This is a genomic window from Paenibacillus sp. JCM 10914, from assembly GCF_001315105.1.
In the GTDB taxonomy this organism is placed as follows: domain Bacteria; phylum Bacillota; class Bacilli; order Paenibacillales; family Paenibacillaceae; genus Paenibacillus_AQ.
The window spans coordinates 1-230686 of record NZ_BAZR01000002.1; the positions used below are offsets into that span (position 1 = coordinate 1).

Annotated in this window: 200 protein-coding genes and 29 pseudogenes (1 of these 229 cut by a window edge); 195 read left to right on the plus strand and 34 right to left on the minus strand. The window is 48.4% G+C overall.

Features of this window, described 5'->3' with window-relative positions; genetic code table 11:
• From JCM10914_RS29170 to JCM10914_RS03370, 3 genes and pseudogenes are all read left to right on the plus strand, one after another.
• Positions 1-749, plus strand: a pseudogene (locus tag JCM10914_RS29170) (hypothetical protein); the annotation flags it as partial.
• A complete protein-coding gene (locus tag JCM10914_RS03365; RefSeq protein ID WP_023957433.1) occupies positions 746-1039 on the plus strand; it encodes an EscU/YscU/HrcU family type III secretion system export apparatus switch protein in 294 nt (97 codons plus the stop codon). The pseudogene JCM10914_RS29170 and the gene JCM10914_RS03365, both read left to right, overlap by 4 nt.
• 7 nt (positions 1040-1046) lie before the next feature.
• Complete coding sequence (locus tag JCM10914_RS03370) at positions 1047-1430, plus strand: YraN family protein (protein ID WP_023957435.1); 384 nt, start codon at positions 1047-1049, stop codon at positions 1428-1430.
• Between the two features lie 93 nt (positions 1431-1523).
• Here the strand turns inward: JCM10914_RS03370 and JCM10914_RS03375 are convergent, their stop codons facing one another.
• Positions 1524-3128, minus strand: a complete 1605-nt coding sequence (locus JCM10914_RS03375) for a YifB family Mg chelatase-like AAA ATPase (protein ID WP_023957436.1) — start codon at positions 3126-3128, stop codon at positions 1524-1526.
• A 387-nt stretch (positions 3129-3515) separates the two neighbouring features.
• On the opposite strand from JCM10914_RS03375, the gene JCM10914_RS03380 reads away from it, so the two are divergent.
• The 3 genes and pseudogenes from JCM10914_RS03380 to JCM10914_RS03390 all read left to right on the plus strand — a co-directional run bounded on the left by JCM10914_RS03380 (position 3516) and on the right by JCM10914_RS03390 (position 6871).
• Positions 3516-5051, plus strand: coding sequence for an extracellular solute-binding protein (locus JCM10914_RS03380; RefSeq protein WP_023957438.1), 1536 nt, complete (start codon positions 3516-3518; stop codon positions 5049-5051).
• Positions 5052-5074: 23 nt separating this feature from the next.
• Positions 5075-5994, plus strand: a pseudogene (locus JCM10914_RS03385) (ABC transporter permease).
• Positions 5995-6007: 13 nt separating this feature from the next.
• The gene (locus JCM10914_RS03390; RefSeq protein ID WP_023957442.1) at positions 6008-6871 is read left to right on the plus strand and encodes a carbohydrate ABC transporter permease; all 864 of its coding nucleotides are present in this window, start codon (positions 6008-6010) and stop codon (positions 6869-6871) included.
• 19 nt (positions 6872-6890) lie between these two features.
• Here JCM10914_RS03390 and JCM10914_RS03395 read toward each other — a convergent pair whose 3' ends face one another.
• Positions 6891-9134: an AraC family transcriptional regulator gene (locus JCM10914_RS03395; protein ID WP_023957444.1), complete on the minus strand. Its 2244-nt coding sequence runs from the start codon at positions 9132-9134 to the stop codon at positions 6891-6893.
• 148 nt (positions 9135-9282) lie between these two features.
• Between JCM10914_RS03395 and JCM10914_RS31230 the strand changes: the two genes are divergently transcribed.
• From JCM10914_RS31230 to JCM10914_RS03780, 78 genes and pseudogenes are all read left to right on the plus strand, one after another.
• Positions 9283-9411: a hypothetical protein gene (locus JCM10914_RS31230; RefSeq protein ID WP_269433829.1), complete on the plus strand. Its 129-nt coding sequence runs from the start codon at positions 9283-9285 to the stop codon at positions 9409-9411.
• Between the two features lie 207 nt (positions 9412-9618).
• Positions 9619-10779, plus strand: coding sequence for an ADP-forming succinate--CoA ligase subunit beta (gene sucC, locus JCM10914_RS03400; protein WP_023957446.1), 1161 nt, complete (start codon positions 9619-9621; stop codon positions 10777-10779).
• 96 nt (positions 10780-10875) lie between these two features.
• Entirely contained in the window at positions 10876-11805 is a 930-nt protein-coding gene (gene sucD, locus JCM10914_RS03405) for a succinate--CoA ligase subunit alpha (RefSeq protein WP_023957448.1), read from the plus strand.
• 365 nt (positions 11806-12170) lie between these two features.
• Positions 12171-12742: pseudogene (gene dprA, locus JCM10914_RS31635) on the plus strand (DNA-processing protein DprA); the annotation flags it as partial.
• A 201-nt stretch (positions 12743-12943) separates the two neighbouring features.
• Positions 12944-13087, plus strand: coding sequence for a hypothetical protein (locus JCM10914_RS31640; RefSeq protein WP_370570218.1), 144 nt, complete (start codon positions 12944-12946; stop codon positions 13085-13087).
• A gap of 37 nt (positions 13088-13124) precedes the next feature.
• Positions 13125-15224 carry a type I DNA topoisomerase gene (topA, locus tag JCM10914_RS03415; RefSeq protein ID WP_023957456.1) on the plus strand — a complete coding sequence of 700 codons (2100 nt, stop codon included), beginning with the start codon at positions 13125-13127 and terminating at the stop codon, positions 15222-15224.
• 21 nt (positions 15225-15245) lie between these two features.
• Positions 15246-16573: pseudogene (trmFO, locus tag JCM10914_RS03420) on the plus strand (FADH(2)-oxidizing methylenetetrahydrofolate--tRNA-(uracil(54)-C(5))-methyltransferase TrmFO).
• A 20-nt stretch (positions 16574-16593) separates the two neighbouring features.
• Positions 16594-17136, plus strand: a complete 543-nt coding sequence (gene hslV / locus JCM10914_RS03425; RefSeq protein ID WP_023957462.1) for an ATP-dependent protease subunit HslV — start codon at positions 16594-16596, stop codon at positions 17134-17136.
• A gap of 46 nt (positions 17137-17182) precedes the next feature.
• A complete protein-coding gene (gene hslU, locus JCM10914_RS03430; RefSeq protein ID WP_023957464.1) occupies positions 17183-18592 on the plus strand; it encodes an ATP-dependent protease ATPase subunit HslU in 1410 nt (469 codons plus the stop codon).
• A 439-nt stretch (positions 18593-19031) separates the two neighbouring features.
• The gene (gene flgB, locus JCM10914_RS03440; protein WP_023957466.1) at positions 19032-19439 is read left to right on the plus strand and encodes a flagellar basal body rod protein FlgB; all 408 of its coding nucleotides are present in this window, start codon (positions 19032-19034) and stop codon (positions 19437-19439) included.
• Between the two features lie 5 nt (positions 19440-19444).
• A complete protein-coding gene (gene flgC, locus JCM10914_RS03445) occupies positions 19445-19897 on the plus strand; it encodes a flagellar basal body rod protein FlgC (RefSeq protein ID WP_023957468.1) in 453 nt (150 codons plus the stop codon).
• Positions 19898-19937: 40 nt separating this feature from the next.
• Positions 19938-20264: a flagellar hook-basal body complex protein FliE gene (gene fliE / locus JCM10914_RS03450; RefSeq protein ID WP_023957470.1), complete on the plus strand. Its 327-nt coding sequence runs from the start codon at positions 19938-19940 to the stop codon at positions 20262-20264.
• 32 nt (positions 20265-20296) lie between these two features.
• Positions 20297-21877, plus strand: coding sequence for a flagellar basal-body MS-ring/collar protein FliF (gene fliF, locus JCM10914_RS03455; RefSeq protein WP_023957472.1), 1581 nt, complete (start codon positions 20297-20299; stop codon positions 21875-21877).
• A gap of 11 nt (positions 21878-21888) precedes the next feature.
• Positions 21889-22905 (plus strand): flagellar motor switch protein FliG, encoded by a 1017-nt coding sequence (gene fliG / locus JCM10914_RS03460; protein ID WP_036717038.1) that lies wholly within the window; start codon positions 21889-21891, stop codon positions 22903-22905.
• Complete coding sequence (locus tag JCM10914_RS03465; protein ID WP_023957475.1) at positions 22898-23755, plus strand: FliH/SctL family protein; 858 nt, start codon at positions 22898-22900, stop codon at positions 23753-23755. The genes fliG and JCM10914_RS03465 overlap by 8 nt, the downstream gene beginning before the upstream one ends.
• Entirely contained in the window at positions 23739-25058 is a 1320-nt protein-coding gene (gene fliI / locus JCM10914_RS03470) for a flagellar protein export ATPase FliI (RefSeq protein ID WP_023957477.1), read from the plus strand. Before JCM10914_RS03465 ends, fliI begins: the two co-directional genes overlap by 17 nt.
• An 8-nt stretch (positions 25059-25066) precedes the next feature.
• A complete protein-coding gene (gene fliJ, locus JCM10914_RS03475; RefSeq protein WP_023957479.1) occupies positions 25067-25510 on the plus strand; it encodes a flagellar export protein FliJ in 444 nt (147 codons plus the stop codon).
• Between the two features lie 39 nt (positions 25511-25549).
• Positions 25550-26482 carry a MotE family protein gene (locus JCM10914_RS03480; protein WP_036716946.1) on the plus strand — a complete coding sequence of 311 codons (933 nt, stop codon included), beginning with the start codon at positions 25550-25552 and terminating at the stop codon, positions 26480-26482.
• A gap of 48 nt (positions 26483-26530) precedes the next feature.
• Positions 26531-27859, plus strand: a complete 1329-nt coding sequence (locus JCM10914_RS03485) for a flagellar hook-length control protein FliK (protein WP_023957483.1) — start codon at positions 26531-26533, stop codon at positions 27857-27859.
• Positions 27860-27879: 20 nt separating this feature from the next.
• Complete coding sequence (locus JCM10914_RS03490; protein WP_023957485.1) at positions 27880-28443, plus strand: flagellar hook capping FlgD N-terminal domain-containing protein; 564 nt, start codon at positions 27880-27882, stop codon at positions 28441-28443.
• Positions 28440-28829, plus strand: coding sequence for a TIGR02530 family flagellar biosynthesis protein (locus tag JCM10914_RS03495; RefSeq protein WP_023957487.1), 390 nt, complete (start codon positions 28440-28442; stop codon positions 28827-28829). Before JCM10914_RS03490 ends, JCM10914_RS03495 begins: the two co-directional genes overlap by 4 nt.
• Before the next feature lie 75 nt (positions 28830-28904).
• Positions 28905-29729, plus strand: coding sequence for a flagellar basal body rod protein FlgG (flgG, locus tag JCM10914_RS03500; RefSeq protein WP_023957489.1), 825 nt, complete (start codon positions 28905-28907; stop codon positions 29727-29729).
• 50 nt (positions 29730-29779) lie between these two features.
• Positions 29780-30004 (plus strand): flagellar FlbD family protein, encoded by a 225-nt coding sequence (locus JCM10914_RS03505; protein ID WP_023957491.1) that lies wholly within the window; start codon positions 29780-29782, stop codon positions 30002-30004.
• Positions 30001-30462, plus strand: a complete 462-nt coding sequence (locus JCM10914_RS03510) for a flagellar basal body-associated FliL family protein (RefSeq protein ID WP_023957493.1) — start codon at positions 30001-30003, stop codon at positions 30460-30462. The genes JCM10914_RS03505 and JCM10914_RS03510 overlap by 4 nt, the downstream gene beginning before the upstream one ends.
• A gap of 35 nt (positions 30463-30497) precedes the next feature.
• Positions 30498-31496: a flagellar motor switch protein FliM gene (gene fliM, locus JCM10914_RS03515; RefSeq protein WP_023957495.1), complete on the plus strand. Its 999-nt coding sequence runs from the start codon at positions 30498-30500 to the stop codon at positions 31494-31496.
• Complete coding sequence (gene fliY / locus JCM10914_RS03520; RefSeq protein WP_023957497.1) at positions 31486-32763, plus strand: flagellar motor switch phosphatase FliY; 1278 nt, start codon at positions 31486-31488, stop codon at positions 32761-32763. The genes fliM and fliY overlap by 11 nt, the downstream gene beginning before the upstream one ends.
• A 29-nt stretch (positions 32764-32792) precedes the next feature.
• A complete protein-coding gene (locus JCM10914_RS03525; protein ID WP_023957499.1) occupies positions 32793-33158 on the plus strand; it encodes a response regulator in 366 nt (121 codons plus the stop codon).
• A gap of 12 nt (positions 33159-33170) precedes the next feature.
• Entirely contained in the window at positions 33171-33695 is a 525-nt protein-coding gene (locus tag JCM10914_RS03530; protein WP_036716949.1) for a flagellar biosynthetic protein FliO, read from the plus strand.
• A gap of 32 nt (positions 33696-33727) precedes the next feature.
• A complete protein-coding gene (gene fliP / locus JCM10914_RS03535) occupies positions 33728-34444 on the plus strand; it encodes a flagellar type III secretion system pore protein FliP (protein ID WP_370570219.1) in 717 nt (238 codons plus the stop codon).
• A gap of 39 nt (positions 34445-34483) precedes the next feature.
• Positions 34484-34753, plus strand: a complete 270-nt coding sequence (fliQ, locus tag JCM10914_RS03540; protein ID WP_023957505.1) for a flagellar biosynthesis protein FliQ — start codon at positions 34484-34486, stop codon at positions 34751-34753.
• 11 nt (positions 34754-34764) lie between these two features.
• A complete protein-coding gene (fliR, locus tag JCM10914_RS03545) occupies positions 34765-35553 on the plus strand; it encodes a flagellar biosynthetic protein FliR (RefSeq protein WP_023957507.1) in 789 nt (262 codons plus the stop codon).
• 18 nt (positions 35554-35571) lie between these two features.
• Complete coding sequence (gene flhB / locus JCM10914_RS03550) at positions 35572-36660, plus strand: flagellar biosynthesis protein FlhB (RefSeq protein WP_023957509.1); 1089 nt, start codon at positions 35572-35574, stop codon at positions 36658-36660.
• A gap of 24 nt (positions 36661-36684) precedes the next feature.
• Positions 36685-38718: a flagellar biosynthesis protein FlhA gene (gene flhA, locus JCM10914_RS03555; protein ID WP_023957511.1), complete on the plus strand. Its 2034-nt coding sequence runs from the start codon at positions 36685-36687 to the stop codon at positions 38716-38718.
• Positions 38715-40169, plus strand: a complete 1455-nt coding sequence (flhF, locus tag JCM10914_RS03560) for a flagellar biosynthesis protein FlhF (protein ID WP_023957513.1) — start codon at positions 38715-38717, stop codon at positions 40167-40169. The genes flhA and flhF overlap by 4 nt, the downstream gene beginning before the upstream one ends.
• Positions 40166-41059, plus strand: coding sequence for a MinD/ParA family protein (locus JCM10914_RS03565; protein ID WP_023957515.1), 894 nt, complete (start codon positions 40166-40168; stop codon positions 41057-41059). The genes flhF and JCM10914_RS03565 overlap by 4 nt, the downstream gene beginning before the upstream one ends.
• A 37-nt stretch (positions 41060-41096) precedes the next feature.
• Positions 41097-42458 carry a chemotaxis response regulator protein-glutamate methylesterase gene (locus tag JCM10914_RS03570; protein ID WP_023957517.1) on the plus strand — a complete coding sequence of 454 codons (1362 nt, stop codon included), beginning with the start codon at positions 41097-41099 and terminating at the stop codon, positions 42456-42458.
• Between the two features lie 23 nt (positions 42459-42481).
• Positions 42482-44542 carry a chemotaxis protein CheA gene (locus tag JCM10914_RS03575; protein WP_023957519.1) on the plus strand — a complete coding sequence of 687 codons (2061 nt, stop codon included), beginning with the start codon at positions 42482-42484 and terminating at the stop codon, positions 44540-44542.
• 50 nt (positions 44543-44592) lie between these two features.
• On the plus strand, positions 44593-45054 hold the full coding sequence (locus tag JCM10914_RS03580; RefSeq protein WP_023957521.1) for a chemotaxis protein CheW: 462 nt from the start codon (positions 44593-44595) through the stop codon (positions 45052-45054).
• A 36-nt stretch (positions 45055-45090) separates the two neighbouring features.
• Complete coding sequence (locus JCM10914_RS03585; RefSeq protein WP_370570220.1) at positions 45091-45678, plus strand: chemotaxis protein CheC; 588 nt, start codon at positions 45091-45093, stop codon at positions 45676-45678.
• Positions 45675-46171: pseudogene (locus tag JCM10914_RS03590) on the plus strand (chemotaxis protein CheD). Before JCM10914_RS03585 ends, JCM10914_RS03590 begins: the two are co-directional and overlap by 4 nt.
• Positions 46172-46173: 2 nt before the next feature.
• Complete coding sequence (locus tag JCM10914_RS03595) at positions 46174-46578, plus strand: hypothetical protein (RefSeq protein ID WP_023957528.1); 405 nt, start codon at positions 46174-46176, stop codon at positions 46576-46578.
• 14 nt (positions 46579-46592) lie between these two features.
• Positions 46593-47381, plus strand: coding sequence for a FliA/WhiG family RNA polymerase sigma factor (locus JCM10914_RS03600; protein WP_023957529.1), 789 nt, complete (start codon positions 46593-46595; stop codon positions 47379-47381).
• 30 nt (positions 47382-47411) lie between these two features.
• Entirely contained in the window at positions 47412-48821 is a 1410-nt protein-coding gene (locus JCM10914_RS03605; protein ID WP_023957531.1) for a DUF342 domain-containing protein, read from the plus strand.
• A gap of 53 nt (positions 48822-48874) precedes the next feature.
• The gene (locus JCM10914_RS03610) at positions 48875-49183 is read left to right on the plus strand and encodes a hypothetical protein (protein WP_023957533.1); all 309 of its coding nucleotides are present in this window, start codon (positions 48875-48877) and stop codon (positions 49181-49183) included.
• A gap of 30 nt (positions 49184-49213) precedes the next feature.
• Positions 49214-49750, plus strand: a complete 537-nt coding sequence (locus tag JCM10914_RS03615) for a hypothetical protein (RefSeq protein WP_023957535.1) — start codon at positions 49214-49216, stop codon at positions 49748-49750.
• Complete coding sequence (locus JCM10914_RS03620; RefSeq protein ID WP_023957537.1) at positions 49747-50349, plus strand: endolytic transglycosylase MltG; 603 nt, start codon at positions 49747-49749, stop codon at positions 50347-50349. The genes JCM10914_RS03615 and JCM10914_RS03620 overlap by 4 nt, the downstream gene beginning before the upstream one ends.
• 240 nt (positions 50350-50589) lie before the next feature.
• Entirely contained in the window at positions 50590-51288 is a 699-nt protein-coding gene (gene rpsB / locus JCM10914_RS03625) for a 30S ribosomal protein S2 (protein WP_023957539.1), read from the plus strand.
• A 122-nt stretch (positions 51289-51410) separates the two neighbouring features.
• Entirely contained in the window at positions 51411-52061 is a 651-nt protein-coding gene (gene tsf / locus JCM10914_RS03630) for a translation elongation factor Ts (protein WP_023957541.1), read from the plus strand.
• Positions 52062-52369: 308 nt separating this feature from the next.
• Positions 52370-53098 carry a UMP kinase gene (pyrH, locus tag JCM10914_RS03635; protein WP_023957543.1) on the plus strand — a complete coding sequence of 243 codons (729 nt, stop codon included), beginning with the start codon at positions 52370-52372 and terminating at the stop codon, positions 53096-53098.
• Positions 53098-53652 (plus strand): ribosome recycling factor, encoded by a 555-nt coding sequence (frr, locus tag JCM10914_RS03640; protein WP_023957545.1) that lies wholly within the window; start codon positions 53098-53100, stop codon positions 53650-53652. The genes pyrH and frr overlap by 1 nt, the downstream gene beginning before the upstream one ends.
• Positions 53653-53723: 71 nt before the next feature.
• Positions 53724-54494 carry an isoprenyl transferase gene (locus tag JCM10914_RS03645; protein WP_023957547.1) on the plus strand — a complete coding sequence of 257 codons (771 nt, stop codon included), beginning with the start codon at positions 53724-53726 and terminating at the stop codon, positions 54492-54494.
• A gap of 20 nt (positions 54495-54514) precedes the next feature.
• On the plus strand, positions 54515-55315 hold the full coding sequence (locus JCM10914_RS03650; protein ID WP_023957549.1) for a phosphatidate cytidylyltransferase: 801 nt from the start codon (positions 54515-54517) through the stop codon (positions 55313-55315).
• Between the two features lie 17 nt (positions 55316-55332).
• Complete coding sequence (locus tag JCM10914_RS03655; protein WP_036716953.1) at positions 55333-56472, plus strand: 1-deoxy-D-xylulose-5-phosphate reductoisomerase; 1140 nt, start codon at positions 55333-55335, stop codon at positions 56470-56472.
• A gap of 132 nt (positions 56473-56604) precedes the next feature.
• Complete coding sequence (rseP, locus tag JCM10914_RS03660) at positions 56605-57879, plus strand: RIP metalloprotease RseP (RefSeq protein ID WP_023957553.1); 1275 nt, start codon at positions 56605-56607, stop codon at positions 57877-57879.
• 90 nt (positions 57880-57969) lie between these two features.
• Complete coding sequence (gene proS / locus JCM10914_RS03665) at positions 57970-59427, plus strand: proline--tRNA ligase (protein WP_023957555.1); 1458 nt, start codon at positions 57970-57972, stop codon at positions 59425-59427.
• A gap of 167 nt (positions 59428-59594) precedes the next feature.
• Positions 59595-63907, plus strand: a pseudogene (locus JCM10914_RS03670) (PolC-type DNA polymerase III).
• Between the two features lie 178 nt (positions 63908-64085).
• The gene (rimP, locus tag JCM10914_RS03675) at positions 64086-64547 is read left to right on the plus strand and encodes a ribosome maturation factor RimP (RefSeq protein ID WP_023957561.1); all 462 of its coding nucleotides are present in this window, start codon (positions 64086-64088) and stop codon (positions 64545-64547) included.
• A gap of 32 nt (positions 64548-64579) precedes the next feature.
• Entirely contained in the window at positions 64580-65677 is a 1098-nt protein-coding gene (gene nusA / locus JCM10914_RS03680; protein ID WP_023957563.1) for a transcription termination factor NusA, read from the plus strand.
• A 26-nt stretch (positions 65678-65703) separates the two neighbouring features.
• Positions 65704-66015 carry an RNase P modulator RnpM gene (gene rnpM, locus JCM10914_RS03685; RefSeq protein ID WP_036716956.1) on the plus strand — a complete coding sequence of 104 codons (312 nt, stop codon included), beginning with the start codon at positions 65704-65706 and terminating at the stop codon, positions 66013-66015.
• Positions 66008-66330: pseudogene (locus tag JCM10914_RS03690) on the plus strand (L7Ae/L30e/S12e/Gadd45 family ribosomal protein). Before rnpM ends, JCM10914_RS03690 begins: the two are co-directional and overlap by 8 nt.
• Positions 66323-68954: pseudogene (gene infB, locus JCM10914_RS03695) on the plus strand (translation initiation factor IF-2). Before JCM10914_RS03690 ends, infB begins: the two co-directional pseudogenes overlap by 8 nt.
• 20 nt (positions 68955-68974) lie before the next feature.
• Positions 68975-69328: a 30S ribosome-binding factor RbfA gene (rbfA, locus tag JCM10914_RS03700; protein ID WP_023957575.1), complete on the plus strand. Its 354-nt coding sequence runs from the start codon at positions 68975-68977 to the stop codon at positions 69326-69328.
• A 62-nt stretch (positions 69329-69390) separates the two neighbouring features.
• A complete protein-coding gene (locus tag JCM10914_RS03705; RefSeq protein WP_023957577.1) occupies positions 69391-70368 on the plus strand; it encodes a bifunctional oligoribonuclease/PAP phosphatase NrnA in 978 nt (325 codons plus the stop codon).
• A 55-nt stretch (positions 70369-70423) separates the two neighbouring features.
• The gene (truB, locus tag JCM10914_RS03710; protein ID WP_023957579.1) at positions 70424-71275 is read left to right on the plus strand and encodes a tRNA pseudouridine(55) synthase TruB; all 852 of its coding nucleotides are present in this window, start codon (positions 70424-70426) and stop codon (positions 71273-71275) included.
• A gap of 36 nt (positions 71276-71311) precedes the next feature.
• Positions 71312-72268, plus strand: a complete 957-nt coding sequence (locus JCM10914_RS03715; protein ID WP_023957581.1) for a bifunctional riboflavin kinase/FAD synthetase — start codon at positions 71312-71314, stop codon at positions 72266-72268.
• 163 nt (positions 72269-72431) lie between these two features.
• Positions 72432-72701, plus strand: coding sequence for a 30S ribosomal protein S15 (gene rpsO / locus JCM10914_RS03720; protein ID WP_023957583.1), 270 nt, complete (start codon positions 72432-72434; stop codon positions 72699-72701).
• Between the two features lie 171 nt (positions 72702-72872).
• Positions 72873-74978, plus strand: a complete 2106-nt coding sequence (gene pnp, locus JCM10914_RS03725) for a polyribonucleotide nucleotidyltransferase (protein WP_023957585.1) — start codon at positions 72873-72875, stop codon at positions 74976-74978.
• 179 nt (positions 74979-75157) lie between these two features.
• A complete protein-coding gene (locus tag JCM10914_RS03730) occupies positions 75158-76144 on the plus strand; it encodes a polysaccharide deacetylase family protein (RefSeq protein WP_023957587.1) in 987 nt (328 codons plus the stop codon).
• Positions 76145-76244: 100 nt separating this feature from the next.
• Positions 76245-77512, plus strand: a pseudogene (locus JCM10914_RS03735) (M16 family metallopeptidase).
• On the plus strand, positions 77487-77933 hold the full coding sequence (dut, locus tag JCM10914_RS03740) for a dUTP diphosphatase (protein WP_197286825.1): 447 nt from the start codon (positions 77487-77489) through the stop codon (positions 77931-77933). Before JCM10914_RS03735 ends, dut begins: the two are co-directional and overlap by 26 nt.
• A 176-nt stretch (positions 77934-78109) precedes the next feature.
• A complete protein-coding gene (dpsA, locus tag JCM10914_RS03745) occupies positions 78110-79006 on the plus strand; it encodes a dipicolinate synthase subunit DpsA (RefSeq protein ID WP_036717040.1) in 897 nt (298 codons plus the stop codon).
• Positions 79007-79594, plus strand: coding sequence for a dipicolinate synthase subunit B (locus JCM10914_RS03750; protein WP_023957597.1), 588 nt, complete (start codon positions 79007-79009; stop codon positions 79592-79594).
• Positions 79595-79811: 217 nt separating this feature from the next.
• Positions 79812-81024: pseudogene (dapG, locus tag JCM10914_RS03755) on the plus strand (aspartate kinase).
• 81 nt (positions 81025-81105) lie between these two features.
• Positions 81106-81993 (plus strand): 4-hydroxy-tetrahydrodipicolinate synthase, encoded by an 888-nt coding sequence (gene dapA, locus JCM10914_RS03760; protein WP_036717042.1) that lies wholly within the window; start codon positions 81106-81108, stop codon positions 81991-81993.
• A 222-nt stretch (positions 81994-82215) separates the two neighbouring features.
• Positions 82216-83895: a ribonuclease J gene (locus JCM10914_RS03765; protein WP_023957605.1), complete on the plus strand. Its 1680-nt coding sequence runs from the start codon at positions 82216-82218 to the stop codon at positions 83893-83895.
• Positions 83896-84092: 197 nt separating this feature from the next.
• Positions 84093-84878 carry a ClpP family protease gene (locus JCM10914_RS03770; RefSeq protein ID WP_036717044.1) on the plus strand — a complete coding sequence of 262 codons (786 nt, stop codon included), beginning with the start codon at positions 84093-84095 and terminating at the stop codon, positions 84876-84878.
• A complete protein-coding gene (locus JCM10914_RS03775; RefSeq protein ID WP_036716961.1) occupies positions 84875-85108 on the plus strand; it encodes a YlzJ-like family protein in 234 nt (77 codons plus the stop codon). The genes JCM10914_RS03770 and JCM10914_RS03775 overlap by 4 nt, the downstream gene beginning before the upstream one ends.
• Before the next feature lie 61 nt (positions 85109-85169).
• The gene (locus JCM10914_RS03780; protein WP_023957609.1) at positions 85170-87797 is read left to right on the plus strand and encodes a DNA translocase FtsK; all 2628 of its coding nucleotides are present in this window, start codon (positions 85170-85172) and stop codon (positions 87795-87797) included.
• A 113-nt stretch (positions 87798-87910) separates the two neighbouring features.
• On the opposite strand, the gene JCM10914_RS03785 is transcribed toward JCM10914_RS03780, so the two are convergent.
• The gene (locus JCM10914_RS03785; RefSeq protein WP_023957611.1) at positions 87911-88762 is read right to left on the minus strand and encodes an AraC family transcriptional regulator; all 852 of its coding nucleotides are present in this window, start codon (positions 88760-88762) and stop codon (positions 87911-87913) included.
• Positions 88763-88965: 203 nt separating this feature from the next.
• Between JCM10914_RS03785 and uxaC the strand changes: the two are divergent.
• The 29 genes and pseudogenes from uxaC (at position 88966) to JCM10914_RS03925 (ending at position 118515) form a co-directional block, all read left to right on the plus strand.
• Positions 88966-90389, plus strand: a pseudogene (uxaC, locus tag JCM10914_RS03790) (glucuronate isomerase).
• A gap of 5 nt (positions 90390-90394) precedes the next feature.
• Positions 90395-91906 carry a tagaturonate reductase gene (locus JCM10914_RS03795; RefSeq protein WP_023957617.1) on the plus strand — a complete coding sequence of 504 codons (1512 nt, stop codon included), beginning with the start codon at positions 90395-90397 and terminating at the stop codon, positions 91904-91906.
• On the plus strand, positions 91903-93420 hold the full coding sequence (locus JCM10914_RS03800) for a UxaA family hydrolase (protein ID WP_023957619.1): 1518 nt from the start codon (positions 91903-91905) through the stop codon (positions 93418-93420). The genes JCM10914_RS03795 and JCM10914_RS03800 overlap by 4 nt, the downstream gene beginning before the upstream one ends.
• Before the next feature lie 34 nt (positions 93421-93454).
• Positions 93455-94561 carry a glycoside hydrolase family 105 protein gene (locus JCM10914_RS03805; RefSeq protein WP_023957621.1) on the plus strand — a complete coding sequence of 369 codons (1107 nt, stop codon included), beginning with the start codon at positions 93455-93457 and terminating at the stop codon, positions 94559-94561.
• Between the two features lie 221 nt (positions 94562-94782).
• On the plus strand, positions 94783-95607 hold the full coding sequence (gene sleB, locus JCM10914_RS03810) for a spore cortex-lytic enzyme (RefSeq protein ID WP_036716963.1): 825 nt from the start codon (positions 94783-94785) through the stop codon (positions 95605-95607).
• 125 nt (positions 95608-95732) lie between these two features.
• Positions 95733-97012, plus strand: a pseudogene (gene yfmF / locus JCM10914_RS03815) (EF-P 5-aminopentanol modification-associated protein YfmF).
• A 3-nt stretch (positions 97013-97015) separates the two neighbouring features.
• On the plus strand, positions 97016-98296 hold the full coding sequence (yfmH, locus tag JCM10914_RS03820; RefSeq protein WP_023957629.1) for an EF-P 5-aminopentanol modification-associated protein YfmH: 1281 nt from the start codon (positions 97016-97018) through the stop codon (positions 98294-98296).
• On the plus strand, positions 98296-99066 hold the full coding sequence (ymfI, locus tag JCM10914_RS03825; RefSeq protein ID WP_023957631.1) for an elongation factor P 5-aminopentanone reductase: 771 nt from the start codon (positions 98296-98298) through the stop codon (positions 99064-99066). The genes yfmH and ymfI overlap by 1 nt, the downstream gene beginning before the upstream one ends.
• Positions 99067-99173: 107 nt before the next feature.
• Positions 99174-99428: a DUF3243 domain-containing protein gene (locus JCM10914_RS03830; RefSeq protein WP_023957633.1), complete on the plus strand. Its 255-nt coding sequence runs from the start codon at positions 99174-99176 to the stop codon at positions 99426-99428.
• 205 nt (positions 99429-99633) lie between these two features.
• Entirely contained in the window at positions 99634-100401 is a 768-nt protein-coding gene (locus tag JCM10914_RS03835; protein ID WP_023957635.1) for a DUF3388 domain-containing protein, read from the plus strand.
• 38 nt (positions 100402-100439) lie between these two features.
• Entirely contained in the window at positions 100440-101357 is a 918-nt protein-coding gene (locus tag JCM10914_RS03840) for a helix-turn-helix domain-containing protein (protein WP_023957637.1), read from the plus strand.
• A gap of 82 nt (positions 101358-101439) precedes the next feature.
• Positions 101440-101613 carry a hypothetical protein gene (locus JCM10914_RS29175; protein WP_023957639.1) on the plus strand — a complete coding sequence of 58 codons (174 nt, stop codon included), beginning with the start codon at positions 101440-101442 and terminating at the stop codon, positions 101611-101613.
• A gap of 136 nt (positions 101614-101749) precedes the next feature.
• Complete coding sequence (locus JCM10914_RS03845) at positions 101750-102241, plus strand: YajQ family cyclic di-GMP-binding protein (protein WP_023957641.1); 492 nt, start codon at positions 101750-101752, stop codon at positions 102239-102241.
• A gap of 123 nt (positions 102242-102364) precedes the next feature.
• On the plus strand, positions 102365-102955 hold the full coding sequence (gene pgsA / locus JCM10914_RS03850; RefSeq protein WP_023957643.1) for a CDP-diacylglycerol--glycerol-3-phosphate 3-phosphatidyltransferase: 591 nt from the start codon (positions 102365-102367) through the stop codon (positions 102953-102955).
• Between the two features lie 118 nt (positions 102956-103073).
• Positions 103074-104341, plus strand: a pseudogene (locus tag JCM10914_RS03855) (competence/damage-inducible protein A).
• Between the two features lie 252 nt (positions 104342-104593).
• Complete coding sequence (gene recA / locus JCM10914_RS03860; protein ID WP_023957649.1) at positions 104594-105655, plus strand: recombinase RecA; 1062 nt, start codon at positions 104594-104596, stop codon at positions 105653-105655.
• Between the two features lie 112 nt (positions 105656-105767).
• Positions 105768-106505 carry a regulatory protein RecX gene (locus JCM10914_RS03865; RefSeq protein ID WP_023957651.1) on the plus strand — a complete coding sequence of 246 codons (738 nt, stop codon included), beginning with the start codon at positions 105768-105770 and terminating at the stop codon, positions 106503-106505.
• A 363-nt stretch (positions 106506-106868) separates the two neighbouring features.
• The gene (rny, locus tag JCM10914_RS03870) at positions 106869-108410 is read left to right on the plus strand and encodes a ribonuclease Y (RefSeq protein WP_148300181.1); all 1542 of its coding nucleotides are present in this window, start codon (positions 106869-106871) and stop codon (positions 108408-108410) included.
• A 78-nt stretch (positions 108411-108488) separates the two neighbouring features.
• Positions 108489-109283 carry a TIGR00282 family metallophosphoesterase gene (locus tag JCM10914_RS03875; protein ID WP_197286828.1) on the plus strand — a complete coding sequence of 265 codons (795 nt, stop codon included), beginning with the start codon at positions 108489-108491 and terminating at the stop codon, positions 109281-109283.
• Positions 109284-109412: 129 nt separating this feature from the next.
• Positions 109413-109673, plus strand: a complete 261-nt coding sequence (locus tag JCM10914_RS03880; protein ID WP_006211249.1) for a stage V sporulation protein S — start codon at positions 109413-109415, stop codon at positions 109671-109673.
• 86 nt (positions 109674-109759) lie between these two features.
• Positions 109760-110727: pseudogene (locus JCM10914_RS03885) on the plus strand (dipeptidase).
• A gap of 163 nt (positions 110728-110890) precedes the next feature.
• A pseudogene (gene pduL / locus JCM10914_RS03890) lies at positions 110891-111461 on the plus strand (phosphate propanoyltransferase).
• Positions 111462-111639: 178 nt separating this feature from the next.
• Entirely contained in the window at positions 111640-113199 is a 1560-nt protein-coding gene (gene miaB, locus JCM10914_RS03895; RefSeq protein ID WP_023957665.1) for a tRNA (N6-isopentenyl adenosine(37)-C2)-methylthiotransferase MiaB, read from the plus strand.
• Positions 113200-113263: 64 nt separating this feature from the next.
• Positions 113264-113713: a RicAFT regulatory complex protein RicA family protein gene (locus JCM10914_RS03900; protein ID WP_023957667.1), complete on the plus strand. Its 450-nt coding sequence runs from the start codon at positions 113264-113266 to the stop codon at positions 113711-113713.
• A 168-nt stretch (positions 113714-113881) separates the two neighbouring features.
• The gene (locus tag JCM10914_RS03905) at positions 113882-114655 is read left to right on the plus strand and encodes an NUDIX domain-containing protein (protein WP_197286827.1); all 774 of its coding nucleotides are present in this window, start codon (positions 113882-113884) and stop codon (positions 114653-114655) included.
• A 59-nt stretch (positions 114656-114714) separates the two neighbouring features.
• Complete coding sequence (locus JCM10914_RS03910; protein WP_023957671.1) at positions 114715-115266, plus strand: cysteine hydrolase family protein; 552 nt, start codon at positions 114715-114717, stop codon at positions 115264-115266.
• Positions 115267-115329: 63 nt separating this feature from the next.
• Positions 115330-116783 (plus strand): annotated as a pseudogene (locus JCM10914_RS03915) (nicotinate phosphoribosyltransferase).
• A gap of 98 nt (positions 116784-116881) precedes the next feature.
• Positions 116882-117883, plus strand: a complete 1002-nt coding sequence (locus JCM10914_RS03920; RefSeq protein WP_023957675.1) for an acryloyl-CoA reductase — start codon at positions 116882-116884, stop codon at positions 117881-117883.
• Positions 117884-117963: 80 nt separating this feature from the next.
• Positions 117964-118515, plus strand: a complete 552-nt coding sequence (locus JCM10914_RS03925; RefSeq protein WP_023957676.1) for a hypothetical protein — start codon at positions 117964-117966, stop codon at positions 118513-118515.
• Between the two features lie 111 nt (positions 118516-118626).
• Here the strand turns inward: JCM10914_RS03925 and JCM10914_RS03930 are convergent, their stop codons facing one another.
• Positions 118627-119154 carry a molybdenum cofactor biosynthesis protein B gene (locus JCM10914_RS03930; protein ID WP_023957677.1) on the minus strand — a complete coding sequence of 176 codons (528 nt, stop codon included), beginning with the start codon at positions 119152-119154 and terminating at the stop codon, positions 118627-118629.
• 100 nt (positions 119155-119254) lie between these two features.
• Between JCM10914_RS03930 and JCM10914_RS03935 the strand changes: the two genes are divergently transcribed.
• The 6 genes from JCM10914_RS03935 to JCM10914_RS03960 all read left to right on the plus strand — a co-directional run bounded on the left by JCM10914_RS03935 (position 119255) and on the right by JCM10914_RS03960 (position 124000).
• Entirely contained in the window at positions 119255-120229 is a 975-nt protein-coding gene (locus JCM10914_RS03935; protein ID WP_023957678.1) for a GTP-binding protein, read from the plus strand.
• Positions 120230-120335: 106 nt separating this feature from the next.
• A complete protein-coding gene (locus tag JCM10914_RS03940) occupies positions 120336-120674 on the plus strand; it encodes a four-helix bundle copper-binding protein (protein WP_023957679.1) in 339 nt (112 codons plus the stop codon).
• A gap of 172 nt (positions 120675-120846) precedes the next feature.
• Positions 120847-121734, plus strand: coding sequence for an ATP-binding cassette domain-containing protein (locus JCM10914_RS03945; RefSeq protein ID WP_023957680.1), 888 nt, complete (start codon positions 120847-120849; stop codon positions 121732-121734).
• Positions 121668-122462 (plus strand): hypothetical protein, encoded by a 795-nt coding sequence (locus JCM10914_RS03950; RefSeq protein ID WP_231638479.1) that lies wholly within the window; start codon positions 121668-121670, stop codon positions 122460-122462. The genes JCM10914_RS03945 and JCM10914_RS03950 overlap by 67 nt, the downstream gene beginning before the upstream one ends.
• Positions 122463-122541: 79 nt before the next feature.
• On the plus strand, positions 122542-123006 hold the full coding sequence (locus JCM10914_RS03955; RefSeq protein ID WP_023957682.1) for a hypothetical protein: 465 nt from the start codon (positions 122542-122544) through the stop codon (positions 123004-123006).
• Between the two features lie 67 nt (positions 123007-123073).
• A complete protein-coding gene (locus JCM10914_RS03960; RefSeq protein ID WP_023957683.1) occupies positions 123074-124000 on the plus strand; it encodes an S-layer homology domain-containing protein in 927 nt (308 codons plus the stop codon).
• Between the two features lie 74 nt (positions 124001-124074).
• Here the strand turns inward: JCM10914_RS03960 and JCM10914_RS03965 are convergent, their stop codons facing one another.
• Entirely contained in the window at positions 124075-126174 is a 2100-nt protein-coding gene (locus tag JCM10914_RS03965; RefSeq protein WP_197286829.1) for an ABC transporter ATP-binding protein, read from the minus strand.
• 15 nt (positions 126175-126189) lie between these two features.
• Positions 126190-127947, minus strand: a complete 1758-nt coding sequence (locus JCM10914_RS03970) for an ABC transporter ATP-binding protein (protein WP_036717050.1) — start codon at positions 127945-127947, stop codon at positions 126190-126192.
• Between the two features lie 560 nt (positions 127948-128507).
• Between JCM10914_RS03970 and JCM10914_RS03975 the strand changes: the two genes are divergently transcribed.
• Positions 128508-128813 carry a HesB/YadR/YfhF family protein gene (locus JCM10914_RS03975; RefSeq protein WP_023957687.1) on the plus strand — a complete coding sequence of 102 codons (306 nt, stop codon included), beginning with the start codon at positions 128508-128510 and terminating at the stop codon, positions 128811-128813.
• A gap of 47 nt (positions 128814-128860) precedes the next feature.
• Entirely contained in the window at positions 128861-129310 is a 450-nt protein-coding gene (locus JCM10914_RS03980; RefSeq protein WP_023957689.1) for an NUDIX domain-containing protein, read from the plus strand.
• Between the two features lie 100 nt (positions 129311-129410).
• On the opposite strand, the gene JCM10914_RS03985 is transcribed toward JCM10914_RS03980, so the two are convergent.
• Entirely contained in the window at positions 129411-129923 is a 513-nt protein-coding gene (locus tag JCM10914_RS03985; protein ID WP_023957691.1) for a hypothetical protein, read from the minus strand.
• A gap of 135 nt (positions 129924-130058) precedes the next feature.
• Here JCM10914_RS03985 and JCM10914_RS03990 point away from each other — a divergent pair.
• Positions 130059-131801 (plus strand): annotated as a pseudogene (locus JCM10914_RS03990) (ABC transporter ATP-binding protein).
• Between the two features lie 76 nt (positions 131802-131877).
• On the opposite strand, the gene JCM10914_RS03995 reads toward JCM10914_RS03990, so the two are convergent.
• Positions 131878-132321, minus strand: coding sequence for a DUF441 domain-containing protein (locus JCM10914_RS03995; RefSeq protein ID WP_023957699.1), 444 nt, complete (start codon positions 132319-132321; stop codon positions 131878-131880).
• Positions 132322-132341: 20 nt separating this feature from the next.
• A complete protein-coding gene (locus JCM10914_RS04000) occupies positions 132342-133319 on the minus strand; it encodes a YpdA family putative bacillithiol disulfide reductase (RefSeq protein ID WP_023957701.1) in 978 nt (325 codons plus the stop codon).
• 183 nt (positions 133320-133502) lie between these two features.
• On the opposite strand from JCM10914_RS04000, the gene JCM10914_RS04005 reads away from it, so the two are divergent.
• Positions 133503-133808, plus strand: coding sequence for a DUF2087 domain-containing protein (locus JCM10914_RS04005; protein ID WP_023957703.1), 306 nt, complete (start codon positions 133503-133505; stop codon positions 133806-133808).
• 89 nt (positions 133809-133897) lie between these two features.
• On the opposite strand, the gene JCM10914_RS04010 is transcribed toward JCM10914_RS04005, so the two are convergent.
• The 5 genes from JCM10914_RS04010 to JCM10914_RS04025 all read right to left on the minus strand — a co-directional run bounded on the left by JCM10914_RS04010 (position 133898) and on the right by JCM10914_RS04025 (position 136351).
• A complete protein-coding gene (locus JCM10914_RS04010; protein WP_023957705.1) occupies positions 133898-134524 on the minus strand; it encodes an FMN-dependent NADH-azoreductase in 627 nt (208 codons plus the stop codon).
• A 79-nt stretch (positions 134525-134603) separates the two neighbouring features.
• Positions 134604-135461 (minus strand): DUF4097 family beta strand repeat-containing protein, encoded by an 858-nt coding sequence (locus JCM10914_RS04015; RefSeq protein WP_023957707.1) that lies wholly within the window; start codon positions 135459-135461, stop codon positions 134604-134606.
• Entirely contained in the window at positions 135458-135727 is a 270-nt protein-coding gene (locus JCM10914_RS31235; protein WP_023957709.1) for an HAAS domain-containing protein, read from the minus strand. Before JCM10914_RS31235 ends, JCM10914_RS04015 begins: the two co-directional genes overlap by 4 nt.
• Entirely contained in the window at positions 135724-136029 is a 306-nt protein-coding gene (locus JCM10914_RS31240) for a DUF1700 domain-containing protein (protein WP_023957711.1), read from the minus strand. The genes JCM10914_RS31235 and JCM10914_RS31240 overlap by 4 nt, the downstream gene beginning before the upstream one ends.
• Positions 136022-136351, minus strand: a complete 330-nt coding sequence (locus tag JCM10914_RS04025) for a PadR family transcriptional regulator (RefSeq protein WP_023957713.1) — start codon at positions 136349-136351, stop codon at positions 136022-136024. The genes JCM10914_RS31240 and JCM10914_RS04025 overlap by 8 nt, the downstream gene beginning before the upstream one ends.
• Before the next feature lie 289 nt (positions 136352-136640).
• Between JCM10914_RS04025 and JCM10914_RS29180 the strand changes: the two genes are divergently transcribed.
• Positions 136641-136781 (plus strand): hypothetical protein, encoded by a 141-nt coding sequence (locus JCM10914_RS29180; RefSeq protein ID WP_162834829.1) that lies wholly within the window; start codon positions 136641-136643, stop codon positions 136779-136781.
• Between the two features lie 49 nt (positions 136782-136830).
• On the opposite strand, the gene JCM10914_RS04030 is transcribed toward JCM10914_RS29180, so the two are convergent.
• Positions 136831-137070, minus strand: a complete 240-nt coding sequence (locus JCM10914_RS04030; RefSeq protein WP_023957715.1) for a hypothetical protein — start codon at positions 137068-137070, stop codon at positions 136831-136833.
• 375 nt (positions 137071-137445) lie between these two features.
• On the opposite strand from JCM10914_RS04030, the gene JCM10914_RS04035 reads away from it, so the two are divergent.
• The 9 genes and pseudogenes from JCM10914_RS04035 (at position 137446) to JCM10914_RS04075 (ending at position 148429) form a co-directional block, all read left to right on the plus strand.
• Entirely contained in the window at positions 137446-137757 is a 312-nt protein-coding gene (locus JCM10914_RS04035) for a hypothetical protein (RefSeq protein ID WP_036716969.1), read from the plus strand.
• A gap of 76 nt (positions 137758-137833) precedes the next feature.
• Positions 137834-141811, plus strand: coding sequence for a type VII secretion protein EssC (gene essC, locus JCM10914_RS04040; protein ID WP_023957719.1), 3978 nt, complete (start codon positions 137834-137836; stop codon positions 141809-141811).
• Between the two features lie 16 nt (positions 141812-141827).
• A complete protein-coding gene (locus JCM10914_RS04045; protein WP_023957721.1) occupies positions 141828-142634 on the plus strand; it encodes a hypothetical protein in 807 nt (268 codons plus the stop codon).
• A gap of 27 nt (positions 142635-142661) precedes the next feature.
• Positions 142662-143168 carry a WXG100 family type VII secretion target gene (locus JCM10914_RS04050; RefSeq protein ID WP_023957723.1) on the plus strand — a complete coding sequence of 169 codons (507 nt, stop codon included), beginning with the start codon at positions 142662-142664 and terminating at the stop codon, positions 143166-143168.
• 159 nt (positions 143169-143327) lie between these two features.
• The gene (locus JCM10914_RS04055; RefSeq protein WP_023957725.1) at positions 143328-143603 is read left to right on the plus strand and encodes a WXG100 family type VII secretion target; all 276 of its coding nucleotides are present in this window, start codon (positions 143328-143330) and stop codon (positions 143601-143603) included.
• 153 nt (positions 143604-143756) lie between these two features.
• Positions 143757-145879 (plus strand): annotated as a pseudogene (locus tag JCM10914_RS04060) (hypothetical protein).
• A gap of 37 nt (positions 145880-145916) precedes the next feature.
• The gene (locus JCM10914_RS04065; protein WP_023957731.1) at positions 145917-146669 is read left to right on the plus strand and encodes a vWA domain-containing protein; all 753 of its coding nucleotides are present in this window, start codon (positions 145917-145919) and stop codon (positions 146667-146669) included.
• A 6-nt stretch (positions 146670-146675) separates the two neighbouring features.
• The gene (locus JCM10914_RS04070) at positions 146676-147518 is read left to right on the plus strand and encodes a hypothetical protein (protein ID WP_023957733.1); all 843 of its coding nucleotides are present in this window, start codon (positions 146676-146678) and stop codon (positions 147516-147518) included.
• A 113-nt stretch (positions 147519-147631) separates the two neighbouring features.
• Entirely contained in the window at positions 147632-148429 is a 798-nt protein-coding gene (locus tag JCM10914_RS04075) for an SDR family NAD(P)-dependent oxidoreductase (protein WP_023957735.1), read from the plus strand.
• Positions 148430-148559: 130 nt separating this feature from the next.
• On the opposite strand, the gene gluQRS is transcribed toward JCM10914_RS04075, so the two are convergent.
• Positions 148560-149552, minus strand: a complete 993-nt coding sequence (gene gluQRS, locus JCM10914_RS04080) for a tRNA glutamyl-Q(34) synthetase GluQRS (RefSeq protein WP_023957737.1) — start codon at positions 149550-149552, stop codon at positions 148560-148562.
• 172 nt (positions 149553-149724) lie between these two features.
• Here gluQRS and hrpB point away from each other — a divergent pair.
• The 7 genes and pseudogenes from hrpB (at position 149725) to JCM10914_RS04115 (ending at position 158062) form a co-directional block, all read left to right on the plus strand.
• A pseudogene (hrpB, locus tag JCM10914_RS04085) lies at positions 149725-152246 on the plus strand (ATP-dependent helicase HrpB).
• 86 nt (positions 152247-152332) lie between these two features.
• Complete coding sequence (locus tag JCM10914_RS04090; RefSeq protein WP_023957743.1) at positions 152333-152890, plus strand: general stress protein; 558 nt, start codon at positions 152333-152335, stop codon at positions 152888-152890.
• Between the two features lie 137 nt (positions 152891-153027).
• Complete coding sequence (locus JCM10914_RS04095) at positions 153028-154113, plus strand: acyltransferase (protein ID WP_023957745.1); 1086 nt, start codon at positions 153028-153030, stop codon at positions 154111-154113.
• A gap of 420 nt (positions 154114-154533) precedes the next feature.
• Positions 154534-154908 (plus strand): helix-turn-helix transcriptional regulator, encoded by a 375-nt coding sequence (locus JCM10914_RS04100; protein WP_023957747.1) that lies wholly within the window; start codon positions 154534-154536, stop codon positions 154906-154908.
• Positions 154909-154938: 30 nt separating this feature from the next.
• Entirely contained in the window at positions 154939-155946 is a 1008-nt protein-coding gene (locus JCM10914_RS04105; RefSeq protein WP_023957749.1) for a Gfo/Idh/MocA family protein, read from the plus strand.
• Positions 155947-156219: 273 nt separating this feature from the next.
• Entirely contained in the window at positions 156220-157413 is a 1194-nt protein-coding gene (locus tag JCM10914_RS04110; RefSeq protein WP_231638513.1) for an MFS transporter, read from the plus strand.
• Between the two features lie 82 nt (positions 157414-157495).
• Positions 157496-158062 (plus strand): helix-turn-helix domain-containing protein, encoded by a 567-nt coding sequence (locus JCM10914_RS04115; protein ID WP_023957752.1) that lies wholly within the window; start codon positions 157496-157498, stop codon positions 158060-158062.
• Between the two features lie 73 nt (positions 158063-158135).
• On the opposite strand, the gene JCM10914_RS04120 is transcribed toward JCM10914_RS04115, so the two are convergent.
• On the minus strand, positions 158136-158699 hold the full coding sequence (locus JCM10914_RS04120) for a TraR/DksA C4-type zinc finger protein (protein ID WP_023957753.1): 564 nt from the start codon (positions 158697-158699) through the stop codon (positions 158136-158138).
• A gap of 232 nt (positions 158700-158931) precedes the next feature.
• Here JCM10914_RS04120 and JCM10914_RS04125 point away from each other — a divergent pair, with 232 nt between their 5' ends.
• Positions 158932-159324, plus strand: a complete 393-nt coding sequence (locus JCM10914_RS04125) for a DivIVA domain-containing protein (RefSeq protein WP_023957754.1) — start codon at positions 158932-158934, stop codon at positions 159322-159324.
• Between the two features lie 46 nt (positions 159325-159370).
• On the opposite strand, the gene JCM10914_RS04130 is transcribed toward JCM10914_RS04125, so the two are convergent.
• Positions 159371-159898 (minus strand): cupin domain-containing protein, encoded by a 528-nt coding sequence (locus JCM10914_RS04130; protein WP_052019615.1) that lies wholly within the window; start codon positions 159896-159898, stop codon positions 159371-159373.
• Positions 159899-160152: 254 nt separating this feature from the next.
• Here JCM10914_RS04130 and JCM10914_RS04135 point away from each other — a divergent pair, with 254 nt between their 5' ends.
• Positions 160153-162450 carry a CHASE3 domain-containing protein gene (locus tag JCM10914_RS04135; protein ID WP_023957755.1) on the plus strand — a complete coding sequence of 766 codons (2298 nt, stop codon included), beginning with the start codon at positions 160153-160155 and terminating at the stop codon, positions 162448-162450.
• Positions 162437-162841, plus strand: coding sequence for a response regulator (locus tag JCM10914_RS29660; protein WP_023957756.1), 405 nt, complete (start codon positions 162437-162439; stop codon positions 162839-162841). The genes JCM10914_RS04135 and JCM10914_RS29660 overlap by 14 nt, the downstream gene beginning before the upstream one ends.
• A gap of 58 nt (positions 162842-162899) precedes the next feature.
• On the opposite strand, the gene JCM10914_RS29665 is transcribed toward JCM10914_RS29660, so the two are convergent.
• From JCM10914_RS29665 to JCM10914_RS04150, 4 genes are all read right to left on the minus strand, one after another.
• The gene (locus tag JCM10914_RS29665; protein ID WP_231638481.1) at positions 162900-163625 is read right to left on the minus strand and encodes a Ger(x)C family spore germination C-terminal domain-containing protein; all 726 of its coding nucleotides are present in this window, start codon (positions 163623-163625) and stop codon (positions 162900-162902) included.
• Between the two features lie 199 nt (positions 163626-163824).
• Complete coding sequence (locus JCM10914_RS29670) at positions 163825-163968, minus strand: hypothetical protein (RefSeq protein WP_231638483.1); 144 nt, start codon at positions 163966-163968, stop codon at positions 163825-163827.
• Positions 163969-163975: 7 nt separating this feature from the next.
• On the minus strand, positions 163976-165448 hold the full coding sequence (locus tag JCM10914_RS04145; protein WP_081739731.1) for a spore germination protein: 1473 nt from the start codon (positions 165446-165448) through the stop codon (positions 163976-163978).
• Positions 165445-166524, minus strand: coding sequence for an endospore germination permease (locus tag JCM10914_RS04150; RefSeq protein WP_231638485.1), 1080 nt, complete (start codon positions 166522-166524; stop codon positions 165445-165447). The genes JCM10914_RS04145 and JCM10914_RS04150 overlap by 4 nt, the downstream gene beginning before the upstream one ends.
• A 175-nt stretch (positions 166525-166699) precedes the next feature.
• Between JCM10914_RS04150 and JCM10914_RS04155 the strand changes: the two are divergent.
• Positions 166700-168063 (plus strand): annotated as a pseudogene (locus tag JCM10914_RS04155) (amino acid permease).
• A 14-nt stretch (positions 168064-168077) separates the two neighbouring features.
• Here the strand turns inward: JCM10914_RS04155 and JCM10914_RS04160 are convergent.
• On the minus strand, positions 168078-168716 hold the full coding sequence (locus tag JCM10914_RS04160) for a LysE family transporter (RefSeq protein ID WP_023957764.1): 639 nt from the start codon (positions 168714-168716) through the stop codon (positions 168078-168080).
• Positions 168717-168980: 264 nt separating this feature from the next.
• On the opposite strand from JCM10914_RS04160, the gene JCM10914_RS04165 reads away from it, so the two are divergent.
• From JCM10914_RS04165 to JCM10914_RS04185, 6 genes and pseudogenes are all read left to right on the plus strand, one after another.
• The gene (locus tag JCM10914_RS04165; protein ID WP_023957766.1) at positions 168981-169874 is read left to right on the plus strand and encodes a DUF72 domain-containing protein; all 894 of its coding nucleotides are present in this window, start codon (positions 168981-168983) and stop codon (positions 169872-169874) included.
• Positions 169875-170101: 227 nt separating this feature from the next.
• Entirely contained in the window at positions 170102-172972 is a 2871-nt protein-coding gene (locus JCM10914_RS04170; RefSeq protein ID WP_023957768.1) for a 2-oxoglutarate dehydrogenase E1 component, read from the plus strand.
• A 5-nt stretch (positions 172973-172977) separates the two neighbouring features.
• Positions 172978-174235: pseudogene (odhB, locus tag JCM10914_RS04175) on the plus strand (2-oxoglutarate dehydrogenase complex dihydrolipoyllysine-residue succinyltransferase).
• Between the two features lie 144 nt (positions 174236-174379).
• Positions 174380-175446, plus strand: a pseudogene (locus tag JCM10914_RS04180) (lactonase family protein).
• A gap of 11 nt (positions 175447-175457) precedes the next feature.
• Positions 175458-175547: pseudogene (locus tag JCM10914_RS29675) on the plus strand (3-oxoacyl-[acyl-carrier-protein] reductase); the annotation flags it as partial.
• Positions 175548-175626: 79 nt separating this feature from the next.
• On the plus strand, positions 175627-175869 hold the full coding sequence (locus JCM10914_RS04185) for a DUF1450 domain-containing protein (RefSeq protein WP_023957777.1): 243 nt from the start codon (positions 175627-175629) through the stop codon (positions 175867-175869).
• Positions 175870-176003: 134 nt separating this feature from the next.
• On the opposite strand, the gene JCM10914_RS04190 is transcribed toward JCM10914_RS04185, so the two are convergent.
• The gene (locus JCM10914_RS04190) at positions 176004-176909 is read right to left on the minus strand and encodes a rhodanese-related sulfurtransferase (RefSeq protein ID WP_023957779.1); all 906 of its coding nucleotides are present in this window, start codon (positions 176907-176909) and stop codon (positions 176004-176006) included.
• Between the two features lie 204 nt (positions 176910-177113).
• Between JCM10914_RS04190 and JCM10914_RS04195 the strand changes: the two genes are divergently transcribed.
• The 11 genes and pseudogenes from JCM10914_RS04195 (at position 177114) to JCM10914_RS04240 (ending at position 189322) form a co-directional block, all read left to right on the plus strand.
• Entirely contained in the window at positions 177114-177752 is a 639-nt protein-coding gene (locus JCM10914_RS04195) for an SGNH/GDSL hydrolase family protein (protein ID WP_036716974.1), read from the plus strand.
• Positions 177753-178069: 317 nt separating this feature from the next.
• The gene (locus JCM10914_RS04200) at positions 178070-179104 is read left to right on the plus strand and encodes an ABC transporter substrate-binding protein (RefSeq protein WP_023957783.1); all 1035 of its coding nucleotides are present in this window, start codon (positions 178070-178072) and stop codon (positions 179102-179104) included.
• Positions 179105-179161: 57 nt separating this feature from the next.
• A pseudogene (locus tag JCM10914_RS04205) lies at positions 179162-180081 on the plus strand (ABC transporter permease).
• The gene (locus JCM10914_RS04210) at positions 180081-180875 is read left to right on the plus strand and encodes an ABC transporter ATP-binding protein (RefSeq protein WP_023957785.1); all 795 of its coding nucleotides are present in this window, start codon (positions 180081-180083) and stop codon (positions 180873-180875) included. The pseudogene JCM10914_RS04205 and the gene JCM10914_RS04210 overlap by 1 nt, the downstream one beginning before the upstream one ends.
• Before the next feature lie 226 nt (positions 180876-181101).
• The gene (locus tag JCM10914_RS04215; RefSeq protein ID WP_023957787.1) at positions 181102-182496 is read left to right on the plus strand and encodes a helix-turn-helix transcriptional regulator; all 1395 of its coding nucleotides are present in this window, start codon (positions 181102-181104) and stop codon (positions 182494-182496) included.
• A gap of 250 nt (positions 182497-182746) precedes the next feature.
• Entirely contained in the window at positions 182747-183070 is a 324-nt protein-coding gene (locus JCM10914_RS31645; RefSeq protein ID WP_370570221.1) for a helix-turn-helix domain-containing protein, read from the plus strand.
• Complete coding sequence (locus tag JCM10914_RS04220; protein ID WP_023957789.1) at positions 183027-184070, plus strand: hypothetical protein; 1044 nt, start codon at positions 183027-183029, stop codon at positions 184068-184070. Before JCM10914_RS31645 ends, JCM10914_RS04220 begins: the two co-directional genes overlap by 44 nt.
• Before the next feature lie 47 nt (positions 184071-184117).
• Complete coding sequence (locus tag JCM10914_RS04225; protein WP_023957791.1) at positions 184118-185497, plus strand: helix-turn-helix transcriptional regulator; 1380 nt, start codon at positions 184118-184120, stop codon at positions 185495-185497.
• Positions 185498-185588: 91 nt separating this feature from the next.
• Positions 185589-186815: an MFS transporter gene (locus JCM10914_RS04230; protein ID WP_023957793.1), complete on the plus strand. Its 1227-nt coding sequence runs from the start codon at positions 185589-185591 to the stop codon at positions 186813-186815.
• A gap of 212 nt (positions 186816-187027) precedes the next feature.
• The gene (gene chrA / locus JCM10914_RS04235; RefSeq protein ID WP_023957795.1) at positions 187028-188251 is read left to right on the plus strand and encodes a chromate efflux transporter; all 1224 of its coding nucleotides are present in this window, start codon (positions 187028-187030) and stop codon (positions 188249-188251) included.
• A gap of 144 nt (positions 188252-188395) precedes the next feature.
• Entirely contained in the window at positions 188396-189322 is a 927-nt protein-coding gene (locus tag JCM10914_RS04240) for an NAD(P)/FAD-dependent oxidoreductase (protein ID WP_023957797.1), read from the plus strand.
• Between the two features lie 96 nt (positions 189323-189418).
• Here the strand turns inward: JCM10914_RS04240 and JCM10914_RS28230 are convergent.
• Positions 189419-189720: pseudogene (locus tag JCM10914_RS28230) on the minus strand (hypothetical protein).
• 119 nt (positions 189721-189839) lie between these two features.
• Between JCM10914_RS28230 and JCM10914_RS04250 the strand changes: the two are divergent.
• From JCM10914_RS04250 to JCM10914_RS04275, 6 genes are all read left to right on the plus strand, one after another.
• Entirely contained in the window at positions 189840-190217 is a 378-nt protein-coding gene (locus JCM10914_RS04250; protein ID WP_023957801.1) for an antibiotic biosynthesis monooxygenase, read from the plus strand.
• Positions 190218-190436: 219 nt separating this feature from the next.
• On the plus strand, positions 190437-191342 hold the full coding sequence (locus tag JCM10914_RS04255) for a MoxR family ATPase (RefSeq protein WP_023957803.1): 906 nt from the start codon (positions 190437-190439) through the stop codon (positions 191340-191342).
• Between the two features lie 13 nt (positions 191343-191355).
• A complete protein-coding gene (locus tag JCM10914_RS04260) occupies positions 191356-192468 on the plus strand; it encodes a DUF58 domain-containing protein (protein WP_023957805.1) in 1113 nt (370 codons plus the stop codon).
• Between the two features lie 49 nt (positions 192469-192517).
• Positions 192518-193783 (plus strand): DUF4129 domain-containing protein, encoded by a 1266-nt coding sequence (locus tag JCM10914_RS04265; RefSeq protein WP_023957807.1) that lies wholly within the window; start codon positions 192518-192520, stop codon positions 193781-193783.
• 28 nt (positions 193784-193811) lie between these two features.
• Positions 193812-195461, plus strand: coding sequence for an S-layer homology domain-containing protein (locus JCM10914_RS04270; protein ID WP_023957809.1), 1650 nt, complete (start codon positions 193812-193814; stop codon positions 195459-195461).
• A gap of 142 nt (positions 195462-195603) precedes the next feature.
• Complete coding sequence (locus JCM10914_RS04275; protein ID WP_023957810.1) at positions 195604-196059, plus strand: RidA family protein; 456 nt, start codon at positions 195604-195606, stop codon at positions 196057-196059.
• 60 nt (positions 196060-196119) lie between these two features.
• Here the strand turns inward: JCM10914_RS04275 and JCM10914_RS29680 are convergent, their stop codons facing one another.
• Both JCM10914_RS29680 and JCM10914_RS29685 read right to left on the minus strand, forming a co-directional pair.
• A complete protein-coding gene (locus JCM10914_RS29680) occupies positions 196120-196605 on the minus strand; it encodes a S9 family peptidase (RefSeq protein ID WP_231638486.1) in 486 nt (161 codons plus the stop codon).
• A complete protein-coding gene (locus JCM10914_RS29685; protein ID WP_023957814.1) occupies positions 196593-196850 on the minus strand; it encodes a S9 family peptidase in 258 nt (85 codons plus the stop codon). Before JCM10914_RS29685 ends, JCM10914_RS29680 begins: the two co-directional genes overlap by 13 nt.
• 338 nt (positions 196851-197188) lie before the next feature.
• On the opposite strand from JCM10914_RS29685, the gene JCM10914_RS04285 reads away from it, so the two are divergent.
• The 7 genes and pseudogenes from JCM10914_RS04285 (at position 197189) to JCM10914_RS04315 (ending at position 201577) form a co-directional block, all read left to right on the plus strand.
• Positions 197189-197449: a YqkE family protein gene (locus JCM10914_RS04285; protein WP_023957816.1), complete on the plus strand. Its 261-nt coding sequence runs from the start codon at positions 197189-197191 to the stop codon at positions 197447-197449.
• A 55-nt stretch (positions 197450-197504) separates the two neighbouring features.
• On the plus strand, positions 197505-198077 hold the full coding sequence (locus JCM10914_RS04290; RefSeq protein WP_023957818.1) for a 3-oxoacyl-ACP synthase III: 573 nt from the start codon (positions 197505-197507) through the stop codon (positions 198075-198077).
• Between the two features lie 98 nt (positions 198078-198175).
• A complete protein-coding gene (locus tag JCM10914_RS04295) occupies positions 198176-198898 on the plus strand; it encodes a DsbA family oxidoreductase (RefSeq protein WP_023957820.1) in 723 nt (240 codons plus the stop codon).
• 78 nt (positions 198899-198976) lie between these two features.
• Entirely contained in the window at positions 198977-199801 is an 825-nt protein-coding gene (locus JCM10914_RS04300; RefSeq protein WP_023957822.1) for a GNAT family N-acetyltransferase, read from the plus strand.
• Positions 199802-199840: 39 nt separating this feature from the next.
• Complete coding sequence (locus JCM10914_RS04305) at positions 199841-200419, plus strand: DUF4269 domain-containing protein (RefSeq protein WP_023957823.1); 579 nt, start codon at positions 199841-199843, stop codon at positions 200417-200419.
• Between the two features lie 93 nt (positions 200420-200512).
• Positions 200513-201126 (plus strand): annotated as a pseudogene (gene wrbA / locus JCM10914_RS04310) (NAD(P)H:quinone oxidoreductase).
• Between the two features lie 133 nt (positions 201127-201259).
• On the plus strand, positions 201260-201577 hold the full coding sequence (locus JCM10914_RS04315) for a hypothetical protein (protein WP_023957830.1): 318 nt from the start codon (positions 201260-201262) through the stop codon (positions 201575-201577).
• A 72-nt stretch (positions 201578-201649) separates the two neighbouring features.
• On the opposite strand, the gene JCM10914_RS04320 is transcribed toward JCM10914_RS04315, so the two are convergent.
• The 3 genes and pseudogenes from JCM10914_RS04320 to JCM10914_RS04330 form a co-directional block, all read right to left on the minus strand.
• On the minus strand, positions 201650-203347 hold the full coding sequence (locus JCM10914_RS04320; protein WP_023957832.1) for a CotH kinase family protein: 1698 nt from the start codon (positions 203345-203347) through the stop codon (positions 201650-201652).
• Between the two features lie 19 nt (positions 203348-203366).
• On the minus strand, positions 203367-204074 hold the full coding sequence (locus tag JCM10914_RS04325; RefSeq protein ID WP_023957833.1) for a DUF4956 domain-containing protein: 708 nt from the start codon (positions 204072-204074) through the stop codon (positions 203367-203369).
• 3 nt (positions 204075-204077) lie between these two features.
• A pseudogene (locus JCM10914_RS04330) lies at positions 204078-204790 on the minus strand (polyphosphate polymerase domain-containing protein).
• Positions 204791-204997: 207 nt separating this feature from the next.
• On the opposite strand from JCM10914_RS04330, the gene JCM10914_RS04335 reads away from it, so the two are divergent.
• The 4 genes and pseudogenes from JCM10914_RS04335 (at position 204998) to JCM10914_RS04350 (ending at position 208791) form a co-directional block, all read left to right on the plus strand.
• Positions 204998-206344, plus strand: coding sequence for a sensor histidine kinase (locus tag JCM10914_RS04335; protein ID WP_023957839.1), 1347 nt, complete (start codon positions 204998-205000; stop codon positions 206342-206344).
• Positions 206341-206978 (plus strand): annotated as a pseudogene (locus JCM10914_RS04340) (response regulator). Before JCM10914_RS04335 ends, JCM10914_RS04340 begins: the two are co-directional and overlap by 4 nt.
• A 199-nt stretch (positions 206979-207177) precedes the next feature.
• Complete coding sequence (locus JCM10914_RS04345; RefSeq protein WP_023957845.1) at positions 207178-208092, plus strand: DoxX-like family protein; 915 nt, start codon at positions 207178-207180, stop codon at positions 208090-208092.
• 21 nt (positions 208093-208113) lie between these two features.
• On the plus strand, positions 208114-208791 hold the full coding sequence (locus JCM10914_RS04350) for a DUF4166 domain-containing protein (RefSeq protein ID WP_023957847.1): 678 nt from the start codon (positions 208114-208116) through the stop codon (positions 208789-208791).
• Here JCM10914_RS04350 and JCM10914_RS04355 read toward each other — a convergent pair.
• A complete protein-coding gene (locus JCM10914_RS04355) occupies positions 208781-210079 on the minus strand; it encodes an MFS transporter (RefSeq protein ID WP_023957849.1) in 1299 nt (432 codons plus the stop codon). The two genes, JCM10914_RS04350 and JCM10914_RS04355, sit on opposite strands and share 11 nt — an antisense overlap.
• 630 nt (positions 210080-210709) lie before the next feature.
• Here JCM10914_RS04355 and JCM10914_RS04360 point away from each other — a divergent pair.
• From JCM10914_RS04360 to JCM10914_RS04395, 8 genes are all read left to right on the plus strand, one after another.
• Positions 210710-211465, plus strand: coding sequence for a DUF2087 domain-containing protein (locus tag JCM10914_RS04360; protein ID WP_023957851.1), 756 nt, complete (start codon positions 210710-210712; stop codon positions 211463-211465).
• Between the two features lie 22 nt (positions 211466-211487).
• The gene (locus JCM10914_RS04365; protein WP_023957853.1) at positions 211488-211844 is read left to right on the plus strand and encodes a GIY-YIG nuclease family protein; all 357 of its coding nucleotides are present in this window, start codon (positions 211488-211490) and stop codon (positions 211842-211844) included.
• Between the two features lie 156 nt (positions 211845-212000).
• Positions 212001-212849 (plus strand): DegV family protein, encoded by an 849-nt coding sequence (locus JCM10914_RS04370; RefSeq protein WP_023957855.1) that lies wholly within the window; start codon positions 212001-212003, stop codon positions 212847-212849.
• A 490-nt stretch (positions 212850-213339) separates the two neighbouring features.
• Positions 213340-214668 carry a beta-N-acetylhexosaminidase gene (nagZ, locus tag JCM10914_RS04375; RefSeq protein WP_052019644.1) on the plus strand — a complete coding sequence of 443 codons (1329 nt, stop codon included), beginning with the start codon at positions 213340-213342 and terminating at the stop codon, positions 214666-214668.
• A 278-nt stretch (positions 214669-214946) separates the two neighbouring features.
• Positions 214947-215897 carry an RNA polymerase sigma factor RpoD gene (rpoD, locus tag JCM10914_RS04380; protein ID WP_023957859.1) on the plus strand — a complete coding sequence of 317 codons (951 nt, stop codon included), beginning with the start codon at positions 214947-214949 and terminating at the stop codon, positions 215895-215897.
• A 215-nt stretch (positions 215898-216112) separates the two neighbouring features.
• A complete protein-coding gene (locus JCM10914_RS04385; protein ID WP_036716980.1) occupies positions 216113-217135 on the plus strand; it encodes a UDP-N-acetylmuramate dehydrogenase in 1023 nt (340 codons plus the stop codon).
• Positions 217136-217263: 128 nt separating this feature from the next.
• A complete protein-coding gene (locus JCM10914_RS04390) occupies positions 217264-218193 on the plus strand; it encodes a manganese-dependent inorganic pyrophosphatase (protein WP_023957863.1) in 930 nt (309 codons plus the stop codon).
• A gap of 249 nt (positions 218194-218442) precedes the next feature.
• A complete protein-coding gene (locus tag JCM10914_RS04395; RefSeq protein WP_036716982.1) occupies positions 218443-218958 on the plus strand; it encodes a hypothetical protein in 516 nt (171 codons plus the stop codon).
• A 78-nt stretch (positions 218959-219036) separates the two neighbouring features.
• On the opposite strand, the gene JCM10914_RS04400 is transcribed toward JCM10914_RS04395, so the two are convergent.
• Positions 219037-219765, minus strand: a complete 729-nt coding sequence (locus tag JCM10914_RS04400; protein WP_023957867.1) for an SHOCT domain-containing protein — start codon at positions 219763-219765, stop codon at positions 219037-219039.
• Positions 219766-220011: 246 nt separating this feature from the next.
• Between JCM10914_RS04400 and JCM10914_RS04405 the strand changes: the two are divergent.
• The 3 genes and pseudogenes from JCM10914_RS04405 to JCM10914_RS04415 all read left to right on the plus strand — a co-directional run bounded on the left by JCM10914_RS04405 (position 220012) and on the right by JCM10914_RS04415 (position 223181).
• Positions 220012-221504 (plus strand): annotated as a pseudogene (locus JCM10914_RS04405) (alpha-N-arabinofuranosidase).
• An 8-nt stretch (positions 221505-221512) separates the two neighbouring features.
• Complete coding sequence (locus JCM10914_RS04410; protein WP_023957873.1) at positions 221513-221791, plus strand: DUF6171 family protein; 279 nt, start codon at positions 221513-221515, stop codon at positions 221789-221791.
• Positions 221792-221939: 148 nt separating this feature from the next.
• Positions 221940-223181 carry an MFS transporter gene (locus tag JCM10914_RS04415; RefSeq protein WP_023957875.1) on the plus strand — a complete coding sequence of 414 codons (1242 nt, stop codon included), beginning with the start codon at positions 221940-221942 and terminating at the stop codon, positions 223179-223181.
• A 68-nt stretch (positions 223182-223249) separates the two neighbouring features.
• Here the strand turns inward: JCM10914_RS04415 and JCM10914_RS04420 are convergent, their stop codons facing one another.
• Complete coding sequence (locus tag JCM10914_RS04420; RefSeq protein WP_023957877.1) at positions 223250-224506, minus strand: sugar MFS transporter; 1257 nt, start codon at positions 224504-224506, stop codon at positions 223250-223252.
• A 269-nt stretch (positions 224507-224775) separates the two neighbouring features.
• Here JCM10914_RS04420 and JCM10914_RS04425 point away from each other — a divergent pair, with 269 nt between their 5' ends.
• From JCM10914_RS04425 to JCM10914_RS04440, 4 genes are read left to right on the plus strand one after another with little or no spacing between them, the layout of a single operon-like run.
• A complete protein-coding gene (locus JCM10914_RS04425) occupies positions 224776-225834 on the plus strand; it encodes a LacI family DNA-binding transcriptional regulator (protein WP_036717072.1) in 1059 nt (352 codons plus the stop codon).
• A gap of 31 nt (positions 225835-225865) precedes the next feature.
• Positions 225866-227026, plus strand: coding sequence for a Gfo/Idh/MocA family protein (locus tag JCM10914_RS04430; RefSeq protein ID WP_023957881.1), 1161 nt, complete (start codon positions 225866-225868; stop codon positions 227024-227026).
• Positions 227027-227071: 45 nt separating this feature from the next.
• Positions 227072-227803, plus strand: coding sequence for a ThuA domain-containing protein (locus JCM10914_RS04435; RefSeq protein ID WP_023957882.1), 732 nt, complete (start codon positions 227072-227074; stop codon positions 227801-227803).
• Between the two features lie 20 nt (positions 227804-227823).
• Complete coding sequence (locus JCM10914_RS04440; RefSeq protein ID WP_023957884.1) at positions 227824-228930, plus strand: Gfo/Idh/MocA family protein; 1107 nt, start codon at positions 227824-227826, stop codon at positions 228928-228930.
• A 53-nt stretch (positions 228931-228983) separates the two neighbouring features.
• On the opposite strand, the gene JCM10914_RS04445 is transcribed toward JCM10914_RS04440, so the two are convergent.
• Entirely contained in the window at positions 228984-229649 is a 666-nt protein-coding gene (locus JCM10914_RS04445) for a pentapeptide repeat-containing protein (RefSeq protein WP_023957886.1), read from the minus strand.
• Positions 229650-229821: 172 nt separating this feature from the next.
• On the opposite strand from JCM10914_RS04445, the gene JCM10914_RS04450 reads away from it, so the two are divergent.
• Both JCM10914_RS04450 and JCM10914_RS04455 read left to right on the plus strand, forming a co-directional pair.
• Complete coding sequence (locus JCM10914_RS04450; protein WP_023957888.1) at positions 229822-230343, plus strand: GNAT family N-acetyltransferase; 522 nt, start codon at positions 229822-229824, stop codon at positions 230341-230343.
• Between the two features lie 27 nt (positions 230344-230370).
• Positions 230371-230686, plus strand: partial view of an HAD hydrolase-like protein gene (locus JCM10914_RS04455; RefSeq protein WP_023957891.1) — the beginning only. It continues 338 nt past the right edge of the window; the window shows 316 of its 654 coding nt (coding positions 1-316); the start codon lies at positions 230371-230373; its stop codon lies beyond the right edge, outside the window.

Consider the following 230686-nt stretch of genomic DNA (forward strand, 5'->3'; position numbering starts at 1 on the left):
ACCAGTATCTACCGCGGCAGCAACAGGCTGTAAACGCGGGGACAACGCAAGGCACCAACATCCCCGCGTCAAACCTGGCAAGCGCTTCGGCGCAGCCCGTTCCCGGCTTTACCCCCAATGTTCAGCCGCCGCAAGCAACTCCGATTACCGGTCTACCGGCAGCGGCAACCATAGTGTCTGGAGCTGGCGATTCGATTGCCCAGCAGGATACGCTAAAGGGCGTGCTGCTTCAAGTGTTGGCCAGTCAGGATACGCCTCCTGCTCTTAAGGAGGCAGCTCAGCAATTCGTGCAGCATCTTACGGGACAGCAGCTACTGCTGAATACGGATCGAACAGCTCCATTCGCGCAGGTCACGATGTTCATACCACTCCACGGGGCAGATGGTGAGCAGACGGCTTCGGTACATATTCAGTCGCGCAGGGGGCAGAAGGGTGAGCTGGATGCCGCCAATTGTCGGCTGTTGTTTGATCTCGATATGAAATTTCTAGGGCCAACCTTGATTGATGTCCAGGTAGTGGATCGGATCGTAAGTCTGCAATTTCGTAACGATCATGAGGTTGCTGCCGAACTGTTCGAAGGGCGGAAGCAGGAGCTGACGGCCGCCGTCGAGTCCATCGGTTATCAGCTGTTGAGCGTTAGAACCGAGCCTTTGCCTGTCGCTTCCAAAGCTTCAATCGAGCCGGATGTTCAGGGCACGGCAGCCGAATTCACTCCCCAATCCTACAAAGGGGTGGATCTTAGAATATGACTGCAGGGCAAACACCCGATCAAGCGATGAAAAAAGTCGTTGCTTTGAAATATACCCCTGGCGAGAGCGAGGCTCCGATTGTCGTAGCCAAGGGAAAGGGAAAGCTCGCCGAGTCGATCCTCAGCAAAGCGATGGAACATGGCGTCCCGGTACAGGAGGATGCTGCGCTTGTAGAGATCTTATCCAAGCTGGACCTGGATCAGCAAATACCGGCTGAATTATACCAACTGGTAGCCGAGGTGTTAACTTACGTGTACAGGCAGATGGACAGGCGAAGGAAGGGAGCATGAATCGTGAATGAATGTCCCTAATGGCAGGAAGGACAATCGAAAACTGAAAGGTGCGCTCGCGGAAACGGCTGCTGTCGCGAAGCTGATTGATGAAGGATATCGTGTACTGGAACGGAACTGGCGCTGCCGCACAGGTGAATTGGATATTATCGCCGATCAGGCGGGGATACTCGTATTCATAGAAGTTCGCAGCCGGACCGGCACAGCCAGTTTCGGCACACCATCCGAATCGGTGGATGCCCGCAAGATACTGCAAGTTCGCCAGACCGCGGAACAGTATATGTATCGCAAGCGCTGCAAGTATACTCAGATTCGCTTTGATGTCATCGCTGTCATGTTGAACGGAGATATGACGGTTTTTTCGATAGAACATATCCAGGATGCGTTCTAGCTGAACATCGCGAGGATACGAGTAATATCAAGAGGAGTGAGGATAATGCATATCCTCACTCCTTCTTTTATTATGAATGGCATCCAAGATGGCTTAACCAGACGTTTCTTCCATAGTTACATATTGCCGATCTAACTGGCGATACTGTATAGCTTCGGCAACATGCTGGCTTTGAATGGACTCAGCACCATCGATATCCGCAATCGTTCGTGCCAGTTTGAGAATTCGGTCATACGCCCGCATACTTAAGCCGAGTGTGTCGAGCGTTGCTTGCAGCATCTCAGCGGAAGCTTTGTCCAATACCGCAAATCTTCTTAAATAATTGCCGAACAATTCACTGTTTGAGCTAATGGGCAGCCGATGATATCGCGCTAATTGAATCGCTTGAGCCGCATAGACCTGATCCCGCATATGCGCAGACGTAATGGGTTTCGTGTCACTCGGCCACTCTTTGGGACGAGGGACTTCGACCTGGAGATCGATTCGGTCCAGCAAAGGGCCGGAAATCTTCGCACGATACTGACTGATTCGGCCAACACTGCAACTGCAATGATGCTGAGGATGGTCGCTGCCATAATAACCGCACGGACAGGGGTTCATCGAGCATGCTAACATAAAATGTGCAGGAAACGTGAATACCGCGCGTGCGCGGCTAATCGTTACCTCGCGATCCTCCAGCGGCTGCCGAAGCACTTCGAGTACATTTCTGGAGAACTCCGGTAGCTCGTCAAGAAACAGAATACCTTTGTGTGCCAGGCTGACTTCGCCAGGCTTGGGGATACTGCCTCCACCAACTAGCCCGCCAGTTGAAATGGTATGATGGGGTGCGCGAAAAGGACGGCCCTTCATGAGTCCGTCGGATTGTTTAAACTTGCCGGCGGCACTGAATATTTTCGTGGTGGTTAGCGCTTCTTGTTCAGACAAAGGAGGAAGAATGCTCGGAAGACGTTTCATGAGCATCGTCTTACCTGTTCCGGGTGGACCGATGAGCATAATATTGTGCATACCCGCAGCAGCAATGGTCAGCGCCCGTTTAATATGCTGCTGGCCGATTACGTCCCGATAATCTTCAAGTGGCTCTGCGTAATTACTGTCGAACGCCTGCTCGTTCAAGCGAGCTGGCCGTTCATATAATAGTTTGGCAAGCGAGGCGGTTACAGGTGTAGATGAGGAGGCTTCCTGCTTCGCTTCGCTGGAGCCAAGTTGAATTAACTCCTGCAGATGCCTTAGAGCGTATACGTTAATTCCCCCGATTAATGCTGCTTCTGCAGCATTCTCCCACGGAAGAAGCACCCCGGTGAATCCATCCCGCTTGGCACGTTCCACCATGGGCAGAATACCGGTTACGGGCCGCAATGTACCGTCTAATGCGAGTTCCCCAATCGTTAGAATTTGCTCGGTTTCCTTGAATTGCAATTGCTCACTTGTCATTAAGATACCAAGCGCGGCGGCTAGATCAAAGGATGACCCTTCCTTGCGGAGATCTGCTGGTGCGAGATTGATGGTGATTCGTTTCAGCGGATAAGTGAATCCGCAATTTTTAATCGCTGCACGTACTCGTTCTACAGATTCGCGGATGGAGGAATCCGGCAGACCGATGATGGCCGTTTGCGGGAGTCCATTAGCCAAATCGATCTCGACCTGGATAACAACCCCGTCAATGCCGTGCAGACATGCGCTATGCAATTTACCATACATAAATAAAAGCACCTCTTCTCAAATATCGCTGGCGAAGAACTGTCTTCGTCCATGAATCGAAAAGGGTGCTTCCTCTATTTCGGTTAATGTATATAGCCCGTATTGTAAAAGCTGAGCGAAATTATGTCAATCGTCAGGTCATTCGTTATCAAGATTATATAGAAGGACTCCTTGATAAGCCCAGATATATCAACGGTTTAAGCTATTCAGTATACCAAGTCTCAGATGATTGCCATTTCTTCTGATTATGAGGATCAGGCAGTAACGGGAAGGAATGTGAATAGGCAACGCAAGGAGTTCAAGGGTAGAATCAGACTCGTAAATGATCCTCAGCTTTAATGCGGCAGAGGATCTTGTACAACATAAAGAATATAAGGAGAGGGTTACATGAAGATTTGGAATCGCAAGCTGGGGGTCATGGCGTTAGCAGCAGTGATGACTGGCGCACTATTGAGTGGATGCTCCAAGGAAGGAGGCGTTAAAGAGGCAAATCCTGAAAGCGCTAACGACAAGAAAGAAATCACGCTTCAGATGATGACATTCTCCCATACGAATTGGCCATATAAGGAGAGCTGGCCAATCTATCAATACTTGAAAGAAGAAACCGGGATTTCCTTTAAAGTTCAGCCTGTTATGAGCGATTATACCACCACCATGAATTTGGCGATATCCTCTGGGGAAATACCGGATTTGATGATGGTGAACAGCCTGAGCGCAGCTAATACGCACGGTGGAAGCGGAGCTTTTGTTGATTTCTTTGAACATTTGGATACCATGCCGAACTATAAGAAATTTCTTGAGGAACACCCAGAGGTGAAAGCTGCCATTCTGTCTCCTGAAGGCAAGAACTTCTTCATGCCATTGTACGGTCCAGAACAGCAATCCAGACGGGCTTGGTTGTACCGTGATGATGTATTCAAGGAGCATAATTTGACTCCACCGACTACATACGAAGAACTGTATACGGTTGCTAAGGAGTTGAAGTCTTTATATCCGGATAGCTTTCCGATTGCTGTCTTTAACGGCTTAAGCCCGCTAATCAATATGGCGCCGGCATTCAATACGGATAGCGGTTACTTCTATGACTACGAGACCGGAGAGTGGCGTTACGGACCGACGGAAGACAATTACAAAGTCATGGTTGAATACATGAATAAGTTCTACCAGGAGGGGCTTGTTGCACCCGATTTCATGGCCCATAAACGTAAGCAGTTCAATGATTTGCTATTACAGAACAAATCGTTTATCGCAAGCGACTACATCGGTATTATGGATGAGCTTCCGTTAATGCTCGGAGATCAAGCGGGTGAGTTTAGTCTTGATTACATGGTACCTCCAATCGGAACACCTGACGGTAAGTCTCAGAATGTGTTTGCCGGTTTGTCGGGGGACGGGTTTGCTGTCTATTCGAATTCGAAAGAGAAGGAAGCGCTACTGGAGTACCTAGATTTCTTGTTCTCACCAGAAGGAATTGAGCTGGCCACGTGGGGCAAGGAAGGCGAAACGTACACGCTAGAGAATGGTGTGCGTAAGTTTAACGAGGATTACAAGGAATATGGTGACCTGAGAACCAAGACCGGAATTGCAACAGTCGGCGCTCATATGGTGCTGGATATGACGGCTTTTGATTCCATGTATTCACCAAAAATGCAGGCAGCCATGAAGATAGCTCCTGACCATGAAACCAGAGCGCAGCCAAGACTTGCTTACACGAATGAAGAGAATGAAGTGATCAGCATGGTTGGCGCTACGGTGAAGAAGTTTCATGAAGAGCAAATATCCAAATTCATTCTCGGACAGAAGAAGATGGACGAATGGGATGCTTACGTGAATGAAATCAATAAATTAGGCGTTCAGCAAGTGCTTGACGTTCATAAAAATGCATACGAGCGGACTCAGAAGTTCTTGAATGAAGGTCATTGATTGGCGCTAAAGGAGGATGTGATTTGCAAGCACCCAGACAACCGAATTTTCTCCGTAGAGTAAGACGGGATAAATACTTATTGCTGCTGGTTCTGCCCTGTGTTTTATATTATGTCATTTTCAAATATGTGCCGATTTTCGGGGTTTCCATCGCTTTCTTGGATTACAACTTGTTTAAGGGCATCACCGAGAGTGACTGGGTTGCTTTAAATATTTCAAGATGTTTTTTAATACGCCGGATTTCTGGCCTGTGCTGCGGAATACGTTCCTGTTGGGACTTTATAAGCTTGTATTTGGATTCCCCGCACCGATTATTCTGGCTCTGCTCATCAATGAGGTGAGAAAATCATTCATGAAGCGGTTCGTGCAGACAGTCAGTTATCTCCCGCACTTTATTTCCAACGTCGTTGTCGCGGGAATTGCGGTTATGTTCCTGTCTCCGACAAGCGGCATGATCAACCAATTGATCAGTGCCGTCGGTCTTGATAGGATCAATTTTTTGGTTGAAGCATCCTGGTTTAGAACCATTTACATTACGACGGATGTGTGGCAGCACATCGGATGGGGCACGATTATTTATCTTGCCGCATTAACTGCCATCGATCCGCAATTGTATGAGGCGGCACGAATGGATGGAGCAAACCGGTGGAGACAGACGATGAACATTACACTTCCTGGTATTGCCCCGGCGATTGTTATTATTCTTATACTGGATATCGGTAAAATATTGGAGATCGGCTTTGAGAAAGTATATTTGCTGGCTACGCCGGCTACCTACGAAACGGCAGATATTATTTCAACCTATGTCTACCGGGTGGGTCTAACCCAAGGTAATTACAGTTATGCCACAGCCATAGACTTGTTTACCGGCATTATCAGCTTCATATTTATCATTGCAGCGAATTCATTCAGCCGTCGGGTCAGTGGAAGCAGCATATGGTAGGGGAGGATCTGCAGTGAAACAAAAATTTAATTGGTTTGACGTACTGAACGCGGTCATATTATGCGGGGTCGTCGTTGCGTGTCTGTACCCATTTGTATATATGTTGGCCGTATCGTTAAGTGATTCGGCATCCATTGCTAAAGGTCAAGTATGGCTTTGGCCGAAGGGATTTAATATCGATATGTATCAGTACGTGTTCGAAGATGGCCGCGTAATGAAAGGTTACAAGAACACATTGATTTATGTCATATTGGGTACGGCAATATCTCTAATTGTAACGGCGCTTGGCGCGTATGCTTTGTCCAAGACGAAAATGGTCATGTGTAAACCGATTTTGCTGATGATCGTATTCACGATGTTCTTTGGCGGCGGCATGATTCCGACCTTTCTGGTCGTAAAAGAGCTTGGGTTGGTTAATACCGTGTGGGGCATGGTGCTTCCAGGTGCGGTAGGTACGTGGAATCTCCTGATTATGCGAACCTTCTTCATAGGGATGCCGCAAGAGCTTGAGGAATCAGGGAAAATAGACGGCTTGTCTGAGATTGGGATTTTCTTTCGGATCATATTGCCTCTTTCGAAGCCGGTATTAGCAACGATCGGATTGTATTATGCCGTGGGTATGTGGAATAACTTCATGGGTCCACTGCTGTACCTTCGGGATGCAGACCTGCAGCCACTACAAGTTATTTTAAGGAATATTGTATTATCCGGGCAGCTTATCGGTAGTGAAGGTCCGATTATCGGTGATACGGTCGTTGTAGAGGATGGGCTTAAATTCGCCACGATCATGGTATCGACTTTGCCGATCCTGATGGTGTATCCGTTCATACAGAAGTATTTTGTTAAAGGAGCCTTAATCGGCTCCGTTAAGGGTTAAGCGGCCGGCCGCACACCTGTTATTTCCGGATTCGATGAGTCTTCCGGTAATCACCAGGTGTCTGGCCGGTTATTTTTTTGAACATGCGGATGAAAGAGGTCACATTACGGTACCCGATGCGACTTCCTACTTCGGCGACAGGAATATTATTCGACTCCAGGAGCTTTTTCGCTTTGGTGATCCGGATCGCATTAAGCTGATCGCTGAAATTGCTTCCCGTCTTCTCTTTGATATAACCGGACAGGTAAGTAGGCGACATATTCAGCTTATGGGCCAATTGTTCGAGCGATATTTCCTCTGCATAATGAGATTCCAAATAGTGAATAACGTATTGAATGATATCGTAGTGCTCCTCACGTTTTATGCGGATCGCATGGGCAGCATAGGATAACTCGCTATGAAGAGCTTCCCGGTATTGCTCCGTAGTGATGCAGTAAGCGAACATATCCAACGAATCGGTACGAGAATCCGTATCGATCTTTAGCAACTCCATCGTTCTTCTCATCCGGTTGGACACAGACCAAGCAAATTGATGTAGTTGTTCCGCTGTCGCATGCTGCCGCTGCAAACGTTCGATAGCCCGGTCGACGAGATGTAGACAGCTTGCTTCATTCCCCGCCTGCAGATTAACATAGAACTCATGCTCTTGTTCGGCAGTGAAACCTACGGCTTCGATTGTCGGCTCTTTCTCCCATATAATTTGCGTCTCCTCGATCGGCATCGCTTGTTGAAAGAGCGCCATCGCTTCTGCGTATGCCTGGTCGAAGCTCGAAGTTTGTTGAAATACGGAGGAGACGGTAATCGTAACCAGGTACGAAGTGCGATCATGGTCGAATATCTGTGCTAATCTGTTCAGGCACCGTTGTACTTCTGCCGACTTATCACCTGTATATACAATCGATAATATCTGGTTGCTCTCCATCTGCAGCGTGTGCGATAGCGGGAACGTATCTTGGACCTGGAGTTCAATGATCTCTTTAATCTTGCCAGTGGTTCTATTCAACCGATCCTTAGACACTTGTGATGAGGTTTGTCTGTACCGGAGTCCATATACTATCACCATGAAATCACCGTCGCTTACCCATAGATCGTTGGAGGCCCTCGCGTCAATCTCGATATTTTTGAAGCGGGCCATGTAATTGTAACTCGTCAACAGCGGTTTGGTATGATCCATCCACTCATTGATGGCGATGCGTTCACGTTGTAAACCGTTTAGGTGGCTGGCGATTTTGTTGAATTCCGAAATGGTGCTAGAGAAAACTTCACTGTCCGATTGATCAAGCCCTGTAATGATACGCTTCAGAGGAAGATTAATTTGACGGGTGAAGAACCACGATGCGAGAATCCCGATCAACAGGGTAGAGGCAAACAGCAGGATGGCGATCCAATTCATGCGGCTGATGCTCTGATTCATTTCACTATGCGGAATAACGGACACGTAGGTTAGACCAGAACGGGATCCTTGCTCGAAAAAATAATACGAACCTTCGCTCATCATCCATTCGGATTGACCATCCCAGGCAGGTAATGACTTCTCTGTTGCACTCGGTGCAGACTCGAACAAGACGGTTCCGGACGTATCCAGCAACAGAAACCTGGAACCCGTCATTCCTTGATAAGACTCATACCAATTTTGCATATTTACGAACGCAATGATCTCCCACGCATTATTCGGAACATTCGTCGTGAGGGGAAGCAACAGCATCTCCTTCTTATCCGGTCCGATGGCGAAGGGCCGACTCGGCAAAATCTGAAGAAACCCGGTTGCGTCATGTCCGCGTTTCCAGAACTCAAGGGGATAGGATTCGCTTGTATAATAATGCGCGAACATCCGATCGTCATTGACGATACCGTCACGCTCCAGCAGAAACGAATGATTGCGGTAATAAACCATAACATTATTCAAATGGTAGAAGGGCTGTGAGACCAAGGTTCGAATTTGGTTCGTGACCATGTCCACTTGGAGGTAATCGATCATCATCTTCCCGCCAGTATCTGCTTGACGACTAATATTACCGACATATTCATCATGCTGTAGATTGAGGAGAAGGCTCTTCCAAGTCGAATATTGCTTCTCGAAGTTATCCACCGTATTGCGAATGAGTGTCAGATTGTATTTCACAATCTCGTTGTTTACATGTCGGGTATAGAAGGTCATTGACCAGATATTATAGGAGGACAACAGCACGATCACAATTAGAAAATAAAGGAGCATTTTGACGAACAAGGAATTACGAGGAAAAGCTAACTGCAATAGTTTCATTACATGAATCTCCTTATGTATACGCTTACTAGGGTCCCCAACCATTCTACTGGATAGAAGGACAAGGATAAAGCGTTTTATTTTCGGATGGACAATTATGATAGAATAAAAAATAGCAGGAAGTATAAGTAAATGGAGGTTAGGATGAATGGAAATACTGTGGGAGAATATTATTATTTCTTTACTCGCATTCATTGTTATTCCCGTTATTTTCCTGGGATTCGTTGCTTTAATCGTCGTCGGATTAATCCAATACGTGCGGAAAAACAAATCATGAAAACACATTCATTCCCAATTATTCTCTAGGCGGAATCATACCCATATCAAAACGAGTGGAGATTAAGTGAACTTTTTAAGGTAAGCGTTTTAAAAACATGTTACAATTACTTGGGTTTATATATAAAGGTTGATAGGGGAATAGCTTGAATAAGCAATCTCATATTAACCCGCCTTGTTCCAGTCATGTTGATAGGAGGATTCGAGAATGAATATCCATGAATATCAAGGAAAACAAGTACTGAAGCAATATGGAGTAGCTGTTCCGAACGGCAAGGTAGCATTTACGGTGGAGGAAGCTGTGGAAGCTGCACAGTCCCTGGGAAGCCCCGTAACCGTTGTCAAAGCACAGATCCACGCAGGTGGCCGCGGTAAAGCAGGCGGTGTCAAAGTGGCGAAGAACCTCGACGAGGTTCGTGCTTATGCCGAGGAAATTCTGGGCAAGGTCCTGGTCACTCACCAGACAGGTCCGGAAGGCAAAGAAGTCAAGCGTCTCCTTATTGAAGAGGGCTGCGATATTCGCAAAGAGTATTACATTGGTTTAGTAGTAGACCGTGCGACCGGCCGCGTCGTTCTGATGGCGTCGGAAGAGGGCGGTACTGAAATCGAAGAGGTTGCAGAAGCGACTCCTGAGAAAATCTTCAAGGAAGTTGTGGATCCAGCCATCGGCCTTCAGACGTTTCAAGCTCGTAAATTGGCGTATTCCATTAACATCCCGAACGAATTGGTGGGTAAAGCCGTTCAGTTTATGCAGGCTTTGTACAAAGCATTCGTGGAGAAGGATTGCTCTATCGCTGAGATCAATCCGCTGGTCGTAACGGGCGATGGCAACGTCATGGCTCTTGACGCGAAGCTGAATTTTGATTCCAATGCATTGTTCCGTCACAAGGACATTCTGGAACTGCGCGATTTGGATGAAGAAGATGAGAAAGAGATCGAAGCATCCAAATATGACTTGAGTTACATAGCTCTTGATGGCAACATCGGCTGTATGGTTAACGGAGCCGGTCTTGCGATGGCTACGATGGATATCATCAAGTACTATGGTGGAGACCCGGCTAACTTCCTTGACGTAGGGGGCGGTGCAACCACAGAGAAGGTTACCGAAGCCTTCAAGATCATTTTGTCTGATCCGCAAGTGAAGGGGATCTTCGTCAATATCTTTGGTGGTATTATGCGTTGCGACGTTATTGCCACAGGTGTTGTTGAAGCCGCTAAGCAACTGGGCTTGACACGTCCGCTTGTTGTACGTTTGGAAGGAACGAATGTGGATCTCGGCAAGCAGATTTTGGCTGAATCCGGTCTTAACATCGTACCTGCTGATTCCATGGCCGACGGAGCACAGAAGATCGTCTCCCTCGTTCAGTAATATTTCATTCCTGAAGGGGCATGGCACGATGGACTCTTTAGTCCTGCCGTGCGGTTGCTTTCATTTTCAAATAACAATAGGGGATGTGAATCAATCGTGAGTATTTTGATCGATAAAAATACAAAAGTTATCACGCAAGGGATTACAGGCAAAACAGCCCTGTTCCATGCGAAGGGTGCCTTGGATTACGGCACCCAGATGGTCGGCGGAACTTCGCCGGGCAAAGGCGGTACCGAGGTTGAAATTAAGCTTGAGAACGGCGAAACCGTGAGCCTGCCAGTCTTCAACACGGTTGAAGAAGCAAAGGCTAAGACCGGTGCAACCGCAAGCGTTATTTATGTTCCGCCAGCGTTCGCTGCGGATTCCATTCTGGAAGCCATCGATGCAGAGATGGAACTCGTCATCTGTATTACCGAAGGTATTCCTGTGCTGGATATGGTGAAGGTATCTCGTTACCTTGAAGGCAAGAAGACTCGTCTGATTGGACCTAACTGTCCTGGTGTCATTACACCGGGCGAGTGCAAGATCGGTATTATGCCGGGCTACATCCACACGCCAGGACATGTTGGCGTTGTATCCCGTAGCGGTACCCTCACGTATGAAGCGGTTCATCAGTTGACTGCTCGGGGAATCGGCCAGTCTTCTGCAGTAGGTATTGGTGGAGACCCTGTCAAAGGAACCGAGTTTATTGACGTTTTAAGATTGTTCAATGAAGATCCGAATACCAAAGCGGTGATCATGATCGGTGAAATCGGTGGTACGGCTGAGGAAGAAGCGGCTGAATGGATTAAAGAGAACATGACCAAGCCGGTTGTGGGCTTCATCGGTGGGGCCACTGCGCCTCCAGGAAAACGCATGGGTCATGCTGGTGCGATTATCTCTGGTGGTAAAGGCACAGCTAAGGAAAAAATGGCTGTACTTGAAGCTTGCGGCATCAAAGTAGCTCCAACTCCGTCCGAAATGGGCTCCACTCTCGTTAGTGTGCTCGAGGAGAAGGGTCTGCTCGCGTCTTGCACAACTCACTAGAGTCATGTAAGCATTAATTATAAAGTAAGGTAAGCAACCTTTTGTTTCCCGATAGTGGAGACGAAAGGTTGCTTTTTTATTATACATTTCAATTAGGAGGTGCGTATTAAATGAAGATAGACCATTTACTTCTGGTTGCATTGCATGAATGTGAGGGGATCGGTTGGAAGACAATTAATCGGATAATAGAAGGCGGGCATTTGCATGAGGGGTTACTGACTTATGGCGCAACCGATTGGAGGCAATGCGGTCTATCTGTCGAGCGAGCTAATAAGATGGCGATTGATTACCCAGCTGCTGTTGAACGGTGTCGAAACTATCAGTCGGATGAGCATGATATCGCAATCAATCAAGCTACTGGGATTATGGGAAAGTTGACAAATGGTGCAAAAGTAAGTATTATTACAGCCCTTGACGATCACTATCCGCAATCTCTGAAGTCTACCCCGCAGCCACCATGGGTGTTATACGGTCTTGGCCGAGTGGAATGTTTGTTCGTGCCTGCGATTGCTATGGTTGGTACTCGTCTACCAACAGCCTATGGAAGAAAGATGGCCGAGAATTTATCGTCTGAAATGGCCGAGGCCGGATTCTCCATCGTAAGCGGCATGGCCAGGGGCATTGACAGCATCGTTCACAAGACGGCTATAAAGAGTAGGGGGACTACGATAGCAGTGCTTGGAGCAGGAATCGATGTGATTTATCCTCCAGAGAATCGTTCTTTATATGAAGAGATTGCTAACACAGGTTGATCCTGTCCGAGTATCCGCCAGGTACGAAGGCACACCCTGGCTTCTTTCCGCAACGGAACCGAATAATAGCGGGTCTTACGCTCGGTACGGTGGTTGTTGAAGCTGATGCTCGCAGTGGATCGCTCATTACGGCTGATTTGGCGCTGGAGGCAGGAAGAGATGTTTTTTCTGTTCCAGGGCCAGTGACATCACCGAAGAGCAGAGGAACGCTGGATCTAATCAAACAAGGTGCCAAAATGGTAACCTGCAGCCAGGATATTATGGAAGAATATGATTATCTGTTGCCAAATAGGGCAGAAAATACATACAATAAGATGCGGCAGGGTGATCAGCATTCATCGGAAATGTACGAAAGGTTGACAAATGATGAACTGCAAATATACCATATGCTCGAACAGGGACAAGGGTCACTGGATGAAATAATGGAACGTACAGGATGGGATTTTGGACATTTACATTCAGTTCTGTTATCTTTAATCTTAAAAAAACAGATCACCCAATTACCCGGTGCTATATATAAGATCATATAATGGGAAAGTTTTGAATGTTGGAGAGGAGGATGAACCTGTGGCGGATTCACTCGTCATCGTAGAATCGCCTGCTAAGGCGAAAACGATTGGCAAATATCTCGGCAGCAAATATATCGTGAAAGCATCTATGGGTCATATTCGCGATTTGCCGAAGAGCCAGATCGGGGTTGAGGTTGAGAATGACTTCAATCCGAAATACATTACGATCCGCGGAAAAGGTTCTGTCTTAAAGGAACTTAAGGATGCTAGCAAAAAGGTGAAAAAAGTGTACCTCGCAGCTGACCCCGATCGTGAAGGGGAAGCGATAGCGTGGCATCTTGCGCACGCCTTGGAACTGGACGATACCCAAAGTTTGCGGGTTGTGTTTAACGAAATAACCAAATCGGCGGTGAAGGATGCCTTCAAGACGCCGCGAAAGATCAATATGGATCTGGTCAACGCACAGCAGGCCAGACGTATTCTGGACCGGCTGGTTGGTTACAAGATCAGCCCCCTATTATGGAAGAAAGTCAAAAAAGGACTTTCGGCGGGGCGCGTTCAGTCGGTGGCGGTCAAGATTATTCTGGATCGTGAGAATGAGATTAGTGCATTTGTACCGGAAGAGTATTGGACGATTATTGCGAAGCTGGCGATCAACGGAACCGCGTTTGAGGCCAAATTCACGCAACTGAACGGTGCGAAAAAGGAATTAACCAATGAACAGGAAGTGAATGAAGTACTCGAATTTATTCGAGATGCTGCATTTAACGTAAGTGAAGTTAAAGAGAGGGAGCGCCTGCGCAACCCTTCGGCACCATTTACAACGAGTTCATTACAGCAAGAGGCTGCTCGTAAGCTAGGTTTCCGCGCTGCCAAGACCATGTCCGTCGCCCAGCAGCTATACGAAGGTGTAGAGCTTGGGAAAGAAGGCACGGTCGGTCTGATTACGTATATGCGTACGGATTCGACGCGAATATCTGGAACGGCGCAGGATGAGGCCAAGGAATACATTACGGAGAAATATGGTGTATCGTTCGTACCTGATAGTCCGAGACAATATTCGAAGAAATCAGCAAACGCCCAGGATGCCCACGAAGCGATTCGTCCGACCTCGATACTGAGAGATCCTGATTCCATGAAACCGTTCGTGAGCAGGGATCAGTTGCGTTTGTACAAACTGATTTGGGAGCGTTTCGTGGCAAGTCAGATGTCATCAGCAGTGCTGGATACGCTTTCTGTAGATATCGAAGCAGGTAAGGCTGTTTTTAGAGCAACCGGTTCGAAGGTTCGTTTTCCTGGCTTCATGAAGGTGTATGTGGAAGGGAATGACGACGGGACCACAGAAGAAGATAAGTATCTGCCAGAGCTTCATCAGGGAGATAAACTGGATAAGCAGGATATTGAACCGAAGCAGCACTTCACACAGCCGCCACCTCGTTATACGGAAGCGCGACTGGTCAGAACGCTTGAGGAACTTGGCATAGGGCGTCCGAGTACGTATGCTCCGACACTGGAGACGATTCAGAAGCGGGGTTACGTAGCGATCGAGGAGAAGAAGTTCATGCCGACTGAACTCGGTGAGTTGGTCATTGAGCAGATGGAGCAATTCTTCCCGGAAATTCTGAATGTGGAATTTACAGCTAACATGGAAGAGGACCTTGACCACGTCGAGGAAGGTTCTGAGGATTGGGTTAAGGTTCTGGCCGAATTCTATGAATCCTTCGAGAAGCGACTTGAGGTTGCTGAAGAAGAAATGAAAGAAATCGAGATTGAAGATGAAGTGTCTGATGAAATCTGTGAGAAGTGTGGCAAGCCGTTGGTTTATAAGCTTGGGCGCTTCGGTAAATTCCTGGCATGTTCCGGATTCCCGGATTGCCGGAATACCAAGCCGATTATTAAGGACATTGGCGTTGCTTGCCCGAAATGTAAGGAAGGCCATGTGGTGGAACGCCGCAGCAAGAAGGGACGTATATTCTTCGGATGCGATCGTTATCCTGAATGCGACTTCGTGTCATGGGATAAACCATCCTTGAAGCCTTGTCCGAATTGCAGCAGTTTGATGGTAGAGAAGAAGAGCAAGCAAGGAATTAAGCTTCAATGTACGTCATGCGATCATTCTGAAATGGTTGAGGAACCGGACGAAGCAGCAGATTTGTAAGGCATACTGGGGGTAATGTAATTGACAGATCAACAGAGGGTTACCGTCATCGGAGCAGGGCTTGCGGGCAGCGAGGCTGCATGGCAGATTGCCAGCCGTGGCGTACCCGTTACACTATATGAGATGCGGCCGGTTGTGAAGACTCCGGCTCATCATACGGACAAGTTCGCTGAGCTGGTATGTAGCAATTCCTTACGTGCCAACGGACTAACCAATGCAGTAGGTGTTCTCAAGGAAGAGATGCGCATGCTGAACTCACTTGTGATTGGCTCGGCCGATCGCAATTCCGTGCCGGCGGGTGGAGCACTGGCCGTAGACCGCGACGGATTCTCCGGCGAAATTACGGAAACTCTTCATCAGCATCCTCTGATTGAGGTCGTAAATGAAGAGATTCAGCATATACCTGAAGAAGGTATTGTTGTCATCGCAACTGGACCACTCACATCACCGGCGTTGTCGGCGCAAATCCGTGAGTTGATGGGCGAAGATTATTTCTATTTTTACGACGCAGCGGCTCCGATTGTGGAGAAGGATTCCATCGATATGAGCAAGGTCTACCTTGCGTCAAGATATGACAAAGGTGAGGCTGCTTATCTGAATTGTCCGATGACGGAGGAAGAGTTTGATGCTTTCTATGATGCCCTTATCCATGCTGAGGTAGCTCAGTTAAAGGAATTCGAGAAGGAAATCTACTTCGAAGGTTGCATGCCGATCGAGGTGATGATGAAACGAGGCAAGCAAACCGCATTATTCGGACCTATGAAGCCTGTCGGCTTAGTAAATCCGCATACGGGTGAGTTGCCGCATGCCGTCGTGCAGCTGCGTCAAGACAATGCAGCGGGTACGTTGTACAATCTGGTCGGCTTTCAAACACACCTGAAATGGGGAGAGCAAAAACGCATTCTGTCCATGATTCCAGGGCTTGAGAACGCGAGATTGTGCGTTACGGAGTTATGCACCGCAATACGTTTGTAAATTCACCGAAGTTGCTTGAACAGACATACCAAGTCAAGACCCGTCCTAATCTGTACTTAGCTGGTCAGATGACCGGGGTTGAAGGCTATGTAGAATCAGCAGCCTCTGGATTGATTGCTGGTATCAACGCGGCAAGAGCGGCGCAGGGACAAGAGGGATTCATCTTTCCACAGGAATCCGCTATAGGAAGTATGGCTTATTATATCACCCATGCCAATCCGGATAATTTCCAGCCGATGAATGCGAACTTCGGTCTCTTGCCAAGTCTTGAGAAGCGGATTCGCAATAAGCAAGAGAAGAATGAGATGCTGGCCAATCGAGCGTTGGATGGTGTTCGTGAGTTTATTAACTGCAATGAATTGAATATATTGTAACCTAAGGGAGGTCCGCCATCATGGAAATGACTTTTCACGCCACAACGATATGTGCTGTAAGGCATAACGGGACAGCTGCAATTGCCGGCGACGGCCAAGTAACGTTCGGTGAAAGTGTTGTGATGAAGCAGACCGCCAAGAAAGTGCGCCGTTTATACCGGGGACAAGTTGTCGCCGGTTTTGCCGGTTCTGTGGCGGATGCGATTACGTTATTCGAGAAGTTTGAAGGTAAGCTGGAGGAGCATCACGGAAATTTGCAGCGGGCTGCTGTGGAACTTGCGAAAGATTGGCGGCAAGATCGGGTACTGCGCAAACTGGAAGCATTGATGATCGTGATGGATAAATCCGGGATGTTGCTTATTTCAGGCGGTGGCGAAATCATAGAGCCGGATGATGATGTACTGGCGATCGGTTCCGGAGGGAATTTTGCGCTATCCGCCGGCCGTGCGATGAAACGTCATGCTGGTCACATGGAAGCGAAGGACATCGCCAGAGAGGCACTGCAAATCGCCTCTGAGCTGTGCGTGTACACGAACAATAACATTGTTGTAGAAGAGCTGTGAAGTGTCTTAGAGAGACGTATAGCCATATCAGGATGGAGGTATTGCGATGAGTAAAGAATCGATGACGCCTAGACAAATCGTATCCGAATTGGATAAATATATTGTGGGCCAGAAGGAAGCTAAGAAATCAGTTGCCGTTGCACTGCGAAATCGCTATCGCCGCAGCCTGCTCTCGGATGATGAACGCGATGAGATTGTGCCGAAGAACATTCTGATGATCGGCCCTACGGGTGTCGGCAAAACAGAGATTGCTCGCAGACTTGCCAAACTGGTAAATGCTCCGTTCGTCAAAGTCGAGGCAACCAAGTTTACCGAAGTCGGCTATGTGGGTCGTGACGTGGAATCCATGGTACGTGATCTTGTGGAGACGGCAATTCGCATGGTTAAGCTGGAACGAACGGAAAGCGTGAAGGATAAGGCTGAGGACATGGCTAACGAACGAATTGTGCAACTGCTCGCTCCTTCAACCAAGGGGCAGAAGAGCCAGCGCAATCCGTTTGAGATGCTCTTCGGTGGCAACCAAGGTACAGAACAGCAGCAAGAAGAGGATTCCAGCGAGGAGAAAGATGTGAGTCTTAAGGAAAAACGCAGACAGGTGCGATTCAATTTGCTGTCTGGCAAGCTTGAGGATGAGACGATCGAAATCGATGTCGAGGACGCCGCTCCCAATATGTTCGACATGTTTGCTGGTCAAGGAAATGATCAGATGGGCATGAATATGCAGGAGATGTTCGGAAATCTCATGCCTAAGCGTACGAAGCGACGCAAGCTGTCCGTAAAGGAAGCAAGAAAAGTTCTGACTCAGGAAGAGGCGAGCAAGCTGATCGATATGGATGATGTCATCCAGGAGTCGATTCGTCGGGCAGAGCAGTCCGGAATAATCTTTATCGATGAGATTGACAAGGTTGCGAGTCAAGGTCGTCAATCCGGACCAGACGTATCCAGAGAAGGGGTACAGCGTGATATATTGCCAATCGTTGAAGGTTCCACGATTATGACGAAGTATGGTCCCGTTAAGACCGATTTTGTTCTGTTTATCGCTGCAGGAGCCTTCCATATTGCCAAGCCTTCGGATTTGATTCCGGAGCTGCAGGGGCGTTTTCCCATTCGTGTCGAACTCAGCAATCTGTCGCTGGATGACTTCGTGTCCATTCTGACGGAGCCGAAGAACGCTCTGACCAAGCAGTATGTCAATCTGCTGCGCACGGAGGAATTAGAAGTAGAGTTCTCACCTGAGGCTATTCGTGAGATTGCGCAGATTGCTGCGTCGGTGAATACGAACACCGAGAATATCGGTGCTCGCCGTCTTCACACAATTCTGGAGAAGCTGCTTGAGGATCTTTCGTTCGAGGCACCCGAGTTAACATTGGACCGAATGGTGATTACTCCGCAATATGTAAGGGAGAAACTGGAAGGCATTGCCCAAGACCGGGACCTCAGCCAGTATATCCTATAATATAGGTCCATGTGCTGGTGGGTTGCGTAACGATGAATTTGACAATTTAATGTCGAATAACTTTCGCATCTTGGAAGGTGTCGAGAAGGGGATCGGGACAGATTTCATGTTTTATGGCATTTTGGGATTTTAAAACCGGGACCCCTTCGTCGAACGATGACTGAAAATTAACAAATTTAGTGAGATGTTTTTCAATAATATAGAAAAAAACCGAATAAAAATGGATACAAAGCCCTTCTTTTTGGTAAAAGATAGGGCTTTTTTTCTTATTGTAAAAAGTCCCAATCTTTAAGAAACTTAGTTTATGTGACATCATATTGTCTTTTTCTACTTAAGACCTAGGTTAGTGCGTACGGATTATATTCTTTGTCGAAAAAAGAGGATTTAGCTAGGAAGAGTGGAATACCTTCTTGCAAGTCCAGTCAGGAGGAATGTGCTAGTGAACCTGTTGAACAATGGTTCGTTTCAACGGCTTCAAAGCGGTTTGAACGCGTCAAATCTAAGAAACACGGTGATTGCTAACAATATCGCGAATGCGGATACGCCTCATTTTAAGCGATCCGAAGTCTCTTTCGAGAATCTTCTGAAAAAAGAAATGGATGGTGCCCAGCTATCTCTTCGCGGCAGAAGGACTGACCCGAGACATTTTGTGATTGGATCCACGGGTGGCATTCCTGAGGCTTCTGTCTTACGCGATGGAACCAGCTCCATGAATAACAACGAGAATAATGTCGATGCAGACAGAGAAATGTCACTGCTTGCCGACAACCAGCTTCGCTATAATTCATACATACAGGCAGTAAATGAACAAATACGCATGATGCGTACCGCACTCGAGGGGAGATAGGGATCATGAACATTAGCAACAGCTTCGCCATTAACGCATCAGCTCTTACGGCACAAAGGCTTCGGATGGACGTGATTTCTTCGAATATCGCCAATGCGGAAACGACGCGTGCAAGTATCGAGAACGGACAAGCGGTGCCATACCGAAGAAAGACGGTTGTGTTTCAACCGCAACAGGAATCTTTCGAAGGAATGCTTCGCGCCCAGATGAATGGCACGACAAATGAAGCACAAGGTGTGAAGGTTGGAGCGATACGCGAAGATCGATCACCGTTGAAGCAGGTGTACAACCCTACCCACCCGGATGCCAACGCTGAAGGATACGTCTTTATGCCTAACGTGGATATTACGAAGGAAATGGTGGACATGCTTGCGGCGACTCGCTCTTATGAAGCGAACGTGACCGCTATCAATGCATCGAAAGCCATGATCATGAAGGCACTTGAGATTGGCAGATAAGATAGTATACATACGATTATTTAGTGGGAGGGCATGTTAGATGATTAACAATACCATATTCAGCGTCCCTGGCGCTCAGGGAGTTCAAGGGGTGCAACCGATTCAATTGCAGCAGCAAGTGAACACCGAAACGACACCTTCTGATTCGATTCGGGAGTTCAGTTCTTATCTGAACGAAGCCTTGAATAGTGTAGCGACACAGGAACAGAACGCACATGTGATGAGCGATAAACTGATGATTGGACAAGTTAACGTAGATCAGGCGATGATATCCGCCCAACAGGCTCTGTTGAGCATTCAGCTCACAACGCAGGTCCGAAACAAAGTGGTAGAAGCCTATCAAGAGATCATGCGCACGCAAATCTAAGTTTCTAGCAAAGTTTCGGATGGGGTGACAATGTGAATGAGAGAATCGCCCAATATCGGGAGCGAATGACCCAATATTGGAACCAATTCAGTAACAAACAAAAAATTATGCTCGTATCGACCATTGGGTTTGTATTGATTGCACTTATTGTGCTGACCATGCAGTTCTCAAAGACGAAATATGAAGTGGCCTTCCGGGATTTGAATTCCAGCGATGCGGCCGGGATCATTAATCATCTGGAGACGCAGGGGATCTCTTACAAGCTTAGCGAAGATGGAAGAAGCATACTGGTTCCGAGCACGAGTGCAGCCAGAGTCCAAATCGACGTTGGGTCTCAAGGCCTAGTTCAGAACGGTACCATCGGTTTCGAAACGTTCGAGAAGAACGCGTCGGCGATTGGTATGACCGATAATGAATTCGAAGTAAAGTATGTAAATGCACTGAATGGCGAAGTCGAACGACTGCTTGAGAGAATGCAGGGCGTTCAGGATGCAACGGTGTTGTTGAATCTTCCCAAAGAAAGCGTCTTTGCCAGGAATGGAAATGAAGATAAGGCAAGTGCTTCAGTTGTCGTAAGATTCAAACCCGGTTATCGCCCCAATCAAGAAGTGATTGACGGCTACTACAATCTGGTCAAGACAGCTATTCCGAATCTGCCGCTAGAGAACATCACCATAACGAATGATGAAGTGGAACTGCTAGCTACAGCCAAAGGTGGTCAAGGCGGATTAATCGGCAAAGTCGAGGAAAACTTCGCACTTCAGAAAAAATTCGAGAATGAAGTTAAAGCGAATGTTCAGCAGTTTCTCTCACAATACATGGGTTCTAGCAAAGTGAACGTGCTTGTCGCATCCAAGTTGAACTTTGATCAGGTGCAGAGCAAGGAAAACATCGTAACCCCTGTGGATGAAGAAGAAATGAAGGGGATCGAGCTCAGCGTCCAGGAAATTCAAAAGAATTATTCAGGAACAAGCAGCCCGACCGGTGGCGTAACCGGTGTAGGCGAGGAAGCTGTTCCAGGATATCCTAGCGATTCCGGCAGCGGCGAAAGCAACTCGGAAGAGCTCTCCAAAACGGTTAACTATGAAGTTAATCGAATCACTAAGGATATCATAGCTAGTCCATATACTGTAAAGGATTTAACCATAAATGTATCGGTTGAACCACCTGCTGGCCAACAAATGTTAGAAGATGCTACCCGGGTTGCTATAGAGAACATACTAGTCAATATAGTTCGGGCGTCACTGGCGGATTCAGGCTCTACATATACAGACGCTGAATTGACCAGAAAAGTTTCGGTTATTTCACAGGTATTTAATGTAAATAACGATTCGAATCCAAGAACGGTGCTGTCACAACCGTTATTATGGGGCATCGGGTTAGCGGCATTGGCTTTGATCGCAGGAGGAACCTACTTCTTCATCCGTAGACGTAAACAACAGCAGGCAGAATATGAAGAGGATATGCAGCTTCCGCCAGCTACGGAATTCCCATCGATTAATCTTGAGAGTGTAACTAATGAAAGCCAGGTTCGTAAACAACTCGAAACCTTGGCAAAGAAAAAGCCGGACGAATTCGTCAATTTGCTTCGTACTTGGCTAGCTGAGGAATAGAGGTGGATGCGTTGGCTAAAGGAAATAATCAAATGTTAACTGGACGTCAGAAGGCTGCGATATTACTCATAACCCTCGGTCCAGAAGTGTCGGCTCAAATATTCAAGCATCTGCGAGAAGAAGAAATCGAACAGCTTACCCTCGAGATTGCTAATGTTCGTAAGGTGGACAGTGTCGAGAAGGATACGATCATACAAGAATTTCATCAGATATGCCTGGCACAAGAATATATCTCACAAGGCGGCATTAATTACGCTAAAGAAATCTTGGAGAAGGCGTTGGGTCAACAGAAGGCGATGGAAGTCATCAATCGTCTGACCGCTACGCTGCAAGTGAGACCGTTTGATTTCGCTCGTAAGGCAGATCCAAGCCAGATTCTTAATTTTATTCAGAACGAGAACTCCCAGACGATCGCACTCGTACTTTCTTACCTGCAATTCGAGCAGGCTTCTGCCATCTTGTCATCGTTGCCACAGGAGAAGCAGGCAGAGGTTGCCCGGAGGGTTGCTGTTATGGACAGCACCTCTCCTGAAGTCATAGCTCAGGTAGAGCGTGTGTTGGAGCAGAAACTGTCAGCAACCGTGACTCAGGATTACACGAGTGCCGGGGGGATTGAATCGATCGTTCAGATTCTGAACGGTGTAGACAGGGGAACAGAACGCACGATATTAGATTCGCTCGAAATTCAGGATCCGGAACTCGCGGAAGAAATCAAGAAGCGGATGTTCGTATTCGAGGATATTGTCAACGTGGACAATCGGTCCATTCAGAGAATCATCCGCGATGTCGAGAATGCCGACTTGCAATTGGCGCTTAAAGTGGCCAGTGAAGAAGTACGCGATGTCATTTTCCGGAATATGTCGAAACGCATGGCGGAAACGTTCCGCGAAGAGATGGAATATATGGGTCCAGTTCGATTGCGTGATGTTGAAGAAGCTCAGACTCGGATTGTAAGCACGATCCGCAGACTCGAAGAAGCAGGCGAAGTCATTATCGCTCGCGGAGGAGGAGATGACATCATTGTCTAACTTGATCAAATCGTCCCACTATAAACCGATGGATGTCTTGAAAGAGTTGGATCTTGCTCGTCGTTACGCCTTAGCCGCTGCGGAGGAATCGGAAGAAGAGAGCCCGCTTGTCCAAGCTGAGCCAGCCGCGGTGCACACGCTCGCTGAAGCAGAACGAATCAAACAAGAAATGCTGCAAGATGCCCAGGAGTTTGCTGAAAGGCAAATTCGCGAAGCATCCGAGGAGGCCGAGCGGCTGCTGAGCGAAGCCAATTCGCAGATCGAAGCATGGTGGCAAGAAAGAAGACTTCAGGATGAGGACTTGTCCGAGACGCTGAAGATGCAAGGATATAATCAGGGATATGCTGAAGGTTCATCCAAAGCGGAGCTGGAGATGAAGGAGAAGTTAGAGCAAGCAACAGCTGAGGCTAGTGAACTGCTGCGGTTAGCGCACCAGGCCAAGAGCGATCTGATTCAGGAAGCTGAACCTTTCCTTGTAGAACTCAGTTGCAGCATTGCAGAGAAAGTGCTTGATCGACAGCTCAGCATTGAACCGGAATATACATTGGAACTGATCCGTAAGAATTTGGCGCGCAAGAAGGAGAAAGGCGTTATCTCCTTGTGTGTTGCACCAGAACAATTCGAATTCGTGTACGCTGCACGCGAGGAACTTGGGCTTTCGATCGACTCTCAAGCTGAACTGCAAATCTTGCCTGATTCTACAGTCAAAGACCATGGATGTGTGATCCGCTCGGCATATGGAAGCGTAGATGCGCGGATCGATACCCAGTTGAGCGAGATTAAGAAAGAGCTTGTACGAATTGCGCTTGATGACGAAGAACGGGGACATCCAGATGAAGAAGCTGAATAGTACACATTACGTGGATCATTTACGACATTTGGATCCAGTTCGGATCAACGGAAAGGTTACGCAAGTCATCGGTCTGATGGTAGAGTCTGAGGGTCCAAACGCCAGCATCGGTGACGTGTGTTATATCTACCCTACCAAGCAGTCCAAGCCGCTCCAGGCAGAGGTCGTAGGCTTTCGAGACAACAAAGTGCTGTTAATGCCGCTGGGTGAACTTCATTCCATCGGACCCGGATGTGATGTTGTGGGAACGGGGAAGCCGCTGAGCGTACAGGTAGGCTCAGAGCTCCTCGGGAAAGTGCTGGATGGTCTCGGTCAACCCTTGGACGGTTCCATCATACCAGCTCGAACGCCTCATTATTCAACGCATAACGTTCCACAAAATCCGCTGAATCGTCCGCGAGTGGAAGAGCCCATCAGTATCGGGGTACGGGCGATTGATGGGTTACTCTCGATTGGTAAAGGCCAACGGGTCGGTATTTTTGCCGGATCCGGCGTCGGTAAAAGCACGTTGATGGGGATGATCGCCAGGAATACTTCGGCTGATGTCAATGTGATCGCATTGATTGGAGAGCGTGGCCGTGAGGTGATGGATTTCATTGAGCGGGATCTAGGACCTGAAGGTTTGAAGCGTTCCGTCGTTATTGTAGCGACATCGGACCAGCCTGCTCTCATTCGCATCAAAGGCGCTTTGATCGCAACGACGATCGCCGAGTATTTTCGAGATCGCGGGTTAAATGTGATGCTGATGATGGATTCGGTGACTCGGTATGCGATGGCACAGCGGGAAGTGGGGCTGGCGATTGGGGAACCGCCCGCTATGCGAGGTTATACGCCCTCGGTGTTTGCGAGTCTACCCAAGCTGCTGGAGCGGGCAGGAACCGGTCCGAGTGGTTCGATCACGGCGTTTTACACTGTCCTCGTTGATGGAGACGATATGAATGAACCGATTGCAGACGCAGTCAGAGGGATTCTGGATGGTCATATTGTGTTGAATCGGAACATTGCCAACAAAGGTCACTTTCCAGCCATCGATGTTCTGGCCAGCATTAGTCGAGTGATGAAGGATATCGCTCCTGAGGATCAGATTGAAGCATCAGAGAATGTCAAACGTTTGATGGCGGTTTACAAGGATTCCGAGGATCTAATCAACATAGGTGCATATCAACATGGCTCGAATGCGGAAATCGATGAATCCATGGACTATATCCAGCAAATATGGGATTTTACCAAGCAAAAAGTGAACGAGAAGACAACGCTTAGCGAAGTGCAGAATCGTTTGATTTCAGAGTTTTCAAGGAGATGACCTGAAGAATGAAATTTCATTATGCATTCCAGAAAATCGTGGATCTGAAAGGTAATGAAAAGACACAGGCAGAGTGGATGTTATCCAGCGCAATTGGCCGGCTGCAAGCGGAAGAGAACCGTTTGCAAGAACTCAACCAGAAGCGGGACCAGATGTACGCCGCTCAGCAGGAAGCCGCTGCAAGATGCACTCCCGTGTCTGAAATCAGGAGCATTCAGGCGTACGCACAGCATCTTGAGGAATGCATGGAGCGCAAGAGAGCAGATATTCGGACCGCTCATGTTAACGTTACGAGTAAACAACAAGCATTAAACGAGAAGATGCTGGATGAGAAGGTGTGGCTGAAGGCAAGAGACAAATCCAGAGAAAAGTTCCGGCATGAAAGTCTCCTTCGGGAACAAAACGAGCTGGACGAGATTGCGACGGTGCGTTTTGCGATCAAAGCCCGTTAAGATGACCAAATACGGCTGGGTTATGACCGCGGGGGAGGAATGAAAGTGTCACGAAAAGATATGCCGCTGGACAAGGAAGAATCCAGTGGAGGGTATGAGCGGATTTTGTTGATTTTGGTGCCTGCCATCTTCACGATCGTCTTGCTGGGCGCTTTGGCTATATTTTTCAAGGCCGATGTCAGAGATTCTTTGCTTGATGTAGCCAATAAGATTCCAATCGTTAAGAATTGGGTTCCAGATCCGGTATTGACGCCAGAAGAGCAAGCATTGAAAGAGGCGAAGATGCAGGAGGAAAGTGCTGAGGCGACGATTGTAGAGCTTAAGAAGCAACTTGCTGAACGGGATGAAAGCTTGAATGAATTAACCGAGCTCAAATCAGCTCAAGAGAACCGAGTAACTGAACTGGAGAGTCAGATTCAAATGATGCAAATAGAGCCTGACGCTGGGGTTGTTGAGGAAGAAGACACGTACACAAAGCAAGTACGTGACCTTGCCAAACTGTATTCGGATATGAGCCCAAGCAAAGCGGCACCGATCATGCAAAATATGACACTGGAAGAAATGGTGCTGCTGCTCAGTCAAATGAAGAACAGCAATCGCGGAGCTATTTTGCAGAAGATGGATCCCAAAATAGCCGCAGAAGCAACGATGAAGCTGAAAGATGCCGAAACGTTCGAGAGTATGGCTAGCGCTGCATTGAAATCCCGGAATGATCTGGATCAATCAGAAAAACAAGCAAAGGTACCTACTGAGAATCTGGATATGAGCCAGTTAAACCAAACTTTTGCAGGCATGACGCCAGCGAATGCGGCTGAACTATTGCTGCAGACATACAAGATCAATCCGGCCAAAACGATGACAATTCTTCGTTCCGTAGACGACGCTACGCGTTCCCGGATACTGAACGCGATGTCATCCAAGGATGCTGAGGCGGCTGCAAGAATTCTGAATCGCCTGATGGGAACTAAATAGCCTCTAATGTGAAATCGCCAATCACGGGAAAGGAGGTGAAAAGAAACGATGACCATGATGGTACAGAATATGACTTCTTCCGTAAGCAGCAGTAGCGGAAGTAAAGCGGGCAGTGCATCCAAAGGTGCAGAAGGCGCCTCGTTTGAGAACGCGCTGACTTATCAGATGAGCGGGAGCAGTACGAATGCGACAGCCGGCAAGGAAGTCTCAGCCCGCTTAGAGTCGATGTTCTCAGGTTTGCAAGCAGAAACAAACGAGGAACTCGAAAGTCTAGTTGCCTTACTTGAAGGGTTGATTAAGGAATTAGACTTGATGGATGAGGCTGTGAAGGAAGACCCGGCGTTATTGCAAGAAATTCAATTATGGCTGCAACAAGCGAACTTGCTGCTCGGCGGGAATGGATCACAACCACTCGGCACAGATCAGGCTTCAGTTGGCTCTTCACTCGCATCAAGCGCAGATACGATTCGGTTTGCTGTACAGGATACAGTCAGCCAATTGGCGGCTGTGCTATCTAAACCAGGCAATGCAGATGTGAATACGGAAGCAGCGGTTAAGCAACTCGTCCAATCCTTCCATAGCATGGTCGGATCTGGCACAGGTACTCACAAAGCCGGCAGCTTTGCTAGCGTCTTAAGCCCTCAACAAACGGAGAGTAGCAGCATCCTTGGTACGTCTAATTCGTCAGCTGGTCAGGGCGCTCCACAACAATCAGCTGTGGCGGCAGGCACCCTTCCAGGCGGTCGATTGCTGACCTATGCGGACCCATTATCGACGGAAGCTACAACGGGTGAAGGCGAAATATCTCCGGAACATGGGCCTGTAACAGCTGGACAGTTGGCATTGCGTTCCGGTACACAAGTAACCGTGAAGCCTGCGGCACCGCCTGTACCCGTCGAACAATTCTCTAACGAAATGACTTCATTTATTATCAACAAGTTCGAGATTGTGAAGCAGCAAGGGTTTACAGAAGCTAGAATCTCGTTGAATCCGCAGCATCTTGGACAGGTCGATATCAAATTGAGTATGCAAAATGGACAATTAATCGCGCAGTTCATGACGAAATCGACAGACGCCAAGGAATTGATTGATCAGCAGATTGCTACTCTGCGAACTGCACTTATCGCACAGGGGCTTCAAGTCGAGAAGATTGAAGTTACACAGAGCAGCCAGTCGTCAACATCCCAGTTGTATCAGGATGGAAGACAGCCAGGCTCTGGCCAGCAGCAATCACAGCATCGCTCGAATGAGAAAGACAGACCGTCCGAAGATGCCATTCTGGCAGCCGCCTTGACTGAGGAATGGAATGAGTGGATTGATGAGAATCAAGGTGATGAAGAATTAACGCAAACCGGCAGATTTACTGCGGAGGCCTAATTGCAAGGAGGTGAATTGGAATGGCAACCAACCCCGTATCCATGAATAACATGTGGCCGAATTATTCGAAGGGAAACATCAGCAATAAAGGGGAGAAGAGCCAGGAACTCGGCAAAGACCAGTTTCTTAGCATCTTGATCACTCAACTTCGTCATCAAGATCCACTCCAGCCGATGCAGGACCGGGAATTTATCTCGCAGATGGCCCAGTTTACATCGCTCGAGCAGCTCATGAACATTAACACGCAATTGACGGCGATGAGCCAATCTCTTGGTGCCGCTTCAAGCCTAATCGGTAAGCAGATCAGTTGGTTGTACAAGCCTGATAACGGCTCGGAGAATACGCAGATGAAGACGGGAATCGTAGATTCCATTATCGTTCGGGACGGCGTGCACTATGCGAAGGTCGGTGAGAGTGAAGTGTCGCTGGATCAAGTATTGAAGATCGAGAATCCGGTTCCAGAGACAAACGATCCTTCCGATCCTGGTCCAACTGAACCAGAGCCAGATCATTCAGAACCTTCGGATTCAGATGCGAATGATCCGGAACAAGGAGAAGACGCCACTGGGGGCACAACACCATGAGTGACCGCATGATGATCGGGCATTTATATCCCGGCAAGATTCATCCGGCCGCCCTTCAGGGTGAACGAAAGTCCGTTCACACTCAGGCCCAGCCTCCGTCCGGCAAGTTTCAAGAGCTGCTGAATGAGAACCTGCTTAGGATCAGCAATCATGCAGCCAAGCGGCTTGAACAGCGAGGGATCGAATTGAAGGCGGATCAATTGATTCAAATCCAGAGTGCTGTGGATAAGGCAGCAGCCAAAGGAAGCAAGGAATCATTAATTCTAATGAAGGATATGGCACTCATCGTAAATATTCCGAATCGCACCGTGGTAACCGCAATGGATGGTAAAGCGATGAAGGACAATGTGTTCACACAGATTGACAGTGCCGTAATCATCTCGTAAATCTGGCTGGCCCGTCAGGAAGCCAGGAGGCTGCCGATCGATTGAAGCAGCCTACTTAGAAGAGGAGGATGAACGATGTTAAGATCCATGTACTCCGGTATTTCCGGAATGAGGGGCTTTCAGACGAAGCTGGATGTAATCGGTAATAACATTGCCAATGTAAATACCGTTGGTTTTAAAGCTGGACGCGTGATGTTCAAAGATATTCTTAGCCAGACCATGTCTGGTGTAACACCAGGAACAGACGATCCTACTGGCGGTGTTAACGCCAAGCAGATCGGTCTAGGGGTGTCGATTGGTTCTATCGATACGCTGCATACACCAGGAAGTGCTATGACGACCAACAATCCTACGGATTTGAGAATCGACGGAGATGGGTTCTTCATGGTCAAGCTTTCGGATGATCAGGAGCAACCATTTCTGACACGTGCCGGTGATTTTCACGTAGACGTAGCACGTAACTTGGTGACTTCAGACGGATTCCTGGTTTTGGATTCTGCTGGTGAACCCATTCAACTCGATGAAGACGTAACTCAGTTTACCATCGCTCAGAACGGTACAATCATCCAGAAGATGAGTGACGGTACAACAGAAGAGGGTGCGATCATTGGTATTGCTAAGATCCCGAATCCGGAAGGGCTTGAGAAGATTGGCGGTAATTTGTACCGGGCGACATTAAATGCGGTCGAAGATGGTGATATCGAAGCCGTAATGTTCGGGGCGAACGATCCTGAAGCGGGGACCGGAGCAATCATAGCCGGCCAGCTTGAAATGTCCAACGTCGATCTTACAGGCGAATTTTCCGAGATGATCGTGGCACAGCGCGGCTTCCAGGCTAACTCCCGGATTATTACAACGTCTGATGAAGTACTGCAGGAAGTTGTTAATCTGAAACGATAAGGATGAATAAGGAGGGGTTTCCCCTCCTTTGATTAAACGAGGAGGCAGTCATGATATCGGTAACGAGGATAAATGGTTCTAAGTTATGGCTAAATGCACTGTTGATTGAACTGGTTGAAGAAACGCCGGATACGTACATTACTTTTATTAATGGGAAGCGAATGATTGTGCTTGAAAGTGCAAATGAAATCATCGCAGCCATCAAGGCTTATCATTATGAGGTGGGCATCCATCAAGCCACCATTAAAGTGCAGCAAATGGAGGAACCTTCATGAAAAAGATGCTCCCCTGGTTAATAACGATTTTGCTGTCGATCACGCTGATTACGGTAGCGATCCTTACGTTGCTCTCAGGACCGTTCGCTGACGAGAAGAGTCATGCCTCCGGCGGGGAATCTAACCTGCCGAAATTATCAGCTAAAGAGATCGTCAAGGTAACTTCGGAGATTGCGGGTATCAGAACGAATCTTGCTGAACCAAATCATATCGCAACGGTATCTTTCGCATTTCAGCTAAGCAGTAAAAAAGCAAAGGAAGATTTCGACACGATCAAAGACATTAAAATCAAGCCAATTATCATTAAGACGTTGGCCGATACGAAGCCTGAACTGCTTAACGATTCGAAAGGCCGTGAACAGTTTATAGCTAAGCTTAACAATTTGATCAATAAGTCTCTCACTTCGGGACAATTGCTTCAAATCGAAATTACGGAAATCATGGTCAATGAAATATAGACAGTGTATCGGAGTATCTGTAAGGGGGTGAGTAGATGGTTGATGTTTTATCGCAGAATGAGATCGATGCCCTCCTGGCCGCGCTCTCTTCCGGAGAAATGGATGCTGAGGAACTGAAGAAAGAAGAAACGCAAAAGAAAATTCGTTCTTATGATTTCAAGCGAGCCCTTCGTTTCTCGAAGGATCACATTCGTAGTTTGACCCGGATCCATGAGAATTTCGCTCGATATTTAACGACTTATTTCTCGGCACAATTACGTACTTTTGTGCAAATCAATGTGGTTCAAGTCGAACAACTGCCTTATGACGAATTCATTCGCTCGATTCCGAAAATGACGGTGTTGAATATCTTTGAAGCTGAACCGCTGGTAGGCAGGATGGTGCTTGAAGTTCACCCGAATGTCGCTTATGCGATGCTGGATCGTTTGCTCGGTGGTACGGGCATTGCCCCGTCTGCGATTAGCTCCATGACCGAGATTGAGACGATCATTATGGAACGGATCTTCAGTCGTGCTTTTGACAGTCTCCAGGAGGCGTGGAAGACGGTGCTGGACATTTCACCAAGGCTGGAAGCATTGGAGACGAATCCGCAATTCATGCAGATCGTTTCGCCGAATGAGACGATAGCGCTCATCTCGCTCAGTACCAAGATCGGTGACACCACGGGGATGATCAATCTCTGTATCCCGCACGTGGTACTGGAGCCGATCATGTCCAAGCTTTCCGCACATCAATGGTTCATTTCAGAGAAGAAAGCAAGAGTACCGGAAGAGGTAGATGCACTCAAGCAGCGAGTGAGTAAGGCGAACCTTCCGATTGTGGCAGAACTGGGTGTATCCCAGCTAACGATATCCGAGTTTTTGGGTTTAAGCGTTGGCGATGTCATATCGTTGAACAAGCCTGTGCACGACGGGCTTGCAATTAAAGTTGGCGACAGGTTGAAATTTATTGGCAGTCCCGGCACGATTAAGGATCGGGTTGCTGTACAAATCGATGAAATTATCATCGAAGGAGCTGAAGAATTTGACGAGTAAAGATTATTTATCTCAGGAAGAAATCGACGCCTTGTTGAAACAGTCGGAAATGGCTTCATCAGCCCCAACTCCTTCGGCGGTGACGGTCGATGATATATTAACGCCATTGGAGCAGGACGCACTAGGCGAGATTGGCAATATTACATTTGGCAGCGCAGCAACAGCATTGTCGACCCTGCTTGGCAAGAAAGTAGACATTACGACACCTAAGGTATCTATTATTAAGCGAAGCGAGTTCCAGGAAGAGTTCCCGAAGCCGCATGTTGCGGTTCACGTGACGTATGTCGATGGTTTTGAAGGAATTAATTCGCTGGTCATCAAGACACGTGATGCGCAAGTGATCGCGGATCTGATGCTTGGTGGTGAAGGAAACCCGGTAGAAGAGGAATTGAACGAAATTCATATTAGTGCGGTTCAGGAAGCTATGAATCAGATGATGGGCTCATCCGCAACGAGTATGTCGACGATCTTTAACCGTTTCGTGAATATATCGCCTCCGGGGATCGATATTCTGAACATGGAGAGCGGGGATGGAGTCAGCAACCTGCCACAGGATGAGACGCTCATTAAGATCTCGTTCCGATTGATTATTGGAGAGCTGATTGATTCAACGATTATGCAGTTACTTCCGGTTACTTTTTCCAAGGATATGGTTCATATGCTTATCAATGGCACAGATGAACCGCAGCCAGCGAAAGAGGAAGCAGCTCCGACAGTAGAAACTGCGTCGCAGGTTCAGGAATCGCCAGCATCGATGCCAACGTCGGGCATTCCGCCCTACACGAATGATGCAGGTCATGGGTATGACTATGGGCAGGGGTATAATCAGCAAGCACCAGGTCAGGGAGATCCTATGCATAACTCCGCACCTTATGCTCAGCAACCGATGCAGATGCCAAGTCAACACCAGCCGCAACAATATGGTGCAATGCCCAATAACAGGAACATAAATGTACAGCCTGTGCAGTTCGCGAACCTTCAATCTGCGCCTTTTGTCCCTGTAGATGAAAACAATCTGAACTTACTGATGGACATTCCCCTTAAAGTCACCGTAGAATTAGGAAGGACTCAGAAGCAAATTAAGGATATCTTGGAAATGTCACAAGGTTCAATCATTGAGCTTGACAAGCTGGCCGGGGAACCTGTAGACATCCTGGTGAATCATAAATTAATCGCCAAGGGTGAGGTTGTGGTCATCGATGAGAACTTTGGTGTACGTGTTACGGATATCGTAAGCCAATGGGACCGAATTCAAAAATTACAATAGCACAAACCATTTAGGGAGGATTTTTATCAATGGCTAACCGAATTCTGATTGTGGATGACGCTGCGTTTATGAGAATGATGATCCGTGACATTTTGGTCAAAAACGGATTTGAGGTTGTAGGAGAAGCGCAGGATGGCGCGCAAGCGATTGAGAAATTTAAGGAGCTTCGTCCTGACTTGATTACGATGGATATAACAATGCCTGAGATGGATGGTATTGCCGCACTGAAAGAGATTAAAAAGACAGATCCGAATGCAAAGGTCATCATGTGTTCCGCTATGGGTCAGCAGGCCATGGTCATCGATGCGATTCAGGCAGGGGCGAAGGATTTCATCGTTAAACCGTTCCAATCTGACAGAGTTATCGAAGCTATCAACAAGACGCTTGGCGTATAGGTATTAAAGCCTATGTTAATAGCAACTACTGATGGATTAGACACTGGTAGTACAGCCGGATATTATTTGCAATTATTTTATGTATTTATCGTTCTTGCCATCATTGTTGCATTAATTGTGTTCCTGATTCGCTTCCTAGGCAAGAAGAATCAGAGCTGGATGCAGGGCCGCTCCATTCGAACGCTTGGTGCGGTCGGGATGGGCCCTAACAAATCGCTCCAGCTCGTTGAAATCGGGGGCAGTATCTATGTGATTGGCGTTGGCGAAGATGTCCGTCTAGTAGATAAAATTTCTGATCCCGCTGAAGTCGCGCTGATCCAGGCAGCATTCGACCAGGACTCTGGCATACATAATGGGGCACTGCCGCCATTTATCGCGAATCTGGCGGCAAAACTCCGCAAAGACAAACCATCAGAGGACATCGAACTGGAGGAAACCTCTTCATTCCATGAAGTGTTTGAATCCAAGCTGCGCAGCGTACCGAACCGGAAAGAAAAGGTCGAAGAATTGCTGCGGGAGGATCATAAGGATTCATGAACAAAAAGGTCTTGCACGCTATCACGATATTCATGCTGCTAGGATGGTTGTTTACCGATAACGCATATGCAGGTCCGCTCCCGAACATCGACATCTCGATCGGCGACAATGGGGATGCTCCGGGAACAAGTGCACTGTCGTTGATTCTTATGATCACCATTCTTAGCATTGCACCGGCTATCCTGGTATTGATGACCAGCTTTACGCGAATTGTTATCGTACTCGGATTTGTCCGTACTTCACTCGGAACACAGCAAACACCGCCTAACCAAGTGTTGATTGGGCTGGCACTGTTTCTCACCCTGTTCGTCATGGCTCCCACCTTATCTACGATGAATGATGTTGCGCTGCAACCATACATTAGGGGGGAAATCACGCAAAGCGAAGCTTTGGATAAGGCGCAGGATCCGATCAAGAAATTTATGTTCTCTCACACCCGAGAGAAGGATCTACTGTTATTTATGAATTACACCGGAGCCGAGAAGCCTGAAACATATGAAGATATTCCTTTGACGGTGCTTGTTCCTGCATTCGCCATAAGCGAACTCAAGACAGGCTTTCAGATGGGCTTTATGATCTTTATTCCATTTTTGGTTATCGACATTGTTGTGGCCAGTGTGTTGATGGCAATGGGGATGATGATGTTGCCACCGGTCATGATTTCACTACCGTTTAAAATATTGCTGTTTGTACTGGTGGATGGCTGGTATCTTGTCGTCAAATCCATGTTAATGAGTTTTAACCCGTAACATCAAACGGCAAGTAATTCGAATACAGGGGGACTCGCCGTGAGCGCTGAATTTATTATCGGTCTGGCAGGACAAGCCGTTTACATTGTGCTTCAGGTGAGCGCACCGATGCTGGTTCTTGCACTGGCCGTGGGGCTTGCCGTCAGTATTTTTCAAGCGACAACGCAGATTCAAGAGCAAACGCTCGCGTTTGTACCCAAGATCATTATGGTCTTGGTCTCGCTACTGCTGTTCGGACCTTGGATATTAACGACGTTGGTCGATTTCACGCACGGGATTTTGGACAATCTCTACAAATATATCGGATAGGCTGAATGTCCATGGAATGGTTACAGCAAAGTGTACCTGTCTTTATGCTTATTTTTTGTCGAATAACCTCTTTTTTTGTAATTGCACCCGTGTTTACATCGCGAGGGATTCCCGCTTCATACAAAATCGGGCTGTCTGCGATCATTGCTTTAATCGTTTATCTCTCGTTCGGGCTTGGTGAAGTCGTTCCGCAAGATCTGTCCTACGCTATTTTGATCGTTCAGGAGGTTCTGGTCGGGTTGCTGCTTGGGTTCACCGCCTACCTGATGATGGCTGTAGTTCAAACCGCGGGGGCTTTGATTGATATTTCGATCGGCTTCAGTATGGCTAATGTCATCGATCCTTTTACAGGAACTTCGACGCCATTGATCGGTAACTTTAAATATTATCTGGCTTTGTTAGTGTTCCTCAGCATGAATGGCCACCACTATTTATTAGATGCCATTATGTATAGTTACGATTGGATCCCGATAACAGGCGACGTGTTCAGTAAGGTTCAGGATGGCAACGTGACCGATTTTCTGATCAGAACGTTTGCTCATTCGTTTTTACTTGCTGTGCAGATGGCAGCACCACTGGTTGCCGCACTGTTCTTGACTGACCTCGGACTTGGATTTCTTGCTAGAACAGCTCCCCAATTCAACGTATTTGTCATCGGAATCATCATTAAGATCCTGGTCGGCCTCGTGCTGTTGATGCTGCTGATGCCGATGCTTGTAGGACTATTTGATCATCTGTTTGGCAAAATGTTTGAAGCGCTGCGTGTGCTGCTCGGAGTGGCTGGCAGTGAAGCGACATAAGTTGTTGGAGGTGGATTGATGGCATACCGGTATCGGGTCGATCTGCAAATGTTTGCTGGCGAGAAGACAGAGAAAGCAACGCCGAAGAAACGTCAGGACACACGCAAGAAAGGTCAGGTCGCCAAGAGTATGGAGGTGTCCGGGGCCTCGGTTTTGTTAGCTGCCTTTTTCTGTATTCTCTTCTTCGGTGGTTATATGCGGGACCGCACGGTTCGATTGTTTACGGACGTATACATTAATCGGCTCTCGATGGATGTCACGAAGGATAACGTCATGCTATTGTTCGGTCAGTACGGAATCGAGATCTTGTTGCTGCTGGCGCCACTGTTTATTGCGGTGTTCATTATTGCATTAATAGCTAATTATTTGCAGGTCGGATTTCTGCTTACAGGAGATCCACTGAAAATGAAGTTTAGTAAGATTGATCCGATAAAAGGGTTTAAAAATATTTTCTCGATGCGTTCCCTTGTAGAATTTCTGAAGTCCGTCATTAAATTGACGATCATCGGCTTCCTTGTCTACACCACGATATGGGCGGCCAGAGAAGGTTTCTCTTCTTTATCGACCAAGGGACCGGATATGATTTTTCACTTTGTTGCAGACATTACGGTGTCGTTAGGATTTAAGATCGCGGTCGGTTTAATGATATTGGCCGTATTGGATTATCTTTATCAAAGGTTTGACTATGAGAAGAACATTCGCATGTCCAAGCAAGATATAAAAGACGAATACAAAAAGATGGAAGGCGATCCGCTGATAAAAGGAAAGATCAGGGAACGCCAACGCCGAATGGCGCTGCAACGAATGATGCAGGAAATACCGAATGCAGATGTCATTATCACGAACCCGACCCACTTTGCGGTAGCCATCAAGTACGACGGAAGTGCTATGGAAGCCCCACAAGTATTGGCGAAGGGACAGGATTTCATGGCACTGCGAATCAAAGAAATTGCGAAAGAACACGGAATTATGACGATGGAAAACAAGCCGCTGGCACGTGCATTGTACCAACGGTCGGAAATCGGGGATTTCATTCCGGGAGACCTGTTCCAGGCCGTAGCGGAAGTGTTGGCCTATGTATATAAACTTAAAGGTAAAGCGAAATAACTAGGGACCGGAGGCGTCAGTGCAGTGAAAATAAAAGATCTATCTGTCCTTGCGGGTGTCATTGGCATCGTACTCATGATGATCCTTCCGATCCCGATATGGCTGCTCGATGTACTGCTCATCATCAACATATCGCTGGCACTCATCATTTTGCTGGTAGCCATGAATACAAAGGAAGCGCTGGATTTCTCCATCTTCCCTTCACTCCTGCTCATAACGACCTTGTTCAGGGTAGCGCTGAACATATCCACGACCAAGCTCATTCTTTCCGAAGCCGAGGCTGGAGCAGTTGTAGAAACCTTCGGTCGATGGATCGCCAATGGAGAAATTGCCGTCGGATTTATCGTCTTTCTCATTCTGGTTGTCGTTCAGTTCATCGTTATTACCAAAGGTTCGGAACGTGTGGCAGAGGTCGCGGCTAGATTTACACTCGATGCGATGCCAGGCAAACAGATGAGTATCGATGCCGATCTGAATGCAGGGCTGATCAATGAACAGCAGGCGAGGGAGCGCAGACAGAAAATCGAGCGCGAGGCTGATTTCTACGGAGCTATGGATGGTGCGAGTAAGTTCGTCAAGGGAGATGCAATCGCCACCATTGTCATCATGTTAATCAACCTCATCGGTGGCTTCATTATCGGGATCTCGATCCACGGCATGTCGTTTGGCGATGCCATGAGCACTTATTCAATTCTTACGATCGGGGATGGATTGGTCAGCCAGATCCCGGCACTGCTCATATCAACGGCAGCTGGCTTGATCGTAACCAGAGCCTCATCTGAGGGGAATTTGGCAGATGATCTGACAGGACAGCTCTTATCATACCCACACCTGTTATACATTGTGGCGGGTACGGTGTTATTCCTGGGACTTTTCACACCGATTCATCTAGCAACGACATTGCCGATCTCTCTCGTGTTATTCATTGCTGCCAGAACGATGCAAGGCAACCTTGATCGCAAGCAAGTGGAGGTCGAACAACTTGAGGAAGAACAGCAGATCGAGGAAGTTCGCAGTCCGGAAAGCGTGATTAATCTGCTTCAGGTGGATCCAATCGAGTTCGAATTCGGATATGGCTTGATTCCACTAGCTGATGCAGGACAAGGTGGAGATTTGCTGGACCGGATTATCATGATTCGAAGACAATGTGCGCTTGAGCTTGGACTGGTCGTGCCGGTTATCCGAATTCGCGACAATATTCAACTAAAACCGAATGAATATGTCATAAAAATAAAAGGGAATGCTGTCGGCGGTGGTGAATTACTATTAAATCACTATCTTGCTATGAGTCCTGGTTACGAGGATGACTCCGTGACCGGAATTGAGACCATGGAGCCGGCGTTTGGACTTCCGGCGCTTTGGATCGATGAGGGGATGAAAGAACGGGCCGATTTGGCGGGCTATACCGTTGTTGACCCGCCTTCCGTTGTAGCCACTCACTTGACTGAATTAATCAAGCGTCATGCGCATGAACTGATCGGACGCCAGGAAACGAAGGCGCTGGTCGACAATATTCGCGAGAGTTATCCGGTTCTTGTGGATGAGCTCATACCTTCCGTACTGACGATCGGTGAAGTTCAGAAAGTGCTCGCGAAGCTGCTGAGAGAGAAGATCTCGATCCGTGACATGGTTACGATCCTGGAAACCTTGGCGGATTACGGGCACTACTCCAAAGATCCGGATGTACTGACTGAGTACGTAAGGCAGGCGCTGTCCCGGCAAATTACCCAGCAATATGCACAAGAGGGTGAGGCTATGCGCGTGATCACGGTTGGTCCTCAGCTTGAGAAGAAGATTGCCGAAAGTGTCCAGCAGAGTGATCAGGGTACCTACCTAGCTATGGATCCAGCGTCTACGCAGAGTGTGTTCCAGAAGCTGAGCGAACAAGTGAATCGGATTATCCAGATGGGACAACAGCCCGTCCTGCTCACATCGCCCGCTATTCGAATGTATCTAAGACAGGTAATCGAGCGCAGTATGCAGGACATTCCCGTTTTGTCCTATAGTGAGTTGGAGCCAAATGTGGAAATTCAAAGTGTCGGAGTGGTGAACTTATGAGAGTGAAAAGGTATATCGTCGACACGATGCCCGAGGCGATGCAGCATATTCGTACGGATTTGGGTGCAGAAGCCGTTATATTAAGCACGAAAGAAACGAAGGTCGGTGGGTTTCTGGGCATGTTCACACGCAAAAAAATCGAAGTGATCGCGGCGATTGAACAGTCAGAATCCGAGAAGTCGAATAAAGTTCAAGCTCAGTCGCAAAACAAGGCGGCTTCGGTACCAATGCCTACGGCAGCAGTCCCGAAGGCTTATCAGAGAACAGCCGCAATGGTCAAGCCTGAAGCCAAATCAACCCCGGTAACGAAGACATCTGCAAGCGAGGCGGCCTTAGAGCCTCATAGGGAGAGCTCGGACGATTTCGACTATAATCGATTCGCCGAAATTCTGAGTCAGGCGGCTGCATCAGAGGGCAGATCAGATCAACGCACCGAACGAGAAGCTGCATCAAGTGCAGAGGACGATGCGCATCGATCCGGGACAATGGGGTTGGGGAAGGCGGCGGAGCCCCTCTCCGATAGTAAGCAGGATGAATCACTGAGCGCTCGGCTCGGGATCAGCGAATCGGAACAAAGAGTACTGGCTGAACTTAAGGAGATGAAGGAGTGGATGGCAAGGCTGTCCAAACAAAACCTGGAAGTTCAGCAGCTGCCTGAACCGCTTCTGGCCTTACGGGATCAATTATTGAAACAGGAATTGTCGGCTACTCTCGCTCAGCGTTGGTTAACAGAAGCCGAGGAAGCGTGGAAGGCAAGCGATAAACAGCTGAGCGAATCGGAGCTCATCGATGTCGTACATCGGCAGGCAGAGGCCTTTATCAAAGATCATAGCGCTGAAGGTGTGCACCCGGATACCCGGATCGTGTATGTTGCCGGACCTACCGGGGTGGGTAAGACGACTACGATTGCCAAGATCGCGGCTGAACAATTGTTTCGTCATCAACGCAAAGTCGGCTTCATCACCTCCGATACGTACCGGATATCGGCGGTAGAACAGCTTCGCACCTACGCTTCCATATTGAACGTGCCGATGGAGGTGGTTCAATCTCCGGGAGACATGCAAAGAGCGCTTCAGAAGCTGGAGCACTGCGATCTGATTCTGATGGATACGGCGGGGCGCAATTATCGCAATGAGCTGCTCGTCTCCGAGCTTCAGAGCTTGTTTTCAAAAGAAGACCAGAATCAGAGCGAAACCTATCTCGTTCTTAGCTTGACTTCCAAGAGTGCCGACATGATCGAAATTGCCGACCATTTTAGTAAGTATGAATTGGACAAAGTGATCTTTACCAAGCTGGATGAAACGGGAAGCTATGGCCCGCTGTTTAATCTGCTTGAAGCTCACAATCTCCGTTTGTCGTATATGACCAATGGACAGAACGTGCCGGATGATTTATTGATGGCCGATAGCACACGAATATGCAGGATGCTGCTTGGAGAGAAAGCTTCATGAACGATCAAGCCCATTCACTAAGGCAGTTGGTTTCCAGTCATCAGCCATCCGATCATGTGACGGGAACAACAGCGACAAGAACAGCCAAAATCATTACGGTATCCAGCGGCAAGGGAGGGGTTGGAAAATCCAACTTTACACTTAACTTTGCGTTAACACTGCAATCCATGGGCAAAAAAGTTCTCGTATTCGATGCCGATATCGGAATGGCCAATATCGATGTGCTGATGGGTATCCGATCCAACTACAGCTTATACCATCTGATTAAGCGGGAGAAACGAATCGAGGATGTCATTTTACATGGGCCTGAAGGACTTCCCTATATTGCGGGGGGCTCTGGATTAGCGGATATGCTGTCGCTCTCTGAAGAGGAAATGAACTATTTCATTTCCGAAATTGAGCGCATCTCAGCTGAAATGGATTATATCCTGTTTGACACTGGAGCCGGATTATCCAAGGAAAACATGAGATTCATCACATCTGCCGATCATTGTCTGATCGTAACGACGCCTGAGCCAACATCGATTACGGATGCGTATGCTCTGATCAAGGTGGTGCATAGTACGGATCCCAGTGTGCCGTTCAGCTTGGTTGTCAATCGGGCTGACGATGAGACGGAAGCGAATGAAGCGGCGAGTAAGATTATATTAACGGCACAACGCTTCTTGAATATAGATATTCAATTGCTCGGCTCGATTGCAGACGATACACATGTGGTTCAGGCAGTTAAACGGCAAATTCCGTTTACTTCTGCATACCCACGTTGCAATGCGGCAAGTGACATCAGACGGATTACGCTCAGGTACGTCACCGTCCCAACGGCAACATTGCCTGAAGCACCAAGGGGAATCAAAGGGTTCATGCAGCGCTGGCTCAAGCGTACGAAATGAATCAAGGCTGGATTATAGAAAACAGAGGTGGACATCAATGAAGCCATTTCGTGTGCTGGTCGTGGACGATTCCGCATTTATGAGGACGATCTTCTCCGATTGTATCGATCGGGATAAGTCATTTCAGGTTGTTGGAACGGCAAGTAACGGGCGCGAAGCCGTAGAGAAAGTAAAGGAACTTGATCCGGATGTCGTCACACTTGATGTGGAAATGCCAGAGATGAACGGATTAGATGCACTGAAGAAGATCATGGAACTTGGCCCCCGCCCGATTATTATGCTCTCTGGCATTAATGAAACGGGCCTGCGAGAAACGATTCTCGCACTGGAAGCCGGAGCTTTTGATTTCATCAGGAAACCCTCGATTTCCAACGCGCTAGACATTGAACAAGTTCGTTCAGAGTTAGTGAAACAGCTGAATGCTGCTATGCAGGCCAAACAGCGAAGAGCGCTTTGGGAAGAAGAGGAACAGAGACGAAGGGATACGAGTACGGTGAATCCCGCATCTCTAAGAAATTCGAATCAACAACGGGATCATAAGCCGATAAACAGGAAGACGGGGCGGCGTACAGGTGTGCAGCAACCGTGGAAACCTGACGATCATTCTCGGATCGAGTACAAGCGACTTCCCTTTAATGAGCATCGTGTAATGACGGACTCAACTCAAGCTCAGTTTCATAAACGTAAACCCAAAGATCTACCAGCGAACAAGAAGACACCCAAGGCGTTACCTGAACCGGTGCCGGTGGTTGAGGAAGTTACTGGCTCCAAAGAGATGCATGTAATATCAGAGACCGGATCACGAGCGACAAACATAACCGATTTGGTTGCTGTAGGCTGTTCAACAGGTGGTCCCAGAGCATTAAAGGCCTTTCTCGAACAAATTCCCGGTGACTTTCATGCGCCGATTGTCATCGTTCAACATATGCCGCCCAGCTTTACGAAATCACTTGCGCAGCGTCTGAATTCCTTTAGTAAGCTGAGGGTGGTAGAGGCAGAGCAGGACATGCGTCTACAGCCTGGAACAGCATATATTGCACCAGGCGGCGCCCATATGAGAATCCAGCACACGGAGACGGGAGGATATGTTATTCGTACGAATACGGACGAACCTCGTAACGGTCACCGTCCTTCAGTTGATGTGTTGTTCGAATCGTTAATGTCGCTTAGAGAGTTGAAACGCCATGTCGTCCTAATGACGGGAATGGGTAGTGACGGAGCGAGGGTGATGAAGGAACTTTACGATACAGGAGTTACTTCAACCTTCGCCGAGAGTGAGCAAACATGCATCGTATACGGCATGCCAAGATCAGCTGTTGAATTAGGATGTGTAAATTACGTTCTCCCGCTTCATGATATCGCACCAAGTATAGTCCGAGCCGTAAATAACGGGAATTGAATTTGAAGAGGAGGTGCCTCTCAATGGACATGAATCAATATTTAACCATGTTTATTGATGAGTCTAATGATCATCTACAATCATTAAATGAAAATATGCTTCAATTAGAATCCAACCCGAACGATTTGGGTATCGTTCAGGTTATTTTCCGTTCGGCCCATACGCTTAAGGGCATGGCGGCAACGATGGGATTTGAGGATCTGGCTTCCCTGACTCATCAGATGGAGAATGTACTGGACCTTGTCCGCAACGATAAGTTGAAAATGCAGGATTCTATCTTTGACACGCTCTTCAAAAGCTTGGATGCGTTGGAATCGATGGTGCAAGACATTACAGAAGGCGGAGACGGCAAAGCGGATGTTTCGGCTATTGTGGCTGCACTGCAAGCCATTGAGCGCGGGGAGATCATTGCACCTTCATCCACCGCGACTGGAACGCCATCTGCAACTGTGAGTACGGGCATTACACTAGATGAATTCCAGTTCTCAGTGCTTGATCAATCGATATCGGAAGGTCATAAGGTCGTATACATACAGGTGGCTCTGCGTGAGGATTGCCAGCTCAAGGCTGTTCGTGCCTATATGGTATTTGAAGCACTTGAACGTTCTGGTGAAATTGTTAAGACCTATCCAGACGTGCAAGACATGGAACAAGGCAATTTTGAACGCGAGTTTCTTCTATATTACATAACACAAAAAGATGTTGAAGACATCAAGGGACAAATCTTAGGCGTTTCTGAAGTTGAATCGGCGACGGTCGTTCAGTTAGACCATGAAACTCTGCAACAGATGGTACTGGAAAGTGCAGCGGCCCTAGCGGCACCAGCGCTTGAACCCGTTCAAGCGACTTCATCAGTAACTAAATTGAGCGAGTTGGAAGCACAACCCGTCAAGGAAGCTAAAGCGACGCCGAGAGCGAATACAGGAGGAAATCCTTCGCGAACAATACGGGTGGATATCGAACGGCTCGATGTTTTAATGAATCTGTTCAGCGAACTGCTGATTGATCGGGTGAGGCTCGAGCAATTAGCAATGGAATCGAAGAATCAGGAGTTGACAGATACGGTGGAGCATATGAGCCGTGTCAGCAGCGATTTGCAGAATATCGTCTTGAAGCTCCGCATGGTCCCGGTCGATACGGTATTTAATCGTTTTCCAAGAATGGTGCGTGATCTGGCCAAAACGCTGGACAAAAAAATCGATCTGATCATTACCGGTGCAGACACCGAGCTTGATCGCACGGTAATAGACGAGATTGGTGATCCACTGGTGCATTTGCTTCGCAACTCGGCTGATCATGGAGTGGAGCCAATCGCGGATCGCATAGCCGCTGGCAAACCGGAGACGGGTACCGTTCATCTGAGAGCATTCCACAGTGGCAACAACGTGTTCATCGAGATTGAAGACGACGGTCGCGGCATTTATCGCGACAACATCCTGAAGAATGCCTTGAAAAAAGGTGTGGTCACGGAATCAGAGGCAGCTAACATGACGGATGAAGAAGTAAACCAGTTGCTGTTTGCTCCTGGATTCAGTACGGCGGAGAAAATCTCCGACGTATCGGGGCGCGGAGTGGGCCTGGATGTTGTTAAATCCAAGATTGTCGCTCTAGGCGGCAACGTTACGATCTACTCAACGCCGGGCAAGGGAACTAATTTCTCGGTCCAGTTACCGTTGACGCTATCTATCATTGCGGCGATGCTGATTCGTATGGGATCGGAGAAATACGCCATACCGTTATCCTCTATTGTGGAGACGGCGATTATCAGACGCGGACAGGTCAAGACCGTGCATGGTAGTCGAATGGTTCACTTCAGGGAATCACTCATTCCGCTCATATCGCTCAGTCGTCTGTTCGAGATAACGGACTTTGACGAGGAACGGGAAGAAGAAACGGAAATTGTGGTGATTCGCAAGGGGGACCGGTTAGCTGCCATCGCGATTGACGATTTTATTGGTCAGAGCGAGATCGTCATTAAGAATCTTGGAAAGTATCTACCGACTATTCAGGGGATATCGGGAGCTACCATTCTCGGTGATGGACAAGTTGCCCTTATTATCGATGCGAATGCTTTTATTAAGTAAATCAATTGGTACGCCTAGGTGAATGAAACAGATCTGAAGGAGGACTATTCATGGGAGAAGAAATCAAGGTTATCGTCTTTAAGCTCGGTGTGGAGGAATATGGCATCGAGGTGGACAAAGTACAAACGATCGAGCGCATGATGCCGATCACCCGTGTGCCTAAAACTTATGCATTTGTTAAAGGAGTTATCAATCTGCGCGGGGTTGTGATCCCTGTAATTGATCTGCGTGGTCGCTTTGGGCTGGAAGAAGTCGAGGCTACCGATCAGACCCGTATTATTATCGTTGCGGTGAACGAGTTGCAGGTTGGATTCATCGTTGATTCGGCTAGCGACGTTATTGATCTCAATACGGATAGCATCGACTCTCCACCTGAAGTGGTGGGCGGGATCAAAGCCAAATATCTTCGCGGTGTGGCTAAGGTCGGGGATGAGCGTCTGTTAGTGATGCTGAATCTCTCCGAAGTGCTGAACAAATCCGAGATCATCCAGCTTGAAGGCTTGGAGGAGTAACAGGTGGAACTGTTTAAGCACGGCAAGGAAATCAAAATGGATGTGTTGAAGGAAGTGGGAAACATCGGTGCCGGAAATGCGGCTACCGCGTTATCCAGGCTGCTCGACAAGCCGATCGACATGGCTGTACCGAAGGTGCAGCTGCTTCCATTTGAACAGATTGCGGAGACGGTGGGGGGGAGCGAGCGCGTTGTGCTCGCGGTCTACCTGCGGGTCGAAGGAAGTGCGCCCGGTAACCTCTTCTTCATCATGAGTCCGGAGGCTGGGAAGAATCTGCTGCACAATCTGGCTGGTATCGAAGCCTCTGCGAGCGAGCAATTCTCGGAGATGGAACAGTCGGCTTTAAGTGAAATTGGCAACATCCTGGCTGGTTCGTATCTTTCATCCCTCGCTGACTTTACCAGATTATCTATGACTCCCACCGTCCCTGCCTTGGTTATGGATATGGCTGGCGCTATATTAAGCTATGGATTGCTCCAATTTGGAGAAATGGGAGACGATGCCCTCTTAATCAACACGACGTTCCTGGAAGGGCAGAATGAAGTAGAGGGTCAGTTCTTCCTGATTCCGGATCCACAATCATTCGAACAGATATTCGAAGCCTTGGGAGTACCTTTCGAATGATTGAAGAGCAAAGCATTGTGAAAGTGGCTATGGCGGACCTGAACGTCGCAGGTCCAAGCGGAATTCTACGTACAACAGGCCTTGGTTCCTGCGTGGGACTTACCCTGTATGATCCGCTGACCAAGATCGGTGGCATGGCGCATATTATGCTGCCGTCCTCGGCGATTGCCAGAGAAGGTCAGTTGAACTTGTCGAAATACGCGGACACAGCTCTCCCTATTCTGTTGAACAAGATGAGAAATCTAGCGCTTCTCCAACCCGTATGGTGGCCAAGATGGCCGGAGGGGCCCAGATGTTTGCTTTTACCGGTGGCGGGGACACGATGCGGATCGGTCCGCGTAATGTCGAGTCCTGCAAGGCAGGTTTAGCACAGATGGGGATCCCTCTTGTCGCAGAAGATACAGGCGGCAATTATGGAAGAACGGTAGAATTGGACTGCGCAACGGGTACATTTACTATAAGAAGCGTACAAAAGGGCATAAAGGAATTGTAGCTATGATGAATAGACTTCGTTTCTATCTAATATCGGGATTTGCCGGCTTTATATTCACTTTTATTTTAACGATACGCAACAATCCGTGGATGACTAGCATGAATCGGGCTCTGATCGCTCTTGTTATCTGGTGTGCCTTGGCGGTGCTGCTCAGATGGCTGCTTGGAGCTATTGCGAAGCCGGCAGTGGTCAAGGAGATCGATGCTGCCTCCGAATCGCAGTTAAGGGAGGACCGGGGGACGCGGCTTGATCTGACTACCCCGGACGAAGATCGCGAACTGATGGATCTCATGCATGCCGATGCCAAGGAGGGCGGAGGGTTTGTACCACTGAATCCACCGAAATTGGTATCCACGAAAGATCCCGAAGAACTGGCCAAGGCCGTTCGTCACCTTACGAATAAATAAGGAGGTGAGGGCAATTGGACGAACGAAAAGCTTCTACGTTGAACCACATGGAAATTTGGAGTGCATGGAAGGAAGACGGGGATCAGGAAGCGAAAAAGAAATTGATCGAAAATCATCTTCACATCGTGGATTATGTATCCAGTCGACTGGCTATCGGCCTTCCCAAGAATGTATCGAAAGGCGATCTGGCAAGCAACGGTGTGATGGGGCTGATTGATGCGATTGAGAAATTCGATTATAAGCGCGGGTTGCAATTCGAAACGTATGCTTCCTGGAGAGTGCGCGGGGCTATTCTGGATTCGCTTCGTCAGGGAGATTGGGTGCCTCGTTCTGTTCGGGAGAAGGCCAAGAAAATCGAAACAGCATACCAACAGTTGGAACAGAAGTATTTACGCAGCGTTAGCGATTCGGAAATGAGTGACTACCTGGATGTGTCGGAGAAAGAATTTCGTCACATGCTTCAGGAAGTGGCGGTTATGACGCTTACCTCGCTCGAGGATCCGATCCGTGAAGAGGAATCCGAAACTCGGATGTCACTCCTGGTGGATGAGAAGGCGAAGAACCCGGATCATAAGGTTAATGAATTTTATTTGCGGGAAGCTCTAACGAAAGGCATAGGCAAGTTAACACCCAAAGAGCGGACCGTGGTTTCATTGCTTTACTATGAAGATCTTTCCCTCAGTGAGATTGCGGAAGTAATGTCACTGTCACCCTCAAGAATTTCACAGCTTCATTCCAAGGCCATATTAAGACTTCGTGGCGCCCTGGATAAGGATCGGGATCTGCTTATGCAAAACGATTGACCCATGCCATTTATGAAGGGGGTTCCTGGATTGTCTGTAGACTATGCATTAGATCAATACTTTAGCGTTACCTTTTCGGACGATAAGGTTGTTGCTTATATACAGTTTGCTAAGTGGGAGAAGGATTTCGCCTGCTCTGTAGAAGCTCTGGAGCAATTTCTAAGAAATCATCAGGTGCGGTACGGGCTACAGCATGATACGTTGCGGCGGATTGCAGGTCATGCAGTAGAATATCAATACAGCAGAACGCCTATTGCCATTGGAAATGAACCGATGCATGGTCAGGACGGCAAAATCGTCTTCGTCATCGACATCGGGGATTCGACGAATCTGAAGCCGCTTGAGTTCGAAGATGGTAAGGTCGATTACAAAGAAGTGCTGCGTTTAAATAATGTCAAGAAAGGGCAATTGCTGGCGACCCGGATCGCACCGACAAAAGGCGTGCCCGGTACTTCGGTAACTGGTGAAGAGATTCCTAGCAAGCCCGGTAAGGAAGCCCATTTTAAAGTTGGTAAGAATGTGGTGGTTAATCCGGAGAAAACGGCGATGTATGCGGCGATTGATGGCTTGCTCACCCGAACCGAGAAGGGGAAAATGAATGTTTTTCCCGTGTATGAGATCAACGGCGATGTTGATTACAGCATCGGCAATATCGATTTTGTCGGAACTGTGGTAATTCGTGGCAATGTATTGTCTGGATTCAAGATTAAAGCTGCAGGTGATATACGTGTCACGGGTTTCGTAGAAGGTGCTGAACTGGACGCCGAAGGCTCTATCGATATATCTGGAGGAATTATAGGCTATAACAAGGGTTATGTAAGAGCTGGACAGAACGTAAAGAGCTCATTTATTCAAGATGGGAATGTCATCGCCGGAGCCAGTGTGCTGGTGTCTCAGAGCATCATGCACTCGAATATCCGCGCGGTTCAAAATATTGAATGCAGTGGCATCAAGGGACTTGTGGTAGGCGGAACACTTCAGGCAGGTGAAAAGGTAGTAGCGCGGACAATAGGTAACACCATGTCGACGGCCACGGTTATCGAGGTGGGTGTGTTGCCGGAGCTGCGCAACGAGCTTGTTGATTTGAGAGCACAGTTAAAGCTGTCGCTTGAAAGCATGGATAAGACGGATAAAGCACTGTACTTGCTTAATCAGTTGGCTTCATCGGGGCAGCTTGCTCCTGATAAACTCGCATTACGAATTAAGCTGAACGCGACGAAGAAATCGAATGTGGCTGAACAGGAAGGCATTAAAGAACGGATGCTGGAGATTGAGAAAATGTTGGAGGATACAGGCAAGGCACGGGTCAATGTGGTCAAAACCGTATATGGCGGGGCCAAGATCGTGATTGGCCGGTATACTCGGTTTATTAAAGACCCCACGCAGCGGGTTTCTTTTTACTATCATGACGGGGATATCACCATGGTGCCTTTACTATAGCAAGCTAGCAGGTAGAGGGAACTTACCTATTATGAAGATAAGAGGTGATATGCTTGAGTTTGAAATCGATTGAAATGCAGGTGGCCGTGCCCCGAACCCATGAAGCCGGAAGAGTACATAACGAGTTTCAACAGCGGCCGTTGAACGATCAGGCACTGCTTGCAGGAGAACAGATGAAGAACAGCCGGGCCGAATCGAAACGAAGCACTGAGGTGAGCGAGACGGCGGAAACGGCGATACGCGATGATGGGAACGGTGCATTCGACGAGCAGCAGGAGCAGGGGGCTGCGGAGAAAGAAGAAGCGATGGAGAAGCAGGCGGAACATCCGTACAAAGGAAAGAATTTTGATGTTTCGTTATAATCAATATAAGGGCTAAAGGAGCTAATCGAATTGGGTGATCCATGGATATACATCGTGCTTCTTGGCGTGGCAGCGGTGTTATACGCGTTTATGCTGCCAAAGCGCCGTGAGGAAACGGTGTCCAGCCAAGCGATTGTGCAGGAAGTAGAGAACACGCTCGAGGGCTATATGGCGGAGATTCAGCACGAAAATGAGCAGTTGGTGGAATTAATTGGGCAGTTGAAGCGAGAACAGCAGGCGGACCAGCAGAAGCTTCTGACACAGACGAAGGAACTGCAGCAGCGGGTGGATCAAATGGAACGGCAGCTTGTAGCATCCGAAGATCGTCTGTCCAGAGCTGAAGAAGCATTGCTGCGACGTTCCTCAACAAGCATGGATCCGGTTGAGGAAGAGAAAGCCATCGAAGAAAGCACACCGGACATCCATTCCATCAAGCACAGATATGCAGAATTGTTTGATTTATACGAGCAGGGCAAATCTATCGATATGATTGCAAAGGCTACGGAACTTCAGCGTGGTGAGGTCCAGCTCATCATTCAACTTGCGAAACAGGAGGAATCCGCGTGATCAAGAACCGAGTATTTATGATGGGCCTGGGTATCGGTCTGGTTACGGGAGGGATTCTGCTGCAGTTGATGATGATCGGGCAAGGTTCGGTATGGTCCGGTGAACCGGAGGATTTGACGAAGGAACAGCTTATTGCGGCAGCGGAAGCAATGGAGTTGAAAGTAATTGAGGCAGAGGATGAATTGATGACGGCTGAGCAATGGGAAGAGTCCCGCAGTACGTTAGCGGAAGACGTTCCATCAGAGTCGAACACGAACCAGGGGGCAGAGCAGCCTGAGAACCCGAACGAGCCGGTAAAGCCGAACGTTCAAGGTGGGGACGCTGTACAGCCGCCGGCAGCAACAGACGAACCGGCAGAGCCCGAGATCCCGGTCAGCAAAGAAACCGCGATCTCAATCCGTATTCCCTCCGGAAACAATCTCAGTGATATTGCGAGTCAGCTGCTGGGAGCAGGGATTATCGATGACAAGCAGGCATTCATTGATCAAGCGACGGTCCGGAAGGCCAACACAGTTGTACGCAGCGGCAGTTACTCCTTTGTGCCAGGTGAAGACTACGATGATATCATTACGAAAATAACAACGAAACCCTCCAACTAATTCATTGGTTGAGAGTGGTTTTTTTCTTTGATAACGGTATGGACTTCAACAATGATTGAATCATAGCGATGCATCTACAAAAGACATTGCAACCTGGTATTCATTATGGTATATTAAATGACGGTGTTAAAACACACGCCATAGTGATTTCGTTAAGGGTGCTTCCAGATAGGGAGTCTTAATGGAAAATGATCTTGGCGGAGGGACACACAAAAAACCAAACTTAGGAGGTGTGTGAAGATGGCGGTAATTTCCATGAAACAGTTACTTGAGGCTGGTGTACATTTCGGTCACCAAACTCGTCGCTGGAACCCAAAAATGGATAAATATATCTTCACTGAAAGAAACGGCATTTACATCATCGACCTGCAAAAAACGGTCAAGAAAGTTGAAGAAGCTTTCAACTTCGTAAAAAGCGTAGCTGGAGAGAACGGTACCGTTCTGTTCGTAGGTACGAAAAAACAAGCTCAAGATTCCGTGAAAGAAGAAGCAGAGCGTTGCGGTATGTACTACATTAACCAACGTTGGCTCGGCGGAACTTTGACTAACTTCGAAACCATTCAAAAGCGTATCAATCGTTTGAAACAGCTTGAGTCTTGGGAAGAAGACGGCACGTTCCAAGTATTGCCTAAGAAAGAAGTTATCCTTCTCCGCAAAGAGAAAGATCGTCTTGAGAAATTCCTGGGCGGTATTAAGAACATGAAGGGTCTTCCAAGCGCTTTGTTCATTATCGATCCACGTAAAGAGCGTATCGCTGTTGCGGAAGCTCGCAAATTGGGTATCCCAATCGTAGGTATCGTTGATACAAACTGCGATCCTGATGAAATCGATTATGTCATTCCAGGTAACGATGACGCGATTCGCGCTGTTAAATTGTTGACTGGTAAAATGGCTGACGCTGTAGTTGAAGCTCACCAAGGTGAAGAAACAACTGCATAATCAGGCTGAACTGTATAAGATATTGAATTAAATGAAAAGGGTGGTTGGTAGGTGGATAACCTCTCACTGCCCTTTTTTTAAGATACCGGAACGCTTATCATACCAATTTGGAGGGAAATCTAATGGCAGTATCAGCTAGTGCAGTTAAGGAACTTCGTGAAAGAACAGGAGCAGGTATGCTCGATTGCAAAAAAGCGCTTGACGAAACAAATGGTGATATCGATAAAGCGATCGCAGTTCTGCGTGAGAAGGGCTTGTCAGCAGCTGCAAACAAAGCCGGTCGTGCTGCAACTGAAGGCGTTGTTGAATCTTACATCCACGGTGGCGGTCGTATTGGCGTACTCGTTGAAATTAACTGTGAAACGGACTTCGTAGGTAAAACCGATCAATTTAAAGAGTTCGCGCGCGATATCGCGATGCATATTGCTGCAGCTAACCCGAAATATGTTCGCCGTGAAGAAGTTCCAACTGAAGAGCTTGATAAAGAAAAAGAAATCTTGAAAAACCAAGCGCTGAACGAAGGCAAGCCGGAGAAAATCGTTGAAAAAATGGTTGAAGGCCGCATCAACAAATACTATGAAGAGTATTGCCTGCTTGAGCAATCCTTCATTAAAGATCCGGACAAAACGATCAACACACTGTTGAACGAAAAGATCAGCACGATTGGCGAGAATATCTCCATTCGTCGTTTTGCTCGCTTTGAACTGGGTGAAGGCCTCGAGAAGAAGCAAGACAACTTTGTTGAAGAAGTTATGTCCCAGGTGAATAAATAAGCCAGATCGGCTACAATAGATGTTAGAAAAGAGTGGAACACACCCCGTGTTCCTTCTTTTTTAAGATAGTAATGCGTTTTTTCTATAAAGAGATAAGAAAAGTACAAACTTCAGCGCAGCGTCCATCGTTATCTCATATGAAATAGTAAGGATCCGTGTCTTGTATTCAAGACGCAGGATGTTTCTACTTGAGGCGGATGTTTTACCCGATTATTATAAACCGTCAAGCAGTGCCGGTGTGTCTGTCTGTCGTTTTACAAACGGGCGTCTAACTAAAGAGGCGCCGTCTTAAAGTGGAGGGTTATCATTTGGAACAGCCTGTATATAAACGAGTCATATTGAAAGTCAGCGGGGAATCCCTTTCGGGGCAGAATGGTTATGGTATTGACGCTGAGACGATCACTTCGATCGCTGAGCAAGTTCGTGAAGTCGTGGAATTGGGTGTTGAAGTAGCTGTTGTGTGTGGCGGCGGCAACATATGGCGCGGAATTGCGGGTAGTGCGAATGGCATTGACCGTGCAACCGCCGACTATATGGGCATGCTGGCGACCGTGATGAATTCCCTGGCGCTTCAGGATGCATTGGAGCAGATCGGCGTTCCGACACGGGTACAAACCTCGATCTCCATGCAACAAATTGCGGAACCGTACATTCGTCGACGTGCGATTCGTCATTTGGAAAAAGGCCGTGTCGTCATATTCGCAGCAGGAACAGGTAATCCTTACTTCTCCACCGATACGACCGCAGCGCTTCGCGCCGCTGAGATCGAAGCAGAAGTCATTCTCATGGCGAAGAACAAAGTGGATGGAGTATACTCTGCTGATCCATTTAAGGATGAAACTGCAGAGAAGTATGAGCAGCTTACGTATCTTGACGTATTGAACAAGAATCTCGGCGTAATGGACTCTACAGCTTCATCGTTATGTATGGACAACAATATCCCGCTAATCGTCTTTGCTATTACGGAGCAAGGTAACATTAAACGCGTCGTACTAGGAGAGAAGATCGGAACAATTGTCAAAGGGAGTGTAGATTAATGCCACAATCAGTAAAGAAAAATGCAGAGGAACGCATGGAAAAAGCGATCCTGTCTTTAAAACGTGACTTGGCTACTCTGCGCGCAGGACGGGCAGCACCAGCGCTTCTAGACCGGATTCAGGTTGAATATTATGGAGCGCCAACACCGGTGAACCAGTTAGCCAATATCAGTACGCCAGATTCAAGAACGCTGATGATTCAGCCTTGGGATAAGACTTCCCTGGCAGACATTGAGAAAGCGATCATGAAATCGGATCTCGGGTTGACTCCGGCGAACGACGGTAACCAGATCCGCTTAGTCATTCCTGCTCTAACGGAAGAGCGCAGAACGGAACTTGTGAAAATGACGAAGAAATTCGGCGAGGAAGCGAAAGTGGCCATCCGCAACATTCGCCGTGATGCTAATGACGACATCAAAAAAATGGAGAAAACAGATATTTCCGAGGACGAGTCCCGGAGACATCAGGAAGACATCCAAAAAACGACGGATAAGTTTATCGCGGAAGTCGACAAAGTCCTCGTTTCTAAAGAAAAAGAAATTATGGAAGTATAAGAGACTTGTGGCCCCTCCGGTAAGGTGGGGTTTGTCTCTTTTTTTGCAGAAAGATGCCTGGAGGAAATAGAATGATCAAACGGGTTCGATCGTGGTTGAATCAAGAGGACAGTCAGCAGACGCATCAGCTCTCTACGGACAATATCCCACATCATGTTGCCGTCATCATGGACGGTAATGGACGTTGGGCGAAACGGCGTGGCTTGCCGCGAATTGTCGGACATCAAAATGGTATGAAGGCTGTCAAAAGAGCGGCCATCGCAGCGGATGAGTTGGGTATCAAAATATTGACGATGTATGCTTTTTCCACAGAAAACTGGACACGTCCAAAGGAAGAAGTCGATTTTCTCATGAAGCTTCCTCAAGAATTTCTCGCGATCGAGCTTGAAGAATTGATTGAGAAGAACGTCCAGGTTAAAATGATGGGACATCCAGAGGACCTGCCGTCGCATACGGTATCGGCAATGGAAGAAGCTGTTGCCAAGACAGCGAATAATGACGGTTTGATTCTTAACTTTGCCCTCAATTATGGAAGTCGTAAGGAAATCGCTGAAAGCGTTAAGTTGCTGGCGCATGAAGTTCAGCAAGGCAATCTGCGCCCGGAGGATATTACCGAGGAAATGATTGGCAAGCGTCTTCTTACGGGGGGACTGCCCGATCCGGATCTGCTGATTCGGACCAGCGGTGAATTGCGACTAAGTAACTTTATGCTGTGGCAGCTCGCCTACAGTGAATTATGGTTTACAGATGTCTATTGGCCGGAATTCACCAGGGATCATCTGGTGCAGGCGGTGTCGGACTATCAACAAAGAACACGGCGCTACGGTGGACTGTTGACGTAGCCGATGGAGGATGGAACGTTTTGAAACAACGATTGATTACCGGAATCATAGCGGGAGCGGTCTTTTTAGGATTATGTTTCATTGGCGGCCTCTGGTACCATCTGCTCATTCTGGCAATGGCCCTTATCGGTTACTATGAGTTCGTACGGATGACGAATACAGCGCCGTTCGGGGGAACGGCGTGGATTGGATACGCTGGCGTGCTGTTGCTGGTGTTCCCATGGGGGCCGCTGGGCATCGAATTAAAGCTCGCAACGGATCAGATCCTATGGCTTGTCCTGCTATTGTTCTTGCTCGTTACGGTAACGACGAAGAATCGTATCGATATTCAGAGGGCTTCGCTCTTGTTTCTGGCAGCTGTATATATCGGTATTGGATTTATGTTTCTTGCCGAGGCGCGTCATGCGCCTGATGGACATGGCGTTTTCTGGACCTTTCTGCTGCTTGCTTCGATTTGGGGCAGTGATGCAGGGGCTTATTTTGTCGGCAAGGCAATGGGGCGTCACAAGTTATGGCCGTCGATCAGTCCTAACAAAACGATTGAAGGCGCAGTCGGCGGTGTGATTATCGCCGTATTTACGGCCTTGCTGTTCGCTTGGTTTTCGGGTGGATTGCTATCGGCTGGACAAGCGGTATGGATCGGTCTATCTTGCGCAGTTATCGGTCAGTTAGGCGATCTTGTACAATCCGCATACAAGCGGGTTTACGGCATTAAGGATTCGGGCAAGTTATTGCCGGGACATGGCGGGATTCTGGATCGCTGTGACAGTTGGATCGTCGTATTTCCATTCGTACATATATTAAGTCTTCTCCCTTATTGATGAAAGGAAAGATTCGTATGAAAAAAATCAGCGTGCTGGGTTCAACCGGCTCCATCGGCACTCAAACGATGGATGTCGCAAGATTGCACCCGGAGCAAATTCAGATCGAAGGATTGGCGGCAGGAAGCAATACCGATTTACTGCTGCAGCAAGTGAAGGAATTCGCTCCCCGCAAAGTATCCGTCGCAACGAAGGAATTGGCTGAACGCATAAGGCATGAGCTCCCTGCGGGTACAGAATTGTACTATGGACGGGAAGGCTTGATCGAGATTGCGGCGGGAACGGAAGCAGATACGGTTGTAACCGCGGTTGTAGGCAGCATGGGCTTGCCTTCTACGCTTGCTGCAATTGATGCGGGCAAGACGATCGGGCTCGCGAACAAGGAGACGCTTGTAACAGCAGGTCATATTGTGACGGCCCGTGCTGCAGCGAAAGGCGTCAAGTTACTACCAATCGATAGCGAGCACTCTGCTATATTTCAGTGTCTGAATGGTGAACGTTACGAAGATATTGAGCGAATCACGCTGACTGCTTCGGGCGGCTCGTTCCGTGATTATCGTCGTGATCAGTTAATTAACGTCACGGTGGAGGATGCGCTTAAGCATCCAAATTGGTCCATGGGAGCCAAGATTACCATTGATTCTGCAACGATGGTCAATAAAGGCCTTGAGGTAATGGAGGCACATTGGCTTTATCATATACCGTATGATCGGATTTCTGTTTTATTGCACCCAGAGAGCATTATCCATTCCTATGTGGAATTTCGGGATTCCAGCATTATCGCCCAGCTTGGAAACCCCGATATGAGGGTGCCGATACAATACGCTTTAACTTACCCTGAGCGATGGACTTCTCCCGCTCCGCGTCTGTCCCTTGCCGAGGCAGGCAAGCTTCATTTCAGCGAAATGGACTTTGAGCGCTTCCCATGTTTAAGGCTTGCTTATGAATGTGGTAAAATGGGGGGGACGGCACCTACGGTATTCAATGCCGCGAATGAAATAGCCGTTGCTCGCTTCCTTGGCGGTGAGATATCGTTCCTTCGGATTGAAGAGATCATAGAGCAGGTCGTTGAACGCCATGTCAACATCTCTAATCCGGAGCTTGGGGCTATTGAGGAAGCGGACGCGTTAGCACGGGAAGTAGCTCTTCATTTGTAAGAGCTGAAGTTATTTTGTAAATCTCCCTGAAAAAAAAGTTGGTTGCTTGTGATTCTCTTGTGGACGGTAGGAGAATAATGATAATCTATAGGGACATACTGCGTTCTCAGAGGAAAAGGGGGATGTACCACATTGGAAATGGTTCGGATCGTCTTCTTAACGGTGCTCATGTTTTTTGTTATAGTCACTGTGCATGAATGGGGGCACTATTATTTTGCTAGGCGTGCCGGAATTTTGGTGAGAGAGTTTGCCATTGGATTCGGTCCTAAGCTGTTCTCATATAAACGCAATGAAACCCAGTTCACGCTCCGGTTACTGCCTTTTGGCGGTTATGCAAGGATGGCGGGAGAAGACCCGGAATTGGTCGAGGTTCATCCGGGGCAGACGATTGCCGTTCGCCTGAATACAGAGAATCAGGTGAAGAAGATTTATCTGGATCAGCTCGATAACCGCAAGAACGTGCTTCGCGGTGAAGTTCAGTTCATGGACATGGTAGACCGACTATCGGTGCGACTTGATGTTGATGGTGAATTCCAGCAATACGAGATCCATCCGCAAGCAATGATGGTTGCTAAAGGCGTGGAGACACAGATTGCACCGAGGGATCGTCAATTTGGAAGTAAGACGGTGGGTCAGAGAGCACTCGCGATTTTTGCTGGTCCCGTGATGAACTTTATCTTGGCCTTTGTGCTGTTCGCTTTACATATTCAGATGGCTGGGATTCCCGTTGAGAATCCTACCTATGTGAAGATTGGCGGTATCACGCAAGGCATGCCAGCCGATGAAGCCGATTTGAAGAAAGGCGATATTATCGAGAGCATTAACGGTACGGCGATTGGAGCGGATTATCAGATGATGATCGAACTGATCGCCGCATCCAAGGACAAGCCGATGGATTGGACTGTTCGCCGCGGTGATGAGTCTTTTGATTTGACGTTGACCCCACGAACAATGGAAGGCCAAGAAGGCGGGAAGGTTGGAATCGTCCCGGAACTGCCAACCCGTAGCGCTGGCTTCGGTGAGACCATTACTGGCTCAGGTACAGCGATGGTCGATACAACTACGATTATATTTCAGGGGTTCAGGCAATTAATCCAACAATTCTCTATGGATGATCTTGGAGGACCGGTGCGAACGTTTGAAGTGACGGGTCAAATTGCCAAACAAGGGATTGAGCAGTTGACCTACTGGGCTGCGATTCTAAGCTTGTATCTCGGGATCTTCAACCTGCTCCCAGTGCCTGCACTGGACGGAAGCCGTCTCATATTCCTCGGCATTGAAGCATTACGAGGAAAACCGGTCGATCCGAACAAGGAAGGGATGGTACACTTCATAGGTTTTGCCATGCTGTTCCTGCTTATGATCGCGGTAACGTATAACGATATACTCCGTTTGATTAACGGTTAAAGACGAGTAAGGATTAGATGCAACGTGGAAAGGCGCAGCGATAGCTACGCATGTAAAGCGTTCTTAATAATGGGAGGAACACGATTTATTATGTCTAAGGAATCGAAGGATAAACAGTTCGTGGCAGAGATCACGTCGCAAGGAGAAGATTTCTCCCGCTGGTATATCGATGTCATCAAAAAAGCGGATCTGATGGATTATTCGCCTGTCAGAGGTTGCATCGTATTTAAGCCCGACGGCTATGAGATTTGGGAACACATTCAGGCAGAGCTGGATCGCCGATTCAAGGCAACAGGTCATCGTAACGCCTATTTTCCGCTCTTTATTCCCGAGAGCTTCTTCCAGAAGGAGAAAGAGCATGTCGAGGGATTTAACCCTGAGCTTCCATGGGTAACCGAAGCAGCGGGTGAGAAATTGGAGGAACGACTGGCGATCCGACCAACTTCCGAAACGATGTTCGGCCACATGTATTCCAAGTGGATTCAGTCTTATCGTGATCTGCCATTGCTCATTAATCAATGGGCGAACGTAGTGAGATGGGAAAAACGCACTTTGCCGTTCTTGCGTACCAGCGAGTTTTTGTGGCAGGAGGGACATACTGCCCATGAGACGGAAACGGAGGCCAGAGGCGAGACGATGCAAATGCTGGATATTTATCAGCAATTCGTTGAAGACTACCTTGCGATTCCGGTTATTAAAGGACAAAAGACACCTTCGGAGAAATTTGCAGGCGCTGTTGATACGTACTCCATCGAAGCGATGATGAAAGATGGACGTGCTGTTCAGGCGGGAACTTCCCACTATATGGGGACGAACTTCTCTCAAGCCTTTGATATTCAATATTTGAACCGTGAGAACACGTTAGAATATGCCCATACCACCTCTTGGGGGGTCAGCACGCGTCTTATCGGTTCCTTGATTATGGTTCACGGGGATGATCGTGGACTCGTACTGCCGCCGAAGGTAGCTCCTACTCAGGTGATTATGATCCCGATCGGACCGCCTAAGACGAGAGAAGCCGTGGTTGGCCGTACGGATGAGCTGTTCCGTGAACTGAAATCCGCCGGTATTCGCGTTCGAGTCGACGACAATCCCGACGTGCGCCCAGGTTGGAAGTTTAATGAATATGAGATGCGCGGTGTGCCAGTAAGACTGGAAATCGGCCCGCGTGATATGGAGAACGGTGTCTGTGTGCTCGTCTCGCGCGTGACCGGCGAGAAGAAAACGGTGGAGCAGGCGAATTTGGTCCAGGAAGTTCAGGACATGCTTGCGCAAGTTCATGAAGAAATGTATAACCGCGCACAGCAGTTCCGGGAAGATCATTTTTATTCCGTAGAAACGCTGGACGAAATGAAAGACAGCATGGAAGAGAAGCGCGGCTTTACATTAGCCGGATGGTGCGGCTCTGCAGCTTGTGAAGATACCGTAAAGCAAGAGACAGGGGCAACAAGCCGTAACATTCCGTTTGAACCGTCAGAAAGAAAGACCAAATGCCTTGTATGCGGGGAAAACGCTGATCATACGGTGTTGTTTGCCAGAGCGTACTAAATTAACTGAAATTATGGATTGCCAGTAATAATTGGTGGTCTATCATCTGGAGTCAGCTTCCGGATGGCAGTACGACGGACGCTCTGTTTCGATAAGAGGCCTGACATTGTGCTGCCGGCGGAAGCTTTCTTCATGTTAATGCAATTTGCCACACAGGGGAGGGCGCCATGGGCACAACAGAAGATAAAAGGAAGCGGTTTGAACTGCTAATGAAGCAGGGAGAAGTTCCAGCCAATCTGGTGGAACCCTATTTTCTGGACGGTGTGATTGAGCAAGTGGAGACCAGCCGGGCAAGTAAGGATTGGAAGATTACGATTCTTAAGGATTCGCTTGTTCCGTCCGAAATCTATCGGACGTTTTGTTTGAGGATTCAAGAGAAGATGAGCCATATTGCTAAAATCCGATTCGTATTCCGTTATAACGGCGTGCATGAAGCGGAGATAGTGCAGGAATATTGGGGGCTGTTTCTGGAATGGGCGCACCGGGAGATTCCGTCGGTTAATGGTTGGATGTCTCGTGCTCGCCATGAAGTGGAGGATGGACAGGTCCTGCTGTCGATGTCGGATGGAATGTCACTGGAACTTGCCCGTAAAAAAGGGATTGATGGTGCGATTACCCGTTTCTTCGGACAGTATTTCGATCTGACGCTTCGAGTCAAGATGCAGGTTGGCGATAACGGTCAAGCGGCCTATGAAGAATTCGAGCAGAAGAAGCGCGAGGAAGAACGCGAGGTCATCGAGCAGCTCATGAGCAGCCTGGAGGCCGAGATGGATAGTGATGATGACGACGAGGAAGCGATAAAGCTTCAAGTCGGGTACGACATCAAGGATCAGCCTGTTCCCATTCAGGAAATTCAGGATGAGGAGAAGAAGATTACGATACAAGGCACTATTTTTGGCTTGGACCGGAAAGAGCTCCGCAACGGCAGTACCCTATTTACTTTTAATCTAACCGATTTCAGTGATTCCTTACAGATGAAGATGTTTGGCAAAACGAAAGATGATCTCAAGGTATTAGGCTTGCTGGAGAACGGGAAGTGGGTCAAAGCGCGTGGGCGCGTAGAGTATGACCGATTTATGCAAGTGCCAGAGCTCGTGATGATCCCTTCGGATCTCGGCGAAGTTTCTTCTCCTCCAAGCCGCAAGGACAACGCGGCAGAGAAACGAGTCGAATTTCATCTTCATACGACGATGAGCACGATGGACGCGGTGACGCCAATTGATCGATACATCAAAACAGCAGCTGCATGGGGACATAAGGCGATTGCCGTGAGTGACCATGGCGGTGTGCAATGTTACCCGGAAGCGGCGAAGAATGCCAAGAAGAATGGGATTAAGATGATGTACGGCATTGAGGCGAATGTGGTCAACGATGCGTGAATATCGTTGAACAAGCGCAGCCGCTTGAGCTGAGCAGCGCTACTTATGTCGTCTTCGATATTGAAACCACCGGATTGTCGATCACGGCTAACAAGATTATTGAGTTGGCTGCCGTCAAGATGGTAGAAGGCAAAGAAGTCGACCGCTATGCAACCTTCGTAAATCCGCATGAACGAATTCCATACCACATTCAGCAATTAACCAATATTAATGATGATATGGTGAAAAATGCTCCTGAACTTGTGCCGGTGCTTAAGGAATTTGTGGAATTTGTTGGCGACGCTGTGCTTGTGGCACATAATGCGAGATTTGATATGGGATTCATCCAGGCAGCCTTGAAAAATTCAGGCATGGCTACCCTGGATAATCCGTATCTCGATACCTTGGAGCTGGCCCGTCTGATTCATCCAGGAATGAAGAACCACCGATTGAACACATTGGCTGACAAGTATAAAGTGCTGCTGGAGAGCCATCACCGGGCGATTGATGATACGATTGCGCTTGCGGGCATTCTCAACGGCTTGCTGAGTGATGTGGACAAGCAGAAGAGCATTAAAATGCTGGACCGGCTTAATGATTATGTGGGGATGGACCTCTCCAATACTCGCCCTTTTCACTGCGGCATCTATGCGCTGAATATGGCTGGCAAAAAGAATCTGTACAAGCTCGTATCCATGTCTCATACTCAATTTTTCAAGCGGGTACCTACGATTCCTAAGTCCAAGCTGCAGGAAATGCGTGATGGCCTACTAGTGCTCTCCGGATGTGAAAAGGGAGAATTCTTCGAAACGGTCCTCAATAAGACCGAGGAAGAGGCAGAGGAAATTGCCGGCTTCTACGATGTCCTTGAGATTCAGCCCCTGACGATGTATATGCATTTGGTGGATAAGGGTTTGGTTGGAAGCCCGGAGGAAATCAAAACGGCGATGTCCAAAATTGTCCGAATCGGTGAGAAGTTGGATAAACCGGTAATCGCGACGGGCAATGTGCATTACCTTGATCCGAGAGACAAGCTGTTTCGGGATATTACGATTCACGGGATTACCGGTTTTAGTCCATTGAAGGATCAGCGTAAGCCGGATGCTCATCTGCGGACAACGGAGGAAATGTTGGAAGAGTTCGAGTTTCTCGGACAGGATAAATGCTATGAAGTTGTCGTGACAAACACAAGTCAGCTTGCGGACCGATTCGAGGAGCTGGAGCTATTTCCGGATAAGCTGTTTACGCCGATTCTGGACGGTGCCGATGACGAAATACGTAATACGTGTTATGAGACCGCTAAATCCATATACGGAGAGCATTTACCAGAGGTGGTTGTTGCACGGCTGGAGAAGGAACTCGAGCCGATCATCAAATACGGTTTCTCAGCGAACTATCTAATTTCGGAGAAACTCGTGAAGAAATCGAATAGAGACGGATATCTGGTAGGCTCGCGGGGATCGGTAGGCTCCTCCGTTGTTGCTACATTCCTGGGCATCTCCGAGGTTAATCCGCTACCGGCACATTATATCTGTCTGAACAGTGATTGCAAACATAGCGAATGGTTTCTAGATGGAAGCATACCGAGCGGATTCGATCTACCGGGCAAGGCTTGCCCACAGTGCGGTAAGATGATGAAAGGTGAAGGACAAGATATTCCGTTCGAAACGTTCCTCGGCTTCAAAGGTGACAAAGTGCCTGATATTGATTTGAACTTTTCGGGGGAGTATCAGCCCCATGCTCATAATTTCACCAAGGAGATGTTCGGTGAGAAGAATGTCTTTCGAGCGGGAACGATCGGTACAGTGGCCGAGAAGACGGCATTCGGATTTGCCAAGAAGTATGAGGAGCATAACAATAAGCGCTGGCGGGGAGCGGAGCTGAATCGTCTAGCCTCAGGCTGTACAGGGGTTAAGCGAAGCACGGGTCAGCATCCCGGCGGAATTGTGGTTGTGCCGGATTATATTGAAGTAGAAGAGATTACGCCTGTTCAATTCCCGGCCGATGATGTTAACGCGGAATGGAAAACAACCCATTTTGATTATCACGCGTTTGAAGCCAACCTGCTTAAACTTGATATTCTCGGCCACGATGATCCGACCATGATGAGGATGCTGCAGGATTTAACCGGCGTCGATCCGACTACGATCCCGATGAATGATCCGAAGGTCATGAGCATGTTCAACTCCACCGAATCGCTCGGCGTAACACCAGATCAGATTCGCTCGCCAGTCGCCACGTTCGGGGTGCCGGAGATGGGAACGAAGTTCGTACGGCAGATGCTCGTAGAGTCCCAGCCGTCGAGCTTTGCCGACTTATTGCAAATATCCGGTCTGTCTCACGGAACGGGGGTTTGGCTTGGCAACGCGCAAGAGCTAATTAAGAACGGGACCTGTAACATCAAGACGGTTATCGGTTGTCGGGATGACATTATGTTGTTCCTGATATATAAGGCAGGTATGGAAGCAAGTCTTGCCTTTAAAATAACGGAAAGTGTACGCAAAGGCAGAGGGCTCTCTCAGGAATGGATTGACGAGATGAAGAAGTGCAAAGTACCGCAATGGTATATCGATTCCTGTCTCAAAATCCAGTACATGTTCCCGAAAGCCCATGCCGCCGCTTATGTTATCTCAGCGGTTCGAACGGCTTACTTCAAGCTCTATCATCCGATTGAATATTATGCTACCTATTTCTCGGTGCGTGCAGAGGATTTCGATATCGAATTATGTGCTCAAGGTTATGAAGCGATCTATCGACGGATTGAAGAGATCGAGCAGCTTGGCTTCGGAGCTACGCCGAAGGAGAAAGGCTCGCTGCCTGTTCTGGAGATGGCGCTGGAGATGACGGCGAGAGGATTGTCAATCAAGAATATCGATCTGTACCGTTCCGAAGCGGTCCGGTTCACCGTCGATGGCAATTCGCTCATCCCCCCGTTCTCCGCCTTGCAGGGAATCGGAGACAATGCCGCTCGCAACATCGCGGCTGCAAAAGAATTGGGTGAGTTCCTTTCCATTGAGGATTTCCAGCAGAAAGCCAAGGCGAGTAAAACCGCAGTGGAGCTGCTGACTCAGATGGGGTGCTTCCGCGGACTGCCTGAGAGCAATCAGTTGTCATTGTTCTAATTGTTGTCATGGTTTTTTATCGTAACGCCTTGACAGTCAAGGAGTCATACTTGTCACTATTACCAGACTATGTTATAATTTTTTTGGTAATCATGGAGATAAAACCGTTGTGTAAAGAGTGGGGCAACCCACTCTTTACTCTTTGGTATATAGGAAATGAAGTTGGAGGTTATGTTCTTTGAGCACTTCAAAGATTAAAGCGACTGTTGAAGAAATGGTGCAGCCTTATTTGGATGAACACGGCTTTGAACTGGTCGATGTGGAATACGTTAAGGAAGGAAGCAACTGGTTCTTGCGCGTCTTCGTAGATAAAGACGGTGGCATAGATATCGATGATTGCGGTTTGATCAGTGAGCACTTGAGCCAGAAGCTGGATGAGAATGATCCAATCCCGACAGCTTACTTCCTGGAAGTATCCTCTCCTGGAGCGGAACGTCCACTGAAGAAGAAGGAAGATGTCGCGAAATCCGTAGGCAAGAATGTGTTTGTCACCGTATATGAGCCGATTAACGGACTCAAGGAGTTTGAGGGTAAGCTGGAATCGTTCGAGAATGAAGAGCTCCTCATCCAGACGGTGAAAAAGCAACACGTAATTCCTTATGCAAAAGTAGCCAGTGCCAGATTGGCCATCATTTTTTAAATGGAAGTTTTGAAAGGGGGAACCGATTTTCAATGAGTATGGATTTTATTGAAGCGATGAATGAGTTGGAACGGGATAAGGGCATTAGCAAAGATGTGCTGTTTGAGGCCATTGAAGCGGCACTGATCTCTAGTTACAAGCGTAATTTTAACACCGCGCAGAACGTACGGGTAGATATGAACCGGAATACCGGCGTGATCAAGGTGTTTGCACGTAAGCTGATTGTTGACGAGGTATTGGATCCGCGCACAGAAATCTCACTGCATGCAGCCCGTGAAATTAATCCGCACTTCCAGATCGAGGATATCGCGGAGATCGAGGTAACGCCTCGTGATTTCGGTCGGATTGCTGCGCAAACAGCGAAGCAAGTCGTTACTCAGCGCATTAGAGAAGCCGAACGAGGCCTGATCTACAGCGCTTTTATTGACAAGGAAGACGATATCGTTACCGGTACCCTGCAGCGGCAGGACATGCGCAATATTTATATCGATCTTGGTAAGATCGAAGCTGCACTGCCGTTAACGGAATTAATGCCTAACGAGAAGTTCAAACATGGTGATCGGATTAAAGCTTACATTACCAAGGTCGAGAACACGACCAAAGGTCCGCAAATTATGTTGTCTCGCACCCATCCGGGTCTGTTGAAGCGACTGTTTGAGCTTGAAGTACCCGAGATATTCGATGGCGTCGTGGAGATTCGCTCGGTAGCGCGTGAAGCTGGCTTCCGTTCCAAAATCGCGGTCTTTTCCCGTAACGATGAAGTAGATCCGGTAGGTTCCTGCGTGGGTCCTAAAGGCATGCGCGTACAGACTATTGTGAATGAGCTTCGCGGTGAAAAGATCGATATCGTGCGCTATTCCGATCAAGTCGAGGAATACGTGGCTAATGCACTCAGTCCTTCTAAAGTGCTTGAGGTTCAAGTATACGAGGATGAGAAAATGGCTCGCGTGATCGTTCCGGACTATCAACTCTCGCTTGCGATCGGAATCAAAGGTCAGAACGCTCGCCTAGCGGCGAAGCTGACTGGATGGAAGATCGATATTAAGAGTGAAAGCCAGGCGGAACAGGAATTTGGCCGGCCGAAATCCCAAGCGAGCGAGATGCACCAGGATTCCGTCTCTGTTGATTAATTCTGGCCTGACGGGGGGTTGTCGTCTTGAAACAAAGAAAGATACCACTACGTAAATGTGTAGCGTGCCAGGAGATGAAACCGAAGAGAGAGCTAATCCGAGTCGTCAGAACTCCAGATGAAGCTGTTCTGATCGATCTTACCGGCAAGAAGTCCGGTCGGGGAGCTTATTTGTGCGGTAATGTTTCGTGTTTCAAGCTGGCACATAAGAACAAGGCGCTGGATCGAGCGCTAAAACAACATGTGAAACCTGAGATCTATGAACAATTGGCACAGGATTTTATCAAGGTAGAAGATGAATTCCTGGCTGCTAAAGAGAGTGCTGCCGATGATGAATAGGGCGCTTTCTCAGCTCGGCCTGGCCATGCGGCAGGTAAGGTGGTTACCGGAGATGAGATCGTGCTCAAAGCCATCCGGTCTTCTGAAGCAAAATTGGTTATTCTGGCGGGTGACGCCTCAGATAATACTTTAAAAAAGTTCCGCGATAAATGCGGTTCTTACAAAATCCCTCTGGTAATCGGATTTGACCGGGAAAGTCTGGGCACAAGTGTAGGTAAACCCGAGCGGGTTGTGCTGGCAGTTACGGATCAAGGATTCGCAGAAATGATCTCCAAGAAGATGGAGACAATGTCGGAGGTGGAGTATATTGAGTAAACAGGAAAACAAAGACAATAAGCTTCGTGTATATGAATATGCTAAGTCGTTGAACATGAGCAGTAAAGAAATTATTACGATCCTCAAGCGCTTGAACGTTCCGGTCAATAATCACATGAGCGTTATGGAGAACGATGCGGTGTCCAAAGTGGAGCAGTTTTTTAAGGATATCAAATCGAATGCTGCCGCTAAACGTGAGGGATCAGATTCTTCAAAAAGTGATAACCGTAAACCCGCGGTGTCCGTGGCTTCCAGCCCGGCTGCACCATCGAACAGCAAGACTGAAGGGTCGGTATCGAAAGCAAGTCATGATGGCAGCCGTACGGGGCAGGACGGTTTGCGTAATTCAGGTCAACGAGTATCAGGACAACAAGGACAAAGCCAGCCTCAAAAACAACAGGAAAAGCAGGTAGGTATGAACAGTAGAAATCAAAATAACCAGAATGCTACAGGCTCCCAACGTCCGCAAGGCGGACAGGATTCCCGGAGAACGTCGTCCGGCCAATCTCAAGGCAGCCAGCAAAACAACCGCAGTCAAGGGTCTAGACCAGGCGCATCCGCGCAGGCTGGCTCACGTCCACAAGGCGGTGGCCAAGGTGCCAATCGTCCGCAAGGCAACAATGCGCAAGGAAGTACGCGTCCACAGAATAAACCTGGGCGCAGCGGGGATTCTCCAAGCAGTGGGTTCTCCAATAATAATAATAATAGTAACAACAACAGCGGTCAGAATCGTGGTGGCCGGAATAACAATAATAATGGTCGCGACTCCAAACGGTTTGATGACAACCGTGGATTCCGTGGCAACAACCGTGGCGGCAAGAACAATCGCGGTCGTAACCACAACCAGCAACCGCCTCGTGAGAAAATCGACAACACGCCGAAGAAAATTATCGTCCGCGGTAATATGACCGTCGGTGAAACGGCGAAGCTGCTTCACAAGGACGCTTCCGAGGTCATCAAGAAGCTGATTTTCCTCGGCGTGATGGCCACCATTAACCAGGAGCTTGATATCGATACGGTTCTGCTGCTCGCAGGCGAGTATGGTGTCGAGGTTGAGGTGAAAATTCCGGTTGAGGAAGACCGGTTTGAAACGGTGGAAGAAAATGATGCAGCTGAGGATCTTAGAGAGCGCCCACCGGTTGTAACGATTATGGGACACGTCGATCACGGTAAAACAACGTTGCTGGATGCAATCCGTTCTACGAATGTTACGGGCGGCGAAGCAGGCGGCATTACCCAGCATATCGGTGCTTACCAAGTTGAAATTAACAATAAGAAAATTACGTTCCTGGATACACCGGGTCACGAAGCGTTCACCGCTATGCGTGCTCGTGGTGCGCAGGTGACGGATATGACGATTATCGTAGTGGCAGCCGATGACGGTGTAATGCCTCAGACGGTGGAAGCGATCAACCATGCCAAGGCGGCAGGTTTGCCGATCATCGTTGCAGTAAACAAGATCGATAAGCCGGATGCGAATCCGGATAAAGTGAAACAAGAATTGACGGAATATGAACTAGTACCCGAGGAATGGGGCGGAGATACAATTTTCGTTAACGTCTCGGCGAAGCAGCGGATGGGTCTGGAAGACTTGCTTGAAATGATCCTTCTGGTAGCTGAAGTGAACGAGTACAAAGCCAATCCTGACAAGCGTGCACGCGGTACGGTTATTGAGGCTGAGCTGGATAAAGGCAGAGGTCCGGTAGCACGTATTCTCGTTCAACATGGTACGTTGAAGGTTGGAGATGCGTTTGTCGCCGGTAACTGTTTCGGTCGTATTCGTGCGATGGTGAATGATAAAGGTCGTCGCCTTAAAGAGCTGGTCCATCTACGCCGGTTGAGATTACGGGTCTGACCGAAGTTCCAGGTGCCGGAGATCCATTTATGGTATTTGAGGATGAGCGTAAGGCGCGTACGATTGCAGATAAGCGTATGATTACGCACCGTCAATCCGAGTTGAACACGAACACCCGGGTTACGCTGGACGATCTGTTCAAGCATATTAAAGACGGTGAGATCAAAGATCTTAACGTTATCATCAAAGGTGACGTGCAAGGTTCTGTTGAAGCCCTCAAAGGCTCCTTGAACAAAATTGAAGTGGAAGGCGTTCGCGTCAAAATCATCCACAGCGGTGCCGGTGCCATTACCGAATCCGATATTATTTTGGCAGCAGCTCCAATGCGATTGTTATCGGCTTCAACGTTCGTCCGGACGTGCAAGCGAAGCAAACCGCGGATCAGGAGAAGGTTGATATTCGCCAACACCGTGTAATATATAATGTAATCGAGGAAATTGAGCAAGCTATGAAGGGGATGCTCGATCCAGAGTATAAAGAATCCGTGATTGGTCATGCGGAAGTTCGCAATACCTTCAAAGTGAGCAAAGTGGGTACGATTGCAGGATGTATGGTGACATCCGGTAAAATTACGCGCAACGCGGAGGCTCGATTGGTCCGTGATGGCATCGTCGTACATGAAGGCAAGATTGATTCCCTTAAGCGTTTTAAAGACGACGCCAAAGAGGTAGCGCAAGGTTACGAATGCGGTATTACCTTGGTTAGCTATACCGACGTCAGAGAAGGGGACGTTATCGAAGCCTATATCATGGAGACGGTAGAGCGTTAATCGAATGAGGTGATCAAGCTATGGCAAAAATCAGAACGGGACGTGTGGGTGAGCAGATCAAGAAAGAGCTCAGCCAATTGATTCAAACCGAAATCAAAGATCCGCGAATCGGCTTCATCACGGTTACGGGCGTTGATGTGACCAATGACCTCTCACAAGCGAAGGTATATCTGAGCGTGCTCGGCGATGACGAGCAGAAGGCTGCTTCCTTGAAGGGTCTGGAGAAAGCTAACGGTTATCTGCGCTCCGAACTTGGCAAGCGGGTTAGACTCCGGCACGTGCCGGAGCTCATCTTCAAGTTTGATGATTCCATCGCGTACGGCAGCCGAATTGAGAAGCTGTTGACCGAAATCGGGGATCGCGAGGAGAAGTAGAGGCGGGTCACACTGCTTGAAATCTATAGCAGAAGACGTGTTTCTTATAAAGGAGAGGGCGAATGCGAACCTATGAACAAGAGCTTGAGCAGGTAAAGGCTTATCTGCTCCAGCACGATGATTATTTGGTTGTGTCGCATGTGCAGCCCGACGGAGATGCAGTCAGTTCCACCCTTGCGGTGGGCTGGCTTCTCTCATGTCTGGGCAAGAAATACACCATGATTAATGAGGGAGCTATTCCCAAAAGAATGAACAGCCTGTGGCATGCGGATCAAATTCTGAATTTATCAGAACAGCAACCTGGAAGAACCTACTCGAATATCATCTGTGTAGATTGTGCTGATTTTGCAAGAGTAGGGTACACCCGGACGGTCTTTGAGGATGGCGCCAATATTCTGAATATCGATCATCATCCGACTAATGATCGATACGGAACCGTGAATCTGGTACTTGCCGAAGCTGCGGCCACTGCGGAGATCCTGTACGACGTCCTGAATGTATTCGATATCGAATGGAATGCTGACATCGCAACCGCGATCTATACGGGGCTGCTAACCGATACAGGCGGATTCCGCTACTCGAATACATCTCCTAAAGTGATGAGTATCGCGTCGGAACTGTTGTCTTACGGGGTAAATGGCCCGGAGCTCGCCGAGACGCTGCTGGAAGAGATGACACTGCCACAAATTAAGGTGCTTGTTGAGGCACTGAACACGCTTCGTCTGTCAGAAGACGGCAGAATCGCCTGGGTATATGTGACACCAGACGTTATGGACCGCTGCGGTGCAATCAGCGAAGATTTGGAAGGCATCGTCAACTATCCACGGAACATTCAAGGAGTTGAGGTGGGCATACTCTTTAAATCGTTGAAATCGGGCATGGTTAAAGCGAGCCTGAGATCAGCGGGAAGAGTCGACGTTGCTGAATTGGCTCAAATTTTTGGTGGTGGTGGTCATGTAAGAGCTGCAGGTTGCAGCATTGAAGGCAAGCTTGACGACATTATTCCTAGAGTAGTAGAGCAGGTGAAGTTAAAGTTATGACGCAATTAGAAGGCATCTTGCTGTTCTCAAGCCGGCGGGTTGGACTTCACACGATGTGGTAGCCAAGGTTCGTGGCATTCTCCGTCTGAAGAGAATTGGTCATACAGGTACCTTGGATCCTGAAGTAACTGGGGTGCTTCCATTATGTCTTGGCAGAGCAACACGAGTTGTCGAATACATGCAGGAACTGCCCAAGGAGTATAATGCTGTCCTTCGGCTCGGTTATGCCACAGATACCGAAGATATTACCGGCACTACCATCGAGACAGCTGATGCTGTTCAGGTAAGTAAAGAAGAAGCTCAGGCGGCGTTGGAGTCTTTTATCGGACCGATCTCTCAAGTTCCCCCGATGTACTCTGCTGTCAAGATCAATGGCAAACGACTGTACGAACTTGCCAGAGAAGGCAAAACCGTAGAGCGCCAGAGCAGAACCGTAACGATACATGAAATTGAAATGACAGACTGGAACACCACAGGAATGTGGCCGGAAATGGCGTTTAGAGTGTCCTGCTCCAAAGGTACATATATTCGCACGTTATGCGTGGATATCGGCCGTAAGCTGGGCGTACCATCGGTAATGGTAAAGCTTGTGCGTACACAATCAGCCGGCATTACGGAAGACCAGTGTCTGACGATCGAGCAGATTGAATCCTTGATGAAGGAAGACCAGCTGAAATCTAGACTTATCCCTGTGGATCAGGCGATTTCTTTTCTGCCGAAACATACCGTAGCGGATGAGAAAAGAGAAGCAGCGCTGCAAGGTCAGCGGCTGTCCTCAAGGGCAGTGGAGCCCACGGTAGATAGTCAGGGTCCCATCCGATTGTATGACGCGAAGGATGATTTCCTTGGAATCTATAAAATTCAGGAAGAGACTGGGGCTATCGTTCCTGTGAAGGTATTTTCTTAATCATGAAGACTGGGATTGGTTAGTGGAGGTGAGAAGATGAGAATCGTACCTATATCTTATCCTGTATCCGTTGATCTGGAGCAGGAAGGAGTGGAACCTAAAGTTGCTGCGATCGGCCAATTTGACGGTCTGCATCTTGGTCATACCAGCGTACTGGCTGAAGCAATCCGCATTGCTCGTGAGCAAGGAGTGCCGGCAGCCATGATCACTTTTTTCCCTCATCCGAAAGATGTGATCGGAAAAGGGAATTACGAAGGTTATTTGACGCCTCAGCAGGACAAGCAAGAACTGCTTGAGGCGATGGGAATCGATATTCTGTACGTCGTTGAATTCAACCTGGAATTTTCTCGAGTAAGTCCTGAGGCGTTCGTGGAGGAGGTCTTGCTTCCGCTGAAGCTGCAAACCGCGGTTGTCGGATTTGACTTCCGCTTTGGACATAAGGGAGAGGGTGACGCAGTAAGGCTGCAAGCTCTGGGAGAAGGCAGAATGTCGGTGGTTACCATTCCTCCCTTGCTCGTAGAGGGGGAGAAGGTTGGAAGCTCCTCGATCCGAATCGCTCTGAAGACGGGGCAGTTAGCAGATGCCAATCGCTGGTTCGGGCGGAATTATCGGATCCGCGGCAGCGTTGTGCATGGGGAGAAGCGGGGGAGAAAGATCGGATTTCCGACAGCGAATCTGGAGCTTACGGATGCGTATGTTATTCCCGCGCTTGGTGTATATGCCGTGCTAGCCAAGACAGACGCCCAGGAGGAGTGGATCCCGGGTGTGATGAACGTTGGTGTCAAGCCGACCTTCCATGATGGAATAACGAAACCGATCTTTGAAGTTCATCTGCTCGACTTCGAAGGCGATCTCTATGATCAAATCATGACAGTCGATTTGGTGCAGTATATCCGCAAGGAGCATAAGTTTGAATCGGTTCAAGAACTGATTGAATGGATCCAGCGGGACGCAGTGGAAGCACGCAAGATTCTAAAAGTCGGCGAATCGTAATTTATGTGCCATAAATTGTGCGGGTCTGATTTTCTTTTTCAGACAATGTGTGCTATACTTTTAGAGGTTGCCTGAATATGGGCAATATTAACCTTGGCTTGGATGTTCGATCTCACCGTCGGTACCTAGGCCAATGGCGATTATAATGAAGGAGGTGAACAGGATGGCATTGACTCAAGAACGTAAACAACAACTGATTGACGAGCACAAAACTCATGAGTCCGATACAGGATCCCCAGAGGTGCAAATCGCTATCCTAACGGAAAACATTACGAGTCTGACTGACCACTTGCGTACGCACAAGAAGGATCATCATTCCCGTCGTGGTTTGTTGAAGATGGTCGGCCAACGCCGTAAGTTGCTTGCATACTTGAAGAACAAGGATGTTAAACGTTACAGTGCTTTGATCGAGAAGCTTGGATTGCGTCGCTAATCATCCATAAGATTTACGAAAAAACAGCCTGGTTGTCCACTGTCCTTCTTGGAACGACAGCGGCACAGCCGGGCTCTTTTCTAAGTAGGCCCGCTATTGATTCCGCTTCGATAGGGAATTTTCATATATCCAATTAACCAAAAAAATTCTATCCCCATAAGGAGGGATTACATGGAAACACGTGTCGAAATGCAGCTTGGTGGCAGACCCTTGGTATTCGAAACAGGGCGACTCGCGAAACAGGCTAATGCGGCTGTTATGGTTCGCTACGGCGAAACAGCAGTCTTGTGTACAGTGACAGCTTCCAGTGAACCGAAAGATTTGGACTTTTTTCCACTGACGGTCAACTACGAGGAGCGCTTGTACGCAGTAGGTAAAATCCCCGGCGGATTTATTAAGCGCGAAGGCAGACCGAGCGAGAAAGCGATTCTTGCGAGCCGTCTGACCGACCGTCCGATTCGTCCATTGTTCCCGGAAGGATTCCGTAATGACGTACAGGTGCTGAACCTGGTCATGAGCGTGGATCAGGATTGTGAGCCGGAGATTGCCGCAATGATCGGTACTTCTGCTGCTCTGAGCATATCGGATGTTCCATTTAATGGTCCAATCGGAGGCGTGGCGGTAGGTCGCATCGACGGGAAGTTCGTCGTTAACCCTGATATCGCCCAGCAGGAAGCGAGTGATCTTTATCTGGTCGTAGCCGGTACCAAAGATGCGATCATGATGGTAGAAGCCGAAGCGAACGAACTGCCTGAGGAAGTTATGCTCGAAGCGATTATGTTCGGACATGAAGAGATCAAGGGCATCGTAGCGAAGATTGAAGAGCTGGTAGCTGCTTGCGGTAAACCGAAGATGGAAGTGAAGCTGCATGCGGTTAACGAAACGGTAGATCGTGACGTTCGTACATATGCGGAGGCTCGTCTTGTCGAGGCGGTTCGAATCGAAGAGAAGCATGCACGTCAAGATGCAATCGACGAAATTAACAACGAAGCGTATGCTGTATTTGAAGAGAAATATATCGAAACACCGGAATTGCTGAAGGATGTCAAGGAAGTTCTCCATGATATCGTGAAAGAAGAAGTGCGGCGTCTTATTACGCACGATAAGGTACGTCCAGATGGTCGTGGGCTGTCGGAGATCCGTCCGATCGATTGCGATACGAGCTTGCTTCCAAGAACGCATGGTTCTGGTCTGTTCACACGTGGACAAACCCAGGCCCTCAGTGTGTGTACACTCGGTGCTCTCGGCGATGTTCAAATTTTGGATGGTATTGATCTGGAAGAGACGAAGCGCTTCATGCATCATTACAACTTCCCGCCGTTCAGCGTAGGTGAAGCCCGCCCACTGCGTGCTCCTGGCCGTCGTGAGATCGGTCATGGTGCCCTTGGCGAGCGTGCGCTCTCTAAAGTCATTCCGAATGAAGTCGATTTTCCTTACACGATTCGTCTCGTATCCGAGGTTATCGAGTCTAACGGATCGACTTCCCAAGCGAGCATCTGTGCAAGCACACTCGCAATGATGGATGCTGGTGTACCGATTAAAGCTCCAGTTGCAGGTGTGGCTATGGGCTTAATCAAAGACGGCGAGCATGTATCGATCCTGACCGATATTCAAGGCATGGAAGATCACCTCGGCGATATGGATTTCAAGGTTGCGGGTACTCCGGCAGGGGTAACGGCAATCCAGATGGATATCAAGATCGACGGCATTGATCGCTCCATTCTGCAGGAAGCGTTGCAGCAGGCCAAAGAAGGACGTATTCATATCCTTGGCAAGATGGCAGAGTCGATCCAGCAGCCACGAGAAAGCCTGTCGCAGTATGCACCAAAAATCATCACAATGCATATCAATCCGGATAAGATTCGTGATGTCATCGGTGCAGGCGGCAAGATTATCAACAAGATCATTGAAGAAACCGGCGTGAAAATCGACATCGAACAGGATGGACGCGTCTTTATTGCTTCATCCAACGATGAAATGAACAAGAAAGCTCTTTCCATTATTGAGGGCATCGTTCGCGAAGTGGCTGTAGGTGAAATTTACACAGGTACGGTGAAGCGAATTGAGAAATTCGGTGCCTTCGTTGAAATTCTGCCGAACAAAGACGGACTGGTTCACATTTCCCAGCTTTCGACCGAGCGTGTAGCGAAGGTCGAGGATGTCATTGCGATCGGTGATGTCATCACCGTTAAGGTTACGGAAATCGATCAGCAAGGCAGAATTAATCTGTCCCGCAAAGCGGTATTAACTGCAGAAGCAAGCAAGAGCGGGTCCTAGTATAAGGATCTTGCTTGCTTCTTAGGAATAGACCAACATAGAATCAGATAGAAAAAAGAGACAGAACCTATATTCTGGCTCTTTTTTTGATGTGGGTCTTTGAATCAACGCTGCACATATTTTCTACTCTTTTCTCATAAGATGGGACAAAGCTCCTTATAGGAAGGGTGGAAAAGCCCATGTATGGTAAAAAGATTGCAGTGCTGCTGACCGGCGCCGCTTTGGTGTCGGCTGTTGCTGTGTTCAGCGGTGCATGGAACTACGTATCGAGTCTGAGCAGCCATCCGGAATCGCGGCTTACGAGTGTTAACGAGACTGCAGTAGATTTGGATTTGCTTGCCCAAATCGAGGCGGAGGCTGCCAAAACGCGAATTGAGCCGGTGGATGCCAAGGTGGATTCGGTCTGGAAAGCGGTGCCGGGTTATAACGGTTTAGAAATCGATGTGGAAGCGACATTTAAATCAGCCACAACTAAGAAGTTTAAGCCAGGTGATTCATTGACGTATATATATCGGCAGATACCTGCCAAGGTCACGCTGGATGATCTCGGGGAACATCCGATCTATCGTGGAAATCCCAACAAACCGATGGTGTCCCTCATGATCAACGTCGCTTGGGGCAATGAATATCTCGTTCCGATGTTAAATACGCTTGATGCTGAGCAGGTAAAAACTACGTTTTTCCTTGATGGCAGCTGGCTGAAGAAGAATCCCGAGCTGGCGGGCGAAATATTGAAACGCGGCCATGAAGTCGAAAATCACGCCTATACCCATCCGAATATGAGTCGACTCAGTCGGGAGCGTGCCGAACTCGAGATTGCCAAGACGCAGGACCTGCTCAAATCAAGTCTGGGGGTGGACAACAAATGGTTCGCACCACCATCGGGCGATTTCAATCAGCAGACGGTGTCCATCGCAGCTGCTCGCGGATTAAAAACCGTGCTCTGGACCCTGGACACGATTGATTGGAAACATCCGGCACCCGACGCTGTCGTGCAGAAAATCTCCAGTAAGGTTGAACCGGGATTTCTAATTCTGATGCACCCTACCGATACTTCGTCAGCGGCTCTAAAGGGGATGATCGACGGCATTAGGGCAAAAGGGCTGCAGATTGGAACCGTAAGTCAGACGTTGTCATCCGATCGAATAATGCCTGGCGGAAGTTGAGTTCCCGTGGTAAAGTTTGATAGAATGAATAAATTGGCATGGCACTGAGAATTCAGTGGAAATGAACCAATCTGGATGGAATAGTTAGGGGGCCCAATCTTTGAAGAAAATACAGTTGAAAAACGGCCTGAGAGTGGTAATGGAACAAATTCCGACCAGTCGCTCCGTATCTTTCGGTATCTGGGTGAAGACCGGATCTCGTAACGAAACGCCGGAAATTAACGGAATCACGCATTTTATAGAACATATGATGTTCAAAGGGACGGAACGTTTTGATGCCCGTGCTATTGCTGAGCAATTCGATGCGATCGGCGGCAATGTGAACGCGTTTACGTCGAAAGAATATACGTGTTATTATGCTAAAGTGTTGGATGAACATTTGCCGATTGCGGTTGACGTCTTGTCCGACATGTTCTTTAACTCCAAGCTGGATGCCGGTGAATTGGCCAAAGAGAAGAATGTCATTCTGGAAGAAATCGCGATGTATGAGGATACGCCGGATGACCTGGTTCATGATCTAATGTCCTTATCAGTGTATGGCGATCATCCACTGGCTTACCCGATCCTAGGACGAAGGACCGACTGGAATCGATGGATTCTCAGGCGTTGAAGTCATATATGGATAGCCATTACACGATTGAGAATACTGTAATCGCACTTGCAGGCAACATTACAGAAGAAGTCGTGGAACTGCTGGAGCGTCATTTCGGTGGGTTTGCGAATCATGGAGCGTCAGCGGCACTGACACCACCGGCCTTCCTGGATGGACTCCAGTTCCGTAAGAAAAAGACAGAGCAAAATCATATCTGCATGTCATTTCCAGGTTGCTCCATCGGCGATGAGCTTCAATACGCAATGGTGTTGTTGAATAACGCGATTGGTGGCGGCATGAGCTCCAGATTATTCCAAGAAATCCGTGAGAAACGTGGACTCGCGTACTCCGTGTACTCCTATCACAGCTCGAATGCCGACAACGGCATGTTTACGATTTATGCGGGTACAGCGCCTAAACAGACGAAGGAAGTGCTGGAGTTGACGACCGAAATGATGCGTGATCTGGCCGTGAACGGGATGTCCGAGGAAGAGATACGGAAAGGCAAGGAACAGCTTAAGGGCAGTTTGATCCTTAGTTTGGAGAGCACAAGCAGCCGAATGAACCGTCTTGGCAAGAACGAGCTTATGCTGGGTCGACACTATAGTCTGGATGAGATCATTGAACGGATTGAGCAAGTTGAGATGAAGGATGTAGATGCGGTTCTGGATCGCATGTTTGGGACTCCGTACGCACTAGCGATGGTAGGAACCTCAGATAAAGCACTGAATGTACTTAGGAGGAATGAATTTGTTGCATTACGTTCAAATCAATAGATTATCGGGTAATGAAGATGTGAAGCTACCTGTCAAAATGTCCGAGCTTGCGGCTGGATTTGACCTGCACGCAGCCGTGGAGTCCCCTGTCGTTCTTCATCCGGGAGAACGGCAGTTGATCCCGACAGGCTTCGCCATAGCGATGCCGGCAGAACTCGAAGCACAGATCCGCCCACGAAGCGGCCTGGCTTATAAACACGGGATTACTTGCCTGAATTCGCCAGGTACGATTGATGCGGATTATCGCGGTGAAGTAAAGGTGCTGCTCATTAATCTTGGACAAGAGTCCTTTACCATCGAACGCAATGAGCGCATCGCGCAGATGGTATTCAAAACCGTACCAGCTGTTGCATTTACCGAGGTGGAAGAGCTGACCGATACCGTTCGGGGTGTTGGTGGTTTCGGTCATACCGGCAAGTAGTACGTACGTTAGCATCTATTGGCATCATACAGAAGCATCCACACCGCTCCGTTACATATCGGAGCGGTGTTTTTTTGCGTGAAAGTGAACGTTTAGCTGATTTGCGCTCACCACCCCATAGGCGTCGGCATAAGATGGTTTATACGTTTCGTTTGAAGAAAGGAGCGACGCCTTCCATGCTGACTGGAGTCCGGACCGTCTTTGTTGGGGGAGACGCACGGCAAATCGAAGTAATACGCAAATGTGCTGAGATGGATGCCTCCGTCATAATTGTCGGGTTTGAGAAGCTGCAGGATTCTTTTCAAGGGGTTAGTCGCGAGGCACTTGCACCAGAACTGCTAAGTGATGTTGATGCCCTCATACTGCCCGTGGTTGGTTGTGATGATGAAGGGCGTGTCAGTGCTTTGTTCTCGGAGGGGCCGTTGCGGATTACGGAGGAACATATCGCGGCTATGCCCGATCATGGAGTGATATATACAGGTATGGCTAAGCCTTATTTGCGGTCACTGTGTGATCAATATCATATCAAACTGGTTGAAATTCTGGAACGCGACGATGTGGCCATTTACAATTCCATTCCGACTGCGGAAGGGGCATTGATGATGGCTATCCAGAACACGGATTTTACGATTCACGGATCGACCAGCATGGTGCTCGGCATGGGAAGAACCGGCTTTACGATGGCGCGCAGCTTGCAAGGGCTGGGGGCCAAAGTCATGATGGGCGTACGTAGATCCGAGCATTATGCAAGAGCGGAAGAAATGGGCTGGAAGCCTTTTCTGATAAGGGATTTGGGCGCTCATGTACCTGCGGTTGACTTGCTTTTTAACACGATTCCAACTATGATAGTCACAGCACAGATCATCTCGAAAATGCCTCGGGAGGCCGTTATTATCGATCTCGCCTCCGCTCCTGGCGGATGCGATTTTCGCTATGCCGAGAAACGAGGTATCAAAGCTATGCTCGCACCCGGACTACCCGGAATCGTGGCTCCAAAATCAGCCGGCATCATCATGGCCAATACGCTGGTGGAGCTGATTTCTGAAGAAATCAAGATTCGGGGGGACGCGTAAATGGATTGGAATGGTATAACAGTGGGCTATGCATTGACAGGGTCTCATTGTACACTTGAAGAGGTTATGCCTCAAATTCAGCGGTTTAAGGACGGGGGAGCCAATGTAGTACCCATTGTCTCCAGTACCATTATGACAACGGATACCCGTTTTGGTACATCGGAAAATTGGCAGAAACAGTTGAAAGATATAACGGGGAATGATATTATTTCTACAATTGTCGCGGCGGAGCCACTGGGTCCATCCAAGCTGCTTGACGTACTGGTGATCGCGCCTTGTACGGGAAACACAACCAGCAAGCTGGCGAATGCTATGACAGACAGTCCGGTATTAATGGCTGCCAAGGCGCAGATGAGAAATTGTCGTCCCTTGGTTCTGGCGATATCAACGAATGATGGACTTGGATTGAATGCGGCGAATATCGCAAAACTGCTCGTCACGAAGAACATTTACTTTGTTCCCTTCGGACAGGATAATCCGCAGCAGAAGCCGAACTCGCTCGTCGCCAAGATGAACCTGATACCGGAAGCATGTTATGCCGCACTGGAAGGCAAACAGCTCCAGCCCATGATTATAGAATACGCTTAAGCAGCAGGGGTAACGTTCCCATATTAAAAGATAACGGCGAGTCAAGATAAGCTGGGTCATGATTTGAGAAATTAGGTAGTTTCCAGAGATATAAATCTTTGGAAGTGACAACCATTATTCATTTACTAACGAAACGGCCTGGCTTAACAGCCGGCCGTTTCAGTCGGTCGGCCCGCTATTTACGTCTCCTGGGCATATATAAACGGAGGAATATTTCATGCGCATCTTAGTTCAAAAATTCGGCGGGACTTCGTTATCAACATCACAAGCTAGAACCCATGTGATTGGGCATATCCGGCGTGAATTGGCTAATCAATATCGCCTGGTTGTCGTTGTCTCCGCCATGGGGCGCCGCGGGGAGCCTTATGCGACAGATACCCTGCTGGACTGGATACAGCATAATGGAAATGCGCTGCCTAATCGGGAGAAGGACTTGCTTCTCGGTTGTGGTGAGATCATCTCGGCAACGACGCTTTGCAGCCTGCTGCAGCACGAAGGGATAACCGCAACGGTAATGACGGGGGCTCAAGCCGGATTTGTAACAGACGATCAATTCGGAAATGCGCGTATCAAGGATGTTAGGCCAGAGCGGGTGTTGAAGGAATTGGAGTTGTACGAGGTCGTTATCGTGACCGGCTTTCAAGGCCAGACCGAGACGGGTGATATGACTACGCTGGGCCGGGGAGGAAGCGATACGTCGGCAACAGCGCTCGGAGCTTCTCTCCGGGCCGAGATGGTAGACATTTATACGGATGTCAACGGTATTCTGACTGCGGACCCGCGAATCGTTGAGGACGCAAGACCGCTTAGCTATGTAAGTTATACGGAAATTTGCAACATGGCCCATCAAGGAGCCAAGGTGATCCATCCGAGAGCCGTTGAAATTGCGATGCAGTCTCAAATCCCGGTCAGTAAGATCAACGTTCTCCGATGATGAAGGAACATTGGTTACACAGCCTGAGGGCTTCCGCGATATACAAACCGGCATCGTAGACCGCTTTGTTACGGGAGTTGCGTATGTCAGCAACATCACGCAAATCTCGGTGGAGTGTGATCGTACGGAAGGATTGCAGTTGAAGGTATTTCAATCCATGGCGGAAAACTCCATCAGTGTAGATTTTATTAATGTAACCCCTACGGGTGTGCTCTATACGGTCTTTGATAGCGATTCAGAGAAAGCGATTGAAGTGCTGCAAAGTCTGAATCTCAAGCCCAAGAGCCTATCCGGTTGCGCCAAGGTATCGGTCATTGGCGGCGGAATTAACGGAGTTCCAGGTATTATGGCCAAGATCGTAGAATCGTTATGCGAGCACGATATCTCTATCTTGCAATCTGCGGACTCGAACACGACCATATGGGTTCTGGTGAAAAAAGAAGATATGGCACAAGCGCTTAGAGCGCTTCATCATAAATTTGAGCTTCATCGATAAAGGGATTTATTTCTAAATTACACATATAGCGAAGTGTGTTTTCCATCGTTTGCGGGAAATCATGAAGGAGGAGTCATTGTGGTGGATTTCGGAAGGCTGATAACAGCCATGGTAACCCCATTTGATCAAGAGGGCAGGATCAATTGGGACGAGACGGCAAGACTGATTGAATATCTGATTGTGGAGCAGAAGTCCGATTCGCTTGTAGTCGCGGGAACGACAGGTGAGTCACCGACATTGAGTGAAGAGGAAAAGCTTGAATTGTTTGCTTTTGCCGTGAAACAAGCGAACGGACGCAGTAAGATTATCGCTGGAACCGGAAGCAACAACACGGCGCATTCTGCAGCGTTGACCAAACAAGCAGAGGATTGTGGTGTGGACGGAATCCTCTTGGTCGCGCCGTACTACAATAAACCGAATCAAGAGGGACTGTTCCAGCACTTTGCTGCAATTGCGGCGGCAACCAGCTTGCCGGTCATGCTGTATAACGTTCCTGGACGGACCGGGATCAGTATCAGCACGGCAACGACCCTGCGCCTTGCCCAAATCCCGAATATAGTTGCAACCAAAGAGTGTGCCTCCATTGACCAGGTTACCAGCATCGTTATGGGAGCACCGGAGGGCTTCATCGTATATTCCGGTGATGATTCTGCTGCCTTGCCCGCACTATCTGTAGGGGCATACGGCATCGTTAGTGTGGCTAGTCATGTGTGCGGGGCTGCAATGAAGGATATGATTAACGCCTACATTGAAGGGGATACTAAGGAAGCAGCCAGACTGCATCGATCCTTGTTCCCATTATTCAAAGGTTTGTTTGAATGTCCTGAACCGCTTCCGAATCCATCTGCCGTTAAGTTCGCACTCAATCAACGTGGATACATCGTTGGCGATGTTCGTCTACCGTTAATCTCTCCGAGCGAAAGCGAGGCAGCTTATATAAGTCGATTGTTGTCTTCTTACTCATATTAATCAAATCCGTTTCGCTTGAAGCCGCTTCCCGGGAATGTCCAGGAAGCGGCTTCTTGCTATGAGAGGCGCCGGTTTGGGGTAAGCTATGCTACATAGTGGCGGCTGACTTGTGTTTTGAGTTTTTCATCATGTATAATGAAATCAATGACTGGGTGCGGTATATTTTTGAAATTTAATATAACAATGGTACGACGTCCAATACTATAGGAGGGTTAGATTCATTTGTCTAAGAAAATAAGCAGCGATAAACTATCGATTTTTGCCTTGGGCGGCGTCGGTGAGATCGGGAAGAACATGTATGTCATCCAATATGCCAATGACATCGTTGTCGTGGATGCGGGATTGAAGTTCCCGGAAGAAGATATGCTCGGGATTGATATCGTTATTCCTGATATTAGCTATTTAACGGAGAATCGCGACAAAGTGAGAGGGATTTTATTGACTCACGGTCACGAGGACCATATTGGCGGCCTCCCTTATGTGCTCAAACATCTGAACGTTCCCGTGTATGGAACGAAATTGACGCTCGGACTGGTGGAAAATAAGTTAAGAGAAGCCAATCTGCTCGGAGAAACCAAGCGAATTCTGATCAATGCGGACTCTGAGGTTCAACTCGGCAATACGCTGAAAGCCACATTCTTCAAGACCAATCACAGCATTCCCGATTCTGTCGGTATCTGTGTAGAGACTCCGGAAGGCAATGTCGTGCATACCGGGGATTTCAAGTTCGATCATACGCCGGTTAACGACCAATATGCCGATCTTCAGCGTATGGCTGAAATCGGAAGCAAGGGTGTATTAGCTTTGCTCTCTGATAGTACAAATGCTGAGAGACCAGGATTCACACCGTCGGAGAAAAATGTTGGTATCGTTCTCGAGGATATTTTCCGCAAAGCGGAACAACGGGTCGTAGTGGCAACTTTCGCCTCTAATGTTCACCGAATTCAGCAGGTCGTTAATGCAGCAGAAACGACAGGCCGTAAGATTACGGTAATCGGCCGAAGTATGGTGAATGTGGTATCCATTGCTTCAGAGCTTGGGTATTTGCATATTCCGGATGGCATGTTAATTGAGCCGGAAGAAGTAAATCGCATGTCAGCCGATCGGGTTGTTGTCCTATGTACAGGCAGCCAGGGTGAACCGATGTCAGCGCTCACGCGCATGGCGCGTTCAACACATCGCAAGGTCGATATACTTCCTGGTGATACGGTCATCATCGCCGCAACTCCGGTTCCGGGTAACGAGAAATACGTAGGGCGCACGATTGATGAACTGTTCCGACTTGGAGCTGATGTGATCTATAGCGGTTCCAATTCCGGAGTTCACGTATCGGGTCACGGCAGCCAGGAAGAATTGAAGTTGATGCTGAATCTGATGAAGCCGAAATACTTCATCCCGGTTCACGGAGAATACCGGATGCAGCGCCGCCATGCTCTGCTTGCCGAATCCGTGGGCGTAGATCCTGACAACATCTTTATTACCGATCTCGGTGAAATTGTAGAAATTCAGGGCGACTCCGCTCGTAAAGCGGGTAAAGTAACGGCTGGCAACGTCTTGATTGACGGACTTGGTGTCGGAGATGTCGGCAACATCGTGTTGCGTGATCGTAAACTACTGTCCCAAGACGGGATTCTGGTTGTTGTCGTCACGCTTAGTAAACAGAATGGCTCCATCGTATCCGGTCCTGATATCATTTCACGCGGCTTTGTATACGTTCGGGAATCGGAAGGACTCCTGGATGAGGCGAACCGCATCGTTTCCAGCACACTGCAGAAGCTGATGAGCGAGAACGTGAATGAGTGGGCGTCACTAAAAACAAGCGTCAAGGACGCTTTGGGACGCTTCTTGTATGAGCAAACACGCCGCAGACCTATGATTCTGCCGATCATTATGGAAGTCTAATACAAGATAATATAATAATCAGGCACACAGTCGCCCCTCTTTCGCCGGCAATAATTGGACGGTTCCCGCGAAAGAGGGGCTTTTTATGTTTGTTTTCAATCAAAAGGGATAAAAGAACCCTGTCAGTTGCCATACTAATGCTCAGCTATGTCAAAAGAATGAAGCTGAACATGAACTGGGAAGGCAGGGAAATATACATGGATAATCAACGACAGCCCTTAGGAAATCGAAAAAGCGAATACGCCGGAGAGACGGGGGCTCCGCCCGCTGTTCCTAATGAAGACGGGAAGAAAGAGGCGGCACAACAAGTCACCGAAACGATTCAACAGCTTGGACAAACGGGGGTACCAACAGGCGGTGAAACGAATGTGTTTTGCATGACTATTATCGGTCAGATTGAAGGACATATTGTGCTTCCGCCCCAGAATAAGACAACGAAATACGAGCACTTGATACCACAGCTTGTTGCAGCCGAGCAGAATCCAAAAATCGAGGGACTGTTGATTATACTCAATACGGTAGGCGGAGATGTCGAGGCTGGCCTCGCGATTGCAGAAATGATCTCGTCGCTTAGCAAGCCAACCGTGACGGTAGTTATCGGTGGAGGTCATAGTATTGGGGTACCGATTGCGGTTGCTGCCGATCATGCCATCATTGCTGAAAGTGCAACCATGACGATTCATCCGATTCGTATGAATGGTCTTGTAATTGGCGTACCGCAAACGTTTGAGTATATGGAGAAAATGCAGGAGCGGGTGGTACGATTCGTAACGAAGCACTCAGCGATCTCTGAAGAGCAGTTCAAAGATCTGATGTTCAAAACCGGTGAGCTTAACCGGGATATTGGTACGGCGGTATCCGGTGAGGACGCTGTTAAATTCGGTCTGATGAACGAAGTTGGTGGTATCGGGCAAGCGCTTGGGCGCCTGAACATCATGATTGGTGAACGTAAGGCCATCCAACATGGAGGGATAACGCAATGATCTGGTACAGTGTTATGCCGCTAGATATGACCTCCACGGAACCAAAGCCGGACTCCTCGACTGAAATCAGAGTAGAAGGCGTGCTAATGGAAGTTGAACCCTTGTCGAAAACCCATGCGAAGATTGTGAGATTGCTGGATTGCGGTTTAGACGATTATCTAAATCCCCGCTTCGCTCCCGGCGGCATTATTTGCTATATCCCGACATTAGAGGAAGAGGATAATGTCTGAAAACAGAACATAGGTACGCCACCGAATATTATGCTATAATATGGATTCGGGGGTGACATTATTGGCAAAGCGAAGACGTAAGAAGAAGGCAGCCTTTGCAGCGGTATTGAAATATGAAATATATGGAATTGTATTGATGACTCTCTCAGTCATTGCATTATCCGGAGAAGCACCGGTTGGACGTTCTTTGTCTAAGATGTCGGGATATTTGCTAGGCAAATATTATTTCATCATCCCCTTGATCGGCATTTATTATGGATTGATGGTAATGATTAACCGAAAATGGCCAAAGAAGTGGAATAGCAGAAGAACCGGTATTCTACTCTTAATACTGTCGTTAACCTTGATGAGCAGTATTGCGGGGCTGGAATCGAAGCTTGCTCCCATAGGGCAATTGACAGCATCCAATGCGATGAGTCAAATACATAGTGATCTGCAGGGTGAACTGCTTAACAGCGGGGTCAACGATGGCCGCCATCCTGTGATGGGAAGGGACATCAGCGGTGGATACGTCGGTGCATTACAGTTCTCGCTGCTGCTAATGCTCTTTGGTAGTATTGGTGCCAGATTGATCATGATCGTCATGCTGTTCATCAGCTTTATGCTTATTACGAATTTATCCTACGTGGATCTCATGCGCATGATTCGGACCAGAGTCGTTAAGGTGGGAGAACGGATTCAGAAGAGTATGAACAGTCGGCAGACCACATCGAGAGCTGCGGCCAAGACCAGCAACAAATCTAAGCCGATACAGATCCCTGACGACCTTGATGAAGACGCAGATGATATGGACGATATGGATGATGTGAGATTGCCGCGCCGGAAAGCGCCGCAATTCTTCCAGTTGTTTAGTACCAAGAGTGCCAAGGAAGATGATGTTAGGCAAGCGGAGAATGATATGGAGCTGGATGACCAAGCCCCTGTATTCACCGGTGGAAACGAGAAGGATGAGGTTGTCTTGTACAGTCATTCAAATCCTTCGGATTCCACACAAGAAGAGTTAGGTTCCGAAGTGGAGACACCTGTAACGAATTCTCCTATTATCCGTGATTTCTTCGAACAAGTACGACAGGAAGGCCGGGTTGAGGATGAAGTGGATGAACCCGAAGCAACCATGCAAGAAGAGGATAGTCTCCATCATGTACCCGGAGATGTGACTTCTTCGGAGAGCGCGGAGGGCTCACCTGAAGGGGTGGATGAATCAACGGACGGGGGCCAGAGTACGGGTGAACCAGTCGTATCTCCTGCACCACCGCCAAAGCCATACAAACTGCCACCGTTCCGGCTCTTATCCAAGCCGAATAACGGTGGCAAAGGCGGCGATCAGAGTGATTATATGCAGACTGCACGTAAGCTTGAAGCTACGCTGGAGAGCTTCGGGGTTCGCGCTAAGGTACTGGAGGTTGTAAGAGGCCCATCCGTAACACGCTATGAGATTCAACCGGATATTGGGGTGAAAGTGAGTCGTATCGTGAATCTGACCGACGATATCGCTCTCGCACTTGCCGCTAAAGACATTCGTATGGAAGCCCCTATTCCGGGTAAGTCCGCGATCGGGATTGAGGTGCCGAACCCGGAGGTTTCCATCGTGACGATGCGTGAAGTCATGGAAACACCGACGTTCCAGGACGCGGAAGCGAAACTGTCGATTGCGTTTGGACGTGACATATCAGGTCAGACGATTGTCGGCAATTTGGCACGAATGCCACATTTGCTCGTAGCAGGAGCAACCGGATCAGGTAAATCTGTATGCATTAATGGCATCATTACCAGTATCCTATACAAAGCGAAGCCCGATGAGGTTAAATTTCTCATGGTTGATCCGAAAATGGTCGAGTTGAACGTGTATAACGGCATTCCCCATCTGATGGCTCCGGTCGTAACGGACCCGAAACGAGCCTCGCTGGCATTGAAGAAGATCGTAGTTGAGATGGAGAAGCGGTATGAACTTTTTTCCAAGTCGGGCACTAGGAATATTGAAGGCTATAACACCCTAATGAAAGACAATCTGCCAGCGATACTGCCTTATATTGTCGTCATTGTTGACGAATTGGCAGACTTGATGATGGTGGCGGCCAATGATGTAGAAGATGCGATCACGCGTCTGGCCCAAATGGCCCGCGCAGCGGGGATTCATCTCATTATTGCTACACAGCGTCCTTCCGTTGACGTTATTACCGGTGTCATTAAGGCGAATATTCCGTCAAGAATTGCCTTTGGCGTATCCTCACAGGTCGATTCCAGAACGATACTCGACATGGCGGGAGCTGAGAAGCTGCTTGGTCGGGGAGATATGCTGTTTATGCCAATGGGATCATCCAAGCCGATCCGTGTTCAGGGCGCTTTCATGAGCGATCAGGAAGTGGAGAACATTGTCGGATTCGTCCGGGATCAAGGGCAGGCGGAGTATGATGAATCACTCGTTCCCGAGATTGATGAATCGACTAATGCGGAGGATGAAGAACTGGACGAGCTGTATGAACAGGCGGTCACGATCGTGCTGGAAGCGAAGCAGGCATCGGTATCACTTTTGCAGCGCCGAATGCGTGTGGGTTATACCCGAGCTGCTCGTCTGATCGACTCTATGGAATCGCGTGGGGTTATCGGTCCATATGAGGGCAGTAAGCCGCGTGAAGTTCTTATGTCACTGGAACAGTATCAACAACAGCAACAGAACCGCATCAGTTAAGGACTTGCTTGATTATGATGGGTGGTTCACAAAAAGATCGCAGACAGACTCTTACGAGTTCTCGTTTGCGATCTTTTTTGTATTCATGACCGATTGTTTGCGATTCGTATCGATTATGTGTTGAGTTTGCGATATTTACTGGCCGTCATCTTCATGATCTTTTTGAAGGTCCGGTCAAAATGTGTTAAGCTCTCAAACCCGATCTGAACGGCAATATCGATGATTTTGAGTTCCGTTTCAATCAACAGTCGCTGCGCTTCCCGGATTCGGATGAGATTAAGATAATTGATAATCGTAAACCCGGTAATCTCCTTAAATATGCGCGACAAGTAGAACGGACTGATATAGAAGGTGGCGGATAGCTGCTGCAGTGTTATTTTGTCCGCATAGTGGAGATGGATATATTTCACGACATCCGTGATCTTCTGATGAAGCGGGTTCACGGCATTATCTTCCGGCAGCACCGTCAACCGGGATAAGCGATTCGTAATCAGCAGTAATTCCAACAATAGTACACGGAGCATATGTTCATAAGCTGCGGAGCGGTGCTGTATCTCGTGCGCCATTTTATCGAGAATGTGCACAACCAAGGCTTGTTCTGATGAGGTCAGACGGATCAAGGGCATATCCTGATCGAACATATTCAACAGCCCGGATGGCAGCAAAGGGTGGCCCTTACCGAGAAAGGAGTCACTGAAGTTAATGACAACTCGTTCATGCTCGGGATGATTGGCACCTGATGTTTTATGGACGTCAAACTTGTTGATGAGAATCAGGTCTCCCGCATGGATGGCATACAGTTTTTCCTTTATGAAGTAATTGCGTTCGCCTGATATGAGATAATAAATTTCATAAGTGCCATGATAATGGTTATTCCTCTCAAAAGGTTTCGTACGGTAAATGCGGTCATAATAAAATTCTTCCTCTTCCTGACCGAAGGTGATCGTGCGATTCTCAGTGGACATGCTATAAGTCGCTCCGTTTCTCTCATTCTCAAGGGTTATGGCGAATGGTACGCAATAAAGCGTGTCCCTCCATTCTAACAAGTTTCATTTATGAAAAAAAGCAAGATATGTTGAATAATGATCGAAATGCGCAATAATCGTGCAGAAGTGCAACTGATGATGCCGTAGAATGGTAGGTAATCTACAGAAATGGCGGTGAATCGATGAAACCTTTTATGGATGAACATTTCTTGCTGACTAACGAACCAGCTCGTACCCTATATCACGATTATGCGAAACACATGCCTATTATTGACTATCACTGTCATCTTAGTCCACAGATGATTTATGAGAATCATCGCTTTGACAATCTAACCGAAGCATGGATTCATGGTGATCACTATAAATGGCGGGCCATGCGAGCTGCCGGAGTGGATGAAGCTTACATTACTGGCGGAGCAGGCGTGGAAGATTATGACCGCTTCCTTGCATGGTCCCGCACGGTGCCGAAGACAATCGGAAATCCATTATTTCATTGGTCGCACTTGGAGCTGCAGCGTATTTTCGGTATCCATGAAATGATTAATGAAGAGAATGCACCAAGAATTTGGGAAGCAGCTAATCAGCGTCTGCAAGAGGATGTCTCTACTACGAGGGGCTTAATAACCGCTAGTAACGTGAAGGTGGTCTGTACGACGGACGATCCCGTGGATGATTTGGAATATCACATCAAGCTAGCCCAAGACGGAGATTCTGACTTCTTAATGCTGCCTTCATTCCGACCGGATAAAGGACTTGAGATTAATCGGTATACGTTCGTGCCATGGGTGATCAAGTTATCAGAAGCAAGCGGGAAGGACATATCCGATTATACCTCATTCCTCGAAGCGCTAGAGCAGCGTATCGAATTTTTCCATTCTGTTGGCGGACGGGTATCTGATCATGCGCTTGATTATGTACCTTATCAAGAAGCGACGGAGCAGCAGGCGGCGGAAATCTTTCTGAAAGCGCTTCAAGGAGAGAACGTATCTCGCCAAGAGGAAGAGCAGTACAAGACGTTTACCTTACTATATCTCGGACGGATCTATGCCCGTTTAGGTGGGTCATGCAGTTCCATATTAATGCGCAACGCAACAATAACACACGCATGTTTCATAAGCTCGGCCCCGATACAGGCTTTGACTCCATTCATGACAGCAAGATCGCCGTACCTGTTGTCAAATTGCTGGATCTTCTGGACCAGGAAGATGCACTGCCAAGGACGATCCTGTATTCGCTCAACCCGGGTGACAACGATATTCTGGCCGCGCTGATCGGCAGCTTCCAGGGTGATGGCATACCAGGCAAGATTCAACACGGATCTGCATGGTGGTTTAATGATACGAAGGACGGCATGGTTGATCAGATGAGCAAGCTTGGCAACATGGGGCTATTAAGCCAATTTGTCGGCATGTTGACCGATTCCCGCAGCTTTCTCTCCTATACGCGCCACGAATATTTCCGGCGTATCCTTTGTGATCTTCTCGGGAGCTGGGTTGTCAAGGGGGAAGCACCGCATGATCTGCCATGGCTGGGCAGTATCGTCCAAGATATTTGTTACAACAATGCTGATGCCTATTTCAGATTCGGGCATACGGAAGGAAACTAGCCAATATGAGGACTCAGAATACTTCAACATGGCCGCTGCTTAACAAGGAACGGATTCAGCAGCTACCAGGTATCGAATCGGATCTACAGATGCTCGACTACCCGGTGAAGGTGCTGCAGATTGGCGAAGGCAACTTCCTGCGTGGATTTTTCGATTGGATGATTTATGAGTGCAACCGGAAGGGGTTGTTTCATGGCAGTATAGCAGTCAGCCAGCCGCGGCCCGGCGGACGCCATAAATTAGAACAATTGCGTCAGCAGGATGGCATCTACGGCTTGATGACCCGGGGGCTGCAGGATGGAGAGAAAATCGAGCTGCAACAGTGGATACCGGTTTTCTCCAAGATGGTTGAGCCTTATAGCGAATGGGCGGCGTTCTTAAAGCTGGCGGAGAACCCCGATCTTGATATCATCGTCTCCAACACAACGGAAGCTGGGCTGGACTATCAGCCAAGCGAGTGGAATCCGAACGAACCTGTGCTTTCTTTTCCCGGTAAACTAACCTTGCTGCTGTATCGGCGTTACGAATGTTTTAGCGGTTCACCGGATAAAGGATGGATGATACTGCCCTGTGAGCTGCTGGAGCGAAACGGTGACATTCTGAAATCCATTGTACTAAGACATGCACAAGACTGGAACTTGCCCTCCTCCTTTAGGCGCTGGGTCACGGAGCATAATGTGTTCCTGAATTCATTGGTTGATCGGATCGTAACCGGGTACCCGGAGAAAGCGGAGGAATTTTTCGGTGAGTGGGGATTGGAAGATCGTCTGCTGAATACGGCGGAGCCTTATTACTTCTGGGCGATTGAAGGGGATGCACGCTTGGATGCCAGATTGCCGTTGCAAACAGCAGGTCTTCAAGTGCAGTGGGTTCCTGATCTCACGCCCTATCAACTGCGGAAGGTACGAATCCTTAATGGAACGCATACGTTGATGGCTGGCATTGGTCTGCTTCGCGGTTTCGCCGAGGTGAGAGAGACGGCAGAGCATCCGGAATGGGGAGCGCGCATTTATGAGGCGATGCTGCAAGAGATTGTGCCGTTAGTACCGCTTGAGTTAGAGGAGGTTCGTGCTTACGCTGCATCGGTGTGGGAGAGATTCCGTAATCCGTATATACGCCACAAGCTGCAGGACATCTCCATGAACAGTATATCCAAGTTTAAGGTCAGGCTGCTTCCAACTTTGAAAGGCTATGTTGAACGGTTTCATGTTCTGCCACCGCTCATTGTAAGCAGCTTAGCCTCGTTGATCCGGTTGTATCATGTCAAACAGTTAGAAGATCAATGGTATGGAACAAGGCTTGATGGCCAAGAGGTGCTAATCAGAGACGATGCCGCAACACTTGCATTGTTTGCAGAAGCTTGGGATAAGGTCAGCGCAGGAGAATCGGATGTTGACGAGCTAGTGGACTTCATTCTGGGCAGTGAACCATTATGGGGTGAGGATCTGAACAAGATCCAGGGGCTTCACGAAGCGGTTACAAGCGAAATTATGGAAATGGAGCTGAAAGCGACATGAGCGACATAGTCATACTTCACAGCAAAGATGATGTCGGTATTGCACTTCGTCCGTTGACCGTTGGAGATACGGTTGTTGGACGGATCGAAGATCAGGAATATAGAGTAGAAGTCGTCCAGGACGTGCCGAAGGGACATAAGATTGCCCTGCGCAGCTTGGAGCCCGGGAGCCACGTTCTCAAGTTCGGCTACTCTATCGGTGTAGCCACGGAGGGGATTGAACAAGGGCAGTGGATTCATTCCCATAATCTTAAAACGGGGTTGTCAGGTGAAGTAGAGTACCAGTACACTCCACACCATCAACAACAAGCGGCAAACACTAGTCTGTCTGCTGCGGGTTCGAATACCTTTCAGGGTTACATCAGACCCAACGGGGAAGTAGGCATTCGGAACGAAATCTGGATTATTAATACGGTCGGTTGCATTAACAAGACTTGTGAATTGCTGGCGCGGATGGCGGACCAGCAGTTTAAGGGGCAGGGGATTGATGGCGTATACCATTTTCCCCATCCGTATGGCTGCTCCCAGCTTGGAGACGATCTGACACATACGCAACAGCTGCTCGCATCGCTGGCCCAGCACGGGAATGCAGCCGGTGTCCTGATCGTAGGTCTAGGGTGTGAGAACAATCAGATCGATCAGATGAAGGCGATGATCGGGGAGGACCAGGCGGACCGTATCCGGTATATGCGCGCACAAGACATGGATGATGAGCTTGAGCAAGGCATGAATTATATCTCTGAACTGGTAGAGTACGCGTCAGGGTTCCAGCGGGTGGAGGTTCCGCTGTCTTCCCTCAAGATCGGCCTGAAGTGCGGTGGGTCAGATGGATTATCGGGAGTGACGGCTAATCCGCTGGCGGGCCGTGTCGCAGATACAGTAACTGGCTACGGGGGAACGGCGCTGCTCACCGAAGTTCCAGAGATGTTCGGGGCGGAGACCATTCTGATGGAGCGGGCGGCCAATGAGGCCGTGTTCAACGATATTACGCGGTTGATTAATAATTTTAAGCAATATTTTATTGATCATGGTCAGGAGATCTACGAGAACCCTTCACCCGGGAATAAAGAAGGTGGCATCACGACCCTGGAGGAGAAATCGCTTGGCTGTACGCAGAAAGGCGGCACCGCCATTGTGTCGGATGTGCTCCCTTACGGCGCAAGATCGACGGTAAAGGGCTTGAACCTGATTCAGGGACCCGGTAATGATCTTGTGTCTGTAACGGCACTGGCGGCGGCTGGAGCCCATTTGGTGCTGTTCACAACCGGACGCGGCACTCCGTTTGGCGGCCCGGTACCAACGGTGAAGATTTCCACGAATTCGGAGCTTGCCACGCGCAAGAAGCATTGGATCGATTTCAACGCAGGGCATTTGCTGGAAGGGAAAAGCATGGATGAGTTAAATGAGGATCTTTGGGGTTATATTCTAAACCTGGCTTCGGGAAATACAATGACGCGAAATGAATCCCACGGATTTCGAGAAATTTCCATCTTCAAGGATGGCGTTATCTTATAAAAAAATGATTTTTTAAACCGAGGAGGGGCATTGGATGTTCGAACAAACCAAGCATCAGGTTCAGTCCACCACGTTGCCTTTAGAGCTCGGCCGCGAAGCCAGCCGAGCTATTATGGAAACCTATTCTCCGCAACAGCTTCCACCCGCAGGACGTTGGCATTATCATCAAGGCGTTTTTCTGGTCGGGTTAACACAGTTGTGGCAACATACAGGAGAATTGAAGTATCTGTTGTATATGAAAGACTACGTAGATCATTTGGTGGACGATAGTGGAAATCTGCTGCTGGAACGGGGGGAACTGGATTCCGTTCAAGCAGGACTGCTACTGTTCGAACTGGATGCCCATTGCTCAGAGGCCAGATACCGCAGGGCAGCAGACAAGCTGCTGCATTTACTGTACACGCAGAATCGCACGACAGAAGGTGGATACTGGCATAAGGATCGATATCCTTATCAGATGTGGCTGGATGGGCTTTACATGGGAGGCGTCTTCACGATGAAATATGCCTCGCAGTATGAGCAGCCGCGCCTGTTCGACGATGCTTTATTTCAAGAGCAGCTCATGCGAGCACATACGTATGATGCTGCAACCGGATTATATTATCATGCGTGGGATGAACGTCGGTCGATGCCGTGGGCAAATCCGAGCCATGGCCGCTCGCCCGTGATATGGGGACGTTCGCTTGGCTGGTATGCTTTGTCGCTTGTTGAGTTTCTAGATCTGTTGCCGCAAGAGCATCCCGGGCGGCTTGTCATAACCCCTGTGTTCCTGCAATTATGCGAGGCCATCGTCACCTATCAAGATCCACGACATGGTCTATGGTATCAAGTGATGGACAAGGGAGAGCAGGCAGACAATTGGCCGGAAACCTCCTGTTCCAGTTTGTTTATCTATACTCTTGCCAAAGGCGTACGGCTCGGTTATTTGGATCCTGCTTACTTGTCTCATGCGCAACGAGGGTATCAAGGGTTGCTCCAAGTCCTTTACTTCAACGAACAAGGCCATCTTGTCATGCCTGACATTTGTATCGGGACAGGAGTGGGAGATTACAAGCACTATGTGGAGCGGCCGAAGTGCGAGAATGATTTACATGGTGTTGGGGCGCTTATTATGGCCTGCATAGAGCTTGGTAAATCCTAGAATTTGTAATAAATGTCGTCGATCGCTTGCTTCCTTATAGGTATTCAGAGCGGTTCTCACTCCGGTGGAACCGCTCTATTTGCGTACTTTCGTAAGCAATTCTTCAATGGATCAAGGAACGCGCTGCAACTCCTCTTAAGATGGTGCATAGGAAAATGGCAGGCTTGTCATAATAACGTTAGCGAGGCTTGTTAAACCACAAGAGAAAGGTAGAGCGCAGCATGAAAAACTCAAGAGTCTGGATTCTGATGAGCATTGCAATTCTGTTGTCTGGTGCCGTATTTGCCCAAGGCAAGCTTAAAGCAGAACCAAGTCAACAACCATCATTGATTCAGGAAGCCATTCCGACATTCAGCCTACAGACCGTAAAATTCGGTTCGACGGGCGAGGATGTTTACGAGCTTCAAGGCCGTCTTAAGTATCTGGGATTTTACCATGGAAAAATAGACAGCGTATTCGGCTCCAAAACCCAGGGAGCGGTCAAATGGTTTCAATCGGAATTCGGCATGAAGGTTGACGGTGTCGTCGGACCGAAGGTCAAACTCCGACTGTACAACGCAACGAAGGACTTTAAGCCCACCGAGCCTAAGATGCATGAGGGCGGCGGTACCGGTGCTGGAGGTAATGCTGGAGGCGGCTCAGGCAAGAATGAAACGAGCAGCAATCTATCATCGGCCAACAATCTGGGTGTCTCGGAGAACGATCTGAAGATCATGGCCAATGCGGTTTACGGCGAAGCCCGCGGCGAGCCATTCGAAGGTCAAGTAGCAGTAGCTGCCGTCATTCTCAACCGCGTGAAATCGCCAAGCTTTCCGAATACACCGCATGGCGTTATTTTTGAACCAAGAGCATTTACTGCTGTGGCAGACGGCCAAATCTGGCTCGAGCCCAACGAACAAGCCCGCAAAGCTGTGGAACAGGCCTTGAATGGATGGGATCCATCAGGCGGATGCCTGTACTATTTCAACCCGAAAACCGCTACTTCCGAATGGATATGGACGCGTCCTCAAGTGAAGACGATCGGACAGCATATTTTCTGTATGTAACGTGATCATAAGAGCAACCGGGGCCTGTCTTCGGTTGCTTCTTCACTTTGCAATGGGTTAGAATGAAAGTTAATTATAATGCAAATTATGGCAATATCAATCCATGATGTAAGGGGATATGGACCTTGACGAAAACTGAATTTGAACACGGATCTGCCGGGGGTATCCGGATTCATGTGCTTCCGACGAACCGGTTCAAGACTTTTGCGATATCGCTTTATGCCGGAAGTCCGCTATCGGAGGATACCGTTACATCCACGGCACTGACCCCGTTCGTGCTGCGCAGGGGGACCACATCTTATCCGGAGACACGTGCTTTCAGGGAACAGCTTGAACAGCTGTATGGTGCCGGGTTCGGGTTTGACGTCTACAAGCGTGGGGATTATCAGATCGTGCACTTTCGCATGGACACGATTAATGATTCTTTTGTAAAGAGTCAAGAGAGTCTGCTTCGTTCTTCGTTCGCTTTCCTTGGTGAGGCATTTACTGACCCGGTGCTCGAGAATGGCGCCTTCCGTAAATCTTACGTTCAAACCGAACGCGATACCGTACGCAAGAAGCTGGAAGCGATCGTGAATGATAAAATTCGTTATGCCGCCGAGCGCTGTATCGAGGTTATGTGCAAGAATGAGCCTTATCGACTTCACCCGCTTGGAGAACGTAAGGATCTGGTGGGGATTACCGCGGAAGGGTTATACGAATCTTATCAGCAGTGGCTGAATGAATCGGTGCTTGACCTTTATGTGGTCGGGGATACGAGCCTTGAGGAAGTTCAGGGGCTGGTGACGGAATACTTTAAACTGGGGCGCACGGGAGCGAAGGATTACGTATCGTCCACAACACGTACATCCGCTAATGAAACGCAGACGGTCGTCGAGAAGCTCGAGATCAATCAGGGTAAGCTGAATATGGGTCTGCGAAGCACGATCACATATGGCGATGACGAGTACGCCGCGGCGCTGTTATATAACGGCATATTAGGTGGGTATCCGCACTCGAAGCTGTTTGTCAACGTACGGGAAAAAGCTAGTCTTGCATATTATGCTTCTTCGCGTTATGACGGTCATAAGGCATTGCCACGATTCAGTCCGGTATCGAGGTCCAGAACTTTGATCAAGCGGTGGACATCATCAAGCAGCAGCTAGGTGATATGGAGAAGGGGGCCATTACCGATATCGAGATGAATCAGACCAAGGCGATGATCCGCAACGTGATTAAGGAAATGCAAGATTCGGCTTTTGAGATGATTGCGTATGATTTTAACCGCCAGCTCTCAGGCCGCGAACGGACGCCAGATGAACTGCTGCGTCAGGTGGAAGGCATATCGGTGGATGATGTGAAGCAGGCGGCTTCGGCATTTTCGCTGGATACGATCTATTTCCTGAAAGGCCAAAAGGAGGAATAGCCGGTGGAGAGCATTCGTTATGATAATCTGCAGGAGACGCTGTACTACGAAGTGATGGACAATGGCTTGCATGTGTACGTACTGCCCAAATCGGGTTTCCAGAAGACGTACGCCACCTTTGCGACGAAATACGGGTCAGTGGACAATCATTTTAAAGTGCAAGGACAAGAGGCATTGCGAGTACCCGATGGCATTGCGCATTTCCTTGAACACAAAATGTTTGAGGAACCTGAGGGCGATATTTTCGCCAAATTTGCTTCGAACGGTGCATCCGCTAACGCCTTCACAAGCTTTGATCAGACGGTATATCTGTTCTCGGCTACCGAGAAGATTCATGAGAATTTGGAGACGCTGATCGATTTTGTACAGAACCCGTATTTCACGGACCAGAATGTGGAGAAAGAAAAGGGTATCATCGGACAAGAGATCAACATGTATCAGGATAATCCCGATTGGCGCGTTTATTTTGGCCTAATTGAGGCCATGTACAAGGTGCATCCGGTCCACATCGATATTGCCGGAACGGTAGAATCGATCGGTACGATTACCAAAGAGGATCTTTATAACTGCTACAATGCGTTTTATCATCCAAGCAATATGCTGCTCTTTGTGGTGGGCGGCGTGGATCCGCAAGCAACGATCGATTTGGTTCGCTCCAACCAAAAAGGGAAGTCGTATGACAAGCAAGGTTCGATTGAACGGATATTCGATCCGGAACCGGTAGAGGTTGGGGAGAAGCGCAGGGAGAGTAAGCTTGCCGTATCTTTGCCCAAATGTCTGTTCGGCTTCAAGGAGAAGCAGGTGGGGTTGACAGGCGAGGATCAACTGCGGCGCGATCTGACAACCAAGCTGATGATGGATCTGTTGTTTGGCTCCAGTACGGAATTATATCAGAAGCTGTATGAAGACGATCTGATCTCCGATAGCTTTGGCCATGAGTTTAACAGCTCACCTCAATATGCGTTCTCTGCCATCGGCGGAGACACGAAAGACCCGGATGCACTGCTCGCCCGGATTCGCCAAAAGGTTGATAAACTGAAGGAGAGCGGGTTTGAGTCGTCCGACTTTGAACGTGCTCGGAAGAAGAAGATGGGCGGATACTTGCGAATGCTCAATTCCCCGGAGAATATCGCGCATGAATTTACACGCTACCAGTTCAGAGGGGCGGATCTGTTTAAGGTGCTCCCGGTTTATGAATCGATCACGGTGGAAGACGTCAATCGTCGTCTGCAGGAACATATAGACTGGAATCAACTGGCTGTATCCATCGTTGTGAGTCCGTAATGACGTCAGGCATGGGAAAGGAACTGAAACCGATCGGGGAAATGACGGTGCTCATTACGGGCGCCAGCAGAGGAATCGGGGCAGCAATTGCGGAGAGGTTCGCCTCGGTTCGCATGAACGTGGTTATTCACTACATGAATTCGCACGAAGCGGCTAATGAAGTGGCACGCCGCTGTATGGCTTATGGTGCGAGGGTTATGACGATCTCGGCCGATTTGCGCGATAAGGAACAAATCTTGCGAATGAAGGAGAAGCTCCAAAGCCATGATATGGAGCCGGATATCCTCGTAAACAATGCAGGCGTGTCGCACTATGGATTATTGTCTGACGTGACGGAGGAGCAGTGGGATAGCTTGATGTCCATTAATTTGCGGGGGATGTTTCTTTGCTCGCAGGCGTTTATGGGGCGCATGATCTCTCAGCGTTATGGCCGCATTATTAACGTCTCTTCCATCTGGGGGTTGTCCGGTGCCTCTTGTGAGGTGCTGTATTCAACAAGCAAGGGTGGAGTTAATGCGTTCACGAAGTCGCTTGCAAAGGAGCTCGCGCCATCGGGTGTGACAGTGAATGCCGTCGCGCCCGGCGCCGTCGATACCGCGATGCTCAGTCATCTGCAGCCCGATGAAATCCGGATGCTGGAGGATGAGATTCCCGCTGGCCGGTTAGCTCAGCCCGACGAGATCTCTTCACTCGTGTATTTTTTGGCACTGCCGGAGTCAGGCTACATTACGGGACAGGTCATCAGCCCAAATGGCGGTTTGGTAACCTGATTCATCATGGTGGTGCAATTCACCACTCATAAGCGATTGGTTACGGGGACATATTACTATTGTTACTTAAATCTCAATTGCGAGCGAGCAAAAGGAGGATTTAATTCATGTCATCCGTAATCAAAAACTTTGACTCCTGGAAGAAATTTCTGGGCGAACGCGTCGTACAGGCCGAAAAAGCAGGCATGAGTGAAGATACCATCTCTAAGCTGGCTTATGAAATCGGTGATTTCCTCGATGAGAAGGTGGATCCGCAAAACGCATCCAACCGCGCACTCAAAGAACTGTGGGATGTGGGTAACGAGGAAGAGCGTCACGTTATCGCAAGGCTGATGGTGAAGTTGGCCAAGAATAACGCATAATTCATACGCAAAAAGCCCCCCGATAGCGGGGGCTTTTTGTCAAGAAAAAAGAATGTAATTTTCCTGTCACCGTTAATACTTGCCTTTCAATTTCATTTTATATATCATTAACGTGACCCATTTATAATTTGACCTGTTTCTGCAGGCTTTTTTTCGCTGCAATTTGTCGAATAATGATGGAAAAGAAGTGCAAAGAGGTGTCTTTGTGGAATCGAATCAATGGTATATGGAATACAAGATACATAAGAACCGTCCCGGTTTGCTTGGGGATATCGCTTCCGTGCTTGGTATGCTCGAGGTCAACATCCTGACGATCAACGGTGTCGAAGGACAGACGAGAGGTATGCTGCTGGAAACGGATGATGAAGAAAAAATCATTCTGATGGGCAGAATGTTGAACAAGGTGAACAATATTACGGTTACGGCCTTAAGACCGCCTAAGCTGGTTGATATTTTGGCTGTGCGACATGGACGATACATCGACCGGGACTCCGACGATCGTAAAACTTTTCGTTTTACGCGCGATGAGCTCGGTTTACTTGTTGACTTTTTGGGTGAAATGTTCAAGAGGGAAGGTAATCAAGTTATTGGTCTCCGCGGTATGCCGCGTGTCGGCAAGACAGAGTCGATTATTGCCGGCAGTGTCTGCGCCATGAAGCGCTGGGCATTTGTTTCCTCTACGCTCCTGCGTCAAACGATTCGCAGCCAGCTCTCCGAGGATGAGATGAACCCTAACAATATTTTTATCATTGACGGGATTGTGAGTACGATCCGATCGAATGAGCGTCACTATCAGTTGTTGCAGGATATCATGGGCATGGAGAGCACGAAAGTGATTGAGCATCCGGATATATTCGTGCGTGAATCCGAATATTCCTTTGACGATTTTGATATTATAATCGAATTGCGAAACAATCCGGACGAGGAAATCGTTTATGATACATTCACGGGCTCTTATAGTGACGATTTATAATGTAAATAACCACAACAATCCAAGTAGGAGGTGATGGCATGTCCGAACTGGGACAACAATTAAGGGAAGCGCGTCTGCAAAAAGGCATGAGCCTTGATGACGTGCAGGAAATGACAAAGATACGCAAGCGATACTTGGAAGCCATCGAGGCAGGGGATTACAAAGTTCTTCCCGGCAGTTTTTACGTGCGTGCATTCATCAAAACCTACGCGGAAGCGGTGGGGATTGATCCGGAAGAACTGCTCGAAGGACATAAGCAGGATGTACCGAAGAATGAACCTGAAGCGACAATGGAACCCGTTATTCAGAAGCGGGCCAGCAGACCGGCGGCAGAGCGGAACATGAAATGGCTGCCTACCTTGCTGATGTGGACGTTCCCGATTCTGATCGTGGGTGTCATCTACTGGGTGGCAGTCATGAATAACAATAGTGATGACGAGCCGCCCGTTGGCAACAATGATCAGACACAGACGGATAATAATCAGGCGCAGACGCCGCAGGATCCACCAGAGGTTCCAGGTGACGGCGAAGGCGAAGACGGACAAGGCGGCGGTGACGGCTCAAATGATGGAGCCGGCGATGATGAGACGGACGAGACTGGAACGGACGAGCCCGATGAGACAACATCAGGCGAGATTACGGTGACGCAAGATCGTACCGAAGGTCGGCGCACGGTATTCAAGGTAACCGGTACAGAGGTTAAGGTACAGATTGTGGCCGGCAGCGACGCCCAGAGTTGGGTGGAAGTGTACCGAGGCAGCAGTGCTTCTGGCGAGAAGCTGTTCTTCGATATGCTGCAGAACGGTGCAGAAGTCAGTTATGATCTGGATGGCCAAGGATTGTTTATTAAGTCAGGCAACTCTGCTGCCACGACCATTACGGTTGGCGATCAGACCGTAACCGATGGCAAGTCGACCTCCAATATCGTATTAGAACCGGCTACCGCTGGCGAATAATCCACTCTCTTCCCGGAAACGATACATAATGGCATGTGAGAACATGCTGTTATTTTCGCTTCTCGAAAGAGGTGGACCTAAAGTGACGGTAAACTGGATCGTATTCGGCTTAGGTGTAATCGTAAGCCTCTTGGGATATTATTTGATTCCGAGTGATTGGGGATATGGAATATTGGGTTTCGGGCTGGCACATATTTTGCTTGGTATTCTGAGCATGTTCCGCCGTCCGATGCGCCAGGAGAAAGCTGGCAATTAATGTGGCAGGCTTCGTTATCGCCAGGCTGTTGGCGGTGACGAGGTCTTCTTTTGGCTTAGAGGGCTATGCAAGATTAGACTTGAGGTGAGCTTTTCCCTATAATAGAAGCATTATGAACATGAAAGGAAGGATTCACATGGCCTCAGAAAATTCATTTGATATCGTTTCGAAGATGGACATGCAGGAACTCAGTAATGCCGTTAATCAGGCAGAGCGCGAAATTGAGAATCGCTTTGACTTCAAGGGGAGCAAGAGCAGCTTGAAACTTGAGAAGGAAGCATTGATTATAGCATCGGATGATGAGTATAAACTGAATGCGGTCATTGATATTTTGCAGACCAAAATGGTCAAGCGCGGACTTTCTCTCAAAAATGTCGACTATGGTAAGATCGAACCGGCATCGATGGGCACGGTTAGACAGCGTCTATCTTTGAAACAGGGGATTGATCAAGAGAATTCCAAGAAGATAAACGTGCTGATTCGCGATTCGAAGCTGAAGGTCAAGAGTCAGATCCAAGGGGATCAGATACGGGTAACGGGGAAGAACAAGGACGATTTGCAAGAGATAATGCAGCTGTTGCGCAAAGCGGATCTTTCGCTTGATCTCCAGTTTACCAATTTCAAGTAGGGCATGCTTTTTTGACAGGGCGTCAGAGGAAATATTATACTTAAACACGATATATAAGGATTAACGTATACATAGATTGCCGGGGGATGAAAGAATGACAGAAAGAAGCAAGGAGGTTGCCCCATGAATTTGCCCAATCGTATCACGTTGGCCCGGATTTGCTTGATCCCTGTCATGATGATCTTTCTGCTGGTCGACTTTGGTTTTTATCCAGATCCGATTGTCTGGGGACAGTTCAAACTGCCATACAATCAGTTGATTGCGGCTTTGATCTTTATCATAGCGGCAAGCACCGATGGAATTGACGGTTACCTCGCGCGGAAGAACAATATGGTAACCAATTTGGGGAAACTCCTCGATCCGCTGGCGGATAAACTGCTGGTTGCGGCCATTCTAATATCTCTCGTAGAAATGGGGAAGATTGAATCCTGGATTGCAGTGGTTATTATCAGCAGGGAATTCGCGGTGACCGGCCTTCGCCAGATCGCTCTGCTGGATGGCTCCGTTGTAGCGGCTGGCCAGTCCGGCAAGATCAAAACGGTCATTCAGATCGTGGCGATTGTTGCGCTGCTGATCAATAACTTCCCGTTCGTTTATCTGGGGATTCCGTTTGACATTATTGCCATCTGGGCAGCTGCCATTATAACGATCTATTCGGGAATCGAATATTTTGTCCAGAACAGGCACCTGCTGAAGGGAACCGGGACATCATAGCAATAGGAACTTCTCCTATTGCTTTTTTCTTCCATGTTAACGAAGTATTGATGTATGTGAACGTCATGTACGACAGACAAGACTGAGACTGACAGATACGGAGGAATCAATTCAGAACATGAGAGCAGAAATTATTGCAGTTGGGACCGAGCTCTTGCTCGGACAAATCGTGAACACGAACGCCCAGTACTTGTCCAGGCAGCTCGCTTCCATGGGAATTGACGTCTATTACCAGACGGTTGTCGGTGACAATATGGACCGGCTCCAAGAAGCGCTGCGGCTGTCAAGCAGCCGTGCGGACATCGTGTTGTTGTCCGGTGGACTCGGACCTACGCAGGATGACTTGACCAAGGATGCATTGGCTTCCTTCCTGGGCAGATCGATCCATATTGACCGGATCGCGATGGACCGGATCGAGCGATTCTTCATGGATCGCGGCGTGGTTATGACAGAGAACAATCGAAGGCAAGCGCTGGCGGTTGAGGGCGGAACGCCGCTGCCGAACGAAACGGGACTTGCCGTAGGTAATGCCATCACGCATGAAGATACACATTATATAGTGCTGCCTGGTCCGCCGAAGGAATTAATCCCGATGTTCGAGCAAGAGGCGAAGCATGGTTGCTACAGCATGTACTGACCCATGAACTGCCTATTTACTCCAAGATGTTAAAGTTCGCCGGGATTGGGGAATCGGCGCTGGACGAGCGTCTGGAAGATCTCATAACTGCGCAGACGGACCCTACGATCGCTTTGTATGCCAAGGATGGCGAGGTTACGGTCCGAATATCGACGAAGGCAGCGGGCGAAGCGGAGGCGATGGCACGGCTGGAAGAACTGGAGGAGCGGATCCGGGAGCGGGGACCTGAATTTATGTACGCAAGCGAGGACGTGCCGATTGAGAAGGTCATCGTCGACTTTATGGCAGATCGCGGCTGGACCTTAAGTGCGGCCGAGAGTTGTACTGGCGGATTGGTAGCTGAGAGCCTGACTTCGATTCCTGGCAGTGCGAGCATGTTCCTTGGAGGCATCATCTGTTATACGAACCAGATAAAAGAAAAGCTGGTGCATATCCCGCATGGGTTGCTCGAAGGCGAAGACGTGCCTGGGGCTGTCAGCGGTGAAGTAGCTGAAGCATTGGCCGAGAACGTGCGTATGGTAATGGACAGCGACTTCGGGATCTCGGTAACCGGAGTGGCTGGACCGGGGTACGCAGAACGGAAGCCTGTCGGCCTGGTCTACATCGGGTTAGCTCAACGGGGCAAGGCGACCGAGGTGCATGAACTGCATCTGCAAGGCAACCGCGAGACGATTCGCCTTCGTGCCGCGAAAGCGCTCCTCTATAGGCTGTGGCAGCGACTCATGAGCTCTAAGGAAGAGGAACAGTAAATATTTTACACATTGATTTGTGTGGCTTATTGAAATTAACACGAAGTATAAGTATAATAGGAAGTACGGAAGAACCGTGGCATATCGATAGATACTGCCACGGTTCTCATTGTTTATATGCGCTCTTCGGGAATCAAGAGGGAGGGAGCCCGTTCCCAAAAAAACGAATGTATGTTCGAAAAAAAGCTTGGCAAACGTACCAAAACAAGGTATGATATGACTATCAATCAACAGTGAAGGGTTGTGGAATAATTGTCAGATCGTCGTGCAGCGCTGGATATGGCGCTTCGTCAAATAGAGAAACAGTTCGGTAAAGGCTCGATTATGAAACTGGGTGAGTCCACCCATATGCAAGTAGAGATTGTGCCAAGCGGATCACTGGCATTGGATATAGCTTTAGGAACAGGCGGCCTGCCGAGAGGCCGAATTATTGAAGTATATGGACCAGAGTCCTCCGGTAAGACAACCGTTGCGCTACATGCTATAGCTGAAGTACAGAAGACAGGTGGACAAGCTGCTTTCATCGATGCAGAGCATGCTTTGGATCCTTCGTATGCCAGCAAGCTAGGTGTAAATATCGATGAGTTGCTGCTCTCCCAGCCAGATACGGGTGAACAAGCTTTGGAGATCGCAGAAGCTTTGGTCCGAAGCGGCGCTGTTGATATCATCGTTATCGACTCGGTAGCTGCGCTTGTACCTAAGGCTGAGATCGAAGGTGACATGGGGGATTCGCACGTGGGTCTGCAAGCGCGTCTGATGTCTCAGGCTCTTCGCAAATTGTCCGGTGCAATTAATAAATCAAAGACGATAACGATCTTTATTAACCAACTGCGTGAGAAGGTCGGCGTTATGTTCGGTAACCCCGAAACGACGCCTGGCGGACGTGCCTTGAAGTTCTACTCCACCGTTCGTTTGGACGTACGCCGGATCGAGAGCATCAAGATGGGTAACGATGTTGTGGGTAACCGCACGCGGATTAAAGTCGTGAAGAACAAGGTAGCCCCGCCGTTTAAGCAGGCTGAATTAGATATTATGTACGGCGAGGGGATTTCCAGAGAGGGTAGCCTGATTGATATCGGCACGGAACTGGATATCGTGGACAAGAGCGGTGCATGGTACTCCTTCTCCGGTGACCGTCTTGGGCAAGGCCGAGAGAATGCGAAGCAATTCTTGAAGGAGCATCCTGAGGTCGCACTCATCATCGAGAACAAGGTCCGAGAGGCGAGCAACTTGTCAACCGCTGTTCCTGAGGCATCTGACAAAGACAAGGAACAAGAGGAACTTGAAGAACAAGAGCTGTTCAAAGTGGAATAGTGCCAGCCCTCTAATAGTATAGGCGGGAGGACCGTCCGGTGTTTTATACGCCAGGCGGTCCTCTTTATTTATTTTGGTGAGATGCCATAACCATACCCGGAAGGAGAACGCGATGAAGGACGATAACAAGCCAGAGGTGGATCAGGCCGAATCAGCAGGGGTTGCAGATTTTCCGGATCATGAGGAATTGACCGTAACCTCGATCGAAATGCTGCGCAAGCCTAGGCATCGATACCGGATTGTCTTCGGTATGTATTCGATGACGGTTCATGAAGATGTCATGCTCAAGTACCGCATGCTGAAGGGGAATGTGTTTCGTAAGGAGGAACTGCTTGAGATCGTGATAGCAGACGAGCGGCAGCGGGCTTATGTTGATTCGCTCTATCACCTGTCCAGGAAACCACGCACATCCCAGGAGATCCGACAGAGGCTGCAACAGAAGGGATACGAACAGGGCTGCATAGAGACGACGATAGAGCGGCTGCAGCAGGAGCGGCTTATTGATGATGCCCTATACGCCAAGATGTGGGCTGAGCAGCGTATTACGAATCATAAGAAGGGGCGATTATGGGTCAAGCAGGAATTGAGGCAGAAAGGGATCGATTCCGCGAATATAGCGGAGGCGCTGGGGGAAGTCAGTGCCGATGCCGAGCTTCAGAGCGCGATGGCAATCGGACGGAAGAAGTGGCAGCAGACGAGCGGCGACGTACAGGATCGCAGGCGTAAGACAGGGGCATTCTTAATGCGGCGCGGCTTTAGTGGAGAGCAAGTGAGGCAGACTTTGAAGACGCTGATGGAAGAGGATGAGGCGCACGATGATGAGGATGACGAACTTTATCCATTCGAATAAACAGTGTTTTCCATTTATATGAGCTGAGTTTACTACATTTGCTGGATGATTCTGACGTTTACCCATTGCTTTCCCTTGACAATATCTTTTTATAAATACTAAAATAAATATGAATCTTTATCATCATAAATTAGAAACCTTTTTCCTTCCAAAAAAGTGACTACTTTGTGAAAGATTCTTATAACGACAATTCATAGTGAAATGTATTCCGTTACTGAAAGCGGAATTTGCGTCCATGATAAGATGTACGCAGTATGGACGACAGCATGCTGTCGGAAAATTTTATGTATGAATGAGTAACCTGACAATTGCACATTTCCCAAGGGATGCCTTGGAGGAAACAACGAGGAGGTGAAACAGATGCTGGAGACATGGATCTGGATCATAATCGTTCTCGCTGTAGCCGCTATATTCTTTTGGTCCGGTTATTTTATTCGCAAATCCCTTGCAGAAGCTAAAATTTCCAGTGCCGAGCATGCCGCTTTGCAGATTGTAGAGAGTGCGAAGAAGGAAGCAGAAGCATTGAAGAAAGAAACGGTTCTTGAAGCTAAAGATGAAGTTCACAAGATTAGAGCCGAAGCTGAAAAAGACACTCGCGAGCGCCGTAACGAAATTCAACGGCAGGAGCGCAGATTGTTGCAAAAGGAAGAGTCGCTGGATAAAAAAATAGAATCTTTGGAACGTAAAGAAGAGCAAGTGGCGAACAAAGAGAAACGAATAGAAGAGACCCAGCAGCAAATCGACGCAATCTACAAGAAGCAAACGACGGAGTTGGAGCGAATCTCCAACCTGACGATGGAAGATGCACGCAGCATTATTCTTAGCAATGTAGAGCAAGAAGTTCGCCATGAGACGGCTCAGATGATCAAAGAAATCGAGCAGCAGGCGAAGGAAGAGGCAGACAAGAAATCCCGCGAGATCATTACATTGGCTATTCAACGCTGTGCAGCCGATCATGTGGCGGAAACGACGGTTTCTGTTGTCACCTTGCCAAATGAAGAGATGAAAGGCCGGATCATCGGACGTGAAGGCCGAAACATCCGTGCGCTTGAGACCCTTACCGGGATTGACCTTATTATCGATGATACTCCGGAAGCTGTTATTCTCTCCGGATTCGATCCGATTCGTCGCGAGATCGCGCGTACCGCGCTTGAGAAGCTGGTAGCTGACGGACGGATTCATCCGGCACGTATCGAAGAAATGGTGGAGAAATCCCGCAAGGAAGTGGATGACCGCATTCGCGAGTATGGGGAGCAGGCGACCTTTGAGGTTGGCGTGCACGGTCTGCACCCGGATCTGATCAAGATTCTGGGTCGACTGAAGTTCCGTACAAGCTATGGACAAAATGTGCTGAAGCATTCCATGGAAGTGGCCTATCTGACCGGCTTGATGGCTGGGGAATTAGGCGAAGACATCGTGCTTGCGAAACGCGCAGGACTGTTGCATGACATCGGTAAAGCGCTGGATCATGAAGTGGAAGGTTCGCACGTTGAAATCGGCGTGGAGCTGGCGAAAAAGTACAAGGAACATCCGGTGGTTATCAACAGTATTGCGTCTCACCATGGAGATTGCGAAGCAACATCGGTTATTGCGATGCTGGTCGGCGCAGCAGACGCCTTGTCGGCAGCCAGACCAGGCGCGCGCAGAGAGACGCTTGAGACGTATATTCGTCGTCTGGAGAAGCTTGAAGCGATATCGGAATCCTTCGAAGGCGTTGAGAAATCGTACGCTATCCAAGCGGGCCGTGAGGTTCGCGTGATGGTACAGCCTGAGAAGATCGACGATGCGGAAGCGTTCCGCCTGGCGCGCGATATTACGAAGACCATTGAGAATGAACTGGATTATCCAGGTCATATCAAGGTGACCGTTATTCGCGAAACCCGCGCGGTAGATTACGCGAAATAGAATGAGTTCGAGAAAAGTGGCCGGTATAACGGCCACTTTTTATCTTTAATTGGTATTTTTTTTGAGGGAGTGATTGTCATCAACGTTTTATTTATCGGAGATATCGTCGGCAGCACGGGACGTAAAGCATTAAAGGCTTCGCTTCCGGAGCTGAAGTCCAAATATAATCCGCATATCATTATTGCCAATGGCGAGAATGCGGCATCGGGCCGGGGCATCACCTCGGCCATTGCGAACGAATTTTTCAATTGGGGTGTGCATGGCATTACGCTGGGTAATCACACATGGGATAATAAAGAGATTTTTGAATTTATCGACGATGAACCGAGAATGATTCGCCCTGCCAATTTTCCTCCAGGAACACCGGGGCGCGGCTACACCGTGATCAAAGCGAACGGGAAACAACTGGCGATTGTGAATCTTCAGGGGAGAACCTTCCTGCCAGCGATCGATTGTCCGTTCCGTGCAGCGGATGAGATTGTGGACGAGCTTCGACAGAAGCATGCGTGTATACTCGTGGACTTCCATGCGGAGGCAACCTCGGAGAAGATCTCGATGGGCTGGCATTTGGATGGACGAGCTTCGATGGTAGTTGGTACGCATACCCATGTACAGAGCAATGACGATATCATCCTACCAGGGGGAACAGCCTATATCACCGATACGGGTATGGTCGGTTCTAAGGAAGGCGTGCTCGGCATGCAGCGCGATGCCGTGTTATACAAGTTCCAGACACAGCTCCCAGCTCGTTTCCAGGTAGATGAGGGCAAGTGGCATTTTCATGCCGTATGTGTGGATATGGATGAGGAGACTGGGCGGGCCCGGAAGATTCAGAAAATCCGCATGTATGAAGATGAATGGCGTATGGATTAAAAATTTTGAAATCCGTTTAATTAAATTAGGTACGGTTGGAAAAAAGAAGGAATCTTTTCCCCTCTCACGAATAACATCTAGTAAGCGGAAGCAAACCATCACTCAACATTCCCAGGGGAGGTACTTACCATGGAAGTATTAAAAGTTTCAGCAAAATCCAATCCCAATTCAGTTGCAGGGGCGCTCGCTGGAGTTCTAAGGGAACGTGGCGGGGCAGAGCTGCAAGCAATCGGAGCGGGGGCACTAAACCAGGCTATTAAGGCAGTAGCAATTGCCAGGGGGTTTGTAGCACCGAGCGGAGTGGACTTGATCTGCATTCCTGCTTTTACGGATATTGTGATTGATGGCGAGGACCGGACGGCGATTAAATTGATCGTGGAGCCTAGATAGATTTGTGACCACTTGAGGATTTAGCCTGTTTACCTTCAGGGGGTAAACAGGCTTTTTGCTGTGATAGATGGGAAGGGAGCTGAGCCATGGTGCTGACGGTCGATTTTCATTGTGATGCGCTGAGCAAGTTATGGGAGGATCCGAAAGCTTCGTTTGTCGACGATCCAAAACTCGATGTATCAAGGGAACGGATGACGGAGGGCGATGTAGCACTGCAAGTGTTCGCCGTATTTCTATCGAATCATTACGGGCGTGCTTCCTTTGAGCGTGTGTTATCCCAACTGGAAATCTTCCGTAATCGAATGGTCAGGCCAGCTCTTCTGGAAGCATTGTTGTGGCGGGAGCAGGTTCAGCAGATCGGACACAGTCGACGGAAACGATATGGGATTCTGTCATTGGAAGGCGTTGACGGGATCGAAAGTAATCTGCACTATGTCCAGCTCTGTTATGAGCTTGGCGTACGCTTTATGGGGATTACCTGGAATTATGCCAACTGGGCGGCGGATGGTGTGCTAGAGCAGCGAAATGGAGGTTTCACGGAGCGCGGACGCGAGCTTGTGGAGAAGTGCCATGAGACAGGATTATACTCGACGTATCTCATCTATCCAGAGCAGGCTTCTGGGAACTGACCGACCTGACCAAGCGACCTATCATCGCTTCCCACTCGAATGTTCATTCGGTATGTTCGCACCCCCGGAATTTAGACGACGACCAGATTCGGGCGCTGATCGCTTTAAACGGCATGATAGGGATCACTTTCGTACCCTGGTTTGTTCGCAGTGGGGTGAAGAAGGTGAAGTCGGAAGATTTGCTTCCTCACCTGGAGAAGATATGCGAGCTTGGCGGAGAGCGGCACATTATGATGGGTTCGGATTTTGACGGAATTGACGAATGGATCGAAGGCTTGGAGCATGCCGGTAAGTATCCAGATTTCGTTGAGATGTTGCTGAAACATTATCCTGAGCCGATAGTTCAAGGCTGGATGTCGGGTAATGCACTTCGTTTTCTGGAGACGAACCTGCCTTCGAAACCAGACACTGTGCGAGAAAGATAACGAAGCTAAAAATTTGACAATATTGTTGCGTTCATGCAAAAAGACACAATAAGGCGCCTGGAAAGCTGGGGGTGCCTTTTTATTTTGCCGTCATAAAGAGTATAATAGGGGAGGAAAGTACATCTTAGAAAACCTAGAGAGATAATCAAGGAGTGAGAGACAGATGAGTAAAAAGGTACCTGTGGGTGTATCCGCCCGCCATATTCATTTAACTCAGGAGCATATCGAGGTGCTATTCGGCCAGGGATATGAGCTGACAGAGCTTAAGCCACTGTCCCAACCAGGGCAATTCGCCGCTAACGAAACGGTTGCGGTGATCGGAACGAAGGGACAATTCGATAAAGTAAGAATTTTGGGTCCAGCCCGTCCGGCTACCCAATTAGAAATATCTCGCACAGATTCTTTTGCGATTGGCGTAAAAGCGCCTGTACGCGAATCTGGCAATATTGAAGGAACGCCAGGGATCACGATTAAGGGCTGCCGGGGAAGTGACGATCCAGCAAGGGGTCATTGTTGCTGCCCGTCATATTCATTTCCATACATCCGATGCCGAGCAATGGGGGATTCAAGACAAAGATATGCTGAAGGTTCGTCTCGGCGGTGAGCGCGGACTGGTGCTGGAGAACGTGGTTGCACGCGTATCAGAGCATTTTGCACTGGATATGCATATCGACACGGATGAAGCTAATGCTGCAGGTGCAAACAACGGAGACACAGCAGAAATTATCGATTAGTCTGTCATTTAAGAAAGAAGAGTCTGAAACCGATGCTTAGTCGATTTCAGGCTCTTCTTTCGTTGGAATAGAGCTTCTGAAGCTCTAGGATGGTAGCTTAGCCCTAAAGATCATGATATAATTTGATACAGTCAAACTTGCATGACAGAGATTCAGTGGAATTAAGGAGTGACCTAGCATGGCCAAGGATAGTAAGGACTACTCCAAGTATTTTGATTTTTCTGGAGCCAAGATTCTTTCCGAAGATGAGCATGGGAAGAGAATCCGTATCAATGGGCGGGAAATCAACATTCTATCGGAGCCTAATCATAGACAGGAGAAACAGCGCGGCAAGCAGAGCATCGAGGTGCTGTACGATACAGAATTGCCGGAGGAATTCAAGACGATCGGAACTGGCAAGCATTACATCGTCTATACGTACGGCTGCCAGATGAACGAGCATGACTCGGAGACCATCAAAGGTTTGCTGGAGCAGATGGGTTATCAAGCGACAGAAGACCGGAAGCAGGCGGACGTCATTCTGCTAAACACCTGTGCGATTCGCGAGAATGCAGAGGACAAGGTGTTTGGCGAACTTGGCCACCTGAAGCATCTGAAGACGGAGAAGCCGGATATGCTGCTCGGCGTATGCGGTTGTATGTCCCAAGAGGAATCCGTCGTGAACCGCATCTTGCAGAAGCATGGTTTCGTAGACCTGATCTTCGGTACGCATAACGTGCATCGCTTGCCACATCTGATTCAAGAGGCGCTCCTCAGCAAGGAGATGGTCGTTGAGGTATGGTCCAAGGAAGGCGATATCGTAGAGAATCTGCCGAAGAAGCGAGAGGGTCTTCGCGGATGGGTTAACATTATGTATGGTTGCGACAAATTCTGTACATATTGCATCGTTCCATACACTCGTGGCAAAGAACGCAGCCGCCGGCCGGAAGACGTCATCGCAGAAGTGCGGGAACTTGCACGTCAAGGGTACAAGGAAATTACGTTACTCGGCCAAAATGTGAACGCATACGGTAAAGACTTCTCGGATCTAGAATATCGTTTCGGCGATCTGATGGATGATATTCACAAGATTGATATTCCAAGAGTGCGATTTACGACTTCACATCCGAGGGATTTCGACGATCACCTAATCGAGGTGCTTGCCAAGGGCGGAAACCTGGTAGAGCATATCCATCTCCCTGTGCAGTCGGGCAGCACGCAAATCCTCAAGAAGATGAGCCGCAAATACACGCGGGAAGCTTTCTTGGAACTGGCTCATAAGATCAAGAAGGCGATTCCGGAGGTTGTTCTGACAACGGACATCATCGTAGGGTTCCCTGGCGAAACAGATGAGCAATTCGAGGAGACACTGACCTTGGTGCGTGAGGTGGGATTTGACTCCGCCTTTACGTTCATTTATTCTCCTCGTGAAGGCACACCAGCGGCCGTCATGGAGGACAATGTGCCGATGGAAGTTAAGAGCCAAAGGTTACAGCGACTGAATGATGCGATTAAAGAATATAGCCGCAAGAGCAACGACAGCATGATGGGAGCCATTGTGGAGGTGCTGGTGGAAGGTGTCAGCAAGAATAACGATTCGATGCTCTCGGGACGTACGCGAACGAACAAGCTTGTTCACTTCGAAGGAACGGCTGATCTTGTTGGAGGCTTTGTGCACGTGCAGATTACGGATACGAAGACGTGGTACATCAAAGGTGACATGATACAGGAACAAATTACAGCGTCAGATGCGGTATAATAATCCGCAAGGGCGCGAGCATTGCAAGCGAACGACAGATGATGAAGAATTGGAGCGATGAACCTTGGCACACGATCATGTTCGTACGAACACATATGGAATGCAGTCCCACAATTCACGCGAATTAATTATAAGCGATGATATATTGGCAAAAGCAGGCGAGCTCGCAAACCTGATCTCCACGAGTGAAGAAGTGCAGATGTTTAAACAGGCGGAGCAGAAGATTCAGAACCACGAACGGGTGCAGAATCTGATTAAGACGATTAAGAAGAAGCAGAAGGAGATCGTAGCCTTCGAGACGTTTCAGAATAAGGATATGGTTGCCAAAATTGAGCGAGAGATCGAAGAACTGCAAGAGGAGATTGATGGTATTCCGCTCGTGATGGAATTTCAGCAAAGTCAGAGCGATATAAATTATCTGCTTCAGTTGGTTGTGTCCGTTATTCACGATACAGTATCGGAAAAAGTCAATGTAGAGACAGGGAAAGATACGCCGCCAAGCAGCTGCGGTTAGAGGTTTACAAGGTGCGGATCATGACTCCGCACCTTTTCTGTGTTATGCAAGAATTCGGGGTAATGGGGGATAATAATCCAAAGTTCCCTGCATGCAGGAAATCCTTGACATCATTGATAAGTATGTCATAATGAAATTATCAAATTAATATTTATGGTGATGATGGAAATGACGGATCATGAACAGGCGCCACTGGATAGCGCCAAGAAATACAGGACACCCGATGGTGTTCCCGCTGACATTGTTATGTTTACATTGACGAAGCGGGAGAGAAAGACCTTCACCAAGACTCTGCCCATTCGAGAACTAAAGGTAATGTTGATCAGGCGTAGATCGTGGCCATGTGCAGGAATGTGGGCGCTTCCGGGCGGATTCTGCTTGGAGAGCGAGTCGATTTACGATGCCGCCAAGCGCGAACTGAAGGAAGAGACTGGCGTCGATGGAGGACATCTGGAATACCTGGGCGTATACAGCGCACCCGGGCGCGATCCACGCGGCTGGATTATCAGTCACGCATTCTATGCGCTTGTAGAGGAGTGGATGCTGGAGCACCGACAGGCTGCCGACGATGCAGAGGAGGTAGGCCTCTTCACGGTTACAGAAGCACTGGAGGAACTGGAGCTTGCCTTCGATCACCGCGATATTATAATGGATGCATATCGGAAGATTCAGCAGCAGATGCTGCAGACGACGATTGCGAGACAGTTCTTGCCAGTTCATTTTACGTTAAGCGAGTTATATCAGGTTATCCAGACGGTGGTGCCTGAGTTTAAGGAACCGAATTTTATTCGTAAGATCACGTCTACGCGCAGTAGACAGGGTATATTAGAAGAGGCCAGAGACGAGAACGGCAAACCGCTAAGCTCGAATCAATATTCTCAGCGACCAGCACAATTGTACCGGTTCACGGATCACGTACCCTTATTGTCGATCTACACCTAATGAGGTAACAAGACCACCGGTACTCGGCAGGTCATGCCAATCAAAGAGGAGGATGTTCAATGAAGGCTTTGATCGTGATTGATTTCACGAATGATTTCGTGGATGGAAGTCTGCCCGTTGGAGAACCAGCGATTGCGATTCAGCACCGCATTGCTGAATTGACTGCGACCTGCTCCGATCGTGGTGATTACGTGGTTATGGCAGTGGATTTGCATGAAGAGAACGACCCCTACCACCCGGAGACCAAGTTGTTCCCGCCGCATAACATTCGGGGTACTAGCGGACGTGAATTGTATGGAGCGCTGCAAGAGGTATATGACCAGCGGCAATCTTCTATCTATTGGATGGACAAAACGCGTTATAGTGCTTTTAGCGGGACGGACCTTCACCATAAACTACGTGAACGGGGCATAACGGAAGTACACCTAGTCGGAGTGTGTACGGATATATGCGTTCTTCATACCGCCGTTGATGCTTATAACCTCGGTTACGCCATAACAGTATATGAGGATGCCGTCGCCAGTTTTAATTCGGATGGCCATGCTTGGGCGCTTGGGCATTTCGAAAGCAGTCTTGGCGCGACGGTCGTCCGTAGCGGCGACAACCGATAACTTACAGCTTGTACCACCTGGCCTGCCACTTTGGCTGTCAGGTTATACTGGAGGATGATCGCTATGCAGACAGCTGGTTTAGCATTGCACACAGACAAATATCAGATCAACATGATGTACGCGCATTGGATCAACGGCTCTCACCGAACGAAAGCTGTATTCGAAGGATACTTCCGCAAGCTTCCCTTCGGGAACGGGTATGCCGTGTTCGCTGGTTTAGAGCGCATCGTTCATTATATCGAATCTTTGCGATTCTCCGATGATGATATCGCTTATCTTGCGAAGCAAGAAGAGAAATACCAGCCCGAATTTCTGGAGGAGCTGCGCCGGTTTCGCTTCACCGGAAATATATATTCCATGAAAGAAGGGGCGTTGGTATTTCCCAACCAACCGCTCATTCGAGTAGAGGGTTCTATCTTCGAAACTCAGCTTGTGGAGACAGCGCTGCTAAACTTCATGAACTTTCAGACGCTGATCGCCACCAAGCTTCTCGTATACGCCAGGTGGCTGGCAACGACACCCTGCTGGAGTTCGGAACGAGACGGGCGCAGGAGGCGGATGCCGCGGTCTGGGGGGCACGTGCGGCTTATGTCGCGGGATTCCATGCCACGTCCAACATGCTGGCCGGCGAGAAGTTCGGCATACCAACGAAAGGCACGCATGCCCACTCCTGGGTTCAGACGTTCCGCAGTGAGCAGGAAGCATTCGATATCTATGCCGAGGTGATGCCGGATCAAGTTACGCTGCTTGTCGATACGTTTGATACGTTGAAGAGTGGCATTCCGCATGCGATTGTTACCGCGAAGAAACTTGAGGCCAAAGGCAAGCGCATGAATGCCATTCGATTGGACAGCGGCGACTTGGCTTATCTGTCCATTCAGGCACGAAAAATGCTCGATGAGGCAGGGTTATCCTACGTAGGTATCGTGGCTTCCAATGATCTGGATGAAGGAACGATATTGGATTTGAAGGCTCAAGGCGCTAAGGTTGATACGTGGGGCGTAGGCACGCAATTGATTACGGCTGCGGATCAACCGGCCCTTGGTGGTGTATACAAGCTCGTGGAACGAGAAGTGGATGGGCAGATGGTGCCGACGATCAAAATTTCGGGCAACCCGGAGAAAGTATCAACCCCGGGAAAAAAAGATGTCTATCGCATCATCTCCAAAGGCAGCGGGAAGGCGATTGCTGATTACATCTGTTTTCCGGGCGAAGAAATGCCGCCGGAGAATGGAAAGCTGAAGCTGTTTAATCCGCTCCATCCATATATGCGTAAAAATGTGCAAAATTTCGAAGCGATTCCTATGCTGGAGCCTGTGTTCATGAACGGAGAGCTGGTGTATGATCTGCCGCGGCTGGAAGAGATACGTGCTTATCATAACGCACAGCTGGACCAGTTCTGGCCGGAATATTTGCGTAAGCTAAATCCGGAAATCTATCGCGTAAATCTGAGTGAAGCCGTCTGGGAAGTGAAACAGCGCATGATGGCTGAGTTTATGGACATGCACGAGGAATAGGCGTATTCTACGGATACGGTGAGTTTAGAGACATCCTGGCAGACGATGTATTCGTGCTTTCAGGATGTCTTTGTCTTATATAAGAAGGAGTGATCCAGTTGAACAACGAAACCGAGTTTCGCGCCTTTGTCATCCGCCAAGACGAACACGGAGAGGTTACAGGCTCTGTTGAGCAGTTATCGCTAAACCATTTGCCGGAAGGGAATGTTGTGGTTAAAGTTGCTTACAGCGGCGTTAATTATAAGGATGGCCTTGCAAGTACATCGAACGGACAAATTGTCCGCCGTTATCCGTTTATTCCTGGCATTGATATGGCCGGGACCGTCGTAGCGTCTGATCACCCTGAATATCGCGAAGGTGATGAGGTTATATGCACCGGATACGAACTAGGCGTATCTCATGAGGGCGGGTACAGTCAATACGTCCGGTTGAAAGGGGAATGGCTCCTACCGCTGCCCCAGTCGCTGTCCCTTCGGGATGCCATGGCCATCGGAACCGCGGGGTTTACGGCAGCTTTATCGATCGAACGGTTAATTCACAACGGTCTACACCCCTCCCAAGGCCCGGTGCTTGTAACTGGGGCGACTGGCGGAGTGGGAAGCTTTGCGATCTCCATGCTGAGTCGTCTTGGATACGAGGTAGTCGCCTCCACAGGTAAAACAGATCAATCGGGTTGGCTTCATAAGCTGGGAGCTCAAGAAGTCATCCCACGAATTGAAGCGTCTGTCGCAACGAAGGGAGCCATCGCTGCCGAGACATGGGCTGGTGTCATCGACCCGGTTGGAGGTCCGGCACTCAGCACGATCCTCAAGCAAGTGCAGTATGGCGGCAGTGTTGCGGTATCAGGGATGACAGGCGGTGGAAGGTTCGAATCTTCGGTATTTCCCTTCATCCTGCGTGGCGTGAATCTGCTCGGCATTGATTCCGTATATTGTCCGATGAAGAAGCGGGAAGCGATATGGTCCCGATTGGCTGGAGAGTGGAAGCCAGAGAGCGTATTGGTTGAAGGGACCGTGGAATATGAGTTGACTGATTTGCCAGTGCTGCTTCAAGGCATCTTGCAAGGTGAAGCGGTGGGTCGATCAGTGATTCGACTGTAAACTTGCCTTATCGATTGTTTGGCATGTTCGCATAATGTAGCTCACCCACAGGCATCCTAAGGAACAGGAGTAATGATGAGATGCTGAGGAAGGGTGAGTGCAATATGTTCTATCGATGGGCTGTATCGATCATGATGATTAGTGCGATTCTCGTTGCATCAACAGGCTGCTCCAAGCAAGTAGCCAAGGATGAAATGCGCTTATATAACATGAAGGCTTACGAAGAAGGCGCGCGGGAAGCCAGGAATTCCGGGCGAGGATTGAACGGCAAGTTTCTCGAGAATTTGCAGCAATCATTCCGTGATGCGGACATTCGATTGACCAATGAGAGTTACACGGAAGACAACATTGGTAATATTACGTACCAATATCGGATTAATTACGATGCCAGCCAGTTTATCACGGTTTTCGTCTATCAAGATCAAGGCTACCGGGAACAAGGGATGAAAGAAATCTACGGCGTTACCGAAGGGGATGCCAATTCCGCAGGTGGTCATAATCTGATTATCAGTCATGGAGAAACAGCGATCGTATATAGTTCGACAGGCGACAAGACCGATAATTATTATGATCAAGTGAAGAAGATTGTTCCCGAGTTATTAGCGAAATATCCGCGAAGAACAAGCAGTTAACATCATCTCGCACAAAAATCGCTCCCCAGGATGGCAGCTTAATGCTTCCATAATTCCTGTAGGAGCGATTTTTTTTTATATGCTGGCATCTCCAAGTTTCATGCCTATCAGCTATTCCTGATGTTTATATAGCTCATGTTTGATATGGCTTAGCTCTGGCAGTAAAATCCGGCTCATAGCCAGACGAACCGCTCCAGTTGATCCGGGCATGGAGAAGATGGCGGTATTCTTCAGTGTACCGCCGATGGCGCGGCTGAGAATCGCGGCAGTGCCGATATCCTCGGCGAAGCTAAGGTATCGGAATATCTCTCCGAATCCAGGCAGCTCTTTATCGAGCAAGGAGGATACGGCTTCGTACGTCGTATCTCGGCTGGAAATTCCCGTGCCGCCGGTGAGCAAGACTACATCGATATTGTCTTTTTTGGCCGACTCTGTAATCAAATCACGGATGAGTTGATCATCGTCCCGTACAATCGTGTAACCTGTTATGTGATGACCTGCTTCTTCGAGCAAGCTTATCATTAATGGACCGCTCTTATCCGTATGGACCGTACGTGTATCGGAGACGGTGATGACCATGCATTGGACGGAAGCGCCGGCTTGCTGTTTATGTTCTTCGACTGAATTTGGATTGTGCATAAGCAACTCCTCGGATTGGGATAAGACTTGCCGTTGACTTCTTAAATGTAGTACACTCGCTAGCATAGTCATTTGAAGCCAACAAAGGAGCTTGTTAATCGTGGAACCTATAACTCCAATCTATATTCTATCAGGTTTTCTTGGCAGTGGAAAAACAACTTTGCTCACGCGCCTCATTGCCCATTGGAAGGAACGCGGCCTCAAGCCTGCGGTTATTATGAATGAGATCGGGGAAGTGAATATCGATGGTCTCGCAGCAGACAGTGACGTGCCAACGTCAGAGATGCTAAGCGGATGTATCTGCTGTACGATTCGCTCTAATCTGCCCTCCGAATTGGCCATGCTCATTAAGCGGGAACAGCCGGATGTAATCGTAATCGAGGCGACAGGCATTGCTAACCCGATGGAGATTCTGGATGCTACGGCGGAAGCTTCGCTTTATATGAGAATCGATGTCAGACAAATGATAACAGTGATCGATTCAGCCCATTTGCTCACACTGCACGCTGAGCAGAAGGGCAAGACCTACCGACTGATGCAGGAACAGATCCGAGCTGCAACCTTACTGGTATTAAATAAAACGGACCGGATCAACGAGCAGGAGCAGGGTGTCGTGAAAAGCGTGGTGCAGCGCTGGAATCCCCACGCGCCGATCCTGTCCACTGTGAAGTGTGAGCTTGACATTCAGGCTGCTCTAGCGACAGATGGCGATTTCGGCGACATTCGTTTATCGTCCATCGAGAGAAGCCACCCGGCTCATGATCATGATTCTCATGAACATGTAATGTCGTATACCTACTATTTTAGCCATCCCGTAAATAGTGTGGCGTTTGAGCGTTTTGTAGCCAATCTCCCGCGTGATGTGTACCGGGCCAAAGGGATTCTTAGTTTCAGCGATACGAACAGTCGCTTTCTGTTTCAGTATGCCTTTCGAGAGTCGGATTATATGAAAATTACGCCGCCGGAGAGCGTCCCGGATGTGGCGGTATTTATCGGGGAGCATTTTCACAAATCCGAGCTAAAACAGCAGCTTCAGTCGCTTGAACGAAACGGATGCAATGCTGAAGAAGCATGACCAATTGACTACATAGCGTTCCGGTGGGCAGCAAGAAAGTGATTCAATCAGCACATGAGGGTTTAATATCTAGGCATAGCATAATCACTGCAAGGAGGATAACCATATGTTGAATGAACTCAAATATAAACAAACGATCGAAGCTGCTCTTGAATGTATGAACGCTTGTAATGTATGTTATGTATCCTGCCTTAAAGAGTACGAACTGGCGATGCTGCGCGATTGTATTACGCTGGACCGTGAATGTGCAGACATCTGTTCTTTAGCCGCACAAGCGATGTCACGGAAGAGTCCCTATACGAAAGAAATTGTAGAACTGTGCATTAAGGTCTGCCTTGACTGTGCAGAAGAATGTGGAAAGCATGAGCATGACCATTGCAAACAATGCGCGGAAGCATGCCGCAAATGTGCGGAAGCATGCCGTGAACTGCTGGAAATTGCCTAATCCATAAGGATAACGATTCGAACCTGATCTCCTCTCTGGAGGTCAGGTTATTTTGATGGAATTTACATGATCACATGGTGTTCAAGCAGCCGTTCCAGCCCAGGATTGTGGTATAATATGGCGGTACGGATGATCGTTATTTTGGAGATTCTGAAACGGGGTTGAGAGCACTTTGCAGCAACTGCTTACATTAAGCGACGTACATAAGCGTTACGGTACATTAACGGTCCTGCAGCAGGTGAATTGGACGATATCCAAGGGGGAATGCGTCGCTTTGACTGGAGGCAACGGAGCGGGCAAGAGCACCCTGCTTCAGTTGATCGCCAAGCTTGCTCATCCGACAACCGGTTCGAGGATCGAACATATGGAACCGATCATGATCGGGTTTGTTCCCGAACGATTTCCCGCCTTGCGATTCAAGCCTTCGGAGTATTTGAGTCATATGGCTGCTATACGGGGCATGAGCCAGAAAGCGGCTGCCAAGCGCATTGATGCGATCATGAGTGTGTTCCGGCTGCAAGATACGAGAATGACGCTCAGTTCGAAGGGCATGCTGCAGAAAGTAAATGTCATGCAGGCTCTGCTGATGGAGCCGGATCTTCTTGTATTGGACGAGCCGTTGTCAGGTCTGGATGAGTCGTCACAGATGGAAATGATCCGAGTTCTAACCGAGATTAAGCGACAGGGAACCGCGATTGCGATGTCCGTTCATGAACCGCTGCTCATCTCCTCGGTAGCCGATCGCGTGACCCAGATCGATCAAGGCCGGATTGAACGTGATGGCATGCTTGAGCGCAAGCGCCCCCTCCCTAGAATGAAACTTGAGTGTTCCGGTTTAAATGAAGCCGATAAGATGGAACTGGAACAGCACGCTGGTTTCTTATACTGGAGATCCACGGGAACTCCGACTGCCCTGATTGTTCACGAGCGTCGTGCCGATGAACTGCTTCTGCTGATCTTGCGAATGGGAGGTTCCATTGTCAGGGTGGAGCCATGGAATGGAGAGGAAGGCTTGGCCCGTTCGTTACCTTCTTCGGAAAGCGGCGTGATGCAACAATGATGTACCCACTCATCAAATACATGTTAGCCAGCTACACCAGGTCGTATCGATATTTTGCGCCGATCGCTTTTATCCTCATATCCACGTTGTTTATATACTCTTATCGTCCTAACCCGGTCATGGACAGTTATGCTGTGACGTCAGCCATATTATTTATAGGATCTGCCTGGCTAGGGCTAAATTTTTTGAACCATGATCAAGGTCGCCAAGCAATGCTGCTTATCATTCATGCCGGCAGTGCGAAGCGTTATTATTGTGCCCAGTACCTTACCATCAACTTGATAACCGTGGCACTGTATTTCTTTGCTTTGGTTTATCCGATTCTGACTGGGATGTTCGATCGGCCCGTCACAGGAAACGATCTTCTCCTGGGGTTTCTCGGACATGCACTGCTAGCCTTGCTGGGTGTTACCTTGTCCTTGTTTTTTCAGTTCGGGTGGATTGAGAATCAGGGGAGAGCAGCAGGTATGCTGCTGATTGTGATGATCTGTTCATTGGCGGGGCAATCCGTGGTGAACAAGCTGCCTGTTGCGCTGGAATTTGTTCCTTATCTGCTTCCACCGGTATCCGTCATGATAAATATGATGATCCATAACGAAGGAAGCTTAACGTTGACCGTTATATTAACATGTGTTTATTGTTTACTGTACAGCGTAGCTTTACTTGTGATTTATATGACATTATCGATCCGTAAGGATGCGGCTGCATTAATCCGAAAAGTAGGTTGATGTAGCATGGGACTTCCATTACGATAGGGATAACTTGAATAGAATCGGTAAAGAACAGCCCAATATAGAGGAGGATACAATGAAACAATCTCGACTGCTGGACAGTGACCACTCCAAAGAGCTGTTTGCCTATTTCGGATTAGCGGTATATTACTCTCAAGCCCTTGAACAGCAGCTCGCCAATCTGTTGATGCTCATCAAGCTCTCTCAAGGCAACGTACCTTCCGAGGAAGATTTCACCCAACTATATCAACGCAAATTAAGCAGTTCCCTCGGTCAGTTGGTACATGAAATTCAGCACTACTTCCCTTTTTCGGAGGAAGAGACACAGCAATTAAAAGAAGTATGGAAGCAGCGGAATCATATTGTTCATGATTATTTTAAGGAACGTATTCACGAGACTTTCAGCCCTGCGGGACGGACCAGAATGATCCGGGAACTGAGTGCTTTTAAAGACCAGGCCCAAGCGCTCGAGCAGAAGCTGCAGGGATATTCCCGTGAAATGTACGTGAAATTAGGTTTGGATGGAGAGAAAAGTGTTTAGTAGAAACTAAGGCCAGTATGAAACATATTCCAGTTTATCTGCGTCTGAGAGGATAGGAGGTGTAATTATGAAAAAAACAACTAAAATGTTAACGGCACTGCTTGTCACTTCATCGCTTCTAGGTGCTGGCGCCGCCTCTGCTTTTACAGATGTGAAAGAGGAGCAGCCGTTACGGATGGTGAAGGAGCTGCAGTCCAAAGGGATTGTTAATGGAATCAGCGTAGACCGATTCGCGCCTAATCAAGCGATTACGACCGCCCAAGCAATCAAGATGATTGTACAGGCGACGGGCTTAGAAGAGCAGCCGAACTTCAGCGGACGCTCATTCGATAGTGTACCGCAGGGTGCTTGGTACGCTAAAGCGGTCAATATTGCCGTCCAGAACGAGTTATCGGTGACGAGCGATATGAAGTGGAATGATCCGATTACGCGTGAGGATTTTGCAACTTTACTGTCCGAGGCCATTCAACAAACCGGGAACTATCCGGTGGTGATGATGTATATCCATGTGGCCGATGAAGAAGATATGAAGGAAGAAAGCCGGGGAGCAGTACAGTTCCTGTTGTTGACCAAGATCGCAAGCTTGAACGCCAGCAACGAATTCGATCCGCTTCGATCCTTGACTCGCCTGGAGGCGGCTGAACTCGTGTATAACTCGATCGAATTCATCGAAGAACATCAGAAGAATACGGTACCTGCAGAGCCGGAGCAGTCTGAACCTGGTGTAACCACTAGCGTAGTGAAAGTGGATGACGAGCAGAATAAAGTTACGGTAACCAAGGAAGATCTGCCGCATCCTGGTTATGGTATCGACATTACTTCCGTAGACTATGTGAGTGATACAGAAGCCGTTATTTATTACAAGATCGTACAGCCGGACCCGGACAAAATGTATCCGCAAGTGATTTCCAGTTCATCGGACGATGTGTTGGTACCTGCCAAGTATACGAAGATTACCGTCAAATCAGCGGGTACGCTTGAATTTAAGAAATAATGCGCAAAGAAGGTTGTCTTGTGAGAATCCGAATTCTCATGCAAGACAACCTTCTTGTTTAGCTGGCTATGCGATTACACATGACCGCTAGCCAGCTCACCAGCTGGCAGCGCGTTGCTGGATTCCTTCTGATCGGGGGCTGAGGTCACACTTCCTTGCTGGAGCTGATACATTTTATAATAACGCCCATTCAAGGACATTAGCTCATCATGCGATCCCTGTTCTACGATCTCACCGCGATGCAGGACGAGAATCTGGTCCGCACTGCGTATGGTAGACAGGCGGTGGGCGATGATAAACGTAGTACGTCCTCGCTTCAGCACCTCCAGCGCTTCCTGGATCAAGGCTTCTGTTTCAGTGTCAATATTGGCCGTGGCCTCATCCAGTATGAGAATGGCTGGGTTGAAAGAAAGTGCACGCGCGAAGGAGATCAATTGTCGTTGTCCGGCAGACAATGTGCTCCCTTTCTCTAACACGGGCTCGTCAAAGCCTTGAGGCAAATGAGACAGCAACTGCTCCGCTCCGACGTCACGCAGAGCCTTCTCCACTTGTTCACGTGTGATTTCTGGATCGCCCAGGCTCACATTGGAGGCGATGGTGCCTGTGAAGAGATACGGATCCTGCAGCACAATGCCCATATGCTTGCGCAGCCACTGTTTCGGCATCTCCGTAACGGGTTTGCCGTCAATCGTAATCGTCCCTTTCTGCGGATCATAGAAACGGAATAACAGATTGATGATGGAACTCTTTCCTGACCCTGTGTGTCCTACCAAAGCGACCGTCTGTCCTTGTTTCGCCTCGAAGGAGATATTCTTTAGTACGTAATCCTTATTGTAAGCAAATGAAACATCCTTGAATTCCACATTGCCAAGATAACGTGGCATTGTACCGTCCGTTACGTTCTCCCCGGTTTCATCCATCAATTCGAATACGCGTTTCGCGGAGACGATGGAGGTATCGAGCGCGGCCAACTGATTGACCATGCCGGTAATCGGTTGAAACATGCGGCCGAGCAAGTCGACAAAGGCGTACAGGACACCGATGGATACGATGCCGGCACCATTGAGTGACGATGAGCCGAAATACCAGAGTACCACGACAAACGAGATGTTTCGAAGCACGTTGACAAGGTTATGAGTCGTGAACGAGTTTAGGTTCAGCATCTTGTTCTGATGAGCCATATAGTCCGCATTCAAGGCTTCAAACTCTTCTTGCGTCGCTTTTTGACGGCGGAATACACGGATAATGGCCATGCCTTGAATGGATTCATTAATAATCGCATTAATCTCACTCAATCGGGACCGGATGACCGTGTTATAGCGAGTGGCGAATTTACGATAGAGTATCGTCCAGACAATCAGCATCGGAATCACAAAGAGGCTAATGAGGCCCAGCTTAACGTCTAACAGGAACAGGGCTATATATACTCCGGTGATGTATACGGCTCCGGAACTGAAGTTGGACAGAACCGCAACGAACAAATCCTTGACCGCTTCCGTATCGTTCGTGACCCTGGAGACGACTTTACCGGCCGGCAGATTGTCAAAGAAATTGACCGGCAGTCGTTGAATATGCGCGTAAACATCGGTTCGAAGCTTCTGAATCACTCGGTTCGCGGCAGATTGCAGCCAGTACGTACGGCCGAAGACGGTAATCATCGAGATCAACAGACAGATCATGAACAATCCGACGAGCTTGAAGATGCTGGGAAGCTCCGGCTTGTAAAATTCAAATAACTGATCGGTCGACAGTTTGACGGCAGGATACTGGCGCTGCTCTGAAGCGTAAGCGATCGTCATGATGCCATTTTGGAAGTCACGTTTGCCTTCCACCCGCTCGACAGGCTCATCAATAAAATAAAAGCTGCTCCCTGCCTGCACGATTCTTACTTCCTGTCCACGAGATTCGCCTTCTTGAAAGCGGTCCTCGCGCTTATAGTAGCTGCCATTGTATTCTGCAGCGTTGTCAGCTTGCGTTGCTTCATAATAGGGGCGCTCTATGCCGAGAATATGGTCATCGATCATCGCCTTGGCGATGAACGGACCCGCAAGCTCAGCGGCAACCCCGATCGCAAGCAGAATTAATGCGGTGATGAAAGTACCTTTTGCTGTAAGTGCATATCGGAACAGCCGTTTGGCAATTCCGGATTCTTTAGAGATCGTGTGATCTGTCATTTCAGTCGGAGTCAATTAAGACACCTCCTCAGAGGTTAAGTTGTGTTCGACCTGCTGGCGCTCATACTGCTCACGGTACCAGCCGTCTAGTTGCAAGAGCTCTTCATGAGTGCCCTGCTCTACAATCTGCCCGTTCTCCAGCACGACAATCAGATCGGCATGCTGCACGGCGGACAGACGGTGGGTCGAGATGAGTGTGGTTTTACCGGCACGCTTGTTCCGTATATTGTCGATGATTCTCGCTTCTGTTCTTGCATCGACGGCAGAGAGAGAGTCGTCAAGAATGAGAATCTCGGGATCGCTGATAAAAGCGCGTGCGAGTGAGACACGTTGTTTTTGTCCGCCTGAAAGCGCGACGCCCTTTTCCCCTACAAGCGTATCTAATCCGTCGGACAACGTAATCAAATCCCGATCAAAGGCGGCCGTCGTGATCGCTTCCATAATCAGTTCATCACTGGCGTCCTTTTTACCGAATTGAATATTTGCGCGTACGGTCTTGGAGAACAGGATCTGTTCTTGCGGCACATAGCCGATCCAGCTGTGCAGTTGGTTAGCTGCGAGATCCGTGATGCGCACGCCCGATATGAGAATGTCGCCGCTACCAGTCGGATACTCATGGAGAAGCTGCTTCAGCAATGTTGATTTGCCACTGCCGGTACGTCCAACCACGCCAAGTGTTTGACCTTTCTCCAATGTAAAATTAATGTGCTGCAGATTGTTGATCGTTGAAGTCGGATACTTGAAGGTCACATCCTGGAACTGAATTTGTTCCGGATTGTCCAGGCTGACAGGATTCTCGGGATCCTTCACATCCGCAGGGGTATGCAGCGTTTGGTTCACGCGATCCAGTGATGCATTTCCTCGTTGCATAATGTTGATCAGTTCTCCGATGGCGAACATCGGCCAGATCATCATCCCGAGATACATATTGAAGGCGACGAGATCGCCAAGGGTAATCTGATTCTGGAATACGAGGTAGACCCCGTAGGTTAATCCAATGACATAGCTGAGTCCAATCGAGAAATTAATGGTTGGCTCGAAGAGTGCATCGACTTTGGCAACAGCCAGATTCTTACGGTATACATCATCGGTGATGTCTTGGAATCGCTTCTGGTCCGCACGTTCTTGCACATAGGCACGGACGACGCGAATGCCGGCTACCGACTCCAGTACTTGATCGTTCATGTCGCCAAAGGCGTTCTGGGCCAAGGTATAACGTTTATGGATGGCCTTGCCATAGATTACCATACCAATGGCGATGATCGGCATCGGCAGAATAGCCGCCAGCGTTAACTTCCAGCTTACGATGAAGCCCATGGCAAACAGAACAACAATCAAATAAATGGTCGAGTCGGTCATCACCAGCATCCCGAATCCGGCGGTAGCGGCAACGGAACGCAGGTCATTGGTTGCTTTGGCCATGAGATCCCCGGTCCGGTTACGCTCAAAAAACGGGGGGAGCATTCCGAGCAAGTGGTTCATGTATCGCGTGCGAAGCAGTCGTTCAACGAGGTTCGCTCCTCCGAACAAACGGTGCATCCATATGTACGTGGCGCAGTACACAACGGCTACGATCCCGACAATCATAAGTAAATATTTGGTGAGAGAAGCCCAGGTAATCGAGCTGCTGACGATATCGTCAATGGCGTTTCCAAGCAGCAACGGCGGCAGTAATTCAACGAGTCCGCAGAAGATCAGGAGAGCAAGCCCGATCAGATAGCGTTTCTTCTCACGCTTGAAAAACCAGCTTAAATTTTTTAGTACGGCAAACACAAATATCCCTTCCTTTCCAAATATAGCGCTATGGATCATATCCGTCCGCAGCCATAAAAAAAGCACATCCTCCGATAACGGACGATATGCTTTAGGGTCATTATTCACTTATCATTCGCACGGCGATCGTGACTTCCGTGCAGCGGTTACCAGTCTATATGAACGGGATTGCTTACAGTCATATAAGGCTGGGTGTTTATGAGACAGCACCATCGGGGAGTCGATCCATATTCAGTTGTCGGTTGTCATCCAGATGATCTTTATCCATACCGACGAGATTAAACATGACACTCACCCTTTCTTCGTAATTTTACATATAATTCAAATGATCTGGTATGGACTGAATTTTATCACCACGAACTAGAATGTGTCAAAGCATTTTTTCCAAAGGATAGATTGCGCTTCGTTCTTATGTCACTATTTTGTTATCAAAATGATTTGTAACGAGGTGTCCCTTTGCGTTATGATACTTATACAACCTGAAACATACGATTCCTTGCCCCTTCAATTTTGAGTCATGCGGATCATCAGAATATGATGTTAAGGAAGGTGTATGCACCATGCAAATACAAGTCAGTGATCAGGCAGCACGTTGGTATAAAAAAGAGCTCGAGCTACAAGAGGGCACATTTGTGCGTTTCTTTCCGCGATATAGTTCTGGTGGCGGGCTTCACCCTGGTTTTTCGCTCGGTATATCTGTAGAGGAGCCGAGAGATGCTGGTTTGACCGAGCGCTCGGAGGAAGTTACGTTTTTTATGGAAGAACAGGATTTGTGGTACTTGAAGGGTTACACACTTCGTGTGAAATATGAGGAATCCATGGATGACATTTCCTATATTTATGAAGAAGAGGGCGCAGTAAATTAACCTAGTAGATAACTGCAGCGCCATCTAGGGAGAGGAGGTTCCCCAAGATGAGCGTATATCACCGCGATATTCGCCAGTATTTCGGCAAACGTTCGGTGGTCCGCGTGAAAGCGGCGGTACTGGTGCCGAACGAGAATGGGCAGATCCTGCTGTTGAAACGGCAGAATAAGGACGTGTGGGGGCTCCCCATGGGAAATTTGAAGCCGGGTGAGGCTCTTGAGGACACAGCTTCGCGTGAGCTGTGGGAAGAGAGCGGGCTGACTGCGGATGATATGCGGCTCTTGGATCTGGTATCGGGTCCGGAGTATATGAAGAAGCATCCTGGCGGGGACGAGGAGTATTATGTGATCGGCGTCTATGAGGCGACCGGTCTGCATAGCGCCATCCATTTGTCACCGAGTGCGGAGGTGTCGCTGAAGTTTTATAGCTTGGACGAAATGCCGAGCATGGATGCCATTACGATTCATTTATTGGACAAAATACGCAATCGACGTTAATCGTTCCGTCATGGAGGAGTCCCACCCCATACTACCGGGGAGGGACTCCTTTGCTGCTGAAAGCCGCTATACATATTGAGATAGTGACACTTGACGTTCTTTACGGCTGTTCGAGTATCGGGATCTCGAGTGCAAAGTCGAAATCATCAATATCATACACTTGCACGGGAAGAGCGCTTTCAACGATGCGCTGAATCAATTCGTATTGATCGGTAAGGATCGGGGCCTCGACCCGCTGGGATGTTAACAGCAGCTCGGTTTCCACCGGATCGAATGATTCGCCGTAAGGTGCTGTATCCATCGCGTTCATAATGGATACCCGCGTGGATTCACCGACCGGGATGGACGGGCTCGTTGCCCATGGAACCTGCAATGCGCGTTCGATCTTCTTTTTGTTCAGCGGTTCCTCGAAGTAGGAGATCAGTTCGCCGATCTTTATTTTAACATGCTGATCGTCAGCACTATTATTCATGAGGTGTTCATCGGTTGCATGAAGTTCGTATAATTCCAGGATCGTTGTGTAAGGAATAATGTATTCCACAGGCTTAGGGGGTACAAGCAATTGGCCATATATCGCCAACATGACGGCTTCCGTCACGAATGTTCTGGTCATGTATTAAATCCTCCTGCGTGACAAGATACAATGCATAAGTTTTAGAACTAATAAAGCACTGAAGCGCATAATTGTCAACTGCTCTTGCTGCTGCAGCCAGGTGAATGTTACATAAGAGAGGGGCTGTTATCACCATTGAAATCATGGAGAATCTATTATCCGTTCGTTAAGCCCTATATGAAATGGATCATCCTCACGCTCATTATAGGCATGATCAAGTTCGGTATTCCACTGTTGCTGCCGATGATCATGAAATATGTGGTGGATGATCTGCTGATCGATCAGACGTTGTCCATCGAACAGAAGATCGAGCAATTGATGTGGATACTTGGCGGAACCCTCGCGTTGTTTGTCATCGTCCGAGGTCCCGTGGAGTATTTAAGACAATATTTCGCCCAGTTTATAACGAGCCGTATCCTATTTGATATGCGGAACCGGCTGTACGCCCATTTGCAGCGTCTGTCGCTGCGGTATTATCAGAATACGAAGGTTGGGGAGGGCATCTCCCGTTTCATTAACGATGTGGAGCAGTCGAAGAATTTAGTCGAAGTCGGCATGATGAACATCTGGTTGGATATGTTCACGCTGTTGTTCGTCCTTGTCATCATGTTCTTCATGAACGGTGCTTACCTTGGTTTCAATTGCCGTACTTCCCTTGTATGGGCTTGCTGTTAACCTGCTATACAAACGATTGAAGAAGCTCACGAAGGATCGCTCCCAAGCACTGGCCGGCATACAGGCTTATTTGCATGAACGGATATCCGGGATCTCGGTTATCCGCAGTTTCACGATGGAGCGCTATGATCAGAAGAAGTTCGAAGGCATCAACGGAAACTTTCTTAATAAAGCGATGGCACAGACCCGATGGAACGCATTGACCTTCTCGGTGATTAACACCTTGACGGACATCGCGCCGATTCTCGTGATCGGCTACGGAGGATACCGCGTCATTCAAGGAGACTTGACGCTCGGTACATTTGTAGCGTTCTTCGGTTATCTGGACCGATTGTATGCGCCCCTCCGCCGTTTGATCAATTCGTCCACGGTGTTAACGCAGGCTTCAGCGTCCCTGGAGCGGGTTAAGGAGCTAATGGACGAGCCTTATGATATTGTCGACCGTCCAGATGCCAAAACACTCAAATCGGCTGGACAAATCGAGTTTGATCATGTGTATTTTAAATACAATGATAATGGGGAGTGGGTACTGAAGGACATCAATCTGACGATCCGCCAAGGACAGACAGTAGCGTTTGTCGGTATGAGCGGTGGGGGAAATCGTCACTGATCGGATTGATTCCACGATTCTACGATGTGCAGCAAGGGGCGGTTAAGATTAGCGGTCAGGATGTAAGGGACCTTACGCTGGATAGTCTGCGTGGATCTGTCGGAATGGTGCTGCAGGATAATTTCTTGTTTAGCGGATCGGTCCGCGAGAATATTCTGTTCGGGAACCCGGAGGCGAGCGAGGAGGCGATTATCGCCGCTGCGCAAGCGGCCAACGCACATGAGTTTATCTCCCAGTTGCCGCAAGGATATGATACGGAGGTTGGTGAGAGAGGTGTGAAATTGTCCGGCGGCCAGAAGCAGCGGCTTGCCATTGCTCGCGTTTTCCTGAAGAACCCAGACATTCTCGTGCTGGACGAGGCCACCTCGGCGCTCGATCTCGAGTCCGAGCATTTGATTCAGCAGGCGCTGCAATCGCTGTCCACTAATCGTACGACACTGATTGTGGCTCATCGCCTCTCGACGATTACCCACGCGGACCAGATTGTGGTCCTTGAGAATGGCATGATTACGGAGCAAGGCACGCATTCGGAATTGATGAACCTCGAGGGCAGCTATGCCCGGTTGTACAATGTACAGCATCTGGAGGTATAAAGAAGCAACAGCTAACAAAGGTCGAAGACAAGCTCTGTATGAGTCTTGTCTTCGACCTTTGTTCATGTATCTTTGATTAGGATTTGCCAATCAGCAGCGACAACAGCCCGGCGGCGATAAGCGGCCCCACCGGTACACCGCGAAAGAGCGCCACACCAAGCACGGTGCCAACGAGCAGCCCGGCAACCACCGTTGGATTACTTCCCATCAGAGTGGCTCCGCGTCCTCCCAAGTAAGCTACCAGCATGCCTACGGCAATGGCTAGGAGCGACTTCCAGTTCAAGAACGACTCGCCGATGGTTTGCAGGCTGATCTTCCCGCTAGCGAGAGGGGACATGACACCAATTGTCAGTATGATAATGCCGATGGTTAGACCGTACTTCTCCAGCCAGGGGAATGCCTGTTGGAAACCGGTTACCCGGAGCAGCAACAGCGTGAGCATCGCAATCGTGACGGCTGAATTGCTGCTGATAATACCGAGTGCCGCCATCGCAAGCAGAATGAGAGACGTCACATCCATGGAGATTCACTCCTTTATACTTAAGCGTTAGTAGCCAGGTGCTGAGCAATCAACCTGCCGTGGAAACGTCCCGTTTCGATAAACACTTCGTTCGCGTTCCGACCCGATGCGATCACGCCGGCTACGAAGAGTCCTGCCACGTTTGTCTCCATCGTATCCGGGTTATATAACGGTTTCTCCATCTCATCATCCATTTGGACACCGGAAGAAGCCAGGAGTTTGCGATCTGGCCGGAAGCCGGTCAGGGCGAGTACAAAGTCGTTAGGGATGTGCTGCTCTCCGGCTTCTGGCGTTATCAGTGTAATGGAGGTTTCATCAATATTCACGACCGAGGAGCTCAGGTGCAGCTTGATGCGGCCTTTCTGTACCATGCCTTCGAACAGAGGTCTTACCCAGGGCTTAATATTCGGCGATATCGTCTCACCGCGGTAGACCATCGTAACGTCTGCTCCAACGCGAAGCAATTCCATGGCCGCATCCACGGCGGAATTACTGCCGCCAATGATGGCAGTCTGCATCCCGGCATACGGATGGGCTTCGCGGAAGTAATGAGTTACTTTCTCCAAGTCTTCACCGGGAATGCCAATATAATTCGGATGGTCAAAATAACCAGTTGCAATTACGACATGCCGGGCCTGCCGCGTTGTTTCATCACCGCTCCGCAGCCTCGTTTGCACCTCGAAGGTACCGTCGTTTAGTTTAGTGATGGTCAGAGCTTCTTCATATGGGGATATCTTAAGATTATAATGACGAGCTACCCGTCTATAATAGGCGAGTGCCTCGTGCCGAAAGGGTTTATCATTTGATATGGCAAACGGGACATCCCCGATTTCAAGCATCTCAGCCGTACTGAAGAACTGCATATGTGTCGGATAGAGGTAAATGGAATGAACGACATTGTGTTTGTCAATGATTTCGCTGCTGAGGCCTTGGCGGCCGCACTCAATCGCAGCGGCCAGACCGCATGGTCCCGCGCCGATAATTAAGACGTCTAGCATGGTGAACCTCCTTATGTAATAACCTTACGCTATGAATCAGCATTATAATCCTACAGCATCTACAACGATAAATCCAGAATCGGTGATTGACAGCGACTTCAAATTTGATTAACATCTAATTAGATGTTATATAAATTAGATGTATATTAAATTAGATTACCACTGGAGGAGGTGAGGAATCCAATGGAGCAAACAGCGAACGCAGCTTACAAAGCGAGTGTGTTGCGGAACTTTCTGACAGAAGATGGGCGGATAAGCCAGATCCCTGCGAAGTACAAGAAGAAGATCATCATTCTGGAGTATATGGCCGAGCAACTGGAGTTGGGGCGAACGTACCCTGAGAAGGAAATCAACGACTTCATCCAGCAATTCCATGCGGATTATGCAACCATTCGCAGAGAGTTCATCATTCATCACTATATGAGACGAAACACAGAAATTTATGAATGCAACCCACGTGACATGTGGACCAAGTGGGAGCAGATCTGAATGGCCGAGAGTAAACCAACAAAAAAAATCACCTTCCGTCAACCCGAAGGATACCGGAAGGTGATTGTTATACACTATTTATAAGTTAATTAAAAACCAGCAGCAGCATTCTTTACAAGCTCAAGTCCGTTCTGCACAATAACCTCAGCCTCGTCCGGGAATTGGTTATGCCCTTCGATAATCAAGGTCTCAATATCCTGTACGCCCCATTGGCGAAGATTCGCTGTTACGAAATTAACCGCCATCTCCGCAGCAGCCATCGGTCCTTCCGAATAGTTGCCGCCACGTGCATTCAGAATGACCACTTTCTTGCCAGTTACGAGCCCTACAGCGCCTTGTGGCGTATATTTAAACGTCTTGCCTGCCTGGTTCAAGTAATCGATGTACGTATGCAGTACGGCTGGAACCGTCATGTTCCAGAGCGGGAATGCGATGACAATCTTGTCTGCAGCGAGGAACTGATCAATATATTTGTTGACATTGTCGGCTGCGGTCTGCTCTTCCGGTGTCGTTTCCAATCCACGACCTGATTTGAACATGCCGTTGATCGCTGTGCCGTCATAATACGGAAGATTCTCTGCGAACAAATCTAGTTCCGTAATTTGGTCTTCCGGATGATTCGACTTGAAAGATTCCAGAAACTCGTGGTACATCTTAACGCTTACGGACTGTTCAATTGCTCGGTTATTTGCCTTGATGAATAGTATATTTGCCATGATGATTGTGACTCTCCTTAGTTGTATGGTTTACTTTATAAAGTATAGTATATTTCATTTATATCGTTTGTCAATCCTATCAATGAACGATTGTAATATTGCCGGAATAGGTTTCCACTTGAATCATATCGTTGGTTTCTTCCATTGCCTTGGGAGCTTTGACCGTGCCAGCCAGCGCTTTCAGATTATAATAACCGCGGAATGAGGCGTCTGGCGCAACCTTAACGTTACCCGCCCTGCACAGTATGTTGACCTTGTGTACGCCCGTCAAGTCTGCTTGGACAGAGCCTGTCGTTACTTGAATGTCAAGAGGACCTTCCATATCTTTCAACACGATATCACCAGCAACAGTATTCATCTCGGCCTCTGCCTGAATGTTATTGCCGGTGATCTTGCCGGCCACATTCTTTACGACTAATCGATTTGCCTGGATTCGATTAAGCTCTATATTGCCTGCTGCCACAAGAAGGTTCATGTCATCAGCAGTTGCATCATTCAACTGAATATTGCCGGTAAGTGCAACCATGTCCAGTTCTTGAAGACTCGTATGCTGTGGCAGCACGATGGTCATGTTTGCTTTGGGCATTCGAAAATCGAAGCCCAGGAATTCAAATGTATTTGCATCGCTAAAATCCATTCGTATATTTGCATCTATCGGTTGAAATGCGTTTAATATTTCCGCGTGTTCTGGCTTGATGTTACCTTCCAAGTTGATATAACCTGTGTCATCAAGACTTGATTCGAAGGTAATATTCAAATTCAGATTACTTCTGATCTCAAGAAGCTTAATGTCTTGAGACGCTTGCAGGTCCCAACGCTTCTCATAAGAGACAAGATCTTCGTAAAATTTGAATTTGTTCATGGCCATGCCGACGATACCCACCAGGATCAGAACGAATGCCAGGGTAAACAGCCATTTCTTGTTCATGATCTTCATTGCTGATCACGCCCTTTCCATAGTTGAACGTTCCAAAGGGAGTATCTCCGCGTTAACGTTAGTAACCCCGTCACTGCGGAGCGGGTGGCGATGTAGAGCAGGATACCGATTCCCACCAAGCTTACGGTCAAGAATAGTTTGGCTGGATAAAAAGTCCCGTTCATCATAAAATCAAGCAGGACGAATAAGGGACTGATCAAAGTGACGAGTGCGCCTATGGCAAGCGCGGCTCCGCCAGACCACAGTGCGGCCAGGAAGGGTATCATAACGAGCGCGCAAAAAAAGAGTCCTGCTCCGATGACGTATTTCCGTAATGAGAAAGACGCGCTATGATTAGCTTGAAAAACGGTGGGGGAGGCGGGTCCATTTCGATAAATCGGTCACCGAGCGCTTCCTTGGCCATTTCAAACGGATCACCAAGCTCACGTGCAATCTCTTGTTCATTTCGGCCGTTCTGCATACCGATGATAAAATGGGATTCAACGTCCTGTATGAACTCCTTCCGCTCATGGGGAGGCAGAGGAGCTAGACGAGACTCCAGAATTGCAATGAATTGTTGTTTAGTCATATAAATTTCCTTCCTCAATTAAATTGAACACGTTGCCCACAAAAGTCGTCCATTCCTTGACCATGGCTCGCATATAGATCACGCCGATGTCCGTTAGCCTGTAATACTTACGGGGCGGGCCCTCACTGGATTCCTGAAGATAGGTTGTGCAGTATCCCTCGTTAACAAGTCTGCGAAGCAGGGGATATAAGGCGCCCTCAGCGACTTCAATATGTTTGGATACGGCTTGTGCCAGTTCGTAGCCATACTGATCTTTGCGGTGAATAAGCACGAGCACGCACAGTTCAAGAACCCCTTTCTTAAATTGAATGCTGACATCCATCCGGTCGTTCCCCTTTCTGGTCGGTTGCTCATGATGTAAATTTCGAGGTAGTAATTAATAATCAGTAGTGAACCATATTTAAGATAACATCCGGTACTGATTAATGCAAGATACTGAATATAAAATACTTAATACGCCTATTAAAGCCTATCAAAGGGGAAAGAGGTCGAATCATAAGAACATTTGTATGAGATTGGCAAATTCGTTTGAAGAAGAGAGGCCACGGTTATATAGAAGTTAACTGAACATTAGGATCGTTTTTCCAATTCGAGTGGAGGGATGAGCGAAGATGTCCAATATCGACCGGTTTATTCTAACGAAGTTGAACAATTGCGAGGAGAGAACGACGCGTAGAAATTTACTGAAGTTATTTTTGATTCGCATTGAGCGTGCACAGATTGAGCAAGAGCGTCGTCTGTATGAGTTATAGTGGTAGAGAGTAGGAATAAATAAACAAAAAAAGGGCTACCCCTCTTTATTTAGAAGAGGGATAGCGCAAGAGAGTCGTTTTCACTTTTGCTGTGAAGAATTGCCTCGGATCCTTCGATCTCAATGCTGATCAGGGAGTTGAGGCATTTTTGCAGCGCATTTTTACCGTAAGCAATTTTATGCTCTAGCGCGCTGGTCAGTAGCTTGAGCACTTTCTGTACTGGTTGCTTGCTATCTGTTGTAAAATAGACAGGCACCGGCTTATTCTGGAACATAATTAATGTTTTCATTATCCTATCACCTCACGAAAAGTTATTTCATGATAATTGCATTATAATTAACCAATCTTAAAATAACCTTAAATTCAAACAATTAATCAGAATCATTTTTGAGAGAGTGACATTTCTGTGAACGTGCCTTCTTATGGCTGCAAAAAACGTATTACAGCCTATAGATAATATATAAATGGTTCCATAGAACTAGCAATATCTTTCAATAAATAGGAGTTAGGTAATATGACACAAATTGACAGAATGACAGCCTCAATGATATTATTACAATAATGTAACTATTTTATACGCCGTTTGATATAGGTTTTTAGCCTTGGTCTGTGGAAATATATAATATAATGAATATCGCATTACAATGGAAGGTAGGTAAACCGCATGATACTCACCGTGATCAGCGGGCGGAACGACGAGGACTGGTTTGACATTGATGTACCCGATGGATGCACGCATGTGCAGTTAATTGATCTGCTGGGACTACGTTTGTTTCAAGAACCCGCTGGCAAAGAGATTCAATATATACTAGAAGCTAGATTTCCGGAAGGCATGTGGTTTACGGTAAACGGTCACACCAGCCTGGTAGAGGCCGGACTACGTGAAGGCTCTTACATCCGCTTGCAGCGGGCGTTCTCCACAACAGATGAAGAGGCGCCTGTCTTTGGCAGAAGATCGTTGTTTCAAGAAGGATAGATTTGGGTAAGTATCCCATTGATTTGAATTGAAACAATGAGCTTCATGAGATGCTTCGGATTAGGAGGAAGAGACTATGAACGTGTTGTATCAACGTTCGCCGCGAATTAAACCAGCATTATCCAACGAGGAATTGGAGATATTCAGACCCCCTTCAGAACCGGCTAAGCCGTCGTTCTCCATGGTCTCCATCATTATTCCGATTATTATGACGGCAGCGATCATCGGTTTTTATGTTTATATGAATATGAGCGGTAGGATGGCAGGCCCGAATTACATGATGTTGTCTATTTTTATGATGATTACATCATTTACTCTGCCGTTCTTTATGTACTTAAGCAATAAGAAGGTCTATCAGAAGAAGCTGGCAGAACGAAATCAGAACTATCGTGCACAGCTCGACTTACTCCGTGAGGAGATGAAGGTAAGGCAAGAGGATCAAGTTCATACGATGTTTGATATCCATGGTGATCCCGAAGCTTGCTATCAAGTGGTCAAGAATCGGAGCAGCCGTCTGTGGGAACGTTCCCCGGAAGACTCAGACTTTCTGGAGCTATGTGTGGGCAAAGGTCAGATACCTTTTCATGTTCAACTGAAGCCGCCGCGTCCTGACGGTTACGATAAAGATCCGCTAATTGAATCGGCCGAAGCGCTGACTTCCGAATTCCAGACGGTGGAGAATGCGTCTATCGCTCTCCCGTTATTCGAATCCAAGATTATCGGTGTTGTGGGCGGACGTGAACAAGTGCTGAATATGCTTCGGGTTATGGTAGCACAAGCTGCTGTGCGCCATTCCCCGGACGAGGTGAAGATTGCGGCTTTCTACGAGGAGAAGGAATCTACGGATTGGCAATGGCTGCGCTGGCTGCCCCATACGTGGGACGATGAGCGTGACAGCCGTTATTTGGCCGAGCGCAGAAGTAGCGCACACCAGCTTGCTGATGAGCTGTTCACCCAGTTATACCGACGAAAGAGCAATCGGTCTGAGCACGGCAAGAAATCGATCAACATTCCTGCATATATCGTCATTCTTTCGGAGACCCATTTAATCGAGGAGGAGCCACTGCTTCCATTATTAATGGAAGATGCTGAAGCGATTGATGTGGTAACGATCATCTTGTCCGACCGCAAAGAGAGTCTGCCTATGCATTGTCAGCTCATCTTTGAAGTGGATGGTAATCAGGCAGGATATACAATGAAGAAGCAAGACGGCACGGTTTCAAGGCAATCTTTTCAATCTCATCATATCAGCAGGGAGCATATGGATGGGCTTTCCCGTTATATGGCACCGATTCGGTTGAAGAGATCTTCGGCCTCGGACATTCCAAGCGTGCTGACACTATTCGAGATGATGGACTTCCAGCACATACAGGAACTGGACGTACATAACCGATGGATGAGTAACCGGTTCCCGGATTCGCTGCCAGTACCAATGGGGGTTAGAGCTGGGGGCAAGCGGATTAAATTGAATTTGCATGATAAAATAGAACGTCAAGGTCATGGACCACACGGACTCATCGCCGGCACGACCGGATCTGGCAAAAGTGAAGTAATCCAATCGATTGTTGCCTCATTGGCGGCGGAATTCCACCCTCATGATCTGGCTTTCATGCTGATCGATTACAAGGGGGGCGGCATGTCCAACACCTTTATTGATTTGCCGCATGTTGTCGGCACCATTACGAATCTCGACAGCAATCTGATTGAGAGAGCGAAAGTATCTCTTAAGGCAGAGCTTGTTCGCAGACAAAAAATATTGAATGATGCCGGCAATTTGCAGCATATCGACGAATATTACAAGCTGCTACGGAATCGTCACGGTGAGCCGCTGCCGCATCTGGTCATCATCATTGACGAATTTGCGCAGCTCAAGAAAGATCAGCCAGAATTTATGGATGAACTGATCAGCATTGCGGCCATCGGTCGTACGCTCGGGGTGCATCTTATTCTTGCCACCCAGAAACCAGCTGGTGTAGTCGATGATAAGATTTGGAGCAATTCTCGCTTCCGAATATGTCTGCGAGTACAAAGCGAGGGAGATAGTCGGGACATGCTGAAAATTCCGAACGCTGCCTGGATTAACAAGCCAGGCCGTGGTTATTTTCAAGTCGGTAGCGATGAAGTGTTCGAAGAAATGCAGTTCGCTTGGAGTGGTGCACCTTATGTAGAAGAGAAGGATGCACAGGGAACCGTCATTATTCAAGAAGTTCGAATTAATGGCAAGTCAATGCCCATGCTCACGACCGAACCGGCATCCGGATCGAATCGGGAATTACCTAAACAGCTTCAAGTATTTATTGATCATCTAGCCAAGTCTGCTTCCAATCAAGGAATCGAGCGTTTGCCTGGACCGTGGTTGCCACCGCTACCAGAGAGTTTGGATCTGGATGATGTATTGTCCGTAATTGAACAGAGAAGCTCGGACGTATTGGAGAAATCCGGCCTTCTGTCCTATGTGGGCATGGTGGATGATCTCCCTAATCAATGTCAGAAACCGCTAGTTCTTAATCTCGAGCAGGGACATTGGGCGGTATATGGTATGCCTGGACTAGGCAAGACGACGTTCGTCCAGAGTATGCTAATGTCGCTGGCAAGACAGTATACCCCGGACCAATGGCAGGGATATATTATGGATATGGGACGAATGATGCGAGATTTTACAGGACTACCAAATATCGGTGGAGTTATGACGATAGAAGAAGAAGACCGTGTCAAACGCTTATTCCGTTTTCTGGCGAAAACGACGTCTTTGCGCAAGGAGATGATCGCAGAGGCAGGTGTGAAGACCGTTGCCTCCTATCGCCGGTTTAATACCGATCCGATACCGCAATTGGTGGTTGTCATCGATGGATACCTGAATTTCAGAAATTCCTATCCGGATGAGAACGAGATGCTCGAATACTTGCTGCGAGAAGGTGGCAGCCTAGGGCTTACATTCATCATTACTGCAAATCGGATTTCGGATATGTTCGAGAAAGTTCGGAGTAACATCTCACAGGCTGTTACGTTTGAGTTGGCGGATCCGGCCGATTATTACTATGCAGTCGGGCGGCCATCAAGGGCCCCAAGCCAGCTTCCGCCTGGCAGGGGACTTGTTAAAGGTCAGGTTCCGCCACTCGAGTTCCAGACGGCACTTCCGGCTTCGGGATCGGATGAGGGGGATCGATCCTCGGCCCTGCGCGAAATGATCCGCTTGCTCCAAGAGGGCTGGCAAGGAGAAGCAGCGCCCGCAATTGAATCGTTGCCGGAGCAGATTGCACTGTATCCGCTGCTCAAGTCTTATTCGGGCGGTGAAACGACAAGTTCAATCTATCGCGTGCCGGTGGGCGTCGTTACCGATGATCTCGCTCCATTCACGATTAATCTGCAGGATGGGCCGCATTTTATTGTGGCCAGTCCGATGGAGGGGGGCAAGACATCGTTCATGCTTAGCTGGCTGCTCTCGCTTACTTATCATACTTCGCCAGAGCAATTGGAGATATACACGGTGGATACCCGTTACGGAAGCAATGGCTTAAGCCTGCTGAGCGCTATTCCGCACGTTCGTGGTCACGCCGAGAATGAGGAAGAATTGGCCTCTATCGTTTCGAGCCTCTATGAGCGTGTTCAGACGAGGTCGAAGGATGGCGATGATCCGGCTATCTTGTTCATGATCGATGATGCTGACGTGCTGAGTAAGCAGATATCCGATTTTACCCTCAAGGATCAGTTGTCAGCCATCGTGAGGTTGGGCAGAGATCGGAGAGTGCATGTCGTCATTGCGGGCATTCCAGCCGATTTCCCGACGTATGGCGTTGACTGGTTTACGGACATCAAAGCTTTGCAGAATGGATTTCTGTTCGGGACTTTAGATTCTAATGATTTATCGTTCTTCCGAATTCCATTCTCCGAGTCAACGAATAGTTCCGGAGGACTAAAATCGCTCCCGCCGGGTCAAGGGTACTATATGAAACGCAAGTTTTCCAGAGTAAAAGGCGCAGTTCCGTTCGACAACGAGTGGAACGCACAAAAATGGGTCGCAGAAATTCGTGACCGATGGCATGTTGTAGTTTGAGGGGAGGTGGCTCATAATGTTGACGATTCATGCTTCCAAACAAGAGACGATAACACTCAATGACAAGGAATTCTTTTTCCTGGCTGGGATTATCGGATCAGACCGATTGCTGGGTGTGGAAGATCCTTTCATCGGATTTTTGACCGAGGATATCGCAGTTGAATGGGAGAATGCCAAACAATCGCTTCTGGGTAAGCAATACTTAATCCAAGAGGAAGGCGGGGAATTGTCAATTCCGCCAGAAGTCTTCTCTCGGGTTGCAATTGCCGGGCTTGCAGAACGTGCGTGTTGGTTGAAATATGAGAATGAAGAATCTTCGTTTGAAGGATATTTACACGTGACTGACGAACGTGTTATACAAGTGTGCAAGAGTGAAGATGATCATCGGTGCTATATGTTAAGTGAATTAGGAACGATTGAACAAACATGTGATTCAATCGTGGGGGATCTGGCTTTAAGTGAACAGAATTGGGGAGATATCCCTGCGTTACTGCTTAGTCGCAAGGAATTCGGGGATATCTATACGTCAGCTACGGATTACAAGAGCGCTGACATCAGCGATCGACTTGCGCGGCTTACAGATGATGCGGAAGGATCGATCGCACTTGCGAAATGTTTGAAGAACAGAGTATCGTCGGGGGAACTCCAACTGTCTATATGGAACGGAATCAGTTGGGAAAGTCAAAATGCAGCATTTATCGTGAACGAGTCCATGAATTGGCTGCTCCGTATGAGCCTGGAGGGAGACCAGGATTGGTTAACGGCGGCGCCAGCAACCAAAGAACAGTTTCGTCATATGATTCTTACGTGGTTAAAACAGTAATAGAGCCTGTATGAAAGGTGAGGAACCATGCGTATTTCTGTCGAGCCGGAATCTCTCCGGACGTTAAGCCGTCAGCTGCTGCACAGTGGCGATGAATATTTGGCGATCACAAGAACGCTGAGCCACGCAATGAATTCACTCGTCTGGGAGACTTCTCTCAAGGCGGCGGTTGTTGATGAGTGGCACTCCGCTCAAAGCCTGGGAGAACATCTGGGTGTTCTTCTAGGGCAAATGGGCAAGCAGCTCCAACGTAAAGCGGATCAATTCCAAGAAACGGACCATCAATACCATTCGATTCTGGACCATGTCATCCATAGTACCGTTTCTCCGGCAACGTTGTTTAATGCATCTGGAATGGATGGACGTATTCTGCCCGAATATGGAAACACCATCAATGTGATATCGAACCCGAGCTCTGTTGCTGCAGCTGTCGGCATGTCGAGTGGCGATAATGGAAACTCGGCTAAACAAGCGGCTTTGGCTGGCCAAAGCTGGACCTTTACAGATCCGTCAAACTTGGGTATTGCGAATTGATGAGTTTCGCTTCATTGGGATAATATGGGTTGGCAAATGTTTCAAATTGGGTCATATAGGGTAACTGGAAATTAGGTCTGAGGACATTTTGATAATCTAAAGGTCTTAGGCTAAGATGTCAGGTGTCACCAGTAATTGAATTTCAAGGAGGTTTCATACATGGCAGGACGCATTTTAATTACACCAGAACAAGTAGAACAAGTAGCGAATCAATTCAAGCAAAGTGGGGATCAGAGTCAACAGATCGTAAATAGCCTGACTCAATCCGTTAACGGAATGGAAGGTCAATGGGACGGTATGACCAAACAGCGCTTTTTCCAAGAGTTCCAGGAAGCCAGCCGTTTGATGAATTCTTTTGTTCAAACACTCGACAGCATCAGTAATGAGTTGAAAGCCATCGCGCAAAAGTTCCGGATGGCGGACGAATCTCGTTAAGACGAAACTGGCGGCTGAGGACTTTTTTTTCATATGTTTCATAAAGAAAAAACCGGGTGTTCTGATAACCCGGTTTTCTTGCAATCTTAGGTGAGAATGCCATGTAACACCAGTGATTTACACCGGTGAAGGAGTTCAAGAGAGGTGATGTTTATGACGTTTCAGCCAAATCCGGGCGATGAGATAATGGTCAATGGAAGAGCTTATACCGTAGGCCAGCATCCCGCAGCTCCGGGTGTAGCATATGCCAAGCAGGAAGGCAGGGAATCGTATACCAGCTTATACCAGTCCGAGGCGAAGTTTACGAAGCCAAGGCACTGAAAGTATTTTTTCCGAAATTTAGAATACCCGCCATGGTCTATCAATCCGAGCATTTGGGCAATTATCGAGAAATGCCGGGATTGCGAGTCAGCAGCCGTGAGGTGCTCACTCCCGAAAGAAACGGAGATTTGATTGCGAAATATCCGGATTTGCTGTATGCGGTCATGATGCCATGGATCCATGGGAATACATGGTTTGATGTCGTAAGCGATCAGCGGAATTTGGCGCGATCTGAAAGCTTGATGCTGGCCAAGGCTTTGGCGGCGATCGGTTCGAGCATGGAGCAGCGCGGATTGGCTCACTGCGACTTATCTGCGCCTAACGTCATGCTTCCGTTTTTTTCGGAAGTGAAGCTGCCAGAAGGTTCTGCTGCAGTTGAACTGGTCGATGTGGAACAGATGTATAGCCCGAAGATGGATAGGCCAGACGTCCTGCTCGCTGGGTCCCCCGGCTATGCGGCGCATCGAACCGTGCACAGCGGACTATGGAGTGCCTACGCAGACCGTTTTGCCGGAGCGATTATCATGGGGGAGATGCTCGGCTGGTGCGACCCTGCCATTGTCAATCGGGCCTGGGGAGAAAGCTATTTTGACCAGCACGAGATGCAAACCCCTTGTGAGCGTTATTTCTTACTGAAGAAATCGCTGGGACAGCGATGGGGTAACGGGATCTCCGAACTATTCAGCCGAGCATGGGATAGTCAGGATCTGAGCAGTTGCCCGACTTTTGGGGAGTGGCTGATTGCCATATCCGCATTGTCCGAAGAAGAAGTCGCTGCTGTTGATTCGCAAGTAGTAGAACCATCGTCGGTGGAGGCATCGGCTGCATCCGATACAGAAGAACCAGCAGTTAAGCAGGATGAAGGTACAGAGGAAGTGAAGGAAATTCCTGCCGAAATCATGGCGTCGCTCGGGATCGAGCCTGGGACCAGAGCTGTGAATGATCACGTCGTTGAGAGGCTGTTTCATCAAGCGCGGGATTTGGAGCAAGCGGGTAATTTGTCCGGGGCATTAGAGATATTTAAGTCTGCCTATCATTTCGTCAAGAAGGATAGTCCGCTCGAAGTGGAGCTTGCTGCTGCCATTCAAGGACTTAAAGCACAGTTGGAACCGGCTGAAGATACTACGAACAAAGGGTTCAGGGCCATCCTGCAATCTCGTAAATTTATGATTGCAGGGGCAGCCGCAATCGTGATCTTGGCAGGTTCCGTCGTGACCGTTAATCAAATTCTGGCGGACAAGACGGAGAGTAGGCAATTGGAAGCACAACTGCTCGCCGAGCAAGAGGCTGAGGCTGCACTGCGTTTGCAAGAGGAGGAGAAAGCCCGACAATTGCAGGAGGAAGAAGCAGCAGCTAAACAGGCAGAAGCCGCGAAGCTGGCTGAAGAACAGAGGCTAAAGGACGAGGCGGCTGAACAGGAAGCCATCGCACAGAAAGAAAAAGAGCGTGCAGCATTGCAGGAGAAGTATGATCGACAAGCCAAGTACGAGGCGTATTTGGCATCCGTCGAAGAGAAGAAGCAGCGGCAGGAATTGCAAGCAAAATACGATAACCAAGCGAAGTATGAAGCATACCTGGCCCAGCAAGCAGAGCAGAAGAAAAAAGCTGCCGAGGCGGAGGCTGCAGCCAAAGTCGCTGCTGACGCTGAGGCTAAGCGCCAACAAGCACAAGCAAAGGCTGCCCAGCAGGCTGCTCAAGCAGCTAAAGCAGCTCAAGCACAACAGCTTCAGAAGCAGCGCTCAGAGAATGTGATCGAGCTTGTCGCGCTGTATAACAAGGCATATAATGCCCAGGTTGCCGGGAACAAGCCGCGTGCCAAGAATTTTGCCCGCGAGTTTATGGATGTATATAACAAGGACACCGCTTATTATAAAACGGTTGGGAAGATGAGCAGTCGTCGCAATAATCTTAATGCTTTCCTAAATGACGACAGCCACTGGATACCAAAGCTGTAGAGAATTTGAGATGACCAAGGGGTGAACGATTGTCACGATGAACTATACCATTCAAGCTTCGCAGCGCACGCCTGCGCTCATTATATATTTAATCGATATTTCTGCATCCATGAACATGCTGATGGAGAACCGCAGACGGATTGATGTGGTTTATGAAGCTTTGTCATTGGCTATTCGGCAAATGGTATTCCGATCCACCAAGGGCAACCGCTTGACACCAAGGTACCGGATTGCGATTCTTGCATATAGCGATGACGTGTATGATCTGTTAAATGGCATCAAGCCGATCGACGAGATTGCCGCGATCGGGTCACTGCCAGACTTGACGCCGAAAAGGTTCTCCGATTCAGCAAAAGCATTCCTCCAAGCCGAGAAAATTCTGCAATCGGAGCTCCCGAATATGCAGGATTGTCCTGCTCCGCTCGTATGCCATATGACCGATGGGGTATCCACCGGTGAAGACCCTGCTCCGATTGCCCGCCGTATTATGAGCATGAGCGTGCCCGATGGCAGCGTGCTCGTCGAGAATATCTTTATTTCCGACCATCTGATGGATCAGCCGATTACGGAGCCGAGGCGCTGGAAAGGAATCATGGCTGAAACCCCACTCGTGGATGAACATGCGCGCAAGCTGAGAGCGATGTCTTCCGTGCTGCCTGACAGCTATCGCGAGATGCTGGTGGAGGCTGATTATCAGCTAGGTCCAGGGGCGTTGATGATGCTTCCTGGCACGTGCTCGGAGCTGGTGTCGATCGGATTCCAAATGTCGGCCGCCACACCGGTGAGGTAACCCGCGATGAAGCGAGAATGCCCTAGTCGTATCGTTGCTCGGAGCCTGCGTAAATCGAAGTCAGAGGCAAGCGCCTATTATTATGAGAGCAAACAGACAGCGGATGAACCGGTTATGACGATCTCCGATGCCTTTACCTGCCGATACGCATATGGCAGAGCAGCAGAATCCGTGAGATTATCTGAGAAGGGACAGGATTATGTCGCCTTCTCAATGGATGAGGACATATGTCATTTTGTACTATGTGACGGAGTAGGTCTCAGCTACCGGGGGGATATAGCTTCCCGAATGCTGGGGCAGGGGTTGATGAAATGGCTTGATACCCGTCAGGATCTGACATCGGTTTCGCTGGAGCGCAAGTTGCAAAATCTGACGCTTACGACGAACCGTGAATTGTCGGAACTAACGCTGGACTCTGCAACGCCGAAGCTGCTGCGTGAGGTGTTGGAGGAGAAGCAGCGACTGGGTAGCGAGGCTATGTACATATGCGGACGTATTATTTTGCCTTCGCGGACGCACCGAAAGGGTCAGATCTGGTTAGCTTGGCAGGGTGATTCCAGGGTGCGCTTATGGCATCAGCAGCAAGAGTTAACCTCTGTCTTCGGTGACGGATTTCGCACAGCAGAGCGCTGGTCATCCCGAAGAGGACCGATAGGCGGCAAGCCCCATGTATATCAGGGCAGTCTTGAAGCTGACGACGGATATCGTTTGCAGGTATACAGCGACGGTCTGATTGATCTGGACCCGGTGAAGGAACCGATACCAGATGAGCAAGTGCAGTTGCTGCTCAATGCACAGCATACCGGGGGATTGGAGGATGACGCATCCTTTCTCGAGATTATGTGGTAACATCATGAGCAAAAGCATTAATTCTAAAGTAAATGATTATAAAACACGCTCTTTTGGGTAATCTTGTGACAGATAAAGGATTACGGATACCCTATGAAGGAGCGTGTTTTGTTATGAATGAAGGTATTGGACGTTTTCAAGGAAGAACAGCTATCGTGACAGGAGCTGGTTCGGGCATTGGTAAAGCTACGGCGATACAGCTTGCCAAGGAAGGCGCGAATGTCGCTTTGTTCGATCTGTTAGACGAAAGAACGCAGCAGGCTGAACGTGAAATCAACCAGTTGCGCAATGGAGCTGCCAGAGCGTTCGACGTGGATACAAGCGATGCTGACCGGGTGGAGAAGGCAGTCCTTGAAACGGTCGAAATCTTCGGCGGGATTGATATCGTGTTCGCAAACGCAGGTATCAACGGTGTGCTTGCGCCGATTGAAGAGATGAAGCTGGAGGATTGGAATAAGACGTTGAATGTCAACCTGAATGGTACGTTCCTAACGGTAAAATATGCGCTGCCGCATTTGAAAAAAAGAGGGGCAGGCAGCATTATTATCACGAGTTCGGTGAATGGAACGCGTACCTTCTCGAACTTCGGAATGAGTGCATACAGCACAACAAAAGCGGGCCAGGTGGCGTTTGCCAAGATGGCCGCCCTGGAGTTGGCACAATTCAAGATTCGGGTCAATGTCATATGTCCCGGCGCGATATCGACCAATATCGATCAGAGCACGAAGAAGCAAGAGGACCTGGAAGATATCGTGATTCCGGTTGAGTATCCGGAAGGGAGCCAGCCGTTGTCTGATGGGCCCGGCCAACCGGAAGAGGTAGCGGAATTGGTTGCCTTCCTCGCTTCGGATCAGTCCAAACATATTACGGGTGCACAAATCTTTATCGATGGGGCAGAATCCTTGCTCTAAGCATCGTCCTGGATAGCAGCAGTGCATTCATGCAGTGCGTACAAGCCCCAGAACAGGGTCACTTCCGAATCAAATAAATAATGCAGTGGCGCCAGTCTTTCCCATTAGCGGAGGACTGGCGCCACTGCGTTCAAAGCGGGTTGTTATCTGGCTCAAGCAATAATTGCCGAGCTTCTTCAGTTAGTCGAATCACCGTCCGGGGAATCGATGCGATGTGATAGTGCGGCACCAAATCGCTCGGTGTTACCAGCTCCGGCCGGTCGATCAGCCCAGCCGCCCAGGCGATCCATCCTACAATTCGCTCAGGTATGATACCTTGCCCGCGCAGGAAGGAGAGGCTAAGACCCCGTGAGCGCTTAGCCAGTCTCTTACCTTCAGCATCAGCTATAAGCGGAGTATGAACGAACTGTGGCGGGTGGTAACCAAGCGCTTGATAGAGTAGCAGCTGACGCGGTGTCGAGTCCAGGAGATCCATGCCGCGCAGCACGTGCGTAATGCCCATCAGAGCATCGTCTACAACGACGGCGAGCTGATAAGATATAATTCCATCAGCGCGTCGAACGACAAAGTCCCCGCCCTCCGCTGGACGATGGGATTGCTCGCCGGCAATTCCATCCGTAAAGGTGATGGTTTCATCGGGCACTTTGAAGCGTAACGAGGGTTTCTTTATGCGTTCTCTGTGTTTGATCTCAGCCTGTGCAAGATAACGGCAGGTCCCGGGGTAGCGTCTTCCTTCTGAAGCGATGCCGTGGGGGGCGCTGGCCGCTGCTGTTATATCTGCACGGCTGCAATAGCAAGGATACAGTAGATCGGCAGCATTAAGCTTGCTCAGTGCCTCCTTATATAGCGCATGTCGCTCAGCTTGATTGTAAGGGGAATGTGGACCGCCGCGATCAGGTCCTTCATCCCAGTCAAGACCGAGCCATTTCAGGTCATGCACGATTCCTTGAGCAAGCTCCGGCCGTGAACGCTGCTGATCAATATCTTCGATTCGAAGAATAAATTCACCTTGCTCGCTTCTTATTTGCAGCCATCCGAGTAAAGCGGTCATCGCATTGCCGATATGCATCTTACCTGATGGAGTTGGGGCAAAGCGTCCGCGAATGGGGTTGTGCTGCGGCATCTCTTTCACCTTCCGACTATACGTTCATAAGTATAAGTTACCTTAATTGTAGCTTATGAAGCATGGCGTTTGCCAGTAGGCCCATCGGCTCAAGGCTCGCTTGACGTAATAAGGCGGTCCATTATAATTAAAGAACTGTATGTAACAATCGATAGATTATGGAGAGAATGTGATGACTCATCTTCCGGTGTATCAAGTCCTTCCGCAATTGAAGGATGCTTTATCTGAAAGAAGCGCTGCTGTTCTGATTGCCGAGCCGGGTGCAGGCAAGACCACAACGGTCCCGCTGGCATTATTAGAAGAACCGTGGCTCTCAGGACAGAAGATTATTATGCTGGAGCCAAGGAAGCTTGCAGCTCGATCCGCTGCGACTTATATGGCTGCGTCACTCGGTGAACATGTAGGCGAATGCGTCGGTTACCGTGTTCGAATGGAGAGCAGGGTCGGCGCAAGGACGCGGATCGAAGTTGTCACCGAAGGTGTGCTGACCCGCATGCTGCAGCATGATCCTGAATTGCATGGCGTAGGGTTGATTATATTCGATGAATATCACGAGCGCAGTCTGCATGCGGATACAGGACTGGCATTCGCGCTGGAGGCCCAAGCTGCATTGCGAGAAGATTTAAGGCTGCTCATTATGTCGGCTACGCTTGAAGCCGAGCCCATCGCTGAGTTACTAGGCGGAGTGCCTGTTATTGTAAGCGAAGGCCGAACGTACCCGGTCTCGACGATCTACGTACCTACCAATGGAGTAGAAGAACTACCTAAGCGCACCTCCCGGGTTATTCAGCGCGCCCTTTCAGAGCAAGAAGGGGACTTGCTGGTGTTTTTGCCGGGTGCTCGAGAGATCAGGCGAACGGCTCAAGAACTGCTGCGGGCAGGTCTAGATTCAAATATGATGATCCGTGAGCTGTACAGTGCTCTTCCTGCGCAGCAGCAAGATCTGGCGATCGGACCAGATGCTTCGGGACGCCGTAAAATCGTGCTCTCCACCAGCATCGCCGAGAGCAGTATCACGATTCGGGGCATCACGACTGTCATCGATGCGGGCTATTCACGTACTGAAATATATTCGCCCAAGTCAGGTCTTCCGCAGCTCGTGACGAGAAGGGTGTCAAAAGCGTCAGCGGATCAAAGAAGAGGCCGGGCTGGGCGTGTAACCGCCGGCGTGTGTTATCGGATGTGGAGTGAAGAAGAACATGGACATTTGCTCAGCCGCAATATTCCGGAAATCATGGAATCCGATTTAACTTCCTTGGCGCTGGAATTGGCCGCCTGGGGGGTTGGTGATCCGAATCAGCTAAGCTGGCTTGATGCACCTCCGGATTATGCATTTAGGCAGGGGCAAGAACTACTGACTCAATTACAGGCGCTTGATGAGAAGCTGCATATCACTCCGCATGGACGTCAGATGGCAGCGCTCGGCATGCATCCAAGGCTCGCGCATATGCTGCTGCTGGCTCAGAAGATGAATCAAGGGAGCATCGCGACAAGAATTGCCGCATTGCTTCAGGGACGGGATATTCTGCGTGGTCCATCCCATTGGCGAGATCAGGATTTGCGTTCACGATTAGACATGTTGTGCACCTACGAACGGCAAGGAAAGTCTGCAGAGTTTGATTCTGGATTGGAATCGAACCTTACAAGTTTGCTGCAAGAAACCAAGAAGATGCAGAGGCAGTTAGGGCTCCCTGACCAGGAACATGTGCTGGAAGCTGAACACCCATACACCGATATCGGGGGGCTATTGTCTTTCGCATATCCGGACCGAATAGCCAAGAACCGGGGTGACGGCAGCTTTATCATGAGGAGCGGGAGGGGAGCGAAGCTACCGGTTCCGCAAACCTTAAGCCGGGCTGCGTATATGGTGATCGCAAACGTCGAGGATACCGGAGCAGACAGTACGATTCAATTGGCGGCGGAACTGGAGTTGGCCTGGATACAGCGGCATTTTAAACATGATATTACGCTGGTCAGTGACGTGTCATGGGATCGCGAAGCTGGGAGGGTTCGCGCTAAGCGAAGGCAACTGCTGGGGGGATCGTCATTAACGAGCAGAATGAACCCGCCCCTGCAAAAGAACAGGTTGCAGAAGCTGTACTGGATGGAATTAGACAAGAGGGGCTAGGACTACTCAATTGGTCAAAATCGGCGGATCAATTGCGAGCGCGGCTTGCATTCATGTTCCTGCACGATTCCAGTGGAGATTGGCCGAACGTATCGGAGGAATCCTTGCTGGAACAAGCCGATACATGGCTTTTGCCCTATCTGGATGGCGTATCCAGTCGGCAAGCCCTCAATCGGCTGGCCCCGGGCCAATTACTTGAGCATATGCTGAGCTGGGACCAACGCCAACGACTTGATCAGGATGCGCCGACACATATCGTCGTGCCGAGCGGTTCCCGTATTCCCGTCCATTACGAGAACCCGGAGCAGCCTTATCTGGCGGTTCGTCTGCAAGAGGTATTCGGGATGCTGGAAACCCCGCGAATAGGCAGCGGGAAGGTACCGTTGACCATGCATCTGTTGTCGCCGGCTCAGCGTCCTGTGCAAGTGACCTCGGACTTATCCAGTTTCTGGAGGAATGGGTACTTTGACGTGAAGAAAGACCTGAAAGGTAGGTATCCGAAGCATTACTGGCCGGATCAGCCATTGGAAGCGGAAGCCACCCGTCGGACTCGACCCAAGACATGAATCATGATCCGCTAACGTTTAATTTTCTCTCCGTGGGGTAAGGTTAGAACAAGAACGTCATTACGTACTCTTGAGGAGGACTCATCATGGAGAAGAAGCTTGTTGGCGTGTTTCGAACCGAACATGAAGCAGCAGAAGCGATAGAACAGCTACAGCGGCACGGCATACCGAACGATTCGATATCCATCATCGCGAAGGATCAGCAAGAAGCGGAGAAGCTTGCTGAACAGACCGGGACGATGGCCCCTGAAGGCGTTGCGGCAGGTGCGGCAACCGGTGGCATCCTGGGAGGTACAGCCGGCCTGTTGGCAGGTCTTGGAGCCTTGGCCATTCCAGGTATCGGTCCGATCCTGGCGGCGGGTCCGATTGCAGCCACATTGACAGGCGCTGCCGTTGGAGCGGGTGCAGGTGGCTTGGTCGGCGGTTTCATCGGGCTTGGCATTCCGGAAGACGAAGCCAAGACGTATGAGTCCTATGTTGAACAAGGACGAATACTCGTACTCGTGGACGCCGATCAGGAGAACACAGGCATTTATGATATTTTCCGCGACTATGAGCTGAGCAATGTAGACCGGCGAGATTCGGCGGAAGTTGAGGCTACGGAAGAGGACCGGGCGCAGCCGCGCGGTACGTATCTGCTGTGATCGAAATGGGCTTGACTCTTGGTCAGCGAGGCCAGGAGTCGGCCTTTTTTTGTTGCACAAAATTGGCTTACATTCTCTTGATGGTTCTAAGTTACAATGATACATAGCTCGATAACTGGCACAGAGGAGGGAGCTTCGTGTCCAGAGAAAGAATACTTGAGGTCGAGCAACTGCGAGGCCTCGCCTTTTTGGCTGTCGTACTGCAACATTCCGTTGCGCATTATTCCGTTGAACCTGGCATGACGAGCGGAGACGGTATCTGGATGGCTGTCGTGCTGATGCTGACCAAATTCGCCGTTCCGGTATTCATTTTCTTAACGGGATTGGTGCTATTCTACAACGATCACGACGGTTTTCAATATTCAAAATTCATCAAAAAGCGCTTTGGAGATATTTATGTTCCGTTCGCGATCTGGACGTTCATTACGATCCTGATCAACCGTGGTTTTCATCCGTTTATGTGGGGAGACTGGTATCAATTAGGGCAAGTACTGATCACAGGGAAAGCAAGCTCTCATTTTTGGTACATCATCATGTTGTTTCAGTTCTATTTGCTCTATCCGCTGTTTCGTTCGGTTATATTGGCGGTTAGGAACAAATGGAGCACGCGAACACAATGGTTTGCCGTAGTCGCTGCAGGTGCGCTCTATGTCGTTCTTACCGGCTTGATTCATGACATCAGCCGCTGGATGGAACATATGCCTCTAACCCTTCCCGTGATTAGTGACCTGCTGACCACGTATGCAGACCGGAATGCGCTCTACTATTATTTTTACTTCGTGCTGGGGGCAGCTGCTGGATTATATCATCGGGAATGGAAAAATGGATTGCACAAAGCAAGACTGTTGATCTGGGGAACTTTTGCCGTGCTCTTCATTTGGAGGTTAGTCGAGGTCATTCAAGAGATTCAGTCCAAGTCGGGAGAGGGCATTACGTTCTATTCGCTTAACTTGCTCCAGCCAGGCATGGCGTTGTTCCTCATCAGTTCTATACTGGCAATGTATGATATGGCAGTCTGGATATGCCGTAAAGCAGGAGCAAGAACCAAAGCGGTGCTAAGTTCCATTGGTCTGTATTCCTATGGTGCCTATTTGATGCATCTTCTTACGCTGCGTTTCAGTTATGTTGTGGATGAGGCTTGGTTGACTGCTGCGCATCCTCTTATTCGAATCGTCGCATCTTGGCTGATTAGTGTGATCGCCGCTTATGCGGTACAAGATTAATATCCATGCTGCCGTTCGGCAAATGGATCGTTGGAATCCGAAGCAAACGGACAAAGAGGCGAGAATTGAAGCATTCAATTGGCACTAATAAACATAATAACCTAAAAATGTGATTTATTTGCATATCTTGTGCTCAAAAATTAAACGAAAGATCACCTTCATGGGTGGTCTTTTTTATATAATTTCATTATATGAAAAATTCACAATAGAAAATACAATTTCTGTACCTAGTTCCTTTTAGTGAAACATGTTACTCTACACGATTCAATCTTGTTAGATCAGGTTAAAAAAGGACATTACCCCTTATTGTGCACACTGGGAATCTATGGTTTATAATCGGTATACCAACCTGTCCGATCCGTGATCATGGTTAAGTCGGTCAGCGTCCGGGCAGCACGTAATTAAGGGGAGGTGTTTTGAATGGCGTTTATGATCGCGCAGCGTGCTTTTATCAAAGTATATCTCATCACAATGGTGGAACAGCAGCGTGGCTACGGGTATCAGATGCTGGAGGAGTTAAGACAGGACTTCAAGAGTCACGGTTATTCACCCCCGCAAAGCGAGATCTATCGTGCATTGCATGAACTGGTGCAAGAGGGGATTCTATATCGTACGAAACAGTTAAAGGGCAATGATCCGCGGGTCGATTTCCAGGAGATTGTGCTGTATCATTTTACGAACGATGGTGCCGAGAAAGCCAAATTGTATAAAAAGCAAGTGAAGACAGACCTGGACCGCTGTTTAGGCATTCTACACAAGGCGGTTCAAGATAACTACGGAGCAGCCAAGGGATGACATGGCGAATGCCAGAGGAGGAAGGACATATTGAGCAGCAAACTTCGCTTTGGGATTATGAGTACCGCCAAGATCGCTAGAAACGCCATGATACCCGGCATCTTGAAGTCTGAACGTTGTCAAGTAGAGGCTGTCGCCAGCCGAGATATGAATAAGGCACAGGAATTGGCTGAACGCTATCATATTGATAAATACTATGGTTCTTATGAAGAACTGTTGCAAGATCCGCAGATCGATGCTGTGTACATTCCGCTCCCGAATCATCTTCATAAGGATTGGAGCATCAAGGCGGCACAAGCCGGTAAGCATATATTGTGTGAGAAGCCGGCTTCCCTGACAGAGGAAGATGTACAAGAGATGATAGATGCAGTGGCAGCTAACGGTGTATTATTCGTCGAAGCGTTCATGTACCGCTATCATCCGAAGCATGCCCGCGTCCAGGAGATTATCGAGAGCGGGGAAATCGGCGAGCTGCGCGGGATTCATGGCTCCTTCACGTTCAATAATGCTCAGGATCAGCACAATGTGAGATATAACAAGGATATGGGGGGCGGCTCGATTTACGATGTGGGTTGTTATCCCATATCGGCGGCTCGTATGCTCTTTAAGCAGGAACCGGTCGCAGTGACGGCACACGGATTCTTCTCCGAAGAGCATGATGGCGTGGATATGATGGTTCACGGGATGATGGAATTCGGAGGCGGTCTTGGGCTTACATTCGAATGCGGGATGTGGACATATGCGAAGTGCTCCTTAGAAATCGCCGGCACCGATGGCCGAATCGAGCTGCCGTCTGCGTTTGGCTGGGAGCGAATGGAGGATATGGCGCAGATCTTTATCCATACCGCCAAGGGCTCAAGAGAAGAGAAGGTGGGAATCTACAATCATTTTGCGCTGCAAGCGGATGCGCTGGCCGCGGCTGTCATGGACGGGGCTGCTCTCCCTTATGGACCGGAGGATGCAATCGCGAACATACGGGCGATTGAGGCCACGCTTCGTGCGGCACGATCATCGTCGAGAATCGTTATAAGCACTTGATATAAGCGCTAATGATAAGAACAATCATATTAAATCGCCAATTGGCGATTTTTTTTATTTTGACTATTGCATTTTCCTCTCGCATCGTTAAAATAAAATTAACGTTAAAATTATTTTAACGACACTAAATAATTTATCGTTATGCAAAGTTTATCGATGGTATCTTAGTTGGATGAGGAGAATGAGTATGCAAAGTACAGCGGTTGCAGAGAAACAAGGATTTGGGCAATTGATGAAAATTCGGCCGTACATGATTTATTTGTCCGCGCAAGCATGACTCGTTTGGGAGATTCTATTGATTCAATCGCCTACAGTTGGATGGTTTATATGTTGACTGGTTCCGAACTATTGATGGGAACGATATTCGCCTTTAACTTTTTGCCGGGATTGCTCTTTAGCTTGATTACAGGTACCTTCGTAGATCGTTGGTCGAAAAAGTTGGTCCTTGCGCTTACTTATCTCGGTCGCGGCTCCATGGTAACGATAACGGCTATTCTATACGGATTAGGTATGCTCGAAGTGTGGCATCTGTTTCTTGTTACATTCATAAATTCAACGCTGGAATGCTTCTCCCGTCCTGCTGAGATGTCCGTCGTTCCGCGATTATTGCCAAAAGATAAGCTGCTTATGGGAAATTCCTTCTCAACTTCCATTAACCGCAGCGCCGAACTAATCGGCTTGTCGCTTGCTGGGGCGTTGATCGCTGTAATCGGCATTGCCGGCACGATTCTGATTGATGCCGCCATCTTTATGATAGGTGCCTTGATCGTGTCATTCATGCCAAACCCGGAGGCAGGGGAAAGGGATTTGGAGGTAATCGCAGAGGCTTCTAATACAGAAACGGCCATAAAGCCAAGCGTTCTTGCTGATATCAAAGAAGCGCTGGCTTTTGTGAAGACCCATTCGCTCCTTATGATCACCACCGTTTTGGCCATGATCAATAACTTTTGCTTGGCACCGCTTAACGTGCTGCAGCCGGTTTACGTACGAGAGACGCTGGGAGCGGGACCAGGTGGGATGAGTATTCTCGGTACAGCCTTGTTGATAGGCATGATTAGCAGCGGTTTATGGATCGGCCGTCACGGGAAGAGATTCAGGAAAAGCACGTTGATTATGTCGGGTTCCGTCCTGCTAGCGCTAGGCTATTTTGCACTCGGTATCCCGGGACAACTTCCGGCATTTCGGGTGGAAGTCGCCGCTGCCTCAATGTTCATCGTCGGATTCGCTGTATCGGTATTGAACGCTCCCATCTCAACTTATCTTATGGAGGTAACTCCCAAACACATGCTCGGCAGAATCGGTGCTCTAATGACCGTGCTCTGTACGGCGGCCATTCCGGTAGGTGGATTGCTTACAGGTATTGTTGCCGAACACCAGTCGCCTCCGGTCCTGTTTATGATTATGGGTGTCATCATGGTGCTGCCCGTGTTCTTCTTGATCCGAAAAGCGAGTTTCCGGGCGATCTAAGCTCTTGTCTTTTTTGTAATTTTACGATCCTCCGCTATAATGGTATAAGTAATAAATTTAATGTGAAACCGAGGTGTCCGGTGTGGAAACGAAGGAATTGACTACATTGGAAGAAGTTAAGATCTATTCTGATCCATATCGATTGAAGATATTGAATGTTCTGGGCAGGATGGGCAGAGCAGCAACGGTCAAGGAAGTTGCCGATAAGATTGGGGATGTACCCGCCAAAGTCCATTATCATATGAAGAAACTGGAGCGAATCGGCCTCGTTAAGATGGTATCGACGAAGGAGATTAACGGTATCATCGCCAAATATTACGAGCCCTTCGCCGGCAGTATTAAGATTAATCACGAGAAGAATGAGTCCGAACCTATCGTGAAGGAATTGATGCGGTCAGAGACGCACAAGCTATTGGCTGAGCTCTTTGATCAGAATCGGGATTTCTTCTTCAAGCAGATGAGTCTTCAACATAAGACGGAATCGATGCTAACCACAACATCCCTGTTTATGACAGATGATGAAGCTAACGATCTATACAAGAAAGTCGATGAGCTGCTGAAACCTTATAAGAAGATGCGGGAGAATGAAGATTGTCACAAATATGAATTCTTTGCTACCAATGTTCGCCATTATGATGAGAACTTATAATCATCTGTAAAGACAGAAACAGAGCTGGTGCCCACGTTGTCGGTACCAGCTCTGTATTGTGTAGTTGCGCGCTTCATATATTTTTCTTATAGTCGTCTTGCTCAGGCTCAGCCTTCATACCGGGAGAAGTGGAAGTCCCATATTCAGACACGGCGTCCCAAGCCCCAGCATCATCGAATCTACCGCTACTGCGCTGCCTGTTACGGCCGACTCCAGCAGGCGGAGGGGTCATCACATCTTCTTCTACAGGTCTGTCTTCGGACAGATCGCGCCTTGGGGTATGCTCTATGCAGTAAGCAGTGGAGGGAAGAGCATCTAGACGTTCATAAGGGATATCTTTGCCGCATTGGGCACATGTACCATAATCCCCCTGATCGATCCGCTTCAGGGCTTCCACTGTCTCGTCGAGTTCCTGCTGAAGCTTGTCCTGAAGGGCAAGATCGCGTCCGCGTTCGAACACTTCGGTACCAACGTCGCCAGGGTGGTTATCGGCGGCACTTAATTCTCCTGTGGAATCCCGAAGCGAGTTTGATTGGTGGTCTTCTTCTTGGGAGGCCAATTGCGATTTCAATTGATCTTTATCTTCAAGTAATCGTTGTCTTAGAGACTTCAATTGTTGATTTGTGATGGTAGTCATTGTTTCGCACTCCTCTCAGTTACTTGATGTTGTCATTAAGTCATAATAAAACAATACCCGAAACTTCTCGAACGAAATCATATCAATAATGGCAACGCGGCGGCTAGGTTTTTGGAACATTCTCCAAAAAAAGCCCCTAAGTGTTTTATTCACCGTGTCGGGTATGATATAAACAAGAATAGAGAGAAGGGCTTTATTTCGGGCTGTACCCATATTTTGGAGGTAAAATCATATGGATGAACACATGAAACGTCGACTGGATAAACAGAAAAAGCTATTTCGTCAACTCGGCATTCAACTGGACGCTTTATCTGTCCATGAGAAGACGTTTTCTACTAAGCGTTTGAAGGGTTATGACCCTGAGGAGGTCGACGCTTACCTGGATAACGTAATTCAAGATTACGAACGCTTCTACGCGACCATTTCAGATCTGATGGATAAATGGCAGGAACAGCAGATTATCATTCGTAATTTGAAGGCAGGTGTTAAGGCCGAACCGGAAGCTGATCCGGCCCACCCTGAGCTTGACCAGGCAGCCTTGGAAGAGACGGTTGCCAAGCTAGAGGTGAATTTGAAGCTGCTGAAGAAGCAGATACGGCCGGAGCAGAAGTATTTCATTGATTAAGTAATTGGAATCATTACATAAACAGACAACAAAACCACAATCACCGTCAGGAGTGATTTGTGGTTTTGTTGCTTCGTTTTGGTATAAACAGCGTAGGAGCAGCAGGTACTGTTGGGCTCCTCGACTGGACGGCTTGTAGTCTGTCTTTGACCATGGGATGGGCATGGTTCGAAGCATCGCAGGTCAACTCAGACCATACAGATGCGGCATCACATTGAAACGGGTTACTTCGGTTATGCATCATAAGGAGGATGCTGTCCGATGCGAAGGAGGTTAACCAGTGGTACCATCCTGCGGGAGTATGAACGATCTGCCCGGCAGTCACTCGGTAGGTCTGATTCTGCGCCTGTTGACCTGGATTCACCATCCGAACATGAATCTCTCCACGGATGATATAACATAGTTCATCTGCTTCCGGATGGTAATGTGGATCCAGCCCTTCACCTATCTTAAGGTGAAGTTCGGAAAGAAACATATCCTTCATCATAGGCAGCTCAACAAAGGAGATTTGGGCGCGACCTTTTCCCGAAATGCTGGAAGCCTGACGACGTGGATCGTATACATGTCTGTTCAATTTAACATATCCGTGATGATTGCATGGGTAAACATCATGGAGCCGACCCCCTCTTTAGGTTTGCGTGATTCTAATCAATGCATGAGACATGCCTGTTTCCAATATATGCATCTAATCCTTGAAACTTACTCCCTAAGACTAAAGTAACGTTGCTGTGATCTGTACTGGATAAACCTTGTAAACCCATTTCATAACAATTACTATGAGACTATGACTGTTCTTGAAAATGATAGAGAAAGAGGGAGGTTAGCCATGTGTCTAACAACCTGAAGTTTAACATTCGCAGCAAGATCGTGATCGGCTACCTGTTAATACTATTATGTCTTGGGGCCTTTCTCTGGATTGTAAGTGAACGGATATCCTCGCTGCAGCGCGAGGCTGATTTTATAGAAAAGCACGATATTGAGGTACATAATCTAACGCATGAGATTGAGAAGGACTTGCTTGAGATGGAGACAGGACAGCGGGGCTACGTCATTACGGGCGATGATACATACCTTGAACCGTTCAATCAAGCGCTGTCGTCCTGGCAAATTCACTACAACAAGCTCTATCAACTGATTGGGAATAGCACAGAACAGACGAATCTACTCGACAATATCAAGGAAAATATCCAGTACTGGATTGCCAACGCCGGGCAACCGGCCGTGCAATTAAAACAACTGGGTCAAGATGATGAGGCGCTTCACTTCTTCCTTAATGATCCTGGACAGCAGGCGATGAATTCCATTCATCAACTATTCCTCACCTTTCGCATGACCGAACGTGAGCTGACCTCGAACCGAATTGAGGAGATGAAGAGCAGTAACACCCAACTCTTGTACACGATGTACGGCTTGTGGGCAGGGGCAGCCATTATTACAATCTGTGCGGCTTGGATCATTTCTAAGAGTATCGTCAGACCTATTACTCAGGTAACAGCCATGATTACGGATATCACCAACGGGGGGAACTTGGGGCAGCGAGTCCAGGTACATTCTAATGATGAGGTCCGTCACTTAGCTGATCAGACGAATGAATTGCTCGCCCAAGTCAGTCGGCAGAACTGGGCTAAGGACCATGTTACAGTCATGGCGACATTACTCCAATCAGCCGACAAAGTGGAGACGGCGTCACAATTCTATATTCATAAAGTAGCCTCCATCATGAAGCTGCCCTATGGAGCCTTTTATATCAATCGCAACGGAACCGAGTTGGTTAAGTCGGCAGCTTTTGCAGATCCAGACGGAGAGCCATGGAATAAGGTTAGGGATCGATTCTTGCCTGGGGAAGGTCTGGTTGGTCAATGCATGCTGGAGAAGCGGATGATCTTGCTGGATGATCTGCCGCCGCATTACGTCCGGATTGAGTCGGGTCTTGGGGATGCGGAGCCTTCAACGTTACTGCTTGCACCTGTGATGTTCGAGTCCCAAGTTGTCGGCGTAGTGGAACTCGCGAAGTTCTCTCCGTTTGATGCGTTGGAAATCCAATTATTGGAGCAGATGAATCAACAGCTTGGCATTGCTTTGAATTCAATCCGTAACAAGATCGAAATCCAGCAGCTGTATCATGAATCCCAGACGTTAAATGAAGAGCTGCAGAGTCAGACAGAAGAGCTTCAGGCTCAAACAGAAGAATTGCAGACGCATTCTATTGAAATGCAGATGCTGAATGAGCGGCTGGAGACGCAGAATCAAGCAGCTTTAATCGCCGCACAGGAACTGGAGAAGTATGCACAAGAATTAGAGAAGAGTTCGAAGTACAAATCTCAATTCCTGGCTAACATGTCTCATGAGTTACGCACACCTCTGAACAGCATGCTCATATTGTCTCAGATACTCGCTGAGAACAAGCAGGGTAGTTTGACCGAAGAAGAGCAGCATTACGCGTCGGTTATCCATAACTCAGGTGGAGAATTGTTGAATTTAATCAATGATATTCTGGATTTGTCCAAGGTAGAAGCAGGTAAAATGCAAATTGAAATGGATCTCGTTAATCTGACCGAGCTGCCTGAACTTATGCAGGATTATTTCGCGAAGAGCGCAGAATCCAAGAATCTGGATTTTGTAATTGAGATGGGTTCCAACCTACCGGATATGATGTACAGCGATGGGTTACGGCTGCATCAAATTCTAAGAAATTTACTCTCGAACGCGATTAAATTTACGGAGAGCGGGAGCGTCACTCTTCGGGTGATGAAGCTGGATTCGGTGGCGACTCATGATTTCGTCATTGGTGGCGACGTCATCGCTTTCTCTGTCGAGGATACCGGCATCGGCATTGCGGCGGAACATTTATCTCCTATCTTTGAGGCGTTTCATCAAGGTGAAGAGGCCGCAGCGCGGAAGTTTGGTGGAACCGGTCTTGGTTTATCGATATCGCTTCATCTGGCGAAATTGCTCGGTGGCTATATTATGGTTGAGAGTGAAGAAGGTAAGGTAGTACATTTATCTTCTATATGCCGCTGGTCACAGATTTGGGAGCTACAGACAGTCTGTTTATGCTCTCCGAGGTTGCTATTACGAGGGAGAAGCTGGATGAGACGGAGGCTGATTTTCCATGGGCGGGTTTGAACAGGAGGAACTTCGACTGCTCGAGGATATGACCATTCTGGTTGTAGACGATGATATACGTAACGTCTACGGACTGATGAATGGGCTGGAGAAGCTGAATCTGACAGTTCATACTGCACGGAACGGTTATGAGTGTCTCGAATTGCTGGAGAAACTTCATTCGATTGATGCTGTCTTACTGGATATGAACATGCCCGAGATGGATGGGTGCGAGACAATTAAGCGGATAAGGGAGCATCCGGATTGGAACAGACTTCCGGTTATGGTTATGGCATCACCTGCGTGGATTAGGCAAGGGCAAGTTCAGCACATGGATGATGAAGCAACAGGGTATGTACAGAAGCCTGTGCAAATCTCAGAGGTAATCTCTAAACTCCTCACACTACTATGACTCGTGAAGAACCGGACCTGAGTAAGTAAGATTACTCAGGTCCGTTTGCATATGGGCATCAGCGGTTCAAGTTCTTACGTTGCCCCCAGAATCGAAGATCAACATTCACATCGACTTCACGCAAGGATTCATCGGTTATATCCAGCTTCTGCTCGGCGAGTTCCTTCCATTTGCTCGGGTCTTTGCGATGAAGCTGGACGCTAAGCTGGAAGGGATCGGCGTTCAGCTTCACTCCTTTATGAAACGTGTTCATAAGTTCGTCACGCAATGTTTTTTCTGTCATCTCCCTCATTTCAGCTACGGAGACTTTTTTATACATATTTTGTACGGTGCCCGTCACATTAAGCTTGATCCGATAGCCAATCTCTCCCTTATCGCGGAGAATTTCAATAGCATGCTGAGGTCTTTGAAGGCTGATACTGCCTATTGCCTCGTCGTTTTCCTTCACAATGAGTGCGGCGTGTGATTTTGAGGTAGCAAGCCATCGCGCGCCAAGCAAGTCATTACGGCTAAGCCATCCATTTACTTCCTGATTCTTCAGCAAGAACCCCCCGTTCACTTCTAGCAGCGGATGTTGTTTAAGATTCTCTGTCCAGGTCTGGTTCGTTATATGAAGAGTGGGAAGGGTCACCGTTGCCGCTTTATCGCGGTACTGTCTTATGAAATTCACGAATTGGATCGGTGGAATAAACGAGAATTGTTCATAATTCTCCTCCGGCTCATGGAGCAAGGAGTGCAGTGGTGACAACTGGAAGAATGGGGAGACCGTAAATAGGTCTTTCATGCTGATCTTCGTACCATAAATCCACTTCGTGTACCTAATTTCTTGAGAGCGATTCGTCATGTCGAAGACTTGTGATAATCGATCGTGTTGGAGCATGGATTCACTTAACACAAGTGCCGTGACATGGCCCCAAGAAACCCTTTGCTGACTTGTTGCATATAGTTCGATGAGAGATCCCGACAGGGTGCTGCTTTTGCCTCTACCCACATATCGGGGCGGATTCGGTTTGTTTCCCGGTTTCTTGTTTGGCGATGGTTGCGAAATCCAACATCTGTACATAAGTAATAAACTCTCCGTCTTGGTAATCGATACCAAGGGCTGCGATGTAATTAATGTCTTGCACCTCTTTGTTATCCCAGCACCCTGTCTGGGTTATGAGCACCGAGAATATAACGAGCATTGTCCATATGCGTTTCATAACGCCCCGCCCTTTTTGCGTTTCCCGGGAACCTCAACAGATTACCTACGATTTTAGGTAAGGAGAACGGGGAGAAGGGAGCAAGAAACGGTTGACCGAAGGGTTGATGACCCGCTGTATATTGAACGATAAAGAAAATGGCGATGAAGAATCCAAACAAGCCGAGAAACGAAGAAAATGCTAGCACAAAGAAGCGCATAAGCGTCTGAGAGATCACGAAGTCCTGGTTGGAGTGCACGGCACCGGACACAAAAGACAATGCAGCTATAAATGTCATCGTGGGCGAGAAGAGCCCCCCTCGAATTGCGGCATCGCCGATAATAATACCGGAAACGACGGTTATGGTTGACGCGATGGGAGTCGGCATCTGCATGCCGACTTCCCGCAGCAGCGTCAGCAGGAAGAGAATAATGAGCATCTCGAAACCGGTAGGTATCGGCAGTCCGAGCCTGGTATTGGCAATAGTGGCCAATAGCGGAAATGGAATCTGATCCTGATGGAACGACATCAAGGTGATATAGAAGCCCGGCAGCAAAATCGAGAGGAAGAAGCCGAGTAATCGCAGCAGCCGATAAGGCATGACGAAGTAGAACGGCATTTGGGGATCTTCCGCGGCGAATACAAGCTGCATAAAACTGGCTGGCGTAATGAGGACGACAGGACTTCCCTGCATAATAATAATCAATCGGCCGCGTACTAACGAATCGTAAGCTAAATCTGGTCGACCGGTATAATCGAATATGGGCAGTACGGAGAAACGGTACGGCGACAAATGTTCTGTTAATTCTCCGACTCCAACAGGGGAATCGCCGGTGTAGCTCTCAATTTGATCAATAATTTGCTTTACGGTTTCAGGGATTACTTTATCCGGGATGTACATGATGCCGAGTTCCGTTTTGCTGCGATCACCAAGCTTAAAGGAACGGTATACCAAATCAGTGGATTTCATTCGTTTGCGAATTAAGGATACGTTGATATCAAGCTCTTCAATGAATCCGTCTCTCGGACCTTTAATGGACGTTTCGGATCCACTCTCTTCTGGAGAACGCCCAATATCTTTCGCGGCGTTGAAGCTGAACAGACTCTGATCTTCCGGGATATATAGAGCAACGTAACCGGAGAATACCGTCTCTACAATTATCTCCTCATCAGCTTCATGCTTATCAATGGCCAGATGGGATTCGAGACCGACGGGTTCGAATGTCCCTTTTTTAACCGTCGTATCCCAAGCTTCATGCAAGACGGGTAAGAAAGTTTTGGATATCAAATCGGGGTCGCACATCATCGTATTGTAGATCATGATTCCCCACGGCTCACCTGTCGTCTCTGTCTCGGGGAAACGGGAAATATAAACGTCATCGCAATGAATGAATCGGTCTTTCAGCTGTTGTTCTGTTAGCATCATGGCTGCTGTGTTCCTTTCCCAGGTGTTTGTTCTAGTGAAGCAGGTTTACGAATCAGGAAGAACATGAGAATAATTAGCACGGTGATATATCCGGCTGATGCCGGGAGAAAGTAATCAGACATGAAATAGTACATCTTTAAGTTACTGATGGGCGAGATGCATAAGACGATGAGCAGCACAGAGATCGCAAATATTCCGGCGTTCTGCTTCGGTTTGCTGAATAAGGTTTCACTAAGTAAATAGATGCATAATGATATCGAAATATATGCACCGCTAAGCCACTGGAAGATGGACAGGAAATCGACGTGCTCCACGAATTTCCCCAGCTTTACGAGCCGCCACTGCTCGTAAGCGGGATAACGTTGTAGCGTCATCTCCTCTGGCCCGAATTCGGCGATGCCGGCAACCGTAGGGCCAAATGTCAGACAAATCAAAACAACGTGAATCAGCAGCAGCGTGATGAATCCAGGTTTTTTCTGAAGATGGGGGCGAAGAAACAAGATCAGTACGAATTGGGCTAACCCGCCGAACATGACGGGGATACCTTCGAGTACGGGCATAAATCCATATTCGAGAACGGGAAACAGGTAATTGTAGTTCTTCACTTTAATATTAGCGATGGACACAAAAATGCCTAATAGCACAACAACCGGCAGCAGAATGCCCGCTGTCGTTCCGAGAACGCCCATTCCTTTTCGGGCGGTGATGAGACATAACACGATCAGTATGAGTGACGTCGCAATGACCGGAGTTTGAATCATATACGTGGATTTAGTCCAATCCACGACTTCCTTCAACGTGTAGAAGGCAAACAGAAAGAAATAAACGCTCGACATAGCCGAAATGATGATTCTTGCTGTTTTTCCGCTGCTGTCTTCTATAGCTTGACGAATGGAACGGTCGCCGATTTTCCGGATGATTCCGAATACAAGCAGCACCCATGGCACGAAGAGAAAAGCCGAAACGATAATCGTAATCCAGGCGTCACGGCCAGATTTTTCTAACAAGACAGGTATGATTATGACATGATTGGTCAGACCTGCCGTCAACATCATGATCATAAACACCTGATTCATCGGCATTCCTCGTGCACCCGCCACACATATCCCCCGTTTCCAGCGTCTGAATTTCTGCTTTATGGTTCACGAGGCCCAGCCAAATTATGCGAGATCAACCAGTAATCTGAATAATCCCGGCATGGTTTCCTTCATACTAACTTCAAATTGGAGTTGGATAAGGCGGGTGAGGGATATGGAGCGTGGCGCGAAGGCAGAAAAAAATCGCGGGAATCTGAAATGGTGGCAGCTGTCGCTGCTAGGTGTAGCCTCTACGATAGGTACTGGATATTTTCTCGGATCGGCACTCGGAATTCGTCTGGGTGGCCCAGCATTTGTGTTGTCCATTGGAATTGCAGCAGCAGCAACCTATTTCGTATTCGACGTACTTGCACGCATGACGCTGCCGATCCGGAAGAAGGATCCTTCAGGACGTATGCCAAACAAGCGTACGGCCGATGGGCCGGGTTCTCCACAGGCTGGATGTACTGGTGTTCCGAAGTGCTCATTATGGGAAGCCAAATGACCGCTTTGGCGATATTCACCCGCTTCTGGTTTCCGGGAGTGCCGATGTGGTTGTGCGCGCTCGGCTATGCTGTACTTGGGCTAGGAGTGATCTGGATTGGAAACAAAGCATTCGATCGGCTGGAGACTTTATTGGCGTGCATAAAGGTTGCAGCGATCATCATGTTTCTGATCATTGCCGCGGCGGCATGGCTGGGTTGGCTTCGGGGAGGGAGCAGACCGGCCTTGCCCGCGAATTGGCATGATTTCTATCCGACAGGTGCCAAGGGGGTATGGGCATCGTTGATCTTTGCGTTCTATACATTTGGAGGGATTGAAGTGATGGGGCTGATGGCGCTGCGTCTTCGAAAACCGAATGAAGCACCAAGGGCTGGCAAGGTGATGATCTTGCTGTTGTCCGTTATCTATATTCTCTCCATTGGCATGGTGGTCATGATGATGTCCTGGCATCAATTCTCGGCAGACAGAAGCCCATTCGTTGCCGTGTTAGATTCGTATCATCTTCCGTTCGTGCCTCATGTCTTCAATGCCGTATTAATTGTTGCGGGCTTCTCCACGATGGTGGCTTCCTTGTATGCAGTAACCACCATGTTGGTAACTTTGTCGGAGGATCACGATGCACCGCGGATATTTGCGATAACCAAGCGGGAACGTAAGGTTCCCATATATGCTTTATCACTCACGGCAGGCGGTCTCTGTATATCAATCGTACTATCTTTGTTAATCCCTGGAAAAATTTACGAGTATCTTACGACGGCCGCCGGACTCATGCTGTTGTACAACTGGCTGTTCATACTACTTAGTGCAGGGAGGATGATCAAATTTACGACGTGGGGACAATTCAAACGTTTTACGGCTATGTTATTGATTATTCTGGCGGTCAGTGGAACAGCTGTTCAGCGAAGCAGCCGACCCGGAATGTTCATTAGCTTGGGTTTTCTCCTCGCGATTGGATTGATTGTGCTCATGATGAATGCGTTATGGAAGAAGAACGATCGTAAACGGAGCTCCAGGCTTCCGCAACACAATGAATAAAAGGGATCTAGTCGTTAGAAGACAAGTGGGTACAGCAATGCAAGGGCTCTTAATGCAAAATAGATTCCGAATATCATTAGCGATAAACCGGAGAGTATGGAAATTGTGGACAATGCTTTTTGATTCAAATATTTACGGAAGATGCTTCCAAGCGTAGCCATGATGAAATCCCAGATCAGAACGCCGGCAATAACGGCAAAGCTATAGAGCAGAATATGGCCTGTTCCATCATCATCCGCTGCAGTCTTCACTAGAATGGAGCCATATATGCCAAGCCAGAACAGGATCGTCATGGGGTTGGAGACCGACAATACGAATCCGGCAAACATGGTTTTGGGGATGGAATCCTCATTGCGAGCCTGGCTGATCGTTACTTTACCGGCATTCATGATGCTTTCAAAGCCGGAATAGATCAGTACGAACGCACCGAACAGCCACAGAAACGTCTGCATGAACGGCGTATTCAAAAAGTGCACAACCCCAAGGTACACGAGTACCATATAGAAGACGTCTGCGAATGCAGCACCAATGCCAAACATCCAGGAATGCCAGAATCCATGCTTGATTCCTTTGTCAAGCTGGGCAGCATTGATGGGTCCAATCGGTGCAGAAAGTGAAAGTCCGAGAAGTAAATAACTTAGAAAAACAGTCATAATCGCTCCACCTTTCAGGAAATAAAAGGAACTAAGGCTATATGGTGCTTGTACGCCTATGCTCGTACATTGTATTCATACAGAGGAGAAAGTAATACCTATAATATGGAAAATCAATCTCTTTGGAGCGACTGCTTTCGATTGTCAGGGCGATACATGATTTTCATTGACGCCGGAAATTTGGTAGGATAGAAGGCGTGTACCGGATTCATTCATAAGCGCAACTGATGATGTCAATCATGTTAGTGAGAGGATTAGAATGCGATGAACGACGGGCAAGAGAAGCGACTTCAGGTTGGCTTATCGGGTTGGGGAGATCACCCTCAATTATACGACGATGGCGCGAGATCATCGGATCGACTGCCGATGTATAGTCGGCATTTTCCGATTGTGGAGATGGATAACTCTTTTTATGCCATTCCCTCGCCGGAGCAGATGGAGAAGTGGTCGAATGCCGTACCGAATGATTTCGGTTATATCGTCAAAGCCTATCAGGGAATGACGGGTCATACCCGCGGCAACGACAGGAACCATTATCCGAATGCCAAATTGATGTTCGAGACGTTTATTCGATCTGTGGAAACATTGCATTCAGCCGGGAAATTAAGGACGGTTCTGTTCCAATACCCGCCATGGTTTCAATGTGAGCGAAAGCATGTAGAAGTATTGAAGCGCACGCGCGAGTGGATGCGAGATTATCCGGTGGCACTCGAATTCCGCCATCAGAGCTGGTACGCACCGGAGTACAGACAGAAGACGATGGATCTGATGTGCACGGAGGGCTGGATTCACAGTATTGCTGATGAGCCACAGGCAGGATTAGGTTCCGTACCGGTTGTGTTAGAAAGCTCGATGCGTCAAGCCGTTATGGTACGCCTGCACGGTCGCAACGCTGAAGGATGGCACTCCAGTGGACAGCCGAATTGGCGCGAGATACGTTACCTATACCGATATAGCCGAGAAGAACTAGAAGAGTGGAAGTCATGGATCAATCAATTGCTGAAGCAATCCGATCAATGCTGGGTAATATTCAATAACAATTCCGGCGGTGATGCAGCGGATAATGCCAAGCAGCTTCTGGAGATGTTCGGACTCGATTCCGGACCAGCACCTTTGAGGCAGATGGATTGGCTGGACGAGGATATTTTTGTAGATTAATTACTGGAAATGGAACCAATGACAGAGAATTGATGAAGGTTTGGACAATCGTCAACAAATTGACGCAAATTGATCTGTTTCCGAGATGATTATTATATATAAAGGGTATTTTCGGTATGAAGGCCAAGTGTATTATAATGTATCTGTTAGATAATGCGAAAATTAGGTATTATTCAGAGAAATTCCGTCCTTGAACAATCAAAATAATCTGACGGAGGGAGTCAGCGATGAAGACCCTTGACAGAATGGCAGAGGGACCTTGGCAGAAATATCACGGTCCGAACTTGGGGTACATCCAAGATCAGTATGAGAAGTTTTTGCAAGACCCGGAATCAGTGGAACCTGGATATCGTGAATTGTTTGCTAGTTGGGGGCCACCCCCGGCGTTAGAGCACAATGAAAAGAAAGCGGATTCGCAAAACCATGGCACAGGTTTCGATTCACGACTGCTGAAAAAAGGCGTGGATGCTGGCAAATTGGTATGGAATATTAGAACCTATGGTCATCTTGCGGCCGACATTGATCCCATTGGAATTGGGAACGAAGCAGACACACGTCTTCTTCAACCGGAAAGCTACCAGCTCAGTCAAGCTGATTTGGCAGCCCTGCCGGCAGAGATCGTCTGGGAGGAGGCTCCTGGTGATATCAAGAACGGTTATGAGGCTATCCAGCGGCTGTTGCAATTATATACAGGCACGATCGCATATGAGTTCAGTCATATTCACGACGAAGAAGAGCGTAAATGGCTTAACCAACGTGCTGAGGAAGGCCCGTCTTCGCTAAATGCACAAGAACGCGAAGCACTTCTCAAACAGCTGCTCCAAGCCGAACAATTCGAAGAATTCCTACACCGTACATTCGTAGGCGCCAAGCGATTCTCGGTTGAAGGCAACGAATCTCTCGTGCCGCTGCTCGAAGAGATCGTACGTCAATCGGCAGAGCGTGAAGTGGATTCCATTCTGGTCGGTATGGCTCACCGTGGCCGTTTGAACGTACTTGCCCATGTGATGGGTAAGGATTACGGCAAGATTTTCTCGGAGTTCATGCATTCTCCGAACAAACATCTTGTGCCTTCCGAAGGCTCCATGGGCATTAACTATGGTTGGACCGGTGATGTGAAGTACCATCTGGGTGCTGACCGTTACTTGAAGAAGGACGAAGTTCGTCAAGTGCGGATTAACCTTGCGAACAATCCGAGTCATCTGGAATACGTGAACCCAGTGGTTGAGGGCTATGCACGTGCTGCTCAGGAAGACCGCAGTCAAGCCGGATATCCGAAGCAGGATGTTAATAAAGCACTGAGCATTCAAATTCACGGTGATTCCGCTTTCCCGGGGGAAGGCATCGTACCAGAAACGTTGAACTTTAACAAATTGCCGGGATTCCGTACAGGCGGATCGATTCACATCATCGTGAATAACCGGATCGGATTTACGACAGAAGGTAAAGACTCCAGATCTACGCACTATGCAAGCGATTTGGCCAAAGGCTACGAAATTCCGATTATTCACGTGAATGCGGATGATCCGGAAGCGTGTGTTGCCGTTGCCCGTCTTGCGAGCGAATATCGCAACAAATTCAAGAAGAGCATTCTGATCGATCTGGTCGGCTACCGCAAATACGGACACAACGAAACGGATGATCCGGAAACCACCCAGCCGCTGATTTACCAGAAGGTAAAGAGTCACCCTTCTGTCAGCACGCTGTACGCGAAGAAACTGGTTGAAGGTACGGTTCTTTCACAAGAGCAAGCTGATCAATTGAAGACTTCCGTCATCGATGTATTAAAGAAGGCTTATGAAGAAGTGAAGTCCAAAGAACCTGTCGATCATACGCTGCTTGGTTTGAATGCAACCGATGGTAAATCCGCCGTAGAAGCTAACACGAACGTGTCTGCCGAAGTTCTGCGTGGAATCAACCGTGAGCTGCTGCATTGGCCGGAAGGCTTCACGGTGTATCCGAAGCTGAAGCGTATTCTTGAGCGTCGCAGTAACTCGCTGAACGAAGGCGAGAAGGTCGATTGGGGACATGCCGAGACACTGGCATTCGCTACGATTCTTGCTGACGGCAAGCCGATTCGTATTACCGGACAGGACGCGGAACGCGCGACGTTTGCCTTCCGTAATCTCGTGTTGCACGACTCTGTTAACGGAGATACGTTCTGCCCGCTGCATCGATTGCCGCAAGCGAAGGCGTCGTTCGCTATCCACAACAGCCCGCTTACGGAGGCTGCTGTCGTTGGATTCGAATACGGCTACAATGTATATTCTCCGGAAACCTTGGTGATCTGGGAAGCGCAATATGGTGATTTCACGAACTGTGCGCAAGTGCTGATCGATCAGTTTATTTCCGCGGGACGCTCGAAGTGGAGACAGAAATCAAGTCTTGTCATGCTGCTGCCGCACGGTTATGAAGGCAACGGTCCTGAGCACTCCAGTGCTCGTCTGGAACGTTTCTTACAACTTAGCGGTGAAGATAACTGGACCGTTGTGAATTTATCTTCCGCTGCTCAATATTTTCATCTCCTTCGCAAGCAGGCATCACAGACGGAAACCGAAGATGCGCGTCCGCTGATCGTGATGTCACCGAAGAGTTTGATTCGCAATCCACGCGCAGCCTCTACGGTAAATGCGTTTAGCGAAGGCGGCTTCCAGAAGGTCATCGAACAGCCGGGGCTTGGCAAATCACCGAAGAAGGTAGAGCGTCTTGTACTTTGCTCCGGTAAGGTGGCCATCGATCTGGAGGAAGCGATCGATAAACAGCAGGACGAGGATCAATCCTGGGTGCATATTCTCCGGGTGGAACAGCTGTATCCGTTCCCGAAAGAAGAAATTTCCCGTGTGTTGCAGAAGTATCCGAACTTGAAAGAAATTTTGTGGGTACAGGAAGAGCCACAGAACATGGGCGGCTGGAGCTTTATGGAGCCGAAAATCCGTGAAATTGCACCGAAAGGCACTGAGGTCCGTTACAGCGGACGTCCTGAGCGTTCAAGCCCCGCAACAGGCTATCAGGATGTTCATGTGTATGAGCAACAGACCATCATTTCATTTGCCCTTAATCGTAAAACTATAAATCAAGAGATCTCATTGGGGAGGTAGCGGCTGTGAGCGAAATTACTGTACCAGCTATGGGCGAATCCATCACCGAAGGAACGATATTCAAATGGCACGTTAAAGAAGGGGATAGCGTTAACATTGGTGATGTTCTGCTCGAGTTAGAAACGGATAAGGTTAATCTTGAGATTAGCGCAGAGTCAGAAGGCGTTGTGCAAAAAATCCTTCGTCAAGAAGGGGAGAATGTGACGATCGGCGAAGTGATCGGCCAAATCTCCGCACAGGAAGGCGTTTCGAATGCACCGGCATCGAAAGCAGAGGAGGCATCTGCACCAGCAGAGGCGCCGAAAGTTTCAGAGACACCGAAAGCAGCTTCTGCACCAGTACCGGCAGAGAACGGGGAAGGATCAGGGCTGACTGCATCGCCATCCGCACGCAAGCTGGCTCGTGAGCGCGGGATTGATCTGGACCAGGTACAGGGCCGTGATCCAATCGGTCGTATTTATCATGACGACGTGAAGACTCACAACGAAGGTAGCAAGCCGGCTGCAGCACCAAGCAAGCCAGCGACAGCTCCTGCTGCTCAAGCGCCTGCTGCTGAATATGGCAAACCGGTTGAGCGTACACGTATGTCACGTCGCCGTCAGACGATCGCGAATCGTCTGGTAGAAGCCCAACATACGGCAGCAATGCTCACAACGTTTAACGAAGTGGATATGACAGCAATCTTGGACGTTCGTAAGCGTCGCAAGCAAGCTTTCCAAGAGAAGCATGATGTGGCTTGGGCTTTATGTCCTTCTTCACGAAGCTGTCGTGGGTGCATTGAAGAAGTACCCTCACCTGAATGCCGAAATTGATGGCGACGATATTGTTGTGAAGAAATTTTATGATATCGGCATCGCTGTATCTGCCAAAGAAGGCCTGGTCGTACCAGTTGTTCGTGATGCAGATCGTCTGGGCTTTGCTGAAATCGAGAAAGAAATCGGTAATCTTGCTGGTAAGGCTCGTAACAATGCGCTCGCATTGTCTGAGCTGCAAGGCGGAACGTTCACGATTACGAACGGCGGCGTATTCGGATCGCTGTTGTCCACACCAATCCTGAACACACCTCAAGTCGGTATTCTCGGAATGCACAAAATTCAGCTTCGTCCTGTTGCGATTGATGCTGAGCGCATGGAGAACCGTCCGATGATGTATATCGCATTGTCGTACGATCACCGTATCGTGGATGGTTCCGAAGCGGTTCGCTTCCTGGTGACGGTGAAGGAGCTTCTGGAAGATCCGGAATCCTTGTTGCTGGAAGGCTAAGCTTCCGCATAATAGAGTTCGACCAAAGGTCGCATGGGGTAGCCCATGCGACCTTTTTAGTGGAATGGCTTGGTTTGATTTTCTAATAGGATCAAGTTAACATGACTATAGATGCGGAGACAATTCTGGGAGGAGAGATCAGATATGACAAAGAAGGCACGCACATTGATATTTACAGGTGCTTATGCAGAAGCAACCCAGACGGGTGTATGTGTATATAGCTTCGACGACGAGAGTGGCAAGATGGAATTGCTCGATGAGGTATCTGGGATTAAAAACCCGACGTTTGTTAACGTGAACCCTGGAACCGAGCGTTTATATGCGATTGGCGAAATTTCGGACGATGGAGAGAAAGCGGCAGAGATTGTTACGTTTGCAATCGATCCGGCATCAGGTAAGTTGACTGAGCTGAATCGGGTTCGCAGTGTCAGCAGCTCTACCTGCCATATTCAAAGAGATGAAGCCGGTAAGCATCTTATTGTTACAAGTTATCATGGCGGTCTTGTTGGGCTTCACCGTATCGACGAGGACGGAGTGGCCGGGGAGCTGCTGGATGAGAAGAAGCATGCGGAGCTGGTAGCGATCCGAGACGATCAACAGCCAAGAGCGCATTCTGCGTTCTATAGCCCGGACGAGAAATACATATTTGTGCAGGATTTGGGTCTGGACAAGATCCTTAGCTACACGCTGGTTAACGAAACATTGAATTATGTGGGTGAGACCGTATTGGATGAGGGAGTAGGACCTCGTCATCTCGCGTTTCATCCAAGTGGCAAGTATGCGTACGTGATCAACGAACTGAACTCGAGTGTGACAGTCCTTCAATATGAGACAGGGAGACTATCGCCACTTGAGACGGTGTCGACGCTGCCCGTGGATTTCGACGGTGAAAGCTATTGTGCGGAGATTGCGGTTGCGGAAGATGGTCGGACAGTGTACGGCTCCAATCGAGGACATGACAGCATCGTGGTATTCTCGGTGCATGAGGGTACGGGACGTTTGTCACCGGTCCAATATATATCGACCGAAGGGGGGCATCCTCGGCACTTCGCTTGAGTCCTAATGGTCAGTTCCTGATTGTCGCCAATCGAGATGGAAATAATCTGGTACTGTACACCGTCGATCCGGAGGATGGCAAATTAGACTACACCGGTTATGCCGTTTCACAGTCGAAGCCTGTCTGCGTGAAGCCAGCCGTCTTCGCAAGGTGATATAGTAGCCTAAATTGGTAGCCTTCCTCGCTTCGGATGATGCTTCTTATATCACAGGTACCGAGATTTATATCGACGGTGCGGAATCGCTGATTTACTAAGCATGTAGCGATTTGACAAATTCGAGGTGATTCCTCATAATAAATGAACGTATTGTCAAATCAGAATGTGGTGATAAATATGGGTATCGTCGTTGTGGAAATATGCGACAGCAATTTGATGAGTGCTTTGGAGCTTGAGCATTTGGAGGATCTCTATCCCGAAATCGCTGTCCTGCGAGCGGATTGCATGAATTTATGTGGTCTATGCAAGCTGCGTCCATACGCCTTGGTGAATGGCAAGCGTGTCTTCGCAGCAACAACGGAAGAATGCGTCGAGAAGATCAAAGCAGCCATCGAAGCTGAATTGGCTGTTTTCTTATAATAGTAATTCGTCCTTATGGGCGAATAAGGTTTGAGGCATGGCGTCGATGACGCTATGCCTCTTTCATGTTGCTGGGCACAATAATAGCCAGAGGAGCATTGTCCTCTGGCTATTGTAGTTCAGGTTGTCTGTCGTTAGGAAGCGTTATGACTTGCCGCTACGACCTCTTCACAAGCATCGGAGCAGCAGCCGTGATGCAACTCCTCGCAGTCTTCACAGCATACATGCTGCAGGTGGCAGGCATCGTTATCGCAGTTGATGTAACGATCTTCCGGCTTGCCGCAGTGATGGCATTTGCCGACAATGATGTCTTCTTCCGTCTGGTTGATTGGCACGGAGATCCGCTCATCAAATACGTAACATTTCCCGTCGAACAAGCGGCCCTGCACCTCCGGATCTTTGCCGTACGTTACAATGCCGCCATCCAGTTGTGCGACATCCTTAAAGCCTTCTTTCATCATGAAGCCGGTGAGCTTCTCACAACGAATACCGCCTGTGCAGTAGGTGAGAATGGTCTTGTCTTTATGCTCGCTTAGATTCTCCCGAATCCACTCCGGGAATTCACGGAAGGACTGCACCTTGGGGCGGATGGCATTACGAAAATGGCCGATATCATATTCATAGTCGTTACGTCCGTCGATGACGATGACGTCGTCACGTTGTAACTGTTCATAGAATTGTTGAGGAGACAGGCGCGCGCCGCTGATGACATTCGGATCAAGCTCATCTTCTACGCGGAAGGTCACGAGTTCTTCCCGGTGACGAACGAACATTTTCTTAAAGGCATGCTCCTCCGAAGGATCGATCTTGAATACCATATCTGCGAATAATGGATTTGCATGCATATCTTGCATATATTGTTCTGTCTGTTCAATTGTTCCGGAGACGGTACCGTTAATGCCTTCTGATGCAACGAGGATGCGTCCTTTCAGATTAAGATCCTTGCAATATTGCAAATGTTCATTCTTGAATGCTTCCGGATCCGGAATGTGAACGAATTTATAATACAGAAGGATCTGGTATTTAGCTGGTTCTGTCATGATTTAATCACCTGTTCTTTTAAGTATTCAGCCCATAAGTTTACTTATAGAATTGTAGTGAATTCGCGTAACATAGTCAACTTAAATGTATAGTAAGTTTTCCATGAAATGTGAAATTCCAGGGTTCCAAGTACAGGGTGATGGGGTTATGATGGAGGGGAACAGGCGAGAAGATCATTCATGAGAGTGGAGGCGTTGAACAGCATGGTACATATCGAACAGAATGCCATCGTATTGTTCCAAGGGGACAGCATTACGGACTGTGGTCGCGATTATGGAGACCCAGGCAGTCTGGGGCAGGGATACGCGTTAATGGCTGCCGCCCGGCTTGGAATGGAACAGCCGACAAAGCGATTGCAATTCATGAATCGAGGCATAAGCGGGCATCGTGTGGTGGATTTGCGAGCACGCTGGGAAAAGGATTGTATGGAGTTAGATCCGACATGGGTGTCCATTCTCGTCGGAATCAATGAAACCGGACGCAAGTATAACCGAGGAGAAGCCACTTCAGTAGAAGCGTATTATGAAGGGTACCGTGAAATACTCATCCAGACTCGCGAGAAGACGGGAGCCAGCTTCATCCTGCTGGAACCGTTCTTGCTGCCAGTAACGGAAGCGAAGAAAGAATGGCGGGAAGATCTTGATCCCAAAATTCAGGCGGTACGTGAGCTTGCACGAGAGTTTGAGACGTTATACGTGCCCCTAGACGGGATATTTGCTGCAGCAAGCACCAAGATGGAGATGGCTTATTGGGCGCCGGACGGTGTGCATCCATCACCGGCAGGTCATGCCTTAATCGCAGAAGCATGGTTAGCCGCGATGAAAGGGAACACGATCTTGTAAGCTGGCATTCGCTCGCAGGACCAACTAATATAAATTAATTAAGCGCTTCCCAATTCTATACGCTTGGGCAGCGCTTCCTCTTATTATAATGACTAGATTCATCGCGGCGTAGCATGAATATATGAGGTTTAAATAGAAAATGACGATTGACGAATATGCGAGAGTACATATAAAATATTTAAAATAGACCGTTGTTCAAATGTGAACAGCCTATTTTTTGACTTTAATACTTTGTTCAATAAAAGCGGGGAAGCGTTGTCGCTTTATGTTGATTGAAACGATGATGAACGGTCATGGAAAATGAGAGGGGAATAAGGATGAAGAAAAAAATGTGGTTATCGCTTACGTTATCGGCATTGCTAGTTACGGCAGCAGGTTGCGGGGATAAACCGGCAGGCAACGGAACTGCTGGAAGCGGCGGGGACACGGAGCAAAAATCGTACAGTATCGCGATTTCGCAGTATGTGGAGCATCCTTCGCTTGATGCCACCAGAGAAGGTATTCTGGCTGCACTGAAGGAAGCGGGAATATCGGAAGAAGATAATACGCTCAAGATTGATTACAACAATGCTCAGGGTGATGCATCTAACAACCTGTCCATCGGGCAGAAGCTGAAGGATACGAAGTCTGACCTGGTTGTTGCGATTGCTACTCCGTCAGCGATGGCTATAGCCGAGAATGTGACGACGAAGCCGGTCTTGTTCGCAGCCGTGACCGATCCGCTTGACGCGAAGCTGGTCGACAGTCTGGAGAAGCCAGGCGGTAATGTTACGGGTGCATCGGATACGAATCCGGAGGCAACCAAACAGCTGATGAATTTTGTAAGTACGCATTTTCCAGAAGTGAAGAAGATCGGGCTTGTCATCAATGAAGGCGAAGCGAACGCTGTCGTTATGGCGAAATCCGCTGAGGAAGCGCTGGCGGAACATGGAATTGAGTTAGTCAGAGCAGCCGTAACGAACACTTCTGAAGTGAAGCAGGCTGCTGAATCGCTGGTCGGTAAAGTCGACGCTTTCTTCATTACGCTGGACAACAACGTAGTAAGCGGAGTTGATGCCGTTATTCAAACCGCACAACAGAATAAAATCCCATTTTTCTCAAGCGACCGGGATACGGTGGAAGCTGGTGCGTTTGCAACGGTCGGATTCAAATACTTCGACCATGGTTATCAAGTCGGCCAGATGGCCGTCGATATTCTGAAGAACGGCAAGAATCCAGCGGATATGGAAATCACGAAGCCTGATAAGCTGGATCTGATCATCAATACGAAGGTTGCCGCCGATTACGGCATTGAAGTGACCGACGCCATGAAGCAGGAAGTCAAAGATCCTGACAACAACATCATTGAATAGCGGTAAGGCGCGGAAACAACTCCGCGCCTTGCTTAATCTTATAAGGAGGTCAAGGACATGTTGGATTTCCTGATGAGACTGGATAGTCCGATCGAATTGGGGCTTTTGTACGCGCTGATGGCTCTTGGCGTGTATATCACGTTTCGCATTCTGGACTTCCCGGATCTTACAGTGGACGGAAGCTTCACCACGGGCGGAGCTATTGCTGCCGTTCTGATTACGAATGACGTTAATCCATGGCTCGCTACCATTCTTGCATTTGCAGGGGGAATGTTGGCAGGTACCTGCACGGGGCTGCTGCATACCAAAGGGAAAATTAACGGATTATTATCCGGTATTATTATGATGATCGCACTCTACTCCATTAACATGAGAATATTGGGCAAGCCGAATATCTCATTGAGCCGGTTGGACAATGTCTTCGGTTCGATTGACCCCATCTATATTGCGCTCATTATTGTCATTGTGGGCAAACTGCTGCTGGATGTCTTTTTCCGTACGGACTTGGGGCTGGCGCTCCGCGCTACCGGAGACAACAAGCGGATGATTCGCAGCTTTGGTGCGAATACCGATTCGACCACGATTCTTGGTCTTAGCATCTCGAACGGTCTCGTTGCCTTGTCAGGAGCACTCATCGCTCAGCAGTCCAGTTTCGCTGATATCAGCTCCGGTATCGGGATGATCGTGATTGGACTGGCTTCTGTTATCATCGGCGAAGCGTGTTGGGTACCGGTTCAGTCTTCCGGACGACACTGGCTGTGGTGTGCGGTTCGATTATTTACCGGATCGTGGTCGCAGCCGCATATGAAATCCCGTGGCTGGAAGCTTCCGACTTGAAGCTGATCACGGCGATCATCGTTATCGTAGCGCTCGTAGTACCAACTGCACGCAGGGCTGTAAGACAGCGATCGCTGGCCCGGAAGCGCTCCGCTGAGATATTATCGACCTATGGTAATAGCAAAGGGGGTGCGCGCTGATGCTGGAGATGAATCATGTGTCCAAGCTGTTTAACCCGGGAACCGTAGATGAGAAGATCGCTTTGATCGATGTGAACCTGCATTTGAAGGCGGGAGACTTCGTCACGGTGATCGGCAGTAACGGAGCGGGCAAATCGACGCTGATGAATATTATCTCGGGAGTCATGAAGCCGGACGCGGGAGAGGTGCGGATAGATGGCAACAGTATTGGCCATCTACCTGAGTATCGGCGCAGCCGCTGGATCGGCCGTGTATTTCAGGATCCTATGGCGGGTACTGCTCCGCATATGACGATTGAGGAGAACCTGGCGATGGCTCACCGCCGAGGGAAGTCGCGCGGACTAAGTTTTGGCGTTACCACCGCTAAACGAGCCATATACCGTGAGCAACTGGAGCGATTAGGAATTGGCCTTGAAGGTCGATTACGTGCAAAGGTCGGAATGCTATCCGGCGGGGAGCGCCAAGCGCTCAGTTTGTTGATGGCTACCTTCACCGAACCGCAAATATTGCTGCTTGACGAACATACGGCAGCGCTAGACCCAGCTCGTGCAGAGCTGATCACCCGAATTACCGAAGAGATCGTGCGTGATATGAATCTGACCACTCTGATGGTTACGCATAATATGGAACAAGCGATTCGCCTCGGTAACCGGCTGATCATGATGGATAAGGGACGCATTATCCTCGATGTAGATGAGGATCGCAAGCAGTCCTTGACCGTTGAAGAGCTGCTCGGTGAATTCGAGCAGATCAGTGGGCATAAGCTGTCCGATGATCGCATGGTGTTGGGTTAGGCGAATAGAGCAAGTTGAATAGTAGAAGTAGAGGTGTCTTGAGAAATCAAGGCACTTCTTTTTTTGATTTGGGCAGACGATTTCGAACCCTTTTAGTAGATTTAATGGAATAATATATCATATTATTACTAATATTTGTATTGACCGCTGTTATATTAATGAATAATATAAGAGTATACATAAATATACTAAAATTTGGGTTGTGATCCTAGAGGGTGGTGTTAGCTTGGTAAAGACAGCCACGATTAGAGAACAGTTAGAATCATATTTGCATGAGCATGTGATGACCATTAATCGATTTGCCGATATATCGGGGGTGAATAGCGGAACACTGAGCAACATTATCAACGGGAACCGTCCAATCTCCATGCAGCAGTTGGACCGAATCACAATGGGAATGAACCTTCCAGAAGGCTCATTTTACGATTTGTATATAGAAGAATGCATCTTCCACACAACACCAGACTGGCGCAGACTGGGACCGTTTCTTCAGCGATGTGCCGAGCTGAACAGATTGGATTGTCTGGATAAAGCAATTAATTTGACTATGGATAATATTTCCTATATCCCGCAATTATTTGAAACAGCCGAGACCTTTTTCAAAGAAGGCAAGAACGAGGCTGCTATTCTAATTTACAAGAGTGTTGCTGAGAGCGAGAGATTCCAGCATTCCGAACGACTGGCGCTGTGTCAGTATCGTTTGTTTACGCTTGGGCTCAGTGATGATCAGGATGCGAACTCACAGGCGGCTGTTCATTTCGAGCCTTTTGTGGATCGATTGGAAGAAAGATATCAGTTGGATGCACTGGTCAAATTATTAAATGTATTTATATCATTAGCCAGGTGGAAAAAAGTTGATACAATATCAGAAAAGTTGTGTGATAAAGCAAAGATTCTTTATAAATTGAAGAAAGGTCATCCTACTTTAACTGCTGGACTTGGGCCTAAAAATCCTTTGATTTTTTATATTCTATATTCTTATTTAACTCAAGAACATAGTTGTAGTGAGAGAGGAGACCATGAAAAAGCACTATACTATTTATCGTTATATGAAGCACCAGATTGGATAAACCCTGTTACTATTGACGAGCGTAAAATATTGGATCAATTTCATGAATGGTCGATTGCTAACAAATTTCAACATCAATTATTGAACGGACAAATCGAAGTATTATCAGAATATGAAGAGTTTATTGCAAGTAGAGAAAATGAGGTGTTTTCAGCTGTATGCAATATTATTATAGCTGCGAATTTATACGGGATTAATGTGGATCATATATTAGATCGTTTTAAAGAGCATCTAACGTATAAGGAACAAAGATATAGTATGTTAAATGTAAACAAACATGTTGTATTAAATAGTTTTACACGATTACAAGCCGAGTTAGGAGTGTATTATTTAAACTCAAATAATATTGTAAAAGGCATTGATTATGTGTTGGAAAGTTTAAAATATAGTATTATAATCAATAGTAATACTGGAATGTTGAGATCTATGGGATTATTTGAAAAATATCGACATCTCTCATCAGATGAATCTCAGTCCAAATATAAAAAAATGGTAAATGAGGTGCATAAATTAAATGAGAAGAAAATTGGCTTGTCTGCTAGTTATATGTAGTTTTTTGTTGGTGTTTATTAATCCTTCATTTAACGGCAATTTTGATAACGGTGGAATTAGTACCCTGAGTAGTACTCATGGCGTTGGTGCAGAATAGCATAAATTAATAACAAAAAGATGATTCCATTAAATTGGAGTCTTTTTTTTAATCTTTCTAGCTAGCGGGAATAATATCTTGCAGGGGTGTGGTTAAATGCATACGACAGCCACGATACGCGAGAAGTTATCAAACTATCTGCAGAAGCATCGAATGACAATAAATCAATTTGCTCGAATATCAGGAATTAATAGTGGAACCCTTAGTAGTATCATTAATGGTAATCGACCAATGTCGATGCATCAATTAGATCGAATAACTGAAGGTATGAGGTTGGAAGCCGGATATTTTTATGATTCGTATATTCATGAATGTATATTTCACGCTATCCCCGACTGGCGTAGATTAGGTCCCTTTCTTCAGAGATGTGCAGAATTGGGTAAATTGGATTGCTTGCGGAAAGCTGCTAGAATGACGATGGAGAATCTAAATTATGCACCATTGTTGTTTGAAACGGCAGAATCATTTTTTTTATAATGAAAAAAATGATTCTGCACTCATATTGTATAAATGTGTTGCTGAGTGTGAGAAATGGTTACAATCTGAGCGATTAGCTCTCTGCCAATTTCGGATTTTTGTCCTTGGATTGGGTCATGAACAAGAAGTGAATTTAGAGAATTCAGTTCTTTTTGAACCATATTTAGATCGATTGGAAGAAAATTATCAATTTGATGCCTATATGAAGTTGATCAACATTTATCGATCCCTAAGTAGGTGGGATAAAGTTGAAGAGTTAGCTATACGAATGAAGCAGAAAGCTGAAATTCACTACCAGATAGATCGATATCTTTTTATATCGAGTAAAATCCCTAAGAAACCGATTATTTTATACGTATTATACGCTAATTTAATGTTAGGTTCTGTTCATCGAGAACGTGGTGAATATGATCGTGCTTTATATTATGTTTCACAATATGACAAACCTTCATGGGTGAAAAATTCTAACGAAGAAGAAATGGTTATTATTAATCAATTTAGCGAATGGGCGACAGCTAATCGTTATCTTTTTTCAATAATGAATGGAAAGCTAAGTGAGTTAAGTAATTACATAGACTTTATTGATTCAAGAACAGATGAAATTTTTCCGGCATTATGTAATATTATGATTGTAGCTAACCGTCATCGAATTAATATTGATGACATATTGAAACGGTATCAGGATTACCTTGTACTCAAGAATCACTCATGTTCATTCGCCAAGATTAATGAGCAAGTGACGATGACCCGTTATACACGCCTACTGGCTGAGCTTGGAATTTATTATATTTATTCAGAAGAGTATGATAGCGGGCTCTCATACATCGTTGACAGCTTGTCTTATTCTTTAATGATTAAAAGTGATAAAGGGGTACTGCGATGCATGGGGATCTTTCAGCAATATCGTCATAAAGCAACTCCGGAAACGATTAATCGTTATGCTGAGTTAATCTATCAAGTACAGAAATCATCCATTTATGAATGGAGACCTTTGATTTAATTATGTGGTTATAAATTGTTGATTATTTTCTTAGGGGTGCTGTTACTATGCAATCGACAACCACGATTAGAGAACAGTTAGATTTATACTTGCGTGAACATCATATGACCATTAATCGATTTGCCGATATTTCGAAAGTAAATAGTGGGACATTGAGCAATATTATTAATGGGAATCGTCCAATTTCAATGCAACAGCTAGACAGGATTACGGCAGGTATGAAGCTTTCGGAAGGTTATTTCTATGAAATTTATATAGAAGAATGCATCTTTCATGTTGTACCGAACTGGCGTCGTTTGGGGGTTTTTCTCCAACGCTGTGCTGAGCTTAATAAGCTGAAATGTTTGGAACAAGCGGTTAACTTGAGTCTGGATAGTAACTCCTATATTACACAATTATTTGATACTGCTGAGGGCTTTTATAAAGACGGTAAAGATGAGGCTGCCATTTTGATTTACAAATGTTTAGCAGAAATCGAGAGATACCAGCATTCTGAACGTTTAGCTTTATGTCAATACCGATTATTTACTCTTCGTCTCAGTAATGATCTGGATTCAAACTTACTGGCGGTGGTACAATTCGAGCCATTTATAGACCGTTTGGATGAGGATTATCAATTGGATGCACTTGGTAATTTAATTAATGTGAATTTGACCCTGAATAGTTGGGAGAAGGTTGATGAGCTTGCAGAAAAAATGATTAACAAAGCAATGGTCCAGTATCGTCTATACCTTAAAACTAATAAGAATAATATAAACACCAAGCGACCATTAATCGTGTATATTCTATATGGCTATCTGATTCGCTCTAAAGTTAGTAGCGAATTTGGTGATTATATTAAAGCATTAGAATATGTGGAACTATATTTTAATCCAATTTGGATAGTAAATCCGAACAATGACGAACTGTTGTATATCCGTCAGTACAACGAGTGGGGCAAATTAAATCTGTACTTATATCAATTAATGTCTGGTAATGTTGAAGTTCTGGATGATTATATTGAATGTGTTGCAGCAGTAGATGATGAAATTTTTCAAGCTTTATGTGATATTGTTATAACCGCCAATAAACAAAAGCTAGATATTGATCATATTATTGAACGTTTTAGTGAACATATTGTCTATAGAGAATTCAGAAACCTCACTGGAAAGTATAACAATCAAGTTATACTGAATCGCTATACGAGATTACTAGTTGAACTCGGCATTTATTACATCCACTCTAAAAATTATGACCGTGGACTCTCCTATATTGTTGATAGCATGTCATCATCTTTACGAATCAAAAGCGACAAAGGCATCCTCCGATGCATGGGGCTGTTCGAGCAGTTCCGCCATCAAGCCTCGGAAGAGACGAAGGAGCGTTACGCCGAACTTATGAGTCAAGTACAGAAGCTATCGGTCTTTGCGTGGAGTCCGATTGTTTAAATTGGTTAAAGGTCTAGCTTATGTCGTTGGAAGTATGCTAAGATCGAATAAGTTTATTTTGACATATGTAACGAGTTAGGAGTCCTGTAGTATGACATCAAGAACCATTCATAACGAGAATCAACGTTCCACTAAGCCTACATGGCTGCTTATCATGGGCGTCATGCTGATCGCCATTAACCTGAGGGCGGCGATCACGTCGGTGGGGCCATTAATCGGTCTCATCCGGGAGCAAACGGGAATCTCCAACACGCTGGCGGGCATGTTGACAACACTGCCATTGTTGGCTTTTGCGCTTCTGTCGCCCTTCGCGCCGGGGATCGCTCGGAGATGGGGGCTGGAGACGACATTATTGGTCAGTATGGTCGTGCTGACATTCGGCATTGGCATCCGTTCCATATCTTCACCGATTACATTACTGGTCGGCACTGCTCTATTAGGGATGGCGATAGCGGCAGGCAATGTATTGCTCCCGAGCTTGGTCAAACGAGATTTCCCGCATCAGATAGGGCTGATGACCGGTACGTATTCCGCATCGATGAATCTGCTTGCAGCGATCGCTTCTGGGGTCAGTGTGCCTTTGGCCGTACAAGCGGGTCTGGGATGGCAAGGTTCGTTGCTGCTCTGGGGCAGTCTGTCGGTGCTTGGCGTGCTGGTATGGGTATTCCGCCGACGTATCGCGGATAGCCCGGCCGAGATCTCCGGCAGCGCTCCAAAATCAACGAGCGTCCTCCGTTCCCCGATCGCCTGGTGCGTCACCTTGTTTATGGGCTTTCAATCCTTCACGTTCTACGTCAATATCTCATGGATGCCGGAAATCTTGAGAAGCCAAGGCATGGATTACAGCGCTGCCGGCTGGATGTTATCGATATTGCAATTTGTCAGTATACCGTTCTCTTTCATCATCCCGGTGCTGGCTGGTCGGAATCCGAATCAGCGTGTACTCGTCACCGTGTCGGCCTTGTTCATGTTAACCGGTTATCTGGGGCTGCTGTCGGGTCTGACTTCACTTACGCTGCTGTGGGTTATGCTCGTGGGGATTGCCGGCGGTGCCAACTTCAGTCTGTCCTTAATGTTCTTCACCTTGCGAACTAAGACGGCTCACGAAGCAGCGGCTTTATCCGGCATGGCACAATCGCTAGGTTATTTGCTGGCGGCTGTCGGTCCGATGTTAATTGGATTCATGCATGATGCAACAGACGGCTGGAAAGCGCCGCTCATGATCCTCTCCGTCGTTGTGGTGATCTTGTTTATATTCGGGTTTGGTGCCGCTAAACCGGGCACGATCTCGGGACCTCTCGAACGCGAAGCACGATAGGAATATATGGATTCGTATTGGAATATACTAAGCATATGAAACCGTAAAAGTATAAAACTGCTAGGCATAGAGGCTTTCTCTTTTGTAGAGAGCTTCTATGTCTTTTTTTGATGATATTTTACATTCCGTTAACATAAATCGGTAGTTGGCGAGATGTCCGGCCGTTATTCTGGAAGTTGGGTAAACTGGGAATTGCGGAGGAGGTTAACGAATTGAATAAAGAGATGCCACTGGAACCGTCTTCGAGCACGAATGTGACACCGCGTTCGAATTGGAGAGATGTGTGGGAAACAGGGTGGACGGCATTGCAGCTTGGACTAACCTCATTTGGGGGACCCATCGCACATATTGGATATTTTCATCAAATGTATGTAAAACGTAAACAGTGGCTCAGTGAACAAAATTATGCGGATCTCGTAGCGTTGGCGCAATTCCTACCTGGACCGGCCAGCAGCCAAGTCGGCATCGGCGTAGGGATGATGCGGGCTGGAGTGTGGGGAGGGCTGGCTGCCTGGCTGGGATTTACGCTGCCATCCGTCGTTGCCTTGATGGTATTCGCCTATGTGATGCAATCCCTCGATCCAGGCGCCGCGGGCTGGCTGCAAGGCTTGAAGATTGTAGCAGTCGCGATTGTGGCCCAAGCGGTTCTTGGTATGGCCTCGAAGCTGGCAAACGGTCCAAGTCGAGCCCTCATAGCCATCTTGGCCATGTCGGTTGTACTGCTATGGCATTCGCCGTTATCACAAGTCAGCGTGATCGTGGTGGCTGGTCTTGTCGGGCTGGGCATATATCATCAGCAACGGCCGAATGTTATGATTTCTGAGTTCAAGGTTCCGTTAGGTAAAACGGCCGGTCTATTTCATCTTGGCTGCTTTGTCTTGTTGTTGTTAGGCCTTCCACTTTTGGCTGGAGTATGGGGCAATGAATGGGTCACGCTGCTGGATAGCTTTTATCGCGCAGGGTCACTCGTATTTGGCGGCGGACATGTTGTGCTGCCGTTGCTCGAGCACGAAACCGTATCCAGCGGCTGGATGGCCCAAGACGATTTCTTGGCCGGTTACGGCGCGACGCAGGCCGTACCGGGTCCGCTGTTTACTTTTGCAGCCTATCTGGGTGTAATCCTTCATGGAATCCCTGGTGGTCTCGTGGCGACGCTAGCTATTTTCTTGCCGGGTTATCTACTAATTGCCGGGGTACTGCCATTCTGGAATGGCATTCGAAGCAACCCGAAATTACAAGGGATGCTAACGGGAATGAATGCTGCCGTGGTAGGGATCTTGCTGGCTGCATTGTATGATCCGATATGGACTTCCTCTATTCATAGCCCACTTGAATTTGTGATCGGGGCTGCACTCTTCGGGATGCTGATGTTCTGGAAATGCCCACCGTGGCTAGTTGTCTTGGCTGGGGCGTTAGCTGGTCAAATACTATTATAGAAATCAGGAGTTCGGATCTAGACCTTAACGTGATTGGTTAAGGTCTATTTGTTATGAGGGAGTAAATCATGCCCGATTGGTTAAATAATGAGGGTAGACTTTAGTGTAACGAAATCAGATATAGAAATGGGTGGAACTGTTTACATGAATAACAAGGAAGTGGAAGATTGCATCATCGTCGGAGGTGGCATTGCCGGATTACAGGCAGCTATCCAGTTGGGACGATATTCTGCTCATCGAGTGCTTGTCATCGACCGGGGCTACGGTCGTTCCACGATCTGCAAGAGTTACCGCAATATTCTCGGCTGGCCTGACGGCGTGTCCGGTGATGAGCTGCGAGCTCGCGGCCGTAAACAAGCGGAGTCAGTTGGCGTCAAGTTCGTGAAGGATGATATCGCTTCGGCGACGCAGACTGAAGCACGAGGGTTTCGATTGACGAACAAGAATGGAACACAATATGAGGGAAGAACGCTATTGCTGGCAACAGGCCTTATGGATCGCTACCCGGATATAGCCGGATTATCGTCACTGCTCGGCACGTCTGTCTTCGTCTGCCCGGATTGCGACGGCTACGAGATTCAAGATCGCCGGACCGTCGTGATCGGGTCTGGAGACCCAGGCGCTTCGATGGCCATCCTGTTATCCGAGCGCACGAAAGACATCACCTATATCAATCATGAGGGGCACGCTGTATCGGAGGAGCACCGACGGCAACTGGAGGCGAAAGGCATTCCTTATATTGAGGAGGAGGTTGCTGAGATTAAGGGTGAAGCCGGAACCATATCTTCGGTGATATTCAAGGATGGCACAACACTTCAAACAGAACGTGGGTTTATATCGTTCGGCGGCAACGCAATCTATTCCGAGTTGGCGCAGCAGTTAGGGGCGGAGCTTGAACATAATAAACATGTGAAGAGTGATCCCAGATCGAAAATGACTTGCGTAGAAAATTTGTGGGTTGCCGGAGACGTTGGCGTGCATTCGGAACTGACGACGGTCGCCATGGGTGAGGGCGCAACCGCAGCCATCTGGATCAACAAGGCATTGAAAAAGATGAATGCCGGTGGCTGAGCGCTAAAAATTCAAGCTGCCCCCGCGGGCGCAAAAGGCACAGTTCTTGGTGAACTTATGTGACCCATCCATCGCGGGGGTATTTGTGCTTGAGATTTAGCTGAGATCAAACCGCTGTATATGGTCGTACAGCTCGTATTTGCGAAGCAGTTCGGTCTGTTTCGGACCGATGAGATCGAAGTGCGGATACGGAAGTCGATAGTGAATGTAATCCGGGTTAAGATCGTTGGCGACGCACCATTCCTGAAGACGGTGAATGTCGGCGCAGCCACCTTCGTAACCGTGTTGAATTGCGGAAAGCGTTTGTCGAACCAGTAATGGGTTAGAAAAGCGATATCGCCCTGGGCAACTTGCTTCTTCCAATGTTTAAGTTCTTCTCGATTAATGCCGAATGCCATATGTGTTCATCCTTAATGATATATTCATGCTTCTCATTATATCAGCATATACTAGACTACGCCTAATCTGTGCCCGATATCCGCCAATCCGTTCAAGCTATTCAAAGGGGGAACGAAGGATGATTCTCGAAACAGCAGCTCTATATATCAAGCCCGGTCTGTCAAGTGATTTCGAAAGTGCGTTCCGCAGCGCCTCCAATGTCCTGTTATCGAAAAAAGGTTATGTCGAACATGAGCTGCATAAATGTGTGGAGAAACGGGATGAGTATGTACTCTTGGTTCGCTGGAAAGGCATTAAGGATCGTCTGGTCGGCTTCAAGCATCACCCGGATTATACGAAATGGGTCGCCGAGCTCGAACCTTTCTATGCTCGTTCACCCGAGGTTAAGCATTACATTGATATTCGAACTGATAGCAGGGAGCAAGCCGAATTGGAAATGGATGAATGGTTTGCCCATAGCGAAGCGGAACGTGTTGAAACTGAAGGCGAGGCTTAAGCCCGAACTTATACATTCTGAGTTATCGATGCGACTGGATGGCTGCTGCAGCTGATCCGGTCTTATTTTTCATGCTTAATATTCATGATTCGAACAGGAATCTTTAGAGGTTATGGCGAATCTTGTAAGTTAAACTACAGAAGGAGTGGTTACCATCATTACAGATTACGAAGCGTACGCCGACTTGCCGAACAAATTCGGGTAAACGTTTCCAAAGTCATGGTCGGCAAAGAGCTGCTGATTGACAGATTGTTCATCGCCATGGTCACCTCGGGTCATGTACTGCTGGAGGATGTACCGGGCACAGGTAAAACCTTGCTCGCCAAATCGATCTCCAAATCCGTGGATTGCACGTTCAAGCGAGTTCAGTTCACACCGGATTTACTGCCGTCCGATCTAAGTGGTATTTATTTCTATAATCAAAAGACGTCGGAATTTGAATTCCGTCCCGGCGCGCTGTTCACGAATATTCTGCTCGCCGATGAGATTAATCGAGCTACGCCCCGCACACAGTCCAGTCTGCTCGAATGTATGGAGGAGCGGCAGATTAGCATTGACGGCGTGACGCATCGGCTTAAGGAGCCGTTTCTGGTAATGGCTACGCAGAATCCGCTGGAGCAGCAAGGCACATTCCCGCTGCCGGAGGCGCAGCTTGATCGATTCTTGTTCAAGCTAAATATGGGTTATCCGACTTCAGGCGAAAGCATCGATATCCTCAAGCGCTTCATAGACAATCAGCCGCTTGAATCCTTGAACGCAGTCGCTTCAGCTGAAAGTATTGTACAAGCAGGCCAAGTCGTTAACAAAGTGCATGTCAGCGATGAAATGCTGGCTTATATTATCGCTTTAGCTGAAGAGTCGCGGCAGGATGAGGCCGTGTTGTCCGGGGTAAGTCCGAGAGGATGCCAGGCGCTGTTAAAGGCTGTGCAGGTGCAGGCAGTGCTGCAAGGCCGGGATTTTGTTACGCCGGACGATGTTAAAGAACTGGCCGTACCGACGTGGGCACACCGTTTGAAGCTGCGCGGCACGCTGCATAGCCGAGGTGGAGCAACGGCCGCGGCAGAAGTGATTGAACGACTGTTACAACAGGTACGTGTACCAACAGAAGAAGGCATAACGTCATAGGAGGCGATCTTCTATGGGAGCATATTGGATCTTAATTATTGCCGCAATCATGGTCCTGATTCAAGGGAAGTTGTTCCGATCTTTTTCATTCAAAAAATTAAGTTACCGCCGAGCGTTCAAGGTTAACGCTTGTTACGAAGGGGATGCTGTTGAACTCGTCGAGACGATTGAGAACCGCAAGGCATTTCCCGTTCCGTGGCTGAGAGTGGAATCTCAATTCCGAACCGGTTTGGTGTTCGACAGCCAACTGAACCTGGATATTAGCGAAGGTCAATTCAATCAGAACCATAAAAGTTTCTTCAGCCTGCTGCCCTGGACCAAGATCGTACGCAGGCACCGAATCAAGGCGGGACGCCGAGGGGTGTACAAGCTCGGAACCGTCTCGATGACCACGGGGGATCTGCTCGGAATGGAATCAATGGTCAAGAGTCATACGTTAGCTGGGGGGATTGTTGTGTACCCCATGCCGATAGATGTATCGGACATGGAACTACCGGTACAGACATGGATGGGTGATTTGCTCGTCAAACGCTGGATTATGGAAGACCCGTTCTACATCTCGGGAGTACGCGAATATCGGGACGGAGATCCATTGAAGGACATTCAATGGAAGGCTACCGCACGAACGGGGCAACTACAAGTTCATCGACGGGATACAACGGCGGACAGCCGTTTAATGATCTATCTGAATATCGAAGATCATGAACAGATGTGGAGCAAGGTAACGAAGCCGGAACCGATCGAATATGGTATCCGCCAAAGTGCCGGCATTGCCGCTCACTTGTTGTCGCAAGGGATGGAGGTCGGATTTGGCAGCAATGGAATGCTGGGTGAAGAGTCTTCCGAGGATGCGTTTATTCCGATTGCAGGCGGACGATCACAGCAGGATCTGATACTAGAGATGCTCGCCAGACTGGAACTGATCAGAAGGCTGTCTTTTCATGATTATCTGGGACAGGAACTGCACCGTCATCGTGAAATCAGGGATATCTTAATCCTGACGACTTATGTCAGTCCAAGGTTGGAACAAATGCTTCAGCAGTTCCGAGATCTTGGGCATACGATTCAGATCGTCTACCTGGAATCCCACAGCGTTCCTTCCAGTGCGAAGGAGGTGACGGCATGATGAATCGTGTGACGGGGTTGGTCAGAGCCGGCTGGCACGGATTCATAGAGTGTGTGCTGTTTTTCCAGTACTGTTCGTTCCCGCCTTCTATCTGTTCCCGCAGCATCTTGTCGTGGCATGGCCATTCATTGTCTTTGGCAGTTATGTTATCGGTTATTTAGGAGGCATCCTGTTCAAGATTAGCAGACGTTATGCTGCCGTGTTCTGGGCGCTCCTTGTATCCATTGCCATCTCATTTGCCGTACTTGGAATGGATCTTATGCTCGCCTATACGATCCCGTTGTTATTCATGACAACCTACAGGGGTAGTCGAATGGGACAGGTAAGCTGGCATATGATGTTTCCAGGCACATCCTATCTGGTTGGCTTAATCGTATATGGCGTAAGCAGCTTCATCCTGCACTTCATGGAGTCCTTCGATACAGGCAGTGCGGTCCTTGCATGGATGGGCGGTGCGGCGCTCATTATAACTCTGCTTATGACGAATCATCAGCGAGTATTAAATGAGACGCTGCCTGGTGACAAGCAGCCTGTCTTGGAACGACGGGTGTTGCGCTATAACCGTTCTTTCATTCTGGTTCTACTTGTTCTAATCGCCATCGTTGCATTTCTGCCCCAGTTACAGCAGTGGTTTTCGGAGTTGGCTCGTGGGATAGCCGCCTGGTTGGCCGGCTTATTCGGTCCAGGTGCGGAGCAACCGCCGGAGACGCCGTCTATGCCTGAAGCAGTACCCGAGATGCCTCTCATGGAGGAGGAGCCGAGCGGACCAAGTCCGTTTATGAAAATGATGGAACAGATTCTTATGTATGCCGTGTTTGCGATATTGGGTGCAGGCGTATTGTTTCTGCTGTATAAGATTCTGAGGGTATTGCCTAAACTGACCAGCCGTCTATCCGAGTGGATGAACCGAATGATGAACCGGCAAGGGGAAGTAACCGCTCTTGGTTATGAGGATGAGGTTGAGCGTATCGATCATGAACCGGCGTCACATCGGTTTAGACGTTTCATCGCGAGTATGAAGAGAAGCGGGGGAGCATCGAATGAGGATCAAGCTAGTCCCAATCAAGCGGTGCGAGCAACGTATCGGAACATCCTGTCCCGCAGCATTCGCAAGGGCTATCTGTGGCGGTCAGCATTGACCCCAAGGGAAACGGAACGGGATTTGAAGTCATGGGACAATCACACGGATACGATTCCCGAATCCCTTATTGAGTTGTATGAAGAAGCACGATACGGAAGTCGTAGGATAACCAAAGAGGAGTGGGAACAGGTTCAACATAAGCTAAGACATAGTTCCAAACCTTCCAAAAAATGAATAATGCTCGATTCTATGAAGATCTGCTATGCTGTGGATATCATTTACTAGAATCGAGGGTTACGAATTGAACAACTTTATGCGCATGCTTGGTTTATGGCTATCCTTGTCTTGTCTCTTAAGCTCGATGCCCATATCAGCTGATCAAGCTCCAGGCCAACCTGTATTTCACGATATTTCCGGAAGTTTTGCCGAAGAGGCTATTAATTCTCTGGCAGATCGAGGAGTCGTAAGCGGGGATGGTCATGGAGCTTTTTTGCCGCGCAATCCCGTTACACGTGCCGAATTTATCGCGATGCTCGGCAGAATGTTGGAGTTGAGGCCTGTTCATAACGATTTGTCGGCATTCCGAGATGTGCTACCGTCCGCTTGGTATTATGGCGCTGTGCATGCTGGCTTGAATCTATCCATCACGGAGGGCAGCGGAGATCGGTTTCATCCTATGGATTCCATCACAAGGCAGGAAGCGGCCGTGATGGTCATCAGGGCCATGAAAGAGAGCGATCAAGCCGCTTTATCCCGGACGGCAGGAAAATATGTTGATGCAGGATCCATTGCCAAGTGGGCGTGGGATGCCGTCGGCCGCGCGACGGATACGGGATGGCTCGTCGGCAGCAAAGGATCCTTTCGCCCGAATGCGGCCATTACGCGGGAGGAGACAGCGATGTTGTTGAATCGTGTTCTCAAGTCAGGTAATGTACAGTCCGTCATTGACAGGAAAGCCGTTTCCAAAGTTCATATGGGCTGGCTGTACAATGGCACGACCCAGCAATACATTGCCTATGCCAAACGTGCCGAACTGAACGTATTAGTACCTCGCTGGTATTTCATGGAGCCATCGGGCAAGTTGACGGACCATACGGATCAGGAGCTTTTGAAGTGGGCACATAATCATGGACGGAAGGTCTGGGCCATGGTTGGGAATCGTGCGAATGATGCCGGAACTCATCAGGTATTGAGTGATGCGAAGTTGCGCCAGTCGCTCATTAACAGCATCAGTGCCAAAGTGAGTCAATACAAGCTGGACGGGATCAACATTGACTTCGAGAATGTCTTGCCGCAGGACAGGGAGAACCTGACGTTGTTCATCACGCAATTATCTGTTGAAATGAGGCGGCTTGGCGCTGAATTGTCGATTGACGTGTCACCTGATCTGAATACGGATTGGACCGCTGCATTCGATTATGCTGCTCTGGGTAAACAGGTGGATTACATGGTTCTGATGAGCTATGATCAGCATTGGAACGGTTCGCCTAAGGCTGGTACCGTATCCTCTCTGCCATGGTCGGAATCAGCATTGGCTAAGCTTGTGAGTCAGGTGCCCGCCAAGAAGACAATCATCGCCTATCCGTTGTATACAAGGGATTGGAAAGTAGGTCCTACAGTTTCTGCCCAGGATATCACATTAACCGAACAAGGCAAGCGAATTCGGCAGCAAAAAGCGACGCTGCAATGGAACAGCGTCCTTGCGCAATACGAAGCGGCCTATACCTCCGCGAGTGTTCCACATCGCATATGGACGGAGGAAGCTCGTTCTTTATCTCATAAGCATCTGATGGCTGCAACGTATCAAGTAGCCGGTTATGCTTACTGGTACCCAGGAGCTGAGACGCCAGACGTGTGGCAGGCCATTGCGAATGCAGAGCGTTACGGGTCTTATTCATTTCTAATTCGATAAACAATAGGTATTCTAAACCACCCCTATACCAGGTCGTATGGGGGTGGTTTTTGTGATGAATGGATCTTGTAAACCTCACTTTCCGTGATACAATGATTGAAAAATAGGATAGGCATATTTTTCAAATAGGGGGATGGCGGAAGTGTCGAGTGAAGTTGAGAATCGATTATTGCAATTGGGTATTGTTCTGCCCGGAGCAAGCTCGCCAGCGGCGAAGTATGCCAATGTCGTCATAGTAGATGGTTTGATGTACGTCTCAGGCAAGGGGCCTGCGGGTCGACCAAGAGGGAAGCTGGGTGAGCATTTCACGACTGCGGATGGCTATGATTTGGCCAGATCAGCCGGAATTGAGGTACTCGCTGTGCTGAGGGAAGCACTCGGTTCGTTGGACCGAGTGAGGCGTGTAGTGAAGGTACAGGGGTTCGTGAATGCCACGCCAGACTATGAAGAGCCTCATAAAGTGCTGGACGGCTTCTCGGATTTAATGATGGATGTATTCGGTGACAGAGGTAATCATGCAAGATCCGTACTGGGTGCCGTCTCGTTGCGAGATCAGCTTCCCGTCATAGTCGACTCCATATTTCAAGTAGAGGTATAGCTTACGCATGCGAGGATTGAGACGAAAGGATCGACAACATAACAAGCAGACATCCGATCCTTACGCCTTCAACCAATCAAACATCCTCTGAATGGCAGCGATGTGCTGTGGCGGAGGAAAATGATGCCCTAAACCGTCATATAGATGACTTGTGGGTGCGTTGCCGACCTCTTGCAATCTTGTGATCATACGGAGACTGTGCTGTAAACTGACTTGCTCGTCCACGGTGCCGTGCACGATCAGAACAGGGCAGTGGATTCGTTCTGCATAGTATAGCGGTGAGCGTAGTCGGTATGCTTCCGGCAATCTGGCAGGTGTGCCGCCGATGACTCGCTTCATCATTCTGCGCAGGTCAATTCGCTGCTCATACGTATCCGCAAGATCGGATACACCACTCCACAGAATGATTTTGGAGACGAGCGGCGAATGTGCTGCGGCGTATGCGGCATTAATCGCCCCTCGCGAGAATCCCAGCAAGTGGATCCGTCGATGATCGATCCAGGACAGTTTGGATAACCATTCCAATGCGGTCATCACATCCTCCATATCAGATCCACCAAATTCATCGCGACCTTGGCTCCTTCATTGCCCCGATAGGTTGGAGCAAATACGGCATATCCCTGTGCTGCGAACTCTTCAACCCATTTGAACTTGACGGCACCCACACGGCCGATCCCGCCACGGCAATAGATGACGAGTGGCAGTTTCGGCAGCGAGGCAGAGGATCTGCTTCCCAGACTAGATCGATCGATGATTCGGATACATTGGTTCCAGTATTTAAGATGGAGCATGCCAAGGTTTCCATTATGGTGACATCGTGCAGACCATCTGCTTCTGCAGCCATGGAATGACTGAGCGCTGCTGGCAGTTCTGGCGGCAAGCCGAGATAACCCTTGATATGTAAATCTTCCGAACGATAGTTAACACGATATATCATGGTTGATCCTCCGTTGATGTATCCGGTATTTTCGAATCTTACATTCGATCCGATGTAGAAGAAGTTCATGTAAGTATAGACTGAACTTGGAGTAGAAATCAACGGTACTTCCCTTCGCTGCGACCGACCGGTACACCGATGTCAGATCTGCTAAGAACATGATATAATAGAGTGGAAATTGAGGTGAATAGGATGGCGAAGAAGAAACGAAATGCTCCTGTGAAGCGTGTGGAAACCACGGATAAGCCGGCTACGCTGAAAGATATGCTGGACCCGCAAGTGCTCGCGAAGTTGAAGGAGACAACCGAATCGTTGAAAGCGAGTGAGGCGCAGCGCCTGGAGCAGGAGAGACAGGAGCGGGAGGATGCTCGTAAAGCGGAGCAGAAGCGGCGAGACAATGATTTTGAATATTTACTTGAACATAGTGAGATGAATTGGAAGAACTATAAGTAGCAGGCAGCCTGGCTGCCTGCTTTTTTAAATACATATCATCTATTCAGGAGACGTTATGATATCTAAACCTTGCATAACCATTGGCATTAGTGGCGGTTCGGGAAGTGGCAAGACAACCTTAAGTTTAGTGCTGGAAGATCAATTAAAAGATTGTCGGATCGCTGTGTACCATATGGATAAATATTATAAATCCGTCAGACCTTTGGCCAAGGCGCCTTTTACCGGTAATGTATTGGAGGATTTCAATCATCCGGACGGCGTTGATCTGCAACGTCTCTCTACGGATTATGATCAGGCGCTGTTAAGTGGAGATTATGATGTTGTCATCATTGAAGGGTTCCTCCTCTTTCACTTTGAGCGGCTGCGGGAGACATTGGATTTGAAACTGTATGTGGATTGTCCTGCTGATGAACGGATGGTTCCCAGAAGTGAGTGGTTTATCAATAAGGGCTATTCAAGGGATGAGGTGACACAAGAGTATTTGCAGCTTGTTCGCTATCGTCATGATGAATATGTTGAGCCCACCCGCTGGTATGCAGATCTCATTATGAATGGTTCTACAGGGGGTGACCTCGGCACGCAGGTCGTATTGGATTGGATTCGCGTAAGATTGCAGGAACGCAGCTGAAACTAGCCTTGATAGTCCGATCAAGCAGGTTGAAGTAATCTGGAAAGCGGGTTACAATAAGTAAGCATTACTATATAATGTAGGAGGCGATAGGTACGATGAAAGTTGAAATCTGGTCGGACTTTATGTGTCCGTTTTGTTATATTGGCAAACGCCGTTTTGAGCAAGCTTTGGAGAAGTTCCCACATCAGAGTGGGGTGGAGGTCGTGTATCGCAGTTTCGAGCTGGATCCAAGCGCGGCGTATCAACCAGGTGTTTCGATGGATCAATTGCTGTCCGTCAAATATAACATGAGTATCGAACAAGCTCAGGCTATGAATGCAAACGTAACGCAGCAGGCAGCAAGTGTTGGCCTAACGTATCACCTGGATCGAATCGTTCCGGCGAATTCCTTCGATGCCCATCGATTGGTTCATTTTGCAGCACAGCATGGGAAGATGCATGAGATGACCGAGCGTCTGTTGTTCGCTTATTTCACGGAGACCGAGAATCTCGAAGACAAAGGACTGCTGGCTAAGCTGGCAGCAGAAGTGGGACTGGACCACGATCGTGCTGTTGCTGTACTGGACAGTGATGAATTCAGCACAGAGGTGCGTGCGGATGAATCCATGGCACAAAGTTTGGGCATTCGAGGTGTGCCATTCTTCGTATTCGGCGGCAAATATGCGGTATCCGGTGCTCAGCCGGTGGAGGTATTCCTGGACGCGCTGGAGAAGGCTTACCGTGAAGAGAATCCGCTCGTCATGGTTAACGATGGCGGCAGCGGTGACGGTATGTGTGCAGACGGATCTTGCGATGTTCCGGGCAACGCCAAAAAATAAGACTTTATGATATGATAAGCTCGAAGAATCATGATTCTTCGAGCTTTTTTAAATTCAATTTACGTAGGAGGACTTTATATGAATCTCCCTTCTTCTGAGCTGATTGAACGGATCGAGCGATCGGAACGGATGTATATGTATGACCGCATGCAGGCGATCCAGCAGCGAGAGGGTAACCCGGAAGGAGTCGAACTGGAGTGGTTCGGATCAGCACTGTGCATCTACAGTAAGACGATGCCATGGGCATCCTTCAACACGGTAAAAGGAATCCAGGCAAATCAGTTGCAGGATCTGGATCGGATTCTGTCGTTCTACCAAGACAGAGGCCGCAAATTTCAATTCGAAATCATTCCTTCCCTTGTCAACGCAGAGCTGCTTCAAGAATTGGCGGCGCGTGGATTCTATCAGTCCGGTTTTCATAATTCGATGTATATTCATTCCGATGATCGGCGTCAGGTATGGAAGGGGACTGCTGATACTGACGATGTGGAGATTCGCAGACTTGCGGCGGATGAGTTCGAATCCTATGCCACGATTCATTGCCGTGCAACCGGCTTACCGGATCAAGGCATCCCTTCGGTCGCCAGGAACAACGAGGTTTTGTATAACAGGCCGGACTGGCGTTTCTATATAGCATACGTCAACAAGCGCCCAGCTGCGGTCGCGGTCATGCATGTCAAGGAGGATGCCGGGTCATTGACCTTTGCCGCAACTTTACCGGAGTATCGACGACAGCGATTGCATCAGGCATTTATACATAGAAGAATACAAGATGCGGCAGAAGAGGACGCGTCCCTTGTCATGGGCCAGTGCGCCTTCTTGTCTCAGAGTCACCGCAACATGGAAGCTGCAGGGATGAAAATCGGTTATGTGAGAACCACATGGACTGCCGCTGGCTCATGAGGAATCTGAGAGGCAGGTGTATGAACGCTGTATGATTCAGTGAACTTTTCCGATATTGAGTATTTGAGGGTCGGAACGGATAAGCAGCAGCGTGCTGCGGTCGTGTTGGACGAATTGGATTTATTGCGTCATTTGAAGTCGTATGATCCGATCCTTGTCGGTACGATTCCCATCGGCATCGATCTGCCGGAGAGCGATTTGGATATCATTTGCTACGTAGTGGATTTTTCCGAGTTCAAACAGTGTATGTTGCAGTATTACGAGAAGCGAATTCCGGGATTAGCCATAAATCACAGAACGGTTGCAGGTGTAGAACGAATGGTATTTCATTTTCAATTCGGTGGTTGGGCGTTTGAGGTTTTTGGCCAACCGATTCCGACGACTCAGCAGAACGGTTACCGACATATGGTCATTGAGCATCGCGTGCTTCGTTTGTTAGGAGAGAGCGTTAGACAAGCCATTCTGAAACTCAAACGAGAGGGATCGAAGACCGAACCGGCCTTTAGCAAAATACTAGGATTAACCGGTGATCCATACGAGGCTGTGCTCGGTGTCGATGATTGGACGGATGAGCAGATCCAGTCTTCCTTTCAAAGGTATGGTTATCTTCCTGAATAGCGCACCCTGATTCTGGTTAAATTGTAACCGTAGGAAACTATGCGTGCGTTGAGTGAAGATAACCTATCAAAATCGTTGAAAGGTGGAATGATCGTGTCCAATATGAAACTCGCTGTTATTTATTACAGTTCAACAGGAACCAATTATCAGCTTGCCCAGTGGGCAGCAGAGGGAGCAAGTGCTGCCGGTGCTGAAGTCAAGATACTTAAGGTGCAAGAACTTGCGCCAGAGTCCGCGATTGCCAGTAATCCAGCATGGAAAGCACATGTGGAGAAGACAGGCGATGTTCCTGTTGCCACGCCGGATGATCTGGAATGGCTGATGCGATCATCTTTAGCGCACCGACTCGGTTTGGCAATGTGCCTTCCCAGTTCAAGCAATTCCTTGATATCAACGGGGGGTTATGGGCTCAAGGCAAGCTGGCGAATAAAGTTGTGAGCGCGATGTCCAGCGCAAGCAACCCGCACGGCGGACAAGAGGCCACGATTCTATCCATCTATACGACGATGTATCACTGGGGTGCAATTGTTGCAGCACCGGGCTATACAGATCCTGTTACCTTCGCTGCTGGTGGCAATCCTTACGGTACGAGCGTAACCGTGGATCAAGAAGGCAACCTGAAGGAAGATGTGAAAGATGCGGTCATTCATCAGGCGAAACGTACGGTGACAGTGGCTGGTTGGGTTAAGGAAGGGCAACAAGGTTAGATGATCTAACATATGAGGCGATAGGGAGCGTAGTTTACCCTATCGCCTGTTTGAATTTTCATTATCCTGGGAATCTTGCTATAATTGGTATTGGTTAACTTTGGAATTCGTACAAATAAGCTGGGGTGAGGGCATGACGAAGCTTATAACGGCTGTTTTGGAAATCCTGCGCATGATACTCATCATGATGATCGCGATTACGGTATTGGGAAGTATCGAACGGGGGATATTGAAGTTTTGGATCACTTGGCGGGAGGAGTATAACCTATTGCTTTTGGTGGCCAATATTTTGCTATTCTTCGTTTTTTATCGGAATCGATTACAGTTTACCGGCTTCTATCGTTCTTCAAGGACGCAGAAGAAACTTGCGAAACCCGTATCCCAAGTGCTGATTATATCTGGAATCGTACTCATCTTGATGCCGCTGTTGGTCAATTGGTTATCCACTTAAGTTTAGATAGAAATCAAAGGAGCTTCGGGCAGCATGTCCGAAGCTCCTTTGATTTGCCTGGTCCAGCATCAATTATAGACGTTTGCGTCTGAACATTGTGACGAATGCACATGCAAGCAACAACAGAACGACGGAGACGCCCGCGTATATCGCTTCTTGCAAATTGCCTTGTTCCGAGGCTGGCGCAAATCCCCAATCCCCCGGACGCCCCATCATCCCGTTTCCTCTTCCACCCGGCATGCCGCCGGCGCCATTTCCGAACGGACCTTGTTGAAAATTCCGCAGCTCTGCCTGCCCATTCTGCCCTTGCATTCCAGGAGGGGCTTGCAGAGCTCCGTCTGCGGGCATCGGAGTGTCTGTCGGATTTGCCCCATTGCCTTGATCCGGCGGAACGCCTCCGCCTCCTGGACGCATGCTGCCCATTCCACCCATTTGGCCCATACCACCCATGCCTCCGCCGGGACCCATCCCGCTGCCGCTGCCATCTCCTGCTGACGCAATGGTTCCATCCAGTTGCTGTTGAATATGGTTCGAAGAAGACTCGGCGAACGCTGTCAGGATCGGCAAGGACTCCTCATACTCTTCATAGGAGAAGAACGGTCTTGGATCGGCTTGTACATGTTCGGAAATGAGGGTCTTCAACTGTTCCACGCGATCGTCAAAGGACTCCTGCTTCATATAGCCTTGCAACATATTCGAGATAATCTCGTGATAGCGCTCTTTATACGCATCTACCTCCAGCAGCTTGGCAATGAGCGGGCGTTCTGCGAGCGCCCCCTGCGTCGGTTCGTCAATGAGAATCTCGGAGCCGCCGAACCCGCCGAAGGCCATATTATAATCCCAAGGCAGCACGGAGAACACACCGTCCGTCTCATATAAATAATAGTTCTGTTTATTCATCCCGAGATAACTGTCCATATTGGATGCGACCACGTTAAGCGCGACATATTTGAGTACATTGTCCACATCGAGCACCTGTTCATATTGGGAGCCGTTGTTGAGCTCATCTAGCATCTCGATCAGTGCATCATCTTTGGATTTCTTGGATTTTTTGACTAAGCCCGTATAGGCATCCGCATCACTTCCAAGCCAGGCCAAGTCGCCGCCGACGCCGGTCATTTCAGCTTTGTACAACGCGCCATAGGCCTGATCGAAATGTCGTTCCAGGTAGGAAGTGCCGATCTGTTCGATGGCCAGATAGAACCCCCACAGCTCCTCGTTCACGTATACATTCACATAGGAGAACTTGGGCGTAGGCAAACCCACCGACTGCGCCAATTCATACGTCAGAAATTCGCGCATGTAAGAAGCGTCACTATAATTGTTGTTCAGATTGATCTTGCTGATGCCTTGAAACGTCTGGTTGATATATTCGTCAAACGATATTTTGAAGCTGTATCGGTCGGAATCCGAGTTGACCACACTTCGCAAGCTCAGATTGCCTTTGGTCCTTATCCCCACATGATCAAACTGCACGCCGTTGTAATTGACGGATGCTTCCTTATATTCTTCAGCACTGGCGTTCTCCAGCATATCTTGAAAGTCCTCCTCATCAATCGTGATTTTCACGTCAACGACTTGGTCCTTCGGAAATATGATGGAATCAATGGAATCTGCTTGCGTGGTCATCGCTTCTGGATCTGCGCTACCCTCCCCGATTCCATTCATCTCTGCAGAATATCCCGATCCTGTCTGCTGGCACCCAGTGATCAACAGGATGATGGTTAACAGAGAGGGCAGGAGGAATCGGGTTGTTCGCAGCTTGCGCATCTTCGACCACCTCCTGAGTTTAAGATACATAGTCGCCACTGTAACTGATCAGCACGGCATTATGGACGCCGGGAATCTGGGTAAGCTTGTTCACGAACTGCCCCTCCGCATCGCGAAGGCGCAGCTCTAGCGTTAGTTCTATGCTATCCTGTGTGACCGTCTTCTGTTTCAGATTGTATCGTTTGACCGTTTGCTCCATGTGTCCCTTGACAGCCTGCTCACTCTGATCGTTGTCACAATGCACGACTAACAGATAGGGAGTATCCACCGTTGCTTTCTTAATGAATAGAAATAGAATCAGACCGACAATGATCGAGCCGATGACCGCGAGCGTATAGAACCCGGCACCGGTGACGATTCCGGCAACAGCCGACCAGAACAGGAAAATAAGATCGGTTGGATCTTTGATGGGCGTGCGGAATCTGACGATAGACAGCGCCCCGACCATCCCGAGCGAGAGCACCAGGTTGGAATTTATAGCAATGATTACGACAGCGGTAATCATCGTCATGCCAATCAAGGAGACGTTGAAACTCTTGGAATATAGTACGCCGCTAAACACTCTTTTGTAGAGTAAATAGATAAATAGTCCGATTACAAAGGCCACGGCAAGCGTAATCAAGATGTTGGAGATGCTGATGTCGGAGACGAAATTCTCCATCACGGACTTCTTGATGATATTCGAGAAATTCGTTATTGATTCATTATTCGTTGTGGTGGCGTTCATGTATTATTGATCCTCCCATGTATTGTATTTCAGAAATTTCCGGCAGATCACGTATTTGGAGGCCGACTGACGGTTAAGCCCGTCGAGCTGCAGTGCGATTTTGATATAGTCTGGCATGTATTCATCGTACTTCACTTCCAGAATGCTGAAATTCTCATCGATCGCCCGAATCGGCATCAGGCTCTGGTTGAACAAGTCAACCGAGTGAAGGCCTGTCCGCAGTTCCTTATCAAACGTAATGCGAACGTTGCCGTTATGGCATACGTAAGGTTCGCGCACATAATCGATGATCACCTTCGGGCGCAGCAATTTATGCTTCAGTTCGTGATATAATTCAAGCATTAAAGGTTGCTCCGGCTGGTACAGACAATCATATTGTCCGTCCAGAATCTGGTTGACCATCTCACGCGTAAGTACACCTTCTGCTTGGCAATGTAATCGCGGAACTTGATCTTTTTCTCAAAATGAATGGTTGAATCCTGTACGTTATAGATTCGAATGCGATACTTCACCCGATCGCGAACGCCCGCTAGCTTCTCGTGTAGTGCTTTGTTGTTGATGTCGTCAAAATACAGGCTGCGGATGTGGTATTCACCGCTTGGTCCAGCATGCTGGTCATGGTTGACAAGATTCTTCAATCGTTGACGCAGCACTTGATGTTGATGGGCGTTGACAAAAAACTTCAGCTCATTGCGGTATTTCAATGTTGTCTTCATCATTTCACCTCGCTTCATCATTCATTACAAGTTCGATGCCTTGCTACGAGATTTATCCTACCAATCGATCCTGATAGCTATCTTAAGGGCGGCTGAATGTAAACTGAATGTTATCGCAATGTAAAATATCTCCCGGGCGGGATCCACGCTTCAGCGTGAATGTGGTAGGATGAGACTATATTTGAGTGAAGAACAGGACGATGCCTGATGTTGTATTATGTGGCTGCACTATGGAGCGCCGCAGCAGTGTTGTTGATTCACCAGCCGCGGAGTACGGTTAACCGCTGGGCTGCTTTTTTTCTTCTGAGTGCAGGTACGGGAGGCTTAACGGATCTGCTGCAGCCGGTGGGGTTTATTGACCCGGTTTATGAACCCTGGATTCAATTCCTGAACCATACGCTGACACCATATGGGGTGTTAATATTTTGCATGGTGTACACTCGCATTCCCGAAGGTATCAAGCGCTTGAGATCTCTCAAGCTGGGTTTGATAGTACCTGTTATGATCATGCTGGTCCAAGTCTTGTTGAGTACCGATTATCAGATTCATTACGGATTGCTCTTCTTCTGGACGGCTCCTTATTATGTATGCTCCTGCATTCTGCTGCTCCGTGCATTATCTCAAGAAATGAACCCTCAGAAACGCAGGAGCTTGCTGATCACAACGGTCATTATGGTACCAACGCTGCTCGGCGTGATGCTGTTGATCAATGTCGGGTATCTGATCTGGCCCAATTATGATTCCTTTCAATATGTATCGTTGTTTATTCTCTATTCGTTTGTTGTAGCGCTCATTTGTACATTCGTATATGGCGTGCTTGGGGTGAAGCTGAAGATTGAGCGCGATCCGCTTGAGCGAACGATGGAGGCTGTGACATCCGGGACATCCATGTTGAATCATTCGATCAAGAATGAGCTGGGAAAGATTGCAATCAGCACGGAAAATGTGAAGCAAATGCTGCCGCAGGAGCACGATTCGATTAAGGATCAGCTGAACGTGATCACGCATGCCTCTGAGCATTTGCTGGCTATGATGAGTCGGATTCAACGACAGATGATCGAATTTCGATTAGTTGAAGAAGCTGTGCGAATGGATGCTTGGCTCGCTGAGGTGCTACGGCTTGAGCAGGATTTTCTAACGAAGCACAGAGTCACGTTCGAACTACAGATTAGCCAGAAGCCATGGCTGTTGATCGACCGGGTGCACATGAAGGAAACAATGGGGAATCTGATTCGCAATGCAGTCGAAGCGATGCCGGAGGGCGGTCATTTGATTATACGGTTAAGAGCCGACCGAAAAGGGGTGGCTGTTACCGTCAAGGACCAAGGGATTGGCATTCCGCGCGTGGCGCAGTCCCACGTATTCGAACCCTTTTACAGCACGAAAGCACACCATCAGCATAACTATGGGCTTGGTTTGTCTTATGTATACAAGGTCATGAAGAAGAGCGGAGGTTCCGTTGACATAGAGAGCGTGGAAGGGGTTGGGACCGAGGTAACGTTGTATTTTCCCCGCAGCGCTATGATTCGAATCGCCGGGAGGGAAGAAGCTTGAGCCGAATACGTATTTTCCTCGTGGAGGATGATCCGGACTGGATTAAAGCGATGACGATATTCTTGAACAGTCAGGAGGATATGATCGTCGTCGGTACAGCCGAATCGTCAGAACAGGCTGTCGCGATGGCTGGAGTTTTGTCGTTTGACATCATCCTGATGGATATACAATTGTCGACAGGTCATCTGGACGGTATTTACACTGCAGCAGAAATTCATGAACTTACACCCGAGTCTAAGATTATTATGCTTACTTCGTTAGATGATGAGAGGGTGATTACCCAATCTTTCACGCTGGGGCCGTAAATTATATCGAGAAGACGAAGTTCAAAGACCTGCCGGCTGCAATTCGCAGCGCCATGCAGGGTCCAAGCTCGATGGACGTTCTATTAAAGGATTATGCGCGTATGAAACGGGAGGAGGCGCTGCGGAATTTAACGCCGGCCGAGCGCGAAGTGTTCGAGCTGCTGAATGACGGATACACGCATACTCAAATCGAAACCAAGCTGTACAAAACCGAGAGTACCCTAAAGAACCAGATTAACAAGATGCTCAAAAAACTCGGGGTAAAGAGCGGGAAGGAAGCCGTAGAGAAAATTCGGCGCAAAGGCATCGTAAAGGAAAAACGGGATTAAGGTGAGTTCGTAGTGCAGCTTCTTTGCGAGCTTTGTGTACAGTTGTATATTAGGTAGATTCATGAAAGAGGTACTACGATTCGTAGTACCTCTTTCTCTCTTTGTTCTATGAAAGAGAGAACTGACCGGATTATCATACGCGAAGTACAATGATCCTGTACATGCGATATCGAGAAGTATACAGGAGTTGATTGTACATATGAAGCAAAAACCGATTTATGTTGAGACCGTCATAATGACGGAAATGGATCGGCTGTGGAGCTATACGCAAACGCCAGAACTGCATCAGCAATGGGATCTGCGGTTCTCTGAAATTCATTATTTGCCACGCGATCGGGCCGAATTTCAACGTTTCCTCTATAAGACCCGAATCGGGTTGGGTTTGGAGATAACAGGAATCGGTGTAACGAGAGAGGTCAAGCAGCAGGAGCACTATGCCAGGATGTCGGTCTTGAAATTTGGCTCCGATCAGCAAATATCGCTTATCCGCAAAGGCGGTGGATATTGGCGTTACCACGATAATGGCAGCGGTTGCATCACGTTTATTACGAAATACGACTACCAAACGAGATTCGGCCTGCTGGGAGCTTGGTTTGACAAGCTGCTGTTTCGGCCGATGTTCGGTGCCGCGACGGCTTGGAGTTTCGATGTTCTGCGTCTGTGGCTGGAAAAAGGTATCCCACCTGCGGCGTCGATCAGCAAAGCGATTATCCATGCGGTGAGCGTGGGTATGCTGTTCCTTCTATGGTGTTATGAAGGGGTAGTACCGAAATTGCTCTTCCCGGAGGCAGGCGAACTGGATCTGCTCCGGCAAACCGGCTGGTTTGGCGGTCAGGAGGGAATCGCGATCGGACTGCTCGGCATGGCCGAAATTGGAATCGGGTTCATGACAATTTGGCTTCACAAGAGCAGATTGTGGTACAGCATCTTGGGAGTATTGTTGTTTAGTCTTATGCTTGGTGCCCTGATCACGGACCCTGGCTTGCTTCAAGCACCGTTCAATCCGGTTACACTTAGCGGCTCCATGATCGCTTTCTGTATCATGCCGCCTGCTCGGCTTCCGATGTACCCAGCATTTATCGATGTGCAAGAACACCGTCATCAATCGAAGTGAAGGAACAAGGAGGGTACGAGCATGACCTCCATTTATGAACAGGCATTAGGCGGTGATTTCCATCGGCTGCATCCCAAGATCCAGGAGCGGTTCGGATTTGGCAGCCGTGACGGCATTGCTTCGATCGGGGAAGGGGTGATGGACGAGATCTGGTATTCGTCCTGGGCCGCAATACCACTTCATATCGGCGTCACACGGCATATTATGTTCCCTAATAAAGGAAAGGGTATTCCCTTTCGGATTGAAAATTACGCATACTCGGATAAGTATGGGCGGGAGACGGTCACATGGTGCCGCAGCTTTCAATTCAGCCAAAGACAGCGGTGGTTTGATGCCACGATGATTTATAGCCTGGAGCGGGCATGCGTTGTGGATTATCTGGGAACGAAGCAGCATCTCGCTGTAGATCTTGACGTATCGATAGCGGAGAATGGAGGTATCCGAATCGAGTCTGGTGATCAGCGGTTCTACGAAGGATGGCTTCGGCTGAGACTCCCTGCTGTATTGACCGGTAAGGCGGATGTATGTGAATGGTATGATGACAAGAACCGAGAATACCGGATTTCGGTGGAGGTACGCAACCCGCTGTTGGGGCCTGTCTTCCGTTACAAAGGAAGATTTCAGGCCCACACGGTGGTCGTAGCGGATGGTCGGGTGCCAGAGCATGTAAAGCCGCTCCGGGAAGAAGCTAGAGCGTAGCGGCGGTAACCGCCTCGTTGTCCTTATTCTTGGATTCACGGAACATGCGGTAATACAGGAAGGACGCTACAACGTACAGGGTTCCTGTGATGCAAAAGGTGATGGCATATCCCCAATAGTTGCCATAGGTTGTGACCAGCTTGGATTGAACCGGACCCATCGTCGCCCATCCCAGCATAAAGGCTGCCTGGGTGAAGGAGTTGGCAATCCCTCTTCTTCGTTCCGCTACCCGGTCGATTAGAATGGAAGCTTGAATCGGATTCGCTGCGTTCATCAGCGCTTGACGGAACAGGAAACCTACCGAGGCGATCATCAGCATATTCGTGAATCCGGTTAGTAACAAGAACGGTAACGACATTACTTGGAACAAGACTACAGCCCTTACGGCACCAACGCGATTCACGAGTGTCGGTCCGATCAGCATGGATACAATCGTCATAACTTGTCCGAGCGATATGAGGATGCCGACAGCCGATAAAGAGACTGAGAACCGATTAGTGAAGTATAAATTGAGATAAGGTACCACGAGACCTGATCCGAGACCGATCAGCAGATTGGTGAGTGCGAATTGTCCGATGATCTTGAAATCTCCGATTCCCGAGGCGGGAGCAGCTTGCCCGGAATGGGCAACGGGCGGCGTGTTCGTAACTGGTTTGACAGATGGCTGATCCATTGCCTGGCGCTGATTCGTCGTAAACAGCAGTGGTATAAATGCAGTGAACGTAGCCAGCCCACCGATAAACAACACAGTCTTCAGACTGCCGACTTTACTCATGCCGATGGCCTGCAAGGCATCAGCGAGAAATCCGCCGCCCATGCTGCCGAGCACTTGTGAGGCGAGTACCAACGAAGCGTGAATGCTGAAGATGCGCATGCGCTGTGACTTCGCCGTATTCTCGGCGAGAAACGGAATAGCCAACACCTGAAAGAACGAAGCGAATAAACCGGTATAGACGGCAAGGCCAAGTAGGCTGAATTCACTTTCGAGAAAAGCGCGGACAATCAGGCCGGCACCGCTTAACAAGGCTCCAAGTATGAGGATCCGCTTGCGGTTGCCGCGGTCCCCGATAAAGCCAATCGGAATAAACATCAGCGCGGTAGCCAGTGATTGAATACTGACCACTGTTCCATTCATGGAGGCATCATAACCAAGACTTTGTATGTACAGATTGTAGAGTATCATGAACATGCCTGTACCGATCTGATACAGCACGTTAGCTAGAAAGAACAGTTTAATATTGCGTGGCCAGTCGCGATAATCCTTGGCTAATTGATGTGCGAACCCCATGATGATTCCCCCTAAATTTTACAGCAGCAACCCCTCTATTCTAACAGGTAATGTTAAAGGGAGGAAGGAAATATTCGGCATTCATCAGGCGCGGGAAATCGTGGGAAATATAGCGGGTCCATGGTAAAATAAGGCGGAAGCTAACAACGAATGCATACGATTTGCCTTGTGATACCACTGGACAGGAGTGTAAGAGAATTGAATAGGAAATTTGTTATATCACTGATCGTGATACTGATCAGCCTGATCTTCATGGCCGAGCATGATCTGGGATATTCGTTCGGAGATGGATGATCTTTGGTTGTATCACTCTCTTCTCTGTGATCTATCCGTCTGTTACAGAGCAGGCACGCTATCTGTATTATCGGGGAAGTACCGATGAGCGAGCCGGAAAGCCTGATATCGACTGATGTATCAGTGGAACTCCATAAGAACGGCCAAGTACGGATACTTAATATGAATGCCTATAAGTAATACACGATGAAACAAGGCTATTGGTTTGATATCTACTCTCTTGCTCATGGAATGGCGAACACGTCATTCCATGAGTTCTTTGCGTCGTCTCAATTTGACAATTATTCATAGACATATTATCATTGTGTCTATAAATTATAACGAGGGTGTTGTCGAATGGATGTGAATGATCGTTTCTGGAACGCCACGATAGATGAATTAAAGCTAGGCTACGTTGAAGAAGGGCAATATTGGGTATGTCTGTTATGCGGTAAGACGCTGGAACAAGGGATCATTTATCCGGATCAGGATAAGCTGTACGATGCGCAGCGATATATGACGGTGCACATACAGCGCGAGCATGGCTCGGTGTTTGCATATTTGGCAGGGCTCGACAAGAAGCTGACAGGACTTACGGATCATCAGAATCGTCTGTTGCAGCTTTTTTATGAGGGGAAGAGCGATAAAGAGGTGCAGCAGGAGCTTGGCATAGGAAGTGCATCTACGATCCGGAATCATCGGTTTGCCCTGAAGGAGAAAGAACGCCAGGCGAAGGTGATGCTGACGATGATGGAGCTCTTGAAGCAGCGGGACGATCATGCCCCTGCTATTGTGGAGATTCCGAAGCATGCCCGGATGGTCGATGAGCGGTATAACGTCACGGAGGAGGAGCGGCAGCAGATCCTCGCCAAAGTATTTCCAGAGGGTACAACGGGACCGCTCAGGACATTTAAGCTAAAGGAGAAGCAGCGGTATGTGGTTCTGCGGGAGATCGCAACCAGATTCGAACCCAACATGCGTTATTCGGAGAAAGAAGTGAATGAAATCATTGGCCTTGATAACCCGGACCATGTGACCATTCGCCGCTATATGATCGAATATGGGTTTATGGATCGCATGGACGATGGCAGTGAGTATTGGCTGACCGTGTAGTTGAAGGAGGAGAAGAAAGATCATGAATCGCAGAAGCGAACTGAATCAACAGTATAAAGAAATCAAGATCGAGTCAGGTGTCTATCAAATTCGAAATACGGTGAACGGGAAGGTATGGGTAGCCGGAACGAATAATTTCAAGACGATGAACGGCAAACGTTTCGAGCTCCAAATGAATACGAGTTATAATAAGGAACTCCAGCAGGATTGGAACGAGTACGGTGAGGATGCATTTGTATTTGAAATTCTGGAGACAATCGAGGTCAAGCCGGACCCTTATTTCGATCTGAAGGACGCTGTTCGCAAGCGAGAGGCGCATTGGCTTGAAACCTTGAACCCTTTCGGTGACAGAGGATACAATACCCCCAAACCGAATTAAACATTCTCCGTTTTCTGTGTAGGAAGCTAGCATAAGGAAGGGATATGATATTCCTTCCATTTGCATGCATAGCCGGGGTGAGATATGATTATATGAGCGGCTTGAATCGCTTCCATTCCTACTTTTCCTACACGAAAGCGAGACGTGAACACAATCATGAGATCCCTTGCATGGGTTACTGACAGCACGAGTACGATTGACCCGGATTTTGCCAGACAAAATCATATTTACGTAGTACCATTGCGATTGATTCTGGGTGAGGATGCATACCGGGAAGGCATCGATATTACCCCGGAAGCGTTCTATGAAAGAATGAAGAATGAACCGAAAATAAGCAGTTCGCAACCACCGATCGGCGAGTTTATTGAACTCTATGAATCATTGAAAGGGAAGTATGACGATATTATCGCGATTCATTGCTCGTCCGAGTTGAGTGGGACCTTGAATACGTCGGTTCATGCGGCAGAGATTGCAGAGGTACCTGTCGTTGGCATTGATTCCAGAGCAGGCGCATTTCCGCTGCGTGAGATGATTAAATCGGGCGTTCAGTGGCATAAACAAGGCGATACGATTGATATGATCAAGGAAAAGATTCAGACCATGGTGCGTAACATGGAGTTCTATTTGATACCGGCCAGCTTGCATCGACTGCACAGCAGCGGACGGGTATCCGGAACGCAGCTCTTGCTTAGTAATTTGTTGTCCATCCATCTTCTGCTCCGCTTTGACGAGGGTAAGGTGATTGTAGAAGAGAAGATCAGGACCTTTAAGAAAGCGAAGCGGCGCATTATGGAGACCGTGAAGCAGGATTTCGAGAAAATCAAAAAAGTGTGCATTATGCATGCTAACAATATAGAAATTGCCGAAGAGATCAGGCAGGAGATTGAGGATGCGGATCCTTCGTTAAAGACCGAAGTCATGACATTTATTCCGGTGGTAGGCGTCCATGCCGGGGAAGGCACAATTGCGTTGTGCTGGATCAAACAGCATCCGGCGTTTACTTAATGAATATTCCAACGAAAACCTGCAACTGTTTGATGCAGGTTTTTTTATGTTGACGATTCTGAATTGGGTTATTCGGTTGTATTAGTAGTAAGGGAATATGGCTATATGAACCTTTGGTTAGAAAGGAATGGACTCTGATGAAGGTCATTATTACACAGGCGGAAGCTATCGAAAAAAAAGATCTGGGGCGAAGTCATGCTCATGTTCGGCTTAACCGACGATAATGAAGTATGGGAGAAAGAGCAGTTTATCTTGACGGAGGAGCAAGCCCGTCAACTTGGTCTGATCTTATAATGATTCGCTTGGCACTATGGATTTAAGATGGAGAGAAGGACTGCGGGAGAGCAGTTCTTCTTTTTTATGCGTATCAATGATCGCTTGAATTTGGGACTAACACTATAACAATGATATGATGAAATGAGTGTAATGAAACAACGATATGCTGAATGATGATTGAGTATTGATGAATGATAAGAAAGAAGATGATGGAATGAATAGGACAACGATCGCCAAATTGATGATCTCCGTGCTGTGGATAGGGCTCATGGTTTTCTTCTTGGCGGCTTGCCAGGGAAACCAAGGGGCCGGCAGCACGGAGAGTAACGGAACGAAAGAGCAGGTTTCCCCGCCGAATGACGTTAAGGAAGAACCGCCATCGGATTCAGGGGAGGGGACGGACGCTGAACCGGAGGGGCTGCCAGGAGCGAATGAGCCTGAAGATGAAGTGGCGACTCTGCTATCGGAGATGACAGTTCAGGAGAAGATCGGTCAGCTTGTCATTGTCGGTCTCGACGGAACGGCCGTGGACGATGCTTCTCGCAAAATGCTGGAGCAGTATCAGGTGGGAGGATTTATTCTGTTCAAGGATAACATCACGGATACTGAGCAAGTCGTTCGGCTACTAAATGATCTGAAGCACGGCAATGCAGTTAATCCCGTTCCGCTTTGGCTGAGTATCGATGAGGAAGGCGGGCGGGTTACCCGATTTCCTGACACGTATGAACGGCTGCCTTCCAGCGGGAAGATCGGTAGCCTGCATGACGAACAACTATCCAAGGACGTGGGCAGCCTGATCGCACAAAAAGTAGCCGGAATTGGCATGAATATGGTATTTGCGCCTGTGCTGGATATTAACAGTAATCCGGATAATCCGGTGATCGGCGACCGCTCATTCGGCGATACGGCTGAGATGGTAACGGCGCAAGGCATCGCTTCGATGCAAGGCATCCAGGCGGGAGGCGTGGTGCCGGTTGTCAAGCATTTCCCGGGACATGGGGATACCTCGGTTGATTCGCATCTGGGTCTGCCTGTTGTTGAGCACGATCGGCAGCGGTTGCACGAGTTGGAGTTGGCACCTTTCCAGGCAGCTATCCAGCAGGGTGCCGACGTGGTGATGGTCGCGCATCTGTTGATGCAGGACATTGATCCGAAGACGCCATCTTCGTATTCCAAGCCGGTTATAACCGATCTGCTGCGTGGCGAGCTTGGGTTTGAGGGGGTTGTCATCACGGATGATATGACGATGGGGGCGATTACGGGTACCACGGATGTGGGTGAGGCCTCGGTGAAATCGATCGTGGCGGGAACCAACATTGTTCTGATCGGACATGAATTTTCGAAGCAGGAGGCGGTAATCCACGCGTTGACGGATGCTGTCAATAGCGGTGTTATATCCGAGGAGATGTTGGATGAGCGCGTGAGGACTACGCTGGAACTGAAACACAAGTATGGCTTGGACGATCAAGCGCTGGAGGCACCGGATATTAAAGACTTGAATCAAGCAACCAAGGAGGTTGTTGAGCAAGTGGAGGCCAGATAGTAGTGTTATGGTCCTCTTAGTGGCCGAGCAAGTCCCTGAGAGGGACTTGTGGCAACGAGCAGCGTTCCCGTTAAAGCAATCCACTCCATCGGCGCTAACGAAAACAGAAACCCCCGATCTGATATCAGATCGGGGGTTTTAATAGTCAAAAATATTAAAAGTTGATATAATGATTAGAATATGCTAGAATGAGGGGTAAATAACTATTAAGCAATTGTCATAATGACCTAATGCTAGATTAGCATAATAATATGGAATTGTCAACAGGGGGGCATAGAATGGAAAACCGTCAAAGCGCGGATTTTGCATTGGGACGCGAGGTTCCGGAAACAGAGAAAGCGGTGAATTCTCCTACCGAGGATTTCTCCGTTCACGATGATCTCTCGCTTCCACCAGGCATCAAGATCAGCGATCCAGTTCGCATGTACCTGAAAGAAATCGGTCGTGTTCCCCTCCTCTCAGCCGATGAAGAAGTGGAACTGTCCAAACGAATTGAGGAGGGGGATGAAGAAGCGAAGCGCCGTTTGGCCGAAGCGAATCTTCGTCTCGTTGTAAGTATTGCCAGAAGATATGCTGGCCGGGGCATGCAATTCCTTGATCTGATTCAGGAAGGCAATATGGGCCTGATCAAAGCGGTCGAGAAGTTTGACTATTCGAAGGGCTTTAAGTTCAGCACGTATGCTACATGGTGGATTCGCCAGGCGATTACTCGCTCCATTGCGGACCAAGCGAGAACAATTCGAATTCCGGTCCATATGGTAGAAACGATTAATAAACTGGTGCGGGTCTCCCGCCAACTCCTGCAGGAGTTGGGGCGTGAACCAACACCGGAAGAAATCGCCAAAGAGATGGAGATTACACCGGAGAAGGTTAGGGAGATTCAGAAGGTGTCCCAGGAGCCGGTTTCCCTTGAGACGCCTGTCGGTGAAGAGAGTGACTCCAATCTGGGAGACTTCATAGAGGATCAGGATGCATTGGCACCTGCTGATGCAGCAGCCTTCGAATTATTGAAAGAACAGTTGGAAGAGGTACTGGATACGTTGACAGAGCGGGAAGAGAACGTACTCCGTCTCCGCTTTGGCTTGGAGGATGGACGCACGCGTACGCTGGAGGAAGTAGGCCAGGTATTCGGTGTTACTCGTGAACGTATCCGTCAGATTGAAGCGAAGGCGCTGCGCAAGCTCCGCCACCCTAGCCGCAGCAAACGGCTGAAGGATTTCCTGGAATAAATTTAGAGACAGTAGAAATTTCCTGAGCGTATACGAGCCCCTAATGGCAGCAATTGGCTGCCATTCAGGGGTTCTTTTTTTGACCAGTTGGAGGATGCACGCCGCTGAATTGACACCACCCGCGGAGTTGCATCATAATGATGTAACAAAACATCCATGAGCAGTGTGATGAGGCTTGTGTCCGAATGTGAACCGATAGGAGTGACATGTTTGCGATGATCCTACATAAATCTGCAATCGAACGATTGTGCATGCGCCATGTGGAGCTGTCTGCTTTCTCAACTTACGGGATTGGCGGTAAAGCCAATTACTTGGCCATGCCGGAAACGTCGGAGGACCTTGCCGACCTGCTTCAAGACTGCAAGCTGCGGGGAATGCCGTGGTACATTTTTGGTATGGGCTCTAATATTCTGTTCCCGGATGAGCCGGAGCATGATCTTGTGTTTATATCGTTGAAGAATCTCGTAGACCTCCGAGTGACGAATGGAAAATGGCACGTCTCATCAGGGACGCCGATGTCATTGCTCTCGCTGATGGGCTTGATGGGTCGCCACGATCTGCTCGATTTCACTTTTTTGCTGCCGGGCTGCCTCGGTGCCGGTATCTACATGAACGCCAAATATAATCACCGTCAAATCTGCGATATTCTGGATACGGTTTACTATATTGACACCATGGAACCTGGTCTCCATATACAGTCTGTTGCGGTCTCGGACTGCCAGTTCGCCTATAAACAATCGATTTTTCAGCAGCATCCGTGGATTGTTGTCGGTGCTGATTTAAACATTCCGGTCAGTAGCGAAGAGCAGGTCCTATCGACCGCTCAACTATTAAAAGATTGGAAATCCCGCGGCAGTCACCCGTCCTCCTTGCCGTCGTTCTTCTCTTTTTTCCTGGGCGAAGTGCACGCGCTGGCAGGGCAAGGGATTCCGACACCACAATCGATGCTGGATATCATCAAGTATCGTACGAGCAAGCGTCATTTTGATTACCCGTCGTGCGGTTCCGTATTTAAAAATAATTATAATTACGGGGTGGCCGTTGGAGCGCTTGTCGATCAGTTGAATATTAAAGGTACGGAATATGGAGGCGCCATCATCTCTCCGCATCACGGCAATATGATACTCAACCAAAATCAGGCCAAGGCTTCAGATATACGGTATTTAATGAATTTGATCTCGGAATCGATTGATAGGCAATTTGGATTCGTGCCTGAACCCGAGATTGTTCTGGTGTAAAGATTGGATATAAAAATAATCTCTGTAAAGGAATTGGAATAAGTAGAATTTAAGGATATAATCAGATAGGTGATCATCTGTTTATCGTGGTAAGCAGTGAAATTAATGATGTGAGAGGGGTATTACATATGGCAAAAACATTAATTTTTGGACACAAAAATCCGGATACGGATACGATCTGCTCAGCCATCGCTTATGCTGATCTGAAGAATCAGCTTGGCCTGGAAGCAGAGCCAGTGCGCCTTGGCGATGTTAACGGTGAAACGCAATTCGCACTCGACTATTTCAAGGTGGATGCACCACGTTTAGTTGAGACGGTAGCGGGTGAAGCGGCGGATGTGATTCTTGTCGATCATAACGAGCGTCAACAAAGCGCTTCCGATATTGATCAGGTTCGTGTGGTTGAGGTCATTGATCATCATCGTATTGCTAACTTTGAGACAAGCCATCCGCTGTACTATCGGGCTGAGCCTGTTGGCTGCACCGCTACGATTCTGCTTAAGATTTATAAAGAGAAGGGCGTTGCTGTTCGCAAAGAGATCGCAGGACTCATGCTGTCTGCTATCATCTCGGATTCTTTGTTGTTCAAATCCCCGACCTGCACGGAAGAAGATATTGCTGCCGCTCGCGAGCTTGCGGAAATTGCAGGCGTGGATGCAGACAGCTACGGCTTGGAGATGCTTAAAGCCGGCGCCGATCTGAGCGATAAAACTATCGCGCAGCTGATCTCACTGGATGCTAAAGAATTTAGCATGGGTGGAGCCAAAGTCGAAATCGCACAAGTCAATGCGGTGGATACGAATGACGTACTGGCTCGTCAAGCGGAGCTCGAGTACGCTATCCAATCCATCATCGCGGACAAGAAGCTTGATCTGTTCGTGTTCGTTGTGACGGATATCCTCAACAATGATTCCATCGCACTTGCACTGGGCCAAGAAGCAAAAGCGGTTGAGAAAGCATACAACGTATCGCTTAGCGACAATAAAGCGCTGCTCAAAGGTGTTGTATCACGCAAATCGCAGATCGTACCTGTCCTGACGGACGCTTTTGCGCAATAATTCGAACATCACATCAAGCCTGACCGGCTCTGGATAGCTGGTCAGGCTTGTTTTTATTTAATGATGTTTAGCCCCGGAATAGAAGATTGAAATATTGTAATGAATTTACATGGATTTGACATCCTTTTTCAACGTTTGAGTCGTATAATGAAATTATCGTAAACCGTGAATATTCTGTTTCATATACCAGTATTTGGTTTACATATATAGACAAGCATAAGACAAGTTCGTGAGAGGGGCGAGGAGAACATGAAGAGATCGGTTTGGAGATTGGGTGCAATGCTGCTGCTGATACTAGTTACGATGACAACAGTAGGTGTGGCTTCTAGCAACAATTATGAGCCGGTTCAGCATGCTTCGAATCAGGAGGCTGCCTATATTAATGGACTTAAGATAAGGGACGGTAAGGTCTATTTGGAAGTAGATCCGATTGAGTGGTACGAAGGAGAGGAAGCGAATCAAATCTTCCGTGAGCGGGAGCAAGATCCGGACATGACGGAAGCGCCTGATGGCTACTACATCGTGAACGATACGGAAGAGAACATCGTACTGCCTGTCGCTGATGATGCGGAAGTCTTGTTACAGCTGTATGATCACACAGGACGATATGAGGATGCGCAGATTTCTTGGAATCAACTGGTGAGCTTGAACAAATTCACGGAAATCTATCGTAAAGACGATATCGTGGACATGAAGTGGTTCCCATTCCATATCACGATCGAGGACGGCGTAGTCGTTAAACTTATTCAACAATACGTACCTTAATGATATACAACAGAGTACAATAAAGCCGCAAGTGTTCAGGTTGTTACGCAACCCGATCACTTGCGGCTTTTTGCGATGTTATTTCGCTTTGTTATGATGCTGAAGTGGTTTTAATTTGCCGTTGACCACGTCATTCACGAACGGAGCGATTTTAGCTTTACGTTGTTCGTATTCTTCTCTGGTAATAGTTCCTTCGGCTAGCTTCTCATCCAGACGCTTGGTCAGCGCCTGTACCTGCTGATCAATCACGGATTGCACAGGAATGTGCTTGGCTTCAGCGATTTGAGCTAACGATTTCCCATCTTGCAGTGACTGCTTGAGCTCATCCGGTGTCATCTTCAAAAGCTGTGCGAGTCCCTCGCGATCCGAGACGAGCCTGCCATGACGGTGAGGTGCGTGCCTTTGCCAGCCACCCTTAGCATCCAGCAGTTTGTCAGCTGCAGCCGAGAAGTCCATCGATTTGCCGAGATGATTCGGTCTGGCGGAGATTTTCTCCTTCAGCAGCTCAATGAGCTTGTCCTTCATCACCTCGCGCGTAATGCCCTGCTCATTGGCGATTTCAGCAAGCGTAGCCGTCTTCAGCTTGTCGCGCAGTACTTGCGGCTCCAGCTTGAGGAACTCGGAGAGGGTTCTGAACATTTGTCCAGGTTTATGTTGTCCCGGGCCATCCTGTGATGAAGGCACAGCCGGGGATTCGCTTACTTGATTTGGCTCCGCCGAGACAGAAACGGGTAGATACGCGAGACCCATGATCACCGCAATGCATAGAAGCATGATGCGTTGCATGGATTTGATGTGTGTTGCCATTGTCGATTACCGCCTTTCTCATGGTTTGGCCTTACAGTCCATCAGTGTTGCCGGATAAACTGAACTCATCCTTAAAATAACCTTAAAATGGGATGAAAATACATGATAGAGCATCAGATCCATCATGATTTATTTATGAAAGCGCTTGAAATAAAGGTTGACGAGACGTGAAGACCTCGATATTATTATTTTAAAGTTTAATGAATTGATTCATATATTTATTTACAAAAGAGGAGCGGATTTACGATGAGTCATGTCATTACTGTTCATTCCGATTTATCTGCAGGGAAGATTAACCGTAATATCTACGGTCATTTCTCCGAGCATTTGGGACGCTGTATCTATGAAGGGTTATGGGTCGGAGAAGATTCTGCGATTCCGAATACCGATGGCATCCGCAACGATGTGCTGGCGGCCTTGAAGAAACTGGGCATACCGGTGCTGCGTTGGCCGGGAGGCTGTTTTGCCGATGAGTATCATTGGAAAGATGGCATCGGCCCGCGTGAGGGACGCAAACAGATGGTGAACACCCATTGGGGCGGTGTTGTGGAGAACAATCATTTTGGGACGCATGAGTTCCTGAGGCTCTGCGAGTTGCTGGATTGCGAACCGTACATATCAGGCAACGTGGGAAGCGGCACGGTACAGGAGATGTCCGAATGGGTGGAATACATGACCTTTGACGGGGTATCGCCGATGGCGAAGTGGCGCGAGCAGAATGGACGCCAGCAGCCGTGGCAGCTTAAATATTTCGGTGTAGGGAACGAGAACTGGGGCTGCGGCGGTAATATGCGTCCTGAATATTACGCAGACCTGTATCGTCGCTATCAGACGTATGTGCGGAATTACGGTGAGAATAAAATCTATAAGATTGCCTGTGGGCCGAATGTCGATGATTACCACTGGATGGAGACAGTGATGCGCGAAGCCCATCCATACATGGATGCAATCAGTTTGCATTATTACACGATACCTGGCGAGTTCTGGACCAGAAGGGGGCGGCAACCGGATTCTCGAATCAGGAATGGTTCCATACATTGAAGAAAGCGCTGCACATGGATGAGCTGATTACCAGACATTCAGCCATTATGGATCAATATGATCCGAAGAAGCGCATCGGTCTGATCGTGGATGAGTGGGGAACCTGGTATGATGTAGAGCCAGGCACGAACCCGGGATTTTTATATCAGCAAAATACGATTCGCGACGCGCTTGTCGCCGGTCTTACGCTGCATATATTCCACGAGCACAACGACCGAGTGGTGATGGCCAACATCGCTCAGCTTGTGAATGTGCTGCAGTCGGTCGTACTGACAGAAGGGGATAAGATGCTGCTTACGCCTACTTACCATGTATTCGAGATGTACAAGGTATTTCAGGATGCGGAACGCCTCGTCACGCACTACAGCGGCGAGGATTATGAACTGGATGGTGAGAAGATTCCTCAGATTTCAGCTTCCGCGTCCAGAGATGCAACCGGGAAGCTACATGTAAGTCTCTGTAATCTGCATCATGAACACTCGGGTGAGGTATCGATTCAATTGCGTGGTTTGAATGGAACAATCGCGAGCGTCCAGGGCCGGACCCTCAATGCTAATTCCATGGATGCGCATAACACATTCGAGAACCCGACTGCGCTTGAACCTGCTGTGTTTGAGAACTATGAGTTAACCGGTGATGTCGTAAGGGCAACGTTGGCACCGATGTCGGTTACGGTGCTTGAGATTGTGGAAGGGTAAGACAGCCTATGGCAGATAATCGCTGCAAAGGTTGCCGTGATGATTACCGGGTCAGTTCGGAGCAGATCGAAAGAGTCCTCGCGGCTGCGATGTTCCATACCGACGATAATGTATCGGATGAATGGTACGATGCCCGCTTGGAGGCATGCATGTCCTGTCCCAAGTTACAGGGGGGAACGACTTGCATGTTATGTGGCTGTATTGTTCAGATTACAGCCAAGATGAGAGACAAACGATGCCCCTATCCCGGTGATGATCGCTGGGCTGAGGCTGTCCAAGTTGGGTAACATTATGCATAGCGAGCCAGCTGTCTACGTATAAAACGGTGGCAGTTGGCTTTTTCACATGAAGATTGAATGAACTTCCTTTACAGCAGCCGACTTTCCATGATATTACAATTGAATGGCCGGAATGTGCGTCAAAGGAGGGGAAGGTATGATTAAGAGAGGGGCATTTGGGTTCTATTGGATGGCCCATTCCAGCATCTCGTTAGCAAGTGTTGTATACATCATGGTGCTGACAACCTTCATGTATCAAGAAACAGGCTCTGCCTTTATGGCGTCTTTATACCCTCTAATCAGCGCCTTGGCCCGGTTGGTTGCAGGATTAACCGCACCTTTGATCATGGAGAAGTTCGATTTCTCCAAATTGTTGGTTCGCTTGCAGGTATGCAAAGGCATCTTCATGTCAACGCTTGTTGTTCTGTTCCCATACATATATTCGCGCATTGAATTGATCTGCTTGTTTATTCTGCTTATCGCGTTCACGGAAGGCTGGGGAAATCCGTTAATCCGCTCGCTGGTACCAAGAATTGTTCCTGCAGATCGTCTGGTGAAGGCGAACAGTTCATTATCGGTGTCTAGTCAATCGCTCCAGATTGCAGGGTATACGTTTACCGGATTTATCGTTATTCAATATGGGCATATACCAACCTTGGTTATCGCTTGCATTCTGATCTGGGTCTCGGTGGCAGGCCTGGGGTTAGCCTCATATTCAGCGAAGGACGACCATCAAGCCAGTGGACCAGCGAAACCAAGCTGGCAAGTGATGCGGGAAGGTTGGACTCTGCTATGGAGAATACCCACGCTGCGAATGGTGACCTTGATGGATATGATAGAAGGAGTGGCGGGTACGATATGGGTGGGGGCAATAACGCTCGTATACGTGAAGGAAGTGCTGAACCAGGGTGAAGAATGGTGGGGATTCATTAACGCAAGTTATTACGCTGGGGCGATATTAGGCGGCTTGCTATCCTACATGTTCGCGTCGTTTATTCAGAAGAACCTGGTCTTCAGTATGGCTATCGGATCAGCCATCTTTAGTTTGCTTACACTCTGGTACGGTTTAAATAGTACGCCAATCATAGCCTTGGTGTTATGTATTGCCATGGGTCCCGCCTATCAAATGAGGGATGTAGCCCAACAGACGGCGTTTCAGTCCAGTGTGGAGCCCGGGATTCTCTCCAAGGTATATGCCTCCCATGATATTTTGATCTCCACGATCACGAGCATATCGATTGCCTTTATCGGGTTTATCGCAGATACGATGGGTATCCGCATGGTCTACATCGTGGGAGCGGTATTTATCGCCATATCCGCAGGGCTATCGCTTATGATCGTTCGATTGAACAGACAATCGCCGAGGAATGTCCAATCCGATCACAAGACCGTCTCCTAATTCGTATTGTAAAATCATTTAAAAAGAGTTGTACTATAGTACAACTCTTTTTGATTGTTATAGGTTTACTAAATCAATTGATTGCGTTTCTTCAAATATCGATATAGGATCATACCGAAAATGGAGCAGAGTATGGCACATAATCCAATGAAGCCGTATCCTGCCTGTAATCCGCGCAGCAGCCCCAAATCGGTGCTGCTTCCATACATATTCTTGAAGCCGTTCGTGATGGCACCAATCGCATAGTTGCCGATGACGCTGCCGATCCCCATCATGGTTACTGTGAACGTAATGGCGGTATCGCTCTCCTTCGGATACTTCTTGGCAATGAGCGCCATGACTGTAGGGTAGATAGGAGCAATGCCGATCCCTGCTGCCGCAAATAGAAATGCATACGACTCTCCACCGAAGATGGCGATGAATGTACATATCCCGGTTAAACCAGACAGGATGATAATCGACAGTGTGAAGCCGATCCGGTCGATGAGCGGGCCGAGTAACAGCCGAGCCGCCGAGAAGCAGAGAAAGAAGGCGGATAGCATTCCCGCTGCCGCCGCAGGTTCCCAGTTATACGATTTTTCCAGAAAATTGACGAGCCATCCGCCGACCGCCATCTCAGAGACAACGCCGAACGAGAGGATCATAACAACAAGCCAAAGGGCAGGGTCTTTGACCAACCGCTTCAGCGGGATCCGGTCGGTAGCCGTCTCGTCGTCACCCGGGAATTTGCTCATGAGTGCAGGTATCATCGGCAACACGGATAACATCAACATCGCCAGATACATCCCGCGCCAGTCGAGCGTATGGCCAAACAGGGTGACTGTCATCAACCCGGTCGCGATCATCGGGGCTACCGTTGAGCTAAGACCGTAGAAGAAATGCGATAGATTCATCATCGTGCCTGTGTTTCTAATGAATATTCTCGCGGCCAGAATCGCAAGCCCGATCTCCAGCATCCCGTTCCCGATATACATTAAGAAATAAGAGGCTGTGAACAGCGGATAGCTATGGGACAGAAATATGAATATACCTGAAATCGCCATGGAGCCGAAGGCCAGCATGCTAACCCATTTGATGCCGATGGTTCGCGTCAGGATGGCTGTAAACGAGCAGGCAATTAAGTATCCGAGCGCATTGAGCGACAACAAAGTGCCAATCTGCATTTCATCCAAGTGAAAATCGAACTGAATTCGCGGGATCGCGGGACCTTTGATATTTTCGGATATGCCAAATACAATGAATCCTAAAAAGATCGTAGCGAGGTGCAGCGTGTAATTTTTGTTGAGTTTAGGTTTGGTTCGTTGTTGTTCCGTATTCGTATGCACGTGGTTTCCCCAATCATGGTTCCCAAAAGTATGTTGAAAATTATTACATATCCTGCCTTATCGTGCAATACTTTTTGTTGATGATTCAGCTGTGAAGCCCTATCGCATAAACATAATCGTCTAACCACCAAGCCGGTCGTAAGAATCAAACCGAATAAAGCTCTGTTACCCCTCTAATTATGTCGAGCGACATTCGTCCAGAAAGGATGTTGACATTGCGGATTATGCATGAGAAAATGTACGCGCGTACATAAATTGCAGGAGGCGTGATTATTATAGCTAGTCGCAAGGAAGTGGCACAGCTTGCCGGTGTATCAGAAGCGACCGTATCCCGTGTGCTTAATGGGGTTGGACCGATTAAGGAAGAAACGAAACGACGTGTAAATGAAGCTGCACAGCAGCTTGGGTATACTCCGAGTGCGCTTGCGCGTAGTTTTGCACGACGAAGAAGCGGCAACTTGGGCGTTGTTATGCCTTATTTGCCGAAGGCTCGGATTTTCTCCGCTTATTATTTCTCAGAAATTCTAAGCGGGATCGGCAGCAAAGCGCTGGAGAGCAAGGTGGATTTGCTCATGCTGTTTCGCGAACCTGGCGGTTCGATGGATTATCTGAATCTGTTCCGCACGCAGAAGGTGGATGGCTGCATCATTCTCGGAGCGAGGGAAGAAGAGGAAGAGCGGCTTGCCATCAAGGCCATGGCCGAGGCTGGACATCCCTATTGCCTCATTAATCAGCGCTTTGAGAACGAATCCTTTCATGTCATCGATGCGGATCATGTGGAGGGCAGTTATCAAGCTGTACGACATCTAACTCAACAAGGCTTCAAGAGAATCGCCTTCTTGAACGGTCCTCCTGAGTATTCCAACAGCAGGGATCGAATGGAGGGTTATGTTCGGGCTCTGACTGAAGCAGGATTGCAGCAGGAGGATCCCTTGTTGTTCGAGGGTAATTTCAGCCGCAAGAGTGGAATCGCTGCTGCCGAGCATATGGTGAGCAAGCTTGATCGAATTGACGCGATCTTTGCCGCCAACGACCGTATGGCGATCGGATTACAGCAAGGTCTCCGCATGTGCGGGGTCGCTGAATCAGACATGCCAGCATTCGTCGGATATGATGATTCGGAAGCAGCTGAGCTCAGCACGCCGCCATTAACAAGCGTTCGCGTGCCTTTCTATGAATTGGGCTGCCTCGCTGCTGAACATGTGTTGCACAGGTTGGGGCAACCGGAAGCGGCTATAAAGGAAGAAGGCTCGCAGCTACAGAAGCCACTTCATCGTCAACTCCCCACCCGATTGGTTATCCGAGCATCTTCGCTGAATCGAAAATAACTAGTGACGAAACGACGAGGAGGAACGAAAGATGAAGCAATTACGCGTTGGAATGATTGGTTATAAATTTATGGGCAAGGCGCACAGTAATGCATACCGCAGTCTGCCGATGTTTTTCCCTGAGGCTATGAAGCCTGAGATGGTTGCTATTTGCGGTCGCAATGAGGACGCGGTGAAGGCGGCGGCGGAGCAGTTGAGTTGGAATGAGAGCGTAACCGACTGGAAGGCGCTCATTGCACGGGAGGATATTGATCTGATTGATATCAATGCCCCAAGTGACGCGCATAAGGAGATTGCAATTGCAGCAGCCAAGGCAGGCAAGCACCTATTCTGTGAGAAGCCGTTGGCGTTGTCCTTGGCAGATGCAAGGGAAATGCTTCAGGCTGCCGAAGAAGCTGGCGTGACGCACATGGTCGGATTTAATTATAGATTCTCACCTGCTGTCAAACTAGCGAAGAAGCTGATTGATAGCGGAAGACTTGGTCAAATCTATCACTTCCGGGCGTGGTTCCTGCAAGATTGGATTATGGACCCGCAGTTCCCGCTTGTCTGGCGCCTTCAGAAGGAAGTTGCCGGTTCCGGTTCTCATGGCGATCTGGGTGCTCACTTGATCGATCTTGCCCATTATCTGGTAGGCGACATGCAAGAGGTCATCGGTATGAGTGAGACGTTCATCAAAGAGCGGCCGATTGCGAGCGAAATGACAGGCTTGAGTGCAAAAGGCAGTCATGATGGGCCGAAGGGTAAGGTGACCGTGGACGATGCGACGCTGTTCATGACCCGCTTCGAGAACGGTGCACTTGGCAGCTTTGAGGCAACTCGCTTTGCGGCAGGTCATCGCAGCACCAATTCCTTCGAAATCAACGGCAGTCTGGGCAGTGTGAAGTTTGATTTCGAACGCATGAATGAGTTGGAGGTTTACTTCACATCCGATGACGAAGACGTACAGGGCTTCCGCCGGGTGCTGGCAACGGATCCGGTCCATGACTATATGGAGGCATGGTGGCCGCCGGGACATACGATCGGGTTCGAACATACCTTCATTCATGAAGTGTTGGAACTCGTCAATGCGATCTCTGAAGGAAGACAGCCGGTTCCTAGCTTTAAAGACGGCGTGAAATGTCAGGCCGTGCTGGAAGCCGTGGATAAATCGATTGAAGAACGTCGTTGGGTTCAATTATCGGAAATGTAAGACAACAGAAGATGTCTAAGGCACGTGGAGAGAGGGGTTATACACATGAAAAAAGCACTTATCGTATGGGGCGGCTGGGATGGTCACGAACCGCAACAGGTGGCTGCCATTTTTGAGGGTTTGCTGCAGGCTGCCGGGTTCGAGGTTGAAGTGTCCGATACACTCGATGCATTTAATGATGGTGAGAAGTTGAAGGGTCTGGATCTCATCGTGCCAGTATGGACCATGGGCGAGATCTCTAATGAGCAGGTAGCCAACGTATCAGCGGCGGTACAAGCCGGAACAGGGCTAGCCGGCTGTCATGGCGGAATGTGTGATTCCTTCCGCAATAACGTTGACTGGCAGTTCATGACGGGCGGACAGTGGGTAGCGCATCCAGGGAACGATGGAGTGGAATACAAGGTTGAGATTAAATCGAGCTCAAGCCCGCTGGTAGACAACATGCAGGATTTCCAAGTTGCGTCTGAGCAGTATTATCTGCACGTGGATCCTGCGGTGGAAGTGCTGGCGACAACACGCTTTCCGGTAACGGCAGGGCCGCATATTTTGAACAAAGCGGTGGATATGCCGGTCGTGTGGACCAAACGCTGGGGTTACGGAAGAGTGTATTATAACGCGCTCGGTCATCATGCCGATATCGTGGATATGCCGGAAGTAAAGGAATTAATGCGCAGAGGCTTGCTCTGGGCAGCGGAAGGCAAGACATTATACGCGGGATCGGATATGAATGTGTTCACCGAAGGACAAGGGTATACCGGCATGGGAGACAGTCAATAAGCAGAGGGGATCTGAGGAAGATGAAAAAGGTTAAGGTTGGTATTATCGGCTGCGGGAAGATCAGTGGCATTTATATGGAGAATTGTCATAAGTTCGATATTCTTGAGTTGACGGCGTGTGCTGACATCGATCGTGCGCGTGCCGAAGAGCAAGCTGCGATGTATAATATTCCGAACGTATATACAACCGAAGAGCTGTTGGCGGATCCTGAGATCGAACTTGTGATTAACCTGACGATACCTGCACTTCATGCGCGAATCATGCTGGAGGCGCTTCAAGCGGGTAAGCACGTCTACGTGGAGAAGCCACTTGGAGTGACGAGAGAGGAAGGGGAGGCCGTGCTCAAATTAGCCAAGGAGAAAGGCCTTCTGGTTGGCTGCGCACCGGAGACGTTCCTTGGTGCGGGAATTCAGACCGCGCTGAAGCTGGTTAAGGAAGATCGGATCGGAACACCGATAGCGGCTACAGCATTTATGATGAGCAGAGGCCATGAGCATTGGCATCCGGATCCGGAGTTCTATTATGCTGCCGGCGGCGGACCGATGTTTGATATGGGACCGTATTATTTAACTGCGCTTGTTCAACTGCTCGGTCCGATCCGCAGCATCAGCGGGATGACGGGAACGGCGCTTGCGGAGCGCACGATCACGAGCGAGAAGAAGCATGGGCAGAAGATACCGGTCGATATTCCGACGCATGTTGCGGGACTCATGCAATTCGAAAGCGGTGCGATCGGTACGATGATCACCAGCTTTGACGTATTCGGCGGAAGCACATTGCCTCCAATCGAAATCTACGGTACCAAGGGCAGCATGCTCGTACCAGATCCGAACTCCTTCGGCGGACCTGTGAAATATCGATTGCTGGGCGAGAATGATTGGATCGAAGAACCTTTGCTGGAAGGCTATCATGAGAATACCAGAGGCATCGGTCCGGCGGATATGGCCTATGCGATCCGCAGCGGTCGTCCGCACCGGGCGAGCGGTGAGTTGGCTTACCACGTATTAGAAGCCATGTGGGGCTTCCATGACGCTTCTGATCAAGGCAAGCAGTACGAGATGAGCAGTACTTGCGCAGCGCCTGCACCACTTCCGCAAGACTTGCCGAAGTATACGCTGGATCAATAGAATATAGAAATACAAATAGGCTTTCCCCGGTTTCCTGGGGAAAGCCTATTGTTCTATTCCTTCACGACAAGGCCGAACACTTTGGTGAAGAGAATGGCCTGGGAAGGAGAGATAATACACCCCTGCAGATCCTCCAGCGTAACGCCAAGGTTATGAAAATCGGTTCGACTCAGGTCAACGCCGGCAAGTTTGGTGCCAGAGAATTGTGCCTGGTCAATCATACATTCTGGAAATTCGACCTTCGCCAGTTCAGTGTGATAGAAATCCGATTTGAGCAGTGAGGTGCTGTGATAGGCAACCTGCTTCATGTTGGCGAATCGGAATGTTGCGTAGTCGCCGGCGCAATGATGGAACAAGACGTTGCGCATCGTGGCCGCGGTCATGTCGATCCCGATAATTTTGCAATGATGGAACTGGACCCGATAAAGAATGGCTTCACTGAAATCTACGTTCGACAGATCGCAGTGGTTGAAGACAACATCAGTGAGCTCGGCATGCTGCAAGGAAACCTGCTGAAACGTTACGTTGTTGAACACCGTCTGGTCAAACAGCACTTTGTTAGCAGTAACATCCGTTATCGTCTCGTCTTGGCACTGTGATTGGGTGATTGCCGTTTCGTCATCGATGGGGTACGCGGAGAGCTGAACAGGCTCCAATTGCTTGGGCAGCTTTGGCTTTATTAATTTTACAGGTTTGATGTCAGTCGCGGTGGAAGTCATGATTGTAACCCTCCAGACAAATTCGTAGTTACGATTAGAACCTTTACATGAACAAGCTATATCAAAGTATACCATGCTCACTTTAACTTGTCCGGTAAGTTGAAATAAGCAGGATCATGCCATTACCTCGCGAATATGTGTAATTATCAATGTTAGCAGGAGGATTCACTTTATGCAGATTAGAACGGCTGTAATCGAAGACGCCAAAGGCATCGCACACGTGCATGTAAATAGCTGGAGAACCACATATCAGGGGATCGTGGACAATGATTATTTAGACTCGCTGGAAGCCGCGAAGAGGGAAGAAGGATGGCGCTGGAAGCTTAATAATCTGCCCGAGCGTGAGCAGGTTCTTGTCGTGACTGATGAGAATGACGATATCTGTGGATTCATGACATACGGACCGGAGCGGGAGCGTCAGCTTCCACATGAAGGGGAGTTGTATGCAATCTACTTGCTCGAAGCAGCCCAAGGGCAGGGGGTCGGGCGGCAGCTTTTTGCCAGGATGAAGGAATTCCTGCTTGCCCATGGGCATACGGCTTTGATGGTGTGGGTGCTCGAAGGCAACAAGGCGGAACAATTCTATCGGCATCTCGGCGGGCAGGAACGGGAACGCAAAGAAATCGTGATCGGCAGCCGTACCCATAACGAAATTGCGCTTGTATGGGATGATCTGGATCAGCTAGGTGATTAGGAGATCAAAGCGAAAAGGAGAACATTAGTGGTGCAGTCAATTATCTTTGATATGGATGGTACGCTTTTTCAAACAGACAAGATTTTGGAGATTTCGCTCGTAGATACCTTCAATGTTTTGAAGTCTTTGAATGAATGGGATCAAGAAGCCCCGATTGAAAAGTACCGTGAAATTATGGGAGTGCCTTTGCCCAAAGTATGGGAAGCCTTGTTGCCCCATCATTCTATTGAAGTAAGGGAACGAATGGATGCTCTTTTTCTTGAAAGATTAATCGATAATATACGGGCTGGAAGAGGAGCATTGTATCCTAATGTTCAGCTCGTATTAGATTACCTAACCAGGA

Coding starts and splice junctions, on each gene's coding strand:
- JCM10914_RS03980 (WP_023957689.1), top strand. CDS start 128,861: ATGAGCGTATATCACCGCGATATTCGCCAGTATTTCGGCAAACGTTCG.
- JCM10914_RS03750 (WP_023957597.1), top strand. CDS start 79,007: ATGGATTGGAATGGTATAACAGTGGGCTATGCATTGACAGGGTCTCAT.
- JCM10914_RS04055 (WP_023957725.1), top strand. CDS start 143,328: ATGGCAGGACGCATTTTAATTACACCAGAACAAGTAGAACAAGTAGCG.
- JCM10914_RS29685 (WP_023957814.1), bottom strand. CDS start 196,850: ATGCTCCATCTTAAATACTGGAACCAATGTATCCGAATCATCGATCGA.
- JCM10914_RS04260 (WP_023957805.1), top strand. CDS start 191,356: ATGGGAGCATATTGGATCTTAATTATTGCCGCAATCATGGTCCTGATT.
- hslU (WP_023957464.1), top strand. CDS start 17,183: ATGAGTAAAGAATCGATGACGCCTAGACAAATCGTATCCGAATTGGAT.
- pgsA (WP_023957643.1), top strand. CDS start 102,365: ATGAATTTGCCCAATCGTATCACGTTGGCCCGGATTTGCTTGATCCCT.
- JCM10914_RS03795 (WP_023957617.1), top strand. CDS start 90,395: ATGAGGACTCAGAATACTTCAACATGGCCGCTGCTTAACAAGGAACGG.
- JCM10914_RS04075 (WP_023957735.1), top strand. CDS start 147,632: ATGAATGAAGGTATTGGACGTTTTCAAGGAAGAACAGCTATCGTGACA.
- JCM10914_RS04250 (WP_023957801.1), top strand. CDS start 189,840: ATGATTCTCGAAACAGCAGCTCTATATATCAAGCCCGGTCTGTCAAGT.
- JCM10914_RS31645 (WP_370570221.1), top strand. CDS start 182,747: ATGACAATAAATCAATTTGCTCGAATATCAGGAATTAATAGTGGAACC.
- JCM10914_RS04240 (WP_023957797.1), top strand. CDS start 188,396: ATGAATAACAAGGAAGTGGAAGATTGCATCATCGTCGGAGGTGGCATT.
- essC (WP_023957719.1), top strand. CDS start 137,834: ATGAACGTGTTGTATCAACGTTCGCCGCGAATTAAACCAGCATTATCC.
- rbfA (WP_023957575.1), top strand. CDS start 68,975: ATGGCAAAAATCAGAACGGGACGTGTGGGTGAGCAGATCAAGAAAGAG.
- pnp (WP_023957585.1), top strand. CDS start 72,873: ATGGAAACACGTGTCGAAATGCAGCTTGGTGGCAGACCCTTGGTATTC.
- JCM10914_RS31230 (WP_269433829.1), top strand. CDS start 9,283: ATGGAAATACTGTGGGAGAATATTATTATTTCTTTACTCGCATTCATT.
- JCM10914_RS04010 (WP_023957705.1), bottom strand. CDS start 134,524: ATGGCAAATATACTATTCATCAAGGCAAATAACCGAGCAATTGAACAG.
- flgG (WP_023957489.1), top strand. CDS start 28,905: ATGTTAAGATCCATGTACTCCGGTATTTCCGGAATGAGGGGCTTTCAG.
- JCM10914_RS04255 (WP_023957803.1), top strand. CDS start 190,437: ATGGTCGGCAAAGAGCTGCTGATTGACAGATTGTTCATCGCCATGGTC.
- ymfI (WP_023957631.1), top strand. CDS start 98,296: ATGACGTCAGGCATGGGAAAGGAACTGAAACCGATCGGGGAAATGACG.
- JCM10914_RS04365 (WP_023957853.1), top strand. CDS start 211,488: ATGAATCGCAGAAGCGAACTGAATCAACAGTATAAAGAAATCAAGATC.
- flhB (WP_023957509.1), top strand. CDS start 35,572: ATGGCATACCGGTATCGGGTCGATCTGCAAATGTTTGCTGGCGAGAAG.
- JCM10914_RS04440 (WP_023957884.1), top strand. CDS start 227,824: ATGAAAAAGGTTAAGGTTGGTATTATCGGCTGCGGGAAGATCAGTGGC.
- sucC (WP_023957446.1), top strand. CDS start 9,619: ATGAATATCCATGAATATCAAGGAAAACAAGTACTGAAGCAATATGGA.
- JCM10914_RS04220 (WP_023957789.1), top strand. CDS start 183,027: ATGCACCATTGTTGTTTGAAACGGCAGAATCATTTTTTTTATAATGAA.
- JCM10914_RS04070 (WP_023957733.1), top strand. CDS start 146,676: ATGAAGCGAGAATGCCCTAGTCGTATCGTTGCTCGGAGCCTGCGTAAA.
- JCM10914_RS03375 (WP_023957436.1), bottom strand. CDS start 3,128: ATGTATGGTAAATTGCATAGCGCATGTCTGCACGGCATTGACGGGGTT.
- fliJ (WP_023957479.1), top strand. CDS start 25,067: ATGAAATTTCATTATGCATTCCAGAAAATCGTGGATCTGAAAGGTAAT.
- JCM10914_RS03950 (WP_231638479.1), top strand. CDS start 121,668: ATGGAATGGAGAGGAAGGCTTGGCCCGTTCGTTACCTTCTTCGGAAAG.
- JCM10914_RS04025 (WP_023957713.1), bottom strand. CDS start 136,351: ATGGATGTCAGCATTCAATTTAAGAAAGGGGTTCTTGAACTGTGCGTG.
- JCM10914_RS04015 (WP_023957707.1), bottom strand. CDS start 135,461: ATGAAGATCATGAACAAGAAATGGCTGTTTACCCTGGCATTCGTTCTG.
- JCM10914_RS04435 (WP_023957882.1), top strand. CDS start 227,072: ATGAAAAAAGCACTTATCGTATGGGGCGGCTGGGATGGTCACGAACCG.
- JCM10914_RS04185 (WP_023957777.1), top strand. CDS start 175,627: ATGGGTATCGTCGTTGTGGAAATATGCGACAGCAATTTGATGAGTGCT.
- JCM10914_RS03880 (WP_006211249.1), top strand. CDS start 109,413: ATGGAAGTATTAAAAGTTTCAGCAAAATCCAATCCCAATTCAGTTGCA.
- JCM10914_RS03865 (WP_023957651.1), top strand. CDS start 105,768: ATGAAGGACGATAACAAGCCAGAGGTGGATCAGGCCGAATCAGCAGGG.
- JCM10914_RS03830 (WP_023957633.1), top strand. CDS start 99,174: ATGTCATCCGTAATCAAAAACTTTGACTCCTGGAAGAAATTTCTGGGC.
- JCM10914_RS04125 (WP_023957754.1), top strand. CDS start 158,932: ATGGATGAACACATGAAACGTCGACTGGATAAACAGAAAAAGCTATTT.
- JCM10914_RS04030 (WP_023957715.1), bottom strand. CDS start 137,070: ATGAAAACATTAATTATGTTCCAGAATAAGCCGGTGCCTGTCTATTTT.
- JCM10914_RS03775 (WP_036716961.1), top strand. CDS start 84,875: ATGATCTGGTACAGTGTTATGCCGCTAGATATGACCTCCACGGAACCA.
- JCM10914_RS03570 (WP_023957517.1), top strand. CDS start 41,097: ATGAAGCCATTTCGTGTGCTGGTCGTGGACGATTCCGCATTTATGAGG.
- JCM10914_RS04290 (WP_023957818.1), top strand. CDS start 197,505: ATGATATCTAAACCTTGCATAACCATTGGCATTAGTGGCGGTTCGGGA.
- JCM10914_RS03925 (WP_023957676.1), top strand. CDS start 117,964: ATGCTGAGGAAGGGTGAGTGCAATATGTTCTATCGATGGGCTGTATCG.
- nagZ (WP_052019644.1), top strand. CDS start 213,340: ATGAATAGGACAACGATCGCCAAATTGATGATCTCCGTGCTGTGGATA.
- JCM10914_RS04395 (WP_036716982.1), top strand. CDS start 218,443: ATGAAGAGATCGGTTTGGAGATTGGGTGCAATGCTGCTGCTGATACTA.
- JCM10914_RS03770 (WP_036717044.1), top strand. CDS start 84,093: ATGGATAATCAACGACAGCCCTTAGGAAATCGAAAAAGCGAATACGCC.
- JCM10914_RS04445 (WP_023957886.1), bottom strand. CDS start 229,649: ATGACTTCCACCGCGACTGACATCAAACCTGTAAAATTAATAAAGCCA.
- JCM10914_RS03960 (WP_023957683.1), top strand. CDS start 123,074: ATGAAAAAAACAACTAAAATGTTAACGGCACTGCTTGTCACTTCATCG.
- JCM10914_RS04210 (WP_023957785.1), top strand. CDS start 180,081: ATGCTGGAGATGAATCATGTGTCCAAGCTGTTTAACCCGGGAACCGTA.
- JCM10914_RS03840 (WP_023957637.1), top strand. CDS start 100,440: ATGTCCGAACTGGGACAACAATTAAGGGAAGCGCGTCTGCAAAAAGGC.
- JCM10914_RS04370 (WP_023957855.1), top strand. CDS start 212,001: ATGAGATCCCTTGCATGGGTTACTGACAGCACGAGTACGATTGACCCG.
- JCM10914_RS03805 (WP_023957621.1), top strand. CDS start 93,455: ATGTTCGAACAAACCAAGCATCAGGTTCAGTCCACCACGTTGCCTTTA.
- JCM10914_RS04170 (WP_023957768.1), top strand. CDS start 170,102: ATGAAGACCCTTGACAGAATGGCAGAGGGACCTTGGCAGAAATATCAC.
- JCM10914_RS04100 (WP_023957747.1), top strand. CDS start 154,534: ATGGCGTTTATGATCGCGCAGCGTGCTTTTATCAAAGTATATCTCATC.
- JCM10914_RS04195 (WP_036716974.1), top strand. CDS start 177,114: ATGGTACATATCGAACAGAATGCCATCGTATTGTTCCAAGGGGACAGC.
- JCM10914_RS29665 (WP_231638481.1), bottom strand. CDS start 163,625: ATGAAAGACCTATTTACGGTCTCCCCATTCTTCCAGTTGTCACCACTG.
- JCM10914_RS03910 (WP_023957671.1), top strand. CDS start 114,715: ATGAAGGCTTTGATCGTGATTGATTTCACGAATGATTTCGTGGATGGA.
- JCM10914_RS03715 (WP_023957581.1), top strand. CDS start 71,312: ATGAGAATCGTACCTATATCTTATCCTGTATCCGTTGATCTGGAGCAG.
- JCM10914_RS04270 (WP_023957809.1), top strand. CDS start 193,812: ATGCTGTGGATATCATTTACTAGAATCGAGGGTTACGAATTGAACAAC.
- JCM10914_RS04165 (WP_023957766.1), top strand. CDS start 168,981: ATGAACGACGGGCAAGAGAAGCGACTTCAGGTTGGCTTATCGGGTTGG.
- hslV (WP_023957462.1), top strand. CDS start 16,594: ATGGAAATGACTTTTCACGCCACAACGATATGTGCTGTAAGGCATAAC.
- JCM10914_RS04385 (WP_036716980.1), top strand. CDS start 216,113: ATGATCCTACATAAATCTGCAATCGAACGATTGTGCATGCGCCATGTG.
- JCM10914_RS04145 (WP_081739731.1), bottom strand. CDS start 165,448: ATGATGCTAACAGAACAACAGCTGAAAGACCGATTCATTCATTGCGAT.
- JCM10914_RS04230 (WP_023957793.1), top strand. CDS start 185,589: ATGACATCAAGAACCATTCATAACGAGAATCAACGTTCCACTAAGCCT.
- JCM10914_RS04350 (WP_023957847.1), top strand. CDS start 208,114: ATGACCTCCATTTATGAACAGGCATTAGGCGGTGATTTCCATCGGCTG.
- JCM10914_RS04000 (WP_023957701.1), bottom strand. CDS start 133,319: ATGCTAGACGTCTTAATTATCGGCGCGGGACCATGCGGTCTGGCCGCT.
- JCM10914_RS04390 (WP_023957863.1), top strand. CDS start 217,264: ATGGCAAAAACATTAATTTTTGGACACAAAAATCCGGATACGGATACG.
- JCM10914_RS04065 (WP_023957731.1), top strand. CDS start 145,917: ATGAACTATACCATTCAAGCTTCGCAGCGCACGCCTGCGCTCATTATA.
- JCM10914_RS04090 (WP_023957743.1), top strand. CDS start 152,333: ATGGAGAAGAAGCTTGTTGGCGTGTTTCGAACCGAACATGAAGCAGCA.
- JCM10914_RS03645 (WP_023957547.1), top strand. CDS start 53,724: ATGATCAAACGGGTTCGATCGTGGTTGAATCAAGAGGACAGTCAGCAG.
- JCM10914_RS03525 (WP_023957499.1), top strand. CDS start 32,793: ATGGCTAACCGAATTCTGATTGTGGATGACGCTGCGTTTATGAGAATG.
- JCM10914_RS03585 (WP_370570220.1), top strand. CDS start 45,091: ATGGATGTGTTGAAGGAAGTGGGAAACATCGGTGCCGGAAATGCGGCT.
- JCM10914_RS04110 (WP_231638513.1), top strand. CDS start 156,220: ATGACTCGTTTGGGAGATTCTATTGATTCAATCGCCTACAGTTGGATG.
- JCM10914_RS03965 (WP_197286829.1), bottom strand. CDS start 126,174: ATGACAGATCACACGATCTCTAAAGAATCCGGAATTGCCAAACGGCTG.
- JCM10914_RS03800 (WP_023957619.1), top strand. CDS start 91,903: ATGAGCGACATAGTCATACTTCACAGCAAAGATGATGTCGGTATTGCA.
- JCM10914_RS03490 (WP_023957485.1), top strand. CDS start 27,880: ATGGCAACCAACCCCGTATCCATGAATAACATGTGGCCGAATTATTCG.
- JCM10914_RS04410 (WP_023957873.1), top strand. CDS start 221,513: ATGGCAGATAATCGCTGCAAAGGTTGCCGTGATGATTACCGGGTCAGT.
- JCM10914_RS03730 (WP_023957587.1), top strand. CDS start 75,158: ATGTATGGTAAAAAGATTGCAGTGCTGCTGACCGGCGCCGCTTTGGTG.
- JCM10914_RS03655 (WP_036716953.1), top strand. CDS start 55,333: ATGAAAAAAATCAGCGTGCTGGGTTCAACCGGCTCCATCGGCACTCAA.
- JCM10914_RS03505 (WP_023957491.1), top strand. CDS start 29,780: ATGATATCGGTAACGAGGATAAATGGTTCTAAGTTATGGCTAAATGCA.
- fliR (WP_023957507.1), top strand. CDS start 34,765: ATGGAATGGTTACAGCAAAGTGTACCTGTCTTTATGCTTATTTTTTGT.
- JCM10914_RS03940 (WP_023957679.1), top strand. CDS start 120,336: ATGTTGAATGAACTCAAATATAAACAAACGATCGAAGCTGCTCTTGAA.
- JCM10914_RS04120 (WP_023957753.1), bottom strand. CDS start 158,699: ATGACTACCATCACAAATCAACAATTGAAGTCTCTAAGACAACGATTA.
- JCM10914_RS03480 (WP_036716946.1), top strand. CDS start 25,550: ATGAAAGTGTCACGAAAAGATATGCCGCTGGACAAGGAAGAATCCAGT.
- JCM10914_RS03485 (WP_023957483.1), top strand. CDS start 26,531: ATGACCATGATGGTACAGAATATGACTTCTTCCGTAAGCAGCAGTAGC.
- JCM10914_RS03365 (WP_023957433.1), top strand. CDS start 746: ATGACTGCAGGGCAAACACCCGATCAAGCGATGAAAAAAGTCGTTGCT.
- JCM10914_RS03595 (WP_023957528.1), top strand. CDS start 46,174: ATGATGAATAGACTTCGTTTCTATCTAATATCGGGATTTGCCGGCTTT.
- JCM10914_RS04345 (WP_023957845.1), top strand. CDS start 207,178: ATGAAGCAAAAACCGATTTATGTTGAGACCGTCATAATGACGGAAATG.
- JCM10914_RS03905 (WP_197286827.1), top strand. CDS start 113,882: ATGACGGATCATGAACAGGCGCCACTGGATAGCGCCAAGAAATACAGG.
- JCM10914_RS31640 (WP_370570218.1), top strand. CDS start 12,944: ATGCTCGAACAGGGACAAGGGTCACTGGATGAAATAATGGAACGTACA.
- flhF (WP_023957513.1), top strand. CDS start 38,715: ATGAGAGTGAAAAGGTATATCGTCGACACGATGCCCGAGGCGATGCAG.
- JCM10914_RS04300 (WP_023957822.1), top strand. CDS start 198,977: ATGAATCTCCCTTCTTCTGAGCTGATTGAACGGATCGAGCGATCGGAA.
- proS (WP_023957555.1), top strand. CDS start 57,970: ATGTCTAAGGAATCGAAGGATAAACAGTTCGTGGCAGAGATCACGTCG.
- JCM10914_RS04450 (WP_023957888.1), top strand. CDS start 229,822: ATGCAGATTAGAACGGCTGTAATCGAAGACGCCAAAGGCATCGCACAC.
- JCM10914_RS03955 (WP_023957682.1), top strand. CDS start 122,542: ATGAAACAATCTCGACTGCTGGACAGTGACCACTCCAAAGAGCTGTTT.
- JCM10914_RS04355 (WP_023957849.1), bottom strand. CDS start 210,079: ATGGGGTTCGCACATCAATTAGCCAAGGATTATCGCGACTGGCCACGC.
- fliE (WP_023957470.1), top strand. CDS start 19,938: ATGATTAACAATACCATATTCAGCGTCCCTGGCGCTCAGGGAGTTCAA.
- JCM10914_RS31235 (WP_023957709.1), bottom strand. CDS start 135,727: ATGATACCCTTCCTGGCCGCACTGTGGTCTGGCGGAGCCGCGCTTGCC.
- JCM10914_RS04325 (WP_023957833.1), bottom strand. CDS start 204,074: ATGAACGCCACCACAACGAATAATGAATCAATAACGAATTTCTCGAAT.
- rpsB (WP_023957539.1), top strand. CDS start 50,590: ATGGCGGTAATTTCCATGAAACAGTTACTTGAGGCTGGTGTACATTTC.
- JCM10914_RS04320 (WP_023957832.1), bottom strand. CDS start 203,347: ATGCGCAAGCTGCGAACAACCCGATTCCTCCTGCCCTCTCTGTTAACC.
- JCM10914_RS03395 (WP_023957444.1), bottom strand. CDS start 9,134: ATGAAACTATTGCAGTTAGCTTTTCCTCGTAATTCCTTGTTCGTCAAA.
- JCM10914_RS03575 (WP_023957519.1), top strand. CDS start 42,482: ATGGACATGAATCAATATTTAACCATGTTTATTGATGAGTCTAATGAT.
- JCM10914_RS04360 (WP_023957851.1), top strand. CDS start 210,710: ATGGATGTGAATGATCGTTTCTGGAACGCCACGATAGATGAATTAAAG.
- JCM10914_RS31240 (WP_023957711.1), bottom strand. CDS start 136,029: ATGACTAAACAACAATTCATTGCAATTCTGGAGTCTCGTCTAGCTCCT.
- JCM10914_RS03530 (WP_036716949.1), top strand. CDS start 33,171: ATGTTAATAGCAACTACTGATGGATTAGACACTGGTAGTACAGCCGGA.
- JCM10914_RS04335 (WP_023957839.1), top strand. CDS start 204,998: ATGTTGTATTATGTGGCTGCACTATGGAGCGCCGCAGCAGTGTTGTTG.
- sleB (WP_036716963.1), top strand. CDS start 94,783: ATGAAAAACTCAAGAGTCTGGATTCTGATGAGCATTGCAATTCTGTTG.
- JCM10914_RS03930 (WP_023957677.1), bottom strand. CDS start 119,154: ATGCACAATCCAAATTCAGTCGAAGAACATAAACAGCAAGCCGGCGCT.
- JCM10914_RS04200 (WP_023957783.1), top strand. CDS start 178,070: ATGAAGAAAAAAATGTGGTTATCGCTTACGTTATCGGCATTGCTAGTT.
- JCM10914_RS03380 (WP_023957438.1), top strand. CDS start 3,516: ATGAAGATTTGGAATCGCAAGCTGGGGGTCATGGCGTTAGCAGCAGTG.
- JCM10914_RS03995 (WP_023957699.1), bottom strand. CDS start 132,321: ATGGATGTGACGTCTCTCATTCTGCTTGCGATGGCGGCACTCGGTATT.
- rpoD (WP_023957859.1), top strand. CDS start 214,947: ATGGAAAACCGTCAAAGCGCGGATTTTGCATTGGGACGCGAGGTTCCG.
- flgC (WP_023957468.1), top strand. CDS start 19,445: ATGAACATTAGCAACAGCTTCGCCATTAACGCATCAGCTCTTACGGCA.
- JCM10914_RS03495 (WP_023957487.1), top strand. CDS start 28,440: ATGAGTGACCGCATGATGATCGGGCATTTATATCCCGGCAAGATTCAT.
- JCM10914_RS03845 (WP_023957641.1), top strand. CDS start 101,750: ATGGCCTCAGAAAATTCATTTGATATCGTTTCGAAGATGGACATGCAG.
- JCM10914_RS04005 (WP_023957703.1), top strand. CDS start 133,503: ATGGAGCAAACAGCGAACGCAGCTTACAAAGCGAGTGTGTTGCGGAAC.
- JCM10914_RS04430 (WP_023957881.1), top strand. CDS start 225,866: ATGAAGCAATTACGCGTTGGAATGATTGGTTATAAATTTATGGGCAAG.
- JCM10914_RS03985 (WP_023957691.1), bottom strand. CDS start 129,923: ATGACCAGAACATTCGTGACGGAAGCCGTCATGTTGGCGATATATGGC.
- JCM10914_RS29660 (WP_023957756.1), top strand. CDS start 162,437: ATGGGCGGGTTTGAACAGGAGGAACTTCGACTGCTCGAGGATATGACC.
- JCM10914_RS03975 (WP_023957687.1), top strand. CDS start 128,508: ATGCAAATACAAGTCAGTGATCAGGCAGCACGTTGGTATAAAAAAGAG.
- JCM10914_RS03370 (WP_023957435.1), top strand. CDS start 1,047: ATGAATGTCCCTAATGGCAGGAAGGACAATCGAAAACTGAAAGGTGCG.
- frr (WP_023957545.1), top strand. CDS start 53,098: ATGCCACAATCAGTAAAGAAAAATGCAGAGGAACGCATGGAAAAAGCG.
- fliI (WP_023957477.1), top strand. CDS start 23,739: ATGAAGAAGCTGAATAGTACACATTACGTGGATCATTTACGACATTTG.
- tsf (WP_023957541.1), top strand. CDS start 51,411: ATGGCAGTATCAGCTAGTGCAGTTAAGGAACTTCGTGAAAGAACAGGA.
- gluQRS (WP_023957737.1), bottom strand. CDS start 149,552: ATGCCGCAGCACAACCCCATTCGCGGACGCTTTGCCCCAACTCCATCA.
- JCM10914_RS03705 (WP_023957577.1), top strand. CDS start 69,391: ATGCGAACCTATGAACAAGAGCTTGAGCAGGTAAAGGCTTATCTGCTC.
- JCM10914_RS04045 (WP_023957721.1), top strand. CDS start 141,828: ATGTTGACGATTCATGCTTCCAAACAAGAGACGATAACACTCAATGAC.
- rpsO (WP_023957583.1), top strand. CDS start 72,432: ATGGCATTGACTCAAGAACGTAAACAACAACTGATTGACGAGCACAAA.
- JCM10914_RS03580 (WP_023957521.1), top strand. CDS start 44,593: ATGGGAGAAGAAATCAAGGTTATCGTCTTTAAGCTCGGTGTGGAGGAA.
- JCM10914_RS03785 (WP_023957611.1), bottom strand. CDS start 88,762: ATGTCCACTGAGAATCGCACGATCACCTTCGGTCAGGAAGAGGAAGAA.
- JCM10914_RS03565 (WP_023957515.1), top strand. CDS start 40,166: ATGAACGATCAAGCCCATTCACTAAGGCAGTTGGTTTCCAGTCATCAG.
- nusA (WP_023957563.1), top strand. CDS start 64,580: ATGAGTATGGATTTTATTGAAGCGATGAATGAGTTGGAACGGGATAAG.
- JCM10914_RS04295 (WP_023957820.1), top strand. CDS start 198,176: ATGAAAGTTGAAATCTGGTCGGACTTTATGTGTCCGTTTTGTTATATT.
- miaB (WP_023957665.1), top strand. CDS start 111,640: ATGGCCAAGGATAGTAAGGACTACTCCAAGTATTTTGATTTTTCTGGA.
- JCM10914_RS04050 (WP_023957723.1), top strand. CDS start 142,662: ATGCGTATTTCTGTCGAGCCGGAATCTCTCCGGACGTTAAGCCGTCAG.
- fliP (WP_370570219.1), top strand. CDS start 33,728: ATGCTGCTAGGATGGTTGTTTACCGATAACGCATATGCAGGTCCGCTC.
- JCM10914_RS04160 (WP_023957764.1), bottom strand. CDS start 168,716: ATGACTGTTTTTCTAAGTTATTTACTTCTCGGACTTTCACTTTCTGCA.
- JCM10914_RS29180 (WP_162834829.1), top strand. CDS start 136,641: ATGTCCAATATCGACCGGTTTATTCTAACGAAGTTGAACAATTGCGAG.
- JCM10914_RS04035 (WP_036716969.1), top strand. CDS start 137,446: ATGATACTCACCGTGATCAGCGGGCGGAACGACGAGGACTGGTTTGAC.
- JCM10914_RS03510 (WP_023957493.1), top strand. CDS start 30,001: ATGAAAAAGATGCTCCCCTGGTTAATAACGATTTTGCTGTCGATCACG.
- fliM (WP_023957495.1), top strand. CDS start 30,498: ATGGTTGATGTTTTATCGCAGAATGAGATCGATGCCCTCCTGGCCGCG.
- JCM10914_RS04285 (WP_023957816.1), top strand. CDS start 197,189: ATGGCGAAGAAGAAACGAAATGCTCCTGTGAAGCGTGTGGAAACCACG.
- JCM10914_RS29680 (WP_231638486.1), bottom strand. CDS start 196,605: ATGGAGGATGTGATGACCGCATTGGAATGGTTATCCAAACTGTCCTGG.
- JCM10914_RS04190 (WP_023957779.1), bottom strand. CDS start 176,909: ATGACAGAACCAGCTAAATACCAGATCCTTCTGTATTATAAATTCGTT.
- JCM10914_RS04415 (WP_023957875.1), top strand. CDS start 221,940: ATGATTAAGAGAGGGGCATTTGGGTTCTATTGGATGGCCCATTCCAGC.
- JCM10914_RS04315 (WP_023957830.1), top strand. CDS start 201,260: ATGACGAAGCTTATAACGGCTGTTTTGGAAATCCTGCGCATGATACTC.
- JCM10914_RS04150 (WP_231638485.1), bottom strand. CDS start 166,524: ATGAATCAGGTGTTTATGATCATGATGTTGACGGCAGGTCTGACCAAT.
- JCM10914_RS04400 (WP_023957867.1), bottom strand. CDS start 219,765: ATGGCAACACACATCAAATCCATGCAACGCATCATGCTTCTATGCATT.
- JCM10914_RS04225 (WP_023957791.1), top strand. CDS start 184,118: ATGCAATCGACAACCACGATTAGAGAACAGTTAGATTTATACTTGCGT.
- dpsA (WP_036717040.1), top strand. CDS start 78,110: ATGCTGACTGGAGTCCGGACCGTCTTTGTTGGGGGAGACGCACGGCAA.